At 69.6% G+C, this 230,157-nt stretch carries 214 protein-coding genes, 3 tRNA genes, 4 pseudogenes and 1 riboswitch (1 of these 222 only partly in view); of the genes and pseudogenes, 67 read left to right on the top strand and 154 right to left on the bottom strand.

The window, feature by feature from the left end; translation table 11 throughout:
• Together K228_RS0101110 and K228_RS0101105 are read left to right on the top strand one after the other, a co-directional pair.
• Window positions 1-1,100, top strand: the 3' portion of a protein-coding gene (locus tag K228_RS0101110) for a fumarate reductase/succinate dehydrogenase flavoprotein subunit (protein ID WP_025616747.1). Its footprint begins 814 nt before the window's first position; 1,100 of the gene's 1,914 nt are visible here — the last part of the coding sequence; its start codon lies off the left edge, out of view; the stop codon is at window positions 1,098-1,100.
• Window positions 1,101-1,103: 3 nt separating this feature from the next.
• Entirely contained in the window at window positions 1,104-2,204 is a 1,101-nt protein-coding gene (locus K228_RS0101105; protein ID WP_025616746.1) for a succinate dehydrogenase/fumarate reductase iron-sulfur subunit, read from the top strand.
• An 84-nt stretch (window positions 2,205-2,288) separates the two neighbouring features.
• Here K228_RS0101105 and K228_RS0101100 read toward each other — a convergent pair whose 3' ends face one another.
• On the bottom strand, window positions 2,289-2,729 hold the full coding sequence (locus K228_RS0101100) for a (deoxy)nucleoside triphosphate pyrophosphohydrolase (protein WP_033776335.1): 441 nt from the start codon (window positions 2,727-2,729) through the stop codon (window positions 2,289-2,291).
• A gap of 188 nt (window positions 2,730-2,917) precedes the next feature.
• Between K228_RS0101100 and K228_RS0101095 the strand changes: the two genes are divergently transcribed.
• Window positions 2,918-3,214, top strand: coding sequence for a 4a-hydroxytetrahydrobiopterin dehydratase (locus K228_RS0101095; RefSeq protein WP_029723262.1), 297 nt, complete (start codon window positions 2,918-2,920; stop codon window positions 3,212-3,214).
• Between the two features lie 91 nt (window positions 3,215-3,305).
• Window positions 3,306-3,668 carry a PH domain-containing protein gene (locus K228_RS0101090; RefSeq protein ID WP_025616743.1) on the top strand — a complete coding sequence of 121 codons (363 nt, stop codon included), beginning with the start codon at window positions 3,306-3,308 and terminating at the stop codon, window positions 3,666-3,668.
• Window positions 3,669-3,702: 34 nt separating this feature from the next.
• On the opposite strand, the gene map (K228_RS0101085) is transcribed toward K228_RS0101090, so the two are convergent.
• Window positions 3,703-4,512, bottom strand: coding sequence for a type I methionyl aminopeptidase (gene map / locus K228_RS0101085; protein ID WP_025616742.1), 810 nt, complete (start codon window positions 4,510-4,512; stop codon window positions 3,703-3,705).
• Window positions 4,513-4,595: 83 nt separating this feature from the next.
• Here map (K228_RS0101085) and K228_RS0101080 point away from each other — a divergent pair, with 83 nt between their 5' ends.
• Complete coding sequence (locus K228_RS0101080) at window positions 4,596-4,862, top strand: helix-turn-helix domain-containing protein (RefSeq protein WP_025616741.1); 267 nt, start codon at window positions 4,596-4,598, stop codon at window positions 4,860-4,862.
• Between the two features lie 55 nt (window positions 4,863-4,917).
• Here the strand turns inward: K228_RS0101080 and K228_RS0101075 are convergent, their stop codons facing one another.
• The 5 genes from K228_RS0101075 to K228_RS0101055 all read right to left on the bottom strand — a co-directional run bounded on the left by K228_RS0101075 (window position 4,918) and on the right by K228_RS0101055 (window position 18,185).
• Window positions 4,918-5,586, bottom strand: a complete 669-nt coding sequence (locus K228_RS0101075; protein WP_080671506.1) for an endonuclease V — start codon at window positions 5,584-5,586, stop codon at window positions 4,918-4,920.
• Window positions 5,587-5,657: 71 nt separating this feature from the next.
• Window positions 5,658-8,006, bottom strand: a complete 2,349-nt coding sequence (locus K228_RS0101070) for a lantibiotic dehydratase (protein WP_025616739.1) — start codon at window positions 8,004-8,006, stop codon at window positions 5,658-5,660.
• Window positions 8,003-12,247 carry a type I polyketide synthase gene (locus K228_RS0101065; protein WP_155251539.1) on the bottom strand — a complete coding sequence of 1,415 codons (4,245 nt, stop codon included), beginning with the start codon at window positions 12,245-12,247 and terminating at the stop codon, window positions 8,003-8,005. The genes K228_RS0101070 and K228_RS0101065 overlap by 4 nt, the downstream gene beginning before the upstream one ends.
• Complete coding sequence (locus K228_RS0101060) at window positions 12,225-17,252, bottom strand: non-ribosomal peptide synthetase (protein ID WP_080671505.1); 5,028 nt, start codon at window positions 17,250-17,252, stop codon at window positions 12,225-12,227. Before K228_RS0101060 ends, K228_RS0101065 begins: the two co-directional genes overlap by 23 nt.
• A gap of 84 nt (window positions 17,253-17,336) precedes the next feature.
• Window positions 17,337-18,185 (bottom strand): phytanoyl-CoA dioxygenase family protein, encoded by an 849-nt coding sequence (locus K228_RS0101055; protein ID WP_025616736.1) that lies wholly within the window; start codon window positions 18,183-18,185, stop codon window positions 17,337-17,339.
• A gap of 440 nt (window positions 18,186-18,625) precedes the next feature.
• On the opposite strand from K228_RS0101055, the gene K228_RS0101050 reads away from it, so the two are divergent.
• From K228_RS0101050 to K228_RS0101035, 4 genes are all read left to right on the top strand, one after another.
• On the top strand, window positions 18,626-19,585 hold the full coding sequence (locus K228_RS0101050; protein ID WP_050580926.1) for an iron-containing redox enzyme family protein: 960 nt from the start codon (window positions 18,626-18,628) through the stop codon (window positions 19,583-19,585).
• 57 nt (window positions 19,586-19,642) lie between these two features.
• Window positions 19,643-20,233, top strand: a complete 591-nt coding sequence (locus K228_RS0101045; protein WP_025616734.1) for a pyridoxamine 5'-phosphate oxidase family protein — start codon at window positions 19,643-19,645, stop codon at window positions 20,231-20,233.
• 13 nt (window positions 20,234-20,246) lie between these two features.
• Window positions 20,247-20,921 (top strand): cyclase family protein, encoded by a 675-nt coding sequence (locus K228_RS0101040; RefSeq protein ID WP_025616733.1) that lies wholly within the window; start codon window positions 20,247-20,249, stop codon window positions 20,919-20,921.
• Between the two features lie 204 nt (window positions 20,922-21,125).
• Entirely contained in the window at window positions 21,126-21,467 is a 342-nt protein-coding gene (locus tag K228_RS0101035) for a YciI family protein (RefSeq protein ID WP_025616732.1), read from the top strand.
• Between the two features lie 178 nt (window positions 21,468-21,645).
• On the opposite strand, the gene K228_RS0101030 is transcribed toward K228_RS0101035, so the two are convergent.
• From K228_RS0101030 to K228_RS0100980, 11 genes are all read right to left on the bottom strand, one after another.
• On the bottom strand, window positions 21,646-22,962 hold the full coding sequence (locus K228_RS0101030) for a glycosyltransferase (protein WP_223160734.1): 1,317 nt from the start codon (window positions 22,960-22,962) through the stop codon (window positions 21,646-21,648).
• Entirely contained in the window at window positions 22,916-24,700 is a 1,785-nt protein-coding gene (locus K228_RS0101025; RefSeq protein ID WP_025616730.1) for an ABC transporter ATP-binding protein, read from the bottom strand. Before K228_RS0101025 ends, K228_RS0101030 begins: the two co-directional genes overlap by 47 nt.
• Window positions 24,697-26,622 carry an ABC transporter ATP-binding protein gene (locus K228_RS0101020; RefSeq protein WP_025616729.1) on the bottom strand — a complete coding sequence of 642 codons (1,926 nt, stop codon included), beginning with the start codon at window positions 26,620-26,622 and terminating at the stop codon, window positions 24,697-24,699. The genes K228_RS0101025 and K228_RS0101020 overlap by 4 nt, the downstream gene beginning before the upstream one ends.
• Window positions 26,619-27,545, bottom strand: a complete 927-nt coding sequence (locus tag K228_RS0101015) for a glycosyltransferase (RefSeq protein WP_025616728.1) — start codon at window positions 27,543-27,545, stop codon at window positions 26,619-26,621. Before K228_RS0101015 ends, K228_RS0101020 begins: the two co-directional genes overlap by 4 nt.
• Before the next feature lie 245 nt (window positions 27,546-27,790).
• Window positions 27,791-28,768 carry an NADP-dependent oxidoreductase gene (locus K228_RS0101010; RefSeq protein ID WP_025616727.1) on the bottom strand — a complete coding sequence of 326 codons (978 nt, stop codon included), beginning with the start codon at window positions 28,766-28,768 and terminating at the stop codon, window positions 27,791-27,793.
• A gap of 91 nt (window positions 28,769-28,859) precedes the next feature.
• Window positions 28,860-30,182, bottom strand: coding sequence for a hypothetical protein (locus K228_RS0101005; RefSeq protein ID WP_025616726.1), 1,323 nt, complete (start codon window positions 30,180-30,182; stop codon window positions 28,860-28,862).
• Window positions 30,183-30,568: 386 nt separating this feature from the next.
• The gene (locus tag K228_RS0101000) at window positions 30,569-30,967 is read right to left on the bottom strand and encodes a VOC family protein (RefSeq protein ID WP_025616725.1); all 399 of its coding nucleotides are present in this window, start codon (window positions 30,965-30,967) and stop codon (window positions 30,569-30,571) included.
• Window positions 30,968-31,110: 143 nt separating this feature from the next.
• A complete protein-coding gene (locus K228_RS0100995) occupies window positions 31,111-32,451 on the bottom strand; it encodes an RNA polymerase sigma factor (RefSeq protein ID WP_080671504.1) in 1,341 nt (446 codons plus the stop codon).
• A gap of 14 nt (window positions 32,452-32,465) precedes the next feature.
• A complete protein-coding gene (locus K228_RS0100990) occupies window positions 32,466-32,807 on the bottom strand; it encodes a YciI family protein (RefSeq protein WP_025616723.1) in 342 nt (113 codons plus the stop codon).
• Between the two features lie 429 nt (window positions 32,808-33,236).
• Window positions 33,237-34,466, bottom strand: a complete 1,230-nt coding sequence (locus K228_RS0100985; protein WP_025616722.1) for a cytochrome P450 family protein — start codon at window positions 34,464-34,466, stop codon at window positions 33,237-33,239.
• Between the two features lie 324 nt (window positions 34,467-34,790).
• Window positions 34,791-36,155 (bottom strand): FAD-dependent monooxygenase, encoded by a 1,365-nt coding sequence (locus K228_RS0100980; RefSeq protein WP_025616721.1) that lies wholly within the window; start codon window positions 36,153-36,155, stop codon window positions 34,791-34,793.
• 383 nt (window positions 36,156-36,538) lie between these two features.
• Between K228_RS0100980 and K228_RS0100975 the strand changes: the two genes are divergently transcribed.
• The 5 genes from K228_RS0100975 to K228_RS0100955 all read left to right on the top strand — a co-directional run bounded on the left by K228_RS0100975 (window position 36,539) and on the right by K228_RS0100955 (window position 42,712).
• Entirely contained in the window at window positions 36,539-37,699 is a 1,161-nt protein-coding gene (locus K228_RS0100975; RefSeq protein ID WP_025616720.1) for an epoxide hydrolase family protein, read from the top strand.
• The gene (locus K228_RS0100970) at window positions 37,600-39,051 is read left to right on the top strand and encodes a condensation domain-containing protein (RefSeq protein WP_080671502.1); all 1,452 of its coding nucleotides are present in this window, start codon (window positions 37,600-37,602) and stop codon (window positions 39,049-39,051) included. The genes K228_RS0100975 and K228_RS0100970 overlap by 100 nt, the downstream gene beginning before the upstream one ends.
• Window positions 39,052-39,078: 27 nt before the next feature.
• Window positions 39,079-39,927 (top strand): TauD/TfdA dioxygenase family protein, encoded by an 849-nt coding sequence (locus tag K228_RS0100965; protein ID WP_188116145.1) that lies wholly within the window; start codon window positions 39,079-39,081, stop codon window positions 39,925-39,927.
• 199 nt (window positions 39,928-40,126) lie between these two features.
• A complete protein-coding gene (locus K228_RS0100960) occupies window positions 40,127-41,152 on the top strand; it encodes an NAD-dependent epimerase/dehydratase family protein (protein WP_025616717.1) in 1,026 nt (341 codons plus the stop codon).
• A gap of 381 nt (window positions 41,153-41,533) precedes the next feature.
• On the top strand, window positions 41,534-42,712 hold the full coding sequence (locus K228_RS0100955) for an acyl-CoA dehydrogenase family protein (protein WP_025616716.1): 1,179 nt from the start codon (window positions 41,534-41,536) through the stop codon (window positions 42,710-42,712).
• A 559-nt stretch (window positions 42,713-43,271) separates the two neighbouring features.
• Here the strand turns inward: K228_RS0100955 and K228_RS0100950 are convergent.
• Window positions 43,272-45,608: an acylase gene (locus K228_RS0100950; RefSeq protein WP_025616715.1), complete on the bottom strand. Its 2,337-nt coding sequence runs from the start codon at window positions 45,606-45,608 to the stop codon at window positions 43,272-43,274.
• A 178-nt stretch (window positions 45,609-45,786) separates the two neighbouring features.
• Between K228_RS0100950 and K228_RS25245 the strand changes: the two are divergent.
• Both K228_RS25245 and K228_RS0100940 read left to right on the top strand, forming a co-directional pair.
• Window positions 45,787-46,358: pseudogene (locus K228_RS25245) on the top strand (transcriptional regulator); the annotation flags it as partial.
• Window positions 46,355-46,957: an HD domain-containing protein gene (locus K228_RS0100940; protein WP_025616714.1), complete on the top strand. Its 603-nt coding sequence runs from the start codon at window positions 46,355-46,357 to the stop codon at window positions 46,955-46,957. The pseudogene K228_RS25245 and the gene K228_RS0100940, both read left to right, overlap by 4 nt.
• Before the next feature lie 52 nt (window positions 46,958-47,009).
• Here the strand turns inward: K228_RS0100940 and ychF are convergent, their stop codons facing one another.
• The 3 genes from ychF to K228_RS0100925 form a co-directional block, all read right to left on the bottom strand.
• Window positions 47,010-48,095: a redox-regulated ATPase YchF gene (gene ychF / locus K228_RS0100935; RefSeq protein WP_025616713.1), complete on the bottom strand. Its 1,086-nt coding sequence runs from the start codon at window positions 48,093-48,095 to the stop codon at window positions 47,010-47,012.
• A gap of 65 nt (window positions 48,096-48,160) precedes the next feature.
• Complete coding sequence (locus K228_RS0100930; RefSeq protein WP_025616712.1) at window positions 48,161-48,892, bottom strand: Type 1 glutamine amidotransferase-like domain-containing protein; 732 nt, start codon at window positions 48,890-48,892, stop codon at window positions 48,161-48,163.
• 53 nt (window positions 48,893-48,945) lie between these two features.
• Complete coding sequence (locus tag K228_RS0100925; RefSeq protein ID WP_025616711.1) at window positions 48,946-49,425, bottom strand: hypothetical protein; 480 nt, start codon at window positions 49,423-49,425, stop codon at window positions 48,946-48,948.
• Window positions 49,426-49,564: 139 nt separating this feature from the next.
• On the opposite strand from K228_RS0100925, the gene K228_RS0100920 reads away from it, so the two are divergent.
• From K228_RS0100920 to K228_RS0100905, 4 genes are read left to right on the top strand one after another with little or no spacing between them, the layout of a single operon-like run.
• Window positions 49,565-51,007, top strand: a complete 1,443-nt coding sequence (locus K228_RS0100920; protein ID WP_025616710.1) for an AlkA N-terminal domain-containing protein — start codon at window positions 49,565-49,567, stop codon at window positions 51,005-51,007.
• Window positions 51,004-51,516 (top strand): methylated-DNA--[protein]-cysteine S-methyltransferase, encoded by a 513-nt coding sequence (locus K228_RS0100915; protein WP_025616709.1) that lies wholly within the window; start codon window positions 51,004-51,006, stop codon window positions 51,514-51,516. The genes K228_RS0100920 and K228_RS0100915 overlap by 4 nt, the downstream gene beginning before the upstream one ends.
• A 36-nt stretch (window positions 51,517-51,552) precedes the next feature.
• Window positions 51,553-53,370, top strand: a complete 1,818-nt coding sequence (locus tag K228_RS0100910) for an ABC transporter ATP-binding protein (protein WP_025616708.1) — start codon at window positions 51,553-51,555, stop codon at window positions 53,368-53,370.
• Window positions 53,367-55,271: an ABC transporter ATP-binding protein gene (locus K228_RS0100905; protein ID WP_025616707.1), complete on the top strand. Its 1,905-nt coding sequence runs from the start codon at window positions 53,367-53,369 to the stop codon at window positions 55,269-55,271. The genes K228_RS0100910 and K228_RS0100905 overlap by 4 nt, the downstream gene beginning before the upstream one ends.
• Window positions 55,272-55,285: 14 nt before the next feature.
• On the opposite strand, the gene K228_RS0100900 is transcribed toward K228_RS0100905, so the two are convergent.
• Window positions 55,286-55,552, bottom strand: a complete 267-nt coding sequence (locus K228_RS0100900) for a hypothetical protein (RefSeq protein ID WP_025616706.1) — start codon at window positions 55,550-55,552, stop codon at window positions 55,286-55,288.
• Between the two features lie 167 nt (window positions 55,553-55,719).
• On the opposite strand from K228_RS0100900, the gene K228_RS0100895 reads away from it, so the two are divergent.
• Complete coding sequence (locus K228_RS0100895; RefSeq protein ID WP_025616705.1) at window positions 55,720-55,992, top strand: LuxR C-terminal-related transcriptional regulator; 273 nt, start codon at window positions 55,720-55,722, stop codon at window positions 55,990-55,992.
• Window positions 55,993-56,048: 56 nt separating this feature from the next.
• On the opposite strand, the gene K228_RS0100890 is transcribed toward K228_RS0100895, so the two are convergent.
• From K228_RS0100890 to K228_RS0100875, 4 genes are read right to left on the bottom strand one after another with little or no spacing between them, the layout of a single operon-like run.
• Entirely contained in the window at window positions 56,049-56,759 is a 711-nt protein-coding gene (locus K228_RS0100890) for an ABC transporter permease (RefSeq protein WP_025616704.1), read from the bottom strand.
• A gap of 3 nt (window positions 56,760-56,762) precedes the next feature.
• Window positions 56,763-57,719 carry an ABC transporter ATP-binding protein gene (locus tag K228_RS0100885; RefSeq protein WP_025616703.1) on the bottom strand — a complete coding sequence of 319 codons (957 nt, stop codon included), beginning with the start codon at window positions 57,717-57,719 and terminating at the stop codon, window positions 56,763-56,765.
• Entirely contained in the window at window positions 57,716-58,594 is an 879-nt protein-coding gene (locus K228_RS0100880) for an ABC transporter permease (protein WP_025616702.1), read from the bottom strand. Before K228_RS0100880 ends, K228_RS0100885 begins: the two co-directional genes overlap by 4 nt.
• Entirely contained in the window at window positions 58,587-59,501 is a 915-nt protein-coding gene (locus K228_RS0100875; protein ID WP_025616701.1) for an ABC transporter ATP-binding protein, read from the bottom strand. The genes K228_RS0100880 and K228_RS0100875 overlap by 8 nt, the downstream gene beginning before the upstream one ends.
• Before the next feature lie 125 nt (window positions 59,502-59,626).
• On the opposite strand from K228_RS0100875, the gene K228_RS0100870 reads away from it, so the two are divergent.
• Window positions 59,627-60,223 (top strand): DM13 domain-containing protein, encoded by a 597-nt coding sequence (locus tag K228_RS0100870; protein WP_025616700.1) that lies wholly within the window; start codon window positions 59,627-59,629, stop codon window positions 60,221-60,223.
• 91 nt (window positions 60,224-60,314) lie between these two features.
• Entirely contained in the window at window positions 60,315-61,841 is a 1,527-nt protein-coding gene (gene cysC / locus K228_RS0100865) for an adenylyl-sulfate kinase (protein ID WP_025616699.1), read from the top strand.
• Window positions 61,842-62,116: 275 nt separating this feature from the next.
• Here the strand turns inward: cysC and K228_RS0100860 are convergent, their stop codons facing one another.
• The 3 genes from K228_RS0100860 to K228_RS0100850 form a co-directional block, all read right to left on the bottom strand.
• Window positions 62,117-63,331: an NADP-dependent isocitrate dehydrogenase gene (locus K228_RS0100860; protein ID WP_018222693.1), complete on the bottom strand. Its 1,215-nt coding sequence runs from the start codon at window positions 63,329-63,331 to the stop codon at window positions 62,117-62,119.
• 160 nt (window positions 63,332-63,491) lie between these two features.
• Window positions 63,492-64,442 (bottom strand): malate dehydrogenase, encoded by a 951-nt coding sequence (locus tag K228_RS0100855; RefSeq protein WP_025616698.1) that lies wholly within the window; start codon window positions 64,440-64,442, stop codon window positions 63,492-63,494.
• Window positions 64,443-64,564: 122 nt separating this feature from the next.
• Window positions 64,565-65,425: a bifunctional methylenetetrahydrofolate dehydrogenase/methenyltetrahydrofolate cyclohydrolase gene (locus tag K228_RS0100850; protein ID WP_025616697.1), complete on the bottom strand. Its 861-nt coding sequence runs from the start codon at window positions 65,423-65,425 to the stop codon at window positions 64,565-64,567.
• Between the two features lie 451 nt (window positions 65,426-65,876).
• Between K228_RS0100850 and K228_RS0100845 the strand changes: the two genes are divergently transcribed.
• From K228_RS0100845 to K228_RS0100810, 9 genes and pseudogenes are all read left to right on the top strand, one after another.
• Window positions 65,877-67,478, top strand: coding sequence for a peptide ABC transporter substrate-binding protein (locus tag K228_RS0100845; protein ID WP_025616696.1), 1,602 nt, complete (start codon window positions 65,877-65,879; stop codon window positions 67,476-67,478).
• 89 nt (window positions 67,479-67,567) lie between these two features.
• The gene (locus K228_RS0100840) at window positions 67,568-68,506 is read left to right on the top strand and encodes an ABC transporter permease (protein ID WP_018720570.1); all 939 of its coding nucleotides are present in this window, start codon (window positions 67,568-67,570) and stop codon (window positions 68,504-68,506) included.
• On the top strand, window positions 68,499-69,467 hold the full coding sequence (locus K228_RS0100835; RefSeq protein WP_025616695.1) for an ABC transporter permease: 969 nt from the start codon (window positions 68,499-68,501) through the stop codon (window positions 69,465-69,467). Before K228_RS0100840 ends, K228_RS0100835 begins: the two co-directional genes overlap by 8 nt.
• 5 nt (window positions 69,468-69,472) lie before the next feature.
• Entirely contained in the window at window positions 69,473-70,558 is a 1,086-nt protein-coding gene (locus K228_RS0100830) for an ABC transporter ATP-binding protein (protein WP_029723252.1), read from the top strand.
• Window positions 70,542-71,582 (top strand): ABC transporter ATP-binding protein, encoded by a 1,041-nt coding sequence (locus K228_RS0100825; protein WP_025616693.1) that lies wholly within the window; start codon window positions 70,542-70,544, stop codon window positions 71,580-71,582. Before K228_RS0100830 ends, K228_RS0100825 begins: the two co-directional genes overlap by 17 nt.
• A 164-nt stretch (window positions 71,583-71,746) precedes the next feature.
• Window positions 71,747-72,899, top strand: a pseudogene (locus K228_RS25240) (helix-turn-helix domain-containing protein).
• A 185-nt stretch (window positions 72,900-73,084) separates the two neighbouring features.
• Window positions 73,085-73,330 carry a hypothetical protein gene (locus K228_RS26615; RefSeq protein WP_080671501.1) on the top strand — a complete coding sequence of 82 codons (246 nt, stop codon included), beginning with the start codon at window positions 73,085-73,087 and terminating at the stop codon, window positions 73,328-73,330.
• Window positions 73,327-73,515, top strand: a complete 189-nt coding sequence (locus K228_RS0100815) for a hypothetical protein (protein WP_025616692.1) — start codon at window positions 73,327-73,329, stop codon at window positions 73,513-73,515. Before K228_RS26615 ends, K228_RS0100815 begins: the two co-directional genes overlap by 4 nt.
• A gap of 316 nt (window positions 73,516-73,831) precedes the next feature.
• On the top strand, window positions 73,832-74,590 hold the full coding sequence (locus tag K228_RS0100810) for an alpha/beta fold hydrolase (protein WP_018252364.1): 759 nt from the start codon (window positions 73,832-73,834) through the stop codon (window positions 74,588-74,590).
• A gap of 304 nt (window positions 74,591-74,894) precedes the next feature.
• On the opposite strand, the gene K228_RS0100805 is transcribed toward K228_RS0100810, so the two are convergent.
• Window positions 74,895-75,296 (bottom strand): ArsR/SmtB family transcription factor, encoded by a 402-nt coding sequence (locus K228_RS0100805; protein ID WP_025616691.1) that lies wholly within the window; start codon window positions 75,294-75,296, stop codon window positions 74,895-74,897.
• Window positions 75,297-75,341: 45 nt separating this feature from the next.
• On the opposite strand from K228_RS0100805, the gene K228_RS0100800 reads away from it, so the two are divergent.
• A complete protein-coding gene (locus K228_RS0100800; RefSeq protein ID WP_025616690.1) occupies window positions 75,342-76,106 on the top strand; it encodes an SDR family NAD(P)-dependent oxidoreductase in 765 nt (254 codons plus the stop codon).
• Window positions 76,107-76,112: 6 nt separating this feature from the next.
• On the opposite strand, the gene purH is transcribed toward K228_RS0100800, so the two are convergent.
• Window positions 76,113-77,684 carry a bifunctional phosphoribosylaminoimidazolecarboxamide formyltransferase/IMP cyclohydrolase gene (gene purH / locus K228_RS0100795; protein ID WP_025616689.1) on the bottom strand — a complete coding sequence of 524 codons (1,572 nt, stop codon included), beginning with the start codon at window positions 77,682-77,684 and terminating at the stop codon, window positions 76,113-76,115.
• On the bottom strand, window positions 77,681-78,301 hold the full coding sequence (purN, locus tag K228_RS0100790) for a phosphoribosylglycinamide formyltransferase (RefSeq protein ID WP_025616688.1): 621 nt from the start codon (window positions 78,299-78,301) through the stop codon (window positions 77,681-77,683). Before purN ends, purH begins: the two co-directional genes overlap by 4 nt.
• A gap of 213 nt (window positions 78,302-78,514) precedes the next feature.
• On the opposite strand from purN, the gene K228_RS25235 reads away from it, so the two are divergent.
• Window positions 78,515-79,081 carry a DUF4190 domain-containing protein gene (locus K228_RS25235; RefSeq protein ID WP_033776334.1) on the top strand — a complete coding sequence of 189 codons (567 nt, stop codon included), beginning with the start codon at window positions 78,515-78,517 and terminating at the stop codon, window positions 79,079-79,081.
• A gap of 14 nt (window positions 79,082-79,095) precedes the next feature.
• On the opposite strand, the gene K228_RS0100780 is transcribed toward K228_RS25235, so the two are convergent.
• On the bottom strand, window positions 79,096-80,364 hold the full coding sequence (locus K228_RS0100780; RefSeq protein ID WP_025616686.1) for a cell division protein PerM: 1,269 nt from the start codon (window positions 80,362-80,364) through the stop codon (window positions 79,096-79,098).
• Between the two features lie 223 nt (window positions 80,365-80,587).
• Between K228_RS0100780 and K228_RS0100775 the strand changes: the two genes are divergently transcribed.
• Window positions 80,588-80,839, top strand: a complete 252-nt coding sequence (locus tag K228_RS0100775; RefSeq protein WP_025616685.1) for a hypothetical protein — start codon at window positions 80,588-80,590, stop codon at window positions 80,837-80,839.
• A 60-nt stretch (window positions 80,840-80,899) separates the two neighbouring features.
• Here K228_RS0100775 and sucD read toward each other — a convergent pair whose 3' ends face one another.
• The 3 genes from sucD to icmB all read right to left on the bottom strand — a co-directional run bounded on the left by sucD (window position 80,900) and on the right by icmB (window position 83,785).
• Window positions 80,900-81,787, bottom strand: a complete 888-nt coding sequence (sucD, locus tag K228_RS0100765) for a succinate--CoA ligase subunit alpha (protein WP_025616684.1) — start codon at window positions 81,785-81,787, stop codon at window positions 80,900-80,902.
• A gap of 2 nt (window positions 81,788-81,789) precedes the next feature.
• Entirely contained in the window at window positions 81,790-82,968 is a 1,179-nt protein-coding gene (gene sucC / locus K228_RS0100760) for an ADP-forming succinate--CoA ligase subunit beta (RefSeq protein ID WP_025616683.1), read from the bottom strand.
• Between the two features lie 412 nt (window positions 82,969-83,380).
• The gene (icmB, locus tag K228_RS0100755; protein ID WP_012015020.1) at window positions 83,381-83,785 is read right to left on the bottom strand and encodes a coenzyme B12-dependent isobutyryl CoA mutase small subunit; all 405 of its coding nucleotides are present in this window, start codon (window positions 83,783-83,785) and stop codon (window positions 83,381-83,383) included.
• A gap of 417 nt (window positions 83,786-84,202) precedes the next feature.
• On the opposite strand from icmB, the gene K228_RS0100750 reads away from it, so the two are divergent.
• The gene (locus K228_RS0100750) at window positions 84,203-84,916 is read left to right on the top strand and encodes a M23 family metallopeptidase (RefSeq protein ID WP_033776332.1); all 714 of its coding nucleotides are present in this window, start codon (window positions 84,203-84,205) and stop codon (window positions 84,914-84,916) included.
• Between the two features lie 273 nt (window positions 84,917-85,189).
• A complete protein-coding gene (locus tag K228_RS0100745; protein WP_025616681.1) occupies window positions 85,190-86,005 on the top strand; it encodes a M23 family metallopeptidase in 816 nt (271 codons plus the stop codon).
• 50 nt (window positions 86,006-86,055) lie between these two features.
• Here K228_RS0100745 and pcrA read toward each other — a convergent pair whose 3' ends face one another.
• On the bottom strand, window positions 86,056-88,443 hold the full coding sequence (pcrA, locus tag K228_RS0100740; protein WP_025616680.1) for a DNA helicase PcrA: 2,388 nt from the start codon (window positions 88,441-88,443) through the stop codon (window positions 86,056-86,058).
• A 327-nt stretch (window positions 88,444-88,770) separates the two neighbouring features.
• Here pcrA and K228_RS0100735 point away from each other — a divergent pair, with 327 nt between their 5' ends.
• Window positions 88,771-89,109, top strand: a complete 339-nt coding sequence (locus K228_RS0100735; protein WP_029723251.1) for a chorismate mutase — start codon at window positions 88,771-88,773, stop codon at window positions 89,107-89,109.
• Between the two features lie 74 nt (window positions 89,110-89,183).
• Here K228_RS0100735 and K228_RS0100730 read toward each other — a convergent pair whose 3' ends face one another.
• The 7 genes from K228_RS0100730 to K228_RS0100700 all read right to left on the bottom strand — a co-directional run bounded on the left by K228_RS0100730 (window position 89,184) and on the right by K228_RS0100700 (window position 97,162).
• A complete protein-coding gene (locus K228_RS0100730) occupies window positions 89,184-90,194 on the bottom strand; it encodes an ABC transporter ATP-binding protein (protein WP_025616678.1) in 1,011 nt (336 codons plus the stop codon).
• Window positions 90,187-91,224: an ABC transporter ATP-binding protein gene (locus K228_RS0100725; RefSeq protein ID WP_025616677.1), complete on the bottom strand. Its 1,038-nt coding sequence runs from the start codon at window positions 91,222-91,224 to the stop codon at window positions 90,187-90,189. The genes K228_RS0100730 and K228_RS0100725 overlap by 8 nt, the downstream gene beginning before the upstream one ends.
• A gap of 5 nt (window positions 91,225-91,229) precedes the next feature.
• Window positions 91,230-92,171: an ABC transporter permease gene (locus K228_RS0100720; RefSeq protein WP_025616676.1), complete on the bottom strand. Its 942-nt coding sequence runs from the start codon at window positions 92,169-92,171 to the stop codon at window positions 91,230-91,232.
• Between the two features lie 75 nt (window positions 92,172-92,246).
• On the bottom strand, window positions 92,247-93,257 hold the full coding sequence (locus K228_RS0100715; protein WP_025616675.1) for an ABC transporter permease: 1,011 nt from the start codon (window positions 93,255-93,257) through the stop codon (window positions 92,247-92,249).
• A gap of 108 nt (window positions 93,258-93,365) precedes the next feature.
• Window positions 93,366-94,985, bottom strand: coding sequence for a peptide ABC transporter substrate-binding protein (locus K228_RS0100710; RefSeq protein ID WP_025616674.1), 1,620 nt, complete (start codon window positions 94,983-94,985; stop codon window positions 93,366-93,368).
• 243 nt (window positions 94,986-95,228) lie between these two features.
• Window positions 95,229-95,915, bottom strand: coding sequence for a response regulator (locus K228_RS0100705; RefSeq protein ID WP_025616673.1), 687 nt, complete (start codon window positions 95,913-95,915; stop codon window positions 95,229-95,231).
• On the bottom strand, window positions 95,915-97,162 hold the full coding sequence (locus K228_RS0100700) for a sensor histidine kinase (protein ID WP_025616672.1): 1,248 nt from the start codon (window positions 97,160-97,162) through the stop codon (window positions 95,915-95,917). The genes K228_RS0100705 and K228_RS0100700 overlap by 1 nt, the downstream gene beginning before the upstream one ends.
• A gap of 196 nt (window positions 97,163-97,358) precedes the next feature.
• Here K228_RS0100700 and K228_RS0100695 point away from each other — a divergent pair, with 196 nt between their 5' ends.
• The 3 genes from K228_RS0100695 (at window position 97,359) to K228_RS0100685 (ending at window position 100,391) form a co-directional block, all read left to right on the top strand.
• The gene (locus tag K228_RS0100695) at window positions 97,359-98,696 is read left to right on the top strand and encodes a PspC domain-containing protein (protein WP_025616671.1); all 1,338 of its coding nucleotides are present in this window, start codon (window positions 97,359-97,361) and stop codon (window positions 98,694-98,696) included.
• Window positions 98,693-98,962 (top strand): hypothetical protein, encoded by a 270-nt coding sequence (locus K228_RS0100690; RefSeq protein ID WP_025616670.1) that lies wholly within the window; start codon window positions 98,693-98,695, stop codon window positions 98,960-98,962. Before K228_RS0100695 ends, K228_RS0100690 begins: the two co-directional genes overlap by 4 nt.
• Before the next feature lie 175 nt (window positions 98,963-99,137).
• Window positions 99,138-100,391 carry a phosphatidylserine decarboxylase gene (locus tag K228_RS0100685; RefSeq protein WP_025616669.1) on the top strand — a complete coding sequence of 418 codons (1,254 nt, stop codon included), beginning with the start codon at window positions 99,138-99,140 and terminating at the stop codon, window positions 100,389-100,391.
• 75 nt (window positions 100,392-100,466) lie between these two features.
• Here the strand turns inward: K228_RS0100685 and K228_RS0100680 are convergent, their stop codons facing one another.
• The 3 genes from K228_RS0100680 to K228_RS0100670 all read right to left on the bottom strand — a co-directional run bounded on the left by K228_RS0100680 (window position 100,467) and on the right by K228_RS0100670 (window position 103,856).
• Window positions 100,467-101,483 (bottom strand): CDP-alcohol phosphatidyltransferase family protein, encoded by a 1,017-nt coding sequence (locus tag K228_RS0100680; RefSeq protein WP_025616668.1) that lies wholly within the window; start codon window positions 101,481-101,483, stop codon window positions 100,467-100,469.
• A gap of 431 nt (window positions 101,484-101,914) precedes the next feature.
• Window positions 101,915-102,829: an NUDIX hydrolase gene (locus K228_RS0100675; protein ID WP_025616667.1), complete on the bottom strand. Its 915-nt coding sequence runs from the start codon at window positions 102,827-102,829 to the stop codon at window positions 101,915-101,917.
• 79 nt (window positions 102,830-102,908) lie between these two features.
• A complete protein-coding gene (locus K228_RS0100670) occupies window positions 102,909-103,856 on the bottom strand; it encodes an NUDIX hydrolase (protein ID WP_025616666.1) in 948 nt (315 codons plus the stop codon).
• 144 nt (window positions 103,857-104,000) lie between these two features.
• Here K228_RS0100670 and K228_RS0100665 point away from each other — a divergent pair, with 144 nt between their 5' ends.
• Window positions 104,001-104,363 carry a PspC domain-containing protein gene (locus K228_RS0100665; protein WP_025616665.1) on the top strand — a complete coding sequence of 121 codons (363 nt, stop codon included), beginning with the start codon at window positions 104,001-104,003 and terminating at the stop codon, window positions 104,361-104,363.
• A gap of 7 nt (window positions 104,364-104,370) precedes the next feature.
• Here K228_RS0100665 and guaA read toward each other — a convergent pair whose 3' ends face one another.
• The 5 genes from guaA to guaB all read right to left on the bottom strand — a co-directional run bounded on the left by guaA (window position 104,371) and on the right by guaB (window position 111,981).
• Entirely contained in the window at window positions 104,371-105,924 is a 1,554-nt protein-coding gene (gene guaA / locus K228_RS0100660) for a glutamine-hydrolyzing GMP synthase (RefSeq protein ID WP_025616664.1), read from the bottom strand.
• A gap of 99 nt (window positions 105,925-106,023) precedes the next feature.
• Window positions 106,024-107,715: an FAD-dependent oxidoreductase gene (locus K228_RS0100655; protein WP_025616663.1), complete on the bottom strand. Its 1,692-nt coding sequence runs from the start codon at window positions 107,713-107,715 to the stop codon at window positions 106,024-106,026.
• A gap of 43 nt (window positions 107,716-107,758) precedes the next feature.
• The gene (locus K228_RS0100650) at window positions 107,759-109,177 is read right to left on the bottom strand and encodes a M1 family metallopeptidase (protein WP_025616662.1); all 1,419 of its coding nucleotides are present in this window, start codon (window positions 109,175-109,177) and stop codon (window positions 107,759-107,761) included.
• A 49-nt stretch (window positions 109,178-109,226) separates the two neighbouring features.
• Window positions 109,227-110,390, bottom strand: a complete 1,164-nt coding sequence (locus tag K228_RS0100645) for a GuaB3 family IMP dehydrogenase-related protein (protein WP_025616661.1) — start codon at window positions 110,388-110,390, stop codon at window positions 109,227-109,229.
• Window positions 110,391-110,418: 28 nt separating this feature from the next.
• On the bottom strand, window positions 110,419-111,981 hold the full coding sequence (gene guaB, locus K228_RS0100640) for an IMP dehydrogenase (RefSeq protein ID WP_025616660.1): 1,563 nt from the start codon (window positions 111,979-111,981) through the stop codon (window positions 110,419-110,421).
• 206 nt (window positions 111,982-112,187) lie between these two features.
• On the opposite strand from guaB, the gene K228_RS0100635 reads away from it, so the two are divergent.
• A complete protein-coding gene (locus K228_RS0100635) occupies window positions 112,188-112,595 on the top strand; it encodes a DUF5319 domain-containing protein (RefSeq protein WP_025616659.1) in 408 nt (135 codons plus the stop codon).
• Between the two features lie 122 nt (window positions 112,596-112,717).
• Here the strand turns inward: K228_RS0100635 and K228_RS0100630 are convergent, their stop codons facing one another.
• The 4 genes from K228_RS0100630 to groES form a co-directional block, all read right to left on the bottom strand.
• Window positions 112,718-113,524, bottom strand: a complete 807-nt coding sequence (locus tag K228_RS0100630; protein ID WP_025616658.1) for a response regulator transcription factor — start codon at window positions 113,522-113,524, stop codon at window positions 112,718-112,720.
• Between the two features lie 207 nt (window positions 113,525-113,731).
• A complete protein-coding gene (locus tag K228_RS0100625) occupies window positions 113,732-115,327 on the bottom strand; it encodes a molybdopterin-dependent oxidoreductase (protein WP_025616657.1) in 1,596 nt (531 codons plus the stop codon).
• Window positions 115,328-115,454: 127 nt separating this feature from the next.
• A complete protein-coding gene (gene groL, locus K228_RS0100620) occupies window positions 115,455-117,086 on the bottom strand; it encodes a chaperonin GroEL (RefSeq protein WP_025616656.1) in 1,632 nt (543 codons plus the stop codon).
• A 70-nt stretch (window positions 117,087-117,156) separates the two neighbouring features.
• Window positions 117,157-117,471 (bottom strand): co-chaperone GroES, encoded by a 315-nt coding sequence (gene groES, locus K228_RS0100615; RefSeq protein WP_018222648.1) that lies wholly within the window; start codon window positions 117,469-117,471, stop codon window positions 117,157-117,159.
• 307 nt (window positions 117,472-117,778) lie between these two features.
• Between groES and K228_RS0100610 the strand changes: the two genes are divergently transcribed.
• Window positions 117,779-119,008 (top strand): class I SAM-dependent methyltransferase, encoded by a 1,230-nt coding sequence (locus tag K228_RS0100610; protein ID WP_025616655.1) that lies wholly within the window; start codon window positions 117,779-117,781, stop codon window positions 119,006-119,008.
• Between the two features lie 122 nt (window positions 119,009-119,130).
• The gene (locus tag K228_RS0100605) at window positions 119,131-120,123 is read left to right on the top strand and encodes an alpha/beta fold hydrolase (RefSeq protein WP_245603382.1); all 993 of its coding nucleotides are present in this window, start codon (window positions 119,131-119,133) and stop codon (window positions 120,121-120,123) included.
• A gap of 198 nt (window positions 120,124-120,321) precedes the next feature.
• Here the strand turns inward: K228_RS0100605 and K228_RS0100600 are convergent.
• Window positions 120,322-121,060, bottom strand: a pseudogene (locus K228_RS0100600) (ABC transporter permease).
• A pseudogene (locus tag K228_RS0100595) lies at window positions 121,050-121,952 on the bottom strand (ABC transporter ATP-binding protein); the annotation flags it as partial. The pseudogenes K228_RS0100600 and K228_RS0100595, both read right to left, overlap by 11 nt.
• An 85-nt stretch (window positions 121,953-122,037) precedes the next feature.
• On the opposite strand from K228_RS0100595, the gene K228_RS0100590 reads away from it, so the two are divergent.
• From K228_RS0100590 to K228_RS0100570, 5 genes are all read left to right on the top strand, one after another.
• Window positions 122,038-122,628: a TetR/AcrR family transcriptional regulator gene (locus K228_RS0100590; RefSeq protein WP_025616653.1), complete on the top strand. Its 591-nt coding sequence runs from the start codon at window positions 122,038-122,040 to the stop codon at window positions 122,626-122,628.
• 310 nt (window positions 122,629-122,938) lie between these two features.
• A complete protein-coding gene (locus K228_RS0100585) occupies window positions 122,939-124,030 on the top strand; it encodes a sugar ABC transporter substrate-binding protein (protein WP_025616652.1) in 1,092 nt (363 codons plus the stop codon).
• A gap of 106 nt (window positions 124,031-124,136) precedes the next feature.
• On the top strand, window positions 124,137-124,952 hold the full coding sequence (locus K228_RS0100580) for an ATP-binding cassette domain-containing protein (RefSeq protein WP_025616651.1): 816 nt from the start codon (window positions 124,137-124,139) through the stop codon (window positions 124,950-124,952).
• Window positions 124,949-126,211, top strand: a complete 1,263-nt coding sequence (locus tag K228_RS0100575; protein ID WP_025616650.1) for a sugar ABC transporter permease — start codon at window positions 124,949-124,951, stop codon at window positions 126,209-126,211. Before K228_RS0100580 ends, K228_RS0100575 begins: the two co-directional genes overlap by 4 nt.
• 64 nt (window positions 126,212-126,275) lie before the next feature.
• Window positions 126,276-127,457 carry an ROK family transcriptional regulator gene (locus K228_RS0100570; RefSeq protein ID WP_025616649.1) on the top strand — a complete coding sequence of 394 codons (1,182 nt, stop codon included), beginning with the start codon at window positions 126,276-126,278 and terminating at the stop codon, window positions 127,455-127,457.
• A gap of 33 nt (window positions 127,458-127,490) precedes the next feature.
• Here the strand turns inward: K228_RS0100570 and K228_RS0100565 are convergent, their stop codons facing one another.
• From K228_RS0100565 to glmS, 11 genes are all read right to left on the bottom strand, one after another.
• Complete coding sequence (locus K228_RS0100565; RefSeq protein ID WP_025616648.1) at window positions 127,491-127,745, bottom strand: hypothetical protein; 255 nt, start codon at window positions 127,743-127,745, stop codon at window positions 127,491-127,493.
• A 2-nt stretch (window positions 127,746-127,747) separates the two neighbouring features.
• On the bottom strand, window positions 127,748-128,806 hold the full coding sequence (tsaD, locus tag K228_RS0100560) for a tRNA (adenosine(37)-N6)-threonylcarbamoyltransferase complex transferase subunit TsaD (protein WP_025616647.1): 1,059 nt from the start codon (window positions 128,804-128,806) through the stop codon (window positions 127,748-127,750).
• Window positions 128,799-129,302: a ribosomal protein S18-alanine N-acetyltransferase gene (rimI, locus tag K228_RS0100555; protein WP_025616646.1), complete on the bottom strand. Its 504-nt coding sequence runs from the start codon at window positions 129,300-129,302 to the stop codon at window positions 128,799-128,801. The genes tsaD and rimI overlap by 8 nt, the downstream gene beginning before the upstream one ends.
• Complete coding sequence (gene tsaB, locus K228_RS0100550; RefSeq protein ID WP_025616645.1) at window positions 129,299-129,976, bottom strand: tRNA (adenosine(37)-N6)-threonylcarbamoyltransferase complex dimerization subunit type 1 TsaB; 678 nt, start codon at window positions 129,974-129,976, stop codon at window positions 129,299-129,301. Before tsaB ends, rimI begins: the two co-directional genes overlap by 4 nt.
• Window positions 129,977-130,031: 55 nt before the next feature.
• A complete protein-coding gene (gene ung / locus K228_RS0100545) occupies window positions 130,032-130,733 on the bottom strand; it encodes a uracil-DNA glycosylase (protein ID WP_025616644.1) in 702 nt (233 codons plus the stop codon).
• A gap of 154 nt (window positions 130,734-130,887) precedes the next feature.
• Complete coding sequence (gene tsaE / locus K228_RS0100535; RefSeq protein ID WP_025616643.1) at window positions 130,888-131,397, bottom strand: tRNA (adenosine(37)-N6)-threonylcarbamoyltransferase complex ATPase subunit type 1 TsaE; 510 nt, start codon at window positions 131,395-131,397, stop codon at window positions 130,888-130,890.
• Window positions 131,394-132,485 (bottom strand): alpha/beta fold hydrolase, encoded by a 1,092-nt coding sequence (locus K228_RS0100530; protein ID WP_025616642.1) that lies wholly within the window; start codon window positions 132,483-132,485, stop codon window positions 131,394-131,396. Before K228_RS0100530 ends, tsaE begins: the two co-directional genes overlap by 4 nt.
• Complete coding sequence (gene alr, locus K228_RS0100525) at window positions 132,482-133,600, bottom strand: alanine racemase (protein WP_025616641.1); 1,119 nt, start codon at window positions 133,598-133,600, stop codon at window positions 132,482-132,484. The genes K228_RS0100530 and alr overlap by 4 nt, the downstream gene beginning before the upstream one ends.
• A 21-nt stretch (window positions 133,601-133,621) precedes the next feature.
• Entirely contained in the window at window positions 133,622-135,127 is a 1,506-nt protein-coding gene (locus K228_RS0100520) for an NAD(P)H-hydrate dehydratase (RefSeq protein WP_025616640.1), read from the bottom strand.
• Between the two features lie 46 nt (window positions 135,128-135,173).
• Window positions 135,174-135,542 carry a holo-ACP synthase gene (locus tag K228_RS0100515; protein WP_018252420.1) on the bottom strand — a complete coding sequence of 123 codons (369 nt, stop codon included), beginning with the start codon at window positions 135,540-135,542 and terminating at the stop codon, window positions 135,174-135,176.
• Window positions 135,543-135,669: 127 nt separating this feature from the next.
• Window positions 135,670-137,583, bottom strand: coding sequence for a glutamine--fructose-6-phosphate transaminase (isomerizing) (gene glmS, locus K228_RS0100510; RefSeq protein ID WP_025616639.1), 1,914 nt, complete (start codon window positions 137,581-137,583; stop codon window positions 135,670-135,672).
• A 163-nt stretch (window positions 137,584-137,746) separates the two neighbouring features.
• Here glmS and K228_RS0100505 point away from each other — a divergent pair, with 163 nt between their 5' ends.
• Entirely contained in the window at window positions 137,747-138,934 is a 1,188-nt protein-coding gene (locus tag K228_RS0100505) for a pyridoxal phosphate-dependent aminotransferase (RefSeq protein WP_025616638.1), read from the top strand.
• A gap of 114 nt (window positions 138,935-139,048) precedes the next feature.
• Here the strand turns inward: K228_RS0100505 and glmM are convergent, their stop codons facing one another.
• From glmM to K228_RS0100475, 6 genes are all read right to left on the bottom strand, one after another.
• On the bottom strand, window positions 139,049-140,404 hold the full coding sequence (glmM, locus tag K228_RS0100500) for a phosphoglucosamine mutase (RefSeq protein WP_025616637.1): 1,356 nt from the start codon (window positions 140,402-140,404) through the stop codon (window positions 139,049-139,051).
• 114 nt (window positions 140,405-140,518) lie between these two features.
• Entirely contained in the window at window positions 140,519-140,983 is a 465-nt protein-coding gene (gene rpsI / locus K228_RS0100495; protein ID WP_018222625.1) for a 30S ribosomal protein S9, read from the bottom strand.
• 20 nt (window positions 140,984-141,003) lie between these two features.
• Window positions 141,004-141,447 carry a 50S ribosomal protein L13 gene (rplM, locus tag K228_RS0100490; protein WP_018720634.1) on the bottom strand — a complete coding sequence of 148 codons (444 nt, stop codon included), beginning with the start codon at window positions 141,445-141,447 and terminating at the stop codon, window positions 141,004-141,006.
• A 243-nt stretch (window positions 141,448-141,690) separates the two neighbouring features.
• Complete coding sequence (locus tag K228_RS0100485) at window positions 141,691-143,061, bottom strand: NarK family nitrate/nitrite MFS transporter (RefSeq protein WP_025616636.1); 1,371 nt, start codon at window positions 143,059-143,061, stop codon at window positions 141,691-141,693.
• A gap of 199 nt (window positions 143,062-143,260) precedes the next feature.
• Window positions 143,261-143,566, bottom strand: a complete 306-nt coding sequence (locus tag K228_RS0100480) for a type II toxin-antitoxin system PemK/MazF family toxin (protein ID WP_025616635.1) — start codon at window positions 143,564-143,566, stop codon at window positions 143,261-143,263.
• Window positions 143,544-143,801 (bottom strand): DUF6364 family protein, encoded by a 258-nt coding sequence (locus K228_RS0100475; RefSeq protein ID WP_025616634.1) that lies wholly within the window; start codon window positions 143,799-143,801, stop codon window positions 143,544-143,546. The genes K228_RS0100480 and K228_RS0100475 overlap by 23 nt, the downstream gene beginning before the upstream one ends.
• A gap of 121 nt (window positions 143,802-143,922) precedes the next feature.
• Between K228_RS0100475 and K228_RS0100470 the strand changes: the two genes are divergently transcribed.
• The 5 genes from K228_RS0100470 to K228_RS0100450 are packed head-to-tail and all read left to right on the top strand — an operon-like array spanning window position 143,923 to window position 151,443.
• On the top strand, window positions 143,923-146,070 hold the full coding sequence (locus K228_RS0100470; protein WP_050580919.1) for a molybdopterin oxidoreductase family protein: 2,148 nt from the start codon (window positions 143,923-143,925) through the stop codon (window positions 146,068-146,070).
• On the top strand, window positions 146,067-147,503 hold the full coding sequence (locus K228_RS0100465) for an FAD-dependent oxidoreductase (RefSeq protein WP_025616632.1): 1,437 nt from the start codon (window positions 146,067-146,069) through the stop codon (window positions 147,501-147,503). The genes K228_RS0100470 and K228_RS0100465 overlap by 4 nt, the downstream gene beginning before the upstream one ends.
• Window positions 147,500-150,013, top strand: a complete 2,514-nt coding sequence (gene nirB / locus K228_RS0100460) for a nitrite reductase large subunit NirB (RefSeq protein ID WP_025616631.1) — start codon at window positions 147,500-147,502, stop codon at window positions 150,011-150,013. Before K228_RS0100465 ends, nirB begins: the two co-directional genes overlap by 4 nt.
• A complete protein-coding gene (gene nirD, locus K228_RS0100455) occupies window positions 150,010-150,354 on the top strand; it encodes a nitrite reductase small subunit NirD (protein ID WP_025616630.1) in 345 nt (114 codons plus the stop codon). Before nirB ends, nirD begins: the two co-directional genes overlap by 4 nt.
• Window positions 150,355-151,443 (top strand): uroporphyrinogen-III synthase, encoded by a 1,089-nt coding sequence (locus tag K228_RS0100450; protein ID WP_025616629.1) that lies wholly within the window; start codon window positions 150,355-150,357, stop codon window positions 151,441-151,443.
• Between the two features lie 87 nt (window positions 151,444-151,530).
• Here the strand turns inward: K228_RS0100450 and K228_RS0100445 are convergent, their stop codons facing one another.
• From K228_RS0100445 to K228_RS0100430, 4 genes are all read right to left on the bottom strand, one after another.
• Window positions 151,531-152,148 carry a GTP-binding protein gene (locus K228_RS0100445; RefSeq protein ID WP_025616628.1) on the bottom strand — a complete coding sequence of 206 codons (618 nt, stop codon included), beginning with the start codon at window positions 152,146-152,148 and terminating at the stop codon, window positions 151,531-151,533.
• Complete coding sequence (locus K228_RS0100440) at window positions 152,129-152,494, bottom strand: DUF742 domain-containing protein (protein ID WP_025616627.1); 366 nt, start codon at window positions 152,492-152,494, stop codon at window positions 152,129-152,131. Before K228_RS0100440 ends, K228_RS0100445 begins: the two co-directional genes overlap by 20 nt.
• 89 nt (window positions 152,495-152,583) lie before the next feature.
• Window positions 152,584-152,988: a roadblock/LC7 domain-containing protein gene (locus K228_RS0100435; protein ID WP_025616626.1), complete on the bottom strand. Its 405-nt coding sequence runs from the start codon at window positions 152,986-152,988 to the stop codon at window positions 152,584-152,586.
• Window positions 152,988-156,002 (bottom strand): sensor histidine kinase, encoded by a 3,015-nt coding sequence (locus tag K228_RS0100430; protein ID WP_025616625.1) that lies wholly within the window; start codon window positions 156,000-156,002, stop codon window positions 152,988-152,990. The genes K228_RS0100435 and K228_RS0100430 overlap by 1 nt, the downstream gene beginning before the upstream one ends.
• 436 nt (window positions 156,003-156,438) lie before the next feature.
• Here K228_RS0100430 and K228_RS0100425 point away from each other — a divergent pair, with 436 nt between their 5' ends.
• Entirely contained in the window at window positions 156,439-157,617 is a 1,179-nt protein-coding gene (locus K228_RS0100425; RefSeq protein WP_025616624.1) for an ABC transporter substrate-binding protein, read from the top strand.
• Window positions 157,618-157,674: 57 nt separating this feature from the next.
• Here the strand turns inward: K228_RS0100425 and K228_RS0100420 are convergent, their stop codons facing one another.
• Window positions 157,675-158,520, bottom strand: a complete 846-nt coding sequence (locus K228_RS0100420; protein ID WP_025616623.1) for an ABC transporter permease — start codon at window positions 158,518-158,520, stop codon at window positions 157,675-157,677.
• A gap of 85 nt (window positions 158,521-158,605) precedes the next feature.
• On the bottom strand, window positions 158,606-159,625 hold the full coding sequence (locus K228_RS0100415; protein WP_025616622.1) for an ABC transporter substrate-binding protein: 1,020 nt from the start codon (window positions 159,623-159,625) through the stop codon (window positions 158,606-158,608).
• A 262-nt stretch (window positions 159,626-159,887) separates the two neighbouring features.
• Between K228_RS0100415 and K228_RS0100410 the strand changes: the two genes are divergently transcribed.
• The 4 genes from K228_RS0100410 (at window position 159,888) to K228_RS0100395 (ending at window position 163,382) form a co-directional block, all read left to right on the top strand.
• Entirely contained in the window at window positions 159,888-160,664 is a 777-nt protein-coding gene (locus K228_RS0100410; RefSeq protein WP_025616621.1) for an ABC transporter ATP-binding protein, read from the top strand.
• Window positions 160,664-161,614 (top strand): LLM class F420-dependent oxidoreductase, encoded by a 951-nt coding sequence (locus K228_RS0100405; protein ID WP_025616620.1) that lies wholly within the window; start codon window positions 160,664-160,666, stop codon window positions 161,612-161,614. The genes K228_RS0100410 and K228_RS0100405 overlap by 1 nt, the downstream gene beginning before the upstream one ends.
• Window positions 161,611-161,913 (top strand): cupin domain-containing protein, encoded by a 303-nt coding sequence (locus K228_RS0100400; RefSeq protein WP_018222607.1) that lies wholly within the window; start codon window positions 161,611-161,613, stop codon window positions 161,911-161,913. The genes K228_RS0100405 and K228_RS0100400 overlap by 4 nt, the downstream gene beginning before the upstream one ends.
• 80 nt (window positions 161,914-161,993) lie before the next feature.
• Window positions 161,994-163,382: a hypothetical protein gene (locus K228_RS0100395; protein WP_025616619.1), complete on the top strand. Its 1,389-nt coding sequence runs from the start codon at window positions 161,994-161,996 to the stop codon at window positions 163,380-163,382.
• A 104-nt stretch (window positions 163,383-163,486) separates the two neighbouring features.
• Here the strand turns inward: K228_RS0100395 and thiC are convergent, their stop codons facing one another.
• The 65 genes from thiC to K228_RS28690 form a co-directional block, all read right to left on the bottom strand.
• On the bottom strand, window positions 163,487-165,079 hold the full coding sequence (gene thiC, locus K228_RS0100390; protein WP_033776327.1) for a phosphomethylpyrimidine synthase ThiC: 1,593 nt from the start codon (window positions 165,077-165,079) through the stop codon (window positions 163,487-163,489).
• A 17-nt stretch (window positions 165,080-165,096) separates the two neighbouring features.
• Window positions 165,097-165,885 (bottom strand): bifunctional hydroxymethylpyrimidine kinase/phosphomethylpyrimidine kinase, encoded by a 789-nt coding sequence (gene thiD, locus K228_RS0100385; protein ID WP_025616617.1) that lies wholly within the window; start codon window positions 165,883-165,885, stop codon window positions 165,097-165,099.
• Window positions 165,882-166,490: a thiamine phosphate synthase gene (locus K228_RS0100380; RefSeq protein ID WP_025616616.1), complete on the bottom strand. Its 609-nt coding sequence runs from the start codon at window positions 166,488-166,490 to the stop codon at window positions 165,882-165,884. Before K228_RS0100380 ends, thiD begins: the two co-directional genes overlap by 4 nt.
• Window positions 166,487-167,266 carry a thiazole synthase gene (locus tag K228_RS0100375; protein WP_025616615.1) on the bottom strand — a complete coding sequence of 260 codons (780 nt, stop codon included), beginning with the start codon at window positions 167,264-167,266 and terminating at the stop codon, window positions 166,487-166,489. Before K228_RS0100375 ends, K228_RS0100380 begins: the two co-directional genes overlap by 4 nt.
• A complete protein-coding gene (gene thiS, locus K228_RS0100370; protein WP_025616614.1) occupies window positions 167,263-167,463 on the bottom strand; it encodes a sulfur carrier protein ThiS in 201 nt (66 codons plus the stop codon). The genes K228_RS0100375 and thiS overlap by 4 nt, the downstream gene beginning before the upstream one ends.
• Entirely contained in the window at window positions 167,454-168,647 is a 1,194-nt protein-coding gene (gene thiO / locus K228_RS0100365; protein WP_025616613.1) for a glycine oxidase ThiO, read from the bottom strand. Before thiO ends, thiS begins: the two co-directional genes overlap by 10 nt.
• Complete coding sequence (locus tag K228_RS0100360) at window positions 168,641-169,267, bottom strand: thiamine phosphate synthase (protein WP_025616612.1); 627 nt, start codon at window positions 169,265-169,267, stop codon at window positions 168,641-168,643. Before K228_RS0100360 ends, thiO begins: the two co-directional genes overlap by 7 nt.
• Window positions 169,262-169,371: riboswitch (TPP riboswitch) on the bottom strand. It overlaps the preceding gene by 6 nt.
• A 151-nt stretch (window positions 169,372-169,522) precedes the next feature.
• Window positions 169,523-170,491 carry an aldo/keto reductase gene (locus tag K228_RS0100355; protein WP_025616611.1) on the bottom strand — a complete coding sequence of 323 codons (969 nt, stop codon included), beginning with the start codon at window positions 170,489-170,491 and terminating at the stop codon, window positions 169,523-169,525.
• A 16-nt stretch (window positions 170,492-170,507) separates the two neighbouring features.
• On the bottom strand, window positions 170,508-172,187 hold the full coding sequence (locus tag K228_RS0100350) for an ABC-F family ATP-binding cassette domain-containing protein (protein WP_025616610.1): 1,680 nt from the start codon (window positions 172,185-172,187) through the stop codon (window positions 170,508-170,510).
• Between the two features lie 41 nt (window positions 172,188-172,228).
• Window positions 172,229-172,834 (bottom strand): class I SAM-dependent methyltransferase, encoded by a 606-nt coding sequence (locus K228_RS0100345; protein WP_025616609.1) that lies wholly within the window; start codon window positions 172,832-172,834, stop codon window positions 172,229-172,231.
• A 38-nt stretch (window positions 172,835-172,872) separates the two neighbouring features.
• Entirely contained in the window at window positions 172,873-173,703 is an 831-nt protein-coding gene (gene truA / locus K228_RS0100340) for a tRNA pseudouridine(38-40) synthase TruA (RefSeq protein WP_025616608.1), read from the bottom strand.
• 68 nt (window positions 173,704-173,771) lie between these two features.
• Window positions 173,772-174,341, bottom strand: a complete 570-nt coding sequence (gene rplQ, locus K228_RS0100335) for a 50S ribosomal protein L17 (RefSeq protein ID WP_025616607.1) — start codon at window positions 174,339-174,341, stop codon at window positions 173,772-173,774.
• A 32-nt stretch (window positions 174,342-174,373) separates the two neighbouring features.
• On the bottom strand, window positions 174,374-175,396 hold the full coding sequence (locus K228_RS0100330) for a DNA-directed RNA polymerase subunit alpha (protein ID WP_018217041.1): 1,023 nt from the start codon (window positions 175,394-175,396) through the stop codon (window positions 174,374-174,376).
• A gap of 96 nt (window positions 175,397-175,492) precedes the next feature.
• Window positions 175,493-176,119: a 30S ribosomal protein S4 gene (rpsD, locus tag K228_RS0100325; protein WP_018222594.1), complete on the bottom strand. Its 627-nt coding sequence runs from the start codon at window positions 176,117-176,119 to the stop codon at window positions 175,493-175,495.
• A 13-nt stretch (window positions 176,120-176,132) separates the two neighbouring features.
• Window positions 176,133-176,540 carry a 30S ribosomal protein S11 gene (gene rpsK, locus K228_RS0100320; RefSeq protein WP_007073011.1) on the bottom strand — a complete coding sequence of 136 codons (408 nt, stop codon included), beginning with the start codon at window positions 176,538-176,540 and terminating at the stop codon, window positions 176,133-176,135.
• 18 nt (window positions 176,541-176,558) lie between these two features.
• On the bottom strand, window positions 176,559-176,939 hold the full coding sequence (gene rpsM / locus K228_RS0100315; protein ID WP_025616606.1) for a 30S ribosomal protein S13: 381 nt from the start codon (window positions 176,937-176,939) through the stop codon (window positions 176,559-176,561).
• 264 nt (window positions 176,940-177,203) lie between these two features.
• Entirely contained in the window at window positions 177,204-177,317 is a 114-nt protein-coding gene (gene rpmJ, locus K228_RS0100310; protein ID WP_012015104.1) for a 50S ribosomal protein L36, read from the bottom strand.
• A gap of 92 nt (window positions 177,318-177,409) precedes the next feature.
• On the bottom strand, window positions 177,410-177,631 hold the full coding sequence (gene infA, locus K228_RS0100305; RefSeq protein ID WP_007073013.1) for a translation initiation factor IF-1: 222 nt from the start codon (window positions 177,629-177,631) through the stop codon (window positions 177,410-177,412).
• Window positions 177,632-178,264: 633 nt separating this feature from the next.
• A complete protein-coding gene (map, locus tag K228_RS0100300) occupies window positions 178,265-179,110 on the bottom strand; it encodes a type I methionyl aminopeptidase (RefSeq protein WP_025616605.1) in 846 nt (281 codons plus the stop codon).
• 80 nt (window positions 179,111-179,190) lie between these two features.
• The gene (locus K228_RS0100295) at window positions 179,191-179,844 is read right to left on the bottom strand and encodes an adenylate kinase (RefSeq protein ID WP_025616604.1); all 654 of its coding nucleotides are present in this window, start codon (window positions 179,842-179,844) and stop codon (window positions 179,191-179,193) included.
• Window positions 179,845-181,170, bottom strand: coding sequence for a preprotein translocase subunit SecY (gene secY, locus K228_RS0100290; protein WP_025616603.1), 1,326 nt, complete (start codon window positions 181,168-181,170; stop codon window positions 179,845-179,847).
• A gap of 953 nt (window positions 181,171-182,123) precedes the next feature.
• A complete protein-coding gene (gene rplO, locus K228_RS0100280; protein ID WP_018252461.1) occupies window positions 182,124-182,567 on the bottom strand; it encodes a 50S ribosomal protein L15 in 444 nt (147 codons plus the stop codon).
• Entirely contained in the window at window positions 182,567-182,749 is a 183-nt protein-coding gene (rpmD, locus tag K228_RS0100275) for a 50S ribosomal protein L30 (RefSeq protein ID WP_012015110.1), read from the bottom strand. The genes rplO and rpmD overlap by 1 nt, the downstream gene beginning before the upstream one ends.
• Window positions 182,749-183,363: a 30S ribosomal protein S5 gene (rpsE, locus tag K228_RS0100270; protein WP_012015111.1), complete on the bottom strand. Its 615-nt coding sequence runs from the start codon at window positions 183,361-183,363 to the stop codon at window positions 182,749-182,751. The genes rpmD and rpsE overlap by 1 nt, the downstream gene beginning before the upstream one ends.
• A 34-nt stretch (window positions 183,364-183,397) precedes the next feature.
• Window positions 183,398-183,787: a 50S ribosomal protein L18 gene (gene rplR, locus K228_RS0100265; protein ID WP_025616602.1), complete on the bottom strand. Its 390-nt coding sequence runs from the start codon at window positions 183,785-183,787 to the stop codon at window positions 183,398-183,400.
• Window positions 183,784-184,326 carry a 50S ribosomal protein L6 gene (rplF, locus tag K228_RS0100260; protein WP_025616601.1) on the bottom strand — a complete coding sequence of 181 codons (543 nt, stop codon included), beginning with the start codon at window positions 184,324-184,326 and terminating at the stop codon, window positions 183,784-183,786. Before rplF ends, rplR begins: the two co-directional genes overlap by 4 nt.
• A gap of 16 nt (window positions 184,327-184,342) precedes the next feature.
• Window positions 184,343-184,750, bottom strand: a complete 408-nt coding sequence (gene rpsH, locus K228_RS0100255; protein ID WP_018217053.1) for a 30S ribosomal protein S8 — start codon at window positions 184,748-184,750, stop codon at window positions 184,343-184,345.
• A 93-nt stretch (window positions 184,751-184,843) separates the two neighbouring features.
• Window positions 184,844-185,029: a type Z 30S ribosomal protein S14 gene (locus K228_RS0100250; protein ID WP_007073023.1), complete on the bottom strand. Its 186-nt coding sequence runs from the start codon at window positions 185,027-185,029 to the stop codon at window positions 184,844-184,846.
• Between the two features lies 1 nt (window position 185,030).
• Entirely contained in the window at window positions 185,031-185,600 is a 570-nt protein-coding gene (gene rplE, locus K228_RS0100245) for a 50S ribosomal protein L5 (protein WP_018222587.1), read from the bottom strand.
• The gene (rplX, locus tag K228_RS0100240; RefSeq protein ID WP_013288626.1) at window positions 185,600-185,920 is read right to left on the bottom strand and encodes a 50S ribosomal protein L24; all 321 of its coding nucleotides are present in this window, start codon (window positions 185,918-185,920) and stop codon (window positions 185,600-185,602) included. The genes rplE and rplX overlap by 1 nt, the downstream gene beginning before the upstream one ends.
• Entirely contained in the window at window positions 185,917-186,285 is a 369-nt protein-coding gene (rplN, locus tag K228_RS0100235) for a 50S ribosomal protein L14 (protein WP_007073026.1), read from the bottom strand. The genes rplX and rplN overlap by 4 nt, the downstream gene beginning before the upstream one ends.
• A 98-nt stretch (window positions 186,286-186,383) precedes the next feature.
• A complete protein-coding gene (gene rpsQ, locus K228_RS0100230) occupies window positions 186,384-186,659 on the bottom strand; it encodes a 30S ribosomal protein S17 (RefSeq protein WP_012015117.1) in 276 nt (91 codons plus the stop codon).
• Window positions 186,656-186,892 (bottom strand): 50S ribosomal protein L29, encoded by a 237-nt coding sequence (gene rpmC, locus K228_RS0100225; RefSeq protein ID WP_012015118.1) that lies wholly within the window; start codon window positions 186,890-186,892, stop codon window positions 186,656-186,658. The genes rpsQ and rpmC overlap by 4 nt, the downstream gene beginning before the upstream one ends.
• Window positions 186,892-187,317 carry a 50S ribosomal protein L16 gene (rplP, locus tag K228_RS0100220; RefSeq protein WP_007465292.1) on the bottom strand — a complete coding sequence of 142 codons (426 nt, stop codon included), beginning with the start codon at window positions 187,315-187,317 and terminating at the stop codon, window positions 186,892-186,894. Before rplP ends, rpmC begins: the two co-directional genes overlap by 1 nt.
• 3 nt (window positions 187,318-187,320) lie before the next feature.
• Window positions 187,321-188,187, bottom strand: coding sequence for a 30S ribosomal protein S3 (gene rpsC / locus K228_RS0100215; RefSeq protein ID WP_025616600.1), 867 nt, complete (start codon window positions 188,185-188,187; stop codon window positions 187,321-187,323).
• Window positions 188,187-188,645, bottom strand: coding sequence for a 50S ribosomal protein L22 (gene rplV, locus K228_RS0100210; RefSeq protein WP_025616599.1), 459 nt, complete (start codon window positions 188,643-188,645; stop codon window positions 188,187-188,189). The genes rpsC and rplV overlap by 1 nt, the downstream gene beginning before the upstream one ends.
• A 40-nt stretch (window positions 188,646-188,685) precedes the next feature.
• Complete coding sequence (gene rpsS, locus K228_RS0100205; protein WP_012015121.1) at window positions 188,686-188,967, bottom strand: 30S ribosomal protein S19; 282 nt, start codon at window positions 188,965-188,967, stop codon at window positions 188,686-188,688.
• A gap of 12 nt (window positions 188,968-188,979) precedes the next feature.
• Window positions 188,980-189,819: a 50S ribosomal protein L2 gene (rplB, locus tag K228_RS0100200; RefSeq protein ID WP_018222583.1), complete on the bottom strand. Its 840-nt coding sequence runs from the start codon at window positions 189,817-189,819 to the stop codon at window positions 188,980-188,982.
• A 12-nt stretch (window positions 189,820-189,831) separates the two neighbouring features.
• Window positions 189,832-190,134, bottom strand: a complete 303-nt coding sequence (gene rplW, locus K228_RS0100195) for a 50S ribosomal protein L23 (RefSeq protein ID WP_018252465.1) — start codon at window positions 190,132-190,134, stop codon at window positions 189,832-189,834.
• Window positions 190,131-190,781, bottom strand: coding sequence for a 50S ribosomal protein L4 (gene rplD, locus K228_RS0100190; protein ID WP_025616598.1), 651 nt, complete (start codon window positions 190,779-190,781; stop codon window positions 190,131-190,133). The genes rplW and rplD overlap by 4 nt, the downstream gene beginning before the upstream one ends.
• Window positions 190,778-191,437, bottom strand: a complete 660-nt coding sequence (gene rplC / locus K228_RS0100185; RefSeq protein ID WP_025616597.1) for a 50S ribosomal protein L3 — start codon at window positions 191,435-191,437, stop codon at window positions 190,778-190,780. The genes rplD and rplC overlap by 4 nt, the downstream gene beginning before the upstream one ends.
• A gap of 11 nt (window positions 191,438-191,448) precedes the next feature.
• Window positions 191,449-191,757: a 30S ribosomal protein S10 gene (gene rpsJ, locus K228_RS0100180; protein ID WP_007073037.1), complete on the bottom strand. Its 309-nt coding sequence runs from the start codon at window positions 191,755-191,757 to the stop codon at window positions 191,449-191,451.
• A gap of 351 nt (window positions 191,758-192,108) precedes the next feature.
• On the bottom strand, window positions 192,109-193,302 hold the full coding sequence (gene tuf, locus K228_RS0100175) for an elongation factor Tu (protein WP_018222580.1): 1,194 nt from the start codon (window positions 193,300-193,302) through the stop codon (window positions 192,109-192,111).
• A 221-nt stretch (window positions 193,303-193,523) separates the two neighbouring features.
• Window positions 193,524-195,620 carry an elongation factor G gene (gene fusA / locus K228_RS0100170; protein ID WP_025616596.1) on the bottom strand — a complete coding sequence of 699 codons (2,097 nt, stop codon included), beginning with the start codon at window positions 195,618-195,620 and terminating at the stop codon, window positions 193,524-193,526.
• A 74-nt stretch (window positions 195,621-195,694) separates the two neighbouring features.
• The gene (gene rpsG, locus K228_RS0100165) at window positions 195,695-196,165 is read right to left on the bottom strand and encodes a 30S ribosomal protein S7 (protein WP_012015128.1); all 471 of its coding nucleotides are present in this window, start codon (window positions 196,163-196,165) and stop codon (window positions 195,695-195,697) included.
• A 1-nt stretch (window position 196,166) separates the two neighbouring features.
• The gene (gene rpsL, locus K228_RS0100160; RefSeq protein ID WP_007465318.1) at window positions 196,167-196,541 is read right to left on the bottom strand and encodes a 30S ribosomal protein S12; all 375 of its coding nucleotides are present in this window, start codon (window positions 196,539-196,541) and stop codon (window positions 196,167-196,169) included.
• A 482-nt stretch (window positions 196,542-197,023) separates the two neighbouring features.
• On the bottom strand, window positions 197,024-197,395 hold the full coding sequence (locus K228_RS0100155) for a hypothetical protein (RefSeq protein WP_025616595.1): 372 nt from the start codon (window positions 197,393-197,395) through the stop codon (window positions 197,024-197,026).
• 348 nt (window positions 197,396-197,743) lie between these two features.
• Window positions 197,744-198,115, bottom strand: coding sequence for a hypothetical protein (locus K228_RS0100150; RefSeq protein ID WP_025616594.1), 372 nt, complete (start codon window positions 198,113-198,115; stop codon window positions 197,744-197,746).
• Between the two features lie 20 nt (window positions 198,116-198,135).
• Window positions 198,136-198,540, bottom strand: a complete 405-nt coding sequence (locus K228_RS0100145) for a VOC family protein (protein ID WP_025616593.1) — start codon at window positions 198,538-198,540, stop codon at window positions 198,136-198,138.
• A gap of 27 nt (window positions 198,541-198,567) precedes the next feature.
• Entirely contained in the window at window positions 198,568-202,461 is a 3,894-nt protein-coding gene (locus tag K228_RS0100140) for a DNA-directed RNA polymerase subunit beta' (protein WP_025616592.1), read from the bottom strand.
• A gap of 121 nt (window positions 202,462-202,582) precedes the next feature.
• Window positions 202,583-206,014 (bottom strand): DNA-directed RNA polymerase subunit beta, encoded by a 3,432-nt coding sequence (rpoB, locus tag K228_RS0100135; protein WP_025616591.1) that lies wholly within the window; start codon window positions 206,012-206,014, stop codon window positions 202,583-202,585.
• A gap of 560 nt (window positions 206,015-206,574) precedes the next feature.
• Window positions 206,575-206,961 (bottom strand): 50S ribosomal protein L7/L12, encoded by a 387-nt coding sequence (gene rplL / locus K228_RS0100130; RefSeq protein WP_018252475.1) that lies wholly within the window; start codon window positions 206,959-206,961, stop codon window positions 206,575-206,577.
• Between the two features lie 55 nt (window positions 206,962-207,016).
• The gene (rplJ, locus tag K228_RS0100125) at window positions 207,017-207,562 is read right to left on the bottom strand and encodes a 50S ribosomal protein L10 (protein ID WP_018217071.1); all 546 of its coding nucleotides are present in this window, start codon (window positions 207,560-207,562) and stop codon (window positions 207,017-207,019) included.
• Window positions 207,563-207,960: 398 nt separating this feature from the next.
• Window positions 207,961-208,677 (bottom strand): 50S ribosomal protein L1, encoded by a 717-nt coding sequence (gene rplA / locus K228_RS0100120; RefSeq protein WP_025616590.1) that lies wholly within the window; start codon window positions 208,675-208,677, stop codon window positions 207,961-207,963.
• A gap of 80 nt (window positions 208,678-208,757) precedes the next feature.
• Entirely contained in the window at window positions 208,758-209,189 is a 432-nt protein-coding gene (gene rplK, locus K228_RS0100115; protein WP_018222569.1) for a 50S ribosomal protein L11, read from the bottom strand.
• Window positions 209,190-209,382: 193 nt separating this feature from the next.
• Window positions 209,383-210,111 carry a transcription termination/antitermination protein NusG gene (nusG, locus tag K228_RS0100110; protein ID WP_025616589.1) on the bottom strand — a complete coding sequence of 243 codons (729 nt, stop codon included), beginning with the start codon at window positions 210,109-210,111 and terminating at the stop codon, window positions 209,383-209,385.
• A gap of 38 nt (window positions 210,112-210,149) precedes the next feature.
• Window positions 210,150-210,530 carry a preprotein translocase subunit SecE gene (gene secE, locus K228_RS0100105; RefSeq protein WP_025616588.1) on the bottom strand — a complete coding sequence of 127 codons (381 nt, stop codon included), beginning with the start codon at window positions 210,528-210,530 and terminating at the stop codon, window positions 210,150-210,152.
• Window positions 210,531-210,742: 212 nt separating this feature from the next.
• Window positions 210,743-210,815: transfer RNA gene (locus K228_RS0100100), tRNA-Trp, on the bottom strand.
• A 124-nt stretch (window positions 210,816-210,939) separates the two neighbouring features.
• Complete coding sequence (locus tag K228_RS0100095) at window positions 210,940-211,332, bottom strand: MaoC family dehydratase (protein ID WP_025616587.1); 393 nt, start codon at window positions 211,330-211,332, stop codon at window positions 210,940-210,942.
• A gap of 1 nt (window position 211,333) precedes the next feature.
• Window positions 211,334-211,780: a MaoC family dehydratase N-terminal domain-containing protein gene (locus K228_RS0100090; protein ID WP_025616586.1), complete on the bottom strand. Its 447-nt coding sequence runs from the start codon at window positions 211,778-211,780 to the stop codon at window positions 211,334-211,336.
• A 113-nt stretch (window positions 211,781-211,893) separates the two neighbouring features.
• Window positions 211,894-212,061 carry a 50S ribosomal protein L33 gene (rpmG, locus tag K228_RS0100085; RefSeq protein WP_012184342.1) on the bottom strand — a complete coding sequence of 56 codons (168 nt, stop codon included), beginning with the start codon at window positions 212,059-212,061 and terminating at the stop codon, window positions 211,894-211,896.
• A 133-nt stretch (window positions 212,062-212,194) separates the two neighbouring features.
• A tRNA-Met gene (locus K228_RS0100080) sits at window positions 212,195-212,267 on the bottom strand.
• Window positions 212,268-212,291: 24 nt separating this feature from the next.
• A tRNA-Thr gene (locus tag K228_RS0100075) sits at window positions 212,292-212,364 on the bottom strand.
• A 92-nt stretch (window positions 212,365-212,456) separates the two neighbouring features.
• Complete coding sequence (locus K228_RS0100070) at window positions 212,457-214,988, bottom strand: putative bifunctional diguanylate cyclase/phosphodiesterase (RefSeq protein ID WP_025616585.1); 2,532 nt, start codon at window positions 214,986-214,988, stop codon at window positions 212,457-212,459.
• A 35-nt stretch (window positions 214,989-215,023) separates the two neighbouring features.
• A complete protein-coding gene (locus K228_RS28690; RefSeq protein ID WP_188116144.1) occupies window positions 215,024-215,170 on the bottom strand; it encodes a hypothetical protein in 147 nt (48 codons plus the stop codon).
• 250 nt (window positions 215,171-215,420) lie between these two features.
• On the opposite strand from K228_RS28690, the gene K228_RS0100065 reads away from it, so the two are divergent.
• Entirely contained in the window at window positions 215,421-215,885 is a 465-nt protein-coding gene (locus K228_RS0100065; RefSeq protein WP_025616584.1) for a hypothetical protein, read from the top strand.
• Between the two features lie 28 nt (window positions 215,886-215,913).
• Here the strand turns inward: K228_RS0100065 and K228_RS0100060 are convergent, their stop codons facing one another.
• On the bottom strand, window positions 215,914-217,170 hold the full coding sequence (locus tag K228_RS0100060; protein ID WP_025616583.1) for an MFS transporter: 1,257 nt from the start codon (window positions 217,168-217,170) through the stop codon (window positions 215,914-215,916).
• Between the two features lie 67 nt (window positions 217,171-217,237).
• On the opposite strand from K228_RS0100060, the gene K228_RS0100055 reads away from it, so the two are divergent.
• Window positions 217,238-218,131, top strand: a complete 894-nt coding sequence (locus tag K228_RS0100055) for a 1,4-dihydroxy-6-naphtoate synthase (protein ID WP_025616582.1) — start codon at window positions 217,238-217,240, stop codon at window positions 218,129-218,131.
• Here the strand turns inward: K228_RS0100055 and K228_RS0100050 are convergent.
• On the bottom strand, window positions 218,092-218,478 hold the full coding sequence (locus tag K228_RS0100050) for a cold-shock protein (protein WP_012184346.1): 387 nt from the start codon (window positions 218,476-218,478) through the stop codon (window positions 218,092-218,094). The two genes, K228_RS0100055 and K228_RS0100050, sit on opposite strands and share 40 nt — an antisense overlap.
• A 189-nt stretch (window positions 218,479-218,667) precedes the next feature.
• Between K228_RS0100050 and K228_RS0100045 the strand changes: the two genes are divergently transcribed.
• Window positions 218,668-221,130, top strand: a complete 2,463-nt coding sequence (locus K228_RS0100045; protein ID WP_025616581.1) for a helicase-associated domain-containing protein — start codon at window positions 218,668-218,670, stop codon at window positions 221,128-221,130.
• A 115-nt stretch (window positions 221,131-221,245) separates the two neighbouring features.
• Here K228_RS0100045 and K228_RS0100040 read toward each other — a convergent pair whose 3' ends face one another.
• Window positions 221,246-221,482 carry a hypothetical protein gene (locus K228_RS0100040; protein ID WP_025616580.1) on the bottom strand — a complete coding sequence of 79 codons (237 nt, stop codon included), beginning with the start codon at window positions 221,480-221,482 and terminating at the stop codon, window positions 221,246-221,248.
• A 423-nt stretch (window positions 221,483-221,905) separates the two neighbouring features.
• On the opposite strand from K228_RS0100040, the gene K228_RS0100035 reads away from it, so the two are divergent.
• Both K228_RS0100035 and K228_RS0100030 read left to right on the top strand, forming a co-directional pair.
• Window positions 221,906-223,585 (top strand): DNA repair helicase XPB, encoded by a 1,680-nt coding sequence (locus K228_RS0100035; protein ID WP_025616579.1) that lies wholly within the window; start codon window positions 221,906-221,908, stop codon window positions 223,583-223,585.
• Window positions 223,586-224,063: 478 nt separating this feature from the next.
• Window positions 224,064-225,623, top strand: a complete 1,560-nt coding sequence (locus tag K228_RS0100030; protein ID WP_025616578.1) for a hypothetical protein — start codon at window positions 224,064-224,066, stop codon at window positions 225,621-225,623.
• 205 nt (window positions 225,624-225,828) lie between these two features.
• Here K228_RS0100030 and K228_RS0100025 read toward each other — a convergent pair whose 3' ends face one another.
• The 3 genes from K228_RS0100025 to K228_RS0100015 all read right to left on the bottom strand — a co-directional run bounded on the left by K228_RS0100025 (window position 225,829) and on the right by K228_RS0100015 (window position 229,037).
• Window positions 225,829-226,227 (bottom strand): VOC family protein, encoded by a 399-nt coding sequence (locus tag K228_RS0100025; protein ID WP_025616577.1) that lies wholly within the window; start codon window positions 226,225-226,227, stop codon window positions 225,829-225,831.
• Window positions 226,228-226,444: 217 nt separating this feature from the next.
• The gene (locus K228_RS0100020) at window positions 226,445-227,698 is read right to left on the bottom strand and encodes a zinc ribbon domain-containing protein (RefSeq protein ID WP_025616576.1); all 1,254 of its coding nucleotides are present in this window, start codon (window positions 227,696-227,698) and stop codon (window positions 226,445-226,447) included.
• A gap of 25 nt (window positions 227,699-227,723) precedes the next feature.
• Window positions 227,724-229,037, bottom strand: a complete 1,314-nt coding sequence (locus K228_RS0100015) for a M48 family metalloprotease (protein ID WP_025616575.1) — start codon at window positions 229,035-229,037, stop codon at window positions 227,724-227,726.
• A gap of 323 nt (window positions 229,038-229,360) precedes the next feature.
• Here K228_RS0100015 and K228_RS0100010 point away from each other — a divergent pair, with 323 nt between their 5' ends.
• Window positions 229,361-229,735 carry a VOC family protein gene (locus K228_RS0100010; RefSeq protein ID WP_025616574.1) on the top strand — a complete coding sequence of 125 codons (375 nt, stop codon included), beginning with the start codon at window positions 229,361-229,363 and terminating at the stop codon, window positions 229,733-229,735.
• A gap of 101 nt (window positions 229,736-229,836) precedes the next feature.
• Here the strand turns inward: K228_RS0100010 and K228_RS0100005 are convergent.
• Window positions 229,837-230,157, bottom strand: a 321-nt coding sequence (locus K228_RS0100005; RefSeq protein WP_029723244.1) for an RCC1-like domain-containing protein, incomplete at its 5' end; no start/stop codon positions are given.

The raw sequence follows: 230,157 nt of genomic DNA, 5'->3' as shown, positions 1-230,157 counted from the left end.
GCGGGGACGGCGGAGTCCTGAAGAACTCCGAGGGCAAGCGGTTCATGTTCGACTACGTGCCCGATGTGTTCCGAAAGCAGTACGCCGACACTGAGGCCGAGGCGGACCGCTGGTACGAGGACCCGGACAACAACCGACGTCCACCGGAGCTGCTTCCGCGCGACGAGGTGGCCCGGGCCATCAACAGCGAGGTCAAGGCGGGTCGGGGCACCCCTGCGGGGGGCGTATACCTGGACATCGCCTCCCGGCTGCCGGCCGAGGAGATCCGCCGTCGCCTCCCGTCGATGTATCACCAGTTCAAGGAACTGGCCGACGTCGACATCACGCAGGAGCCGATGGAGGTCGGGCCGACCTGCCACTACGTGATGGGCGGGGTGGAGGTCGACCCCGACTCCGGTGCCGCGTTCGGCCACGTCCGCGGGCTGTTCGCCGCCGGTGAGGTCTCCGGCGGGATGCACGGCTCCAACCGGCTCGGCGGCAACTCCCTGTCGGACCTGCTGGTCTTCGGCAAGCGGGCGGGCGGGCACGCCGCCTCGTACGCCGACGGGTTGGCGTCTCGGCCCCGGGTCCCGGTGCCGGCGGTGGAGACCGCGGTGGAGACGGCCCTGGCCCCGCTGCAGCGGGACACCGGCGAGAGCCCGTACGTCCTGCAGCAGGATCTCCAGGCGGTGATGGGCGACCTGGTCGGCATCATTCGGCGGGAGGGCGAGTTGGTGGACGCGCTGGCCCGGCTCGGCGAGCTTCGCGAACGGGTGGCCAAGGTGAGCGCGGCGGGCGGTCGGCGCTACAACCCGGGCTGGCACCTTGCCCTGGACCTCCGCAACATGCTGGTGGTCTCCGAGTGCACCGCGAAGGCCGCGCTGGAGCGGCGGGAGTCGCGGGGTGGCCACACCCGCGAAGATCATCCAACGATGGACCGGGCCTGGCGGCGGGTCAACCAGGTCTGCTCCCTGGAGGGCGACATCGTGCACCTGGACCGCAAGCCGCTACCGCGGATGCGGCCGGAGCTCTTCGCGCTCTTCGACCGCGCGGAGTTGGCCAAGTACCTGACCGACGAGGAGCTGGCGGAGTTCGACGCCCTCGCTAAGGAGGAGCGCTGAGGAATGGGAACTGAGAAGAGCCAGGCGGCCGGCGCACCGGCCACGAAGCGACAGTTCCGCATCTGGCGGGGCGACGAGACCGGCGGCGACCTGAAGGAGTACCTGGTCGAGGTGAAAGAGGGCGAGGTCGTCCTCGACATCATCCACCGGTTGCAGAGCACCGAGGCGCCGGACCTCGCCTGCCGCTGGAACTGCAAGGCCGGCAAGTGCGGCTCCTGCTCGGTGGAGATCAACGGCAAACCGAAGCTGGCCTGCATGACCCGGATGTCGACCTTCACCGAGGACGAGACGATCTCGGTCACGCCGCTACGGACGTTCCCGATCGTTCGAGACCTGGTCACCGACGTCTCGTTCAACTACGAGAAGGCCCGGGAGACACCGGCCTTCGCCCCGCCCCCCGGTGTCACTCCGGGCGACTACCGGATGCAGCAGGTCGACGTCGAGCGCTCGCAGGAGTTCCGCAAGTGCATCGAGTGCTTCCTCTGCCAGACGGTCTGTCACGTCATCCGGGACCATGAGGAGAACAAACCAGCCTTCTCCGGGCCGCGGTACTTCATCCGGGCGGCCGAGTTGGACATGCACCCGCTGGACGCGCGGGACGACCGCAAGGAGTACGCGCAGGCCGAACAGGGTCTGGGCTACTGCAACATCACCAAGTGCTGCACCGAGGTCTGCCCCGAGCACATCAAGATCACTGATAACGGGATTATCCCCATGAAGGAGCGGGTAGTCGACCGGAAGTATGATCCTCTTGTTTGGCTTGGTAACAAGATCTTCCGGAGGGGTCAGGTGCCTCAGACCAGCGTGACCAGCGAGCACTCCCCGGGCGCCGTGCGCACCCCCGCGACCGGCCCGCCCGGGTTCCACTCACACGCGGGAGCGTCGCACGATCCGAAGGCCGAGGCGCAGGCGCAGGCGGGTGTCAACTGGCACCGCGAGGTGCCGAAGCCGACCGCCCCGACACTTGACGAGTCCGGCCGGCTGCCGCTGACCGAGCTCACCTTCGACCGGCCCGCGGCACCGTCGCCGTTCGGCGAGGACGTGAGCTTCCCGCTGCCGCCGGAGCACCTGAACTACGCCCACCCGGAGCAGGACAAGCACTGAACACGTCAGCGACGTTGACAGAGCCGGCGGCAAACTCCGCCGGCTCTGTCCGTTTTCGGGTCGCCCTTCCGGTTCTGCCGCGGGTCAGCCAGCGGCCAGCAGTGGGCGGAGCGCGGCGACAATCGGGGCATCGGCGGGTAGCCAGGTGACGCTGTCCAACTCGGCCGCGGAGAGCCAACGCAGCGCCGAGTGCTCCAGGGCCTGCGGCTGGTCGCCATGCAGCAGCCGGGCCAGATACACCTTCAGCACGGAGCGCCCGTGGGCCATCCGAACGCTCCGGCCGACCCGCTCACCGATCTCCACCCGGACGGCCAGCTCCTCGGCGCACTCGCGCAGTAGTGCCGCGGTCTCGCTCTCCCCCGGCTCCACCTTGCCGCCGGGGAACTCCCACCGGCCCGCCACCTCCGGCGGGGCAGACCGTGCGCAGGCCAGCACCCGACCGTTCTGGATGATTGCCGCGCCGACGACCACCTTTGGCTCGAGTCGCTCAACCCGGCCGCTATCGCTTGCCTGTTCGGTCCGCACGAGCGTCCAGCGTGCCAGATCAATCGTCGGTTTGGGTACCGCGGCCCACCCATCAGGCCAGGAAGACCCGGAAGTGTGGCCGTGGACACAGTTCCCCTCAAGGGACAGACTAAGTCCACCAAAACGACACGGGAAAGCGACGATTAGGCCACAAGCCAGCAACGATGCCGGGAGGTGTGGTGGTACGCATGCCGTTCGGGCGGGGTAAGCCTAACTATCTCAACGATGCACTTACTCTGCTGCCCGGTTGGACCCGGGAGGGTGAAGGGATCCGACGGACGCTCCCCATCGACGACTCGCAGCATGCGGCCCTCACCGAGCGGGTGAAGGTGGTCGCCGACGCCTTACACCTTCGCCCCGAGATCAGCCGACACGCCGACCAGACCGAGATTCGGGTCGGCCACGAGACCGTGCCGCTGACCGAGGGCGAGGTCCTACTGGCCGCCCGCATCGAGGACGCGTACCGCGCCGTCACCGAGCCCTGAGGCCACGCCGACGGGCCGCCGGTAGCCGACGTACCTCACCGCAGACCACTTCGCCAGTCTTCGATGTGCTCGCGATACCTACGCTGAGGCCATGGCGAACGCGACGTACGACCGCAAGGAGCAGCTCCAACAGATCCAGAGCGGGCTGCTCGAGGGCGAGCAGATCATCGCCGTCTACGACGCCGTCGGCACCGGTACCGGCTTCATCGGGGTGACCGACCGACGCGTGATCATTCAGGACCGCTCGTTCATCGGCAAACGCTACGCGATCACCAGCATCCCGTACGCGAAGGTCACCAGCGTGAGCGTGGTCAGCAACAAGTCGTGGGGCGGCTCGTTCTTCTCCACCGGAGCCATCGCCATTCACGTCGGCACGCACACCTACGAGGTGGAGTTCCGCGGCTCGCAGAAGAGCCACCACGTGCACAACGTGATCCTGCACTACATCAGCTGACCGCACGGTCCGGGCGCGGCGACCCCGCGCAAGGTCAGCGCGGCCGGACGGTGGGATCGGCGCCGGTGGCACCGCGGCTGGGGCGGCCGGTCAGCACCTGTGGACCCGCAGCGGTGACGGCGATCGTGTGTTCGGAGTGCGCGGTACGGGAGCCGTCGGCGGAGCGGATCGTCCAGCCATCCTCGTCAAACTTGATCTTGTCGGTGGAGGCGCAGAACCAGGGTTCGATGGCGATGGTGAGGCCGGGGTGGAGCTTCAGGCCGCGACGGGCGCGGGCATTGTTGGCCACGTGCGGGGCCTCGTGCATGGTGCGGCCGATGCCGTGCCCACCGAACTCGCCATTGACCTGGTAGCCGTAGGCGGCGGCGACCTGACCGATCGCAGCGGAGATGTCGCCGAGCCGGCCGCCGGGCTGGGCGGCGGCGATGCCGGCGGCGAGGGCGACCTCGGTGGCCTCGATCAGCTTCAGATCGGCCGGGGCGGGGGTGCCAACGACGAGGGAGAGCGCGGAATCGGCGACCCAGCCATCGATGCCGAGCGCCATGTCGATGCTGAGCAAGTCACCGTCGCGGAGGACATAGTCGTGCGGCAGGCCGTGCAGCACCGCGTCGTTGACCGACAGGCAGAGGACATTGCGGAAGGGGCCGCGGCCAAACGAGGGAGCGTAGTCCCAGTAGCAGGACTTGGCACCGCGTTGCGCGATCCGACGGCGGGCGTGGTGTTCGAGATCCATCAGGTTGACGCCGACCGCGGCGACCTCGCTCAGTTCGGCGAGCAACTCACCGACAAACTGGCCGGTGACCGCCATCTGGTCGATCTCCTCGGCGGACTTCAGCTCGATCACGACGCCTCCCTGGCCGCGGTATTTTAATACCGTATTTTTATACCATCCGGTGCTGCGAGGCCATCGGGAGATATCCTGCCGACATGGTTCGCCAACCCCTGACCGCCGAGCAGATCGCCGCGGGCCAGCGCCTCGGGGTCGCCCTCCGGGCCGCGCGGGCCGACCGCAGTCTCGTCGAGGTGGCCCTGGCGGCCGGCATCTCCCCCGAGACCCTGCGCAAAATCGAGTCCGGTCGCCTGCCCGCGCCGGCGTTCGGCACCGTGGTCTGCCTCAGCCGGGCTCTCGACGTCCCCGTCAGCAATCTGGCCGACGCCTGGCTGACCAGCCCTTCCATCCGCCAGGCGTCCTGACCGCCCGGGGCGGATCCGAGGCCCGGACCGGCACACACCACGACCCGGCCCGCGATCAGCCTCCGGCCCGGCTTGCCGTACGCAGCACCCGCCGGGACGCGATATCCGCCTGCCGGGTCGCCTCGGGAATCCGATAGCGTGGACACAACCTCAGCGTTAGGTCGCACGCCTGGTCAAGACCGATTCGATGGCCGACCGAGACGAAGACGGGTCGCACCCCATCCTGCGTACGCACCGCCCGACCAAGCGTCTCCCCACCCTCCTTCAGCGGCGACCCGGCACCACGGCGGAGATCTGGATTGGCGAAGTCGGCGATGAAGGAGGTCTTGGCGACCCCGAAGGACGGAAGCCCAGTCAACACACCGACATGACAGGCCAGACCGAAGCGCCTCGGATGCGCGATTCCGTAGCCGTCACAAACCAACACCTCCGGCTCATTCGCCAGCCCTTGGAGCGCCTCCAGCAAAATCGGCGCTTCCCGGAACGCCAGCAGGCCAGGAACGTAAGGAAAGGTGGCCTCCCCAACCACCGTCGCCACATCCGTCACCGCCAGCGACTCCAGCTCAATCGCCACAGCCGCCGCGCACACCCGGTTTGTCGCTTTCTCGTACGACACGTCAAGCCCCACCACCGACTTCGGGAAGGATGTCAGTCGAGTCGAAAGGTCGACCTGACCCCGAAGATGTCGCTGAACTTCCTCAGCATCGAGCTCACTCCAGGGCACACCTGAGGCTATCCAGAAACCGGGCGACCCTCGCACGCGCCTGCCGAGCGGCGATCCTTCGGTGCCCTGCGTCAGCCGGACCGTGGGCGCTCATGCCGTCGTCGAGCCCGCTCGTCGACCGCCACCATCCGGAATTCGGCGGTGTACCGCGCGCCGGCCGCGTCGGTGAGCCACAACTGGGACATGTCAGGCAGCATCTCGGTCAGAGTGACCCACCCGTCCGGCCGATCAGCGGACCGGCGAATCAGCTTGGCCAGCAGGTTCACGTAGACGATGCTGCCGAGGTCGACGAAGGTCGGCTTGTCCTCCACCGGAGCCTTGACGTAGACCCGCTCGGGCAGCCCGTGCCGGGTCCGCCACCGCCGGGCGCCGAGGAACCGCTCCGATTCCGACCTCGTCCGCGTCCACGCCACCTCGGCCGCGCGGAACCGCCACGACTCACGGCAGACGACCAGCCGATCGATGGTGACCCGGGCGGTGTGCGCGCCGCTCACCGGCTTGAACGCGTTCACGACGGCCGACGAGAGGAACTCGGCGGCCACCTCGGACAGCGGTGCGGCGAACCCGTCAGTCAGCGACCGGACGACGAGACGGTCGCCCTCCAGTCGAACGGTGAGCGCAGCGGCCGGAATGATCGGCCCGGGCGGGACGACGGCCTCCGGATGTTGGGTCCAGTAGGTGTAGTCGGGCGACAGCAACGACGATGGAGGGGCGAGCCGGGAACTCACCCCAGGCCACTCTTTCGGCGGAATGGCGTAGATACGACGGTCACCCAGGTCCGCCTGAGCCGACGCCAGCATCGCCGGCGGACTGTCGTGCTGCTCGACGAAGACCCGGCTCTCCATCGTGTTGAAGGACAGATGCAACTCGCCGAGGACAAAGAGGAACTCACCCCGGGCGACCGCGTCCAAATCGGCAGCGGCCAGCAGCACGTCTGGAGAGTGGTGGACCGCGTTCGCCCACGGTGCCGGCCGCACCGGGAACCACCGGGCGACCCGCGGGGCCAGGTCCTCGACGCGTAGTTGCACGGCACGAGCGCCGGACGGCAGGCGCAGCACCTCGGCCCAACGACGCTGAAACTCCGTCACCGCCCGCCGCACCGGCTCGGCGAGGCTACGCACGTTGAAGAAGAGCTGCGGCGTGGCCTTGCCCAGGATCACCGCGAGCGGCACCACCGGGTTGCCCGACCGGGCGACCTGACCGGCATAGAGGTCCCGAAAGAGTCGGTCGTACTCGTCACCGACCTCGGCGACGAGCCACCTGGCGCTGGCGAGCAGCAGCCCCAACGGACCGGCGAGTGCCTGCCGGGTCGTCGGCCCGAGGGTGACCCGGCTGCTCAGCACGGTGTCCTCGTACACCAGCGTCCGTCCCGCATACGTCTCTCCCCGGCGACGCTCACCCGCCTCGCCGGTGATCTCCTGGAAGCACCCGGCCAAATCCGCCAGCGCCTGCTCCAACGCCCCGTCGTCGCCGGCGGCGGCGGCGACGCGGTCGCGGGCGTCCACGAGCCGCCGGACGGTACCCACGGCGTAGTCCCGGGCCGCCGAGTCACCCACCCGCTCCAGCCGCTCCAGGAGCCACTGCTCGGGGTTGGTTTGGATCGGGCCGACGAGATCGAGCCGCACCAGCGCCTGATCGGCGAGCGACCGGTAGGCGTCGTGCAGAGCCGCCACGTCGGCCAACTCCGGAAACTCCGACCACCACAGCTCCGCAGCCAGGTCACCCAGTGTCCGCTCGCCGTCGGCCATCGCGATCAGCTCGGTCTCGCGTGGGTCCAGCGTCACCGGGGGCCGGCCCGGGACGTGCAGACAGGCGCCATCCCAGCGGTGACCGGAGAGCCGTCGGGGAATCAACCACGGCACCAGCCGCGGGTCGGCGGTCAGGGCCAGCGCCACCGCGTCCACCGCCCAGGTCTCGAAGTTCACCGTCCGCCGGGACAGGAACGGGTCGCCGAACTGCACCGCCAGCGGGGGTGAACGGTCGGCCCACCGAGCCCAACCAACGGGCCCGAAGAACCCGATCGTGTCGTTCTTGAGGCAGTACCGCTGAAGGTAGCTGGCGACGGTCAGCTCGTGGTTCCGGCCGCGGACATTGCGTGGCTCACCGGCGACGAGTTTGTCCAGGCACTGCCGGAGTAGCTTCGGATTCTGCCAGGTGACGGCTTCGCGAAACCGTGGTGAGCGAGCCACGTTCCGCACCCCGGCGGAGAGCCGGGCGGTGGCGGCGTCGTATTCACGCTGGTAGGCCGCGAGCCGGTCGGGGTCCTGTCCCGCGTCGTCGGCAGCGCGGGACAGATCCGCGTCGGCCAGGGTGAGGACCAGTTCGGCGGGAAAGCCGGTACTGCGCAGCACCACGTCCCGCCAGGTCGACCACTCCGCATCGGCCAGCGGGACCACGTGCGCCCGGCCCGCCGATGTCATGACTTCACCAGCCGGTCGATCTGCTCGGCCAGTTCGCTGAGCCGCGGATGGTCGAAGAGGAGCTCCAGGTCCAACCGAACACCGAACTCCCCGTGGACCCGGACCGCTAACTCGACCGCGGTCAGCGAGTTGCCGCCCAGGTCGAAGAAGTTGTCGTGGTCAACGATCTCGGCATGCCCGAGCATGGCCAACCACACCCGCCGCAGCCGCTCCACGGTGGGACTGGACGTGGCCGGTCGCGCATCCGAGCCGCTCGGCCGGGCCGCGCTGTCGACGACATCGTGGACGGACACCTGACGGGGTGTCCGGGCGACCAGCAGGTCGCGCAGCAGGCCGGGACGCCACGGCAGGCCATCGGAACGGTCGGCTGACCAGCCGACATGGAGCACCCGGTCAGCCGCGAACGTCCCACTGCGTGCCAGTGCGTCCAGCGCGGTGGCCGCCGCGGAAGGACCGGTGGCCACCCGATCGACGGTGACGAACAGGCCCAGGGAGGGCCGGTCAGCGAGGGCCGCAGCCAACGAGAGGGCGCCGAGGACTTCCGGTCCGACCGGATCACTCACCTCCGTAGTCGGGCGCCCCGCGGCAGCCCCGGTCACGTGTACGGCCACGCCAACCGCCCCGTGCCGCCGAGACACCTGGTCAATCAGCAGTCGCAACGCCTCCGGGTCGGTCACGTCGCAGGCGTACGCCTCGACCGTCGCACCTTCGGCCGTCAACTCGTCCAGTTCCTCCGGCCGAACGGTCAAGCAGTCGCCGATCAGCACGAGCACCAGACGATCGCCGGCTGCGGCGAGGTCGCGGAGCACCTCAGCGCCGAACGGACCAGCGGTAGCGGTAACAACACAGACGGTGTCTGGCCGCCATCGGGCGGCCGCGCACGGACGCACCGTCAGGGCTCGCTCCCGCCGGACCCAGCGACGGTCCCCACGCAGTGCGACGAGAGGCTCGCCCGTGCGGTCCAGCACCTCCGCCACAACCTCAACATCGGCGACTCCCGCGCCCACGTCCAGCAGCCGGACTCGCCGCACGGCCCCCTCCGCGGATAGTGCGTCGCGCAGCGTCGTCAGGGCCGCGTTGCCGCACCGCAGCCGGTCGTGGCCGCTCACATCGACCGCACCCTCGGTGAGCACCAACAGGTCCGGCCGATGCCCCGCCGGACCAGCCTGCGCCGCCCGACGGACCAGCCGCACGACCCCGGCCAGACCGGCACTCATCTGCTCCTGGAGATCGCCGGGTGCGCCGAGCGTACCGGCGTGCACCAGCAGGTCCAGCGGCGTTCCGGCGTCATTCAGGGACCGGAGCACGCGGGCGAGGTCGTCCTGCTCATCCGGCCGGGCGGGACACGAGTCCGCGGCATCCGGCTGCTGCGCATCCGTGGCCACCCGAACCACCCGTGCGCCGGACTGGCGCAGCCAGTTGCCCACTCGCTCGGCCAACACCTGCTCCGGCGGCAACAGTACGAGCGCGGTGAGCTGTTCGGTGGCCGCCGCCACGGGGTAGTCCCGGGGCTCTTCCTGCCAGATGACCGTGGTGAACAGCGCCGACGGGTCGGGCTCCGTCACCGTGGTGGACGCGGGCGGGACGCCCCTGGTCGGCGGGTCGGCCCAGAACCGCTCCCGCTGGTACGGGTATCCCGGCACCGGCACCCGGCCGACGTCGGTGAGGTCCTCCACCGCCGTCCAATCCACCGGGTGCCCCTCGGCCCAGACTCCGGCGATCGCGCCCAACGCGGCGCGCCACTCGACCAGCGGGTCGGTGCGGCGCGGCGGCAGCATTGGCAGCACCGCGTGCGGGCCACCGGCCACCGTGGGGTGCTGCCGGGCCAGGGCGGTGAGGGTACGACCCGGGCCTGTCTCGACCAGCAGCAGCCGTCCCGGCTCGGCGGTCAGCGCGTCCAGCGCATCGGCGAACAGCACCGGCTCGGCGAGCTGGCGAGACCAAAACGACGGGTCCTCCGCCTCGGCCGCAGTGATCGGCCGGCCGGCCGCAGCCGAGACGAGCGTGATCTGCGGTGCGGACAGCCGCAGCCCGCGCAGCGCCACGTCGTACGCCGCCACCGCGGCCTCAGCGGTTGCCGTTTGATACGCCCGAGATGCGCGTACCGACCGACACGGCAGTCCGGCGTCGCCGAGCAGAGTTCGGGCCTTGTCCAAGGCGTCGCCCCCTCCGGCCACCACTATCTGCCGAGGGCCACCGGTCACGGCCAGGCCGACTCCGTCCGGTAGCAGAGGAAGCACCTGCTCGACGGGCGCGGCGACGGCCAGCATCCCGCCGGGCGGGATGTCGGCCATGGCCACCGACCGGGCGGCGACGGCCCGCACCGCGTCGGTGAGCGGCAGCACCCCGGCCACAGTCGCGGCCGTGAGCTCGCCGATTCCCTGACCCAGCACGGCAGTCGGACACACGCCCCAGTGCCGCCAGGCAGCAGCGGCGGCGTACCCGACGGCGAAGAGCAGCGGCTCCGCGACGAGCACCCCGTCCACCCGGCGGTCGTCCCCGTCCCGCCAGGCTCGACGCACCGGTAGCCCCTCCCGCTCCAGCAGGCCGAGGCACTCGTCGTAGGCGGCGGCGAAGGCCGGCGAGTGGTCGTACAGCCCGTGGGCCGGTCCGGCGTGCTGGGCGCCCACTCCAGGGAACAGGAACACGACCTGGCCGACCGGGCCGCCGTCGGGCGGCGGCGCGATGTGCCCGACCGCGGTCGGGTCCCGCAGCAGGGCCGCGGCCTCGGCCGGGTCTGCGGCGACGACGGCGCCCCGCCGCGGGTGTGCGGTGCGCCCCCGCTGCAACGTCCCGACAGCGGCCACGAACCGCTCGCGGCCGGGCCCACCGAAGTGCTCGGCGAGGCGCTGCCGGTATCGCTCGGCCGCCTCGTCGGTGCGGGCCGACCAGAGCACCGCCCGGGGCCGCTCGGACACCGGCGGCGGCGGGACCGACGGCGCCTCGGCGACGATGGCGTGGGCGTTGGCGCCCCCGACGCCGAAGCTGTTGACGGCGGCGATGCGGGTACGGCCCGACGGCCACGACATCGCGTGCGTCGGCACGTGGAAGGGGGAGCTGTTCAACTCCAGCTCTGGGTTGGGCTCACGGTGGCCGACGGTCGCCGGAATCGTGCCGTGCTCCAGCGACAGGGCCACTTTGATTAGTGCGGCGACACCGGAAGCGTGCCCCAGGTGCCCGATGTTGCCCTTGACCGAGCCGAGCGCGCAGCCCCCCACACTGGTGTCGCCCAGTTGCCGGAACGCCGATGTCAGCGCGGCCACCTCAATCGGGTCACCAAGCGCCGTCCCGGTCCCATGCGCCTCCACCAGGCCCAGCTCTCCGGGCCCGACGCCAGCCACCGCCATCGCCTCCGCAGCCACCGCCGCCTGCCCGGAGACGCTTGGTGCGGCGAACCCCACTTTTGCCGCACCGTCGTTGTTGACGGCCGTTGACCGGATGACTGCCCGGATGTGGTCGCGGCCAGCCAGTGCGTCGGAGAGCCGCTTCAACGCCACCGTGGCTACTCCGGAGCCGAAGACGGTGCCGGTGGCGTCCCGGTCGAACGGCCGGCAGTGCCCGTCGCGGCTGAGTGTGCCTCCGGGCTCCCACCAGTACCCGTGCCCCAGCGGCAGTTCGACGTCAACGCCTCCGGCGAGGGCGACCTCGCACTCGCCGGATCGAAGCGCGGCTGCGGCGAGGTGCACCGCCACGAGGGAGCTGGAGCACGCCGTCACCACGGTGAGGCTGGGCCCGTGCAAGCCGAGTCGGTACGAGACGAGCGGGCTGAGGTAGTCGAGGGAGTTCCAGGTCAACAGGGACATCTCCGCGCTGCCACGCAGCTCACTTCCCTCGCTGAGCCGGGCCAGTTCGAGGTACCGGTTGGCCCCGGCCGAACCGAAGACGCCCACGTCGCCGAGGCGGTCCGCGTCGTAGCCGGCGTCTTCCAGCGCGGCGTGCGCGCACTCGAGGAACAGCCGCAGCTGCGGGTCGCAGATCCGCGCCTCCCTCGGGGTGAGACCGAAGAACGCGGCGTCGAAGCGGTCGAGGTCCGCAGCGGCCGCTGTTGCCCGAACGTAGTGCGGGTCGGCAAGCGCCGCCGGGGAGACCCCCGCGGCGAGCAGTTCCTCGCCGGAGGGGAAGCGGACCGACTCGATGCCGGCACGCAGGTTGACCCAGAACTCGCCGGGGTTGACGGCTCCCGGGAAGCGACCGGCCATCCCGATGATGGCCACCGGCTCATCCTCGACGAGTGGACCCATGGCTGCCTCCGAGGTCGTGGCGGATACGTTGACGCAGGTGGCGGCGCTGTTCCGCGCGACCACCGTTGATCGGGCGAAGGTCGTCAGGGGAGGGTGGCGTCGGCTTGGTCGCGTCCCGCCCGATGTGTCGGGCGAGTGCGGCGAGGTTCGGGTAGGCGAACATCGTGGCCACCGAAAGGTTGATCCCGAGTCGATCGCGCAGGACCGCGTGCAGGCGCAGCACCGTCATCGAGTTCAGGCCCGCGTCGAAGAAGTTCTCCTCGGCCGGTATGTCATACCCGACCACATCCCGCACCACCTGGGTCAGCTCGTCCGGCGGGGCCGACGGGCGGCCGAGGTCTGCCCGCACCCCAGCCGCCTTTTGCCGGGTATCGTCGAGGACGCTCCCGTCGCCGATCCGGATTTCGGTGGGAACGGCGTGCCGTGGCAGGTGACGGCGCAGGTACGACCGCAGTTCGGTCGCCGTCGGCCGGGGACCGGAGGCGACCCCGACCTGCAGGACCAGCACCTCGCCGGCGGGCGTGGGCGCCAGCCGGGCCAGCGCCCGGCGCACGGCGGGATGCCCCAGGGCGACCCGCTCCACCTGCTCGGGGTCGACCCGGTGCCCGTCGAGGCAGAGCTGCCGGTCCAGCCGCCCGTCGAGGAGCACGGCACCGAGCGGGTCCCGGCGGCCCCGATCGCCGGTGCGGTAGGTCCCCCCGCCGCGCTCGAAGCCGTCGCGGCGGCCCGCGTTGTCCAGGTAGCCGACGGCCAGGTGCGGGGAGCGAACGACCACCTCACCGACGTGCCCGACCGGCAGGGACGTCCCGTCTGGGGCGATCACGTCCAGCTCCGCCCCACCCACGCCCGCGCCGACCGGCAGCGACGCCGCGTCCAGTACCTCGTTCGGCACCGACTCGCCCGGACCGGCGACCACCTGACAGGAGGCGATCTGCGGCGTCTCCGTGGTGCCGTAGGCGTTGACCACGGTCGCAGCCGTCACGGTGCGCAACGCGCGGACCAGCCCGGCCGTCAACGGCGCTCCCCCGCTCACCACCAGGCGCAGGTCCTCCCAGCTGACGCCGGCCCGGCCCACGCAACCGGACAATGCCAGCTCCAGCAGGGCGGGCGTCGTGTGCAGGACGCTAATCCGCTCTTCGCCGAGCAGATCGGACAGCCGCTGCGGCGCGGCCAAGACGTCCTCAGGTGGCACGACCAGCGTCCCCCCGGCCAGCAGCGGCGCCAGGATGTCGCGCAGCAGCGGGTCGTGTCCAAGCCCGCCCAGCATCGCCACCCGGTCGGCGGGACCCAACTCGGCGGCGCCCAGGTACCAACACAGGGTCGCGGCCAGTGCCACCGGGGGCACCGCCACCGCCGCGGGCCGTCCCGAGGTGCCGGAGGTGAAGAGCACATGGCTGATGCCGTCGAGGCGGCGCGGAGCCGCACCGCCGGGATCGAGCCGCGCTGACACCCCGTCTCGGTCCAAAGTCAGCACGGCGGCGGGACGCAGCAGGTCCGCCTGCTCGGCGGCGACTGCCTCGGGCAGGCCGGCGTCGGTGACGGCCACCGCTGTCCCGGCCCGCCAGGCGCCCAGCAACGCGACAGGCAACGCCGGAACGCGGCGGGCGCGCAGCTGCAGGACATCACCCGGGCCGAGCCCGGCCGCGGTGACCCGCTCGGCCACCGCATCCACCCGCCGCAGCAGTTCGGCGTACGTCCATCGCGTGTTCGGCCCCCGCAGGGCGACCGGGTCGGGTCGGCTCGACGCGATGGCACGCAGCATCTCGACCAGCTCCGACTGGGTACGCCACGGTGTCGTCACTGGGCCGCTGGCGGCTGCCGCGGGTCGGTGGTGGCGCATGCCGGACGGTACGGGGTGGGGCGCGCCACGGTGCGCCGGCCGCTCGGCGGTGGCCAGGGAACGTGCCACCGCAGCAACCTGGTGCAGCAGCTCACCGGCGACGACGTCGGCATAGCGGCCGACCGCGTGGACCAGTTCCAGTCGGTAGCCGTCCGGGCGGTCCAGGTAGAAGTTGAGATCGAACAGGGCACCCGGCGAGGTGGTGCGCACCCAGGTGGCGGGCGCGCCGGCGAACGCGGGAGCCGACGCGAGCCGGCTCAGGTCGTTCATCCATACCTGGAACAATGGGTTGTCCTGCGGTGTCGGCCGCATCCCCAGCCGCCGGACGATCGCCGGGAAGCTCGGCGTCGCATGTTCGAGTGCGTCCACGTACCGGTCCCGGACGTGGCGCAGCAGGGTGTCCCGATCGCCCGCGAGGGGCACCGTGACCCGCAACGGCACGGTGCCGAGCACGAGGCCGACAAGGTCGAAGTCCTCTGGGCGTCGACGCTGACTTACCGGCATGCCGACAGTCACCGCGGGTTCGCCCGACCAGGCCGCGAGCACGGTGGCCAGACAGGCGGTGAAGTAGGTGGCCGCGGTGTACCCCTGCGTGGCCAGGAACGCGTCGATCCCGGCGCTGGCCGCACCACCCACCTCGACCACGGTTCGCCGGCCGGCCAGCGCCGGCCGGTCCCCGTGGGCCAGCCGGAACGGCAGCGGCAGGAGAGCAGGCGCGTCAGCGAGCACATGCTTCCAGTAGGCGAGATCGTCGCGCCACCTCGCGGAGTCCACCGTCGCCGCCTGCGCCTGGGCGAACGCGGCGAAGCTCGGTGCGGGCCGCGGCCACTCCGGGACGTTGCCGCGGGCTCGGGCGGTGTAGGCGAACGCCAGGTCGTTAAGGACGATCTCCATCGTCCGCTGGTCGGCCACCAGGTGATGCAGCACGACGGTGATCAGGCTCGCACCCACGTCCGGGGCATGGAGAACGCCGACCCGCATCAGTGGTGGCCGAGTCGGGTCGATCACCTGCCGGGCGAGTCCAGCGACGAACCGGTCGACGGCCTCGTCGGTGTAGGCCCCCGGATGGTGGGCCGCCTGCACCGTCACCTCAGCAGTCGGCGCATACCTCCACGACGGCGTGCCGTCGGTGACCTCGATCCCCGCACGCAACGCGTCGTGACGGGCCAGGACATCCCCTACGGCGGCATCGAGCAGCCCGTCGTGCACCGTGGCTCGGATTCGCAGCGCGCCGATGACGTTGTAGCCAGAGGCATCGGCGAGCACCTGGGTGAGTAGCCAGATTGGTTCCTGGGCGGGGGTCAGCGGGCTGCGTCCGGTCGGCTCCTGGTCGGCGGAGGCGAGACCGGCGGGTGGAACGGCCCGCACCGGGGGCGCATCCGACAGCGTCTCCTGCAGCCGGGTCAACGGCAGGTTGTCGCGCAGCAGCGCCGACAGTGGCACGTTGACCCCACGCAGTTGGGCGACCCTGGCCACGAGCCGGGCCGCGGCCAGGGAATGACCACCGAGGTTGAGGAAGCCCACGTCGTCGCGCCGTTGCCGGGTAGGCGTACCGAGCACCTGCCACCAGGCCTGGGCGAGTTCGTCGTCGGGGACCTGATCCGCCTGGACGGCGGCGGTCTCGGCGGCCCACCGCTCGGCGGCGTCCCGGGCGACCCGTCGGCGGTCCACCTTTCCTGCGGAGGTCAACGGATACCGATGGACCCAGAACAGCGTGCGGGGTACGAAGGAGCGCGGCAGCCGTTCGGCGACGAACTCACGGATCTCGTGGTCAAGGACGGTCGTGTCGGCCGCGACGGCCACGGCCACCAGGGCCAGACCGTCACCGTACGGCGATTCCACCGGCACGACGACGACCTGGCCGATCGCCGGATGCCGCTGCAGGACGCTCTCCACCTCGCCCGGCTCGATCCGTACCCCGCCGATCTTGACCTGGGAGTCGGCCCGGCCGACGTAGCGGATGTTGCCGTGCTCGACCCGCACCAGGTCGCCGGTGCGATACCACCGCGTGCCGTCCCGCTGGTCGAACGCCCGCGCGGTCAGGTCGGGTCGTCCGACATACCCCTCGGCGACCTGGACACCACCGAGCCAAAGCTCACCCACCTCGTGCTCGGCCACCGGCTGCCCGTCCGGGTCCAGCATCATCAGGTCGACGTTGTCGATCGGTAGCCCGATGAAGACGTGGTCCTCCGGTCGCAGATCACGCGGCACCCGCCAGTGGGTGACCTCGATGGCGGCCTCCGTCGGACCGTACAGATTGTGTAGTTCGGCGTCGATGGCGCGCACGAAGCGCGCGGCAAGCGGCGCCGGCAAGGCCTCTCCGCTACAGAGCACGGTATGCAGGGTGGTGCTGCTTCTTTGGGCCCCAGGCAACCGCAGGTACGACTCCAGCATGGTGGGCACGAAGTGGCAGGCGGTGATGCCCTCCCGGGCGATCACCTCGGCCGTCCGGGCGGCGTCCTGCTCGGCATCGACGGGGGCGAAGACGCACCGGGCGCCAGTGACCAGCGGCACCCAGAACTCCCACCCGGCCACGTCGAAGGTGTAGGGGGTCTTCTGGAGCACGCGGTCCCGGTCGCTGAAGGGGAAGGTCCGCGCCATCCAGAGGATCCGGTTACACAGGGCGGCGCTCGTCGTACGGACCGCCTTCGGCGTGCCGGTGGACCCGGAGGTGAACAGGGCGTAGACGGATTCGTCGGGGGCGACGGCCCGCACCGGGCGCAGGTGTCGGGACCAGGCGCGCGGCACCTCCACCGCAGGGGCTTCGTTGGGTACGAGGTGCCGCTGCCCCGGGGCCACCACCCAGGCCACCGGGGGCACGACGCCAGTCATCGCCCGGAGCCGAGCCGCTGGCTCGTCCATACCTACCGGCAGGTAGTGACAGCCGGCCTTGACAATGCCGAGAAGGGCAACCAGGAGGTCGACCTGTCGGTGCATCCGCAACGCGACCGCGCCTCGGCGGCCACCGGTCACCCGTAGCACCTCGGCGGCCAGCGCATCGCTGAGCAGGTCCAACTCGGTGTACGTCAGGGACCGTTCGGCGTCGCTGCATGCCACGGCGTCGGGGGTCCGCCGCTGCTGATCCCGGACCAGGCCGGGAAGTCCGTGCGGCGCCCGGTACTCCACCCGAGGCCCGCGTAGGAGCGACTGCCCACTGTAGGACATCGGTACTCACCTGGCCTCTCGTCGCGTACGGTGATCGCGTCACCGGCCAGCCACCGGACGTCGCGGCTCCCTTCGGACCGAAAGTCACTGCGGCGGGCGCGTCGACAGGGGTTGCAATGGGCGGACGTCCGGGTCGGCGAGGAAGGGCGGCCGGGGGGTGGCCACCGGACGGGGGCTGTTGCTGACACTGTTGTAGACGAACATCAGCATGGCCCGCCGGAACGGCGAGATGTTCGGCGCCGACGAGTGCAGGATGTTCGGGTCGAACAGCAGCAGGGAACCGGCCGGCCCCTTGGGGCTGACCAGCCCCTCGCGGCGGGCGAGGTCCTCGATGACCGCCGGCTCGACCCGGAACTTCTCGTTCGCGGTCAGCGTGGCCACCCACGCCGGCGCGTCTTCGTAGCCCAGCGGCATGCCGTCGAGGTCCTGGCCGGCCAGCAGGCCGTGGCGATGGGACCCTGGTACGAAGGTCAACGGGCCGTTGAACTCGGTCACCTCGTCGACGAAGATCGCCGCGTTGACCAGGTCCGGCGCCTGCACACCGTCGTTCTGCAGCCAGTAGACGTAGTCCTGGTGCCACTCCCACTGGTCGCCGGAGAACGGCTCCTTGAAATTGATCTTCGACTGGTGGACGTACACGTCATCGCCGAGAATCTGCCGTACCGCGCCGAGTAGTTGGGGTAGCCGGGCCAAACCGGCGATCGTCGGATGGGTCTGGTGCAGGCCGTAGACGGACCGCACGGTGGTGCCGTCTCGCTCGAGGATTCGGCGCGGGCTGTCGTCGGCCACCGCCGACGGGATCGCCGACGTCACCGCAGCCGGGACGTCCTCGGCGAGGAAGTCCGGCGCGAGCAGGACATACCCATCGCGACGATATCGCGCAAGCAGTTCACGGGTGAGCGGTCCGGCAGCTTCCGTTTCTGTTCGCAGCATGGGGACCAAGCCTTCCTGGTGGGACCGACAACACGTCGCGAGCTACGCGCATATGCGAACGACAGCTCAGCGACATGATCCGGGCGAATGCCGTCCGCCGGTGGCTCTGCTGGCCATCTTGCCGCCCGGCGTTCGCTGGACCATCTCCTGAATTGCCCTAACCGTGTTGCGGGGACGGCGGCCAGGTGGGGACCGCGAACGGTGGTGCGAGCAGCAACGACATCGGGGCGACGGGCTGCCCCGCGCTCACACCGAGCAACATGAAAGATGCGGCCCCTCGGCCCCCTCGGAAGGCTTGCTGTCCATGGCCCAGGCCTTCCGGCAGCGGTCCGATGGCGTTCGGGAACGGACGGCCAAGCGCATCCTGCTACTCCCCGCCTGGACTGTTCACCGGAGATCCAGCGGCATCCAGACGGCACTCGATGATCCAGGAGGACGACATGGCCGGGACACAGTTGGGGGCCCTGGCGCCACACCGGGGCATTACCGACGACGACATCGCAGCCGCCTTCCCGCCCAACGGCACGACCCCGGACGACGACGTACGCCTGGCCCTGATGAAGCAGCTCCAGAGCCACTACACCGCCTATCTCGCCGGCGCGGAAGGCTTCCAGTTGGTTCCCCGGCTCAACGCCGACCCGCGGATCGTCCGGCTCGAGGATGAGTGGCTCCGTTGGGAGGATGCACAGGTCGACGCCGGTCAGTTGCCGTCCACGGCGGCCGAGTTCACCGACTGGTTCCTCGACGTACGCAACCGTCACGTTCAGCCAGGCTTCAGCCGCTACCTGGCCGAGGAGGCGACGATCGAGGAGATCGCCCTGTTCTTTCTGGCCGAGGAGCTGGTGGATAGCCGCTTCGATGACCTGGTCGCCCTAGTCCAGATCGGCGCCACGCCGACCAGCAAGCTCACGATGGCGGAAAACTACTGGGACGAAATGGGCGAAGGCCAGCTGGAGCGGATGCATACGCGGCTGTTCGAACACTCCGCCCGCTACATGCGCCACCGGCTGGCCGAGCGCAAAATCGATATTTCGAAGCTACAGTGTACCGAGATCTACGAAAACGCCAACATCGTGCTCATGTACGGAATCCACCGACACCTGGCACCCCGAGCACTCGGTGCGATGGGCCTGATGGAGTACAGCGCTCCGCCGCGCTTCCAGGCCATGGTGGACGGATGTGAACGGCTCGGCGTGCCGGCCGACGTCGTGCTGTACCAGCGCATCCACGTGCACGTTGACGCCGACCACGGGGCCGAGTGGCTGGACAACGTCCTCGTCCCGCTGGTGCGGCGGTCACCGGAGGCGATGCGGGAGGTCGCCATGGGCATACTCACCCGGGAGCGCATCGCCAACGCCTACTACCGGCGCATCTGGGGACACATGAGGGAGCAGCGATGATCCGCTGCACGGGTTTGGGGGTCGCCGGCTCCCCGCACACCGGCCGGTGGTGCATCGATGGAGCCTGAGGACTTCTACCACGAGGGCAGCCGGCGACTGCAACGACAGTTCGGCAGCCAGCGGCTGGCCGCGCATCTGGCCCGCCGGTACGTACTCGATGAGCTCGATGAGACCCACGTCGGCTGGATCCGTTGCGCGGACACCGTCTTCGTTGCCACCGTTGACGACCGTGGTCAGCCAGACTGCTCGTACAAGGGCGGCCTGCCGGGCTTCGTCCGGGTATGCGACCCACGGACGCTGGAGATCCCGAGCTACGACGGAAACGGCATGTACCGGACCCTCGGCAATGCCGCCGTCACCTCCCGGGTCGGGCTACTCTTCCTGCTTCCGGAGGTGCGCGTGAAGCTACGGGTGAACGGGGCCGGCACGGTGGTGACCGACCCGGCGACGCTCGCGGCGCACGTGGGTGCGGAGGCCGTGGTGCGGGTGACGGTCCGGGAGGTGTTCGAGAACTGTCCCCGATACCTGCACGACCCTGCCACCGGCGCCCACTCGGCGCACTGTCCGCGACCCGACTATCAACCGCCCGAGCCGGCCTGGAAGCAGAAGCCCGAGTACGACGGGCTGCTCCCGACGAGCTCACCCTGATGACAGGAGCGCTGTGGATACCAACACGGGACACCGGGTCGTCGAGCTGTCGCATGTGATCGAGCACCAGATGACCACCTATCCGGGGTTGCCCGGACCGGAGGTCAGCGACCACCTTTCGCGGGGGGCCTCCCGGCAGACGTATCCGTCAGGCACCGAGTTCCAGATCGGGCGGATCTCGCTGGTCGCCAACACCGGCACCTACCTGGACGCGCCCTTCCACCGCTACCCGGAGGGGGCAGACCTGTCAGCGTTGGACCTGTCCCGCCTGGCTCACCTGCCAGGCGTGCTCGTTGACGCTACCGGCAGGGGCCGGGCCATCGGCCCAGACGCCTTCGCCGGGCACGCGGTGACCGACCACGCGGTGCTGGTCCGCACCGGTTGGGACCGGCACTGGCGGACCGCGCACTACGGTGCGCCGGAGCACCCGTTTCTCACCATCGAGGCGGTCGCCTGGCTGGTCGCCCAGCGCGCCGCACTGGTCGGCATTGACTCGGTCAACATCGATGACATGGTCGACCTGAGGCGGCCAGCCCATACCGGGCTACTGGGTGCGGGAATACCGATCGTGGAGCACCTACGCGGGCTCGACCAGTTACCGGACAGTGGCTTCCGCTTCCACGCGGCACCGGCACCGGTGCGGGGCATGGGCAGCTTCCCAATCCGCGCCTACGCCGTCGTCGGCTGACCGTTCACGGCCCGTCGCGGCGGTCGCCCCGCGGGACGAAACCTCGGCGACGGTCCGGTCCGCGCCTCACCCCGCCGGCGGCGGCCCACGGCTGCCCTGTCCTTTCCCGCCGGTTTCGTTCGTCGTACCAGCGACGGCGGAGGAGGAAACGCCCGCGTGGCGGAGTACCCCCGACACACCGGTGACCATCCGAAAGGGGACACAGTGAAGTACCTGATCTTCGTCTGCGTTGACGGGTCCGTCGTGCTCACGGCGGAGGAGGAGGCGACCATGGCTGCCGGCACCGACAGTTGGGTGCGGGAAATGGACGGGCGCAAGGTCCGGCTGGTGGGCAGCCAGCTTCAGCCGGTCGGCGAAGCCAACACTGTCCGGGTGCGCAACGGTGAGGTACTGGTGGCCGAGGGGCCGTTCGCCGAGACCAAGGAGCACATCGACGGCTTCGACATCATCGAGTGCGCGGATCTCGACGAGGCCATTGAGGTGGCTTCCAAGCACCCGGTAGCCCCGCACGGCACCATCGAGGTCCGACCGTTCTGGCAGCCCTGACCGCGTACCGCGATCGGCGCTGACGGTGGTGCCGGGCGGATGTGCATCACGGCAGACACCCCGCTACCCGGGTGAGACATTGGCGCCACGGCAGTGGGGGCCGTGGCAGTGGGGCCGTGGCACGCCGCGCGACCGGAGCCGAGCCGACGCGCGCCCCGGCCCCGGTGCCGCCAACCGGTCAGGGAACGGCCACATCGACCACGCGACGGCCGATCCGCTGCGCCTCGGTCAGCAGGTCATCGTTCCACCGCTGGCGCAGCCCGCCCAGCCGGGAGGTGAGCACCACGGTGTCCACCACCTGGTCGGGTAGCGGCGTGCGCACACCCACGGCATGGTGGCCGACGTGCGGCCCGCCGGCGAGAGCGGCGTCCAGCTTCTCCCGGTCAACGTCCAGCAGCACGGCTGGCGGGAGACTGCCGGGGACGCGGGCGCCGCAGCCGAAGATCGCCATCCGCTCACCCGGACCGCTGTCCCGGACCGCTCGCTCGATCTCATCTGCCACATCCCGATCCCGGGCCGCGTGTGTCCACTGCCTCAGCTCGTCAACGCACTCGTCCCACTCGAGGTGGCGGAGCTTGGCGACCAGCACCGTGCCGATTTCGACGATCGGTTCCCGGTGCTTGTTGAGGAACCGATCCATGTTGGTGAGGAACGTCTTATCCAGCAGATCCCAGTCGCGCTCGTGCGGTGACTCGATCGCCCACGCGTCGCGGTTGACGTGGAACCCCACCCCGGCCTGGTGCAGCCGAAAGGCGAATTCCAGATCCTCGGCCCCCCAACCGACGAACGTGTCGTCGAAGCCCCCGACCGCCCAAAACACGTCAGCCGGCAACGAGCAGTTGATCGTCCACGACAGGTTCCACGGCAGAGCACGACGACTCAGGTCGAAGTCGCAGGCGACCAGCGAGGCGTGCCGCAGGTCCCGGAAGGCCGGCTCGTCGACGAAGTGCGCGACAGTCTGCTCCGGTGTCCAACGGCGAAGGGCTTCCTCGATGCCCGGCATGGGATCGTCCGGGTTGTACCCGTAGGCGTACCCGAGTGACATCCGCGGCGCGGTCCCGGCACGGTGGGCAAGCCGGTGGTGGTGCACGAAGTCGGGGCCGACCGCCGCCCCGGAGTCGAGGAACACCAGTAGCGGTGCGCGGGCCAGGCGAGCCCCGGCGTTGCGCGCCGTGCCTGCTCGGAAGCCCAGATCCTCCTGGAAGTGATAGCTGATGTCGAGCCGGTCGCTGAACTCGTCCACCACGGCCCGGGTGCCGTCGGTCGAGCCGTCGTCAGCGACGATGACCTCGAACACGTCCGGCCCGACCCGCTGCCGGGTCAGCGTGGTCAACGTCCTGCGCAGCAGCCCGCTGCGGTTGTAGGTCGGGATGATGACGACGGTGTCTGGCTGATGTCCGTTAATGGCACGCCCTCCCCATCTTTTCCGGCAGCCGCGGTGGCGACGGCTACTGGTAGGCCTTGGCTTGCAGGTCGAACAACTCGGCGTATACACCACCGAGTCGCATGAGCGTGCCGTGGTCACCGGTCTCGACGACTCGACCGTCCCGCAACACGACGATCAGATCCGCCATCCGGACCGTGGAGAACCGGTGCGAGACGAACAGCGTGATCGCTCCCGTCGCCTCCCGGACCTGCCGGGCCTGCTCGGCGTAGAGCTCGAACAGCCGGTGCTCGGCCTCAGCGTCGAGTGCGGAGGTTGGTTCGTCGAGCACCAGCAACAACGGGGACCGACGCATCAGAGCACGTCCCAAGGCCAGCTTCTGCCACTGTCCACCGGACAGTTCGGCACCCTCGGTGTAGCTCTTGCCGAGCTGGGTGTCGAGGCCGTGGGCCAACCGCTGGATGACGTCGGTGCCGTGCGCCCGGTCGAGCGCCGCGCGCACGGCGCCGTCGTCGCCCATCCGTGGTAGGTCGCCCAAGCCCACGACGTCACCGGCACGCAGTTCGAAACGGACGAAATCCTGGAAGCCCGCGGCGATGTGTTCCCGCCACCGATCAGCCGGGATCCGGCGCAGGTCCGCGCCGTCGACCGTGATCTGTCCGCCCGTCGGCCGGTACATCCCGCACAGCAGCTTGACCAAGGTGCTCTTGCCGGCGCCGTTCTCGCCGACGATGGCGACGGTAGCCCCGGCCGGCAGGGTCAGCGAGACCTGGTGCAGCGCCCTCGCATCCGAGCCGGGGTAGGTGAACCCGACCTCCTGCAACGCGATGCCGTGCGTCAACCGCTGCGGGGGCGCCTGGTCAACGGGCAGGGCCTCGACAACGGTGACGAGGTCGCGGACGGAGTCCAGACGGCGCAGCGTGCTGCCCATCCGTTGCAGGCTGCCCAGCAGTGTCACCGCCGAGGTGACCTGCTGGTTGACCTGGGTGGCCAGGGCGATGACGAGAACCACATCGCCGACGCTGTGTCGCCCGGCGATGGCGTCGCGCACCACCAGGAGCACCGCCCCGACGTACGCGATGCCGAAGACCACCTGCCCGCCCGCGCGGGCAGCCGCCGCCATGGCATGGGAACGAACCAGCCCCCGGCTCGCCTGCGCCCACAGCCGGGCATGCCGGCGACGCAGCTCGTCCCGCAGCCGGAACACTCGCACCTCCCCCGCGAAACGAGCGGAGGTAGCCAGCCGAAACAGATTGAGCGCCATCCGGGTCGGCTCCGCGGTCTCGGTCTTCGCCCGGTCGATGAATCGTTCCGCCCACCGTCCACTCAGCAACGGTGGCAGCGCCGCTAGCGGCAGCAACAGCAGGATCGGATTCAGCCGAGCCAGCAGCACCGCGGTGAAGACAACCGCCAGGATCAGCCCGAGGGTGCCGAACAGCGCCTCCAACGCATTGGCCAGCCGCCGGCTTTCCCGGCGCAAGACCGTCAGCTCGTCGGCGTAGTCGGCACGCTCGTGGTGCTCGATGCCGACCGAACCGTTGGAGAGCATCATCAGCTGCTCCACCAGATCCAGCTCGGCCAGCTCCGACAGCTCCGAGTAGGCGATGTGTGCGAAGTGCGCAAACGTCAACGTCACGATGGCCAGCCCGGCCACCACCACTCCCCACCCGGTCGCGGCCTCGACTCGGCCCGCGACGACCGCGTCGGTCATCCAGCCCAGCGCCGCGGCGAGCAGTGGCGCCGCCGCTGTCCCCGCCATCATCAGCAGGATGGCGGAGATGGTCTTGCGGCGGTCCATCCGCCACGCGATCGCCAGGAGCCGCCAGGAGCCCTGCCAGGTCACCCTCATGTCAACATCCCCGCCGTCTCGTCCTGGTCTCTGGTGAAGCGGTCGGCCTGCAGCCGGAACAGGCGGGCGTACCGGCCGTTGCTAGCCAGCAGATCCGCGTGCGTGCCCTGTTCGGCCACCCGGCCGTCGACCAGCACGACGATGTGGTCGGCCTGTCGTACGGTGGAGAATCGGTGTGAGATCAGGAGCGTCGTCGCGCCACGGGTCAGGTCCGCGAACTCGTGGAAGAAGGTCGCCTCGGCGCGCACGTCGAGGCTGGCGGTCGGCTCATCGAGTACCAGGATCGACGAACCGTGCCGCAGCGCAAACAGTGCCCGGGCGAGGGCAATGCGCTGCCACTGACCGCCGGACAGATCCGCCCCGCCCTCGATGTGCCGAGCCAGCGGTGTGTCCACGCCGCGGGGCAGCGCTTCGAGCGCCCCGTGCAGGCCGACCGCCTCGATCGCGACGCGAATGCCGGCCCGGTCGTCGAGGTGCTCGACGCAGCCGTAGGCGACGTTGTCGGCAGCGGACACCTCGTAGCGGGCGAACTCCTGAAAGATCACGGCCAGCTTCGACCGCCACACGTCGAGCGGGACCGACCGGATGTCCACGCCGTCGAGCCGGATCACCCCCGATGTGGGTTCGTAGAGCCGGGCCAGGAGCTTCACCAGCGTGGTCTTGCCGGCGCCGTTCACGCCGACCAGTGCGGTGCACTGCCCGACGCGTATCCGCAGGTCCAGGTCCTCGAAGATCATCCGCTCCTCGCCCGGGTACCGGAAGCTCACCCGGTCGAAGTGAATGACCGTGCTCGGCTCCGGCACCTCGACCTCCGCCGGACCGCGCCGCGCCGAGGCGTCGCGGTGGGCGGCATCGTCGCGCACCGAGCCCGCCTGCGCCTCCAGCCCGTCACAGAAGCGCCGCACCGCCTCGTAGGCGTGCATCCCGACGGCCGTGGGCAGATCCGACTCCGGGTAGTACTCACCGAGTCGAAGCGCGCCGATCGCAGCCTGCATGACCAGGGCGAAGGTGGTGAGGGTCAGGCTGGCGGCCGGATCAGCCGCGGTCGCACCGGTCACCGCGAACACCACCGAGGTGACGGCCAGGCCCCAGGTCGCGATCCAGACGAACGGCCAGAGATAGATACGGCGACGGGCTGCCCAGACCGGCTTGAGCCAGTCCAGGTAGCAGCGACGCCAGAGGCCACGGAAGAAGCCAATCAGGCCGAAGACGCGGATCTCCTTGGCGGCCGCCGCCTCGGTGGCCAGATCCCGTAGGTAGTCGTTCTTGAGCTCGTCGGCATCGAGACTGAACCGCACCTCGGCGTACTTGCGCAGGCCGCCACGCTGGCCGTAGCGCAGCAGCAGCACCGCGACCGCCAGCCCGGCCGCGGCCAGCCAGGACAGCGCCGCTCCGACAACCGCGGCGTACCCGGCCAGTTGGGTGTAACGGGCGATCAGGGCGAGCAGCCCAGCACAGGCCTGCCCGGGGCTCTGCACCCAGGCCTCCAGCTCGCGGGCGGCGGTCCGCAGATCCTCTAGGACCCTGGGGTCCTCGAGCGCGCCGATGCCGGTAGTGCCCGTCGCCGTCGCCATCAGCTCGTCACTGACCCGGCCGTCGATGCGACGGGCGACGAGCTCGCCGAGCCATTCCTGCACCGGCGCGATGACCTGCTGACCGACGAAGGCGACAGCCGCCACCACGAAGACGCCGACCAGCGCGCCCCAGGCGGCCGAGCCGAGCCCGTCTCGGACCGCGGCGGGCACCCGGCCGAGGACCACCGAGGAGGCCACCACGAACACCACCGGCAGCATGCCGATGACCAGGTTGACCGCGACGACGAGGGCGATCAACGGTAGGCCGGCGCGCCGGGTCAGCCGAGCGATCTCCAGCCGCGCCGCGGTCAGCCGGACCGGCGCGGACTGCCGCAGCGCGGGCCTCACCGGACGCCCCCGGCACCCGTCTGCTCGGCGACGAAGTCCGCGCACCGCGGCAGGCCGCGCTCCCGGATGACGTCGTTGAACCGCAGCGGCGTGATGTCCCGCAGCGACGGCAGCAGCTTGGCGATCGGTGTGCCGTATTTGGCCGCGAAGTAGTGGTGGTTCGGCTCGGCGATGTCGTCGTGCTCGGCGTGGTTCTTGTGATGCGGGTAGTGGATACTGCTTGCGCGCCGCTCCAGCACGATGCGCACCCCCTCGCGGCACAACCGGTACGCGAGATCCAGATCCTCCCCGCCCCAGGAGCGAAACTCCTCGTCGAAGCCGCCGGCCGCACGCAACTGCGCGGTGCGAGCGGAGACGTTGCAGGTCCAGAAGACGACCCAGGGTGCCGGAAGGTCGTGGAACTCGTCGTCGTGTCGGGCATAGAACTCCTCGCGGACGTCAAGCCAACGACCGGCGGCGGCGAACTGCGCGATGGTGCCGTCCACGTCACCAACCCGGATCGCCGCGGACATCTCCTCCGCGTCCTGGTTGTCGGTGTTAAAGCCGTAGACGTAGCCGATGGCCGCTACCGGGGCATCGTCGCGGCGATGCCGCGCGACGTGCGCCGCAAGTCCGCCCGAGTGCAGCAGAACCCCCGAGTCGAGCAAGACCGTCACCTCGCCGCGGGCAGCGGCGATGCCGACGTTGCGAGCGGCGGCGACTCGCCAGCCTTCGTTCTCCCGGCGGAAGTAGCGCAGGTTCAGGCGATCGTGGTACCTACCGACCAGCTCTCCGGTCCCGTCGTCGGAACCGTCATCGACCACCACCACCTCGAACCATTCGGCCGGCAAGCTCTGTCCGACCAGGGAATCCAGGGTGTAGCTGAGCAGTCTCCTACGGTTGTAGGTCGGGATGATCACGCTACTCGTCAGATCGCCTGTCACCTGTCCTCCAATCCCGTCGCTCGCCCTTCGGGCCCTTCCGTGACTGGGCCGGATCGCCGGCACCGCCCAACAGCTCGGCTGCCGTACCAGTGGGACGAGGCCTCGAGACACCGCGTCACCCGGTCGTGGGTACGACGATCGGGCAAGCCCTGATTGGACAGCGATGTGAAAGGTTCACCATCACTTCGCCCTTCGACGACCAGCCGGGCCCACCGGTTCATGCGGCGCCCACCGCCCGGCCCCGCTCAGATGCGCAGCACCACCTTGCCGAGGTACCTGCCTCGAAGGAGGTTGAGTACAGCGGTGAGGCCGTTCTCCAACCCGTCCACGATCGTCTCGGCGATCACCACCTCGCCCCGGCGGACCCAGCGGGGAAACTCCTCGGCGAAACGGGGGAACAGGTCCGGGTGGTCGAAGGTGTAGAAGCCCTGCAGCTTCAGCCGCTTGCCGATCACCGACAGGATGTTTCGTGGCGCGCGCGGCTCCCCGGACCGAATTTCCTCCACCCCGCCGCACAACACCGCCCGGCCGTGTGGTCGCAGCGCGTCGATGGCGGCCTCGAGGTGCGACCCACCCGCGTTGTCAAAGTAGACGTCCAGGTCGTCCGGCAGGTGCTGACGGATGCCGTCGTGATAGTCGAACGCGACATCGAAACCGAGGCTTTCCCTCAGGTAGCGCGCCTTGTCCGGCGTACCAGTTGATCCGATCACCCGGGACGCCCCGCAGAGCCGGGCGACCTGTCCGGCCATGGTGCCGACGCCGCCGGCCGCGCTGGAGACGAAGAAGGTCTCGCCCTGCCGCACCTTGGCGACGTGCAGGCCAACATAGGCGGTCAGGCCGAAGGACAGGTGGTGTGACAGCGACGGATAGAGCGCGGGGTCCACCTGGTGGAAGTGGGACGCGTCCGCCACCACGTAGTCCCGCCAGCCGTACCGGTGCCACACGATGTCGCCCGGGCTCAGTCCGGCAGCGGCCGACTCCACGACTTCCCCGACCGCATCGCTCCACATCGGTGCGCCCACCTCGAAGTTTGGAATGTCGACCTTGCTTAGGTCGCGCATGCGCAACAGCGATCCAGGGTCGATCGACATGAACAGGTTGCGCACGACGACCTGTCCGGCCGCCGGGTCGGGCACGACCACCTTGATCATCTTGACGTCGTCGTCACTGGGCATCCGCTCGACAGGTCGAGAAATCAGGCGCATCTCGCGGCTCGTTCTCATGAATTCTCCCGGTTGGGGACGACGCGGCACCGGGACGGGTGCGACACCGGGTCTCGATCGGGGGTGACTCGGCCCGGCCGCTGGTCGTGGCTCAGCACGGACTGGGGACACCCGACCGGGCGTGAATGCCGTCGCGGATCTCGGCTACGACCTTCTGCGCCTCCGCGGCGGTGGGTGCGGCGGCGATCACCGCGACGATGGGGTCGTCCCAGCCGACCGCGCGGACACTGGTCGGATACGCCCTAACCCCGGCTTCCCACAGCCGCTGGAACACCGGTCGGATGTGGTCCTCGTACGTGGTCCCCTCGGCAATCGGCAACATGAAGTGCGCGGAGAGGGTGAGATCCTTCTCGGCGTCCCAGAGCCGGAGCAGCCCACCAGCATGCAGCGAGCCGCTGCGCCGGGCGTTGATCTCGGTCACGTAGAGCCTGTCGTCGGCGCCGGCCACGCAGTCCACACACATCCAGCCGTAGTAGCCCATGGCGCGAGCCGCCTCGCCCAGTTCGTGCGCCACCCGCCGGACGCGCTCGCCCCAGACCTCGGGCAGCGCCCCGTCGCCGACGTCAACGCTGCGGAAGGAGTAGCCATGCTCGACGGTCAACGCGCAGAGCACCACGTCCTCGACGCCGTTCTCACCGACCAGAATGTCCGCAGCCGGGCAGCCGACTCCGGGCGCGTGCTCGACGAACTGCTGAATCAGGATGGGAAAGGCGAAGAAGGAGTCGCGGGCCGCATTGTCAAGAAACCGGTCGACATCTCCGGGCTCATCCCTCACCACGGCGGAGCCATCGCCCGCCACCCCGAACAGGGTACGAGCGATAACCCGCCCGTACCGGGCCGTCATGGACTTCAGGGCGCCGCGCAGCTCCACCCAGTTGCCGACGACGAGGCCAGGAGCGACCCGGATCTCCGGCAGCTGCCGGGCCAGGTCCAGGCAGCTGACCTTCGAGTCGAGGTAGAGGCTGGCCCAGAAGTTCTCGTCGCTGACAGAGTCCAGCTCCACGGTGTGGCCCCAGCCACGCACCAGCGCGGCGAGCAGGTACGTCTCCGGGGTCGGGCCGACTATCTCCAGACGTACCATGCCGTAGCCGGCAAGATGCTCCCGCAGGGCCTGCTGTGCCTCACCATCGTGCAGCAGGTCCTCGACGAGGAGCCCAGACCGCATCGCGGGTGACACCACGGGCGGGGGAGCCAGGTCCAGCACCTGGTGGATGTCATCGAACCACTGCCTGTTCCAGCCACTGGGCAGTATCAGGACCCGCGGATCGGCGCTCCAAAAGACCGAGTGCTCACACTCGTACGTGCCGCTGAACCGCACGACCCGCTCCCGCTCCTCACCCGTCAACTTCAGGGCGGGGTTCCGCAGGTGGTACTCGGCGCTGTTCGGAATGATGAGTTTGACGACGTCAGGCATCTGCGCGGTCCTCTGACTCTCGAAACGGCGGAGGGAGCGGATCAAGCTGACGGCGCAGCGCGACACCCGCGCCGGCCGGAGGTATCACCAGTCCGGCGGCGGCCACCAGGACGGTGGGCGACGATTCTGTTCACTCATCCTGCCGCTGAGGCAGCACTGAGACATCTCCTGAATTGCCGTTGTGGCCACTGCCGCGGGGCGGGAGCGGCCGGGCGCGCAGATTGCCCGACGGCTGTCGTGAGGCCCGACGGACGCAGCATCGCCCCGCACCGCGGCCGCACGGTTCGCGGCAGCCCGGTGGCACGCTCCGACGTGGGTGGGAGGGCCGGCGGACGGGGCGCGGCCCGGGAGCCAGCTTCCTGCCGCGCCACCATCCGGTTACCTGGTCAGGTGCCGGGTAACTCCTGGGCGACCTCCCAGACGTTGCCGGCCGGGTCGGCGAAGGCGGCCGTACGGCGGCCCCACGGGCGGTCGATCGGCCCGTTGAGTAGCTTGACCCCGTGCCGCTCGAGTTCGGCGCAGACCGCGTGGGCGTCCTCCACCAAGATGGTCAGCAGCAGGCGGGAGCCGCCGTCCCGGCCAGCGACCCGGGCCGGCTCGATCAATTCGTCGGCCTCGGAGACCTGGAGCAAATTGATCATCAGGCTCTGCAGCTTGACGACGGCCGACACCTCGTCCTCGAACACCACCTCGAGGCCGAAGACGTCCTGGTAGAACTTCTTCGTCACCGACAGGTCCTCGGTGAACAGCGTAATGACTTCGATGTTGTTCAGCGCTTTGATCATCCTCTTCCTCCACTTGGCATTGATCCCACCATTAACCTGACCCCGGGCGCGGCCGGGATGGATGCCACCTGTCCGCACTTCCCCGGCGCGTTTCGCACCGGGTGCCTCGAATCACCAGCGACGGCCGAAAGTCCGCCACCGCATCAGCACAGCGCCGTCACCGGTGGGCCCGACCTGGCCCACCGCCGCTGGTCGTTGCTGCCGTTGGCGCGTTCGGCCGGCGTCGCGGTCACCGACCCGGTGGAGCCGCTATCGCACGTCTCGTCCAGGCGGCGACTGATGTACCGACGTTCGGCGTCATTGCCGGTCAGGTGCAACGCCCGGCGGTAGCTTGCGGCCGCGTCGTCCCGCCGGCCGAGCCGGCGCAACAGGTCCGCGCGGAGTGCCGGCAGCAGGTGGTAATCGCCCAACCGCCCGGATGCCTCCAGGGCGTCCACAAGCACCAGCCCCGCCGCCGGCCCGTCGGCCATCGCGACCGCGACAGCCCGGTTGAGTTCCACGATCGGCGAGGGCATCAGCTCGGCCAGGCGCGCGTACAGCGCGGAGATCTCGGCCCAGTTAGTGTCGGCCGCCCGCCGCGCCTCGGCATGGCAGGCGGCGATCGCGGCCTGGAGCTGGTAAGGCCCGATGCGCCGGGCCCGCAGCGTCCGTTCGAGCAGGCTGGTGGCCTCGTCGACCTCTTCCCGGTGCCACAGACCGCGGTCCTGGTCCTCCAGGGTGATCAGATTGCCGGCCCTGTCCACCCGGGCCCCACGCCGCGAGTGTTGCAGCAGCATCAGGGCGAGCAGGCCGGCCGGCTCCGACTCGCCGGGCATCAGCTCAACCAGGGCCCGGGTCAGCCGGATCGCCTCCGCGCAGAGCCCCTCACGGGCCAGGTCGGCACCGCCGGAGGCCGAGTATCCCTCGTTGAACAGCAGGTAGAGCACGGCGAGCACGCCCGATGTCCGCTCGGGCAGCAGGTGCGCCGGCGGCACCCGGTAGGGAATTGCCGCGTTGGCAATCTTCCGTTTTGCCCTGACGAGCCGTTTCGCCATCGTTTGCTCGGGCACCAGAAACGCCCGGGCGATCTCGGCGGTGGTCAGCCCGGCAAGGGTACGGAGAGTCAGCGCCACCCGCGCCTCGAGCGGCAACGCCGGGTGACAGCAGGTGAACATCAGGCGTAGGCGGTCGTCCCGAATGCCGCTGCCGCCGTCGAGGTCCACATCCACGTCGGATAGACCCTTCGGATCCGCCAAGACGGCGACCTCGTGCAGCTTCGCCGTCTCTGTGCTGGCCCGCCGGAGTCGGTCATAGGCACGGTTGCGGGCCACGGTGGTGAGCCAGGCACCCGGGCGCCGCGGGGTGCCCGTCTCCGGCCAGGTGCGCAGGGCCTCGGCGAAGGCGTCCTGCGTGCACTCCTCGGCCAAGTCCCAGTCGCCGGTCAGGCGGATGAGCCCCGCGACGATGCGCCCCGACTCCTGCCGGAACGACTCCGCCACGGCCATCCGCGCCTCCGGCGTCAGGGCTGCCAAAACGCCCGCACCTCGATCGTGCCGAAGCTGGCGGCCGGGTGCTTGGAAGCCACTTCGATCGCCTCCTCCAGGTCCGCGCACTCGAGGAGGTCGTAGCCCGCGACGTGCTCCTTCGTCTCGGCAAACGGCCCATCGGCGACGAGCACCGCACCGTCCCGCACCCGTACCGTGGTCGCTCCCTCGACGGACTGCAGCCGGCTGCCGTGCAGGCGCACCCCGCGGCTGTCCATCTCCGCCACCCACCGCTGAGTCCGGCGCGCTAGATCCGCCTCCTCCTCGGCAGCGAAAGTCAGGTTTTCCTCAGCGCAGACCAGCATCAGGTACTTCATGACTTCCTTCTCAGCTCGTTTTCTCAGGTATCAGCACGTGCTCGGGACGCCGCCAGGGCTCAGGGCCGATGGGACCTGTTGGGCATCGGTACGACGATCGGGGCGGCCCCGAATGGACACCCGTGCCGAACTTTCTTGCCCCTGGTAGCTCGAACCCGGGCTGCCCGGACGACGCCACACCGGGCGAAGCGCACGTCGTCGCGGAGCACCGGAGCAAACCGTTGGGCCGCGTCACATCGATATGATCCCGGCAGATGTCCTGGTCGGCAAGGCCGACGCGGCCCTGGCCGCGCGAAGGCACAACCCGACACGGCCCTGGCCGCGCGAAGGCACGACCCGAATGGGAACGGCTCGCCGGAGGGCCCCGGGGGCGGGGTCGGCCGGGGCCGGGGTCGGCCGTCGCGCGGCAGGGGTCGACCGGAGCTTCGGCTAGGCAGCCCGCCCGAGATGCACCGGCAACGTGCTGGCTCCGTTGAGCAGGAAGCTACCCTGCGGGTCGATCTCATTGGCCGGGACGGCGAGGGCGAGCTCCGGGAAGCGTTCGAACAGCAAGGGCAGGGCAATAGCCGCCTCCAGCCTCGCCAACGGTGCGCCCAGGCAGTGGTGCACACCGTAGCCGAAGGACAGGTGCTCCTTGTCGTCTCGGGTGAGGTCGAAGCGGTCGGCGTCCACGCCGTGCCGACGCGGGTCTCGGCCGGCCGCGGCGAAGCCGATCAGCACCGGGTCGCCCTTGGGGATGGTGACTCCGCCGATCTGCACCTCCTCGGTGGTGAACCGGAAGGGCAGTTGCGCGATCGGGGCCTGCACCCGCAGTGTCTCCTCAATTACGTCCTTCCACGTCACCTGGCCGGAGCGCACCAGCGCGAACTGGTCCGGGTAGGTCAACAGCATGACGACGGCCTTGCTGATGAGATTCGTGGTCGTTTCGGATCCGGCCCCAAGCATCAGGTGCAGGGTGCCGGCCATTTCGGAATCGTTGAGCCGGGTGCCGTCCTCTGCCTGCGTCTTGATCAGCATGCTGAGCAGGTCGTCGCCCGGATTCTGGCGCTTCATCTCGACAAGATCGTGCATCGCCTGGTGCCACTGCTCGACGTTGGCGACCGCCTCCTCATGGCTGATCGTGGTGTTGACGTTGACCTCACCACCGCGCATCACCTCCCGGCGCAGGTGCTCCGGTACTCCGAACAGGTCGCAGATCACCCGAGTCGGCAGCGGGTAGGCGTAGCTGCCCTTAAGGTCGACGATCTCGCCCGCCGGAACTGCCGCCAGGTCGTCCAGCAGCTCGGTGGCGATGTTCTTGATCTGCGGCCGCATCGCCTCGGTACGTCTCAGGGTGAACGCCGCAGCCGTCAACTTGCGCAGCCGGGTGTGGTCCGCGCCGTCGGACGTGGTCATGTTGTCCATCAGCACCCAGCCGATGAGCGGAAATTCGTCGCCGACCTCGCCATTGATGAACGCCGGCCAGTGCTGGCGCGGGTCCTTGGCGAACCGGTTGTCCGCAAGCACTTTGCGCACCATGTCATAGCCGACGACGGACCAGGCTCGAACGCCACCAGGCAGTTCCACCTGGGCGATCGGACCCTGCGCCCGTAGCCGGTCGCCCTCCGCGTGAACGTCGCGGCCGGTGGGGTCGAGGAGGATGGGGGCTGTCGTGTTCAAAGGAACCTCCAGCAGACTGACGGAGTCAGATCGAAGAGAGTCGGCAACCATCTCGCACGATCTGTCCGGCGGGCGGGCACGTCCAGTGCTCCTGAGAAGCGAATCGTATCCGGCTCGCAGCACCTAACTCAATGCACCGAACGCGCTGGGGCATCATTTCTGAAATTGATTAGCAACCATTCGAGATCATGATTGAAGCTCCAGGTTGAGGCGGCGTGGGTAGCGACGCCAGGCGGGGTGGGTAGCGATGCCAGGCGGGGTGGCGTGGCGGCGCCCGGAGTCCTGGCGTCCGACCTGGTGCTGATCTGGGCTGGCCGGTCATCGTCACCGCCCGCCAGACTGTACGGACATCGAGACGCCGGGCCGGCGGCGGGCGAACAGCACCCGCGAGACCACGTTCGGACGCATCAGCGCGGTGGGTGGATCGACCAGACCGGCGGTACGTAGGAATGCGGCGGAGAGGCGGGCGTCCCGGGCCGCCGCCGCCTGTAGCCGGGGAATGTAGAAGTTGCCCATCCGCACCGCGACCGAGCGGCGACCCCGCACTCCGGGGAAACCAAGGTCACCCCCGGCGGCCATGTCCCACGGGGCGTCAACGACCGCCGCGAGATCACGGAAGAACGCCCGCGGACGGGGCGGGTGTCCTCGACGAAGGTGGTCCCGCAACACAAGAGCCTCGATCGCCGCGACAGTCATGCCCTGGGCGTAGATCGGGTTGAACGTACAGGCCGCGTCGCCCAGCACGAGCAAGCCCTCCGGGAGGCGGTCCACCCGCTCGTAGCGACGGCGGACGTTGGCCGGAAAGCGCATCGACACGGGCGGGTCGAGCAGCTGGGCACCGGCGACGGCCGCGTGAATCTCGGGCACCGGCAGCGACCGGGCGAAGGCCAGGAAGCCGTCTGGGTCCGTCGGCGGCCGGTCACCGAGCAGGCCATAGAGCGACAGCGAGTAGCGGTCCTGGGTACGGACCAGGGTGGCGCCCCGAGGAGACCTCGGGCTGGCGACGCAGACCAGGCCGATCCGGTCGCCGGTGAGGTGGATCGACAACGGGCCCCGGAAGTCCGCCGTGGTATATGTCAGGTCTATCTTGACCCGCTCCTCGGGAACCTCCGGGTAGCGCAGCTCCCGCAGCCAACGAGGGGTGCGCGAGCTCTTGCCAGAAGCATCTACCACCAGGTCGGCCGCCAGTAGCCGCTCAGCACCGCCCGCCCCGTGGGCCTGCACCCGGACCCCGGTGACCCGGTCGCCCGACACGGTGAGCCCCACGATGTCCGCCCGATCGAGCAACGTAACCCCGGGTAGCGCCCGCACCCGCTCGCGCACCCAATTCTCCAGGAACGGGCGGGTGGCCGACACGCAGATCAGCCCGGTTTCGCTGGGCTCGATCATCTGCCCGCTGAAATACCAGCTCAGGCTCGTGCCGAAGTCACCCACCGGCACTCCGAGCGAGGCCATCCCCCGGGTGAAGCCGGGAAACAGCTCCTCCAGGACCTGCTGCCCCCGGCCGAGCAGGCCGTGAATGTGTGGGCCCTGGGGTACCGCCCGCCGGGGCTGGGCCGTGTCGGGCAACGCGTCCCGGTCGACCAACGTGACATGCCGGTAGGAGTCGGCCAGAAGGCGGGCGGCCAGCAGTCCGGCCATGCCGGCACCAAGCACCACGGCGCGGTCTCCGATATTTCCGCCCGCCATATTTACTCCTATGCCAAACGGCTCCGGCGGTGGTCGTATCGCAACCACCGCACCAACCTGGAGATCGGTTGCATCCAATATAGGCGCCGTCGGGGAATCTTCTACTCCTAGCTTGCTCACCCGCTCGAAATTCGGGCTGCTTCCAAAGTGCTGTCTCCAGAGCGGCCCCTTGATGCCTCTTTTTCGACCCCTACGACGCTGGTACCGTCTGCGACACCCTTCGATTCCCGAGCGTAGGCGACACCACCAGGCCGACCCGGCATGTGCCCCGGTCTGGTGGACGAACTCGCCCCCACCACCGGGCCTATCGCGGAGGAATCACTCGGAGCTGGGCGCCTCACGCGTCCCGTGAGGTCGTCGGCAGCTGGGATAAGGAGTATCAGATGCGTCCTTTCCGTATTGCCGTCCCGCAAGCGACCCTCGACGACCTGCACCGTCGACTGGACAACACCCGCTGGCCGGCCGAACTGCCCGGGGTTGGCTGGGACCGGGGGGTGCCGCTGGAATACCTCAAGGAGCTGGCCGACTACTGGCGCACCGGCTACAACTGGCGCGACGCCGAGGCGCGGCTCAACCAACACCCGCAGTTCGTCACCGAGATCGACGGTACCGACGTGCACTTCCTGCACGTGCGCTCCCCCGAACCGGACGCACTACCGCTGGTCATCACGCACGGCTGGCCGAGCTCAGTCGCGGAGTACCTCGACGTGATCGGCCCATTGAGTGACCCGCGCCGCCATGGTGGCGATCCGGCGCGGGCGTTCCACTTGGTCATCCCCTCGTTGCCAGGCTTCGGATTCTCCGGGCCGACCCGGGAGCCCGGCTGGAGCATCGACCGGATCGCGGCGGCCTGGGGCGAGCTGATGCGCCGGCTCGGCTACGACCGGTACGCCGCGCACGGCGGTGACCTGGGCGTGTGGGTCTCACTGGCGCTGGCCGCGATGCAGCCGGAATACGTGGCCGGCGCGCACGTCACATTTCTGTTGACCCCGCCCTCCGGCGACCCGACCGCGATGGCCACCCTCGACGATCGGGACCTCGGCCGGGTCAACCAGATGGCGAGGTTCGTCCAAAACCGCTCCGGCTACATGCACATCCAGGGCACCCGGCCGCAGACGCTGTCCTATGGGCTGACCGACTCCCCGGTCGGGCAGCTCGCATGGATCACCGAGAAGTTCTTCGAGTGGACCGGGGCGGTGAAGTCTCCCGAGGACTCGGTAGCCCGCGACCAGTTGCTGACCAACATCTCCATCTACTGGCTGACCGGCACCGCCGGATCGTCCGCCCAGCTCTACTACGAGATGGCCGATATGCTGCCCCTCGCGCCGACGCCGCCACCTGCGGCACCCCCGCACCCGGTGCCGCTGGGCGTCGCGGCCTACGCGCACGACGCGTGCCTGCCGGTCCGCCGGATCGCCGAGCCGAACTTTCCAAACATTGTGCAGTGGAGCGAATTCGACCGGGGCGGCCACTTCCCGGCCTTGGAGGAACCCGACCTCTTCGTCCAGGACCTGCGCTCCTTCGCCGCTGCTCTGGACCGGTAGGGCGCGTGTTCACCCGCCCCTCACCCGGCCCCCGAGACAGGTTCCCGCTGTCGTACCCCCAGACGCTGTGGTGCTCAGGCGAGCAAGCCGGGTCGTTCGGGCCACGCTTCGTGGTGGCCAAGGCGGTCCGGGTCACCGGAACGCTCGATGGGGCAGCGCTACAGGCCGCCCTGGACGACGTTGTGGCGCGCCACGAGCAACTGCGGACGGTGCTCGTGCGCGACGCCGACCCACCGTACCTACAGGTACATCCACCGAGCCGGGTGCCGTTGGTGGTGCGGGAACTACCGACCGAGCCGGGCCCGGACCGGGACCGGCTCGCCGAGCAGTTGCTCACCGAGGCCGAGTCCAGCAGCCTGGACGTGCACGAACTGCCGCTGCTGCGAGCCGTCCTCGCCCGGTTCGACGACCGGGACAGCGTGCTCAGCTTGGTCACCCATCACACCGCCTGCGACGGCTGGTCGGTACAGCTGATCTTGCGGGATCTGGCGGCCTGCTACGCAGCGCGGACCACCGGACAGCCACCCGAGCTGCCGCCAGTACGCCAGTACCGGGAGTACGCGGTCTGGCAGCAGGAGTTCTTCACGGGCCCTCGTGCGGTGGAGGCGTACGCGTACTGGCACAAACAGCTGCGCGGAGCGCACATCTTCACCCTGCCGACCGACCGACCGATCCCGCCCACCCACTCCATTCCGTACCAGGCGTATGACTTCCGCCTCGACGCGGACCTGGTCTCGGCCGCGGCCGGCCTGGCGGAATCCATACGGTGTTCGACGTTCATGGTGATGCTGACGGCGTTCAACGTGCTGGCCCACCGGATCCGCGGCACCACCGACCTAACGATCAACACGGTCATCCACGGTCGCGGACAGCGGCAGTTCGAGAACACGGTGGGACCGTTCCTCAACTTTCTGGCCCTACGCACCTGCATTGACTCCGGCGAGAGCTTCCGCGACATCGTCCGGCGCACCCGGTCGACCTGCCTGGGCGCGTACAGCCACGAGGTTCCCATCCAACACGTCGAGCAACAGATCCCCGAACTGATGCAACCGTTGCACGATCCCCGCAACTGCGATTTCATCTTCGGATTTTCCCAGTCTCCTTTCGACGGCGACTCGATACGGCTCAGCGAGCAGTCGGCCGAGGTGTACAAGACCGAGACCGTCAGCGCAGAGATTCCCGGAGGGGCCGCCTGGACGATGGCGGTGCTCCGCACCGGGGAACTGATCGGGACCGTGCAGTTCAACCCGGAAGAATTCGACCGACAGACGGTGGCGGACTGGGTTTCGGAATATTGCCGACTACTGGCTACGGCGGTGCACGAACCGGACCGGGAATGGAAGAGGCTCTGACCACCCCGATGAGCGAGGAGAATGTTGATGTCGTCCTACCAGCTGGAGAAACTGGGTGCGACCTTCGGGGCGAGGATCACCGGTCTGGACCTGCGGGATCGGCTCGACCAGGGATCGGCACGCCGCCTGATTGATGATCTGACCGAGCACCGGCTGCTGGTGCTGCCCGGTCAGAAGCTGGGGCACGAGGAGCACGTGCGGTTCAGCCGGATCTTCGGTCCGCTCGACGTCTACCCGGTCCGACAGTATGTCGTGCCCGAGTTCCCGGAGGTGCTGAAGATCAGCAACATCTTCCAGAACGGCAAGCCGATCGGGCTCTACGACGGCGACGACCAGATCGAATGGCACACGGACTACTCGTGGAAGACCGTGATGAGCAGGGCGTCATTGCTATATTCCGAGATCGCCCCGGCGGAGGGAGGCGACACCCTCTTTGCCGACTCCACCGTGGCCTACGACGAGCTGCCCGAGTCGCTGAAGCGAGAAGTCGAGAGCCTGCGCGCGGTGCACTCGATGAACTACCTGGTCGAGACGGAGCGCAGGACCAACCCGCACAAAGCCCCGCTGACTCCCGAGGAGCGGGAGCGGATGCCCGACGTGGCGCATCCGCTGGTCCGAGTCCACCCGGTCACCGGACGGCGGTCACTACTGCTCGGCAGCATGATCATCAGTGGGGTGGTCGGGCTGGCCGAGGCCGACAGCAGTGCCCTGCTGGACCGTCTGCTGCGGCACGCCACCGCGGACCGGTACCTCTACCGGCACCGATGGCACCAAGGCGACCTGGTGATCTGGGACAACCAGGCGACCATGCACACCCGCACCCCGTGCGACCACAAGGAGCACCGTCGGTTGCTCTACCGAACGACGGTGATGTGAGGCCGGGCCTCAAACCACGACGAGCGGTCTCGGCGCCGGCGCGCTTCGGCGGCCAGCGGGTCGGGCACCAGGCGGTACGCGAGCGGGTGGTCGCCCAGCGGGCGGCCACCCGCACCGCAGGGGTGGCCTATCCAGGCGTCACCGGGCTTTGCGCACGGTGGAAGCCGTCCAGCACTGATCGATGCCACAAGATTGAGCGATGCTGATCCTGCTTACCGGGGGCACCGGTTATCTCGGTTCGCACACCACCGCCGCGCTGGTTCGGGCCGGACACCGAGTCCGGCTCCTGGTTCGGGGAAGGGGAGGGGTGGCCGCCGCGTTGGGGCCGCTCGACATCGACCCGGCCGCCGTGCGGCAGGTGCGGGGCGACGTCACGGATCCCGAGGTGGTCGCCCGAGCTGCCGACGGCTGCGACGCGGTGGTGCATCTAGCGGGTCGCTACAGTTTCGACAGCCGACGACACCGAGGCATGTGGGACGCCAACGTACGGGGGACCGAAGTGGTGCTGCGGGCGGCGCGCACGGCCCGTCTCGATCCGATCGTGCATGTGTCGACCTTCGGCGCCTTGGCACCCGGGCCCGAGGGCACAATCACTGTGGACTCCCCCGCCGCCAAGCCCCGAGAGACATACTTGGCAAGCAAGGTCGCCGCGGAACTCGTCGCCCGGCGGCATCAGGACGAGGGAGCCCCAGTCGTGATCACCTATCCGCTGGCTACGTTGGGACCGGCCGACCCACATCTCGGCGACCAGGTGACGCGGGTCCGGGACACGCTGCGGGGCCTGATGCCGATGTGGCCGACCGGCGGCTTCCCCATCGGTGACGTCCGGGACGTGGCCCGCCTGCACACCGCGGTGTTGGAGCCCGGGCAGGGACCCCGCCGGTTCCTCGCCCCCGGCCATTACGTCACGACCCGAAAGTACCTCGCTATCTTGCGGGAGGTCACCGGTCGCCGGCTGCCCGCCATCCACCTGCCCGTCGGGCTCATGTTGCCCGTCACCGCACTGGCCAGCGCAGCGCAGCGTCTGATCCCCGCACGCATTCCTGCCCAGTACGGAGCGGTCTACGCCTGCGCGGTCAGCCGCCCGGTCGATAACCGCCGGACCTCCAGCTTGCTCGGTGACGAAGGCCAGCCCTTGACTCGGACCATGACGGACACCGTCCGGTGGCTGAACGAGACCGGGCGGATCACCGCTGCGGCGGCGGGGCGGGCTGCATTGACATAAGCTACTGCCCAGCAGCCAGGCACCATCGACCTACCTGGTTGTCTTGCTCGACCGCCGCTACCCCGATCGCCCGGCCCGGGCGACGCAGCGAATGCCCATGCCGTCGTGCAGTCAACCGCCTGCCCACGGCAGCGTTCCGAGAAGTGCGATCAGGCCACCCGCACGGCCGGCGACGACCCGGTGGTGCCGGCGGGAGCGCATGTCAAGAGATGCAAGGTCGCCGCAAAATTGACAGATTCGAATGGTCGCAGCCACCGGGTCCGCGCCGTCCCGATCTGCATCATCCAGACAGGATGGCGGAGGCTGGGTTTGCCGAGGCGTAGCCCGGTTCGTCGGTGGGCCGCGACGATCGGCGACCCGCACTCGAGGAGGGACACGGTATTGGAAACCCAGGCTCCAACTCAGCCGGACCTCGTAAGCCGCGCATCCGGGCTCATCCCGATCCTTCGAAAGCACGCGCTGTGGCACGAGGAGCACCGGCGTCTACACGACGAGGTACTTGAGGCACTGACCGCGTCCGGCGTGCTGCGGATGCGCATCCCGCACCGCTACGGCGGCTACCAGAGCGATGCGCGCACCGTGCTCTACGTGCTCCGTGAGCTCAGCCGCGGGGACGGATCCACCGCCTGGACGGCGTCGGTGTGGTCAATCAGCAGTTGGTTGGCATGCCTCTTCCCGGACGAGGTCCAGGACGAGGTGTTCAGCTCACCGGACACGCGGGTGTGCGGCGTGCTGACGCCCTCGGCGGTGGCCGAGCCCACCAGCGGGGGCTTCACCGTCAACGGCCAGTGGCGTTTCGTCAGCGGCGCCCTGCACAGCCAGTGGCAGGCGATCATCGCCCTCGGCCCCGCACCCGACGGCACCCAATGGCCGGTACTGGGCCTGGTGCCGATGTCTGACCTGGAGATCGTGGACGACTGGCACACCGCCGGGCTCCGGGGCACCGGCAGCGTGACCGTCGTCGCCCAGGGGGTGTTCGTCCCTCAGGAGCGGATCATTCCGATGCCCGCCGTACTGACCGAGCAGTACGCCTCGCGGACCAACGCCGAGCACGGCCTGTACCGGCAGCCGATGATGGCGATCGGCTGTAGCAGCTTCACCGGCAGCGCCATCGGCCTCGGGAAGGCCGCATTGGAGGGCTTCCTGGAACAACTCCCCGAACGCAAGATCACTTACACGAGCTATGACAGCCAGCGGGAGGCCCCGCTGACCCACTTCCAGGTTGCCGGGGCGTCCCTCAAACTCGAGGAAGCGGAGTTCCACGCACGGCGGCTGGCAGACCTGGTGGACGGCAAGAGCGTCGCTGGTGATTCGTGGACCGTCCACGAGCGGGCGCTCGCCCGGGTAAGCCTGGGCCGTGTCTTCGACCTCACCAAGGAGGCGGTCGGAGTGCTGCGGACGGCCAGCGGCGGCAGCTCGATCTACAGCGACGTCCCCATCCAACGCATCGACCGGGACGTACAGACGCTGAACATGCACGCGCTGATGCACCCGAACACCAACTACGAGCTATACGGCCGCGTCCTCTGCGGTCTGGAGCCCAACACGCAGTACCTCTGATCTCCCAGTGCCAGCTGGCGGCCACCCAGGCCGTCCGGCTGGCGCCCTCGACCGCGAAAGCTAGACCGGGCCTCGCCCGAAGTTCACCGAGGACCGCGACGCAGATCAGTCACCTCGGCGGACGGAGTGAGGCCGGCCGAGGCGTAGGTGGCCATGGCACCGGCGTTGGAGCTCTGCACGCACCCGCCCGCGCTGGACGAACCCAGGTCGCGAAGGGTCGCGGCGGCGGTAGCCTCGCACCGTTTTGCGAGTGCCAGCCGAGATCGCCGGAGTGCAGTTGCAGCGCTCCCTCGTCGAGCTGCCACCGCTTGAGCGCCTCGGCCGCTGATGGCAGCTCGTCAGCCCTCGGAGTGCCCAGCATGAAGCTCATGGACGAACCCAACTCCATCTAGCGTCCCGGCATCAGCGAATTTCGCAGATAGGCACTCTCGTTCATCCGCGAGCGCATCGTCGCCCTCCAGGTCCTGGCCAGGTGGAGCCTCGATGGGCGGTGACTTGGCCGTGGACGACGGCATGCGGCCGGTGGCCGGTGGGCAGGCCCACCGGCCACCGGATGCGGTCAGTCGCGCCGCTCCCCCACCCGGTACGTGACCAGGTTCGGGTCGGCTCGGAGCTGGCGCTGCGTAAATTTGATGGTGTCCCAACCCTTGCCCGAATACAGCCGGGTCTGATCGGCGTACCAGGGCGAATTCGGGTTGGCCGACTGCGAGTAGGTGAGGATCTGCCGGCCCGACGGCCCGTCGCGACCCAGCTCGACGGCCATCAGGAACGAGGTGCCGTGCAAGATCTTGGGGTAGCCGACTCCGGGCGCAAACCCACTGATGGTCATGTTGAAGGCGCCGACATCGTGATGCCCACCGTGGATCGGGATCTGTTCGGCGCCCCGCGGCTCGGTCTGGATGTCGCCGAGCCGGGCGTCGAGCGGGATGCCGTCCAGCTTCTGGACGGCGTCCGCGAGAGCGGTCCGCACCTTCGGGTCGTCGACGGCAAGCCGGCTCGGCGTGCTCAGCGGGGCGGTCGGGTCGAACGGGTCGGCGAAGCGCAGGCCACCGGCCCCAACGAACTCGGTGAACAGATGCGCGCCGCGGCTGTCCAGATCAACCCGCAGATCCCAACCGCGCAGGGCCGCGCAAGCTTCGGTCAGGTCGACGGTGGCGCCGTCGGAGGTGGTCGCCGTCGGCGCCGCCTCGCAGCTCCGGACCAGGTCGTCGCGGACCAGTTCACCGCCGTAGACCCGGTTGCCGAGCGTCACGTCCCACAGATTGCTGGTGGTGAAGCCCCTCCCGGGAAGTCCATCGGTGCCGGTGCGGCGCTGCTGCACCTGATGCACACCGAGCCGGGTCCGCAGGCTGCGCTGGGTCTGCTCGGCGCCGACGATGCGCGGGTAGCCCTCCAACGGATGTTCCGGATTCGCCAGCCAGTAGCTGTCATTGGAGTTGGTCACATAGTCACTGCGGACCAGGGTGGGCAGGTTGGCTGGGCCAAGGATGCCGGGTACCGCGGCGTCCGGATCCCGACCCAACTCGCACGAGGAGCGGGAACCGTCGAGGACAGCCTGGCCGGTGCTCGCGTACACGGGTTGGAAGGGGGCCGGAATGCAGGCGGCGGCCAGGGAGTCGGTCACCCGGGGCACGACGGAGTGGTCGGCGTAGAGGGCCTGGCCGCGGCGGTCAACGGCGATGACGTTGACCCAGGGCAGGAACTGCCGCTCGTCCAACACCGTCCGCAACTCACCCACCGACCGAGCCTGTCCCATGGCCAGCCAGCCATCGAGGGCACGGTTGTTGGTGGCATTGGCGTCAGTGATCGCGTACGCCGTGGTGTCGGTCCAGTCGAACTGACCGGGCACCACGACGACCGGACCGAAGTGGGTGTCGTAGAGGGTGCGGCTGATCGGCCCCTCGGGAGTCTGAATGGTGACCGTACTGGCGGTCATCTTCCGGGGCTGGCCGTCGTAGCGGTAGCTGGTCGGGTCACCGGGCACCAGGTCCAGCCGGTGCCAGACAAATCGCTGGGCGGTGGAGACGGTGTGGCTCCAGGCGACCCTGCCGTTGTGGCCGATCTGGACGAGCGGGTCACCGACCAGTGCCGCGCCCTCGACGTCGTACCGGCCGGGCACCTTGAGATGCATCCGGTAGAAGCGCTCGGTGCCGTCCCACGGGAAGTGCGGATTGGCCAGCAACATGCCGGCGCCGCTGGTGGTGGCGTCCCGCCCCAAGCCGTACGCGTTGCTGCCCAAATCGGTCGCCGCACCCTCCGAGCCGGTGACCGCTTCCGCTGGCGGGGCGCTCGCCGGCGCGCTGTTCCCGCTGGCGGTGGGGGGCGCGGCGGCGACGATACCGTCGGCAAGGGCACCAGAGCTGACCAAGACCATCGTGGCCCAGTGCATTCGCCACATGTCCAACTCACTGATCGGGCGTACCCACTCCTTCCCGGCACAGGCGGGGTCGGTGATCGCCTTCCCGTCACGAAGGTACGCGTTGTAGCCGGCGGCAAAGCCCCGGACTTGGTCGCGCACCTGTCTGGACGGTGCACGGACGCCGTCGCGCGGACCGTCGAGCAGCCGCTCGGCGACCTGGTCGTCGATGGCCTTCTGATGGAAGAGGTCGCTGCTGACGTTGCTGGCCTCCGCGCCGAACCAACGGGACCGCTCGGCGCGAACCGTCACCATCTGTTCCGCGATCAGGCAGACGTTGTCCTCGGCTTGCACGTAGCCGGCGCCGAAGCCGAGGCTGGCGAAATTGCGGGCGGTGATGTGCGGTACGCCGTACGACGCACGCTGGATCAAGGCCGAGTAGCCATCGCCGTTCGCGACGGCGGTGCCGCCGGTGACGGTGAGACCAGCGGCGACCAGTCCGACGACGGTGGCCGCGGCAGCGAGCCGGCGCCGGCTCATCGGTCGGCTCTGTCCATGGGGCGTCCTCCCTAACATGCCGGTGTCCATGCCCGACCGACGCTAGGGGTGAAAAGTTACCCGGGTCATCGGTAGATGACCATGAAATCGGTCAGGGTTCACCCCGAGGGGCTGGTCAACGACCATGACCAGATGGACGACCTCAGGAGCGTTGCCCGCTCACCGACAGTGCTTTCAGGGTGTGGACCCCACTAGGACCACGGCCGCATGGCGCGCTCAGACCAGCACCCGCGCCCGCCGGGCGATCACGTTCCGCACCTGGTCACCGCTGTGGCCCGACGCCCGCTCCGTGGTCACGTCCCTGGCAACCAGGGCGACCCGGAACCGTTGCGGGACCTCCTCGCCCACGCGCATCCGGACGATGCCTGCCAGCGAGCAGCCCTCAACTACTCGGCCTACTGGGTCGGGGAGATCCCGTACCGCCAGTGCGACGACTCCTTCATGCCGGCACCGCTCGCAGACTGGCACGGCTCGGTCCTCTTACGGCACCTGGTCCTGCGCCTCAACCCAACGCATCCCTCTATCGATCTCAACATCCACAACATCTCGGCGCTGCTCGCCGTGCGACGCGGCCTCACTCTCGACAACCCCGCTCAGGGCCGCATGCTCCTCGAGCGCAGCACCCGCATCCTGGACAGCGACCGCATCTGTCCACAGTCCCGACAGGAACTAACCTCTATCGTCTACAGCCTGCGCGCAGACGGAATCACCAGCACAAGGACGGACCGATGACCGACGACCACAACGCCGACGGAGCCATGAACTTCATCTTCGAAGCCGGCGTCCTCAAACGCGCCGCCCGCACCGGCTGGTGGTTCGCCGGCGTCAAGCAGCCCGAGTCCATCGCCGACCACTCGTTCCGCACCGCGCTGATCGGTTTGATGCTCGCCGCCATGGAAGGCGCCGACCCGGCCCGGGTGTCGATGCTGTGCGTCCTGCACGACACCCAGGAAACCCGGATCACCGACATCCCCCACATCGCCAAGCGCTACCTCACCGCCGCACCCAACACCACCGTCACCGCCGACCAAGTCGCCGCCGGCCCACCAGCCGTCGCTGACCTGATCACCGCCGCCGTCGCCGAGTACGAAGCCGGCGAGACGCCCGAGGCCATCGTCGCCCGCGACGCCGACAAACTGGAATGCCTCGTCCAAGCCGTCGAATACCGCCACCAGGGCATCAACAACGTCCAACGCTGGATCGACAGCTCACGCGCGGCGCTCAAGACCATCAGCGCCCACCGCCTCGCCGACGCCGCCCTCAACGGACAGCCCCTCGCCTGGCTCACCCCTGCCCCGCCACCGGAGCAGCCCTCCGACACCAGGCACTGACCTACCAGCCGGATTCAACCAGGTGAACGGTACTCGCACGGCAACGCTTAACTCAGACGTTGAAGCGGAACTCCACCACGTCGCCGTCCTGCATGATGTAGTCCTTGCCCTCAATGCGGACCTTGCCCACCGCCTTCGCGGCGCTCATCGACCCGGCGTCGAGGAGATCGTCGTAGGAGACGACTTCCGCCTTGATGAAGCCGCGTTGGAAGTCGGTGTGGATGACCCCGGCGGCCTCCGGTGCGCTCGCCCCGACCGGCACGGTCCAGGCCCGCGCCTCCTTGGGGCCGGCGGTGAGGTAGGTCTGGAGCCCCAGCGTACGGAAGCCGACCCGGACGAGCTGGTCCAGTCCGGGCTCGGCCTGCCCGATCGACTCCAGTAGCTCGCGGGCCTCCTCCTCGGGCAGGTCCACCAGTTCCGATTCGATCTTCGCGTCCATGAAGACGGCCTCGGCGGGGGCGACCAGGGCCCGCAACTCGTCGAGGAACTCGGCGTTGGCCAGCTCGGCCTCGTCGACGTTGAAGACGTACAGGAAGGGCTTGGTGGTCAGCAGGTGCAGCTCGCGCAGATGCTCCAGCGCGACACCGGCGGCGGCCGCGCCCGCGTACAGGGTGGTGCCGTTGTCGAGCACCTCCACGGCGGCCTTGGCGGCGGTCACGGCGGCGGCCCGGTCCTTGCGGAGCTTGGCCTCCTTCTCCAGCCGGGGAATCGCCCGCTCCAGCGTCTGCAGGTCGGCGAGGATCAGCTCGGTGTTGATCGTCTCGATGTCATCCGCCGGGGCGATCTTGCCGTCGACGTGCACGACGTTCGGGTCGGAGAAGGCGCGGACCACCTGGCAGATCGCGGCGGCGTCCCGAATGTTGGCGAGGAACGCGTTGCCCCGCCCCTGGCCCTTCGAGGCGCCCCGGACCAGCCCGGCGATGTCGACGAACGACACCGGCGCGGGGATCACCTTCTGCGACTCGAAGATCTCGGCGAGCTTGCCCAGCCGCTCGTCCGGCAGGCCGACCACACCGACGTTGGGCTCGATGGTGGCGAAGGGGTAGTTCGCCGCGAGCACGTCATTCTTGGTCAGCGCGTTGAAGAGGGTGCTCTTGCCGACGTTGGGCAGGCCGACGATGCCGATGGTGAGACTCACGACGAGCCAGCTTACGCCGCCGCCAGTTGACCACCGGCACCTGGCCGACGATTCCTGTCGCCGGCTCAGTCCAGCAGGCGGGGGCCGATGGGGGTCTCCCGGATGCTGTCGTCCGGGCCGCGACTGACCTCGTACGCCGACACGCCCGGCCGGTCCGCGACCGCCTCGACCAGCCGCTCGCCCCGATAGAGCAGACCGACGCCGTCGTCGGTGCACCGGCTGGTGGACAGTGTGCCGTCGCCGACCAGCCGGTGCATCAACGGGCGCCGCTGGTCTTCACTGTCGTAGTGCACCCCGTTGCCGTACGGCAGCCAGCCCAAGCCGTCGGTGAAGCCCCGCAGGGTGGTCCCGAAGCTGTCGGTGGCGCCACCGGAGTGCCAGCAGATCGAGCCGGCGGACACCCCGCCCAACACGACCCCGGCCTCCCAGCACTCCCGCAGAATCTCGTCGAGCCCGTGCACCCGCCACACCGCCACGAGGTTCGCCACGCTGCCGCCGCCAACCCAGATCACGTCCTGCGCCCGCAGGTGCGCCCGCACGTCCTCGATGTTGGGCATCGGAAACAGGGCCAGGTGGGACATCCGGAACCGGCTGCCGGCGAACCCCTCGTAGACCCGGGTCAGCGTGGCCGGCTGGTCCCCCTCGGCCTGGTTGAGGAAGCAGATCCGCGGTTCCGCTGCGCCGGCCAGGTCGGCGGCCAGGTCGAAGACCGGGTTGATCCGCCGGGGCTGGCCGGGGCGTCCCGGCGCGAAGATGCCCATGCTGGTGGCGAGGATGGTGGGTTCGGTGGCGGCCACGGTCGTCCCTTTCCGTCGGGTGCATCGCCCATCCTGCCCGAGGGCGGCCTCGGTCAGTCCCGGGGGCGGGCCTGGCGGGGAATGACCGGCTCGATCCGCGGCGTTTCCGGGGGCAGTTCGGCGGCGGCGGCGAGGGGCAGGGTGAAGCGCGCGTCGGCCGCCGGCCCGACCGCATGCGACTCACGGAGCATCCAGCGAACCTCGTCTGCCGTCCACCCCAGCCCCGGCCGGGCAGCGATCTCGCCGAGCAGCCGCAGCGCCGCGCGGGTGTCATCGTCGTAGAAGCGCACGCACCAGTGGTGCACCCACATGCCGAGGGCACGGAGCCGGTCGTCGTCCAGCGAGCGGACGAGCCGGCCGCTGGCCGTGTCCTCGAACGCCCGCTCCAGGCTTTCGACACGGTCCCGGTCCAGCGCTCCGACCGCTGCCGGGGCGACCACCCGCATGCGGGTGAAGAAGCCCTGCGTGACCGCCGGATCCAGCGGCGGGTGCCCGTCCCGTGTCGACGCCTGCCCGCCCGCCCCGCTCGCCATCGCCGCGCCCCTTCTCCCGTGACCTGGTGTGCGAGACGGTACCGACCAGGACCGACCGTTCCTGCCCCGGGCACCCCTGCGGTACGCCGGCGTCCGATTCCCGCCAGCCGGCCGGCCCGGACGGAGGCATCATCGTTGCGTGGACCTGGACTTTGAACGGTGCTATCGGGCCGTTGACAGCCGCGACCAGCGGTTCGACGGCTGGTTCTACACCGGTGTGCTCTCCACCGGCATCTACTGTCGGCCATCCTGTCCGGCGACTACCCCGAAGCGAAGGAATGTCCGATTCTTCCCGTCTGCTGCCGCGGCGCAGGGGGCCGGGCTGCGGGCCTGCCGCCGATGCCGGCCGGATGCGACCCCCGGTTCACCACAGTGGGATCTCCGGGCGGACCTGGTGAGCCGCGCCATGCGGCTGATCGCCGACGGCGTGGTCGACCGCGACGGGGTACCCGGTCTGGCGGCGCGGCTCGGCTACACCGAGCGGCACCTGCACCGGCTGCTCCGCACCGAACTGGGTGCCGGCCCGCTCGCGCTGGCCCGAGCACAGCGCGCGCAGACCGCGCGGACCCTGATCGAGTCCACCGACCTCGGGATGGCGGAGATCGCGTTCGCCGCCGGGTTCGGCAGCGTGCGGCAGTTCAACGACACCCTCCGCGAGGTCTACGCCGTCCCGCCGTCCGAGCTGCGGGCCACCCGGCATCGTCCAACGGCACCCGCGGGACCCGGCACGATCACGGTACGGCTGGCCTACCGCCCCCCACTGCACATCGGGGCGCTGCTGGACTTCCTCGCCCCGCGGACACTGCCCGGGGTGGACGAGGTACGCGCCGGCACCTACCACCGGGGGCTGCGGCTACCCCATGGCACCGGCACGGCGGCACTGACCCCGACGGAGCGGCACGTGGTGGCGACGCTGCGCCTGACCGACCTGCGGGACCTGGCGCCGGCGGTGGCCCGGTGCCGCCGGCTGCTCGACCTCGACGCCGATCCCGCCGCGGTGGACGCCGCCCTGGCCACCGATCCCGCGCTGGCCCCGATGGTCACGGCGGAACCCGGGGTCCGGGTGCCCCGCACGGTCGACGGCTTCGAGGTGGCCGTCCGCGCGGTCGTCGGCCAGCAGATCTCGGTGGCCTCCGCCCGTACCACCCTCACCCGGCTCCTGAGCCAGCTGCCCACCCCGGTGCCCGAGGCGGGAGGCGGCGGGCTGTCCGGGTTCCCCGCGGCCGAGGAGGTGCTTGCCGCGCCGGACTCGGCCTTCCGGATGCCGGCCGCCCGCCGGGAGACGCTACGTCGGCTCGCGACGGCGGTGGCCGGCGGGGAGGTTGACCTGGAGCCGGGTGGGGATCGACAGGAAACCCGGCAGCGGCTGCTGGCCCTGCCCGGGATCGGGGTGTGGACCGCGGACTACGTCGCGCTCCGCGCGCTCGGCGACCCGGACGTCCTGCTTCCCACCGATGTGGCCGTCCGCCGGGGCGCCGCCGCCCTCGGCCTCCCCACCAGCCCGCACACCTTGCACTCGTACGCCGACCGCTGGCGCCCCTGGCGCTCGTACACGATGAGCCGACTCTGGAGAGCAGCATGAACATGATCGACGCCACCGTCGCCGACACCCCGGCCGGCCCGCTCGGCATCCTCGCCGGACCGGACGGGGCGGTCCGAGCCGCCGGCTTCACCACCGACCTGCCCGCCCTGCTCGCCCTGGTCGACCCACGCCTGCGCGCCCCGTTGCGCCAACGACGCGACCTCGGCCCGGTCACCGCCGCCGTCACGGCGTACCTGGATGGGGAGCTGACCGCGGTTGACGGGGTTCCGGTCGAGCAGCACACCGACGGCGCGTTCCTGGCCCACGCCTGGGATGTGCTGCGGGACCTGAAGCCAGGCGATCCGGTCACCTACACCGAGCTCGCCGGGCTGGCCGGTCGCCCAGCAGCGGTCCGGGCCGCCGCGGCGGCCTGTGCCCGGAACGCCGCCGCACTCTTTGTCCCCTGTCACCGGGTGCTGCGCACCGACGGAACGCTCGGCGGCTACCGCTGGGGGCTGGATGTGAAGAAGTGGCTGCTGAGTCATGAGCGTCAGTTGACAGCAAGCTGACACCGGCGACGGTCCTAAAAGACGTAACGTCGGGTAGTGCCCGCGGAGGTTGACGGCTATCCGGGCCCCACCACGGGCCGACACCCGCTTGACAGCCTCTGGCGGCTGCGGCACTACCTGCGCCCCTACGCGCCGGAGTTCGCCTGGCTCTTCCTCGCCGGCCTGGCCGCCATGGCGGCGGGGATCGCCGTACCGCTGGTGGCCCAGCGGGTGGTGGACGGCCCGGTCGCCCGGCAGGATCCGGCCGGGCTGTTCCGGCTCGCCGGCCTGGCGCTGCTCTTCGGGCTCGCCGAGGCAGTGCTGATCTTCATCCGTCGCTGGGTGCAGTCCTCCTCCTCGCTGGGGATCGAGACGGCGATCCGAGCCGACATCTACGCCCACCTGCAACGGTTGCCGGCCAGCTTCCACGACCGGTGGCAGTCCGGTCAGCTCCTCTCCCGGATCACCACCGACCTTTCGGCGATCCGTCGGTTCCTCTCCTTCGGCCTGCTCTTCCTCGCCCTGAACCTGGTCACGTACACCGTGGTGGTGGCGCTGCTGATCCGGCTGCACGCCGTGCTGGGCCTGGCCGTGGCGGTCAGCGCCGTCCCGCTGTTCCTCCTCGCCCGGCGGTTCGCCCGCGCGTACCACGCCGCCTCCCGGCGGATGCAGGACCAGCAGGGCGACCTGGCCACGCTGGTCGAGGAGACCGCGCAGGGGCTACGCACGGCGAAGGCGTACGGGCGCGGGCCGGAGCTGGCCGCCCGGTTCGCCGTCAGCTCCCGAGCACTACACGACACGGCGGTCGGCAAGGGACGACTGCTCGCCGACACCTCCGCCCGACTTGACCTGGTGCCGAACCTCACCCTGGGCGTCGTCCTCGTCGCTGGCACTGGCGCCGCCGCGGCCGGCACGCTCACCATCGGCGAGCTGGTGGCCTTCGTCAGCCTGCAACTCCTGCTGATCTGGCCGGTGCAGGGCCTGGGGTGGATCATCGCCGGCGGACAGGAGGCCGCGACCGCGGCCGACCGAATCCTGGAGGTGTTGGACACCCCGCCCGCGATCCTGGATGCTCCCGACGCCGCCGCCCCACCCCGCGCCCAGATCCGCGGTCGGTTGCGGTTCTCGGGTGTCTCGTTTCGGTACCCGGGTGCCCGCGAACCCGTGCTGCGGGAGATTGACCTCACCATCGAGCCGGGCGAGACGGTGGCGCTGGTCGGCGCGACCGGCTCCGGCAAGAGCACCCTGCTGTCGCTGGTGCCCCGGCTGCACGACGTGACCGGCGGCCACATCACCATCGATGGGTACGACGTACGGCACCTGCAGCTGGTGACGCTGCGCCGGCTGGTCGGGGTGGCCTTCGAGGAGCCGACGCTCTTCTCCATGTCGGTGTGGGAGAACGTAACCCTGGGCCGGCCCGACGCCGGTGACGAGGAGGTCCGGGCCGCGCTCACGCTGGCGCAGGCCACCTTCGCCTACGACCTGCCGTGGGGGTTGACGACTCGGGTCGGCGAGCAGGGCCTGTCCCTCTCCGGCGGGCAGCGGCAACGGCTCGCGCTCGCCCGGACGGTGCTCAGCCGCCCCGCCCTGCTCCTGCTCGACGACCCCCTGTCCGCCCTCGACGTGCACACCGAGGCGCTGGTCGAGACGGCGCTACGCCGGGCCCTCCCCGACACGACAACGCTGGTCGTGGTGCACCGACCGGCCACGATCGCGCTCGCCGACCGGGTCGCCCTGCTGGAGGCCGGCCGGATCACCGCGCTGGGCCGGCACTCCGACCTGCTCGCCACCGTGCCGGCGTACCGTGCCCTGCTCTCGGCCGAACCAGAGCCACCGGCGGGCGATCCCACCCCCAACGGCCTGGTGCGCTCGTGACCGACGGCGACCATCCGGGCGGTGCCCCGCCATCGGCCGTCCCCGTGCCGCGACCGCGGCCGGCCCAGGAGAACTGGCGCGGCATCGCGGTCGACCCGGACGCCGACCGCAGCCGGGCCGAGGACACCGATCCGGCGGCGGTGGCCCGGCTGCGCGCCCGCAGCCGGGTGCTGCTGCGCAACCTGATCCGCCCGCACCGCCGCCAGCTCGCCGTCGCCGTCGCGCTGCTGCTCATCCAGAACACGGCGGGCATGGCCGGGCCGTATCTGGTGATGCTCGGCATCGACCGGGCCATTCCGCCGCTGCGGGCCGGTGACACCGGGCCGTTGACGTACATCGCGGCCGCGTTCGTCGTCGCCACGGTCGCCGAGTACACCGCCCGCCGCGGCTTCCTCGTCCTCTCCGCCCGAATCGGTCAGGCTGTGCTCCTCGACCTCCGACGCCGGGTGTACGGGCACTTTCTACGCCTGTCGGTGACCTTCCACGAGCGGTACACCTCCGGGCGGATGGTCTCGCGGCTCACCAGCGACCTGGACTCCATCGGCGAGTTGGTCGGCGGTGGCATCGACAGCCTGGTCCTCGCCGCCCTGTCGATCCTGTCGGTGGCCGCGATCCTGCTCTGGCTGGACCTCCCGCTGGCCGCCGTGACGCTGCTGGCGTTTCCGTTCCTGTTCTGGCTGTCCCGCTGGTTCGCCCGCACCTCGGCCGTGGCGTATCGGTGGACCCGGGACACCATTGCCCTGGTTATCGTGCACACCGTCGAGTCGCTACGGGGGATCCGGGCGGTGCAGGCGTTCCGCCGCGAGCCGCGCAACCAACGGATCTTCACCCGGGTCAATGACGACTACCGACGGGCCAGCCTGCACGCGTTCCAGCTGATCGCCACCTACTCGCCCGGGGTCAAGCTGATCGGCAACGTCACCATCGCGGCGGTGCTCTGCTACGGCGGGTGGCGCGTCCTGAACGGTCACGCCGAGGTCGGGGTGCTCGCCGCCTTCCTGCTCTACCTGCGTCGGTTCTTTGAGCCGATGCAGGAGCTGAGCCAGTTCTACAACTCGCTGCAGTCGGCCACCGCGGCACTGGAGAAGCTCGCCGGGGTGCTGGACGAGCGACCTGAGGTACCGGAGCCGGCCCGCCCGGTGCCGCTGCCGGCCGCCGAAGCCGGGCGCGGTGCGGTCAGCTTCCGCTCGGTCTCCTTCGGGTACTACCCGCAGTCCCCGATCCTGCGTGGACTGGATCTGGACATCCCGACTGGACAGACCGTCGCGCTGATCGGGCCGACCGGTGCCGGCAAGTCGACCATCGCCAAGCTGCTCGCCCGTTTCCACGACCCGAACACGGGCACCGTTTCGGTGGGGGGCGTGGACCTGCGGGACCTCGCCGACGCCGATCTACGGCAGGCGCTCGTCCTGGTCACGCAGGAAACCCACCTCTTCGGCGGTACGGTCGCGGAGAACATCCGCTTCGGCCGGCCGGACGCCGACGACGCAGCGGTGGCGGCGGCGGCGAAGGCGATCGGCGCGGACGAATTCATCACCGCGCTGCCCGACGGGTACGCCACCCAGGTGCATCGCCGCGGCAGCCGGCTCTCGGCCGGTCAGCGGCAGCTCGTCGCGTTCGCTCGGGTGTTCCTGGCCGACCCGGCGGTGCTGATCCTCGACGAGGCGACCTCGTCCCTCGATGTCCCGACCGAACGAGCGGTCCAGCGGGCTCTGGCCACCATTCTGCGGGACCGTACCGCGCTGGTGATCGCGCACCGACTCTCCACCGTCGAGATCGCCGACCGGGTGGTGGTGCTGGAGTCGGGGCGGATCGTCGAGGACGGTCCACCGGCGCGCCTGGTCCACAACGACGGGCGGTACGCCGCGCTGCACCGCCAGTGGCTGGAATCCCTGACTTGAGCGGGAGGGGAAGGTCAGGCGACACCGGGCCCGACGGCGCTGACCACCTTGCCGTCCCGGACCTGAACGATCTGGTCCGAGCGGTCCGCCAGCCCCTCGTCGTGCGTGGCGATCATGATTGTTGTCTTCGCCGTGGTGACGAAGCCGATGGTGCGTCGATACGCAGCCAACTCCCGGCCCCGCAGCGATGTCACCTCGCGGCCGTCCACCACGATCGTGCCGCTGATAGCCCCCGCCGCACCGAGGTGCGCGCCTCGCCGCCAACCACTGGGCAGCCGCATCGAAGGCTAGCTATCGACCGATCAAGGCCTGCTCCGCCCAGTTGACCGGATCCGGTCATTTGGTAGGCCTGTTGACAGGCAGGGTAGGGGCCCCGATGATGGTTCGACCCCTTGGGCTGCCTCCGGGCAACCGGGGGCCGCGCCACGGGGGAAGGGCCGCAGGACCCATGTCAAAGACAGATTTCAGCCCAACGTCGCTGCAGATCGCCATCCTGAGGTCCAAGGCCTCCGGTAAGGATGACGCCGCCGCCGCGCGGGAGCTGCACATCAGCGAACGCACGCTACGCCGGCACCTCGACCGACTTACCCGGACTCTCGGAGTCGCGGGGCGACTGGCTCTCGGCATCGAGGTCGGCCAACGCGGCTGGCTCAGCAGCGAGCGAATCGGCGCGCAGCACCACATCGCCTGCGGCTGCCAAGCTTTGGACGAATCACCCTAACCCGCACTGTCCGGATCACCCCGCCAGCGACCCGCTGGTGGGGCCGCTGGCTGCCCTCAGCTGGTTTCACCAGCCACGCTGAACGACCGGAGCCGATCGACTGCCAAGGCGGTGAAACCGACCGCGATCAGCGTGCTCATCACCGCCGCGACCGGCACCGAGACATCGGTGGCGAGCAGCTCGGTCGGGGCGAACCGGTCGGCGAGCGCGATCACGTACTGCTGGATGGAGAGCACCTTCGTCCCGCTGACGAAGTTGCCGAGCAGCCCCTCCCAGATCAGCACGTAGACCAGCCCGAGCAGCACCGGGCGGCGCGTGACCAGGCTGAGCGCGAGGAAGAACGCGCAGTAGGCCACCGCGCCGATGGAGGCTGCGGCGGCGAGCGCCAGACCGACCCGGACCGAGCTGGCGAGCACACCGGCCACATACAGCGGCACGGCGACGGTGACCGCGGTGACCCCGGCCGCCACCGCCAGCTTCGGCAGCACGATCTGCCAGCGCGGCAATGGCTTGGTGAGGATGTGCACCACGGTGCCGTCGTCGATCTCCGCGCCGAGCACGCCGGTCCCGACGATCAGCGCGATCACCGGCAGCACCACGGCCAACCCGAGGCCGACCAACACCGACGGCCCCCAGTCGCTGGGGTCCACCCCCAGCGCGCGGGAGAGCACCGCGAGCAGAACCAGCAGCACCGGTAGTGGGAACAGCAGCAGGAAGCGGCGCCGCCCCAACAACCCCCGGGCGGTGATCCAGGAAACAGTCGACATGGGTCAGGCCTCCACCAGGTAGGAGAATACGCTCTCCAGGGACTCGTCCTCGGGCACCAGCTGCCGCACCCGGATCCCCCGGGCCGGAGCGATCTTGGGCAGCGCCCGGGTGAAGGCGCCGTAGTCGCTCACCCGCACGGTCAGCCCGGCCTGGCCCAGCTCCACGCCGGTCACCGATGGCTCCGCCATCAGCGCCACGGCGAGCGCCCGGTCATCGGTGGACCGAACCGCGAAGACGTGCGGCCGGTTGGTCATCAGCCGACGGATCGTTCGGAAGTCGCCGGAGGCGGCGAGCCGGCCGGCGACCATCACCTGCACCGTGCCGGAGAGCTGCTCGACCTCCTCCAGGATGTGCGAGCTGAACAGGATGGTGCGCCCGGCGCCGCCGAGGCGGTGCAGCAGGTCCATCATGTGTAGCCGCTGTCGTGGGTCCATCCCGTTGAACGGCTCGTCGAGCAGCAGCACCTGCGGGTCATGGACCAGGGCCGCCGCCACCCGCGCCCGCTGTCGCATGCCCTTGGAGTACGTGCCGATCCGGCGGGACTGCGCCCCCTCCAGCTCGACCAGGGCGATTGCCCGGCGAGCGGCCTCCGCGGGTTCCGGTAGCCGGTGCAGCCGTGCACTAGCCAGCACGAACTCGTACGCGGTGAGGAAGGTGTGCACCGCCTCCCGTTCACTGACCAGGCCCAGTCGCCGGTAGACCTCGGGATTTCGCCAGGTGGGCGCCCCGTCCAGGGTCACCGCGCCACGCGACGGCGCGAGGAAGCCGGCCATCATGTGCAGCAGCGTCGTCTTGCCCGCACCGTTGGGCCCGAGCAGCCCGGTGACCCCCGGACCCAGGCTCATGCTGACATCGTTGACGGCGACCACGTTGCCGTACCAGCGGGAGACGCCCGCCAGCTCCAGCCGGCTGCCCGTGGGCGCGGGCGTCGACCTCGGCTCCACACTGGTCACGCTCATCGGGTGGCCACCTTCCGGTAGCGGGCCAACAGGAGGACGACACAGCCGGCCACGAGCAGCACGGCCGCGAGGGCGTAGAGCGGGCCGAACCCACCGATGGGCAACCCATCCCCGCCCTCGAAGAGCAGGTCCCCGAGCGCCCAGGTGCCCACGCCGTTGACCATGGTCATCGGGGAGGCGAGGAAGGCCAGCTCATTGATTGTCTGCGAGGGCAGGATGGCGAGGATGCCGACGATCGGCGTGGTCATCAGGAAGACCGCGACGATCCCGCCGGCGGCGAACGCCCGCTTTCCGGTCAACGCGGCGATCAACAGGCCGATCGCGCCGAAGACCGCTGCCCAGAGACCGGCGTAGAGCAGGCCCGGCAGCAGGTCGAGCAGCTCGTTCCAGACCCCCCGCGGCCCCTCCCCGAGGGTGAAGGCGGCGCCGAGGAACATCACCAGCTGCGGCCCGCCGAGCAACAACCAGAGCGCGGTGACCAGGGCGAGGAGCTTGGCCAGCGGATAGTCCGACCGGGCCAGCGGCCGGGAGAAGTACAGCGGCAGCACTCCGCTACGCAGATCGCGACTGACCAGTTCGGGGGCGGCGACGGCGACGAAAAAGATGATCAGCCAGCTCATCGTGTCGGCGAACTGGGCATATGTGATTACCACCTGACCGATCTGGCTCCGGACGGCGGCGACCACGGCGGCGACCACGATCACGATGCCCACCACCAGCCAGGGGAAGATCTTCGCCTTGGCGCTGCGGCCGAAGCCGAAAACCGTGCGCAGCCCGTGCAGGTAGAGCGCGCCGAACACCGGAGCTCGGCCGAGGCGGGGGCCCATGTAGCGCTGGTAGCCGATGTCGTGAATGACTCCGGTCGACTCAGACATGGCTGGGCTCCCTCGTGGCGAACAGCTCGGCCACCCGGTGGCGACGCTGGTCCAACCGGTGCAGCGGCAGGTCCAGCTCGGCGACCGCGCCGAGGATCTGATCGTAGGTGTCGTCATCGGCCAGCTCCACGAGGAGCAGACGGCCGTCTCGGCGGACCGGCAGCCGCAGTGCGGACAGGCGGGCGGCCAGTTCCTCGGTGCCCTCGCTGACCTCCACGGCGAGCACGTCGGTGGCCGAGGTCATAGCATCGATCCGGTCGGCCCGCAGCAGCCGGCCACCATCGATGGCGACCAGCGTGTCGCAGATCCGCTCGACCTCGCCGAGCAGGTGTGAGCAGACCACCACCGAGATGCCGAACTCGGTGCCGATCCGGTGGATCAGGGCGAGCATCGCATCCCGCCCGGCCGGGTCGAGCCCGTTGGTGGGCTCGTCGAGCAGCAGCAGGTCCGGGTCGTGCACCAGGGCCTGAGCGAGCTTCACCCGCTGCTTCATGCCGGTCGAGTAGCCGCCGACCGGACGGTAGCGCTCCTCGTAGAGCCCGACGTGTCGCAGCGCCTCGCTGGCCCGCTCGCGGGCCACCGTCCGCGGCAGGCCGCTGACCCGGCCGAGGTGGGTAACGAACTCGGCGGCGGAGAGGTCGGGTGGAAGAGCCTCGTGCTCGGGCATGTAGCCGACGCGCGCACGCACCTGGTCGGGCTGGGTGGTCGGATCCAGGCCGAGGACCCGAACCTGCCCGTTGGTCGGCGGGAGGAGGCCGAGCATGATCTTGATCAGGGTGGACTTGCCGGCGCCGTTCGCGCCGACGAGACCGACGATGCCGGGCTCGACCACGACGGTCAGATCGGCCAGCGCGGTGACCCCACCCCGGTAGGTTTTGGTCAGCGACTCGGTCGCGATGAGTGCCACGCGCCCAGCCTAGGCAGGCGCCGCCCGCTTTCGGCACCCGACGCGCCCCTGATCATTCCCGTAGGGGGCGGCAGCTGTAAGGCTCCGGTAATTCCCCTACCGGCCCCCGCCGGCAGACTGGACGCATGGCTTCAAGACTGCTGCGCGCCCCGCTCACCTGGGTCGCGGTCACCGTTCTCGCCGCCGGCACCGCCTTCGGTCTCTACTGGTTCCAGCCGTGGAAGCTGGTCACCGACATCGAGGTGAACGAGGAGCTGGCGGTCGTGGCCAGCGAAGCGCCGCCATCGCCCGCCGACTCCACATCAGACGACGGCTCCGCTTCGGACGACGGCTCCGCACCAGACGAAGACACCGACCCGGACGCCGGCCCGACGATCGTCCGCAGCGGCGAGTTCATCACCCACGAACACGACACCAGCGGCACCGCCCGGATCATCCGCACCGCCGACGGCAAGCTGCGGCTGGAACTGGTCGGCCTGGCCACCTCCAACGGCCCCGACCTGCGGGTGTGGTTGACCGATCAGCCAGTCCGGGCCGGCGAAGCCGGGTGGCATGTGTTCGACGACGGCCACTGGGTCGAGTTGGGCCGACTCAAGGGCAACCGCGGTGACCAGGGGTATGACATCCCAGCCGAGGTGGACCTGGACAAGCTGACCAGCGTGTCAATCTGGTGCAAACGGTTCGCGGTGTCGTTCGGTGCGGCTCCCTTGGCCACTGCCTGAAGTCCGGCCGCGCCCCCATCTCCTGGAGTGGCACTCGACCGATCCCCCGGTCGGCTGAGAAACTAGTGCCGAACAGTGATTTGGGGGGTTCATGAGTAACGGTTGGGTGCCGCCCGACGAGGTGCTGCGGGACGCGCCGGCGTACTCGCCCCGCCCGGGTGAACTGGCCGACCTGGAGCTGCTTCTCACCGGGGCATACACCCCGTTGACCGGCTTCATGACCCGCGCCGACCTGGTCTCGGTGAGTCGGCGGGGCCGGCTCACCGACGGTGCTTCCTGGTCGGTGCCGGTGACGCTCCAGGTGCCGGCGGCCCTCGCCGAGCGGCTCGACATCCGGGATCCGGCCCGCCGCACGTTGGTGCTGACCGACGGTGAGGGGGCCCCGATGGCCGCGCTGGAGGTTGCCGACGCGTGGCCGGTCCGCGACGGGGTGACGGGGGTCGGTGGTCCGGTGCGCCGGCTCGGCGACGGCGGGCACGGCCCGTTCCAGCGGCTACGCCGCACCCCGGCGGAGATCCGCTCGCTACTGCCACCCGGCCGGGTGCTCGGGGTGGTCGCCGACCGGCCGCTACACCGACCGCAACTCGCCCAGATCGCCCACGCGACCCGTACCCTCGGCGCCCACCTGCTGGTGCTGATCCCGATCGGTGAGGACGGCGGCGAGCTGCCGCCGGAGGCCCTGGTTCGCAGCGTCTTCGCCGCCCGGGACCGGATGCCGCCGGCGACGCTGATCGCCGTTCCGCTGCCCCGTCGCCGCGAGGAGATCAGCGACGCACTGCTCCGGGCGCGGGTCTCGGCGGCGTACGGGGTGACCCATCTGCTCTCCACCGGCGAGATGCTCTCCGGGGCCGGGTTGCGGGTGCTGGTCCCGCGGGAGTTGGCCTACGACAACCGCGATGGGCAGTGGCGGTGGCGGGAGGACATCCCACCGCGCAACCGGCGGCAGGCGCTGACCCAGGCCGAGATCGACGACCTGCTGGACCGCGGATTCCCGCTGCCGGAGTGGCACACTCCGCCGGCGGTGGCGAAGGAGTTGGTGCACGCCCGCCCACCCCGCCGCTACCGAGGCTTGGTCATCTTCCTGACCGGCCTCTCCGGCTCCGGCAAGTCCACCATCGCCCGCGGTCTCGCCGATGCCCTCCGGGAGCAGGGCGAACGGACGGTCACCCTGCTCGACGGCGATATCGTGCGCCGGGAGCTGTCCGCTGGGCTCGGCTTCAGCAAGGCCGATCGGGACGCGAACGTCCGCCGGATCAGCTGGGTGGCCGCCGAGATCGCCCGGCACCGGGGAGTGGCGATCTGCTGCCCGATCGCCCCCTACGAGCAGGCGCGGGCCGCCGCTCGGAAGATGACGCTGGCCACTGGGGCGGGCTTCCTGCTGATCCACGTCTCCACCCCGCTGGAGATCTGCGAGCAACGGGACCGGAAGGGCCTGTACGCGCGCGCCCGCGCCGGTCTGCTGACCGGGATGACCGGAGTGGACGACCCGTACGAGAAGCCGACCGACGCCGACCTGACGCTCGACACGACCGACCTGTCAGTGGAGGATGCGGTGCAGGAGGTCCTGCACCAGCTGGCCGAGACGGGCTGGGTCGAACCCCGCCACCCGAGCGTGTAACCACCCTCCGGTCGCGCCGTTCCACGGCAGGGGACCGGGGCGCGGGGGGCCCGGGACAGGGCCCCCCGCTGGGAAGGGACGGCTGGCTGTGCGTGACAGCCGGGAAAGCTGACGGGCGGCGCACGTCGCGGGCGACCGTGGTCAACCTTCCTGGACGCGACTGGCATCTCGTCCATCTGGGTCAACGAGGCGCGCCGAAGAAAGTCGCGCCACCCGCCGGCTCGAACCCGCCCGCCGATTACCTCACCGGTAGTCGGCGGCCCCGCCGGTCGGAGTCAGGCGAGCTTGCGGGCCAGGTTCTCGTCCAGCGCGTTCATGAACTCGTCGGTGGTCAGCCACGGGGCGTCCCGCGAGATGAGCAGCGCGAGGTCCTTGGTCATCTGGCCGCCCTCGACGGTCTCGATGATGACCTTCTCCAGAGTGTTGGCGAACTCGACAACCGCCGGGGTGCCGTCCAGCTTGCCCCGGTGGGCCAGGCCCCGGGTCCAGGCATAGATCGAGGCGATGGGGTTGGTCGAGGTCTTCTCGCCCTTCTGGTACTGCCGGTAGTGCCGGGTGACGGTACCGTGCGCGGCCTCGGCCTCGACGGTGCGGCCGTCGGGGGTCATCAGCACGGAGGTCATCAGGCCGAGCGAGCCGAAGCCCTGCGCGACGGTGTCGGACTGCACGTCACCGTCGTAGTTCTTGCAGGCCCAGACGAAGCCGCCCTCCCACTTGAGCGCCGCGGCGACCATGTCGTCGATCAGCCGGTGCTCATAGCTGATGCCGGCCGCCTCGAAGTCGGCCTTGAACTCGGCCTCGTAGACCTCGGCGAAGATGTCCTTGAACCGGCCGTCGTACGCCTTGAGGATGGTGTTCTTGGTCGACAGGTAGACCGGGTAGCCCCGGTCGAGGCCGTACCGCATGGAGGCGCGGGCGAAGTCCCGGATCGACTCGTCGAAGTTGTACATGCCCATGGCGACGCCGCCACCGGGGAAGTTGGCGATCTCCATCTCGACCGGCTGGGTGCCGTCGGTCGGGGTATAGGTGATGGTGACCTTGCCGGGCCCGGGGACGACGAAGTCGCTGGCCTTGTACTGGTCGCCGTGGGCGTGCCGGCCGATGATGATCGGCTTCGTCCAACCGGGCACCAGCCGCGGCACGTTGGACATGATGATCGGCTCACGGAAGACGACGCCGCCGAGGATGTTGCGGATGGTGCCGTTCGGCGACCGCCACATCTTCTTCAGGCCGAACTCCTCGACCCGCGCCTCGTCCGGAGTGATCGTGGCGCACTTGACGCCGACGCCGTGCTCCTTGATCGCGTTGGCGGCGTCAACGGTGGCCTGGTCGTCGGTCTCGTCCCGGTGCTGGATCGAGAGGTCGTAGTAACGCAGGTCGACGTCGAGGTAGGGCAGGATCAGCTGCTCCCGGATCTGCTTCCAGATGATCCGGGTCATCTCGTCGCCGTCGAGCTCTACGACCGGGTTGTTTACCTTGATCTTCGCCATCGGCCGGCGCTCCTCTCGGGGGACACATGCTCAAGCAGTACGAGCGTACTGCAAACAATCCCGGTCTCCCCAGCCGGCCTCATTCCCGGGGCCCGAACCCCTCGGCGAGGGGGACGGCGGCCCCGCGGCCGGGTGACCACGGGGCACTGCCGTCGGTCGATCACATGCTGGCGACGTCGCTCTGCTTGGCGCGAACCGCCTCGGCGGCCTCCTTCAGGGCGGCCAGCTCATCGGCGTCCAGGTCGGTCTCGACGACCCGCCGGATACCCTGCGCGCCGATCTCCGCCTCCACCCCGAGGTAGACGCCGGAGATGCCGTACTCCCCGTCCACCCAGGCGCAGACCGGCAGGACCTCGCCGGAGTCCTCGGCGACGGCCTTCGCCATCCGGGCGGCGGCGGCCGACGGGGCGTAGTAGGCCGAGCCGGTCTTGAGCAGCGCCACCACCTCGGCGCCACCGTTACGGGTCTTGACCACCAGCTCCTCGATCTGCTCGGCGGGCATCGCCTCGCGCAGCGGCTTGCCGGCCACGCTGCTCTTCGACGGCACCGGGACCATGGTGTCCCCGTGCGAGCCCAGCGTCAGCGTCCGCACCGACGCCACCGGCACGTCGAGTGCCTCGGCCACGAAGTTGGTGAACCGCGCGGTGTCCAGCATGCCGGCCTGGCCGAGCACCCGGTTGTGCGGGAACTGGGTGGCGATCTGGGCCAGCGCGGTCATCTCGTCGAGCGGGTTGGAGACCACGATCACGACGGCGTTCGGCGCGTACTTGGCGACGTTCTCGGCGACCTGCCGGACAATCTTGGCGTTGGTCTCCAGCAGGTCCATCCGGCTCATGCCCGGCTTGCGCGGCAGGCCGGCGGTGACAACGACGACATCCGAGCCCTCGATGGCCTCGTAGCCCTCGCCGTTGGGGCCGGTGGTCACGCCAACCAGCTTGGTCTCGAAGCCCTCGATCGCCCGGGACTGGTTGAGGTCCAGGGCGAGACCCGCCGGCTTGCCCTCCACGATGTCCGTGATCACGACGGTGCCGAAGACGTCGTACTCGGCCAGACGCTGCGCGGTGGTGGAGCCGTAGAAGCCGGCCCCGACGACAGTGACCTTCTTACCCATTGACGTCCCACTCCCTGATACCAGTCGGTTTTTCCGGACCGTATCAGCCATCCTGACACCGATCCGGTCAGGGGCGGACGGTTATGACCCCGATGGGTGCGCTTCGGTGCCGCTGCGGGACTTCAGCCGCGCTCGGCCCGCTCCACGACGTTGGTCAGCAGCATCGCGCGGGTCATCGGCCCCACTCCACCGGGCATCGGGACCAGGGCCCCGGCCACCTCGGCGACGCCGGGATCCACGTCGCCGGTGTAGCGGCCCTTACCGTCGGGGCCGACCACCCGGGTGATCCCGACATCCACCACGACCGCACCCGGCGTGATCATGTCGGCGGTGAGCAGCCCCGGCACGCCGGCCGCGACGATCACGATGTCCGCGGCCCGGGTGTGCGCGGTGAGGTCGAGCGTGCCGGTGTGGCAAAGGGTGACGGTCGCGTTCTCGCTGCGCCGGGTGAGCAGCAGCCCGAGCGGGCGGCCGACCGTGTTACCCCGACCGACCACGACGACCCGGGCACCTCGCAGCGCCACGTCGTGCCGGCGAAGCAGCTCGACGATCCCGCGCGGGGTGCAGGGCAGCGGCCCCGGGTAGCCGAGCACCAGCCGGCCCAGGTTGACCGGGTGCAGACCGTCGGCGTCCTTGTCCGGGTCGATCAGCTCCAGCACCCGCTGGGTGTCCAGGTGGCCGGGGAGCGGCAGCTGCACGATGTAGCCGTGACAGGCCGGGTCGGCGTTCAGGTCGGCCAGTACGGCGTCCACCTGCTCCTGCGTGGCGTCGGCCGGAAGCTCCCGACGGAGCGAGGCGACGCCGACCTCGGCGCAGTCCCGGTGCTTGCCGTTGACGTACGCCTGGGAGCCGGGATCGCCGCCGACCAGGACGGTGCCGAGCCCGGGGGTGACACCCCGTTCCGCCAGAGCCTTCACCCGCACCCGCAGCTCGTCCTTGATCTCGGCTGCGGTCGCCTTGCCGTCCAGAAGCGTCGCCGTCACCTCCAGATCGTCTCACGCCGACCCGGTGCGGAGCCGACGACCCGGGCAGCCCACGGCCGGCGCTGCTGTGACCGGGGACACCAGGCCCGCCAGCCGCGTGCAATAAGTCACTCTGAGTAACGCATGTTGGCCCAAGAACCAGACACCCAATCGCGGTCGGGGGCACGCCGGACGGTCGGGGGCACGCCGGACGGTCGGCGACGGCGGGTTCGGAGTCGCCGTTACGGGTCGACACACCCCGACAAATCCACCAATTCGGTGAGCCAAAGGCGCAGGTCAACAGCGGAATCTATAGCACGGAGGGGCACCCCCAACAAGGCCCAACCCCACCCTCCGTTACGACTTCGCAACCCTTTCGTTGTCGATCGCCAACCGGTGACCTACCGTTGCCGATCGTTGCGCAGCGTTACCCAACGTCGGGTCCTGCGCAGCGTGAGGATGAGGAGGCTTCATGCGCGTTCGTAGACTCGCCGCCTGGACGGCCCTCCCGCTCGCGGTGACCCTGGGCCTGACGGCCTGCGGCTCCGGCAGCGGTGGTTCCGGCGGGACCGACCCCAACGCGGCCGTGCGGATCGAGATCGCCGAGCCGCAGCACCTGGTTCCGACCAACACCAACGAGACCAGTGGCTCGCAGGTGCTCGCCGCCCTGTTCAGCCCGCTGGTCGACTACGACGACGCCAACCAGGCGTACGAGGTGGCAGCCGAGTCGGTGACCTCCGAGGACAACATCACCTGGACGATCAAACTCAAGGACGGCTACACCTTCCACAACGGCGAGCCGGTCACCGCCGACAACTACATCGACGCCTGGAACTACGGCGCCTACGCCCCGAACGGCCAGGGCTCGAGCTACTTCTTCGAGAAGATCGCCGGGTACGAGGACCTTCAGGGCGAGACCCCGACGGCGCAGACGCTGTCCGGCCTGGAGAAGGTTGATGACCTGACCTTCAACGTCACCCTGTCCGCGCCGTACTCCGGTTTCCGGACCATGCTCGGGTACAACGCCTTCTACCCGCTGCCGAAGGCCGCGTTCTCGGAGCCGGGCGTGCTCGACGAGGGCTACGAGCAGGCACCGATCGGTCAGGGCCCGTTCAAGATGAAGGGCACCTGGCAGCACGACGCCCGGGTCGAGGTCGAGCGGTACGACGCCTTCCCCGGCGAGCAGCCGAAGGTGGCGGGCGTCGAGTTCCGGATCTACCAGCAGCCCGCCGCCGCGTACGCGGATGTCCTCTCGGACAACCTCGACGTGATCAAGGCGATTCCGACCGAGAACCTGTCGACCGCCCCCACCGACCTGGGGGACCGGTTCCAGACCAGCCCCGGATCGTCCTTCCAGTTCCTCTCCTTCCCGACCTACCAGGAGGAGTTCAGCAACCCGGACGCGCGGAAGGCGATCTCGATGGCGATCGACCGGGAGGAGATCACGAAGGCGGTCTTCAAGGACTCGCAGACTCCGGCCCGCTCGTTCGTCTCCCCGGTTGTCGCGGGCTACCGCGAGAACACCATCGGCGACGCCGGCACCTTCGACCCGGCCAAGGCCAAGGCGCTCTACGAGAGCGCGGGCGGCCCGAGCCAGATCGAGATCTCGTACAACGGCGACGGCGGCCACAAGGACTGGGTCGACGCCACCTGCAACCAGCTCAAGGCGAACCTGGATGTGGCGTGCGTCGGCAGCGCCGAGCCGAAGTTCTCCGACCTGCTGACGAAGGTCAAGGCGGAGCAGCCGGTCGGCCTGTTCCGGATGGGTTGGGTCATGGACTACCCGTCCATGGAGAACTACCTCGGCCCGCTGTACAGCAGCAACGGCTCGTCGAACTTCTACGGCTACGAGAACCCCGAGTTCGACAAGCTGGTCGCCGAGGGCACGGCGGCAGCCTCCGAGGAGGAGGCGATCGCGAAGTACCAGCAGGCCGAGGAGCTGCTGGCCGAGGACATGCCAGTGATCCCGCTGCGCTACGGCCAGAACGTCTTCGGGCACTCGAGCAAGGTCACGAACGTGGAGTTGGACCTCTTCAACCGAGTCGACCTGCTCAAGATCGAGGCAGTCCAGTAATTCCGTAACGAGCGGCGTGGTCGGGTCACCGGGTAGCTGGTGACCCGACCACGCCTCCCCTTCGCCCTTTTTCAGAGAGACTGCCTAGTATGGTCCGCTTTATTCTGCGACGACTACTCCAGATGGTCCTCGCCTTCTTCGGGACCACGCTGATCGTCTACGCGCTGATGTTCGCCGGTCAGGGTGACCCCATCCAGGCGCTCGCCGGCGAACGCCCGGTGACCGAAGCCCAACGGGCATACCTGACGGAGAAGTTCCACCTGGACCGGACCGGTATCGACGGCTTCTTCTACCGCTACTTCGACTACATCCGGAACCTGCTCCAGGGCGACCTCGGCGAGTCCCTCACCGGGCGGCAGATCGGCGACATCCTCGCCGCCGCCTGGCCGGTGACGATCAAGCTGGCCCTGATCGCGATGACGGTCACCGTGCTCGTCGGGGTCACCGCCGGTGTGCTCGCCGGCATTCGGCGAGCCAGCATCTTCGACAACTCGACGCTGCTGCTGACCCTGGTCGTGCTCGCCGTGCCGACCATCGTGCTGGCACCCATCGCGCAGTACCTCCTCGGCGTCCGGTGGCAGCTCTTCCCACCCACGGCCGGCGCCGACCCCGACTTCTACGCGCTCCTGCTGCCCGGGATCGTCCTCGGCTCCCTCTCCCTGGCCACCGCGCTGCGGCTGACCCGGACCTCGGTGGCCGAAAACCTGCGCGCCGACTACGTCCGCACCGCCCGGTCGAAGGGCCTGGTCAAGCGACGGATCGTCGGCATCCACGTGCTGCGTAACTCGCTCATCCCGGTGGTCACCTTCCTCGGCGTCGAGTTAGGCAACCTGATGGGCGGCGCGATCATCACCGAAGGGGTGTTCAACATTCCCGGGGTCGGTTTCAACCTCTTCCGTGCCATCCGTACCGAGGACGGTCCGTTGGTGGTGGGGATCGTCAGCGTGCTGGTCGTGGTCTACCTCATCGCCAACCTGGTGGTGGACGTGCTCTACGCCGTACTCGACCCGAGGATCCGTTATGAGTGATTTCCAGACGGTGGCCGGGTCGGAGGACCCGAATGCCCGGCGCGGTCCCTCCGGCGAGCCGAACGCGCCGAACCAGGTCGGCGGCACCTCCGTCGCCCCCGGCCGACCGCGCAGCCTCGCCGGCGACGCCTGGCGAGACCTACGGCGAAAGCCAATCTTCTGGATCAGCTCCGCCCTGGTCCTGGTGGTCACCGCGATGGCCGCCGTGCCCGCGCTGTTTACCGCCGCCGACCCGGCCGACTGCCTACTCTCCCGGCAGCACGCCGGCCCCGCCGGTGGAGCCATCTTCGGGTACGACTTCCAGGGCTGCAACACTTATGCCCGGGCGGTCTACGGTGCCCGCGCCTCACTCCTGGTCGGCGCCCTGTCGGCGGTGCTCACCGGGCTGATCGCGCTCACCGTCGGCATGCTCGCCGGGTACTTCGGCCGGTGGATCGACGCCATCCTCTCCCGGGTAATCGACATCGTGCTCGGTATCCCGCTGCTGCTCGCCGCGATCGTGCTGCTCAAACGAGTCGCCAGCGACAGCGCGACGATCCGGATCGCGGCGGTCATCTTCGTCCTGGCGGTGCTCGGCTGGACCACGACGGCCCGGGTGGTCCGCTCGTCGGTGATCACCGCGAAGGAGCAGGACTACGTCTCCGCCGCCCGGATGCTCGGCGCGAGCAACAGCCGGATCATGTGGCGACACATCCTGCCCAACACCCTCGCTCCCGCCATCGTGGTGCTGACCATCGCGCTCGGGTCGTTCATCGCGGCCGAGGCGACGCTCTCCTTCCTCGGCATCGGGCTCAAGGCGCCCACAATCTCCTGGGGCATCGACATCAACAACGGTCGGGTGCACATGCGGGAGTCGGCCACCCCGCTGATCGTCCCATCGACCTTCCTCGCGCTGACCGTGCTGGCGTTCATCATGCTCGGCGACGCGATCCGAGACGCCTTCGACCCGAAACTCCGGTGAGCCCCATGCGCCGGAACCGGCCCACTCGTGGCAGCGAGCGAAAGGCAGACCCTGTGTCCCAGTCCGCCGTCCAACCCACGCCCGCCTCCCCCACCCCGGAGGGCGGCCACCTGCTCGAGGTACGGGACCTGCACGTCGAGTTCCGCACCGGCGAAGGTGTGGCGAAGGTGATCAACGGTGTCTCGTACCACCTGGACGCCGGGGAGACCCTCGCCGTACTCGGCGAATCGGGCTCCGGCAAGTCAGTCACCGCCCAAGCGATCATGGGCATCCTGGACACCCCGCCCGCGGTGATCCGCTCCGGGCAGATCCGCTACCAGGGACGCGACCTGCTCACCCAGTCCGAGGAGCAACGCCGGCAGGTACGCGGTACCGAGATCTCCATGATCTTCCAGGATGCCCTCTCCGCGCTGAACCCGACCTTCCCGGTCGGCTGGCAGATCGGCGAGACGCTGCGCCAACGGGCTGGGATGTCCCGCGGCGACGCCCGCCGGCGGGCGATCGAGCTGATGGAGCTGGTCAAGATCCCGGCTGCGGCCAGCCGACTCGGCGACTACCCGCACCAGTTCTCCGGCGGCATGCGGCAACGGGTCATGATCGCCATGGCGTTGGCGCTGAACCCGAAGGTCCTCATCGCCGACGAGCCGACCACCGCGCTGGACGTGACCGTGCAGGCCCAGATCATGGACCTTTTGTCCGACCTGCGCCGAGACCTCCGCATGGCGATGATCCTGATCACTCACGACCTCGGCGTGGTAGCCGGCGTCGCCGACCGGATCGCCGTCATGTACGCCGGGCGGATCGTCGAACACGCCGACGTCCGGTCGCTGTACAAGGCACCCGCCCACCCGTACACCAAGGGGTTGTTGAAGTCGATCCCGCGGCTGGACTTCCAGGGCCAACAGCTGTCGACCATCCGGGGCCTGCCGCCGAACCTGATGCGGATCCCCTCCGGCTGCCCCTTCCACCCCCGATGCCCATACGTCCAGCAGGTCTGCGTGGACGTCGTACCGCACGACCTGGTCCTCGGCGACGGCCGGACCAGCGCGTGCCACTTCGCGCAGGAGGTCCGCGATGACCGCGCCCGCTAGCCCGCCGAAGAAGGTACGCGGCGAGCCGATCCTCGCCGTCGAAAACCTGGTCAAACACTTCCCGATCACCCGGGGCGTCATCTTCCAGCGCCAGATCGGCGCGGTCCGCGCCGTGGACGGGGTCAGCTTCGACCTGCGCCGCGGGGAAACCCTCGGCATCGTCGGCGAGTCCGGCTGCGGCAAGTCCACCCTGGCCCGGCTGCTGATGCGGCTGGAGATGCCGACCTCCGGAGCGGCGACCCTGGAGGGGCGGGACCTCTTCGCCGCCCGTGGCGGGGAGTTGCGCCGGCTCCGCCGCAACATGCAGATGGTCCTCCAGGATCCCTACACCTCGCTGAATCCGCGGATGACCGTCGGCGACATCATCGGTGAACCCTTCGAGATCCACCCGGGGGCGGCGCCCAGGGGCAGCCGGCAGCGGCGGGTCCAGGAACTGCTGGACATGGTCGGGCTCAGCCCCGAGCACATCAACCGGTACCCACACCAGTTCTCCGGTGGCCAGCGGCAGCGCATCGGCATCGCCCGTGCGCTCGCGCTGCGCCCCGAGGTCATCGTCTGTGACGAGCCGGTCTCCGCGCTGGACGTTTCGATCCAGGCGCAGGTGATCAATCTGCTCGAGCAGCTTCAGGACGAGCTCGGTCTCTCGTACATCTTCATCGCCCACGACCTGTCGGTGGTACGGCACATCTGCGACCGGGTCGCGGTGATGTACCTGGGTCGGATCGTCGAGCTCGGCACCGAGGAGGAGATCTACCAGCGGGCCACCCACCCGTACACCCAGGCACTGCTGTCGGCGGTGCCGGTGCCCGACCCGGAGCAGCGGGACAGCCAGAACATGATCCGCCTGATCGGTGACGTGCCGAGCCCGGCGAACCCGCCGAGCGGCTGCCGGTTCCGCACCCGGTGCTGGAAGGCGCAGGATGTCTGCGCCACCCAGGACCCGGACACCGTGCCGCGCGCCGCCGACCCGCACCCGTCGGCCTGCCACTTCGCCGAACTCCGCGAGCCAGCGTCCCCCTCCTGACGACCGCACCCCAGCTCGCGGCCACCAGGAATCCGGGCAGCGGACTTCGGTTGACGCCCCAGCCGATGAGCGCACACAGTGGGACCAGGACATCGTCCCGCCGCCACAAGCCGCTGTTCGAGGGGACTACTATGCCTCGCCGAGCCATACCTGCTGATCCGTCCGTGGGCGACCGCATCCGGGCCCGACGTGAGCTGCGCGGCTGGAGCATCCGACATGCCGCGAGTCGTGCGGGTATCTCACACACAACATGGTCACGCATCGAGCGCGGGTTGCAGCGCACGGATCGGTACATGGTGGTCGATTTGGCTGCCGCCCTGGAATGTTCGGTTGTTGACCTCACGGGACAGCCATACACTCCCGCCGACCGACAGCTCGAAGGCGCGCATCGAAGCCGAACGGGTGTGGCGGGCGATGATGGCGCACCCGTTCGGCGGACCACCGGTGGTCGGTGTCGGGGCTGCCAATGTGGGGCAGGTAGCTCGGGAAGCAGCGTTGGTGCGGGACCTGTACGGCCGGTGTGACTACGCCGGTGCGCTGCGTCGGCTGGTGGACCTCCTACCGACCTTGCACAAGGTGACCGATCAGCGGGCGGCGTACCAACTGATGCTGCCGGTGTACGGGGTGGCGATGGGGTCACTGCTGAACGTCGGCTATCCGGCCCACGCGTGGCTGGCCGCCGAGCGGTGCGCCGAGGCGGCGGACCTGCTCGACGATCCGGTTGCGGTAGGGGTCGCGGCGGCGAACCGAGCCCGGGTGGCGGCGCACACCGGCGCGTACGGTGCCGCGCGAGCGTACTGCGATCGGGCCGGGTTGGACCTGGAGGGCAGTGATGCGGAGACGGCCTTGGACGTGCTCGGCTTCCTACACCTGGCCCGCGCGCATCACCTCGCTGGGTTGAAGGACCAGATCACGGCTGAAGATCACCTCGACGAGGCGGCACAGATCGCCACACACACCGGGGAGACAACCAGCTGGGATCTGGCATGGGGACCGAGCAACGTGGCGTTGTGGCGAATGGCCTACCAGCTCGACACCGGTCGCCCAAATGAGGCGCTGCTGACCGCCGGCGGGGTGGCCGTCGCGGAGCTGCCAGCGGTACGTCAGGTGTACTTCTGGCTGGACATGGCCCGAGCAATGGTCGCGGCCGAACGCGAGCGAGACGCGGTACGGATGCTGTCGACGGCCGAACGGATTGGCCCGCAGCACACCCGGTCGTCAACGGCGGCGCGAGAGATCGCGCGGGGACTGCTGCGCCGGGGTCTTATTTCCACTGATTTGCGGGGCCTGTGCGAACGCATGGGAGTCACCGGCTGATAGTGGTGCGTAGGTGTTCCACCACACAACGTGCTGTTCATAGCGTTCCGATCAGGACACGAAGACAGGAACCTCACGCCATGTCAACCGTGTCCGCTGGGTGGCGGCGATAGCAACCCGAGCACAGCGCCTCTGTCTGCGCCTGCCGTCGCCGCCCTCCCATCACGACAAGGGAGACGGAACCTGTGACGATCTGGTCTAAACTGCGCTACCTCGTGCTGTGGCTGCTGCGGCGCTCCGATGCTTCCCCGCCACCTGGCCTCGGGGAGCGCCACCAGGCGATTGAGCGGGAAGCGGCCCGGCGGCGGCTGCTCGAACAGGCGAGACGACTACGGGACACGCAGTGGCACCGCGAGCCGACTCAGCCCGCGCCCCCTACCCGGACGACGGTGGCGCAGAGCACCGATGGTGAGACCAGGGGCCATCGATGAGACCGGCGGCCGACCAGCAGGAACAGGCGATCCTCGCCGCGCACGTACCCGGACCTGACGGCATGTGCACCGGTTGCCACGCCTGGTGGTCGCGGCTGACGCCGTACCCGTGCCCGCAGGCCGACTGGGCAACCAGCCGGCACGCCCGCAGAATCACCCACCGCTTCCTGCACGGTGCCGGATGACCGCCCACAGCCCGGTCACCCGAGCATGGACCCGCAGCGGCTGCGGCCAGCCCTGGCCCTGCCCAACCCGAAATCACGAGCTATCGGCGGAGTACGATCGTGCACGACGGCCCGCGACAGCTGGGGATCAGCGGCGGCACGGCCGGACACGGTGACCATGGCCCTACCCGAGACGCTCACCGCCGTCCATCAGGGCCATATGCCGGACACACACGGATGGGTGTGCCACTGAGGCTCCACCACCCGTCCACGCTTGACGCTCACTAATCGACTACCAATCGACGTACCAAACTGGCAGAAGGAAGGTACAGCACACGTGGTGCTGCTCTCGCACGACATGGCGGGGACCGGTGACACGGTCGTCCTGCTGCATTCCTCGGTGTGTGACCGGCGGATGTGGGACCCGCAGTGGCAGTCGCTACTGGACGCCGGGTACCGCGTGGTGCGCTGTGACTTCCGGGGCTATGGGCAGACACCGGTGCCGGACGCGCCGAACAACAATGCGGACGATGTACGTGAACTGCTGGACGCACTGGGCATCGAGCAGACGGCCGTCGTCGGCTCCTCCTACGGCGGCCGGGTGGCCCTGGAGTTCGCGGCCCGCTGGCCGAACCGGGTGAGCGCTCTGGCGCTGCTCTGCGCCGGCTCACCCCACCATGAGCCCACCGCGGAGCTGGACACCTTCGACGCCGAAGAGGAGGCTCTGGTCGACGCCGACGACCTGGACGGCGCGGTCGAGCTCAACGTACGTACCTGGCTGGGACCGGACGCCGACGACGAGACGCGCGAGAAGGTACGGGGCATGCAGCGGCACGCCTACGACGTACAGCTCGCCGCGGAGGAGGAGTACGACCAACTGGAGGCGGACTGCGAGCTGTCGACGATCACGGCCCGCACCCTGATCGTCTCGGGCAAGCACGATCTGGACTACTTCCAGCAGGTCGCCATCGACCTGGCCGACCGCCTCTCCGACGCCCGGCACGTACAACTGCCGTGGGGCGGGCACCTCCCGAGCCTTGAGCGCCCCGCCGAGACCGCGACGCTCCTCAAGGGCTTCCTGAACACGTCCTCCTGACCCGATGCCTCGCTCGCCCACCTGATGCACGGGGCGAGGCGGGCGCGGGGCGACTCGCGCCGACCGGGCCGGCCGGGATCGGTGGCCGGGTGGACATGCCGCCCTACCGCCGGCCTCCTGCCCGTCCGGTCGGCGGCTTTGTTCGGGCTGTCCGGGCAAAGTAGAGCCGCCATGGTGGTCATGCCGGCCGTCTTGGCAGCGGCGATAACCTCCTCCTCCCGGATCGATCCGCCGGGCTGGGCCCCTGATGCCAACCCCGAGGGTTTCGATCCGCGCGGCACCCGACTGTCGAACTGCGAGGCCCTCAGCTTTCGATCTGCGGGGCTCCAGGCTTTCGATCTGCGCGGGCCTCGGGTGGGCCACCGACGACGCCAACATGGCCGCCCACGTCGTCCCGATCGGCGGCGCCGAGGACGGCGCCCAGCAGCCCGGGGAAGCGGGCGTCGAGGTCACCGCCACGGAGCTCGACGAAGCAGCGGGTGCCTTCCTGCCGGGTGCGGGTGATACCCGCATCGCGGAGCACGCGCAGGTGGTGGCTGAGGGTGGACTTGGCGACCGGCACGCGAAGTTCGCCCCACCCGCGTTCGCGACCATCGGCAAGCACCCGTACCAGGCCGACCCGGATGGGGTCGTTGAGAGCCCCCAGCACGTCGATGAGGGAGATCTCGTCGGGGTCGGGATGTCGTGCCTTCTTCATGGCGACCATGGTACCTTGTTCGACGTTTTACGAACGTCGAACATTGGAGTGGCAGTGAACGCCAGACCCTGTACCGATCTCACCGCACATGTCGTTGTCGTCACCGGCGCCGGATCCGGCATCGGCCGCGCCACAGCACACGCGTTCGCCCGCGCGGGCGCCCGGGTGCTGGGCGTCGGCCGCCGCAAGGATGCCCTTGCGGAGACCGCCGCCGGACACCCCGCGATCGCCGTCCACCCGGCCGACCTGAACGACCCCGGAGCACCGCAGGAAGTGGTGGACGCCGCAGTCGACCGCTGGGGACAACTGGACATGCTGGTCAACAACGCCGGCGCTACCAGGATCATGCCGTTGGCGCACACCACGGCCGCGGGCATCGCCGCCCTGTTCGACCTCAACGTCGTCGCGCCCAGCCTGCTGGCGCACGCGGCCCTACCGCACCTACGCCGGAGCCGCGGATCGATCGTCAACGTCTCCAGTACCTACGGCCACCGACCCCTGCCCGGCGCCGCCCACTACGCGGCCTCCAAAGCCGCCCTCGAACAGCTCACCCGGAGCTGGGCGGCAGAACTCGCGGTGGACGGCATCCGGGTCAACGCCCTGGCTCCCGGCCCAACCGAGAGCCAGGCGTTGGCCGCCGCCGGACTCTCCGACCCGGCCATCGAAGAGATCAAGCAAGCAGAGGCCGTCCGCATCCCCCTCGGTCGCCGCGGTGATCCCGAAGAGGTCGCCACCTGGATTCTGCGCCTGGCCGACCCGGCCAGCACCTGGCTGACCGGGCAGGTGCTCACTGTCGACGGCGGGCTGGAGCTGACCTGACCTCGGTCAGTGGAAGAAGTGCCGAGTGCCGGTCAGGTACATGGTCACGCCGGCCGCCTTGGCAGCTTCGATGACCTCCTCGTCCCGGATCGATCCGCCGGGTTGGACGATCGCCCGCACTCCGGCGTCGAAGAGGATCTTCGGCCCGTCGGCGAACGGGAAGAACGCGTCGGAGGCGCACACCGCACCGCGCGCCCGTTCGGCGCCGGCCCGCTCCACCGCCAGCCGGGCCGAGTCGACCCGATTGACCTGCCCCATACCCACGCCGACGGTTGCCCCGTCGCGGGCGAGGAGGATCGCGTTGCTCTTCACCGCTCGGACCGCCCGCCAGGCGAAGGCCAGGTCCCGCAGGGTCGCCTCGTCGGCGATCTCGCCGGTCGCCAGCTGCCAGGTGGCCGGGTCGTCACCCGCGGCGTCCACCCGGTCCCGCACCTGCACCAGCATCCCACCGGTGACCGGTCGCCACTCCGCCGACGCCGGCGCGTAGGCCGGGGCGCGCAGCAGGCGCACGTTCTTCTTGCCCCGCAGCACCTCGAGCGCGTCGGGTTCGAACTCCGGGGCGACAACCACCTCGGTGAACACCTCCGCCACCTGCCCGGCGAGCTCGACGCCGACAGGCCGGTTCACGGCGATCACGCCACCGAAGGCGGACACCGGATCGCAGGCGTGTGCCTTGCGGTGTGCCTCGGCGACGTCCGCGCCCACCGCGATGCCACACGGGTTGGCGTGCTTGATGATCGCCACCGCCGGCTGGTCGGAGAAGTCGTTGGCGGCCCGCCAGGCGGCGTCGGCGTCAACGTAGTTGTTGTACGACATCTCCTTGCCGTGCAGCTGCTCGGCCTGGGCGAGCCCGGCCGGGCTCGACGGGTCGGTGTAGAGGGCGGCCGGCTGGTGCGGGTTCTCCCCGTACCGCAGCACCGCGTCGCGACGCAGCGCCAGCCCGGCGAAGCCCGGCCACGGCGCGTCCTCCTCGACCAGCTCCCGCGCGCACCACTCGGCGACGGCCACGTCGTAGTCGGCGATCACCGCGAACGCCCGGGCCGCGAGCGCCCGACGCTGCGCCAGGGTGAAGCCACCCGCCCGTACCGCCGCCAGCAGTTGGGGGTAGCCCGACGCCTCGGTCACCACGGCGACCGAGGCGTGGTTCTTGGCGGCGGCCCGCACCATCGCCGGCCCACCGATGTCAATCTGCTCGACACACTCGTCCTGCCCCGCCCCGGAGGCGACAGTCGCCTGGAACGGGTACAGGTTGGACACCAACAGATCGATCGCCCCGATGCCATGCTCGGCGAGTTGCCCCACGTGTGACTCCTTGCGCAGGTCCGCGAGGAGACCACCGTGGATCTTGGGATGCAGGGTCTTGACCCGGCCGTCGAGGATCTCCGGGAACCCGGTCACCGAGTCCACCGCGGTGACCGGCACGCCAGCACCGGCGATGGCCGACGCGGTGCTTCCGGTCGAGACGATCTCCACGCCGGCGTCGTGCAACGCCTGGGCCAGCTCGGCCAGACCGGCCTTGTCGTAGACGCTGACCAGCGCCCGCCGAATCGGGCGGCGCTCGTCCTGACTGGAACTCACGGGACCGTGACCTTTCTTCCGGTGATCGTCCAACCTGCACGGACCAGGCGACCCACCTGCTCGACGAGCTGGCGTCGCTCGGCCTCCTTGATGCGCTCGGTGAGCGTCTGCTCGTCGTCATCGTCCCGGACCGGCACCGCGACCTGGGCGACAATCGGGCCGGTGTCCGTGCCCGCGTCGACGAAGAAGAGGGTGGCCCCGGTGATCTTCACCCCGTAGGCGAGCGCGTCGCGGGGCCCATGCATGCCGGGGAAGGCCGGCAGCAGGGTGTTGTGCGTGTTCAGATAGCGGTCGCCGAACGCGGCGAGGAAATGCGGGCCGACCAGCTTCAGGAAGCCGGCGGAGACGACCAGATCCGGTGTGTGCTCGGCGACCCGCGCGGTGAGCGCGGCGTCCCAGTCGGAGCGGGTCGGATGGTCCTTCACCCGCTCAACGAAGGTCGGTAGCCCCGCCGCCGCGGCCCGATCCAGCCCAGCGATGCCGTCGCGGTCCGCCCCGACCGCGACCACCCGGGCCCCGTACCCGGAGTCGGTGCCGGCGTCGAGCAACGCCTGAAGGTTACTGCCGGAGCCGGAGACGAGAACGACGATACGGGCGGCAGACGCGGGCTCAGGCACCGGACAACCCTATCGGGGCGGCCCGGCCGCCGGTCCGCTGGGCGGCAAGCCGACGCTGAATCAGCGACCGGACCAGGTACGCTGCCGGTCGCTCTCCCGTGCACCGGTAGCGACAGTTGTCCCGATGTCGCACCCTGTTCAAAGGAGTAGCGAGAGATGCCGCCCGGAATTCCGCCCAATCCTCGAACTCCTGCTGATCGACCGGGAGGACGCATGCAGCCCGACCCATCCGCCCCGCAACACGATCCGTCCACCCCACCGGCCAACCCGTACGCCCCACCGGCGGACCCGTACGCCCCACCGGCCAACCCGTACGCCCCACCGGCGGACCCGTACGCCCCACCGGCCGACCCGTACGCCCCACCGGCCACGTCGGGTTCGAAGCAGCCGTACCCCCCGCCGCCGGTGAACCCGTACGCCATGCCCAGCGCACCGCCAAGCCCACCACCACCGGACCCGTACGCCGCGCCGCACCCGGGGCCCTACGGTGGGGTGCAGATGTACCCGAACGCGGGCTACCCGTTCCCGGCGGGAAAGCAGAACACGCTCGGGCTGGTCTCCATGATCCTCGGCATCGCGTCGGTCCCGCTGGCCTGTTGCTTTCTCGGCCTGCCGGTGGGCATCGCCGCGGCGGTGACCGGATGGCTCGGCCAGCAGAAGGTCGAGCAGGGGCTCGCGGACAATCGCGGCCAGGCCCTGGCCGGCATGATCTGCGGAGCGATCGGCGCGCTGCTGGGCCTCGGCTGGGGTGTCCTGAACCTCGTCGGGCTCGCCCTCTAGCCGCCTCGACGCGGTCAGCCGCGGGACAGGAAGCGGGCCGCTACCACGCCACCCAGCACGCCGGTCCCGGTCACCACGGTCGCCACCGCCGCCACCTGCCACGGCACCGGTCCGACCTCCGCCAGCCGGCCCGCACCAAGCGGGCCGGCTGACGCCGCCGCCGCGGCCCCCACCAGTAGGCCCGCCACCGGGCCGGCGAGCGCCGCCGGGCGCAGCAGCGGCCCCCACTCTTCCCGGGCTCTGTTGCTGCCGAGTCGAAGCACCCGACGGGTCAACGACCAGCCCGCGACCATCCCGACCAGAACCGGCACCGCGAGCAGGCCCGTTCCCAGGCCGTCCACCGGTCCACCGGGGAGGCCCGCGACCAGCGGCAGAGCCGGCAGCACCCCAACTGTCACCTCGCTGGTCTGCACCGTGGTGTCGGTGCCAACCGCGAACCCGGGGCCGAGCAGGTAGCTGGTTGACCATACCGCCGCGTTCGGGGCATACGCCAGGTTGACCAGGGTGATCCCGGCCTGCCCCGCCACCCCGGTGTGGTAGGCCGCGATCAGGTCGGCCGCGTCACCACCGCCGGTCGCCACCGCCAGCCCCGCCACGCCGGCCCCCGCCGCGAGTAGCAGAAGCGCCGCGACCAGACCGGTCCGGATCCCCTCCCGCAGCGGTAGCGGCGCCCGCGCGGCGAGCAGGTCACCGAGCCCAGTCGTACGAACCGCCCCGACGAGGGCAGCAACTGTGGCGACAACGGCGAGGGTCAAGCCGGTCCGTATCGGCGACACGTCCAGTTTCCCGCCGGTGACCAGCAGGGCGGCGAGCACTCCAAGAATGGTGTACGCGAGCCCGACCGCCCCCGCGGCGACGAACGCGCGCTTTGGCGACCTGCTGCCCCGGGCGCCGATGGCCCGGGTGACGTGCACCCCGGCCCGGATGAGTCGCCAGCCGGCCAGCAGGGTCACCGCCAGCGGGGCGAGCCCGAGCGGACCGGTGTTCGTCGTCAGCGGGACGCCGTGCCCGAGCAACCAGCCGGCCAGCCCGACCCGGACCGCGTCCGGCAGGCTCGACGCACCCTCACTGAGCTGGAAGAACCAGAGCACCACTGCCACCGGCAACCAGGAGGTGAGCGCCGCCCCGACAGCGGCGACGCCCGCGGCGACGGCCAGCGGCGGGCGACTCGGCGGCCCACCCGCCCGTGGTACGGGGACCCGGCGAGCCGGCCCGGGTCGCCCCGGTGGGCGGGCGCCCACCCGGGCGCGTCGGCCGGGCTGATCGGGGGTGACAGAGGACATCAGGTCCACTCTGACATGCCGTGGGGGCGGTGGCAGGTCGATAAACCCCCCGGGCGGGTTCGAGTTGCGTGATCCACCGTCTCCTGCCTCCGATCCGGTCTAGCCTCGGCCACAGGACGCCACCGCGGCCGACCGGTGTGTCAAGTGGGGACCTTCACCACCGGAGGTGTTGACCGTGCCCCTGCACCCGGGCGGGCGCGGCACCGATGCAAGGAGGCACGCCGTGACCGCTGCATATCCGCCGCCCAGCGCGGCGGCGGGCAAGGACCGGACGACGCTCTGGGGCGTACTGGGCATCGTCGTCGGCTTGCTCTGCTGCGGCGTCCTCGGGATCGTCTTCGGCTACCTGTCGATCCGCGATGCGCGGCGCTTCGGCAATTCGCCGGTGCTCGGCTGGTTGGGCATCGCCTTCGGCGTACTCAACATCATCGGCAACGGACTTCTCTACATTGGCGGCAGCAATCCGTTCAGCTGAGTTGACGACTGGAGGGATCAGCCGTGGACGGCCGATCCCTCCAGCTGTCGCCGCCGGGGCTCAGCCTGCGGACATGATCTCCCGCATCAGCCGGGCCGTCTCGGTCGGAGTCTTGCCGACCTTGACGCCGACTGCTTCCAGCGCCGTCTTCTTGGCCTCCGCCGTGCCGGCCGAGCCGGAGATGATCGCACCGGCGTGCCCCATCGTCTTCCCGGGCGGGGCGGTGAAGCCAGCGATGTAGCCGACCACCGGCTTGGTGACGTTCGCCTTGATGAACTCGGCAGCCCGCTCCTCAGCGTCGCCACCGATCTCACCGATCATGACGATCGCATCGGTGTCCGGGTCGTCCTCGAACGCGGCCAGCGCATCGATGTGTGTGGTGCCGATGATCGGGTCACCGCCGATGCCGACACAGGTGGAGAAGCCGATGTCGCGCAGCTCGTACATCATCTGGTAGGTCAGCGTGCCGCTCTTGCTGACCAGGCCAATCCGGCCGGCGCCGGTGATGTCGGCCGGGATGATGCCGGCGTTGGAGGCGCCCGGCGAGACGATCCCCGGGCAGTTCGGCCCGATGATTCGGGTCCGCTCGCCCTGCGCCACGTTGTACGCCCAGAAGGCGGCGGTGTCGTGCACCGGCACACCCTCGGTGATCACCACGGCGAGCGAGATGCCGGCGTCGATCGCCTCGATCACCGCACTCTTGGTGAACTGCGGCGGCACGAAGATGACCGTCACGTTGGCGCCGGTCTCCCGCATCGCGTCGGCGACGTTCGCGAAGACCGGCAGCTGGGCGCCGTCGAAGTCGACGGTGGTACCCGCCTTGCGCGGGTTCACCCCACCGACGATGTCGGTCCCCGCGGCGAGCATCCGCCGAGTGTGCTTGGAACCCTCGGAACCGGTCATCCCCTGCACGATGACCTTCGAGTCCTTAGTCAGCCAGATCGCCATTGTCAGACCCCCGCAGCGGCCAGCTCGGCGGCCCGCTCGGCCGCACCATCCATCGTGTCGACCCGCTGGATCAGCGGGTTGTTCGCGCCGTCGAGAATCGCCCGACCGGCCTCCGCATTGTTGCCGTCGAGGCGGACGACCAGCGGCTTGGTGACCTTCTCGCCCCGCTGCTCGAGCAGGGCCAGCGCCTGCACGATGCCGTTGGCGACCGCGTCGCAGGCGGTGATGCCGCCGAAGACGTTGACGAAGACGCTCTTCACGGCGGGGTCGGAGAGCACGATCTCGAGGCCGTTGGCCATCACCGCGGCGCTCGCACCGCCACCGATGTCGAGGAAGTTGGCCGGCTTCACGCTGCCGTACCGCTCACCGGCGTACGCGACCACGTCGAGGGTCGACATGACCAGCCCGGCGCCGTTACCGATGATGCCAACCTCACCGTCAAGCTTGACGTAGTTGAGGTCCTTCTCCTTCGCGGCCTGCTCGAGGGGGTCCACCGCGGCCTGGTCAACCAGTGCCTCGTGGTCCGGGTGCCGGAACGCCGCGTTCTCGTCCAGGCTGACCTTGGCGTCGAGCAGGAGCAGCCCGCCCTCGGCGGTCTTGGCGAGCGGGTTCACCTCGACCAGCGTCGCGTCCTCGGCGACGAACGCCTGCCACAGGTTTACCGCGATCTCGACGGCCTGGTCGGCGACCTCGGCCGGGAAACCGGCCTGGGTGACGATCTGCCGGGCCGTCGCCGCGTCCACGCCGGTGTTCGCGTCGATCGGCGCCTTGACGACCTTCTCCGGCGTCTCGGCGGCTACCTGCTCGATGTCCATCCCACCGGCGACACTGGCGATGCAGAGGAAGGTGCGGTTCGCCCGGTCCAGCAGGTAGGAGAAGTAGTACTCCTCGGCCACGTCCGCGGTCACGGTGATCATGACCTTGTGGACGGTGTGCCCCTTGATGTCCATGCCGAGGATGTCGGTGGCCCGGGCCACCGTCTCCTCCGCGCCCTCGGTCAGCTTCACCCCGCCGGCCTTGCCCCGGCCGCCGACCTTCACCTGGGCCTTGACAACCACCCGACCGCCGAGGCGATCGGCGATCGCGCGGGCCTCCTCCGGGGTCGTGGCGACGCCGCCAGCGAGCACGGGCAACCCGTGTCGCTCGAACAGGTCCCGCCCCTGGTACTCGTACAGGTCCACGATTGCGCGTCCCGTCCCGTCTCCGCGGCGCGCCGTCGCGCCGCCACCAGCGTATGGAAAACAGTTTGACGCCTGTCATCAGTTGTAACAGGCCATTGAAGGCAGCCTAGCGAGGTCGACACCACCAACGACCAAGCGGGTACGTGGTGTGCGGTTTTGCACAGCTGACCGGTCAGCACCCATCGTTTGGCCGAGTGTCAACCTTCCGGACGATGTTTTCCCCGACACGTAACCCCGGGGGTCAGGCCTCGTTGAGTCAGATGTCGAAGCGCTGGTCAGCGCGGCGACGAGACGGCCGATGCCCTGTCGGTCGAGGGGTGGCGGCGGGGCATCGTGCATAGAGAGGCCGGGCGTGTGAGGGGTGCGTCCGGCCTCTCCCCCTGTCCGGCCCGTGAACTCTCCGGGCCGGTCGTCAGGCGACGGCCTGCGCCACGTTCTGCCGAACCCAGTCCACGATCGATCCCGTGGTGGCGCCCGGAGTGAAAATCTTGGCTACGCCAATCTGCTGCAGTTCCGGGATATCAGTGTCCGGGATGATGCCCCCACCAAAGACGACGATGTCTCGCGCGTCTCGCTCAGCAAGGAGCTCCAACACCCGCCGAAAAAGGGTCATGTGCGCCCCGGACAGAACGGAAAGTCCGACCGCGTCGGCGTCCTCCTGGATCGCGGTCTCCACGATCTGTTCCGGGGTCTGATGCAGACCGGTGTAGATGACCTCCATCCCGGCGTCCCGGAGGGCACGCGCGACGACCTTTGCGCCGCGGTCATGGCCGTCCAGGCCCGGTTTGGCGACGACGACCCGAACACGAGAGCTCATCTGCGCATCCCTTTCACCGGCTCCGCGGCTTGACCTTAACGAACGGTAACCCGACCGGTCCGGGCTGAGGAATCCGGGCCGTCGAACACCCCGCAGCCTCGGCCCCCACCCACCGGACAGCAGGACAACACCCGGGGGTTGGTCAAGTCGGACGGCTCCACCGTTCGGTCACCCTACGCGACGAACAGGATGAGATGGGGGACACCTTCACTGGCTTAGCCCCAGGACAATAGTGGATACAATCGGACAGAACATCACACCAATCTGGCGATGCGGCTTGTGACGGACGTGGCGGTTGGCTACCGTGTCCAACGGTTGTCATCAGGTCCATGGACGGGTGACGACGCGATCGGCGGAGTTCATCCAGCTTCGCGGACCCGCCCGATCGCCTCGAAACCCCGACAACGGAGGGTATGCGTGCGCCAGCGCCTGTCGTCTGAGCCCGATAGATATCGCGGCCGCCGCCGCGTGCCCACCCCACCGCGGAGCCGCTACGCCGCAGTGGTCACCACCGCCCTCGTCGGCGCCAGCGGGGTCGCACTCTTCGCCGGCAGCGCCCTTCCCGACGCCAAGAGCGTCAGTCCGACGGTTCTGGACGAACTGAAGACGGCCTCCGCGCTCAGCGAGGACGCCACGGAGCGCGCTAACGCCGCCGACCGCTCATCTCGGGACGGCGAGCGGGTCGACCCGGAGGCGGAGACGGGAGTCTGGTGTCTCCCCCTCAAGGACTACGAGTTCAACTCCCCGTACGGCGTTCAGGGTGAAGAGCTCCACACCGGTGTGGACCTGGTCGCCCCGGAGGGCACCCCCTACGTCTCCATCCATGACGGCACCGTCACCAAGGCCGGCTGGTTTGGCGGATATGGATACACGGTGATCGTCGCGAACGCCGACGGCAGCGAGGCCATCTACGGCCACTCCTCCACCCTCAGCGTGCAGGAGGGTCAGCAGGTCAAGGCCGGCGACCAGCTCGGCCTGGTCGGTAACACCGGCCTCTCCTACGGCGCCCACCTGCACCTGGAGGTCCATGTCAAGGGCGAGCCGCTCGACCCGGTGCCCTGGCTGATGGAGCGCGGAGTGGACATCCAACTCCAGATGGAGCCATTCCACAGCGAGGTAGCAACTCCCTGACGCAGGGTCACGCCCTACTGCCGCCCGGATCGATGGATCCGGGCGGTTTTTTGCGCCTCCCGCCGGTGAGGGTGTTTGAGGTCACCTCCAGTAGTGTGACTGAGCACACATAAGCGCCGGATCACTGCCGCTGCCATTCGCGACAGGGGCTGACAAAGCTCCGACGACCGCGCCGGACCGAGCCCGCCCAAAGGGCCCCTCGTCTCCGGCCGGCTCCGGGCGGACCTCAGGATGTCGAGGTCACGTGCCCCCTACGAGCAGTGAAGGTCCGTTGTGCAGAACGACAGCTCCCGCTCGCGCAGAAGCACCAAGCCGGCCCGCCACCGGCGACCGACCAGCACCCGGGGCCGGGTGTTGCGGGCCGTGGCTGCCGCGGTAGCCGGACTCGCCCTCACCGGAGTCGCGGTAACAGCGGCCACCGGAGATGACCAGGACGCCACACCGAATGGTGCCGTCGACATCGACCTGCGAGCCCAGGCCGAGGCCCGGGCCCAGGCTGAGGCGGCCGCCCAGGCCGAGGCCGCCGCCCGCGCTGCGGCGGTCGCCCGCGCCGATCGCTCCGCCCGGGAGTCGGCGAGCAGCAGTCCGACCCCCAGCGCGTCGGCGAGCCCCACGGCGCAGCCCTCGGCCAGCACGACACCGAAGGTGACAGCCAAGCCGACAGCCACGACAACCACCGCGTCAACGCCGACCTGGGTCATCCCCATGGCCGACGCCGCCATCACCTCCTGTTACGGCCCCCGGTGGGGAATCCTGCACGCCGGCATCGACTTCGCCCTGCCCGCCGGCACCCCGGTCCGCGCCGCCTTCGGCGGCACCGTGACGAAGGCTGGCGACGTCGGCGACGGGTACGGCATCTCGGTCATCATCGATCATGGCAACGGATATCTGACCCACTACGCCCACCTGAGCACCGCGAAGGTGAGCGTCGGCGACCAGGTCGACGCCGGTGACACCATCGGCCTGGAGGGCTCCACCGGCGACTCCACCGGCCCGCACCTGCACTTCGAGGTGCATCAGGGCCAGCTGTGGAACCAGATCGACCCGGCGCCGTTCCTCCGCGAACGCGGCATCGACGTGGCCTGCTGACCGAGCGCCTCCCGAGGCCGGCGGCGGCGCAACGGAACCCGCCCGTCGGCTCAGAGCCGATCGATCGGTGCGTGCCGGAGCACCAGCCAGAGCGTCTGGTCGCCAAAGTCGATCTGGGCACGGGCGCTCGGGCCATGCCCTTCCACCACGAGCACGCGACCCAGCCCGTACCGCTGGTGGTTGACCCGGTCCCCGACCGCGACCCGTGGGGGTGCCGACGGCAACTCGCTGGCCGTGGCGAGGCGGCTACCGTCAACGCCGAGCCGACGCGCGAGCTGCGTGGCCTTCGGCGTGCCCCCGGTGAAGCCGCCCTGCCCCCGGTCCGCGCGACCGCCCACGCCCCCGCCGCCGCCGGCCCACGAGGTGTACGAGCCCTCGGTGCGCTCCCAGCGCACCAACTCCACGGGCAACTCCGCGAGGAACCGGGACGGCGCGTTGTAGGCCGGCTGGCCCCACGCCGAGCGGGTGACTGCCCGGGACAGGTAGAGACGCTGCCGGGCGCGGGTGATCCCCACGTACGCCAGGCGCCGCTCCTCCTCCAACTCGTGGTTGTCGCCGAAGGTACGGGCGTGCGGAAAGACCCCGTCTTCCATCCCGGTCAGGAACACCACCGGAAACTCCAGTCCTTTGGCGGTGTGCAGCGTCATCAGGGTGACCACCCCCTGGTGCTCCGGGTCGTCGGCGGGCAACTGGTCCGCGTCGGCCACCAGCGCGACCTGCTCCAGAAAGCCGGCGACGGTGGCCCGCTCGCCCTCCGCGCCCAAGCCCTCCACCCGCTCCGTGTACTCCCGGGCCACGCTGACCAGCTCCTGGAGGTTGTCGACCCGGCCGGCGTCCTGCGGGTCCAGGCTCTCCTCCAGCTCGGCCAGGTACCCCGACCGGTTCAGCAACGCCTCCAGCACCTCCTCGGGCGCGCTGGTCTCCGCGACCTCCCGGGCACCGTCGAGCAGCGCGATGAACTCCGCGATGCCGTTCGCCGCCCGAGTGGAGATGCCCGGCGCGTCCTTGGCCCGGCGCAGGGCCGCGCCGAAGGAGATCCGGTCCCGGCTGGCGAGCGCCTCGACACACGCCTCCGCTCGGTCCCCGATGCCCCGGCGAGGAGTGTTCAGCACCCGACGAAGGCTGACCGTGTCGTCCTCGTTGACCAGCGCCCGCAGGTAGGCCAGGGCGTCCCGGACCTCCTTCCGCTCGTAGAAGCGGACCCCGCCGACGACCTTGTAGGGGAGGCCGACACGGATGAACACCTCCTCGAAGACCCGGGACTGGGCGTTGGTGCGGTAGAAGACCGCCACCTCCCCAGGCCGGGTGTCACCGTCGTCCACGAGCCGGTCGATCTCCCGGGCCACCCAGTCGGCCTCGGTGTGCTCGGTGTCGGCGACGTAGCCGACGATCGGGTCACCGGTCCCGGCCTCGCTCCAGAGCCGCTTGGGCTTACGGGAGGTGTTTCGGTCGATCACGGCGTTGGCCGCGTTCAGGATGGTCTGGGTGGAGCGGTAGTTCTGTTCCAGCAGGATCGTCCGGGCATCGGTGAAGTCCCGCTCGAACTCCAGAATATTGCGGATCGTCGCGCCCCGAAACGCGTAGATCGACTGGTCGGCGTCACCCACCACGCAGAGCTCCGCCGGCTCAAGCCCGTCGGTGCCCGACACCAGCTCCTTGATCAACACGTACTGGGCGTGGTTGGTGTCCTGGTACTCGTCCACCAGCACGTGCCGGAACCGACGCCGGTAGGTCTCCGCGACGTGCGGATGCGACTGGAGCAGGTGCACCGTCGTCATGATCAGATCGTCGAAGTCCAGCGCGTGCGCCTCCCGGAGCCGCCGCTGATAGAGCGAGTACGCCTCGGCGAGCGCCCGCTCGTTCGGCCCCTTGGCCCGACCGGCGAACTCCTCTGGGTCAACCAACTCGTTCTTCAGGTTGGAGACCTGGGCGGCCAGCCCCCGCGCCGGGTAGCGCTTCGGATCGAGGTCCAGCTCCCGGGCGACCAGCTGCATCAGCCGACGGGAGTCGTCGGCATCATAGATCGAGAAGGTCGACTTCAAACCGGCGTGCTCGTGCTCGGCCCGCAAGATGCGGACACACGCGGAGTGGAAGGTCGAGACCCACATCAACCGAGCACGTGGCCCGACCAACTGGGCCACCCGCTCCTTCATCTCGCCCGCGGCCTTGTTCGTGAAGGTGATCGCGATGATCTCACCTGGGTGCACCTGTCGCTCCCCGAGCAGGTACGCGATCCGATGGGTCAGCACCCGGGTCTTGCCGGAGCCAGCCCCGGCCACGATGAGCAGCGGTGACCCGGCGTGGGTGACCGCATCCCGTTGCGGGCCGTTCAGCCCGTCCAGCAGGGCCTGTGGGTCAAGGCGCGCCGGAGTGGGCCGTCGCGGCGGAGCAGGGTCGGGCGCGGACGAGGGCACGGGAATGTCAAAGAGAGGATGCATCGCACGGCGAGTCTATGCCGTCGCCCCGACGAATCCCTTCGGCCACAGCTCGGGCGTGTGCGACGGCGCGCTCTCCCCGCCCCGCCGGCTCCCCTCCGGTGACACCAGCCTCCCTGGCAGGGCTTTCCTTGCGGCCCGCTGCGGAAGAGGGCATACTCGGATCCGTGTTCGGTCAGCGCGACTACTTTTACTACGGCCCGGAGAGTCCGGTAGCCGTAGGTCGCGCCTGATCAACAAAGACCTACGAAAAGGCCCCGGGCTCGCGAGCCCGGGGCCTTTTCGTCTCGGGATCCGGGCACCAGCGCCCGACACCCGAAGGGTACGACGATGATGACAGGCGTGGCGGAGCAGAACGGCAGCACGGACGGAACGAGTGGCGCGGAGGGCACCGTCGATCGCGACGCCGGCACGAAGGAGCCGTTGGCCGCAGCGCAGATCGCGAATATCCGGCAACGGATCGACGAGATCGACGGCACCCTGATCGACCTCTGGCAGGAGCGGGCACGGCTCTCCCAGCAAGTTGGCGCGACCCGCATGGCCTCCGGCGGCACCCGCCTGGTGCTCTCTCGGGAGCAGGAGATCCTGGAACGCTTCCGGGCCGCGCTGGGGGCGGACGGCACCCAGGTCGCCCTCCTGCTGCTCCGCGCCGGCCGCGGCCCGCTCTGATCCAACGGCCCGACAGCGAAGCAGAACCGGGGCGTCGGCCAGGTATGGCCAACGCCCCGGTCGCTGTGGAGCTGTTACCGCTGCGCGTGCACCACGTCCCGAACCTCGGCGAAGTGACAGGCGCTCGGGTGGGCCGAACCCTGCCGGGCGGCCAGCTCCGGCGCCCGCTGAGCGCAGATCTCCTGCGCCTTCCAGCAGCGGGTCCGGAAACGGCAGCCGGAGGGCGGGTTAGCCGGCGACGGAACATCGCCGGTTAGGACGATCTGGTCCCGCAGACCCCGCAGCTTCGGATCCGGCACCGGCACCGCCGATAGCAGCGCCTGCGTGTACGGGTGGGTGGGGTTCTCGTAGATCTGGTCCTCGGTGCCGGTCTCGACGACCCGACCGAGGTACATCACCGCGACCCGGTCGGCGATGTGCCGCACCACAGACAGATCGTGCGCGATGAAGATGTACGACAGCCCCAACTCGTCCTGGAGCTTCTCCAACAGGTTCATCACCTGTGCCTGGATCGACACGTCCAGGGCGGAGACCGGCTCATCACACAAGATGATCTCCGGGTTGAGCGCCAGCGCGCGGGCGATCCCGATGCGCTGCCGCTGGCCGCCGGAGAACTGGTGCGGGTACCGGTTGATGTGATCGGGGTTCAGCCCGACCAAATCCAGCAGCTCCTGAACCCGGGCCCGCCGCTTGGGCTTCTCCAGCACCTCGGGGTGCACCTCGAACGGCTCGCCGATGATGTCGCCGACGGTCATCCGCGGGTTAAGTGACGTGTACGGATCCTGCATCACCAGCTGGATGTTGCGCCGGCCGCGACGCCGCTCGGTGCCGCTGACCTTCGCCATGTTCCGGCCCTGCACAAACAGGTCACCGGAGGTGGGGGTCTCCAGCCCCACCAGCATCCGGGCCAGGGTCGACTTGCCGCAGCCGGACTCGCCGACGATGCCAAGGGTCTCACCCCGGTGCAGCTGCAGGTTGATCCCATCGACCGCGCGTACCGCACCGATCTGCCGCTTGAAGAGGATCCCCTGGGTCAGCGGGAAGTGCTTCACCAGGTCACGGGCCTCCAGCACGATGTCAGACATCGGCCTTGACCTCCTTCCAGAAGTGGCAGGCGGAGCTTCGGGTCGGGGACATCTGATGCAGCGGCGGCACCGGGTCCTGACGGCAGGCATCCTGCACGTACCGGCACCGGGGGTTGAACGCGCATCCCTTCGGGATGTCGGTCAGCAGCGGCGGCAGTCCCTTGATGGCGGAGAGTTCCTGCCCCTTGAGGTCCAGGCGGGGAATCGACTCCAGCAGGCCCTTGGTGTACGGGTGGGACGGGCTCTCGTAGATGTCCCGGACCGGAGCCTCCTCAATGACCCGGCCGGCGTACATCACCGAAATCTCGTCCGCCACGTCGGCGACCACACCCATGTCGTGCGTGATCAGCAGCAGGCCCATGTTCCGCTCCCGCTGCAACTCGGCGAGGAGGGCCATGATCTGGGCCTGCACGGTGACGTCCAGGGCAGTGGTCGGCTCGTCGGCGATCAACACCTCCGGGTCGAGCGCCAACGCCATAGCAATCATGACGCGCTGCCGCATACCCCCGGAGAACTGGTGCGGGTACTCGTTCACCCGCTGCTTCGCCGCCGGAATCTTGACCAGGTCGAGCAGCTCGACAGCGCGCGCCTTGCTGTCCGCCCGGGACATCCCCCGGTGCTTACGGAACAGCTCACCGAGCTGGAAGCCGACCGTGAAGACCGGGTTCAGCGCGGAGAGGGCGTCCTGGAAGATCATCGCGATCCGGTTGGCGCGGACCTTACGCCGCTGCTCCTCCCGGAGCTTGAGCAGGTCGACGCCGCGGTAGCGGATCTCCCCACCGGTGACGAACCCGGGTGGGCTGTCCAGGATCCCCATAATCGCCTGGGCGGTGACGCTCTTACCGCAACCGGACTCACCGAGAATCGCGCGGGTCTCGCCGGCCCGCAGGCTGAAGCTGACTCCGTTGACCGCGCGGGCGATGCCGTTGCGGGTGCGGAACTCGACGTGCAGATCCTTGACCTCAAGCGGCAGGGCATCCGAGTCAAGGCCGGGCAGGGTGTCCAGCTTGACGTTCACATCAGTGCTCATGGCGCTCACCGGAACTTCGGGTCGAGGGCGTCGCGCAGGGCGTCACCCATGAGAATGAAGGACAGCACCGTGCCAATCAACAGCCCGCAGGGGAAGAGCAGCAGCCACGGGTCCTCCAGGAAGTAGACCTGGTGGGCCGAGATCATGATGCCCCAGGACTGTGCCGGCGGCTGGAGCCCGATACCGAGGAAGGTCAGCGTGGCCTCCGCGGCGACGAACGAACCCAGCACGATCGTGGCGTACACCAACATCGGCGCGATCGCGTTCGGCAGGATGTGCCGGAACATCAGCCGGCCGCTGCTCGCCCCGACCGCCCTGGCGGCCTGTACGTAGTCCAGGTCCCTCGAGGAGATGACGCTACCGCGGATGATCCGGGCGATCGTCGGCCAGCTCAGCAGGAACAGCACCAGGGCGATGGTCACGACGTTCTGCTGCTTGATCAAGGTCAAGAAGACAATCGCACCGAGCAGGAACGGCAGCGAGAAGAAGATGTCCATCAACCGGGAAATGATCCCGTCGACCCAGCCGCCGTAGTAGCCGGCGAGGAGTCCCATCAGGCCGCCGAAGAGCACGATGCCCCCGGTGGCCAAGATCGCGATCACCATCGACGGCCGAGCGCCGTAAATGGCGTGCGCGTAGTAGTCGCATCCCTGAATATTAAAGCCGAACGGATGTTCCCAGCTCGGCTCGAGCCGGGACTGGTCGGTGCTGCACGCCCTGGGGTCCTGACTGGTCCAGAGCTTCGGGAAGGCCGCCATCGTGCTGACCACGAAGATGTACAGCACGGCGAGCATGAAGACCGGGTCGCGGACCAACTGCCGGCGGGCATCCGCCCACAGGCTGGCGTTGCGCTCCTTGCTGCTCCTGCTCGCCTTGTCCGGGGCCCGGCCGTCGCCGGAACCTGGGGCACCGCCGACAGCGGTGCCGGCACTCGTCGCGTCACTCATGTCCACACCTCGTTTCGCTTCGCCCTGCCGCGGATCGCCGGGATCGCCGGCCACCGGTTACTGACCACGGTGCCGTCACTCATAGCGGATCCTCGGGTCGAGCACGGCGTACAGGAGGTCGACCAACAGGTTGACGAGCAGGATGACCAGCACCAGCATGGTCACCACGCCGATGATCACTGGCGATTCACCGGTACGGGCGGCCTGGGTCACCAGTCGGCCGATACCGGGCACGTTGAAGATGGTCTCGGTGACCACCGCGCCGGCCATCGCCGAACCGATGTCGACACCGAGGTACGTGATCACCGGAATCAGCGAGTTACGCAGCGTGTGCACGCCGATGACCCGCTTGTTCGCCAGACCCTTTGCCCGCGCGGTCCGGACGAAGTCGGCGCGGATGTTCTCCATGATGCTGGTCCGGGTCAGGCGCGCGGTGGTGGCGAGCGCGACCGAGCCGAGCACCATGCCGGGGATCAGCAGACTGGCGAAGGGGTAGTCCGGCTTGAAGCCGGGGCTGAAGAACCCGTACGCGATGACGTCGGGGATCCACTCCTGATCACGCAGGATGTTGCCGAACTTGACGCCGACGAACTCGCGTACCACCACACCGAGCACGAAGATCGGCACAGAGATCACGAAGACGGTGCTGATCTTCACCAGGTTGTCGGCGAAGCTGCCGCCCCGCAGACCCGCCCACACGCCGGCGGCGATACCGACGGCGGCCTCGAAGACGATCGCGATCAACAGCAGCTTGAGGGTGAACGGAAGGGCGTTGGCCACCAGGTCGGTGACCTCCTGCCGCCGCATGTTGATGCCGAAGTCAAAGTGCAGGAAGACTCCGCTCACCCGGTCGAGGAAGAGCCCGAAGCAGGGGTTGCCCTTCTGCTCGAGGCAAGGGTCTCCGTAGCCGAGTCGCTCGGTAACCGCTTGCAGCAGGGCCGGCGGCGGGGTCCGGTCACCGAAGAGCGCTCGGACCGGATTCCCGCTGAACTGGATCGCCAGCGAGGTCATGTAGTGGAGCAGGAACATGGTGCCCAGCACGGTCGGGATGAACTGGAGCAACCGTCGAATGACGTAGCGCCCCATGTCGGGGTCTCCTCTCGGCGCTGATATGGCGACAACGATCACCCTGGTGGGGTGACCGTTGCCGCCACATCCTTCTTACGGCTGGATCAGATGACTGAAGCTCGGTTTCTACTTCAGCGAGGTCGCACCGTAGTCGGCACCATCGACCTGGTTCCAGACGAAGGTGTCGACGTTCTCGCTGTAGATCGCCGCCTCCTTACGCCAGAACATCGGAATGACCGGCAGCTCCTCAGCCAGGATGTCCTCGGCCTGCTGGTAGAAGGCGATCGCCTCGTCGATGGTCGCGGCGGAGTCACCCTGCTTGATCAGGCTGTCGAACTCGGCGTTGCTGAAGGTGGCGTGGTTGCTGTCGGCACCAGTGCCGTAGACCGGAGCCAGGTAGGTCTCCAGGTACGGGTAGTCCGGGCCCCAACCGAGCCGGAACGGGCCGGTGAACTTCTCGTTGTCGGCCGTCTCCAGGTACTCGGGGAACTGCAGGTTGACCTTCAGCTCGTAGTCGATCCCCAGCGCCGCCTTGATCTGGTCGCCGACCGCCTGCAGCCAGGCCTCGTGGGAAGCACCCGCGTTGGCCCACAGGACCAGCTTGTCGCCCTTCCAGCCGCCGGCCTCGGCGAGCAGCGCCTTGGCCTTCTCGATGTCCTTCTCGCAGTAGGTGCAGACACCCTCGCGAGCACCCTGGAAGCTCGGCGCGACGAAGCCGGTAGCCGGGGCGTACCGGCCGTCGAAGACCGCGTCCACGATCGACTGCCGGTCGATCGCCAACGAGAACGCCTGACGGACGCGCTTGTCCTGGAAGTTCTCGTTGTACAGCGGCAGGCCGACGTAGTTGAAGCTGTCACCGGCCTGCTCGAAGAGCCGGTCACCGTAGCTGGCCTTAGCGTCCTTGAAGCGCGCCGGCGGCAGGGTGTACATCACGTCGAGCTCACCGGCCTGGAACGCGGCGTAGCCGCTGTCCACGTCCGCGAAGATCCGGTAGTTGATCGCGTCGGGCTTGCCCGGCTCACCCTGCCAGCTGTCGCTGCGGACCAGGTTGATCTCGACGTCCCGTTCCCAGACACCGTCGATCTTGTAAGGGCCGTTGCCGATCGGCGTCTCGTTGCAGGCATCCACGTCGTCCAGGCAGGCCTCGGCCATCGGGAAGAAGCCCACGTAGCCGACCGTGGTCGGGAAGCCGGTGAACGGCTCGCTGAGCTCGACGGTGAAGGTCAGGTCGTCGACCTTCTTCAGGCCGGACATCGTCTCGGCCTTCGGCGCCGGGGCCTTCTCCGGCCCGTCACCGTCCGGGTCCTTCGACGTGACGTCGTCAACACCGGCGATGCGCTTCATGAAGTAGCCGTTGTTCTGGGCGTTCGGCCCATAAGCAGCGTAGTTCCACGAGCGGATGAAGGAGTCGGCGTCGACCGGCTCACCGTTGTCGAAGGTGTAGCCGTCCTTCAGCTTGATCGTCCAGAGCTTCTGGTCGTCCGACTCAATCGACTCGGCCAGATCGTTCTCGGCTGCACCGGTCTCGGCGTTGTACTTGACCAGACCACGGTAGAGCTGACGGATCACGTAGAGCGACGGCTCGTCATTGCCATTCGACGGCAACAGGAACGCCGGCTCCGACGCGTAGACGCGAAGCGTGCCACCGGCATCACTGCCGCCGTCGCCCGAGCCGGTGCCACAGGCGGTGGCCAACATAGCGGTGGCGGTCGCCGCGACCGCCACCTTCAGGAATTTCCCGCGCATTGGGAGTGCCTCCTCAGGGCGCTCAGCTCACGAGGGGGTGTGAGGTGCCTGCCACTGTGACACCAGACGCGCGCTAGCGGGAAGGCGTGTTATCAACCCGATATCCGGCCGGGACGGTGTGTACATCCACCCGGAGGTGGCTTCACCGGGCCCAGGAAAGCGTGGTATGAGCTGCGAAAACAGCATCGACAACGACCAACGCCGCCACTCTCCGCGCCGCCACCGGCACCACCGGTGGGCGGCTCAGACGAGCCGACGATCCGCCGCCCAACGTGACAACTCGTAACGGCTGGACATCTGGAGCTTGCGGAGCACGTTCGACACATGCGTCTCGACTGTTTTGATCGAGATGTAGAGCTCCTTGGCGATCTCCTTGTACGCGTATCCCCGAGCGAGCAGACGCAGCACCTCCCGCTCCCGGTTGGTCAGCTGGTCCAGCTCGGGGTCGGAGACCGGCGCGTCCGGGCGAGCGGCGAAGGCGTCCAACACGAAACCGGCCAGCCGGGGGCTGAAGACGGCATCGCCCTCGGCGACCCGTCGCACCGCCGCCGCCAACTCGTCCGGTGAGATCGTCTTGGTGACATAGCCACGGGCGCCGGCGCGGATCAACCCGATCACATCCTCGGCCGCGTCCGAGACGCTGAGCGCGAGGAACCGCACGTGCGGGTGCGTGCGCCGGATGGCCTCGAGCACCGCCCGGCCACCCCCCTCCGGCATGTGCACGTCGAGCAGCACCACGTCGGGCTCGGTGGCGGCGATCCGACTGACCGCCTCCCCCACCGTGCTCGCCTCGCCCACCACATCGACATGCGCACCCAGCTCGGCGCGGACTCCGGCCCGAAACATCGCGTGATCGTCAACGAGGAAGACCCGCAGCCGCCGCGCGGCCACACCCACTTCCGCCGCTGAGCCCGGTGTCTGCTCCGCCATCACCTACTCCTCTCCGCCGTGGACCCGTCGCGGGAGATCGGCAGGATCAACCGGATCTCGGTCCCCTCCCCGGGCTCGGAGCGGATCTCCGCCCGGCCACCGTGTCGCTTCATCCGGCCGATGATGGAGCCCCGAACGCCGTGCCGGTGGTCCTCCACCGTAACCGGGTCGAAGCCCGTCCCCCGATCCCGGACGAAGACGCTGACCTGCTCGGGTTCGACCTCGGCGTAGAGCGAGACGATCTGCACCCCGGCGTGCCGCGCGGCGTTTACCAGCGCCTCGCGGGCGGCGGCCACCAACGCGCCGACCCGCTCGTCGGTCTTCCGGTCACCGACGACCACCGCCTCCACCGTGATCGCGTACGTGTCCTCCACCTCGGCCGCCACCTGCTCCAGCGCCGCCGCGAAGCGCTCCGTCGGCGAGGCCGTCGGCCGGTAGAGCCAGTTGCGCAGCGAGCGTTCCTGCCCCCGGGCCAGCCGCGTCACCATCTTCCCGTCGCTGGCGTTGCGCTGGATCAACGCGAGGGTGTGTAGCACCTGGTCATGCACCATGGCGGCCAGTTCGGCCCGCTCCTGCTCCCGGATCCGCCCTTCCCGCTCCGACCGGAGCTGGTTCCAGGTCCGCCAGAGCACCGGCGCAGCCACCACCCCAACCCCCGCCAGACCAACCAAGGCAAAGATCACGCCGTTGAGCACCGCGTCGAAGTTCTGCGCCGGGGAGTACACCGCCGCGACCCCGATAACCCCCACCGCAACCAGGATGCCGCCGCCGATGAATCGGAGCACGAACGCCCGACGGTCGCTCTCCTCCACCACCGCACTCAGCCAGGGCACCGGCAGTGTCCCGTCCCACTGCCGTAGCCGCTGCGGTGCGGACTGGTGCCAGATCAGCCCGGCCCCGACCGCGATGATCGTGACTAGCCAGCCAGCGGTACCGGCCACACCGGTAGCACCCACCGAATCAAAGAGGATCATCTGGAGGATCAGCACCACCAGGCCGATCGCCACGAACGGCAGCAGCTGAGCCACGTCCCGACGGGGCGGGGCGGCGGTGTCCCCCGGTCGCAGCGGCACCACCGCCCAGAAGGCCGCGTACAGCAACAGCCCGAGGCCATTGAAGCCGAGCAGCATCAGGAACGCGACCCGGACCCAGAGCGCCGGAATACGAAGGTGCCCGGCGATCCCCGCCGCCACCCCAGCAGCAATCCGGTGCTCGCGGGCGCGATAGAGGCGCGGGGGGTTGGTCACGACACTGATCGGGGGCTCCCTAGCTAGTCGCGGCGGGTTCGCCGGCGAGCGGCAGGCGCCGCCGGTTCCGATCGTCACACGCCAGGTCACCACTCGGCCACGGGGGCGTCCCGGAGATCCTGCTTCCCTGATCTCAGGGTGAGCTCAGGGTCTCCGCCGGAGGGCGACGAGGCGACGAGAGAGCAGGATCGAGGTCATGACCGAGGAAGCCGCCCAGCACCAGCCAGCCGCGGCGACACCACCACCTGCGGCGCCGACGGGTGCGCCGCCACCGCCCGGAAGCCCACCCGGGGCCCCGCCCCCGCCACCGCCCGGGGGGCCGCCCCCGCCCCCTCCACCGACCGGGGGCAGCGGCTTCACCTCGCGGTACGGGCTGGTCCGTCCGCACGACGGCCGCTACCTGGCCGGCGTCTGCGCGGCGATCGGCCGGGCGACGAACACCGATCCGGTGCTCTGGCGGGTGCTGCTCGCGGTGCTCGGCTTCTTCGGCGGCATCGGCATCCTGGTCTACATCTCCGCCTGGCTGATCATCCCGGGCGAGGGGGACACCGCCTCACCGATCGAGTCGATGCTGGGCCGGGGGCGCTCCAGCATGTCCCCGGTCACCGTGATCGTGCTCGGCATCCTGGTGGCGGTCAGCTTCGCCTTCATCGTCACCGACGCGTTCCGGGCCGTGCTACTCGGTGCGGCGATCCTGATCAGCGGCGCGCTGCTGCTCAACCGCGAACGTCCGGGCCGGCCCGGACCGCCCGTTACACCGCCGCCGCCCTGGCCGACCTGGGCACCGCCGCCGCACGCACCGACAGCGCCCGAGGCGCCACCCGGCGGCATCCGCCCCCCGTTCGCCCCGCATGGGCCGTACGCCCCGCCGACCGCGCCCCTACCCCCGGCGCCCCGGCCGGAGCGGAGGCGACCGCGGGAACGGTCCGCGCTCGGCGGGGTGACCTTCTCGCTGGTCTTCCTCATCCTCGGGCTGCTGACCGTCCTCGATCTAACCGGCGTACCCGCCCTCGGCCCGTCCGCGTACTTTGCGGCGGTCCTGGCTATCATCGGCCTCGGCCTACTCGCCGGCGCCTGGTTCGGCCGGGCCCGCTGGCTCATCGCGCTCGGCCTGATCACGGCCGCCGCACTGGGAGTGGCCACGGTGGCCGAGTCCGACCGGTTCCGAGCAGTGAACACGGCGGTGAACTGGGCTCCTGCCAACCACGCCGAGCTCGCAAGCCGGTACGAAAACATCGTCGGCAACTCGTTGCTCGACCTGCGCTCGGTGGATTTCACCGGGAAGCACAGCGAGATCACGGTGGAGGTCATAGCCGGAGAGGCCGTCGTGATACTGCCCCCGAACGTTGACACCACGGTCACCGCGACCGTCAGCGTCGGCGACGCGGTCGTCTTCGACCAACCCGTCAACAAGCGCGACGGCTCCACCGGTTCGCTGCACGAGAGCTCCGATCTGGGGGCGGACGGCCCCGGCGGCGGGACGCTGCGCCTCTTCGTTCACGTCGACTTCGGCCAGCTGGAGGTAACCCGGTGAAGGCCCATCGCACCGACTCGGTGTCTCTGCTGTTCGGACTACTCTTTCTGCTCCTTGCCGCCTGGTGGCTAGTCGCCCAGCTACTCGAATTCACTCTTCCCCCGGTGGGCTGGTTGCTGGCCGGAGCACTACTACTGATCGGCGTACTGGGACTGGTCGGGGCGCTTCGCGCAGCCCGGCCCAGCAGCCCGGCCGTTTCGGAGGCGGAGGCGCCGCCAACCGGTGCGGCGCCGGAGCCCGGGCCAGCCGAGGGGGACCGGCACTGAGCGCGACGCCGGGTCGGCACGACTCGGGGCATATGCTGGCCGATGGCGCCCGCCCCCGCTGCGCACTTGCCGGCTCGGTCCCGGCAGCCCACCCACGGGCGACGCCGAGCCGACCCGACGCCGATCGCGCCGTTCACCGCCCCGTCGTCCCGAGCCCGTCAGGAGTCTGTCCGACATGACCCAGTCCCCCGCCGTGCCTCCCACCGGCCGCTCTGGTCCGGTCCGCATCGGCGAGCGCGCCGCCCGTGCCCTCGTCTCGGAACTCACCCGGATCAACGAACCGAAGGCTGCCCTGCTGGTTGACACCAGCCCGGAGTCCCCGGTGCTCGCCGCGGCGATCGAGGCGCTGTTGCCCGGCGACACGCTGACCGTCGTGCCGGCCGGGTGGTCGGACGACGGGATGCTGCGCGAGCACCTGGCCGCCCAGGGGCCCTGGGTCGCCGAGCGGATCCGGGTCGTTGCCGCGCTGGCCGAGGCCGAGGCCGCAGCGGTGGCGATCATCGGTGAACCGCTCACCGGGACGGTGGGGGAGACCCGTGCCACCCTCGACGGGCTCCGCAAGCACCTCGACAACGGAGCCACGTTGAGCGTCGCCACACCCGCCATCACCCGGTGCACCGGCGGCGCGAGCGACGAGCTGGACCGCCAGGCCGCGCTGCACGGTGTCGGTAGCGACCTGCTGCTGCGCAACAACCCGCCGCTACGGGTGCACCGACTCCGCTTCAGCCCGGCCAACGCGGCGGCGGCGGTGGAGATGGCCCCGGCGTACCGGCCTTCCAGCGTGCCGCTGACCCGCACGATGCATATCGACAGCAACGGGGTGGCTGCTGCCGGGATCGCCCTCGGGCTGGCGGCGGTGGCCCGCGCCGCCCGGCCGACCTCGAAGCTGTGGCTGCTGCCGGCCCTCGCCGCCGCACCGGTCGCCGCCTTCTTCCGGGACCCGGAGCGGGAGGTGCCAGCGGATCCGTCCGCGGTGGTCGCCTCGGCCGACGGCAAGGTGCTCTCGGTACAACGGCTCTCCGACGAGCGGTTCGGCGACGGCGAGTGGCTGCGGATCGCCGTGTTCCTGTCGGTGCTCGACGTCCACGTCAACCGCTCCCCGGTGGCGGGCAAGGTGGTCGACTACTTCGTGACCGACGGCGGCTTCGCCAACGCGATGAAGCCCGATGCGGAACACAATGTCGCCGCGTACACGGTGTTGGACACCATCAACGGAACGGTGATCGTGGCGCAACGTACTGGTTTGATCGCCCGGCGGATCGTGCAGCGGGCGCCCATCGGGTCGCTGCTCGCCAAGGGCGAGCGCTTTGGGCTGATCAGGTTCGGCTCGCGCACCGACGTCTACCTGCCGGCCGATGCGGCACAGCCACTGGTCGGGCCTGGCGACCGGGTCGTCGGTGGGTCGTCGGTGATCGCTCGCTGGCACTGACCGCGCCGCGGGCCGGGCTAGGGAGGAAGAAGCGCGGGACGCCGTGAAACCACGGCGTCCCGCCGCGAAACCGGATCAGATGGTGCGGCGCTGCCGCAGCCAGAGCACCGGACCGCTGAGCAGGTAGCCCGCCACGACCAGGGCGAAGGTGAGCCGGATGTCGACCAACGCACCGACCACCGGAGCCAGCCACACCCAAGGCGGCAGTTTCACCAGGCGAGCGAGCTTCGCGTACGGAAAGCTGGAGACCATCGCGAAGGCGAGCAGCGCCACCCCGCCGAGCAGGACCAGCCCGGACACCGGCAGCCCGATGGCAACAGTCAGGGCCAGCATGGCGGCGGCCATCGTGGTGGGCACACCACAGAAGAAGCGACCGTCCTTCGGCGAGACGTTGAACCGGGCGAGGCGGATCGCGGCGCAGGACGCGACGAGCGCACAGGCCACCGCGGCGGCGGCCGGCGGCACCGAGCCGGCCAGCGAGGCGTAGACCACGACCGGGGCGGCGAGGCCGAAGGAGCACATGTCGGCCAACGAGTCCATCTGGGCGCCGAACGGGCTGGCCACGCCGAGCCGGCGGGCGAGGGCGCCGTCGAGACCGTCACAGGCGACGCAGGCGATCAGGCAGAGGGCCGCCGGCCGCACCTCACCCTGCATGGCCAGGAAGATCGCCAGCATGCCGAGGATGAGACTGGCGAGGGTGCAGCCGTTGACCAGTACGAACTTCATCCGCCGGGCCGCCGTCCGCGCACCGGGAAGGAGCGGAGTCGCGATCGCCGCCACCCCGTCCGCCGGCGGCGCCGGGACGACAGCAGGGCTAACCGGAACCATCGCCGCTACCTCGTCCACGGGCAGCGCCGGGACGACAGCAGGGCTGATCGGAACGATCGCGGCCACCTCGTCCGCCAGCGGCGCCGGGACGACAGCAGGGCTAACCGGAACGATCGCCTCCACCTCGGCGTCGTACCGCGGGTAGCGGCGCTTTGGGAACCGGCGCTCGATCAGCGGCCGGTCAGCACCGGCACGGAGGCCACCATCATGGCGACCTGCCCGGACCCACAGCACCTGACGGGCGATCGTGCCGCTGCGCCGCAACGGGCCTGCCCATCGACGCCCTGCAGGACGTGGACTGTCGGTTGTACGACGCCGGCGCCAGGGGGCTCTCGGCACGTTCCCTCCATCACCGGATCGGCACACCGTCGCAACGGCGGGGCGTCCGGCTGTCTCGTGCCGGACCTTCTTGGCCCGGCAGCCGTTTTGCGGGGTACACCATCGCACAGGCAAACGGGGCTTGGCGATAGCTGCCGGTGGTACTTAAAAATCCCTTAAACCGCGCGAACCGCCCTCTTACTACCAACCCGGATCGCATCGCCCGTTACACCGTTAACTCCCGCACCCAAATGTACCGGAGCCCAGCCGCGCCACCATGATGAGCATTCTTCGGCGCCCACAATGCCCCAATTGCAGAGAAACAAGGGTCCCCTCCCCCGGTCGCCCTACCCAGGACCAACGCCAAACCAGGATGGTCAGCGGAGCTCGGCGACCATCCTGGCAGCGATGTCGCTGAGCCGCAGCCCCGCGAGCTCGGCGACGGCAAACCAGCTCGCCCGCGCGGTCGACCCCCCGGCTAGCTCCAGCACCCGCGCCTCGGTCGGCTCATCCACCACCACCGTGTAGATGGCCCGAACGGTGTGCCAGTCCAACGGGTGGCCCTCCGGCCCAACCGCCCGCGGGTGGTGCAGGCTGTCCACCCCGACCAACTCGACGACCCGGCCGACCTGACCGGACTCCTCCACCAACTCGCGAAGCAGCCCCGTCTCCGGCGCCTCACCGTAGTCGGTGCCCCCACCGGGCAGGTGCCAGCTGCCAGCGCCCGGGTAGCCCTCCGCGATCAGCGTCAGTAGCACCCGGTCAGCCGGGTCGGTGACCAGCCCGTACGCGCCGAACCGGTGCCGCCGAGCGGTCGACGCCGGAGCGGTCGACGCCGGAGCGGTCGACGCCGGCGGCAGCACGTGGGACCCCGGCGGCGGGGGCGTGCCCGGCAGGCCGAGCAGCTCCGCCGTGAACGGCATCACGGGCACCGCCGCCGCCGAGCCGGGGGTAAACCACCCCAGCGTGGCACCGCCCTGCTCCGGCAGGGCCACACCCCCCGTCGTCGCGGTCACATCGAACACCAACCGGTCGGTGTGCAACCCAGCTCCGGCGGCGAAGGTGGCCACATCGGCTACCGCCGCCCGGACCCCGGCCACCGTCACGGCCAGCCCGGTCTCCCTGGCGAAGCCGCGGACGACTGCGGCGGCGGGATGCTCGGCGTGCCGGAGCCCGCCGCCCGGCAGCCGCCAGGCACCCCGATCCGGGCACCCGTCCCCGCCCCGTACGAGTAGCACCTGCCCGCCGTCATCCCGCAGCACCCCGTATGCCGCCATCCGCCGCTGCTGCACCCTGCCCCCGCCTGTGCCGTGTCGATGAGACGTTGTCGCCGCGTCCGACGATAGCTACGGGACGCCAGGGCTGGGGCGGTCAGGTCAGCCGGGCGGCCTGGACCGCCTCGGCCGTCACCTCGGTCAGCCGATCGACCGGGAGGGCGCCCAGCTCCTCCTTTGCAAACCAGCGAGCCTCACAGGTGGAACCACCGACGTCGATCACAGTGGGCGGGGCGGGGCGGTCAACCACAACCCGGTAGAAGGCGCGGACCCCGTGCCAGTCGATCGGGTAGCCCTCCGGACCGAGCGAGGCGGCGTCCCGGTGACTCGCCACGCCAAGTAGCTCGACCAACCGCCCGGTCTGCCCGGTTTCCTCGACCAACTCCCGGATGAGGGCCGCGCCCGGCTGCTCACCGTAGTCCGTTCCGCCACCCGGCAGGTGCCAACAGCCGGCGCCCGGGTAGCCGTCCGAGACCCGGGTGAGCAAGACCCGCTCGTCTGGGTCGGTAACGACCGCGTACGCGGCGAAGCGCTGCGCCCGGTGCAGGCCGTCCGGCCCCTCGACCGCATAGAAGGAGGGAAACTCGGGCGGCTCGTCCGGCACGATGTCCGCCGACGAGGCGGACAGGCCGAGGGCGCGCGCCGTGAACGAGCGCAGGGGCAGGTCGCGGGCCTGCTCAAGGGTGAACCAGCGGGCCAGGTCAGTGGGCTGGTCAGCGCGGTCGGCGAGGGTCCCGCCCCGCACCGACACCTGGTAGAGCAGGCGGTCGGTGTGGATCGTGATGCCCCGCTCGGGCAACGCTCGCATGTCGGCGAGCACATCGGTGAGGGTGGCGACACTGACCGAAAGCCCGGTCTCGGCGGCGGTCTCCCGCACGACCGTGTCGCACGGGTCCTCGCCGTGGTCGACCGCGCCCCCGGGCAGCGACCACGTACCAGGTGTGCCAGAGCGCTGCGAGGCGCGGACCAGCAGCACCTGACCGACTGAATTAGCACAAACCGCGTACGCCGCAATCCTACGAAGCGGCTCCAGCATGAGGGTCACAGAGCAAAATTCTCCCCGCTCCCGGCCGCCGACGCCGAAAAGGGTCGGATTCATGACTCCCGGCTCGCGAGTGAGGGGCAGATCAGGGTAAGGCCCCGGGAAATCACCGAGGTCGGCCGGAGTGGGGCGACGCACCATGAGGAGATGACAAGCACCGGAACTTCCCAGCCCCCGTACAAGCAGCTCCGCCGCCCTACCACTGACCGGATGATCGCCGGGGTGGCCAGTGGCGTCGGCCGCTACTTCAACATCGACCCCACGCTGGTTCGGATCATCTTCGCGGTGACCGGCCTGCTCACCGGCGGGATCGCGGTGCTGGCATACCCGATCATGTGGTTCCTGATTCCGGCGGAGCCGGCAGGCGCGCCGGCCTGGCCGCACCCGGCGACACCCGGGGCGACCACCACCGCACCCGCCTGGCCATACCCGACGACACCCGGAGCGACCACCGCTACCCCCACCTGGTCGGAGCCGGGGCCGCAGCCGCCGACCCCGCCCGTCAGATGAGCGCGGCTCACTCCCACTCGATGGTGCCCGGCGGCTTGCTGGTGACATCCAGAGCCACCCGGTTCACCTCGGCAACCTCGTTGGTGATCCGGGTGGAGATCCGGGCAATCAGGTCATACGGCAGCCGCGACCAGTCGGCCGTCATCGCGTCCTCGCTAGAGACTGGGCGGAGCACCACGGGGTGCCCGTAGCTACGTCCGTCTCCCTGCACCCCAACACTGCGCACGTCGGCCAGGAGCACCACCGGGAACTGCCACACGCCCCGGTCCAGGCCAGCAGCGCTGAGCTCCTGCCGGGCAATGTAGTCGGCCCGGCGGAGCACGTCGAGCCGCTCGCGGTCCACCGCACCGATGATCCGGATCGCGAGCCCCGGCCCGGGGAACGGGTGCCGCCAGACCATCGCCTCCGGCAGGTCCAGCTGGAGGCCGAGCGTGCGAACCTCGTCCTTGAAGAGCGTACGCAGCGGCTCGACCAGGGAGAATCCGAGATCCTCCGGAAGCCCGCCGACGTTGTGATGGCTCTTGATGCTGGCCGTGCCCGCGCCGCCGCCGGACTCCACCACGTCCGGGTAGAGGGTGCCCTGCACCAGGAACTCCACGTCGCCGTGGGCGGCGATGTCCCGGGCAGCGGCCTCAAAGGTCCGGATGAACTCCCGGCCGATGATCTTGCGCTTCCGCTCCGGATCGGTCACCCCGGCCAGCGCGGTCAGGAACTGGTCCGCCGCGTCAACCACCCGCAGCTTGATGCCGGTGGCGGCGACGTAGTCCTTCTCCACCTGCTCGGCCTCGCCCGCGCGAAGCAGACCGTGGTCAACGAAGACGCAGGTCAACTGGTCGCCGATGGCCCGGTGCACCAGCGCCGCGGCGACCGCGGAGTCAACGCCGCCGCTGAGACCGCAGATGACCTCCTTGGTACCGACCTGCTCCCGGATCCGGGCCACCTGCTCGTCGATGATGTTCTCCGGCGTCCAGGTGGGCTCGATGCCGGCGATGTCGTAGAGGAAACGGGTCAGTATCTCCTGGCCGTGCGCCGTGTGCCCGACCTCCGGGTGGAACTGCACCCCGACCCGTCGCCCGGCCCGGTCCTCGAAGGCCACCACCGGGGCGCCCGCCGACTCGGCGGTCACCGCGAAGCCGGCCGGCGCCTCCGTCACACAGTCGCCGTGGCTCATCCAGACCGAAAGCTCACCAGGGAGATCACGCAGCAGCACCCCGGGTTCCGACCGCGGGCGCAGCACAGTGCCGCCGTACTCCCCATTACCGGTCCTCGCGACCGTGCCCCCGAGTGCCTGCGCCATCACCTGGAAGCCGTAACAGATGCCGAAGACCGGCACCCCGGCGTCGAACACGCCGGCGTCGATACCCGGCGCGCCGGGCGCGTAGACGCTGGACGGGCCACCCGAGAGGATGATCGCTGCCGGGTCCTTCGCTAGCATCTCGGCCACCGACATCGTGTGCGGGACGATCTCCGAGTAGACCCGGGCCTCCCGTACGCGGCGTGCGATGAGCTGGGCGTACTGGGCTCCGAAGTCCACCACCAGGACAGGGCGCGGGGTGCTCATGTGCAGCAAGCCTACCCACCGACACGCCCGACGCCGACCCGGGACCCGAGTCGGCGAAGCGGCCCCGCCGACCGTGCCGCGCCGCGGTCTCCGCCGGCGCTACCGCAGCGCACCAGGGGCGTCAGCTGGCACCGCCGGATGGCGCGGGGCCACCGGGGCCAACCGGACGTATCGGGAGCCGAGCGGAGGGCGGGGATCCGGGTCCCCCTGGTTCGGCCAGAACGACATGGCCCGCTCGGCCTGGGCGGTGATGGTCAGGCTCGGGTTCACCCCGAGATTGGCCGAGACCGCCGCGCCGTCAACGACGTGCAGCCCGGGGTGCCCGTACACCCGTTGCCACGGGTCCACCACACCGTCCTCCTCGGTGGCGCCGATCACCGCGCCGCCCAAAAAGTGCGCGGTCACCGGGACGTTGAACGGTTCGGTGAGGGAACCACCCGGCACTCCGTTGATCTCCTCGGCCAAGAGCCGAACCGCCCGGTTACCGGCCGGGATCCAGGTCGGGTTCGGCGCTCCGTGACCCGGTTCGCAGACGAGTCGACGACCGCCGAGCCCACGGCGTAGCCGGGTGGTCAACGAATTATCCGCCGACTGCATGACCAGGGCGATCACCGTACGCTCGGACCAGTTGCGGACCGACAGCATCCCCGCCGCAGCACGGGGCTGCCGCACGAGGGCACCCAGCCAGCGACGCACCCGGCGCGGGCCGCCGTCCACCAACAGGGACTGGAACAGCCCCATCGCGTTCGAGCCCCGGCCGTAGCGGACCGGCTCGATGTGGGTCTGCGAATCGGGGTGGAACGAGCTCGTGATCGCCACCCCTTCGGTGAAGTCGACCCCCGCGGCCCGCGCCGACCGCCGGGGCACCGACGCGCCGAGAATCGCCTCCGAATTGGTTCGGGTCAACGCTCCGAGCCGGGACGAGAGCCGCGGCAGCGCCCCAGCCACCTTCATCCCATGCAGCAGACGCTGGGTACCCAACGCACCGGCGGCGAAGACCACCTGGTCGGCGTGGATCACCTGCGAGCGCCCCCGCAGCCAGGAGCCGGTACGCCGGGTGTGCACCGCGTACCCGCCCCCCTCGACCGGCGCGACAGCGGTCACGGTCGTCAACGGATGTACCTGTGCACCGAGCCGCTCGGCCAGCCACAGATAGTTCTTGGCCAACGTGTTCTTCGCACCGAGCCGACACCCCGTCATGCAGGCGCCGCAGTGCGTGCAGCCGGTTCGCTCCGGCCCCGCCCCGCCGAAGTAGGGATCGGGCACCCGCTGCCCCGGCCGGCCGAGGTGCACTCCGACCGGGGTGGCCTGGAAGGTGTGCCCGACCCCCATCCGCTCCGCTACCGCCCGCATCGCCCGGTCCGCCCCGGTGGTTTCCGGGTACGTGGTGACGCCGAGCATCCGCTTCGCCTGGTCGAAGTGGCGGGTCAACTCCTCCCGCCAGTCGGTGATGTCCCGCCACTGCGGATCCTCAAAGAAGGCGTCCAGCGGCTCGTACAGGGTGTTCGCGTAGACCAGGGAACCGCCGCCCACCCCGGCACCGGAGAGCACCAGCACGCCACCTGCCCGGCGCTGGCCCGCCCCCAGCAGAGTGATCCGCTGCAGGCCGTAGCAGCCCAGGCGCGGCGCCCAGACGAAGCGGCGCAGCTGCCAGGACGTCCGCGGGAAGTCGCCGTCGGCGAAGCGTCGGCCCGCCTCCAGCACCCCGACCCGGTAGCCCTTCTCGGCCAGTCGCAGCGCCGCGACGCCACCGCCGAATCCGGACCCGATGACGACCACGTCATACCGCATAGATGCATCATTACCGACCGGTAGCATTCGCGCCAGAGGCAACTCAGCCCGGTTCGGGGACAGCGGGCCGGGTGGCGCCGGAAAGCCAGGCGTCGAAGAGACCGTCGAGCTGCTCCCCAGCGACCCGCTCGGCCAGTTCGATGAAGTCATCGGTGGTGCCGTTGCGGTCGCGCCACTCGGCCGTCCAGGCCTGCAGGATGGCGAAGAAGGCATCGTCGCCGACCGTCCGCCGCAGCGCGTGCACGGTTAGCGCCCCGCGCTGGTAGACGCCGGTGCCAAACATCTGCTCCGGCCCCGGATCCAGGGCCGGCAGCGACCAGTCCGTCGCCGCGTACCGGTCCTCGAAGGTGCGCTGCACCGACCGTCCCCCCTGGTGTTCCTCCCAGAGCCACTCGGCGTAGGTGGCGAAGCCCTCGTTCAGCCAGATATCCCGCCACTGGGTCACCGCCACGCTGTCGCCGAACCACTGGTGCGCCAGTTCGTGGACCACCACCCCGAAGTTGGGTTGCCCGCTGCGGAAGAAGGCGGGGCCGTACACGGGACGGGACTGCGTCTCCAACGCGTACCCCACCCGCGGGTCGGTCACCACCACCCCGCCGTAGGAGTCGAACGGGTACGGCCCGAAGCGGTCGGCCAGGAAGTCGGCGATCTCGCCGGTACGGGCCAGCGAGACGGCCTCCGGGCTGGTCTCCGGGAGCTGCTCCGGCACGGCGGTGACGATCGGCTTCCCGGCGTGGGTGCCGGTCTCCACCCGGTAGGCGCCGATCACCAGGGTGGTCAGATAGCTCGCCATCGGGGCCCGCTGCGCCCAGCGCCAGGTGGTTCGGCCGCCGGCGCTGCGCTGTTCCCCGGGCACCCCGTTGCTGAGCGCGGCGAGCCCGTCCGGGACGGTGACCTCGATGTCGTACGTCGCCTTGTCGCTCGGATGGTCGTTCACCGGAAACCAGGCGGCGGCCGAGTAGGGCTGGCCGAGCGCGATCGCCCCGTCCTCGGTGTGCAGGAAACCGCCGCCGCCCAGCGGACCGTTCGGCCGGGTGCCGGGGCTGCCGGCATACTCGACCGTGACGGTGAAACGGCTGCCCTGGGTCAACCCCCGCGCTGGCGTCACCACCAGTTCGTCGCCGTCGCGACGGTGCTGGGCCCGGTCACCATCCACCCCGACCGCCGTGACCTCCAGACCCTGCAGGTCCAGGTTGAACCGGGACAGCGGCTGGGTGGCGACGGCGGTGACCGTCGCCTGCCCCCGGAGCCGGTCGCTGGCCGGGTCGTAGTCGACGGCGAGCCGATAGTGCTCCACGTCGTATCCGCCGTTGCCCGCACCCGGCACGTACGGGTCACCCAGGTCGGCAGCGCCCGCGCGGAAGTCGCCGCCCGGATTCGCCGAAGAGCAGCCCCCGAGCAGGGTCGCCGCCACGACGACGGCGGCGAGGCCGGGTCGAACCCGGGCAGAGGTGGACCGCACCGGTCGAGCCTAACCACCCGACCGGCGCGATGACGCCCCTCCGCTCCGCTTAACGATCCAGGACCAGGCCGACCTTCTGGAACTCCTTGAGGTCCCGGTAGCCACACTTGGCCATCGCCCGGCGCAGCCCGCCGAAGAGGTTGAGCTGGCCATCCGGCTCGTCGGCCGGGCCGTACAGCAGCCGTTCCATCGAGCCGACCGGCTCGCCGGCGACCTCGAAGGCGCCCCGGGGCAGCGACGGGTGGCTGGCGGCCGAGTGCCACCAGGCGCCGCCGGCCGGTGCTTCCGGGCAGAGCGAGAGCGGCTCCCCCAACATCACCGCGTCGGCGCCGCAGCCAAGCGCCTTGGCGATGTCACCGGACGTCCGAATGTCGCCGTCGGCGATCAGGTGGACGTAGCGGCCGCCGGTCTCGTCCAGGTAGTCCCGGCGCGCCGCCGCGGCGTCGGCGATCGCGGTGGCCATCGGCACCCGGATGCCGAGCACCGACTCGGTGGTGGACCAGTCGTCACCGCCGATCCCCACGATCACCCCGGCGGCGCCGGTGCGCATCAGGTGCAGGGCGGTCTTGTAGTCGGTGCAGCCGCCGACGACCACCGGCAGATCGAGGTCGGCGATGAACTCCTTGAGGTTCAGCGGCTCGTCGGTGGTGGAGACGTGCTCGGCGGAGACGATGGTGCCCTGGATCACCAGGATGTCCACCCCGGCATCGAGGATCACCGGGGCGAGCGCCAGGGTGTGCTGCGGCGAGACCCGCACCGCCACCGTCTGGCCGCCGGCCCGCAGCTCACGAACCCGCTCGGCGATCAGGTCCGCGCGGATCGGCTCGGCGTACACCTCCTGCAGCCGCCGGGTGTGCTGCAGCCCGGTCGCCCCGGCGCGGGTGGGGCGAGGCGACGGGCCGGTGGCGTCCTCGCCCAGGCTGGCCAGCTCCTCCAGCACCTTCGCCGGGTTCTCGTACCGGGTCCAGAGACCCTCCACGTTGAGCACACCGAGGCCGCCGAGCTGGCCGAGCCGCACCGCCGAGGCCGGGCTCATCGTCGCGTCGGAGGGGTGACCGACGCAGGGGATGCCGAACGGGTACGCGTCGAGCTGCCAGGCCGTCGACACGTCGTCGACGTCTCGGGTACGGCGGCTCGGCACGATCGCGATGTCGTCCAGGTGGTAGCCGCGCTGCGCGGTCTTGCCCAGCCCGATCTCGACCACGTCTCGCATGGGGACTCCAGACGGTAGGGGTGATGGGTCAGCGGGTTTGGTAGTTGGGTGCCTCAGCGACCATCTGGATGTCGTGCGGGTGGCTCTCCTTGAGCCCGGCCGCGGTGATCCGAATGAGCTGTCCGCGCCGGTGCAGCTCGGAGACGCTCTCCGCGCCGGCGTACCCCATCGCCAGGCGCAACCCGCCGACCAGCTGATGGGCGACCTGGGCGAGCGGGCCACGGTACGGCACCTGACCCTCGACGCCCTCGGGGACAAGCTTCTCGTCGCTGGTGACATCCTGCTGGAAGTAGCGGTCCTTCGAGTACGACCGGACCTGGCCCCGGGATTGCATCGCGCCCAGCGAGCCCATCCCCCGGTAGGCCTTGTACTGCTTGCCGTTGATGAAGATCAGCTCACCGGGGCTCTCCGCGCAGCCGGCGAGCAGGCCGCCCAGCATCACCGTGTCGGCACCGGCCACGAGCGCCTTGGCGATGTCACCGGAGTACTGGATGCCGCCGTCACCGATGACCGGAACGCCGGCCGGTCGGGCCGCCCGAGCCGCCTCCATGATCGCGGTCACCTGCGGCACGCCGACGCCGGCCACGATCCGCGTCGTGCAGATCGCCCCCGGACCGACCCCCACCTTGACCCCGTCCACACCGGCCTCGACGAGCGCCTTCGCCCCCGCGTAGGTGGCGACGTTACCGCCGACGACATCGACGCGGGCATCCTTCTTGATCCGGGCGACCATCTCCAGCACGGCCCGCTGGTGGCCGTGCGCGGTGTCCACGATCAGCACGTCCACGCCGGCGTCCACCAGGGCGCGGGCCCGCTTGTACGCGTCCTCGCCCACGCCGACGGCGGCGGCGACGCGAAGCCGACCGGCGGAGTCCTTGGTGGCGTTCGGGTACTGCTCGCTCTTGGTGAAGTCCTTGACGGTGATCAGGCCCCGCAGTGTGCCGGTGCCGTCGACGATCGGCAGCTTCTCGACCTTGTGCTGCCGCAGCAGGCCGAGCGCATCCTCCTTGCTGACGCCGACCGGGGCGGTGACCAGCGGGGTCCGGGTCATGATCTCGCGGACCGGCGTGGCTGGGTCGGAGACGAAGCGCATGTCGCGGTTAGTGACGATGCCGACCAGTTGCCCGTCGCCGTCGACCACCGGCACACCGGAGATCCGGTACTGCCCACAGAGCGTGTCCACGTCCTGGAGGGTGTCGTTCGGGCCGGCGGTCACCGGGTTGGTGATCATGCCCGACTCGGAGCGCTTCACCAGGTCGACCTGGAGCGCCTGGTCCTCCACGGAGAGATTGCGGTGCAGCACACCGATCCCGCCCTGGCGGGCCATGGCGATCGCCATCCGGCCCTCCGTCACCGTGTCCATCGCGCTGGACAGCAGTGGAATGTTCAACTCGACGGTGCGGGTGAGCTTCGTGCGGGTGTTCACCCGGCTCGGCACGACATCCGACTCGCCCGGCTGGAGCAACACATCGTCAAAGGTCAGACCGAGTGGAACCACCCGCGCCGAGCCGGCGGGCAGCTCCGGCAGGTGACCGCCCAGCTCACCGCTTTCGGCGTCGGTCGGTTGAACTGTGCTGGGCGAATTTTCCACGATTGCTCCCCTGAGCTGCTCGAACGGGCTTCAGCGAGGTGGCGCGGGCGGGCACCGGCAGAAACCGGGTAGCGGCGCTTCGCCCCATCGTACCCATCGACTGGCCGCGCCTCTGCTGCCGGCGGGCAGGTCACGTACGCCCAGGGCAGGCAGGTCACGCCGGCCCAGGGCGGACGGCGACCGAGCGTTGGGGCTACGGTGAGGGGGTGCACGACGAGCCCATCGATCCCTTCAACGGAGACCCGGCCGACTCGACGGCGGGCCAACCCGATTCCGGCGACGCTGAGCTCGACCCCCTGAGCGACGCCGAGCGGCAGGAGGTGCTGGAGGACCTCGCCGACCTGGAGATCTACCAGGCTTTGCTGGCGCCGATCGGGGTGCGCGGTCTGGTGATCAAGTGCGAGGACTGCCGGGAGCCGCACTACTTCGGCTGGGATCTACTTCGCGGCAACCTGCGTCACCTACTCAGCTCCGGGCATCCCCGGGTGCACGAGCCGGCCTACGACCCCGATCCGGATCACTACGTGACCTGGGACTACGCCCGCGGGTACGCCGACGGGGTGCACGACACCCTGAGCGAGGGCAGCGACGAGGAGCCAAACTCCAACCGCTGATCCTGGCGCTCGACCGGGCTCCCGGGCGGACCGACACCGGGGTCTGGGGCGGACCGACACCGGGGTCTGGGGCGGACCGACACCAGGATCCCGGGCTGATCAACCGACCCTTCAGCGACGCCTCAGGCGACCAGCCCGGCGCGGAAGCCGGCGGCGACGGCGTGGGCACGGTCCCGGGCGCCGAGCTTGCGGAAGAGTCGTCGGGCGTGGGTCTTCACCGTGTCCTCGGAGACGAACAGCTCCCGGCCGATCTCGGCGTTACTCTTGCCCTCGGCCATGCCCAGGAGCACCTGTAGCTCCCGCTCGGTCAGCCCGACCGCTGGCCGAGACTCCCGAGCTGGGCTGCCGGCGGGCACCGCGGCGGGCTCACCCGCCGGGTCGGCCGGGTCGTCGCCGCGCTGCACCGGTACGACCGTGGGCGCGCCACCGGCCCCCTCGGCGGCCCCGGCCGGCCAACCCGACGGCGGGTCGGCGGAAGCCCGGCCGCCGGGAGCAGCGCGGACCGACCCGCCCACCGAGGCTGCGTCCCGCGCCGGGTCGACCCGGTGGCGGTTGGCCCGCCCGGGGGCGGAGAGCAGCAGCAGCGCCTTCGCCACCGAGCTGGTGAGGTCGTGGTCGGCGCCCTGAATCAGCCCCCGGGCACCCGCGCTGATCGTCGCTGCCGCCGACTCGGACTCCTCGGCTCCCAGCAGCACCACCGCCGCCTGCGGTGCCCGGGCCAGGACCCGGCGAACGAACCCCGCGCTGTCTGGCCGGGTCAGCGCCGTATCAACAAGCACCACGTCGGCGGGGCGTTCAGCGAGCCGCAGCATCACCTCAGGGTCGGAGACGGCAGTCCGCACCGCCCCGGATAGCCCCAGCCGCGCCGCGGCGGAGGTCAGGTGTTGCGCCGCCAAGGGCGTCCGAACGCACACGAGAACCGTTCGCACAGTGGTCTCCTCTCCGTCAACGAGCAGACCATGACGGAGTCCGGTCGGGAGGGGGTTCCCGCCAATCCTTCGAACTTTTCCGACAGTTGGGGCAATTGCCGCGAGTTGTCCGAGGTTCCCGGTCCTGGGGTGTACGTCCCGCCGCCCGGCGACCGAGTTGGCGCACGTCACCGCCGGCGACGGAGTTGGCGCACGTCGCGCCGCAGATCAGCCAACCGTGACGCGCACCGTGTGCCAACCGGTCGCGCCGTCCGGAGCCACCGGCGTGCTCTGGCCGGTCTGCGCCTCGCCGGTCACGTCGGTGGCCCGAACCTGAAGCGTGTGCTCCCCCGGTGTCGCGTCCCACCGCCACGACCACTGCACCCAGGTATCCACCGAGACCGTCGGCGCGAGGTCGGCCTCGCGCCAGGGCCCCTCGTCCACCCGGACCTCCACCCGCTGAATGCCCCGGTGCTGTGCCCAGGCGACACCGGCGACAACCACCTCCCCCGCCACCAGCTGACTCCGCCGACGAGGCGTGTCGATCCGCGACTGGGTCTTCACCGGGCCCTGCGCCGACCAGCCGCGCGGCACCCAGTACGCGTCGAAGTCCACGAAGCTGGTCAACTCCAGCTCGGTGACCCACTTACAGGCCGACACGTAGCCGTACAGGCCCGGCACCACCATCCGGACCGGGAAGCCGTGCTCGACCGGCAGCGGCTCACCGTTCATACCGACCGCCAGCAGCGCATCCCGGCCGTCCCGCAGCACCGCCGTGGGGGTGCCGCAGGTCCAGCCGTCAACCGACCGCCCAACCACCTGGTCCGCGCCCGCCAGCGGATCCGCCTCGGCCAACAGATCCCGCAGCGGCACCCCCAGCCAGCGGGCGTTGCCGATCAGGTCACCGCCGACCTCGTTCGACACACAGGCCAACGTGACATACCGCTCGACCAGCGGCCGGGCCAGCAGGTCGGCGAAGCTGAGGGTGATCGGGTTGCGGACCCGGCCGTGGATGCGCAGTTGCCAGGTGGCCGGATCCACCTGCGGCACCACCAGGGCGGTGTCGATCCGGTAGAAGCTGGATCTGGGCGTGACGTAGGGGGCGAGCTGGGCCAGGTTCAGGTCGGCGCCCGCCGGCACCGCGGAGGCCGGCGACGCCGGGGCCGGCAGCACGACCGCTGCGCGGGCCGCCGACACTCCCCGCCGGCCACTCAACCATCGGCCGCCGACACCGGCCGCCCCCGCCGCACCGAGCAGCAGCCCACTCGTCGTGAGGAACCGCCGCCGGGACTCCGGGCTCGGCCCCGCGGCCTGCTCCCGGTCAGCCAACGCCGCCACCGGCACACCGGAGTCGGCCGGTGGGGTGGGGGCGGACCAGGGCCAGGGATCCAACTCCAACGGGCCCTGGATGAACGCCCAGAGCACCAACGCACCGAGGCTGCCCCCAGCCAGCGCCGGCAGGGCGTCGGCGAGATCCGCACCGGCCCGGGTCAGGGCTGCGAACGCCCCCAGCGCCGTGAACGCCGTGACACCGGCCAGCCCGTACGCCAGGTGTCGCCGGGACAGCACGCCGAGCAGCGCAGCGAAGCCGGCCAGCAGCAGGGCCGTCCCCACCAGCAGAGCGACCTTGTCGTAGCTGCCGAAGAGCGCGATGCCGAACTGTTTGAGTGGCTCCGGCACGGTGTCGACCACCAGCCCGCCGACGGCTACCAGGGGGGCGGAACGGGGGCCGGTCACTACCGCGACCAGCTCCGCCGAGCCGATCGCCACCGCAGCGGCGATCACCCCGGCCAAAGCGGCGTGGCGACGGGTCGTACTGGTCACGCGGACCAGTGTTTCCGATCTCGGTCCGCACCGGTAGTCACGTCAGCGTTCCGTAAGCAGTCCGGAAGACGCGTCGGGGCGCGCGGTCACTGTGGACGACGCGCCCCGACCGAGCGTCCGGCGTGGGTCAGAAACCCGGGCCGTGCTGGTGACCGTGGCCGTGGCCACCTGCGGCCGGCTCCGGCTCCTGCGGCTTGTCCACCACGAGGCTCTCGGTGGTGAGCAGCAGGCCCGCGATCGACGCCGCGTTGGCGACCGCGTTACGGGTCACCTTCACCGGGTCGAGAATGCCGGCCTTGGCCAGGTCGACGTACTCGCCCGTAGCCGCGTCAAGGCCGTGGCCCCAGTCCTTGTCGACGACCTTCTGCACCACCACGTAGCCGTCGTGGCCAGCGTTCTGGGCGATCCAGCGCAGCGGCTCGACCAGCGCCTTGCGCACGATCGAGACGCCGACCTTCTCGTCCCCGGTGAGGCCGAGGTCATCGTCGAGCGCCGGCAGGACCTGGGCCAGGGCGGCACCGCCGCCGGGCACCGTGCCCTCCTCGACCGCGGCCTTGGTGGCGGCGATGGCGTCCTCGATGCGGTGCTTGCGCTCCTTCATCTCAACCTCGGTCGCCGCGCCCGCCCGGATCACGGCGACGCCACCGGAGAGCTTGGCCAGCCGCTCGGCGAGCTTCTCCCGGTCCCACTCGGAGTCCGAAGCCTCGATCTCCTTGCGGATCTGGGCGACCCGGTCCGCGGCGTCGGCGGCCTTGCCGCCGCCGTCAACGACGGTGGTGTTCTCCTTGTCGACCACCACCCGGCGGGCCGTGCCGAGCACCTCCAGCCCGACCTGGTCAAGCTTGTAGCCCAGCTCCGGGGCGACCAGCTCGGCACCGGTCAGGATCGCCATGTCCTGCAGCATCGCCTTGCGGCGGTCACCGAAGCCGGGAGCCTTCACCGCGCAGACCTTCATGGTCTTGCGGAGCGCGTTGACCACCAGCGTGGACAGCGCCTGGCCCTCGACATCCTCGGCGATGATGAGCAGCGGCTTGCTGTCCTGGAGAACCTTCTCCAGCAGCGGCAGCAGCTCCTCGATCGCCGAGATCTTCTGCGTGGTGATGAGGATGTACGGGTCCTCCAGGACCGACTCCTGCCCCTCCGCGTCAGTGACGAAGTTGGGCGAGATGAAGCCCTTGTCGAACTGGAGCCCCTCGGTCACGTCCAGCTCGGTGGCGAGGGTGGAGCCCTCCTCGACGGTGATGACACCGTCGCGGCCGACCCGCTCCATCGCCTCGGCGATGAGCTCACCGATCATGGAGTCCTGCGCGGAGACGGTCGCGACGTGCGCGATCGCCGCCTTGTCCGACACCTCGACGGCCTTGCCGAGCAGCGTCTCGGAGACCTTGGTGGCCGCCGCGTCGATGCCCCGCTTGAGGCCGGTCGGGTTGGCGCCGGCCGCCACGTTGCGCAGGCCCTCCCGGACCAGCGCCTGGGCCAGCACGGTGGCGGTGGTGGTCCCGTCGCCGGCGACGTCGTTGGTCTTGGTCGCCACCTCCTTGACCAGCTGCGCGCCGAGGTTCTCGTGCGGGTCGGTGAGCTCGATCTCCTTGGCGATCGTCACGCCGTCGTTGGTGATCGTGGGTGCGCCAAACTTCTTGTCCAGGACGACGTTGCGCCCGCGGGGGCCGAGGGTGACCTTGACCGCATCCGCGAGGGCGTTGACACCGTGCTCCAGCTGGTGCCGAGCGTCATCCGAGAAACTCAGGATCTTCGCCATGAATGTCCCTTCGAAGCGTCGTCGCCCCGGCCCGGCGAGCCGGACCGGGGCGACGACACTGCTCGGTTACCTACTTCTCGATGACCGCGAGGACGTCGCGGGCGGAGAGCACCAGGTACTCCTCGCCGGCGTACTTGACCTCGGTGCCGCCGTACTTCGAGTAGAGGACGGTGTCGCCGACCTTGACGTCGATCGGCACGCGGTTGCCCTTGTCGTCGATCCGGCCCGGGCCGACAGCGAGGACAGTGCCCTCCTGCGGCTTCTCCTTGGCGGTGTCGGGAATCACGATGCCCGACGCCGTGGTGGTCTCAGCCTCATTCGCCTGGACCACGATGCGGTCCTCAAGCGGCTTGATCGCAACCTTGGTCGCGGTAGTCACGGGCATACCCTCCTGGGGTACTTGGTTTCGTTACCGACCGGCAAACCGGCCAGCTCAATCTGCCACATGCCACCGGGCGGGGCCGTCGTCGCGGGTGCCGGTCCGCCTGGCGTTAACCTGCCGGGCACCAGGGCCCGGAGGTTGGCACCCTCAGGTCGAGAGTGCTAATCGCAGGTTATTCCTCGGCTAGCACTCCGTCAAGGAGAGTGCCAACGAACCGCCCAACGCGTCGCGCATACGAGTGAGGTGGGCCGGCACGCGCCCGGCAGCACCCCGACTCCGGACCCCGCGGACCAGCCGGAAGAATGGCGGGGTGGACCTGGGACAGCTGGCGCAGCTCCGTACCCCCACCGGGGCGGCGGCGCTCGCGGCGGCGACCGAGGTGGCCGGGGGTGACCCGCTGGCGGCGGCGGCGGCGCTCCGCTCCGCCGGACTCCCAGCCGACCTGGCCGCGGCGGCGCTGACCCAGGCCGAGCTGCGCCGACGCGCGGTGGCCAAGTTCGGTCCGGTAGCGGCCGACATGTTCTTCACCCGGGCCGGCCTGGAACAGGCCACCCGCCAGGCGGTGGCGCGGCGCCGCGCCGAACGGGTGCTTACCAGTGGCGTCCGCGCCCTGGCCGACCTCGGCTGCGGAATCGGTGCCGACGCGCTCGCCGCCGCCCGGGCCGGGATCCGGGTGTACGGGGTGGAGGCCGACCCACTCACCGCCGCGACCGCCACCGCGAACGCCGAGGCGACCGGACTCGCCGAACGCCTCACCGTCGAACACCGGGACGCGACCACCTTCGATCTCAGCCAGGTTGACGGGGTCTTCTGTGACCCCGCCCGCCGGGCCTCCGGTCGACGGATCTTCGACCCGAACGCCTACTCCCCGCCGTGGGACTTCGTGCTCTCGCTGACCGAACGGGTGCCGCGGACAGTCGTCAAGGTGGCACCCGGCCTGGACCACGCCTTGATCCCACCCGGCGCGGAGGCGGAGTGGGTCAGCGTCAACGGCGACCTGGTCGAGGCGGCCCTGTGGTGCGGCGAGTTCGCGACCGTGGCCCGCCGGGCGACCGTGCTGCGGGAGGAACCGCCGACCGACACCGCCGACCGGGTCGGACCCGCCACACAGCGCACGAGGGTGCACGAGCTGACCAGCTCCCGCGTCGCCGAAGCGCCGGTCGGGCCGGTCCGCCGCTACCTCTACGACCCGGACCCGGCGGTGGTCCGCGCGCACCTCGTCGCCGAGTTGGCCGGCGCCCTCGACGCCACGCTCGCCGACCTGACGATCGCCTACCTGTACGCCGACACTCCCACGCCGACCCCCTTCGCCCGCTGCCTGGAGATCACCGACGTGCTGCCGTTCTCGCTGAAGCGGCTTCGCGCCCTACTGCGGGAGCGGCAGGTCGGCCGGGTGGAGATCCGCAAGCGGGGCTCGGCCCTCGAGCCGGAGAAGCTCCGCCGCGATCTGCGGTTGACCGGCGACCAGCCGGCCAGCCTCGTGCTGACCCGGGTAGCCGGCGCCCCCACGGTGCTGATCTGCCGTCCCGGCCCCGGCTAGGTCGGCGGCGAATTGGCTCAGTCAGGCCAGAAATGAACCAGAATGATGCCCCCATGGCGGCCCGGGAACCCGGAGCGGACCAGAAGTTCACACCGACAGCACGACGCAAGTAAGATTCACGTATGGAACTGTCCTTTTTGAATAGAAGGAAGCTGCTCGGAATCGGCGCCGGATCGGCGGCCGCAGTGGCCCTCGGCACCGGCGCGCAAGCTGCACCGTCGGAGGTGGACGCTCGTAGAAAGCCATCGTCGAGCCACCTCGCGGCCAGTCTTCCAGGATCGTTCACCAGCAATTATGTGCAGACCAACGGCGTACGCCTGCACTACGTCGCTGGCGGCAGCGGAGCACCCCTGATTCTGCTGCACGGCTGGCCGCAGACATGGTGGGAATATCGCGCGGTTATGCCCGATCTCGCCGCAAAATATCGTGTTATCGCCGTGGATCTGCGTGGCGGCGGCGATTCCAGCAAGCCCGAGTCCGGTTATGACAAGAAGACGATGGCGGCCGACATCGCGGGTTTGATTACCGCACTCGGATACACCAAGGCGCATGTCGCTGGGCACGACATCGGGGCCATGGTCGCCTTCAGCCTCGCGGTGAACACGCCCCAGGCCGTGGACAAGCTCGTGATGCTGGATGTCACCCACCCGAACAGCGGATACTACGAGGCCCGCATGCTGCCCGCACCAGGCGCCGGGTTCCACCCGTGGTGGTGGGCCTTTAACCAGGTGAACGGTCTGCCCGAACGCCTCGTCACCGGCCGCTCTCGCTTCCTCATCGACTGGATGTTCGACAGTCTCCTGGTGAACCAGGATACGATCAGTGAATTCGACCGCGCCATCTTCGCCCATGCGTACGCAACGCCGGACGCGATCCGGGGCGGCAACGGCTGGTACAAGACGTTCGGCCAGGACATCATCGACAACGACACGTACGGGCAGATCGCCACGCCGACCCTGGGCCTGGCCTCCCCGGGGTTCTACCCCAGCTTTGCCGCGACCCTCAGCCAGCAGGCGACCAACCTCCAGCTGGCGCAGATCGAGGACACCGGCCACTACTTCATCGACGAACAACCAGCGGCCGTCGTCCAGCATCTGACGGCCTTTCTCGGCTGACCTATGAACACGGGAGCCCGCACATGTCGCGCGGGCTCCCTGAGCCATCCCCCGCTCCGGAGCCGGGCACGAGCTGTTCGAAGTGTCGCTGCGGTTGACCGGCGACCAGCCGGCCAGCCTCGTGCTGACCCGGGTGGACGGCGCCCGCACGGTGCTGATCTGCCGTCCCGGCCCGGGCCAGGTCGGCGGCGGATCGGCTCAGTCGCGTCGGGTCATGATGCGCAGGGTGCTGGCGAAGCCGATGGCGCACCAGGCGACCAGGACCGCGTACGGCGCGGCCGAGATGCCCCCCGGGCCGGCGGTGAGGGAGTCGCGGACCACCTGCGCCAGGTGCTGGAACGGCAGCACCTGCTGGACCGTCTGGAGCCACTCCGGGAGCCGGTCGACGGGAAAGTTGATCGGCGAGAACATCAACGCGATGAAGACGATGAGCTGGGTGACCATGTTCGTCACCGGTGGCGGGGCCGCGTAGGCGATCGCGAGGCCGACAGTGGTCGCGGTGAGCGCGACCAGGACCATCGCGGGCACGGCCAGCCAGCTCACCCGAAGGGCGAGATCGAAACGCAGCACCGCGACCAGCAGCCCGAGGAGTAGCCCCGGCGCCGCGACGAACAACCAGATGGTGACCTCCGAGACAACAACCGCGGTCCGCGGTACGGGCAGCGTCTGGTTGTAGGTGAAGGTGCCCTCGGTCTTCGCGGTGGCGACCAGTTGCGGTGCCATCACCATGCCGATCGTGATCAGGCCCAGGGTCGGCGCCCCGGTGGCGAGGTAGCGCGCGGTGGCCGAGTCGATCTGCGGCAACAGGAACGCGAACCCGAGGACGATCCCCGCCGAGAGGAAGATCTGGACGACCAGCACCAGCGAGAGCCAGTAGCGCAGCCGGATCGCCGACCAGCGCAGCAGGAGCAGACAGCTACGAAATCCAGTGCTGCATCGGGATTGGCCTCCGGGTTTGCGGTCAGGGTGAGGTAGAACTCCTCGAGGCCGACGGGGTTGAGCGAGAAGCGGCTGGTCACCGACGCCGCCCAGGCCAGCGCGGGCTGCGCGTGCTCCGCGGCGAGGGTAATGGTGAGCCGGTCGCCCGCCCGGCTGCTGCGCAGCGCCCAAGCCGGCACCGCCGGTGCCGCGGTCACGCGCACTTCTAGGCGCAACTGCCGGTCGGGAGCCAGCGCGGCCGGCGGGCCGGTGGCGGCGACCCGGCCGTGGTGGAGGACCACCACCGTGTCGATCACCCGTTCGGCCTCGGCGATGTTGTGGGTGACCAGGACGACTCCGTGCCCCGCCGCGGCCAGCTGCCGAACCTGTGCCCAGAGCAGGCGCCGGCGGGCCGGGTCCACGTCGTTGGTGGGCTCGTCCAGCATGATCAGCCGGCCCGGCTCGACGACCGCCATGCAGAACGCGGTGAGCCGGCGCGCTCCGCCGGAGAGGCGTTCGCCGGGCTGGTCCGCCCACTGCTCGATGTCCAGTGCGGCGAGCAGTTCGGCCGTGCGGCGCCGCACCGCCCGGCGGTGACCGCCGCGAATTCTGCCGATGCTCTCGATCGTCTGCCGGACGGTGACACCGGTGAGCGGGGCGTGGGCCTGTGGCTGGAACGAACAGACCGAACGCGCCCAGGCGGGTTCGGCGACCGGGTCTCGGCCGAGCAGGGTGATCGTGCCGCCGGTTGGGCGGGCCAGGCCGACGACCTGGTTCAGCAGGGTGGTCTTGCCGGCGCCGTTGTGTCCGAGCAGGCCGAGGAGTTCGCCGCCGGCTACCGCCAGGCTGATGCCGTCGTTGGCGCGCATCCCACGGCGATAGACCTTGGTCAGGTTGTCGATGTACAGCATGAGGACTTCGAATACCAGCTAGTATCTGGATACCGAACGGTATGCAAGTACTCGGTCGTATGTCAATGGGGTAGGTTCGGTACCCATGGCGGAGCGACTCACCCGTGCGCAGCGACAGGAGCTCACTCGGGCCCGCCTACTGGACGCCGCGGAGGCCCGATTCGGCGACCGCGGAATTCACCAGACCTCACTGGATGAGATCGCCGCCTCCGTCGGCCTCACCAAGGGCGCCATCTACGCGAACTTCAGCAGCAAGAACGACCTCATCGCGGCGATCCTGGAGCGCAGGGTCGGCAGCCACGAAGAACCGCTCCCGATTCAGTCCCTGGCCACCTGGGCGGCGCGCCTCGGCGACAGCTACGAGTCCAATGTGGACAGGGACGAGTCGCGCCGCTTCGCGCTGGCGCTCATCGAGTTCTGGCTCCACGGCATGCGCAACGAACCCGCGCGGGCGCTCCTGGCCCAGTGGTTCCGGACCGCCCGCCAAGCCAACGCCCAGGACGCCGCCACCCTGACCGGCGCCGACCTCCCCCTCCCCGCCGACCAGCTGGCCACCCTGCTCCTGGCGCTCGACATCGGAGTAGGCCTCCAACGTCTACTGGACCCCGAGGCGGTGCCGGCCGAGGTCTACACCGCCGGCGTCGAGGCGATTCTGGGGCGCGAGCACCCGGAGTGACCGGAGCCAACCGGCGGGGTGGCAGCAGGTCGAGCAGCGACCAGCAGGCCGGTCGCGCTCCACGGAGCTGAATCCGCCCCGGCGGGACCAGTGCGGCTGACAGTGGACGGTGGCCACGTGCGATGCCAGCACCGGGCAAGGACGCGGCGGACCGGGCCCGCCAGAACCCGAAGACCACGACGTTGCCGAATTGTTACTGCCGGCAACAAACTCATGACCTCGCCACTCTTGTGCCGTTCGGGGATCGCGGAATACGTTGCCGGGCACAACAAACCATCCCCCAATCCCCCATCTGGAAAGGACCCTGCAGATGCGCAAGGGCTTCCTCGCCGCTGCCGCCGCCGGCCTCCTGGCCACCGGCAGCATGGCGGCCTGTGGCGACAACTCCGCCGACGAGGAGTCGGCCGGCAAGACCCCCAAGGTCGGCGTGATCCTCCCGGACAGCAAGTCCTCCGCCCGCTGGGAGGGCGCGGACCGCAAGTTTCTTGAGGAGGCCTTCAAGGAGGCCGGCGTCGAGGCCGACATCCAGAACGCGCAGGGTGACAAGACCCAGTTCCAGACCATCGCCGACCAGATGATCACCCAGGGGGTCACCGCCCTGATGATCGTCAACCTGGACTCCGGCACCGGTAAGGCCGTTCTCGACAAGGCCAAGTCGCAGGGGGTCGCCACCATCGACTACGACCGCCTGACCCTCGGCGGTTCGGCGGAGTACTACGTCAGCTTCGACAACGAGGCCGTCGGCAAGCTCCAGGGCGAGGGCCTCGTCAAGTGCCTCACCGACGGCGGCGTGCAGAACCCGTCGATCGTGTACCTGAACGGCGCGCCGACCGACAACAACGCCACCCTGTTCAAGAACGGCTACGACTCGGTCCTCAAGCCGAAGTTCGACGCCGGGGAGTACCAGCAGGTTGCGGACGACTCCGTACCGGACTGGGATAACGCGCAGGCCGCCACCATCTTCGAGCAGCAGCTCACCAAGTCCGGCGGCAAGATCGACGGGGTGCTCGCAGCGAACGACGGGCTCGGCAACGCCGCCATCTCGGTGCTGAAGAAGAACAAGCTCAACGGCAAGGTCCCGGTCACCGGCCAGGACGCCACCCCGCAGGGCCTACAGAACATCCTCGCCGGCGACCAGTGCATGACGGTCTACAAGGCGATCAAGCAAGAGGCGGCCGCCGCCGCCGAACTGGCCATCTCGCTGGCCAAGGGGGAGCGGAAGGAGACCGGCCAGACCGTCAAGGACCCGGAGAGCGGCCGGGATGTGCCCGCCGTGCTGCTCACCCCCCAGGCGATCTACAAGGAGAACGTCAAGGACGTCATCGCCGACGGCTTCGTGACCAAGGACGAGGTCTGCACCGAGGCGTACGCCGAACTCTGCGCGAGCGCCGGCATCAGCTGACCTCCGCCGTGGCGACGTCGCCCGGCACGGGCCACCCCGTGCCGGGCGACGTGTCGCCGGATCCGGTGGTACGACGATCTCCCCTCACGTGTGTTAAGGAGTCCCCGTGTCCGCGACCCCCCTGCTGGAGTTGCGCGGGATCGACAAGAGCTTCGGTCCCGTCCAGGTCCTGCGTGATGTCGCTTTCTCCGCCTTCCCCGGGCAGGTGACCGCACTGGTCGGCGACAACGGCGCCGGCAAGTCCACCCTGGTCAAGTGCATCAGCGGCATCTACCCGACCGACGCCGGCGAGTTCCTCTTCAACGGACGCCCGGCGAGCATCCACAACCCCCGCGACGCCGCCGCACTCGGCATCGAGGTCGTCTACCAGGACCTCGCGCTCTGCGACAACCTCGACATCGTGCAGAACATGTTCCTCGGCCGGGAAAAGCGGCACGGCCTGGTACTCGACGAGCCAACCATGGAGCAGATGGCCGCGGACACGCTCGCCGGGCTCTCCGTCCGCACCGTCAAGTCGCTCCGCCAGCAGGTTTCCAGCCTCTCCGGAGGCCAACGGCAGACCGTGGCGATCGCCAAGGCGGTGCTTTGGAACAGCAAGGTCGTCATCCTGGACGAGCCGACCGCCGCGCTCGGGGTCGCGCAGACCGCACAGGTGCTCGAACTGGTTCGCCGGCTGGCCGACAACGGCCTCGCGGTCGTGCTCATCTCCCACAACATGAACGATGTCTTCGCCGTCTCCGACCGGATCGCCGCGCTCTACCTGGGCCAGATGGTCGCCCAGGTGAAGACCACCGACATCACCCACGCCCAGATCGTTGAGCTGATCACCGCCGGCCGCTCCGGTGCGCTCGGGCTCAGCGCGGGCAACGGATCGAACGACACCGGCGGGGAGCCCGCCGCCGCCCCGGGAGCCGCCCGATGACCAGCACCGCCCTCCCCGACCAGGAATCCGTGGCCACCCCCGTCGCCGTGCCCACCCTCACCAGCCACGTGCGCGGCTACCTCAGCCGGGTGCGCGGCGGGGACATCGGTGCCCTGCCCGCCGTCCTCGGCCTGATCGTGCTCTGCACCGTCTTCTCGATCATGCGGCCGTCATTCCTCACCGCCGCCAACTTCGCCAACCTGTTCACCCAGGGGGCAGCGGTCACGCTAATCGCCATGGGGCTGGTCTTCGTCCTGCTGCTCGGCGAGATCGATCTCTCCGCCGGCTTCGCCAGCGGAGTCTGTGCCGCGGTGCTAGCCAACGTGGTCACCGTCCTGGGTTACCCGTGGTACGTCGCGGTGCTCGCCGCTGTCCTCACCGGAGTGTTGATCGGCAGCATGCTCGGGATGCTGGTCGCCAAGATCGGCATTCCATCCTTCGTGGTCACCCTCGCCGGTTTCCTCGCCTTCCAAGGCATCGTGCTGCTGCTGATGGAGGAGGGCAGGAACATCTCGGTCCGCGACCCGGTGCTGGTGGCGATCGCGAACCGCAACCTGCCACCGGCTCTCGGCTGGGCCCTGGCCGGGCTCGCCGTCGCTGGCTACGCCGCGGTCCAGGCGATGCGGTACCGCACCCGCGCGGCCCGGGGCCTGGTCACCGACCCGCTCACCGTGGTCCTCGCCCGGGTCGTCGGACTGGCCACCGTACTCGGCGCGACGGTCTACCTCCTCAACCAGGAACGCAGCTTCAACGTCCTGATCAATTCACTCAAGGGGGTACCGATCGTGGTGCCGCTGATCGCGGTACTGCTGATCACCGGGACCTTCGTACTGCAGCGCACCAGCTACGGCCGGCACATCTACGCGGTCGGTGGCAACAAGGAAGCGGCCCGCCGGGCCGGCATCAACGTCGACCGGATCCGCATCTCCGTCTTCGTCATCTGCTCCGCGATGGCCGCGATCGGCGGCATCGTCGCCGCCAGCCGGGCCAACTCGGTCGACCCGAACACCGGTGGCAGTAACGTACTGCTCTACGCCGTCGGTGCGGCGGTGATCGGTGGCACCAGCCTCTTCGGCGGCAAGGGCCGGGTCCTCGACGCGGTGCTCGGCGGTGCGGTCGTCGCGGTGATCGACAATGGGATGGGTCTGATGGGCTACAGCTCAGGGGTCAAGTACGTGGTAACCGGCGTGGTCCTACTCCTCGCCGCCAGTGTGGACGCGCTGTCCCGGCGCCGGGCCGCCGCCAGCGGCGGCCGTTGACCGGGCCGGCCCGACCAGGCCACCGACGCCGCCCCGCCACCGCACTGAGGAGCAGTACGCCGCGATGCGCGCAGGACCGAGCCAGGACGAGATCCGTCGGCAGAACCTCGGAGCGTTACTGCGGTACGTCCACATGCACGGGGCAACGTCCCGGGCCGAGCTGACCACCACGCTGGGGCTGAACCGCAGCACCATCGGCGCACTCACCACCGACCTCGCCGCGGCCGGCCTGGTGAGCGAGGGGGCGCCGAAGGAAACCGGCCGGGCCGGGCGACCGTCGCTGGTCGTCCGGCCCGAGTCGGCCCGGGTGCACGCCTACGCGTACAGCATCGAGGTGGACCGGCTGCGAGCCGCGCGGGTCGGTCTCGGCGGCGGGGTGCTCGACCGTCGGGAACTGGCGCGTCCGCGCGGCATCACCGCCGCCGAAGCCGCGCCGTTGCTGGCCCGGGCGGCGCGGGAGATGCAACAGTCCGTCCCCGCCGACGCGATCTGCGTCGGCGCGGGCGTCGCCGTCTGCGGTCTGGTCCGTCGAGCCGACGGACTGGTCCGGCTCGGCCCCACGATGGGCTGGGTGGACGAGCCGATCGGTGCGGCGATCGGTGCGGAGCTGGGGCCGGACGTTCCAGTCGTCGTCGGCAACGTCGCCGACGTGGCGGCCTTCGCCGAACACACCCGCGGCGCCGCCACCGGCTGCGACAACCTGATCTACCTGTACGGCGATGTCGGCGTCGGCGCCGGCATCATCACCGGCGGGCGTCGGCTGACCGGACACGGCGGCTACGGCGGCGAAGTCGGGCACATGGTGGTCCGACGAGACGGCACCCGCTGCGAGTGTGGGTCGCGCGGCTGCTGGGAGACCGAGATCGGCGAACACGGTCTGCTGCAGGCCGCCGGCCGCTCCGACACCCAGGGCCGAGACGCGGTGCTGGCCGTCTTCGACGCCGCCGACCGGGGCGACGCCCGCGCCCAGACCGCGGTCCGCACCGCCGGAGACTGGCTCGGCTTCGGCGTGGCCAACCTGGTCAACATCTTCAACCCGGAGTTGGTCATCTTCGGCGGTGCCATGCGGGACCTCTACCTGGCCGCCGCCGCCCAGGTGCGTAGCCGGCTCAACGCCAGCGCACTGCCCGCCTGTGTGGAACACGTCCGGCTGCGCACACCCAAGCTCGGCGACGACGCCGCCCTGATCGGCGCGGCCGAGCTCGCCTTCGAACGGCTCCTCGCCGACCCGCTCGACGTCAGCTGAGCCCCGTCCTGGGGTGAACTGATCGACGCCGGGTCAGCGATCGACCGGCGTAAAGTCCCAGGAGTACGGGGGACGCGCGAGCAGGGTCACCGGCGGGTCGGGCAGGGGACGGGGGTTGCCCCGCCACTTCGAGATCACCACGACCCGGTGGTCGGTGGAGGAGAAGACCTCGCTCGAGACGTGCAACGGGTCGTGTTCAAACTCCGGCAGGGCGGTCTCGCACACCCAGGTGATCAGGTCGGCCATCCCGTACGGCTCGGCCCGTACCTCCCACATCCGCACGATCATGTCTACTCCTCCCCGGTAACACTGACTGTCGTCAGTGGCATCGCCGAATCGGCGGGCAGGTCCAGGCGGCTCGGCGCGACACCGGCGGCGACCAGGTGTGAGCCGAGCGCGGCGACCATCGCGCCGTTGTCCGTACACAACTTCGGGCGGGGCGTTCGCACCCGGATGTCGTACTTCGCCGCGCGTTGCTCGGCCATCGCCCGCAGCCGTGAGTTGGCCGCCACTCCGCCCCCAATCACCAGGGTCTGCACCCCGCTCGACCGGCAGGCATCCAGCGCCTTCCCGATCAGCACGTCGCAAACCGCCTCCTGGAAGGAGGCCGCGACATCGGCAACCGGGATCGGCTCGCCGGCCCGCTGCCGACGCTCCACCCAACGCGCCACCGCGGTCTTCAAGCCGGAGAAGGAGAAGTCGTAACGGTGCGCCGCCAGGTCCTTGGCCTCGGTCAGTCCCCGGGGAAACGCGATGGCCGCCGGGTCGCCGACGCGGGCCTCTCGGTCAATGTACGGGCCACCTGGGAAGGCCAGCCCGAGGAGGCGGGCGACCTTGTCGAACGCCTCGCCGGCCGCGTCGTCGATCGTGGCACCGAGCGGGGTGACACCGTGGGCCAGGTCGTCAACCAGCAGCAGCGACGAGTGCCCGCCCGACACCAGCAGGGCAATCGCCGGCTCGGGCAGCGGCCCGTGTTCCAGGGTGTCCACCGCGACGTGGGCCGCCAAATGGTTTACGCCGTACACTGGCTTGTCGGCGGCGACCGCGTAGCCCTTGGCCGCGGCGACCCCGACCAGCAGCGCCCCAGCCAGACCGGGACCGGAGGTTACCGCGATCGCATCCACGTCGGCGAGCGTCACCCCCGCCTCCGTCAACGCCCGGTCCATGGTCGGGACGATCGCCTCCAGGTGGGCCCGGCTGGCCACCTCCGGCACCACCCCGCCGAACCGGGCATGTTGCTCGACGCTGCTGGCCAGCGCGTCGGCGAGCAGCGTGTGCCCCCGGACAACACCGACCCCGGTCTCGTCGCAGGACGTCTCGATCCCCAGGACCAGGGGTTCGTCAGCCATCGGTCAACTCCTCGTCCCGGCGCATGACCAACGCGTCGGTGTTGCTCGGCTGGTAGTACCCGCGCCGCACCCCGATCGCCTCGAAGCCATGCGCCGCGTAAAGCTTCTGCGCCGGGGCATTGTCCGCGGCCACCTCCAGCAGGGTGCCGCGGACCCGCAGCCGCGCCGCCTCGGCCAACAACGCGCCCAGCAGCAGCCGCCCGACCCCCCGCCGCTGCGCCGACCGGCGGACGGCGATGTTCTGCACCCACGCCTCCTCGCCAGCGACAGCGGTGAGCCCCGCGTAGCCGAGCAGGACTTCCCCCTCGGTCGCCACCAGGTAGTGGTGCCCGTTGGCGAGCTCGTTCCAGAACATGGCGGCCGACCACTGCTCGACGCCGAAGAGCTCCGCCTCGATCGGCAGCACCTCGGCAATGTGCCACCAGCGGAACCGCTCCAGCTGGAGGCCGCTCCCGGCGCCACCCGGTTCGCCGCGGCGGTTCGCTCCCCTGCTCACGGCAGGACCGGCTTGCGGCCTGCCGCCGCGACCGCGTCCGGGCGTCGCAGGTAGAGCGGGGTGAGCGGCTCACCGGGGGCACCGGCGGCGATCCGCTCGGCCGCGAGCTGCGCCAGGGCCACCGGCATCGGGTAGCGGGGCTCGTCGGCGACCGGCAACTCCAGCGTCGCCGCGTACCGGTGCGCGCCGTCGCCGATCGCAGCGACAACCGCCAGGTCACGGGCGCGCGCGGCGGCGATCGCCGGAGCGGAGACCTCGGGGCCAACGATCCGTTGGCCGGCCCCGTCGTACACCGCCCAGTAGATCTCCCGGCGACGCGCATCGGTCGCCGCCAGGACCGGCTCACCAGCGGCGGCCGGGAAGCCGACGGCGTCCAGCGAACAGACCCCGTAGGTCGGCACGCCGAGCGCCTGCCCCATCGTGGCAGCGGTGACCAGCCCCACCCGCAGCCCGGTGAACGGGCCCGGTCCGAGGCCGGCGACGATCGCTCCGAGAGCGGAGGGGCGCACACCGAGGTCGGCCAGCACCGCGTCAACCTGTGGGGCGAGCAGCTCGCCGTGGGCTCGGGCGTCAACGGCGCAGCGCTGCGCCCGCACCTCGACGCCGGCCGCCGTGACCTCCACCAGCGCGGCGATCACCGCGGGGGTCGAGCTGTCCACCACCAGTACGAGCACGGTGAACCAGCCTAGCCGCCCGGCTGCCGGACCTGGCCCCGCCCCGGCAGAGCGCTCAGCCGGCGGCGCGTTCCCAATCGATCGTCGGCAGACCGGCGTCGGCGAGCGCCTTGTTGGCCGCGCTGAACGGGCGACTGCCCAGGAACCCCCGCGGGTTCATCGGGCTGGGATGTCCCGCCTCCAGCACCACGTGGCTCGGGTTTGTCACCAAAGCCGCCTTCTTCCGGGCATACCCGCCCCAGAGCAGGAAGACCACCCGGTGCTCCACCGCGTTCAGCGCCCGAATCGTCGCGTCGGTGAACTCCTCCCAGCCGCGCTTGGCGTGGGAGCCGGGGCTGGCCTCGCGGACCGTCAGCACCGAGTTGAGCAGCAGCACACCCTGCGCGGCCCAGCCGCCCAGATTTCCACCGGCCGGCCTCGGCACGCCCAGGTCGGCGCCGAGCTCCTTGAAGACGTTGCGCAGTGAGGGCGGCGTCGCCACCCCCGGGCGGACGCTGAAGCTCAGCCCGTGCGCCTGCCCGGCCCGGTGATAGGGATCCTGGCCGAGGATCACCGCCCGGGTCTCCGTCGGCGGGCAGAGCTGGTAGGCCGAGAAGAGGTCGGCCATGGGCGGGAAGACGGTCTGGGTGGCGTACTCCTGGGCGACGAAACCGGCGAGTGCCGCCGTACGCGCCGGGTCGAGTTGCGAAGCGAGCGCGGACCGCCACCCCGGTGGCAGCAGGGCCAGCAGGTCCAGGGTGGGTGCGTCGTCGGGCATCAGCGGCCTTTCCGGTCGGGGTGTCCCGCGCACTCTAGTCGCCGGTTGTGACAGCGCCGGCCGCATCCTCGCCCCACCGAGCGAGGCTACTCCAGGTCGCCACCGCGACCCCAACCATGACGACCACCTCCCGCAGGGGGACCGGTCGATTCTGTCAGCTGTCGATGAATCCGGGGGTGCCGGTCAACCGGGCAGACCAGTCGCCACCGACCGGTTCCAGGTCGACCGACCGGGTGTCGTCGTCCCGACGGTCGATCCGGACCCACAGGTGCGCCGCGACGAGGTGCTCGGCAAGCCCTTCGCCCCACTCGACCACGGTCACCGCCTCGTCCACCGACGCGTCCAGGTCCAGGTCGTCAATCTCCGCGCGGGGGTCGCTCGCATCGCCCAGGCGATACGCGTCGGCGTGCACGAGGGGCACCGAGCCGCCCCGAATCGGATCGGGCTGGTGTACCCGCGCGATCACGAAGGTGGGAGAGGTGACCGCCCCGGCCACCCCCAGACCGGCGCCGATGCCCTGGGTGAGGGCCGTCTTGCCGGCACCGAGGGGGCCCGTCAGCAGCAGCAGGTCCCCCGCTCGGAGGAGGCCGGCCAACCGGCGGCCGAAGGCGTGCGTGTCCGCCACGGTCGGCAGGGTGAATCGGATCGGCCTTCCGGGATTCACAGCTCCTCCAGGAACCGGGTCAACGCCGCGTTCACCTCGTCGGCGTGCTCCAACATCACCACATGCCCGCTGTCGGGAATCTTGACGAACTCGGCGTGCGGCAGCCGCCGGACGATCTCCTCCGAGTGCGCCACCGGCGTGATCATGTCTTTCTCGCCGACCAGCACCAGCACCGGCGCACTGGCGAGCGCGGCCAACGCCGGAAACCGGGAGTGGGTGGCGAGCGTTCGCAGGTAGCGGGTGACGGTGTCGGCGGAGGTCCGGGAATTCATCTCCTCGACGTAGGAGACCAGAGCCGGGCTGGGCTGACCGGTGCCGAAGCCATACCGGCGGGTGAGCAGCCAGGACACGTTGGAGGTGGATCGACGCGCCCGGTCGATCACCGGGCGCCCGTAGCGGGCGGCGTTGCTCATCATGTGCAGCACCGGCGGACCGACCCGCCCCAGCAGCGCCGGGGCGACCAGCTTGGTCTCGGCGAGCAGCCCACCCGAGGTGGCCAGCAGCACGGTACCCACCACCCGGTCCCCGAACAGCTCCGGGAAGAGTTCCGCGAACGCCATGATGGTCATGCCACCCATCGAGTGGCCGACCAGCACCAGCGGGCCCTCCGGCGCGGTCCGGTCGATCACCGCGCGCAGCGTCCGACCGAGCGCGGTCAGGTCGTACTCGCCGGTTTCCAGCTGGCCGGAGCGTCCGTGCCCCGGCTGGTCGTACGCCACGATCCGGTGCTCGCCCCAGGCGGTGAGCAGCTTGCGCTGGAAGTGGAAGGTCCCCTGGTCCAGGCAGAACCCGTGCACCAGCACGATGGTGGGGTTCCCGCTGACCGGCCGGGCCGGCTCGACCACCTCCACGTGGATGTCGGTGCCGTCCGGCATCTCCACCTGCAACGCCTCGTCGAACCGCTGCGCACCGAATTCCTCGCTGGCGTAGCGGTCGGTGGGGTCGGCCTTTAGCCGACGGACCAGCGCGCGTTCGGTCGCGACGCCGGCGACGAGACCGGCGGCCGCGACACCGACGGCGGCCAACGCGCCGATCGCGGCCCGGGGGTGGCTGGTTCGGGGCAGCGGAACCCGGAACCGGGACGTCACGGACGCTCGCCGTCGTAGCAGCGGGGCACCCGGGTGCTGCCGAATCGGGTGACGATCTCGTAGTTGATCGTGCCGACCGCCTCGGCCCAGTCGTCGGCGGTGGGCTCCCCGTCCCGTCCGGCACCGAAGAGGGTGGCCACGTCCCCCGGCGCGACCGAGTCATCGCCACAGTCGAGCACGAACTGGTCCATGCAGACCCGGCCGGAGATGGTCCGCCGGACGCCGCCGAGCTGAACCGGGCCGCTGTTGGAGGCGTCCCGGGGAACCCCGTCGGCGTACCCGAGTGGAATCACGGCGAGATTGCTCGCCCGCTCGGTGGTGTACGTGTGGCCGTAGGAGACCCCGGCCCCCGCCGGGACCTGCTTGGTGAGCATCACCCGGGCCCGGGCGGTCATAGCCGGTCGCAGGCCGAAGCGCTCCCCGGCCACCGGCGAGAGCCCGTAGATGGCCAGCCCGGGACGGACCAGGTCGAAGTGGGCATCCGGCCGCGTCAGCGTGGCCGCCGAGTTGGCCAGGTGGCGGTAGCGCGGGCGCAGCCCCGCCTTCTCCACCATGCTCAGCCCCTCGTGGAAGACGGCGAGCTGCCGGTCGGTGGTCGGATGTCCCGGCGCGTCGGCGTACACGAAGTGGCTCCACACCCCCACCACCTCGACCGCGCCGTCAGCCTGCGCCTTCGCCGCGGCATCGAGCAGCTCCGGCCACTGCGAGACAGTCGCGCCGCCCCGGGACAATCCAGTGTCGAGCTTGAGGTGCAGTCGGGCTGGACGCCCGGCCACCCGGCCCGCCTCGACCATCTCGTCGAGCTGCGCCACGCTGGCCACACCGAGGTCAACGCCGGCCAGCACGCCTTCGTGTAACGGCAGGCCCGGCGCGAGCAGCCAGGCCAGGATCGGCACGCTGATCCCTGCCCGGCGCAGGGTGAGCGCCTCGTCGAGGGTGCAGACACCGAGCCAGTCGGCACCACCATCCAGCGCGGCGTGGGCGGCCGGGACCATGCCATGGCCGTACCCGTCCGCCTTGACCACCGCCATCAACTCGGCGGCGCTACCGGAGCGCAACCAACTCACGTTCTCACGGATCGCGTCAAGGTCGACGCGTACCTCGGCCTGCCACATGCCCCCAGCCTACTGAGTTGATCAGGAGTTGGGCCCAGGCAAGGTCGATCCACCGATCCACCCAAGCCCGGCCAGCACCGGACGCAGGGCGGCGGCGACGTCGGGCGAGGTCACCGGGCCGCCCTGCGCTGCCTCCCGACCGGCGAGCCCGTGCAGGTAGGCCGCCGCGGCGGCGGCCCGCTCCGGGCCGAGACCCGCGGCGAGCAACGAGCCGAGCAGCCCGGCCAGCACATCGCCCGTACCGCCGGTGGCCAGGGCCGCGGTCCCGGTCTGGTTGACATAGACCCGGCCGTCTGGCGTACCGATCACCGTCCGGTCGCCCTTGAGTAGCACCACGGCGTTCATCCAGGCAGCCAGGCGTAGCGCGGCAGCGACCCGGTCGTCGCCGGGAGTCTCGCCACAGAGCCGGGCGAACTCCCGATCATGCGGGGTGACCACAACCGGCGCATCCCGCCGCCGGAGCTGGTCGGCGAGGGAGCCGTCACCGAGCAGGGTCAGCGCATCCGCGTCGAGCACCGCCGGCACCGGTGCCGCGAGTACCGCCCGCAGTTCGCCAGCCGCCTCGGCACCGGTACCCAGCCCGGAGCCGCACACCCACGCCTGCACCCGACCGGCGTCGGCGACCCGGTCGGTAGCGATCACCGAAGGGTGTTCGCGCAACACCTCCGCCCGGGCGCTGCCGGCGTAGCGAACCAGGCCGGTCGGACCGACCAACGCACCGGCGACGGAGAGCACCGCGGCTCCGGGGTAGACGGCCGAGCCGGTGGCGACACCGACCACGCCCCGGCTGTACTTCTCCGCCGCCGGTCCGGGCCGGGGCCACCAGTGGGTCACATCCGCCCGCTCGGTCACCTGCAGCGCGGCAGTGCCACGCAGCCAGGGCTCGAGCCCGATGTGGACCAACTCAACCTGGCCGGCCAACGGCGCCGCCGCTCCCACTACCAGCGCGGGCTTCAGGGCACCGAAGGTCACCGTGACATCGGCGTGGATCGCGGCCGGTTGACCAGCCGCGGTCAGCGGCACCCGCCCGGTATCGACCGACACCCCACTTGGCACGTCCACCGCGACCACTGTCGCCCGCTCACCGGCTCGCCCGCGACACCGCGCCAGGCCCGCCGCGAGCTGCGCTGCCGGTGCCCGGAGCCCACCGCTGCCACCAATCCCGACGATGCCGTCGAGCACCAGGTCCACCCGGCCCGGTGGGCGGTCAACCAGCCGGCCGCCGGCGGCCCGCAGCGCCGCCAACGCCTCGGCGTGCGCCCGGTCCGGAGCCAGTAACAGCGCCGACACCGCCGCCCCGCGCCGGGCCAGCCGGGCGCCGGCGAAGAGTGCGTCGCCGCCGTTGTCGCCCGAGCCGACCAGCAGCAGCACCGGGGCACCGTAGACGCCACCCCGGTCGGCGAGAAGAAGCGCACAGCGTCGGGCGAGCCCCGCAGCGGCCCGCTGCATCAGCGTCCCGGGTGGGAGGGTCGCCATCAAGCCCGCCTCGGCGGCGCGCACGTCCGCCACCCGCCACACCGGTCTCATCCCACTCCGTCCCCGTGCCCGCGACTCGGTCGGGGCACGCCACCGATCAGCGTTCCGCGACCACCATGGCCGACGCGATCCCCCCGTCGTGCGACAGCGACAGGTGCCACCGGTTGGCCCCCCGCTCGACCGCCGCGGCGGCGACCGTGCCGGAGACGGTCAACCACGGCCGGCCGTCCGGATCCGGCACGATCTCGCAGTCGTGCCAGCTCAGCCCGCTCGGCGCACCGAGCGCCTTGGCCACCGCCTCCTTCGCCGCGAAGCGGGCGGCGAGCGACTCGGGCGAACGGGGGTTACCAGAACGGGTGTACCGCTCGGCTTCGGTGAAGAGCCGGTCGGCGAGCAGCGGCGTCCGGGTCAGTGCCCGGGCGAACCGCTCCACCAGGACCACGTCGATGCCGACCCCGACGATCATGCGCCCACCCTACCGGCGCGGTGCCCCGCGCGTGCTGCCGTTGCCTCCACTCGGGACACCCCGCCGGGCCGCCAAACGTGGGCACGTCGGCCGGCGCGCCCACGGCACTTCCGGCGACCCTCGGTACTCACTCGACCGTAACGGACTTCGCCAGGTTGCGGGGCTGGTCAACGTCGTGGCCCCGAGCGGCGGCGATCTCCGCGGCGAAGACCTGCAACGACACGGTGGTCACCAGCGGCGCGAGCAGGGTCGGCGTGCGCGGTACGTAGATCAGGTGGTCGGCGTACCGGACGACAGACTCGTCCCCCTCCTCCGCGATCACGATAGTCCGGGCGCCCCTGGCCCGCACCTCCTGAATGTTGGAGACGATCTTGTCGTGCAGCATGCCGCGGCCGATCGGCGACGGCACGATGCAGATCACCGGGGTGCCCTCGTCGATGAGGGAGATCGGGCCGTGCTTCAGCTCCCCCGCGGCGAAGCCCTCGGCGTGCATGTACGCCAGTTCCTTGAGCTTCAGCGCACCCTCCAGGGCCACCGGGTATCCGACGTGTCGGCCGATGAAGAGCACGGTCGGCTCGGACTTCAGTTCGCGGGCCAGCTCCCGCACCGGCTCGATCCGCCCCAGCAGCTCGCGCAGCTTGCCCGGCACCTCCTGGAGCTGCGACACCACCGCGGCGACCTCGTCGGCGAACTTGATCCCGCGCACCTGGGCCAGGTGCAGGCCGATCAGATAGCAGGCGACGAGCTGGGTCAGAAACGCCTTGGTGGAGGCGACCGCGATCTCCGGTCCACCGTGGGTGTAGAGGACCGCGTCGGACTCCCGGGGAATGGTGGAGCCGTTGGTGTTGCAGATCGCCAGGACGCGCGCCTTCTGCTCCTTGGCGTGCCGCAGCGCCATCAGGGTGTCCATCGTCTCGCCGGACTGCGAGATCACCACGATGAGGGTGGACCGGTCGAGAACCGGGTCGCGATAGCGGAACTCGCTGGCCAGCTCCACCTCGCAGGGGATCCGGGTCCAGTGCTCGATGGCGTACTTCGCCACCATTCCGGCATGGTACGAGGTGCCGCAGGCGACGATGAAGATCTTGTCCACGTCCCGCAGGTCCTGGTCGCTGAGGCGGACCTCGTCGAGCATGATCTCGCCGGTCTCGGTGAGCCGACCCAGCAGCGTGTCTGCGACGGCCTGCGGCTGCTCCGCGATCTCCTTGAGCATGAACCAGTCGTAGCCGCCCTTCTCCGCGGCGGAGGAGTCCCAGTCGATGTGGAAGTCCTTGCCGGTGGCGGGCTGGCCGGCGAAGTCGGTGATCTCGATGCTGTCGGCGGTGATCAGGACGATCTGATCCTGACCCAGCTCGATCGCTTCGCGGGTGTGCTCGATGAACGCCGCGACGTCGCTCGCCAGGTAGTTCTCGCCGTCGCCCCGGCCGACGACCAGGGGTGAGTTGCGCCGCGCACCGACCACCGCGCCCGGGACGCCGGCATCCACGGCGAGCAGGGTGAAGGCGCCCTCCAGGCGCTGGCAGACGACCCGCATGCCGGCGGCGAGCAGCTGCGGCCCCTCCGGATGCCCGGCGGAACGCAGGTCGGCGAGGGCCTCGGCGAGCAGGTGCGCGGTGCACTCGGTGTCGGTGTCGCTGACGAACTGGACCCCGTCGGCCTCCAGCTCGGCGCGCAGCTTCGCGAAGTTCTCGATGATGCCGTTGTGAATCACCGCGACCCGCCCGTCCGGGGAGAGGTGCGGGTGGGCGTTGCGGTCGGTGGGGCCACCATGGGTGGCCCAACGGGTGTGGCCGATCCCGGTGACCCCGTCCCCGATCCCGATCGGGGACGCGGCGCAGGCCTCCGGATCCCGTGCGGACCGCTCGGCGAGGACCTTCTCCAGGTTGGCCAACTTGCCGGCCTTCTTCTCCGCCAACAGCTCATCCGCGCAGATGACGGCGACCCCGGCCGAGTCGTAGCCGCGGTACTCCAGCCGTCGCAGCCCATCGAGCACAATGCCGAGCGCCGGACGCGCACCGGCGTAACCCACGATTCCACACATGGGTCGCAGCCTAACCCAGTTTCACTCACCGGTGGTGCTCAGAAGACGGGTAAACAAGCAGCAACCTTGAGCGAATAGCGCGAGTGGTTACCTAGCGTCACGAACGACGATCGGCGACCCGCGGCGGATTGAACCGACACGGACAGTCCGTAGGCTGGCAGACGTGACGACCACCCACGTCGATCCCCTGGTAGCCCGAATGCGACCCTTCGGGACGACGATCTTCGCCGAGATGTCCGCCCTGGCCAGCCGCACCGGGGCGGTCAATCTCGGGCAAGGCTTTCCGGACACCGACGGGCCGCCCGAGATGCTGGCTGCGGCGGCTGAGGCGCTGCGCGGCGGGCAGAACCAATACCCGCCCGGGCCCGGCATCCCCCAGCTCCGCGCCGCCCTGGCCGCACATCAGCAGCGGTTCTGGGGCCTCGAGTACGACCCCGACGGCGAGATCGTGGTGACTGCGGGCGCCACCGAGGCGATCGCGGCGGCGATCCTGGGCCTCTGCGAGCCCGGCGACGAGGTGGTCTGCTTCGAGCCCTACTACGACTCGTACGCCGCCTCGATCGCGCTGGCCGGTGCCCGCCGACGCCCGGTGACGTTGCGGCCCGGGGCAGCCGGCCGGTACGCGGTGGACCCGGACGAGCTGCGCGCCGCGTTCGGGCCCCGCACCCGGCTGGTGCTGCTGAACTCCCCGCACAACCCCACCGGCAAGGTCTTCACCCCCGCCGAACTGACCCTGGTGGCCGAGCTGTGCCGCGAGTACGACGCGTACGCGGTCACCGACGAGGTCTACGAACACCTCGTCTTCACCGACGCCGCCGCCGGCCACGTACCCCTGGCCACGCTGCCCGGGATGCGGGCGCGGACGCTGCGGATCTCCTCGGCCGGCAAGACCTTCTCCTGCACCGGCTGGAAGGTCGGCTGGGCGAGTGGCCCGGCCTCGCTGGTGTCGGCGGTGCTGCGGGTCAAGCAGTTCCTCACCTTCGTCAACGCCGCGCCGTTGCAGCCCGCGGTCGCGGTGGCCCTGGGGCTGGGCGAGCACTACTTCACCGAGTTCCAGGCCGGGATGCAGGCCCGCCGGGACCAGCTCGTCGCCGGCCTCGCCGACGCCGGATTCGGGGTCGGAGCACCGGAGGGCACATACTTCGTCACCGCCGACGTGACACCGTTCGGCGCCCGGGACGGGGTGGAGTTCTGTCGCACCCTGCCGGAGCGCTGTGGCGTGGTCGCGGTCCCGACCCAGGTCTTCTACGACGACTCGGAGGCTGGCCGGCAGCTGATCCGGTTCGCTTTCTGTAAACGGCCGGAGGTGTTGACCGAGGCTGTCACCCGGCTACGGCAGCTGGCCCAATGAGGGCGCGCCCGGTCCGGCCCCTCCCACGAGGGGCGTTGACGACCTGCGCCAAGCCGGCACCAGCCAGCAGACCGTCCCCCGCCGACATCTGTCGCCGGCGGGGGACGCAGCAGGTCAGCTGACCGGGCTGGCGGTGCGGACCTGCTCGGCGATCCGCTCGGCCACCGCACGCGCCGTCGTCTCGGTACCGGCCTCCACCATCACCCGGACCAGTGGCTCGGTGCCCGAGGGACGCAGCAGGACCCGCCCGGCATCGCCCAGCTCGGCCTCGGCCTGCGCGACCTCGGCCCGTACGGTCGGAGCCGCCGCACCGACCGTACGGTCGCCGACCGGCACGTTGATCAGAACCTGGGGCAGCGGAGTAACCACGGCTGCCAGCCCGGCCAGGGACTTCCCGGTCCCCGCCATCCGCGACATCAGGTGCAGGCCGGTCAGCACGCCGTCACCGGTGGTCGCGTGGGCGGGCATCACGATGTGCCCGCTCTGCTCGCCACCGAGCGCCAGGCCGGAGGCGCGCAGCTCCTCCAACACGTAACGGTCACCGACCTTCGTCTCGACCAGCCGGATCCCCTCCCGCGACATGGCTATCCGCAGGCCGAGGTTGCTCATCACGGTCGCCACCAGGGTGTCGGCGGTGAGCGTGCCCGCCTCCCGCATCGCCAGCGCGAGGATCGCCATCACCTGATCGCCGTCCACCTCGTCACCGTCGGCGGTGACCGCCACGCAACGGTCGGCGTCGCCGTCATGGGCGATGCCCAGCTGCGCGCCGTGCTCGACGACGGCCTGCCGGAGCGCCGCCACGTGGTTGGAGCCACACTCGTCGTTGATGTTGAGGCCGTCGGGTTCCGCGTGGATCGCGACCACCTCGGCGCCGGCCTCCCGGTACGCCGCCGGGGCCACCTCGGCGGCGGCGCCGTTGGCGCAGTCCACCACCACCTTGATCCCGTCCAGCCGGTGCGGCACGGTGCCGACCAGGTGCTGGACGTAGTGGTCGGCGCCGTCGAGCAGGTCGTGGACCCGGCCGACACCCGCCCCGACCGGACGCTCCCAGGCGGTCGTCGCGTTCGCCTCGACCGCCGCCTCGATCTTCATCTCGATCTCGTCCGGTAGCTTGTGCCCACCCGCGGCGAAGAGCTTGATGCCGTTGTCCGGCATGGGGTTGTGCGAGGCAGAGAGCATCACGCCGATGTCGGCCTTGGCCTCCGCGGTGAGGAACGCCACCGCCGGGGTCGGCAGGACGCCGACCCGTACGACGTTCGCACCGGCACTGGTCAGCCCGGCCACCACCGCGGCCTCCAGCATCTCGCCGCTGGCCCGGGTGTCCCGGCCGACAACGGCCAACGGGGGGTGGCTCCGATCCGCCTCAGCAAGGGTGTGCGCGGCGGCGACCGCTACCGCGAGCCCCAACTCGGGCGTGAGATCCGCGTTCGCCCGTCCCCGTACCCCGTCCGTGCCGAACAACCGACCCATTCCCGCCAAACCTCCGATGCGACTACCGATGGTGAAAAAACGGAACGGCCGAGCCACCTCCGTTCGCAGGAGGCGGCCCGGCCGTCCGTCAGAAGTACAACGAGCAGTTGATGGTCAGCGCTTCGAGTACTGAGGAGCCTTACGGGCCTTCTTGAGGCCGTACTTCTTGCTTTCCTTGACCCGCGCGTCCCGGGTCAGGAAGCCGGCCTTCTTGAGCGCCGGGCGGTCGTCCGGCTCACTGGCGATCAGCGCGCGGGCGATAGCCAGCCGGAGAGCACCGGCCTGACCGGTGGTGCCGCCGCCCCGCAGGTTCGCGATGACGTCGAACTCCTCGGCCTTCTCGGTGGTGACCAGCGGGTCCTTGATCAGCTGCTGGTGCACCTTGCTCGGGAAGTACGCCTCGAGGTCCCGGCCGTTGCAGGTGATCTTGCCGGTGCCCGGGACGATGCGGACCCGGACGATGGCCTCCTTGCGGCGGCCCACGGTCTGGATCGGCCGGTCACCAAGGGGCGCGCGGACGACGGGCGCCAGCGCCTCGGCGGCCTCGGGGGCGACCTCGGTGGCGATGATGTCGGTCATGCTGCTTCCTTCGCCCGCGCTCACTGCGCGATCTGCTTGATCTCGAACGGCACTGGCTGCTGCGCGCCGTGCGGGTGCTCGGCACCGGCGTAGACCTTCAGCTTCTTGATGAGCTTCCGGCCCAGCTTGTTGTGCGGGAGCATGCCCTTGACGGCCAGCTCGATGGCCCGCTCGGGGCGCTTGGTCAGCAGCTCGTCGTAACCGACCTGCTTGAGGCCGCCGGGGTAGCCGGAGTGCCGGTAGGCGATCTTCTGCTGCCGCTTGTTGCCGGTCAGCGCGACCTTGCCGGCGTTCACGATGACGACGAAGTCGCCCGTGTCGACGTGCGGCGCGAAAGTCGGCTTGTGCTTGCCGCGCAGCAGCGTGGCGGCATGGGTGGCCAAGCGGCCCAGCACGACATCAGAGGCGTCGATAACGTGCCACTGACGCTCGATCTCACCCGGCTTCGGGCTGTACGTACGCACAGGTTTACCTTGTCTCGTCGTCGGTCTGGGGCCTGCGCGCCGGGGTGACCATGACTTTCAGGCCGAGCCAACGCGCACGAACGACCAAGCGCACCTCAGACGGCACGCCCCTAGATGTCGCACAACAGCAGGTAACGATACCCAACGCCGGGCCAACCGGCAAAGTGGGGTCCGGTCGGCCCGCCCGGCTGGGCCGGGACAGGCTGGCTTCCCACTCCCGGCGCAGGTCGATGATGGCCGAAATCACACCCGAGCCGCGGCCAGCCGCGCGCCCGGTCGCAGATACACGGCCCAGGTCAGCACGGTCAGCACCAGGAAGAAGCCAGCATAGAACCACAGCGCGGGCTGGATACTGCCGTACGCCGACTTCGCCCACGCGTAGCAGATCGGAACCAAGAAGCCGCCGAAGGCGCCGACCGCGGAGATGATCCCGAGCGCCCCGGCCGCCTGTCGGCGCATGGCGCGCATGATCTCCGGTGAACCGCCAAGCTCCTCCCCCCGCACCTGGAAGATCCGAGAAATCATCCGGTACGTCGATCCATTGCCAACCCCGGTGGCCACGAACAACAGCATGAACGCCAGGAAGAAGAGCTCCAGCCAGCGCTCCCGCACCGACCACAACGCCAGGTAGGCACCGCCGGTCATCAACACGAAGCTGGCCACGGTGACCCGGGCACCACCGACGGTGTCGGCGAGACGACCACCGAAGGGGCGGCAGAGCGAGCCCACCGCCGCACCGAGGAACGCCCAGGACAGCGCGATGTCGGGCCGGCCGAAGACTCCGTTGAGCAGCGTCGGGAAGGCCGCCGAGTAGCCGATGAACGAGCCGAACGTGCCGACGTACAGCAACGACATGATCCAGGTGTTCCGGTCCCGCAGCGAAGACCACACCGGCCCCACGTCCGCCTTGGCCTCGACCAGGTTGTCCATGAACAGGTAGGCACAGACCGCGGCGATCACCGCGAGCGGGAGGTACATCAGGCCGGCTCGGGCCAGCGCGAGGCCACCGCCGAGCACGATCACCTGCGGCACCAGAAACTGCACGACGGCGACCCCGATGTTGCCGCCCGCCGCATTCAGCCCAAGCGCCCACCCCTTCTCCCGCTCCGGATAGAAGAACGAGATGTTCGCCATGCTGGAGGCGAAGTTCCCGCCGCCGAAGCCGGCCGTGGCGGCGATCAGCAACAGCGGCACGAAACCGATCTCCGGGTGCTGCACCGCCCAGGCCAGCCCGGCAGCCGGGATGATCAGCAGCAGGGCGGAGATCACGGTCCAGTTCCGCCCACCGAAGACCGGCACCGCGAAGGTGTAGGGCAGTCGCAGCAGCGCGCCGACGCCGCTGGGCACGGCGGTCAGCCAGAGCGCCTGGCTGGTGGTCAGCGTCCAGCCGACATCGTCCAACCGGACCACCACGATGCTCCAGAGCAACCAGACGGAGAACCCGATGTGCTCGGCGAAGATCGAATAGATCAGATTGCGCCGGGCGACGGCCCGACCGACGGTCCGCCAGAAGTGTTCGTCCTCCGGAGCCCAGTGGCCAACCCAGCGGCCCCGGCCGCGTTGCAGGTCGACCTCCTCCGCCGTGGTCGTCGCGGGCACGCTCGTCGTCGTCATCAGGGGCTCCTTCCGGCCAGGCCGTTGTGGCCCGCCGGGGTGCACCGGCTGGTCGGTGTCGAGCGGGCCCGGCTGGAACCTAGGAAGCCGGCGTTACCGCAGCGTTCGTCGCCGGATTCGGGGAGGCAACGGTGCTCGCACCGAGCTGCCCGCCGGCCCGTGAGGAGCGCCGTCGGCAAGCAGGGCGACCGACCGTGGCTCAGAGCTGTTGCAGGATGCGCAGCGCCCGGCCGACCCGACGCATGACCTCGTGATCGGCCACGTCCACACACTCGGAGAACCACTGCTTCATCGGTGAGGAGAGCCGGTCCGGCATCACCACCCGCTCCCCCATCGACACCGCCAGGGGAGAGTCCCGCAGCAGCGCCGTCTCCACCACCTCCGCCACGATCACGATCGGCACGGCGGTGGCGTTGTAGACGTCGGAGCTAACGACCAGCCCCAGCCGCTCCCGGGCCCCCGAGATCCGCCAGAGCTCGCCCCTACGCAGCACGCGGACGGCCACCGCGGAGCAGGTCGTCAACCAGCCCCACCTCATGGGCGTCAGCGAGCGCGGCGGCCTCCCAGTCGAGACCGGCCCGGCTGACCGCCTCGGCGTGGGCGGAGAAGACCGCCCGCAGCGTCTTCTCCCGGGCGGCCTGGTCCATCCAGGCGGACAGGGAGAGCCCCTCGCGTCGGGCGAACCACCGGGCCTGCTCGATCGTCTCGTCGGCGAGCGACAGGGTCACCTTGGCAGTCATGCCGGCAGCCTACCCAGGGGTAGGACCATCAGTCAGCCTGCCGAGACCGTGCGCCCGACTTGACCGGACCGAAACACGCGGGATCCGGGCCGGAAACCCCCTACCGGCACGCTTCACCGGCATGACAGACGGTACGCGCCCCGCTACCGCAACCGGACAACCCCACCTCGAGGCGGCGACGCACTGCCCGTACTGCGCTCTCCAGTGCGGGATGACCCTGCGCCAGGCAGATGGCGACGTGGCCGTACTCCCCCGCTGGTTCCCCACCAACCAGGGCGGGCTCTGCCAGAAGGGCTGGACCGCCGCCGAGCTACTGGACCACCCGGAACGCCTCACCACCCCGCTGCTTCGCGACCCCGCCAGCGGCGAGCTGCGCCCCGCGAGCTGGGACGCGGCCCTGGACCGGATCGTCACCGGCATCCGCACCATCCAGGCCGACCACGGGCGAGACGCAGTCGCCGTCTTCGGCGGCGGTGGCCTCACCAACGAGAAGGCGTACGCGCTGGGCAAGTTCGCCCGGGTGGTGCTCCGGACCCGACACATCGACTACAACGGGCGGTTCTGCATGTCGTCGGCGGCTGCCGCCGGGATGCGCGCCTTCGGTGTCGACCGGGGTCTCCCCTTCCCCCTGGCCGACCTGGGCACCGCCGACACCCTGCTGCTGGTCGGCGCGAACCCGGCCGAGACGATGCCCCCACTGGTACGCCGGCTGACCGAGCAACGCCGCCGAGGGGGGCGGCTGATCGTGGTGGATCCGCGAGTCACCGCCACCGCCCGCCAGGCCGACCTGCACCTACAGCCGCTGCCCGGCACCGACCTGGCGGTGGCCAACGCGCTGCTGCACATCGCGCTCGCCGAGGGGTTGGTGGACCACAGCTACGTCGCCGGACGCACCACCGGCTTCGACGAGGTCCGCCGGGCGGTGGCGGAGTGGTGGCCAGCCCGCGCCGAGGCGCTGTCCGGGGTGTCGGTGGCCGATCTGGAGGCGGCCGCACGTGCGCTGGGCAGCGCCCAGCGGGCGATCATCCTCACCGCCCGCGGCGCCGAGCAACACGCCAAGGGGGTCGACACCGTCACCGGGTACGTGAACCTGGCGCTCGCCCTGGGCCTGCCCGGTCGCCCCGGCTCCGGCTACGGCTGCCTGACCGGGCAGGGCAACGGCCAGGGCGGCCGGGAACACGGCCAGAAGGCCGACCAGCTTCCCGGCTACCGCCGCATCGACAACCCCGCCGACCGAGAGCACGTCGCCGCGGTCTGGGGCGTGCCAGCGGAGGACCTACCGGGGCCCGGGGTGCCCGCGTACCGGCTGCTGGACTCGCTCGGCACCCCGGACGGGCCGAAGGCGCTGCTGGTGTTCGGCTCCAACCCGGTGGTCTCCGCGCCCCGGGCGGCCCGGATCGAGGGCCGCCTGCGCGACCTCGATCTGCTGGTGGTCGTCGACTTCCTGCGCTCCGAGACGGCGGCCCTCGCCGACGTGGTGCTGCCGACCGCGCAGTGGGCCGAGGAGGACGGCACCATGACCAACCTGGAGGGACGGGTCCTGCGTCGGCGGGCGCTCCGCAGCCCACCACCCGGCGTCCGGACCGACCTGGAGCTCCTCGCCGCCCTCGCCGCGGCGCTGGAGCAGGGCCCCGGACGCCCCGCCGACCGGGGCCGAGGGCCCGCCCTCTCGCCCGAGCCGCAGGTGGTGTTCGAGGAGCTCCGAGCAGCCTCGGCCGGCGGGCTCGCCGACTACGCCGGGATCAGCTGGGAACGAATCGACGCGCAGGAGGGAGCGTTCTGGCCCTGCCCGGAGATCGACGGGCCGGACACCCCCCGGCTCTTCGCCGACCGGTTCCCCACCCCCGACGGGCGCGCCCGGTTCCACGCCGTGCAGCACCGACCCGCCGCGGAGCAGGTGTGCGCCGCCTACCCGCTGCACCTCACCACCGGACGGGTGCTCGCCCAGTACCAGTCGGGCACTCAGACCCGCCGGGTGCCCGCGCTGCGCCGGGCTGCACCAGCGGCCTTCGTCGAACTGCATCCGGACGTCGCCGACCGGCTGGGCGTGACCGATGGCGAGCCGGTCCGGGTGCGCTCCCGCCGGGGGGAACTGGTCGCCCCGGCCCGGCTCAGCCCGGCGATTCGGCCGGACACCGTCTTCGCCCCGTTCCATTGGGGCGGCACCGCCCGCGCCAACACGGTCACCAACGACGCCGTTGACCCGATCTCCGGGATGCCGGAATTCAAGATCTGTGCGGTCCGAGTGGAGAAGGTGGCGGCGACGTGACCGACCGAATCGTGATCATCGGCAACGGAATGGCCGGCACCCGCCTCGCCAGTGAGCTCTCCGCACGCGGCGGGGACCGGAAGGTAACCGCATTCGGGACAGAACCGCACCGGGCGTACAACCGGATCATGCTCTCCACCCTACTGGCTGGAACCATCGGGGAGCCGGACGTACAGCTGACCGAGGCCGCCGGACACGGAGTCGACCTGCACACCGGGGTCTGCGTTACCGCGATCGACCGCGAGGACCGTACGGTCCGCACCGACCGGGGCGACCGGATCCACTACGACCATCTGGTCCTGGCCACCGGTAGCCGCGCCGTTGTCCCCCCACTGACCGGGCTGACCGGCGGGGAACTGCCAGAGCGGGTGGTGTCGTTTCGCACCCTGGATGACTGCCGCCGCATCCTCGCGGTTGCTGACCGGGCCCACCGTGTGCTGGTGCTCGGCGGCGGGCTACTCGGACTGGAGGCGGCGCGCGGGCTCGCCAGCCGCGGGCTCGAAGTGACGGTGGTGCACCCGGTGCCGTACCTGATGGAGCGGCAACTCGACCCGGCCGCGGCGGCCGTGCTCGCCCACACCCTCGCCGACCTCGGGGTAACCACCCAGCTGGCCGTACCGGCTACCGCCGTGCGCGCCGACTCCCGCGGCGTCCGCCTCGAGCTCGCCGACGGTCGCTCATTCGACGCCGACCTGCTGGTGCTCGCCTGCGGCGTACGCCCGGACACCGCGCTCGCCACCGCTGCTGACCTGGCCGTACAGCAGGGAGTCCTCGTTGACGACCAGCTGCGCACCAGCGACCAGCGCATCTCGGCCATCGGCGACTGCGCCCAACACGGCGACACCCTGACCGGCCTGGTGGCCCCGGCCTGGGCGCAGGCACGGGTGCTGGCACAGGTGCTCAGCGGCGCGGACCCGTCGGCCCGATACCGGCCGAGACCGGTGGTGACCCGGCTCAAGACCGCCGGCATCGATCTGGCAGCGATGGGTGACCCTGGCGACGGCCCCGGTGAGGAGCTGACCTTCACCGACCCGGCCGGCGGCACGTACGCCCGGCTACGAATCAACCACGAACGGCTGACCGCCGCGATCCTGGTGGGCGACAACCCCTCCGTCGGCACGGTCATCCAGCTCTTCGACCGGGGGCAGCCGGTGCCCAGCGACCGGCGGTCGCTGCTGCTCGGCCGGGTACTCGGCGCGGGACCGGCGGAACCGGCCACGACACCGGCGCTGATGCCGGCCGCGGCGACGGTCTGCCACTGCAACAACGTCGACAAAGGAACGCTGGTGGAGAGTTGGCGCCGCGGGGCGCGGACGGTTGACGAGGTGGTGGCGGCCACCCGCGCCGGTACGGGCTGCGGCTCCTGCCGGGACGCGGTCGCCGGCATCACCGACTGGCTCTCCACCATGGAATCTGTGGAGGTGGAACGATGAGGAAAGGCCGACTGGTCGTCGTCGGCAATGGCATGGTCGGGCAGCGGTTCGTGGACGCGTTGCGGGACCGCGACAGCAACGGTCAGTGGCGGGTGACCGTGCTCGGCGAGGAGTCCCGGCCCGCGTACGACCGGGTGCGTCTCTCTGCCCTCTTCGACGGGGTGGACCCAGATGAACTGAACCTGCACACCCCGGATCCGCAGGTACGGCTACGGCTCGGCACGTCGGTCACCGCGATCGACCGGGCCCGACGCGTCGTGGCGACGACCGCCGGTGAGTACCCGTACGACGCGCTGGTATTGGCCACCGGCTCATCCCCCTTCGTGCCGCCGATCGACGGCGCCGACCTGCCGGGAGTCTTCACCTACCGCACCCAGGACGACCTGGCCGCGATCCGCGCGCACGCCCGGGGCCGCCGGCGGGGCGCGGTGATCGGCGGTGGGCTGCTCGGCCTGGAGGCGGCGAACGCGCTGCGGCTGCTCGGCCTCGCCACCAGCGTCGTGGAGTTCGCACCGCGGCTGATGCCGATGCAGGTGGACACCGCCGGCGGGGCGCTGCTGCGTCGATACGTCGAGGAGTTGGGCGTCGCCTGCCACCTCGGGGTCGCCACCAGCGCGCTGCACCCCGGCCCGGACGGCTCGGTGGCCCAGCTGGAACTGGCCGACGGCGGTCGAGTGGCCGCCGACCTGGTCGTTGTTGCGGCTGGCATCCGTCCCCGGGATGAGCTGGCCCGCGCCGCCGACCTGCCCCTTGGCCGCCAAGGCGGGGTGCTGGTCGACCGCACCTGCCGCAGTGCCGATGAGCGGATCTGGGCGGTCGGCGAGTGCGCCGCCGTGGACGGCACCTGCCACGGTCTGGTCGGCCCCGGCTACGCGATGGCGGAGACAGTGGCCGACCGCCTGGTCGGCGGAGCGGCCACCGTCCCCAACGCGGACACCGCCACCAAGCTGAAGCTGCTCGGCGTGGATGTCGCCTCCTTCGGCGACGCCCACGGCACCACCCCGGGCTGTCTCGACGTGACCTTCACCGACCCGGCCACCCGGGTGTACGCGAAGCTGGTCCTCTCCGACGATGCGCAGACGCTGCTCGGCGGCGTGCTGGTCGGTGACGCCGACGCGTACCCGACGTTGCGGGCCAGCGTCGGTCAGGCGTTGCCTGCCGCGCCGCTCGCGCTGCTCGCCCCGGCCGGTGCGGGCACCGGGGCGGCGGCGCTCCCCGGTTCCACGCAGGTCTGCTCCTGCAACGCGGTGACCCGCGTCGACCTGGACACGGCGATCGCCGGCGGCGCGACCGACGTGCCGGCGTTGAAGGCGTGCACCCGGGCCGGCACCAGCTGCGGCTCCTGCGTACCGATGCTCCGGCAGCTGCTCGACGCCGCCGGAGTTGGGCAGCCCCGCGGGCTCTGCGAACACTTCGAGGTGAGCCGCCAGGAGCTCTTCGACCTCATCCGGATCCGGGAGATCCGCACCTTCTCCAGCCTGATTGCCGAGTACGGCCGGGGAGCTGGCTGTGACATCTGCAAGCCGGTGGTGGCCTCAATCCTGGCCTCCCTCGGCACCGGGCACCTCCTCGACGGCGAGCGAGCGTCGCTACAGGACACCAATGACCACTTCCTGGCCAACCTGCAGCGGGACGGCAGCTACTCGGTGGTGCCCCGAATACCCGGTGGCGAGATCACCCCGGAGAAGCTGATCGTGCTCGGCGAGGTGGCCCGGGACTTCGCGCTCTACACGAAAATCACCGGCGGACAACGCATCGACCTGCTCGGCGCGCGGGTGGAGCAGTTGCCGCAGATCTGGCGCCGGCTGGTCGACGCGGGGTTCGAATCCGGCCACGCGTACGGCAAGGCACTGCGGACGGTGAAGTCCTGCGTCGGGTCCACCTGGTGCCGGTACGGGGTGCAGGACTCGGTCGGGTTGGCCATCGCGCTGGAGCTGCGCTACCGCGGGCTCCGCGCCCCCCACAAGATCAAAGCTGCGGTCTCCGGTTGCGCCCGGGAGTGCGCCGAGGCGCGCGGCAAGGACTTCGGCATCATCGCCACCGACGCCGGCTGGAACCTCTACGTCGGCGGCAACGGCGGATTCCGACCCCGGCACGCCGACCTCTTCGCCACCGACCTGACCACCGAGGCGCTGGTACGGCTGATCGACCGCTTCCTGATGTACTACATCCGCACCGCGGATCGGCTGCAACGTACCGCGGCCTGGATCGAGGCGATGGACGGCGGCCTGGAGCACCTGAGCGCGGTCATCGTGGACGACTCGCTCGGGCTCTGCGCCGAGTTGGACGTGGCGATGGCCCGACACGTGGGGTCGTACTCCGACGAGTGGCGCGACGTCCTCAAGGATCCGGCCCGGCTCGGCCGGTTTACCTCGTTCGTCAACGCGCCCGAGGTGCCCGACCCCTCCATCCGATTCACCGAGGAACGTGGACAACGAGTACCGGCGCAGGCCGAAGAGACCGGGAGCCGACAGCCGGTCGGGCTGGGACTGCCGCAGGTACGGCGATGACCGGCCAACCGCGGGAGTGGACAGTGGTCTGTCCACTGACCTGCCTTGACCCGGGTCGGGGGGTGGCAGCGCTCGTGGACGGCGTCCAGGTGGCGCTCTTCCGCACCACCGCCGACCTCTTCGCCATCGACAACCGGGACCCGGTCACCGATACATACGTGCTCTCGCGCGGAATCGTGGGCAGCCGGGGCAGTGTGCCGACAGTCGCCTCCCCACTACACAAACAGGCATACGACCTGCGTACCGGAGACTGCCTGGACCTACCGGGCGTCGCGGTCCGGTGGCACGAGGTGCGGTGCCGGGCCGGACTGGTCGAGGTACGGCTGCGAGAGGAGGCGTAGATGCGCGACGAACTGGCCGGCTTCACCGTCGGGGTGACCGCCGACCGGCGTCGGGACGAACTGGCGGCGCTACTCCAGCGGCACGGGGCGCGGGTGGTCTTCGCGCCGGCCCTGCGGATCGTGCCGCTCGCCGACGACACCGAGCTACGCGCGGCGACGCGGGCCTGCCTCGATCGACCACCAGATGTCCTGATGGCCGACACCGGGATCGGGATGCGGGGCTGGCTGGAGGCGGCCGAAGGCTGGGGGCTCGCTGAGCCACTGCGCGCGGCGCTTCGCGAGGCGTACGTGGTGGCGCGCGGTCCGAAGGCCCGCGGCGCGATCCGAGCCGCCGGCCTGCATGATCAGTGGTCGCCCGCCTCGGAGAGCTGCGCCGAGGTGGTGCAGCATCTGCGGGACCGGGGTGTGGCCGGCCAGGTGGTCGCCATGCAGCTGCACGGCGGGGTGCAACCCGAGTGCGCGAGGGCGCTGGTTGCGGCCGGCGCGACCGTGATCGCGGTGCCGGTCTACCGTTGGGCCCCGCCGACCGACCCGACACCACTGCATCGGTTGATCGACCTGGTCGCCGACCGGATGGTGGACGCGGTGACGTTCACCTCGGCACCGGCCGCCGAGGCGTTGCTACGCGCCGCCGGGGACCGGACCGACCGGGTGCTCGACGCGTTCCGGGGTGCGGTGCTGGCGAGCTGTGTGGGGACGGTGACCGCGGAGCCGCTGCGGCGACGAGGGGTGCCGGTCAGCGCTCCTGAGCGGGCCCGGTTGGGCGCTCTGGTCCGAACGATCGTCGCGGAATTGCCGCGGCGCGCGGTCACGCTCAAAGCCGCCGGCCACCTCCTCACCCTGCGCGGGCATGCCGCCGTGGTCGATGGTGAACTGCGACCACTGGCACCGGCCCCGATGGCGGTGCTGCGGACGCTGGCGGCGTCCCCGGGGCGAGTCCTGTCCCGGGCCGCGCTGCTCCGGATGCTGCCGCGCGGGGCCGACGAACACGCGGTGGAGATGGCGGTGGCGCGCCTGCGCGCCGGGCTGAAGGCCCCCGGGGCGGTGCAGACGGTGGTGAAGCGCGGCTACCGCCTCCGGGTCGACTGACGCGGAGCCGCCGCAGCCCCGGCCCGCAGCCAGGTGACGGGCCGGGCGCGCGGACCGACGCCGGAGGCGCCGGTCACCGGCGACGGCTCAGCCGACCGGAGTCGGGTAGCCGCGGTTGTGCTCGGCCTGCAGGCGGCTCATGGCATGCTCGACGACGGTCACCAGCACCTGCTTGACCGAGTCCCGGCTGCGGGCATCGGTCAGCACCAGCGGCACGTCCGCCGGGATGGCGAGCGCCTCGCGCACCTCCGCCAACTCGTAGTTGGGGGCACCGTCGAACCGGTTGAGCGCGACCACGTACGGCAGCTTACGGTTCTCGAAGTAGTCCAGCGGGGCGAAGGCATCGGTGATCCGGCGGGTGTCCACCAGGACGGCCGCCCCGACCGCACCACGAATGATCTCGTCCCACATGAACCAGAATCGAGTCTGGCCGGGTGTGCCGAACAGGTACAGGATCAGATCCTGCGCCATGGTGATCCGGCCGAAGTCCATGGCGACTGTCGTCGTCTCCTTGCCCGGCACTTTGGATGGATCGTCGATGCCGACACCGGCTGCGGTCATGATCGCCTCTGTGGTCAGCGGTGTGATCTCCGAGATCGCCCCGACCAGCGTCGTCTTTCCGACGCCGAAGCCCCCCGCGACGACGATCTTCGCGGAGATGATCTCCCGGCTCGCCCTGGCGGGGTCATAGTTCGCGAAGTCCACTTAGCACCCTTCCAAGCAGGTTCATCCGCTCCACAAACCCCATCGTGGGAGCGGCAGTGTGTAGCGTCAGCAAGCCCTCGGCCACCATGTCGGCCACCAGTACCCGGGTTACGCCGAGGGGCATCCGGGTATACGCGGCGATCTCCGCCAACGACTGCGCCCGGCCCTCACAAATCGTCGCGATGCGGTGCTTGTCGTGCCCCGCGAAACGTGACTCGGCAGCCGCCGTGGCGCTCGCGGAGAGCACCGCCTCCAGGGTGATGTCCTGCTGCGGCTCGGTCCGGCCCCGAGTGACCGCATACGGGCGCACCAGTTCCCCACGTGATTCGGTCCGCCGGCCGTCCATCCGCTGTCACCTCCCCTCTCGCCCGATCGGTGCCCCTTCGACGCCGGATCTACATTCCTCGGGCGGCGCCGTCCGGAGCCCAATGATCATCAAGACACCGCGTCCCGAGGCAACGGCACCAGGGCGGCACCGACCCGTTCCACCAGGAGTGCCATCTCATAGCCGACTTGCCCGACGTCGCAGCTGCGAGCAGCGAGAACCGCCATTGACGACCCGTCACTGATCGACATCAGGAAGAGGTAGCCGCTGTCCATCTCGATGACCGTCTGCAGCACCCCACCGGCGCTGAACATGCGGGACGCGCCGTCGGTCAGGCTCACCACGCCGGAGGTGATCGCCGCGAGCTGGTCTGCGCGGTCCGCGGGCAGATCCCGGGACGAGGCGAGCAGCAGCCCGTCGGCGGACACCGCAACCACGTGAGCGATGCCCGCCACGCTGTCGGCGAAGTTACTGAGCAGCCAACCCATGTCCTGCATGGTCGCTGGCCTGTTCATCAGCTCGTCTCCTTGCTCGAGGTGCTGTTGGGGTCCGAGCCGGCCGCACGGCCGCGCTGCACGCCACGGTGATATGCCGACAGCAGGCCGCGGACGTCGTCCGGCGTCCGGCGGGTCCGTTCCCGGGTCCGGGGCTCGATCCCACCGGGGACGAGTTGTGCCTTCGGCACCCGCTTCGGCAGACCGGAACGGGTGGTACCACCGCTGGCCGGCTCGGCAGCCTGGCTGGCCCGGCTCCAACCCTCATCCGCGACGGTGCGCCACGCACTGCCACCGCCGGCCGGAGCCCCGGCGGCACTCGGCGGGACCGGCGGGACCGGCGGCGGCGGTCCAGTGAAAGCGGGAGCGGACGACGGCGCCGGGGTGGCGGCCGGCGGAGTCGTCGTGGTTCCGGGAGCCCGGGTGGGTAGCTGCGGCTCGGCTGGGGAACTCGCCGTCGCGGACGGGCCCGGGGCCGCCTTGTCGAAGTCCGGCCGGGTGAAGATGGCGGTCGCATCGTTGCCGTGCGTCCGGAACCAGACCGCCTCCATCTCCCGGAAGATCGGCGCCTCCGCCGGTGCCGCCGCCGGTGCTGCCGGCGGCGCGGACAAGGGCGCCGCGTCGATCGATGCGGTGGCGGCCAGGTCCGCCCCGAGCCCACCGGCCATCGTGCTATCGGCGCCGAGTGGACCGGCGGACGGCGGTTCGACTGACGATGGTGGGGTGGCAGCCACGGTGGGGAAGGCCGCGGTCGCAACCGACGACTCACCCGAGGGGTTCCGTTGCGGCAGTGGGTACGACGCGGTGGGCGCGTCACCGAGACCACCGGTGACGCTGAGGCTGGGCTCGGCCCCGGTTACCCCGCCGGTCAGGTCCGGCGCCACGCTGGTAACAGCCGGTACCGGCCACGGGGCTGGCTCGGGCTGCCGCTGCTCCGGCAGGGTAGCGGCGCTCGTGGTGACCGCCACCGGGTCGCCAAAGCCGACCGAGCTGGACGGGCCCTGCTCCACCGCGAGCGGCTGGCGAGGGCGGGTGAGCTGGGCTGGCCCCCGCCCGACGGGCAGCACAACCGCGGCCGTCGGCAGGGTTACCTGGGCGACGATGCCCCCCTCAACGTTGCGGCGCAGCTCGACCCGAATGCTGTGCCGCTCAGCGAGCCGGCTCACCACGGCCAGGCCCATCAGCCGGAACGCCGCGACATCGACGCTCTGCGGCTCCGCCAGCCGCTGGTTGAGTGAGTCGAGTTGCTCGTCGGAGAGGCCGAGACCACGATCCTCGACCTGGATGAGCACGTAGTCGCGGATCCGCCGCCCGTCGGCGACCACAGTGGTGTTTGGCGGTGAGAAGCGGGTGGCGTTGTCGAGTAGTTCGGCGACGAGCCGGACCACGTCGTTGACCACGTGCGCGGCCACCGACACGTCCGTGTCGACGGTGCCGAACTCGATCCGGTTGTAGAGCTCGACCTCGGACTGCGCGGCCCGTAGCACGTCCACCAGGAGCGCGTCCTCCCGCCGGGGTACGGTCGAGTCGGCCCCAGCGAGGACCAGCAGGTTCTCGTCGTTGCGGCGCATTCGGGTGGCCAGGTGGTCCAGTTCGAAGAGGCGGGCCAGCCGCTTCGGGTCCTCCTCACCACGCTCGATCGCGTCCAGTTCCCCGATCATGCGGTCAACCAGCGTCTGACTCCGCCGGGCCAGGTTGAGGAACATCGCTGAGACACTGGTCCGCAGCGCGGCCTGCTCCGCGGCTACCCGGACCGCCTCCCGGTGCACCACGTTGAAGGCGACGGCGACCTGACCGACCTCGTCCTGGTTGGTGAGCCGGATCGGTTCCCGAATCTCCCGGACGATTTCATCAACCCCGCCCTCGTCAACCGCCTCCATGTTCTGCAGGCGACGTACCGCTTCGGGCAGATCGTGGTTGGCCACAGCCAGCGCGCCCTCCCGCAGCCGGTGCAGCGAGTGGTTCAGCGAACGGGCCAGCACCACGGCGAGGGTGACCGCGATGATCAGGGTCAACAACACCAGCAGCGACTCGACGACGGCCTGTCGGAGGACGTCCGAACGGTCCTGCTCGGTATCGCCGAGCAGCTCCGCCTGCAGCCGGGCCTCGGTCCACCGCATGAGGTCGTGGACGGCGCCGAGGGCGGCGCTGGCCTCCTCCGCACTCACCGGGGACTGCTGGCCGACCGAGCGGGCGATGTCCACGGCGACGGTGTCCGACAGCGTGACCGCGTCACCCGAGATGGTGTTCTCCACAAACGAGCGTTGCGCCGGCTCCGCCGCGAGGGCGAAGGCGAGCAGCGCCTCCTGCCGGCTGGTCAACGTCGCCACGAAGGAGGAGTACTGCTCCTCGTCGAAACCGCCGGCGCTCAACGCGGTGTAGGCGACGGACTCTTCCTCGGCGACTGCGGCCTTGGCCCGGGCGAAGGCCGCGACGGCCCGCCGAGCCTCCGCCAGCCGCTCGTCGCCGGGGAGTTGGGCGAGACCGTCGCTGTAGGCCACCAGGTCGGCGAGGATTACGCCGTAGCGCAACGCCGACTCGGCGACCACCATCTGCTTACGGTCCAGCACCTGCTGCCGAATCGCGTCCAGCGTCTCAAGGTGCCCGTCGATGGCCGCCACCCGGTCGCTGACGGCGGCGGGCAGCTCGTCGAAGAGCTCGCGTTCCTCCCGGTAGGCCTGCACCCGCTCGTCGGTGCTGCGCACCCGCAGGTTGTAGGCGTCGGCGGCGACTTCCGCCTCTCCCGTCGACGCGATATAGACCGCAGCCGCCATTCGCTCGGTATGCAGGTCCTGAGTGAGCGCCGAGATGTCGATGGAGAGTTCGGTGAGCGCTTTGGCCCGCGTGGCGTCGTACGCACCCTCGCCGACTGTGATCAGACGAACAGTCGCCAGTGCGATGACCGCGGCGACCGGCACGACCAGGATCAGCGCCAGCTTCGAGCGGATTCGCGCATTGCGGAGCTGAGGCAGCCAGCGCCGCTTCGGCTGCTGGATGCCGCCGCTTGCGGGCAGGGTCGTCGGTCCGGTGCTCACGACATCGCCTCCGTCATTCCATCCACGCCTGAACCGCCGACCCAGGTCTGGTCCAGCAGAAGTGAAACCATGCGCGGCACGGCCGCGATTTCATCAGACGGGACGGGATTTGGGAAGCCGAGCTGAAGCCGGAAAGGGCCGGATGACGCCCAGCCGATGCCACAGTCCACGAATGCCACCAATTTGGCAACGCCCTGAACAGGCAATGTAGACGCGCATTGGTGTAGCAATACGGTTTGGTAATCAGACGCAAACTTTACGTCACCCCAGCATGTGAGATTTTCGTCCCGAAACGCCTCCGCCCGGCTCGCTTGACCACGGGGCCCGACATTGGCAAGGTTTTCCAGGCTGCGCGCACACCGTACGGGAAAAGTGATCGATATCCCAGCGATAACGGACGATCCGCCGGCTCCCGTGCCGTACCTGGAGGACAACGTTGAGCCCCATCCGCTCCGCAACCGCGGCACTCACCTCGGCCGTCCTGGCCGCCACGCTCACCGCCTGCCAGTTCGGCACGGAGGAGCAAGACACCAGCCCGATCATCATCGCCGCCGACCTGGAACTGTCCGGGCCCGGCGCGCCGCTGGGCAAGACCTACCAGCGGGCTCTCGAGCTCAAAGCCGATCAGCTCAACTCATCGGGCGCGCTGAACGGACGGCAGATCGAGCTTCGGGTCAAGGACAACCGCTCCGACGCGAGCGAGTCCCTCCGCAACGTCACCGACTTCAGCACCGACCCACAGGTCAGCGCGATCGTCATGGGCGGTTGCAACGAATGCGCGATAGGCGCGGTGGAGGCCGTCAACGGGCAGCAGGTGCCGATGGTGGCGCTGGCCGCCGCCGAGGCCATCGCCAGCCCGGCAACGGAGCGCCGCTACGTGTTCAAGCTGGCTCCGAGCGCACCAGACAGCGCCGCAGCCCTCGCTGTCGAGCTTCGTCGCAACAAGATCGACGAGGTGGGGGTACTGCGCAGCGACGACGCCTACGGCACGGAGGGGCTTACCGTCCTCGAGGCCGCGCTGGACAAGGCCGACATCGAGGTACGGGGAGTAAAGACCGTCCGCGCCACCGACACTGACGTCTCCAGCCAGATCACCGCGCTGGTTGAGGACGAGCCCGAGGCGTTGGTGCTCTGGGCCCGCGCCGAGCAGGCTGGTCTCGCCGCCGTCACCGCGCGGGAGGGCAACTTCGAAGGCGCGCTCTACTTCGATGCCTCGGCCGCGGGTGAGCTCTTCCTCGGTACGACGGCCCAGGCCGCGGAGAACGCCACCATGGTCTTCACTCAGACCATGGTGATCGACGACGTGATCGCCACCACTCCGGCAAAGGCGGCACGGCGACAGTGGTTCCAGGACTACACCGCCCGATTCGGCGGCTACCACGGTTCGTCCTCGTTCGCTGCGGACGCCCTCCAGCTCATCACCGACGCCGCCGTGCGGTCCCCCAGCAACTCCGGCAAGCCTGACCGGGAGGGCATTCGGAACGTGCTGGAGACCTCGCAGATGGACGGTCTCTCGGGTCCGATCCGGCTGACTCCGGACAACCACTCGGGCCTCATGCCGCAGGCACTGACCACTCTGGTCGTGCGCAACGGCCGCTGGCACCTGGCCGGGTAACACCTCCGCCCGGCCCGGTGGTACCGGGCCGGGCGGGTCCGCCTCATGCCGGCTGGATCACCGAGCCGACGTGGTCGCCCGAACCCAGGGCAGGGCGAGCCGTTCGACGAGGTAGAGCAGGGAATAGAGCCCGATGCTCATTGCGGCGATCAACACGATCGCGGCCCACGCCGTCGCGGTCTCCCCAATCCCGTTGTACTGCAGGATCTGATAGCCCAGGCCCGGCTGGTCCGAGTAGAACTCCCCGATCACCGCCCCGATGGCGGCCAGCGGCATTGCCACCTTGAGGCCGACGAAGACCTGCGGTAGCGCGGCCGGGAAGCGCACCTTCCGGAACGACTGCCACCAGGATGCGTGCAGCGACCGCGCCAGTTCGGCCAGGTCCGCCGGGGTGGTGGTCAGGCCAGTCGCGGTGGAGAGCACGATCGGGAAGAAGCAGAGCAGGAACACCATGGTCAGGACCGGCTTCGCACCCCAGCCGAATGACACCACGAGTAGCGGACCAAGCGCGATTTTCGGCACCGCGTTGACGGCGACGAGCAGCGGCGCGAACATCCGCTCGAGGTGTCGAGACGCCGCCAGCGCAACCCCGATCAGCACCCCGGCCGCCGCCGAGAGCAGGAAGCCCGCCACCGTCATCAAGGTGGTAATCCCGAGTGCGGGCATGAGCACACCACCCCTCTCGACCATCGAGTCCCCGACGGCCTGCGGTGGCGGCAAGGCGGCCGGGTGTACGAGGCCGAACCCTGTGGTGACCAGCCACCAACAGGCCAGTGCGACCACCAGCCCGAGCAACGGAAGCCCGACGTCCCCCACCGGGATCGCCCGCCACCCGTGGGCGGCCGCGGGCGGGTTCACCACCCCCGCCGCCGGCCCCTCAGGGCGGGTCCGGGTCTCGGTCACAGCCTCCCTCCTTCCTGCCGGCTGCGGGCCGGCACACGGCGGGGGTGCGGACCGGGACCGGTCCACACCCCCGAACGGTGGTCGATCAGGACTTCGGTGTGAGGCTGAAGTCGATGACCTGGTCGGGCTCGAGCTCCTGCTTGAGCTGTCCCGCACCCCGTAGGATGGCGATGCTCTTCGCCACTCGGGCACTGTCCAGCGTGCCCAGCACCGCACCACTGTTGCTGGACCGGACGTAGCCGGCCATCAACTCCAGCTCCGCCCTGGCGGACTCCACGTTCGTCGAGTCCACATTCTTCTTTAGCAGCTCGGCTGCCTCCTGCGGGTTATCCAACGCGTAGTCCAAGCCCTTCAACAGGGCCTCGCTGAACCGCTTGACCATTTCCGGCTTCTCTTTGGCGATGGTCGCGGAGGTGATCAGCACGTTGCCGTAGAGGTCCTGCATGTACTCGCTGTACGGCAGCATGACCGCCTTCTTCTTGGCGATCGCCTCGATGGTCGGCTGGCCCACGACGAACTGCCCGATGCCGTCGACCGTGCCGGCGGCGAGGGTGCCCATCAGGTCCTGCGGCTGACCGTTGACCCAGGTCACCTTGCTCGCGTCAACGCCGGCCAACTCCGCGTACGTGGGGAAGAGGTTGCGGACCACCGAGGTGGGGGAGTCCGCGATCTTCTTGCCCTCGAGGTCCTTCGGCGTGGCGATGTTCGTACCCTCGACGGTGGCGATGCCGGCCATGGTGCGCTGCTGGATCGCGGCGACGACGACGAAGTCCTTGGCCTCGCCGTTGCCGAACTGGAGCAGGCTACCGGTGAGGTCGACCGGCCCGAAGTCCGCCTGACCTCCAGAGACCGTCTGAATAGTGCTACCGGTGCCCTGCCCCGGCTTGATCTCGACATCAAAACCCGCGTCGCGGAAGAAGCCCTTCTCCTTCGCCACCCAGGCGTAGGAGTCTCGGCCGAAGTTTCCGAAGGAGGTGAGGTAGGTTACCTTCTCCATCGCGCCGTCACCCCCCTCGGTGGAGTCCGAGTCGCTGCTACACGCCCCAACCGTCGCCAACGCAGCGGCCATCGTGGCCGCGGCGACCGTACGGGTCAGCCTTCTCATCAGTGCACCTTGTCCTTTCCGACCGGGGCCGAGAGCCACCGGAGGGGTAGTCGGGTGGCGGCGACCCGAAGGGTGAAGCCGGCGCCACCATCGTGAGGGGACTCTTCGGGGGCACAGCGTACGAGAAAACCGCCGCCGCACCGCCAGGTATGCCGGGTTGCGGAACGGACACAACTATTCCCACCCCAGCCAGCATCGTTGCCGTGCCGGGCCGGTACCCTATTCCTTGATCACTGACTGTCAACTCAGGAAGGCCCACCGGATGATCCGGCTGTCCGGGGTATCCCGGATCTTCGATGGCCGCTCCGGCCGAGTCGAGGCCCTGCGCGGCATCGATCTTGACATCGCCGACGGCGAATTCGTGGCCGTACTCGGCCGCTCCGGATGCGGCAAGTCCACTCTGCTCCGACTCATCGCTGGATTACTCCCGGTTACCACCGGGGAGGTCACCGTCGCGGACGCACCAGTCACCCATCCCCGACCGGATGTCGCGATGCTGTTCCAGCGACCGGCCCTACTGCCCTGGCGCACGGTGCTCGACAACGTCCTCCTCCCCGCGGAGATCTTCGGCTGGCAGCGGGCTCGGTACCGCGACCGGGCCCGGCAGCTGCTGGAGCTGACCGGCCTCGCCGGATTCGAGAGGCGGCTGCCACACGAGCTCTCCGGCGGCATGCAACAGCGGGTCTCGCTCTGCCGCTCACTGATCGGCGAGCCCCGGGTGATGCTGATGGACGAGCCCTTCTCCGCACTTGACGCGCTCACCCGCGAGGAGCTCTCCGGTGAGCTACAGCGGGTGCACATGGAGACGTCGGCGACGGTCGTCTTCGTCACCCACTCGATCGAGGAAGCGGTCCTGCTGGCTGACCGAGTGGTCGTGCTCAGCCCTCGCCCCGGCCGCATCCGCGACATCGTTGACGTCTCCATCCCCCGTCCGCGCACGCTTGGTCGCAACGCACATCTGGCCGACGTCGCCCGGGTCAGCGCCGACCTGCACGAGTTGCTCGCGGAGAAGGAACCCGCGTCGGCGGAGGCACCCTGATGCGCGTCTCGGTATTCACTGAGCCACACCGTGGCGCCAGCTACGACGACCAGCTCCGGTTCGCCCGCCACGCGGAGCACTGCGGCTACGACGGTTTCCTCCGCGCCGACCACTACCGGGCGATGGGCGACGACCCGGCGTTGCCTGGCCCCACGGACGCCTGGCTGACCCTGGCCGCGCTGGCCCGGGAGACCAGCCGAATCCGGCTCGGCACGCTGGTCACGTCGGCCACCTTCCGGCTACCCGGCCCACTGGCTGTCATGGTGGCGCAGGTTGACCAGATGAGCGGTGGCCGGGTCGAGCTGGGTATCGGCGCCGGCTGGTACGAACGGGAGCACACCGCGTACGGGATCCCCTTCCCCAACGTCAGCGAACGGTTCGACCGGCTGGCCGAACAGCTGGAGATCGTCACCGGCCTGTGGCGTACCCCTCCGGGGGCCGGGTTCAGCTACCGCGGAGAGCACTACCAACTCGTTGACGCGCCGGCGTTGCCGAAGCCGGTCCAGCACCCCGGTCCACCGGTGATCGTGGGCGGTCGTGGCGCGAAGCGTACCCCTGACCTGGCTGCCCGTTACGCCGACGAGTTCAACATGCCGTTCACCTCCGTCGCGCAGACGGCGGCCGCGTACGAGCGGGTCCGCCAGGCGTGCGATGCCGCCGGCCGGGCCGAGTCCGGGCGGCCACCACTGGTGCTCTCGGCCGGGATTGTGGTGGCGGTCGGCCGCATCGACGCCGAGGCACACCGCCGCGCCGCGCCGCTGCACCGGCCCAGCGCACTGCCCCCGGAGGATCCGGTCGTGGGCTCGCCCGCGCAGCTCGTCGAACGCATCGGCGAGTTCGCCGCGATCGGAGCGACCCGCGTGCACCTGCGCCTCATCGACCTCGCCGACCTCGACCACCTGGAGCTCATCGCCGCCGAGGTGCTCCCCCAACTGGATGGACCACAATGACCACAACTGACCTTGAGCTGGGCCCGGTGGGCCAGGAGATCGTTTTCGAGAACGACCGGGTACGGGTCTGGCACATCAGGCTGGCACCCGGTGAGCGGCAGCCGCTGCATCGGCACGACCACCCGTATCTGGTGGTGGCGATCCAGGGTGCCAAGAACGTCGTGCAGACCATCGACGGCGACCGGATCGACGCCGACGAGCCAACCGGCGGTGTCGTCTATCGGGATCCGGGTGCGGTGCACATGCTCACCAACACGGGCGACACGACCTACCTGGCCCGACTGGTCGAGCTCAAGTAGCCCCACCGCCGGACGGGGCTACCGCACCCGCCCGGCGTGCCAGTGGCGCGCGCCCGCACCGGGACCGTAACGTGCCCGGCATGGCGTTTCGGACCTTGGGCAAACTACTGCTCACGGCGCTCGGGGTAGGCCTGTTGGCCGGAGCCGGTCAGCTCGGCGTCGCCTTTGGCTTCGGCATCGTGCGCTTCTCCGGCGCCTTCACCAGTGAGGGCGTCAACCAATGGCCGGCACAGCTCGCCTGGGTCGGCTGGTTGGCGGCGAACGCCGCTGTCACCGGTGCCATCTGCGCCGAACGGCTGGCACGGCGGGCTGCCCCGCTGATCGGTGCCGGTCGGCAGGTCGCCGTGGCGGGCGCCGCCGCGCTCGGCGCCACGGTTGTCGCGCCGCTGGGCATGCAGTCCGCCCGAGCCGCCGACGTGGGCGCCGTGGAACCGGTCTGGGCCGTCGCCGCTGGTGCACTCCTCGGCGCGGTGGTCGGCGGGGGCGCGGCGCTGGCCGTCCTGATGCGACCCCCACTGCTCTGGAGCATGGCATTCGTCGCCGGCCTGGTCTGGCTCCTCGCCCTGGCCTCGGTTGCCCCGTCGCTGAACGACACCGGTCCACTTCGGGCAGTACGCCTCGGGGTGTGGGAACCCTCCTGGCTCGATCCCGCCGTGGCGGACCGCCTCTGCCTGCTGGGCCTGCCGGTGGCGGCGCTGCTGGCCGGAGCCGGCACCGGTGGCCTCGCCCGTCGGCGCGGGCAGGCCACACCCGTCGGCGCGCTGGCCGGACTCCCCGGGCCGGTGCTGCTGGCCGGCGCGTACCTGGCCGCGGGCCCTGGGACGGACGCGGACCGGTACCAGGCCACGCCGTACTACGCCGCCCTGCTCGCAGTGGTCGCCGGCGGGCTCGGCTCGGCCGCCGCCGCGATGCTGCGCTGGCCACTGATCGAACGCCCGGTCGAGCGAGCCGCCACGATACTGCGCTGGCCACTGAGCAACCGCCCAGTGGAGCAAGCCGCCACGACCGCCGCAGCCGCAACCGAGGCGGCGGCCGACGCAGCGGGCACCGATTCGGCCCCGGGCACCGAGCCGACGGCGGACCCCCCAACGCACCCGGCTCCGGCCGCGGTCGAATCGGCCCCGCCGACCACCGGCAACCCCGTACCGGCGACCCGGCCCCGTCCGGTAGCGGACGAGGACGAGGCCGACCCGGACACCGCAGCAACGGCGACATCGGCGGCGACATCAGCCGACCCGTTGGTGGCCGGCGCAACGCCGCCCGCGCCACGCCGCCGAAACCTGTTCCGACGCAGTCGCTCCCAGGCCGACGAGGCGGGGGAGCCGGCAGCGGAGGTCCGGCTCGCAGCGCAGGACGAAGAGTTCGTTGACTGGGTCACCGGTCTGAGCAAGCCGGTGCCCAACAACGAACCCGATCCGGACAGCGCTCGCCGCTCGTTGCGCTCCATCGGCCGACACCACGCCGACTAACCCGGACCCGCCCCGGGGCCACCCGCTCCGGCCGACCACCGGTGCCAGGGTGCCCACCCGTGGCGCCCCGACCAAACGTCAGGGTGCCACGGGTGGGTGGAAGATCAGGCCAGCGGCAGGTAGACCCGACCGCCGGAGGCGACGAACTCCTCCGACTTGTCCTTCATGCCACGCGCCGCGTACTCCTTCAGCTCCTGGGTGATCTTCATGGAGCAGAACTTCGGGCCGCACATCGAACAGAAGTGGGCCGTCTTCGCCGGCTCGGCGGGCAGGGTGGCGTCGTGGTAGGCGCGCGCGGTCTCCGGGTCCAACGCGAGGTTGAACTGGTCCTCCCAGCGGAACTCGAACCGCGCCTTGGAGAGCGCGTCGTCCCAGGCCTGAGCACCGGGGTACCCCTTGGCCAGATCCGCGGCGTGCGCAGCGATCTTGTACGCGATCACGCCGGCCTTCACGTCGTCCCGGTCCGGCAGCCCGAGGTGCTCCTTCGGGGTGACATAGCAGAGCATCGCCGTACCGAACATTCCGATCATCGCCGCGCCGATGGCGGAGGTGATGTGGTCGTACGCGGGGGCGATGTCCGTGGTCAGAGGACCGAGCGTGTAGAACGGCGCCTCCTGACACCACTCCTGCTGGAGGTCCACATTTTCCTTGATCTTGTGCATCGGCACGTGGCCCGGGCCCTCGATCATCACCTGGACATCGTGTTCCCACGCGATCTTCGTCAGCTCACCGAGGGTCTTCAGCTCGGCGAACTGCGCCTCGTCGTTGGCGTCCGCGATCGAGCCGGGGCGCAGCCCGTCGCCGAGCGAGAACGTCACGTCGTAGCGGGCCAGGATCTCGCAGAGCTCCCGGAAGTTCGTGTAGAGGAAGTTCTCCTCGTGGTGGGCCAGGCACCACGCCGCCATGATCGAACCACCACGGGAGACGATCCCGGTCACCCGCTCCACAGCTAGCGGCACGTACGACAGCAGCACCCCGGCGTGCACCGTCATGTAGTCGACGCCCTGCTCGGCCTGCTCGATGACCGTCTCCCGGAACACCTCCCAGCTCAACTTCGCCGGATCGCCGCCCACCTTCTCCAGCGCCTGGTAGATCGGCACAGTGCCGATCGGCACCGGGGAGTTCCGGACGACCGCCTCCCGGGTTTCGTGGATCCGCTTACCGGTCGACAGGTCCATCACGGCGTCGGCACCCCACCGGGTCGCCCAGGTCAGCTTCTCCACCTCCTCGGCGACCGAGGAGGTGACCGCCGAGGTACCGATGTTCGCATTGATCTTCACCAGGAAGGCCTTGCCGATGATCGCCGGCTCGCACTCCGGGTGGTTGACGTTCAGCGGCAGCACCGCCCGGCCGGTCGCGATCTCCTCCCGCACCAGCTCCGGGGCCACCCCCTCGCGGATCGCCACGAACTCCATCTCCGGCGTCACCACACCCGCCCGGGCGTACGCGAGCTGGGTCGGCCGCTGGCCGTCCACCCCCGCCAGCGGCGTACCGGCCCCGCGCACCGGGGCAACGTCCCCACGAGACGCGATCCACTTGCCTCGCATCGGCGGCAGCCCCACCTCCGGGTCGGAACCCGGCCCCGAGGTGTCGTAGAGCCGTACCGGCGGGTTGTCCCCGGTCAGGTCGACCTCGGCGAACGGCACCTGAATGTCCGGCCGCGACCCCTCGACGTAAACCTTGCGACGTTTCTGCATGACAGCCTCCCTATAGGTCAGACGGACCAGCTGAAGTGATCGAGCGGCCCGGGTCCCGCGCCCAACTCCCAGTCCCGAGCGCCGATCAGCGCCCGGGTCACGTACTCCTTGGCCGCCGCGACGGCCACCGGCACCGCATCACCGAGGGCGAGCCGGACAGTGACGGCCGCCGAGAACGAGCAACCTGTCCCGTGGTTGTGCCGGGTCGGCACCCGGGCAGCGCGGAGCAGGGTGGTGCCGCCCGCGCCGTGGAGCACGTCCACCGCAGCTTCGTCCCCTTCGGCGTCCCCGCCGGTGACCACGACATACTCCGGTCCGCCGGCGGTGAGGGCCGTCGCGGCGGCGACCATCTCCTCGACCGTCTCCACCCGGCCTCCGGTGAGGGCCGCCGCCTCCGCCCGGTTCGGCGTCGCCACCTGGGCGTACGGCAACAACCGCTCCACTACCGCGACCGCGCCCAGCCGGTGCCCACTGGTGGCCACCAGCACCGGGTCGACGACGAGGCGCGGCAGTCGACCCTCCCGGGCCGCGACCGCGACCACGTCGGCGACCCCGGGGCTACCGAGCATGCCGGTCTTCACCGCCCGAACCGAGAAATCGACGAGCACGCTCTCCAATTGGTCGGTAACGGTCGGTGGGGGCAACGGCAGAACGGCGTCAACGCCGCGGGTGTTCTGCGCGGTGACGGCGGTGACAACGCTGGTGCCGTACGCTCCCAGCGCCGCGAAGACTTTCAGGTCGGCCTGGATGCCGGCGCCCCCACCAGAATCCGAGCCAGCGATGGTGAGGACGGTACGGGGCGTCACCGCCTCTCTCCACTAGAGACGGTGTCGAAGACTCCCTGCAGGGTGGCCGCGACCGCGCACGGGTCCTCGGCCCGCATGATCGCACCCAGTACCGCCACCCCGACCGCTCCCGCCGTCACACAGTCGCGTACCTGCCCGGCCGTCTCGATCCCGCCCAGCGCCACCACTGGGACCGGGCAGACCTCGATCAACGTGGCCAGTCCGGTCGGGAGCAGCGGCGGGCCGTAGCCGGGCTTCGTCCGCGTCGGATAGACCGGGGAGACCATGGCGTAGTCCTCGACCGTGAGTCGACCCAGCTCCGCCTCGTCATGGCAGGAACGGCCGGTCAGGCCCGGTCGGGGTGGCGGATACGGACCCGCCGCCGGCAGGTGAACGGCGCTTCCGCCGAGCGGGTCCGGGCCGGCGACAACCAGGGTGCCACCGACCGGGGTGAGGACCCGGCGCAGTGCACCGGCGAGGGCGGCACGCTCGACCCGCGGCAGATCCCGCTCCCGCAACACCACCCAGCGCAGGCCGCCGGCCACGGCGTCGGCGACGACCTCGACGAGTGGTCGCCGCGCCGCCCGGCGGTCGGTGAGCAGCACCAGGCCGCTCGGCCCGGTCACAGCTCCGGCCGCCCATCGTCGGAGGTGGAGGCGAGGGCGTGGAAGCGACGCGGGATCCGGCCGGCCCGGTACGCGAGCCGGCCGGCATCGACCGCGTACCGCATCGCGGTCGCCATCGCCACCGGGTCGGCGGCCCGGGTCACTGCGCTGGCCAGCAGTACCGCGTCGCAACCCAGCTCCATGGCGAGCGCCGCGTCGGAGGCGGTCCCGATCCCGGCATCCAAGATCACCGGCACCTGCACGCTCTGCCGGATGAGCCGGATGTGGTGCGGATTCGACACCCCGAGCCCCGATCCGATCGGAGCACCCGCCGGCATCACCGCCGCGCAGCCGACATCGGCGAGCCGACGGGCCAGAATCGGGTCGTCGGAGGTATACGGCAGCACGGTAAACCCGTCGGCGACCAACTCCTCCGCAGCCCGCAGCAGCTCCACGCCGTCGGGCAGCAGGGTGCGCTCGTCACCGATCACCTCAAGCTTCACCCAGTCGGTCTCGAATGCCTCCCGGGCCAGCTGGGCCACCTTCACCGCCTCGCCCGCCGTGTAGCAGCCGGCGGTGTTGGGTAGCAGCCGGACCCCGCAGCGGTCGATCAGGTCCAGTAGGCCACCCGAGGGGCCCCCGGTGGTGTCCACCCGGCGCAGCGCCACGGTGACCAGGCTGGTGCCGGAGGCCCGGATCGCCTCTTCCAGGACAGTGAGGTTGGCGGCCCCGCCGGTGCCGAGGACTAGGCGCGACGAGATCGACACGCCACCCAGTTCGAAGGTCACCCCGCTCACCCGCCCTGCGCGGCGCTGAGCACCTCGACCCGGTCCCCGTCGCGCAGCAGGGTGGCCGGCCAGCCACCGCGCGGCACGACCTCGCCGTTGACGGCGACAGCCAGGCCACGCTCCTGGTCGGTCACCACCTGGACCAGGTCCGCGAGGGTCGTTCCGGCGGGCAGGCTACGCCCGCCGCCGTTCACCATCAGCTCCACGATTCCTCCTGTGGGTTCAGCCGGGCCGCGGCGGATCCGTGCGCCGGGGCGGGCGAACCCGCCGCGGCCGCGACCGGCCCGAGGCGCTCCGGGGTGAAGGGAGCGAGCAGTGGATCCGGCGTACCGGTGACGATCAGGTCGGCGATCAGGTCGGCGGTGACCGGGGTGAGCACGATCCCGTGCCGGTGGTGCCCGGTCGCGGCGAGCACCGCCGGCCGCCCGGGCAGCGGACCGAGGATCGGCGCGTTGTCGGGGCTGCCCGGACGGAGCCCGGCGAGCGCCTCGACCAGCTCATACTCGGCCACCTCGGGCACCAGGTCGGTGGCGGCCCGGAGCAGCCGCAACACCGCACCGCTGGTCACCATGGTGTCGGTGCGCTCCTCCGAGGTCGCCCCGACCACGACCTCCCCGTCCGGCCGCGGGACGAGGTAGACCTGCTCCCCGTCGGCGAAACCCCGAATCACATGCTGGAAGCCCGGTGCCTCGGGGGCGCGGAGCCGAAGCACCTGTCCCTTGACCGGGCGGACCGGCAACCCGGTCAGCGCGGCGGAGCCGCAGCCGGCCGCGACCACCGTGGTCCCCGCGGTCACCTCGGTCAACCGCTGGACCGGCGTCGGCACCAGCACTCCCCCGGCCCGCTCGGTGGCGGTGCGCAACGCCGAGATCAGCCGCCGCGGGTCCACCTGGTGGTCGGTGCCGGCGTAGGCGCCGCCCCGCAGGCGGGGCGACAGCGCCGGCTCCCGGTCTCGTAGCTCGGAGGGGCGCAGTGGAGTGACCGGCAGCCCCAGCCCCTGCTGGTACGCCCAGAGCCGGCGGGCCACCGCGAGATCGTCGGTGGTGAGCCCGACCATCAGGGTGCCCTCGCTGCGGTAACCGACGTCGGTGCCGGCGGCGGCGGCCAACTCGGCGGCGAACGCCGGCCAGCGCGCCGCCGACTCGGTGAGCAGGCCGGTCAGCTCGTGCTCACCGAAGTACGCCTCGGCGACCGGTGCGAGCATCCCCGCGGCGGCGTTCGCCGCACCCGAACCAGGATCCGGGTCGTGTACGACGACCCGCAGCCCGCGCGCCGCGCACCGCCAGGCGATGGCCAAGCCGATCGGCCCCGCCCCGACCACCGCAACGTCGGGCGTCGACAGCGAGTTCGGGTTGCTGCCCCGGGAGGTGCCGGGAGGTTTGCTCACCACGTCAGTGCCTCCATCAGTGCGGCGGTGGCCCGGGCGGGGTCGGCGGCCTGCGAGAGCGCGCCGATCACCGCCACTCCGTATGCCCCGGCTGCCCGCAGGGCAGGCACGTCCGCCGCGGTCACCGCCCCGATGGCGATCACCGGCACGCTGACCGCGGCGGCGACCGCTCCTACCCCGGCCACGCCGATCGCGGGCGGCAGACCCTTCTTTGAGGTGGTGGAGTGAACCGGTCCGACCCCGAGGTAGCTGGCCCCGGCGGCGACCGCCTCGACAGCGGTGTCCGCGTCGCGAGCGGTGGCACCGAGGACGGCGGCGGAGCCGAGCACCGTACGGGCCGCCCCGACCGGCAGGTCGTCGGCGCCCACGTGACCACCGGCAGCACCAACCGCCAGGGCCACGTGCAGTCGGTCGTTCACCAGACAGGCCGCGCCGTACCGGGCGCAGAGCGCGATCACCCGGCGGGCCAGGTCGTACGCCTGCCGGTCGGTCGCATCGTCGGCCACCCGGACCTGGACGACGAGTTCGGTGCGGGCCACCGACAGGGCCGCCTGCACCACAGTGAGTGGATTGTGCCCAGAGCGGGCATCGGTAATCAGATGTAAGCGTCCAAGGGACGACACGGCAACTCTCCTCCCTGCGCCGGCACTACCCGGATCAGGTTCAACGGTCGGGGGCTCCCAGCCCCCCTCTCAGCCCGGTCTACCGGGCTCCCGTGGGTCACTTGCCTGCCACCGTACGGCAGCCGCCGTCAGCCTGCCAAGACGGCCCCGGGGTGGGCCGTCTTGGCGAGGGGCGGACCGGCCACCGCCGGCGGCACCCCGGACGCGGCTCGGCCTCCCACCGTCGGGACGGTGGGAGGCCGAGTCTCCGGCTTGCTAGCCGTCGAGCACCGCCCGCAGGGCCGCCAGATCGCCGGCTTCGGGCACCCAGGCACCCGCCGCCGCGTTGGCCCGAGCCTGGTCGGGGGTAGTGGCACCAGCGATCACCGAGGCCACCGCGGGCTGGGCGGCGAGCCCGCCGATGGCGACCTGAAGCAGGCTGAGCCCGCGCTCGGCCGCATAGCCCTCGAGCGCCTCGATGGTGTCCCAGTTAGCGGCGGCCAGCCGGGCCGCGTACCGGCCACCACCGGCGAGACGACTGCCCGACGGCGCTGCCTCGCCCCGCTTGTACTTGCCGGTGAGCAGGCCGTTGGCGAGGGGAAAGAAGGGCAGCAGGCCAAGCCCGAACCGCTCACACGCCGGGACGACCTCGGCCTCGGCGCCCCGTTCGAGCAGCGAGTAGTGATTCTGCGCGGAGATGAACCGGGTCCGTCCGCGCGAGCTGGCGACCCAGTCCGCATCGGCGATCTGCCAGCCATCGAAGTTGGAGTTACCCAGGTAGCGCACCTTGCCCGCGGTGACCAGATCGTCCAGTGCGGCGAGCGTCTCGTCGATCGGGGTGCCCGGGTCCGGTTCATGCATCTGATACAGGTCAATGTGGTCGGTCTGCAGCCGACGCAGCGACGCCTCCACCGCCCGCATGACGTAGCGCCGGGCACCGCGGGCGCCGTGGTCCGGTCCGTTATGGCCGTCCATGTCCATACCGAACTTGGTGGCGATCACCACATCCTCTCGGCGCCCCTTGAGCACCTGGCCGAGGAGTTCCTCGGAGCTACCCGGCGGAGCACCATAGATGTCGGCGGTGTCGAAGAAGTTGATCCCGGAATCGAGGGCGGCTTCCACCACCGCCCGAGTCCCGTCCAGGTCGACCCGGCGGCCAAAGTTGTTGCAGCCGATGCCGACTGCGGACACCACGAGCCCGGAGTCGCCCAACCGGCGATACGTCATCTCAGTCACGAAATCCACCCTATGCCGCTCGCGCTCAGGCCACCTCCCAGACCGGCTCGGCGACCTCCACCACCTCGCCGTCCCCTTGGAACAGCAAGAATCGATCAAATGAACGGGTGAACCATCGATCATGGGTCACCGCCACCACCGTCCCCGCGAACGCGGCCAGCCCCGATTCGAGCGCCTCCGCCGAGGCCAGGTCCAGGTTGTCCGTCGGCTCGTCGAGCAGCAGCATGGTCGCCCCGGACAACTCCAGCAACAGCACCAGGAAACGAGCCTGCTGGCCACCGGAGAGGGTGCCGAACCGCTGGTCCCCCTGCCCGGCCAGCTCATACCGAGACAGCGCGGCCATCGCCGCGTGCCGGTCCATCCCAGCACGGTGCTCGTCGCCCCGCCACAGGATGTCGACCAGCGTCCGCTCCATCAGCTCCGGCCGGTCATGGGTCTGGGAGAAGTGACCGGGCCGGACCCGGGCACCGAGGCGGGCCACCCCGTCATGCCCGACGGGTGCGAGCCCCGCACCACCGTCAACCGGCTGATTCACCGGATCGGGATCGGTTCCGCCCCGGGCGATCAGGCGGAGGAAGTGCGACTTCCCGGTCCCGTTGGCACCGAGCACGGCGAGCCGGTCGCCATACCAGAGCTCCAGGTCAAAGGGGTAGGTCAGACCGTCGAGCTCCAACTGCTCGCAGATCAGGGCACGCTTACCGGTCCGGCCGCCGGCCAGCCGCATCCGGATGTCCTGTTCCTTCGGGGGTACGGGCGGCGGCCCGGCCTCCTCGAACTTCCGCAACCGGGTCTGGGCGGCCTGGTAGCGAGAGGCCATCCCGGAGTTGTACGCGGCCTTCTGCTTGTACATCAGCATCAGTTCCCGCAGCTTCTGGTGTTCCTCGTCCCACCGCCGACGCTGCTCGTCGAGGCGGTCGTGCCGGGCGACCCGGGCCTCGTGCCAGCTGGCGAAGCCACCCGGGTGCACCCACGCGCCACCACCCTCGACGGCCACCACCCGGTCCGCGGTGCGGGCCAGCAACTCCCGATCGTGCGAGACGTACAGCACCGACTTGCCGGACTCCCGCAGCCGCGCCTCCAACCAGCGCTTCCCGGGCACGTCGAGGAAGTTGTCCGGCTCGTCGAGCAGGAGCACTTCTTCCGGACCACGCAGGAGCAGCTCCAGGGCGAAGCGCTTCTGCTGGCCGCCGGAGAGCGTCCGGACCGGACGGTGCCGCGCCGTGTCCCACGGCAGGTCGAGCACGATCGTGGTGACGGTGTCGAAGAGCACCTCCGCGTCGTACCCGCCGGCCTCCCCCCAGGCGGCGAGCGCGTCTGCGTACGCGAGCTGGGCCTTGCCGGCGGCGGTGCTGTACTTGCCGCGCACCTCGGCCGCCCGCATCGCCGTCTCGGTACCTGCGACCCGCTGACCAGCCTCGCGCAGCCGGGGCGGGGCGAGGGAGAGAGCCAGGTCAGCGAGGGTTGACTCGTCACCGATCATCCCGATGAACTGACGCATCACGCCCAGCCCACCGGCCCGGGCGATCGCGCCGCGCCGCACCGGCAGGTCGCCGGCGACCATGCGCAGCAGCGTCGTCTTGCCCGCGCCGTTCGGCCCGACCAGGGCGACCTTGGCACCATCGCCGACCCGGAACGACACATCGGCGAAGAGCTGTCGCCCGTCGGGTAGCCAGTGCCCAACTGCTGCTACGTCCACATAACCCACGAAGGCATCCTGCCGGGCCAACCCGGCCGGGCCAACCCGTTTTACCGGGTCACCCGCAGCACCCGGTAGCCCTTCTGGCTCGCCGGCCGCGCTACCTGCCAGCCCCGCTCGGCCAGCCAGCGGTGTAACGAGTCACCGCCGAGGTGCCGGGCGACAACCAACCAGGCCACCCCGTCCGGTGCGAGCCGGGGCAGCCAGCGCAGCAGGAGCTGGTGCAGCTCGGTCTTGCCGATCCGGATCGGCGGATTCGACCAGATCTGGTCGAAGGTCACCGCTGCTGGAACCGCGTCCGGCGGGGCCACCCGGACCCGGCCCGCGGCCCCGACCCGCGCGGCGTTGGCCATGGTCAGCTCCCGAGCCCGCTCGTTGACGTCGACGGCCCAGACGGTGGCCGACGGCGCCGAGGTGGCGAGCACAGACGTGATCGGTCCGAAGCCGCAGCCGAGATCGAGCAGCTGACCGGTGCTCTCCGGCGCCGGTAGCTCGGCCTTGCGCAGCAGCACCGCCGTCCCCGGGTCCAGCCGCCCGGCGGAGAAGACACCACCGGCGGAGGCCAGCGTGTAGTCGCGGCCGGCCGCGGAGAAGACCACCTCCCGGGGTTGGGCGGCAGTCGCCGGTTGAGCGGTGAAATAGTGGTCGCCGGTCACACCGTCGATTCTCGCACCGGCCCCGCCAACGCCCCGCCTCAGGCCGGCGGCGGCACCCGCAACCGGCGGGTCAGGCTAGCCCGACGGGCATACTCGGCCGGGTCGTCCGGGTAGCCCACCGCGACCAGGGTCAGGCCGTGTGCCGGGGCGACGTTCACCTCGCTGGCGCGCTCCCGACGGGTGAGCAGACCGGCCGGCCAGTCAGCGGGGCGGCGGCCGTCCCCGGCGGCCAGCATCGCACCGACCAGACTGCGCACCATCGCCTGACAGAAGGCGTCGGCCTGCACGGTCGCCACGAGAATCCCGTCCGGGGCGCGCCGCCAGTCCAGCCGGGTCACCTCCCGCAGCGTCGTCGCGTTCTCCTTACGCCGGCAGTATGCGGCGAAGTCGTGCTCCCCCACCAGTCCGTCGGCGGCCGCGTTCAGCGCGGCCAGGTCGAGCCGGCTCGGCCAGGCCAGGGTGTCGTGCCGCTGCAACGGCTCGGCGCCCCAGGGCGCGTCGGTGACCCGGTACTCGTACCGCCGGAAGGTCGCCGAGAAGCGCGCGTCGAAGTCGTCCGGCGCTCCCGTCATCGCCCGTACCCGGACGTCGGTGGGGAGCAGCCGGGCCAGCCGCCGCAGCAGGGTGTTCTCGTGCTGGTGCCACACCTCGGTCCGCAGGTCGACGTGGCAGACCTGCCCGGTGGCGTGTACGCCGGCATCGGTCCGGCCGGCGACGGTCAGCCCGGTCGCCGCACCGGCACCGAGCACCAGGTCAAGCGCGGCCACGAGGGCACCAGCGACCGTACGCCGCTGCGGCTGGACCGCCCAGCCGGAGAAGTCGGTGCCGTCGTACGAGACATCCAGCCGTACCCGGGTGCGCTCCTGCACTCCTGTCCCCTTCCACGCGTCGGGCCCGACACCCGGGTGGGTGTCGGGCCCGACGGGAGCCTGGCCGATCAGGCCTTGTTCTGCTCGTTGTTCTCCTCGACAGCGAGGTCGCTGTCCGCGCGGGCCGCAGCGGTGTCACCCGAGGCCGAGACGGGCGCCTCGGCGTCCTGGTCTCCGCTGGTCGCCGGGGTCTCCTCAGCCGGGGCGAGCGCCTCGACCTTGTCCTGCTGCGCGGCCTTGCGGCCGGCGGTCTTCTTGCTCGCCTTCGGCTCCGCGACCACGAGCTCCTCGACCAGCTCGATGATCGCCATCGGAGCGGCGTCACCCTTCCGCGGACCGGTCTTCACGATCCGGGTGTAGCCACCGTTGCGGTTGGCGTACCGGGGCGCGATCTGGTCGAACAGGGTGTAGACCACGTCCTTGTCCTTGACGACCGCGAGCACCCGACGCCGGGCGGCCAGGTCACCGCGCTTCGCCTTGGTGATCAGCTGCTCCGCGAGCGGGCGCAGCCGCCGGGCCTTGGTCTCGGTGGTCTGAATCTTGCCGTGCTGGAACAGTGACGTGGCCAGGTTGGCCAGCATCAACCGCTCGTGCGCCGGGCTGCCGCCGAGGCGGGCACCCTTGGTGGGCGTGGGCATTCTCGGTGCTCCTCGTCAATCCTCAGCCGCGCTTACAGCTGCTCAGTCTCGCGGTAGTCCTCGGTGTCGTAGTCGGCCTCACCGAAGGCGTCCACGACGTTCGCCGGGTCGAAGTTCGGGGCCGAGTCCTTCAGCCCCAAGCCCATCCCAGCGAGCTTCATCTTGACCTCGTCGATCGACTTCTGGCCGAAGTTACGGATGTCGAGGAGGTCAGCCTCGGTACGCCCAATGAGCTCACCAACGGTGTTGATGCCCTCGCGCTTGAGGCAGTTGTAGGAGCGGACGGTGAGGTCCAGCTCCTCTATCGGCAGCGCCAGATCCGCTGCCAGCTGGGCGTCCTGCGGGGACGGCCCGATGTCGATGCCCTCCGCGGTCTCGTCCAGCTCCCGAGCCAGGCCGAAGAGCTCGACCAGCGTGGAACCGGCCGAGGCCAGGGCCGTGCGGGGCCCCATCGACGGCTTGGACTCGACGTCGATGATCAGCCGATCGAAGTCGGTCCGCTGCTCGACCCGGGTCGCCTCGACCCGGTAGGTGACCCGGAGCACCGGCGAGTAGATCGAGTCGACCGGAATCCGACCGATCTCGGCACCCGCCTGCTTGTTCTGCGCCGCGGTGACGTAGCCACGGCCCCGCTCGACGGTCAGCTCCATGTCGAGCCGGCCCTTGCCGTTGAGGGTGGCGAGTTTCAGGTCCGGGTTGTGCACCGAGACGCCAGCCGGGGGCTGGATGTCACCTGCGGTCACGTCACCCGGGCCCTGCTTACGCAGGTACATGCTGACCGGCTCGTCATGCTCGGAGCTGACGCAGAGCTCCTTGATGTTCATGACGAGCTCGACCACATCCTCCTTGACCCCGGGGATCGTGGTGAACTCGTGCAGCACACCATCGATCTTGATCGAGGTCACCGCCGCGCCGGGGATGGACGACAGCAGCGTCCGACGCAGCGAGTTGCCCAGGGTGTAGCCGAAGCCGGGCTCCAGCGGCTCAATGGTGAACCGGGACCGGGTCTCGTTGATCGACTCCTCGGAGAGCGAGGGCCGCTGGGAGATGAGCATCTCTTCTCTTTTCTTCCGGGGCGCCCGCCATATGACGCCCACGACACACCGTTGTGGTGGTCCGCCCCGAAAAGGGGCGGACCACCACCCGAGCGCCTACTTGGAGTAGAGCTCGACGATCAGCTGCTCCTGGACCTGGGTGTCAATCACCTGGCGGCTCGGGAGCGAGTGCACGAGCACCTTCATCTGGCTCGGAATGGCCTCCAGCCACGCCGGCACGCTCTTGGAGCCGGCCTCGGCCTGCGCCACCAGGAACGGGGTGAGCTCCTTGCTCTTGCCCCGGACCTCGATGATGTCGTGCTCCTTGACGCGGTACGACGGGATGTCGACCTTCTTGCCGTTCACCGTGAAGTGACCGTGCTTGACCAGCTGCCGGGCCATGTCCCGGGACTTGGCGTAGCCGGCCCGGTAGACCACGTTGTCCAGCCGCGACTCGAGGATCTGCAGGAGAACCTCACCGGTCTTGGCCTGCTTCGCGACGGCCTCATCGTAGTAGCCGCGGAACTGCTTCTCCAGCACGCCGTAAACCCGGCGGGCCTTCTGCTTCTCGCGGTGCTGGAGCAGGTACTCCGTCTCCTTCGTGCGGCCACGGCCGTGCTGTCCGGGCGGGAACGGCCGGGACTCGAACGGGCACTTCGGGCCATCGCACTTGCTGCCCTTGAGGAACAGCTTCATCTTCTCCCGCCGGCAACGGCGGCAGTCAGCACCGGTGTAACGAGCCATCTCTTCCTACCTCTCAGACCCGGCGACGCTTCGGCGGACGGCACCCGTTGTGCGGCTGCGGGGTCACGTCGGAGATCTGACCGACCTCCAGCCCCACGGCCTGCAGCGAACGGATGGCGGTCTCCCGGCCGGAGCCGGGGCCCTTGACGAACACGTCGACCTTGCGCATGCCGTGCTCCATCGCGCGACGCGCGGCGGCCTCGGCGGCCAGCTGCGCGGCGAACGGAGTCGACTTGCGGGAGCCCTTGAAGCCAACCTGGCCGGCGGAGGCCCAGGAGATGACCGCACCGGTCGGGTCCGTGATGGACACGATGGTGTTGTTGAAGGTGCTCTTGATGTGCGCCTGGCCGTGGGCGACGTTCTTGCGTTCCTTGCGCCGGACCTTCTTGACGGCGGCTCCGGCACGAGCCTTCGGTGGCATAAGTCTTCTGCGCTCCTATTACTTCCTGCCGGGCTTCTTCTTGCCGGCGACGGTCCGCTTCGGGCCCTTGCGGCTGCGGGCGTTGGTCCGCGTCCGCTGACCACGAACCGGTAGGCCCCGGCGGTGCCGGATACCGGCGTAGCAGCCGATCTCGACCTTGCGACGGATGTCCGCGGCGACCTCGCGGCGCAGGTCACCCTCGACCTTGTAGTTGGCCTCGATGTGGTCGCGGAGCTGCACGAGCTCCTCGTCCGTGAGGTCCCGGGCGCGCTTGTCCGGCGAGATGCCGGTGGCGCCGAGCGTCTCCAGAGCGCGGGTGCGACCCACGCCGAAGATGTAGGTGAGCGCGATCTCCAACCGCTTCTCGCGGGGGAGATCCACGCCGACTAGCCGTGCCATGTGCGGGCGTACTCCTCGTGGTTTCTGGCGGAGGTGTGGTCCCGTCCCATCCCGCTACCGACCCATCCCGTTCTCCGACGCCGATACCGACGCCGGCGACCGGTTCGGTCGCTGCCCGAGCGGGCCCCGGCCTCCGACCGGGGGTTAACCACGACGAGGTACGCGCTGCGCACTCCTGCGGCTGGAACGAGCATGTGCTGTGTTGTGACGGAATCTGCGGCCGGGGCCGGTGTCGACCGGTCGTTGGCACGACCGGCCGGACAGTCAGCCCTGACGCTGCTTGTGGCGCGGGTCGGCGCAGATGACCATGACCCGGCCGTGCCGGCGGATCACCCGGCACTTGTTGCAGATCCGCTTGACGCTCGGCTTGACCTTCACGGTTGCCTTACTTCCGATCTGGCCCGGCGACGCGACGAACGCGGCTCCGGGCGACGAAGACGGACACGGGATTCACCCGGCCGCCGTCAGGCTTACTTGTAGCGGTAGACGATGCGCCCTCGGGTCAGGTCGTACGGCGAAAGTTCGACGACGACCCGGTCCTCCGGCAGGATACGGATGTAGTGCTGCCGCATCTTGCCGCTGATGTGAGCCAGCACCTTGTGCCCATTCGCGAGCTCCACCCGGAACATGGCGTTCGGCAGGGGCTCGATGACCCGGCCCTCGATCTCGATGGCTCCGTCTTTTTTCGGCATGTCCTCCGCTGTCCTGACGTCGGTTGCTCCGGACGGCCCACAACGTCTTTCACGGGATGACTGATCGAAATCAGGTGACCCGCGCCAGCCGCGGCTCCAGCACCCACCGAAGCGCGGGCGGGCATGCCGGAGTGGACGCTGTGCGCCGATCAGAAAGTGTACGCCGGCCCGTGCGCCGTCGCCAAACCGACCACCCAACCCGGCAATTGACCTCGCCGAACCGGGCGATCGGGTAGTCATCGCCGACCCCGTCCGGCTGCTGAGAAGCGGGCCAGAGCACCACGTCAACACCCGGGGCTGTCACCGGCTAGGGCTACCGCGGAGCCGAGCGGCCGGTTCCACCAACCACGGCCCGTTGGAGACGCAACCCGCCGCACCACCGGGATCACCAGCCGAGGTCGGAAGATGCAATGGCGGTCACCAGCCGGACCAGAGGAAGCCCACCCGGGTCACCACCGGCCCGGGACCATCGGCGGCGCCCGCCACGACGGCGAGTGCCCAATCGGCCGGCAGCTCGGCCAGCCGGCTGGCGGGCCGGACAGCTCCTCAGCCGAGGGCCGTTCCTGGGCTGCCCTCGGGCCGGCCACAGGCCCGGGTCTCGGGCTGGCCACAGGCCCGGTCTCGGACCGCTACTCAGCCGGCAACCGCCGGCTGCCGGGCGGTTACCAGGTCACCGAGGCGCTCCCGCCCGCCGTCAACCGCGGTCAGCACCCACACCCCGTCCGGCAACAGTGCCATGCTGTGCTCCACGTGCACCGCCCGGGAGCCGTCCCGCGTCACCACCGTCCAGCCATCGGCCAGCTCCGCCGTCCGGGGCGAGCCCAGCGTGATCATCGGCTCGATGGCGAGCGCCATACCCGATACCAGCCGAGGACCCCTACCCGGGCGGCCGTGGTTGAGCACGTGCGGATCCTGGTGCATCTCGGTGCCGATTCCGTGCCCGCCATACCCGTCAACGATGCCGTACCGCCCGCCCTTGCGGACCGCCGTCTCGACGGCGTGGGAGATGTCGGTAAGCCGTCCCTTGCCACTGGCAGCACCGCGGGCGCCCGCGGCGATGCCGGCCCACATCGCGTCCTCGGCGACCGCGGCCATCCTCAGTAACGCCGGCTCCACCTCGCCCACCGCGACGGTGATGGCCGCATCCCCATGCCAACCGTCCAGCACCGCACCGCAGTCGAGGGAGATGATGTCTCCGTCCCGGAGCACCTGGGTGGGGGCCGGGATGCCATGCACGACCTGCTCGTTGACAGACGCGCAGATCGAGGCGGGGAAGCCGTGGTAGCCCAGGAAGGATGGGGTGGCGCCCGCCGCCCGGATCGTCGATTCGGCGATCGCGTCCAACTCCGCGGTGCTGACGCCGGGAGCCACCGCCTCCCGCATCCGGCGCAACGCCTCCGCGACCACCAGCCCGGCAGCGCGCATCTTCTCGATCTGGTCAGGGGTCTTCAGCTGGATATCCAGCTGGGGACGACGCATCGGGGTAAACCTCTCTCACCGAAGAGCGGGGCACGCCGCCACGTACCCCGCTACCGGGTCTCTATCCGCGGTGCTGCGGCTCAGCCGCTGTAGGACCGCAGAGCGTCGATCGCACGCACGGTGACATCCTCCACCGGGCCGGTGGCGTCGATGCCCACCAGCTTGCTCTGGGCGCCGTAGTAGTCCACCAGTGGCGCGGTCTTGTCCGCGTACTCCCGCAACCGGGTGGCGATGGTCTCCGGCTTGTCATCGTCGCGCTGGAACAGCTCGGCGCCACACCGGTCGCAGCGCCCCTCCTGACTGGGGGCGTCGAACTCGACATGCCAGACCTTGCCGCAGCCCCGGCAGGTACGCCGGCCGGAGAGGCGCCGAATGACCTCGTCGTCGTCAACCACCAGCTCCAGCACCAGGTCCAGCGCGGCGCCCAGGTCAACGAGGAGCTTGTCCAGCGCGGCCGCCTGTGGGGTGGTCCGCGGGAAGCCGTCGAGGAGGAACCCCGCACCGGCGTCCGGTTCGGCGAGCCGGTCCCGGACCATGTTGATGGTCACTTCGTCCGGCACCAACTCGCCGGCGTCCATGTACCGCTTGGCCTCGACCCCGAGGGGCGTGCCCTGCGAGACGTTGGACCGGAAGATGTCCCCGGTCGAGATCTTCGGCACCGCGAGGTGTGCGGCGACGAACTCTGCCTGCGTGCCCTTACCCGCTCCCGGCGGGCCAACCAGAACGAGTCTCATCTACCGCAGGAACCCTTCGTAGTTCCGCTGCATCAGTTGGCTCTCGATCTGCTTGGTGGTCTCGAGACCAACACCAACCATGATCAGCACTGCGGTACCACCGAACGGGAAGTTCAGGTACTGCTGGCGGTCAAGCCAGATGAAGAAGAAGTTCGGCAGGATCGAGACGACGGCCAGATAGAGCGCGCCGGCCAGGGTGATCCGACTGAGGATGAAGTCGAGGTAGTCGGCGGTCGGCTTGCCCGGACGGATACCCGGGACGAAACCGCCGTACTTCTTCATGTTGTCCGCGACCTCGGTCGGGTTGAAGGTGATCGAGACGTAGAAGTACGTGAAGAAGATGATCAGCAGGAAGTAGACCACGATGTAGATCGGGCTGGTCGGATCGACCAGGTTGTTCTGAATCCACACCTGGGTCTGGCCCGGGTCGGTCTGGTCGAAGAACTGCAGGGCCAACTGCGGCAGGTAGAGCAGTGAGGAGCCGAAGATGACCGGGATGACACCCGCCTGGTTCACCTTCAACGGGATGTAGGTGGACGTGCCGCCGTACATCCGCCGGCCGATCATCCGCTTGGCGTACTGCACCGGGATCCGCCGCTGCGACTGCTCGATGAAGGTGACCGCGGTGATGATGACCAGGACCAGAGCGACGACGAGCAGGAACTTGGCCCAGCCCTGGCTCTCCTTGATCGTCCAGCCCTCGGCGGGGAGCCGGGCCGCGATCGAGGTGAAGATCAGCACGGACATACCGTTGCCGACGCCCCGGTCGGTGATCAGCTCGCCGAGCCACATCACCACGCCGGTGCCCGCGGTCATCGTCATGACCAGGATGCTCAGGGTCAGCCAGTCCGGGATACCGGTCCCTTCCGGGATGATCGGGAACTGGTCACACTGGTTGTTGAAGAGCTGCCCGGAGCGGGCCAGCGCCACGAAGGCCGACGCCTGCAGGACACCGAGCCCGAGGGTCAGGTAGCGGGTGTACTGCGTGATCTTCGCCTGGCCGGCCTGGCCCTCCTTACGGAGCTGCTCCAACCGGGGGATCACCACAGTCAACAGCTGCAGGATGATCGACGCGGTGATGTAGGGCATGATGCCCAGCGCGAAGACCGAGAGCTGCAGCAACGCTCCACCGGAGAAGAGGTTGAGCAGGTTCAGCACACCGGTGCTGCCCTGGGTCGCATCGATGCACTTCTGCACGTTGGTGTACGACACACCGGGGCTGGGCAGCGCAGCGCCGAGGCGGTAGATCGCAATGATACCGATCGTGAACAGCAGCTTCTTGCGCAGGTCAGGCGTACGGAACGCACTGAGAAAGGCAGACAGCAAGTTCTTCCTCCTGCGCGAAGGCCGCGTGGCCATTCGCCAACACGGGCACCATCAGACTGGCGACCTAGACGACGCCGAGGTCACACCTTAACAGGCTTGCCCAACACCACACCACTGGGTGCCTACATGTCTCGTTCTGCCGGCCGCGGCATACGAAGCGGACAGACGAGGGACCGAACCTCCACGGCCTCCCACATCGGGGGCCCAGAGCAGTCTACGCGCGCGTCATGCCACAAGAGAGCGACGCACCGAATTATCAAGTCTATAATCTTCTATTGACCCGGCACCACCCGTGCGCTAGCGTGCAGAATTGTTGCCAACTATAGCGAACAGCTACGGGCGATTCCCCTGCGCCCCACCCCTGGTCTCGCCTCGGCTTCAATCCCAGCCTCGAGCCCGGTCACGGCACCGGTCTCGTCTCGGTCCCGATCTCAGCCTCGGCCTTGCTGCAGCCAGCAGGCTGGCGCTCGCCGCGGTCCATCCAGGCCTCACCCGCACCATCACCATGATCGGTGAAGTCCATATCAGGTGCGCCACGCGAGTGCCAAAGTGACATCGCCGACCATTGCCCGCGCCAAGCTCCGAGTGCGCCCAGACCACAACGCGGCAGGACCTGGAAACAAGGTTTACGCTGCCCGTCGGTCAATTGGAAAGAAATCTACCCGCGATCAATGCGGCCGCATTTCCCGAAGCTACCGCAGCCGCGCCGTAGGTGGGCCGCAAGACTAGGGGTCTCACTCCTTCGGGAAACAAAACTGAAAGCGGTCACGATCAGCATTACCAAAAGCTGTGCGACTCTCCGATACTTCGATCAGCCGGCCGACCACACCGCAGCCAAAAATCGGAGCCCCTTCACGTTTCCCGAAAACGAGGCGCACGCCGCACAACGACGGCCAACGAGCTACGGCGTGGGCAGGTCGGCTTCTTCCCGACCTGCCCACGCCGCAGAACTCTTACAGCTCGGTGATCGAACCACCGGCAGCGGTAATCTTCTCCTTGGCCGACGCGCTGAACGCCTGCGCCGAGACCTGGAGAGTCACGCCACCGAGGTCGCCGGTCCCGAGAATCTTGACCGGCTGCCCCTTGCGGACCGCGCCGGCGTCGACCAACTCGGCCGGGCCAACCTGGCCGCCGTTCGGGAACAGCTCGGCGAGCCGCTCCAGGTTTACGACCTGGAAGGTCACCTTGAACTTGTTCTTGAAGCCCTTCATCTTCGGCAAGCGCATGTGGATAGGCATCTGCCCACCCTCGAACGCCGCCGAGATGTTCTTCCGGGCCTTCGACCCCTTGGTACCGCGACCGGCGGTCTTGCCCTTGGAGCCCTCACCACGACCCACCCGGGTCTTGGCCATCTTGGCACCCGGCGCCGGACGCAGGTGGTGGACCTTGATCGTCATTACTCGACCTCCTCGACCTTCACGAGGTGGTTGACCGTGAAGATCATGCCGCGAATCTCCGGACGGTCCTCCTTGACCACCACGTCATTGATCCGCTTGAGCCCGAGCGAACGCAGCGAGTCCCGCTGGTTCTGCTTGGTCCCAATCTCGGACCGGACCTGGGTGACCTTCAGGCGAGCCATCAGGACGCCACCTCCGCCCGCGATGCCAGCATCGCCGCCGGCGCAACGTCCTCAACCGGCAGGCCCCGTCGGGCCGCGACAGCCTCGGGGGACTCAAGCCCCTTCAGCGCCGCCAGCGTGGCGTGCACGATGTTGATCGGGTTGGACGACCCGAGGCTCTTGGAGAGCACATCGTGAATGCCGGCGCACTCCAGCACGGCACGGACCGGGCCACCGGCGATGACGCCGGTACCGGCCGAAGCCGGCTTCAGCAGCACGACACCAGCGGCGTCCTCGCCCTGCACCGGGTGCGGGATCGACTGACCGATCCGCGGCACCTTGAAGAAGTGCTTCTTGGCCTCCTCGACACCCTTGGCGATCGCCGCGGGCACCTCCTTGGCCTTTCCATAGCCCACACCGACGGTGCCGTCGCCGTCGCCCACGATCACCAGGGCGGTGAAGCTGAAGCGACGACCACCCTTCACGACCTTTGCGACGCGGTTGATTGCGACGACCCGCTCAAGGTGCGGGGTCTTCTCGACGGGCGCGTTTCCGCGGCCGCCCTCACGGCGGTTGTCGCGGCGACCACCCTCGTTGCCACCGGACCCGCCGCCACGGCGCTGTTGACCTGGCATCAGCAGCCTTCCTTCTCTCTCGTGACGGGGTTTGTCAGAACTCGAGCCCGGCTTCGCGGGCGGCGTCGGCCAGCGCGGCGACCCGCCCCGCGTACCGGTTGCCACCGCGGTCGAAGACGACCTTGGCGATACCAGCGGCCTTCGCCCGCTCGGCGAGCAGAACGCCGACCTTGCCGGCCAGAACACTCTTGTCGCCCTCGGCGCCCCGCAGCGAGGCATCCAGGGTCGAGGCCGACACCAGGGTGTGCCCCTTGGTGTCGTCCACGATCTGGGCGACGATGTGCCGCAGCGAACGGGTGACCACCAGGCGGGGACGCGCGGGCGTCCCACTGACCTGCCGGCGGACCCGGAAGTGCCGGCGCGCCCGCCCGACGGCGCGCTTGGCGGCGACACCGCGGCGACGCTTGAGCAGCGTGGCGCTCACTTCTTACCTGCCTTTCCGGCCTTACGGCGGATCACTTCACCCTGGTACTTCACGCCCTTGCCCTTGTAGGGCTCCGGCGGACGGATCTTCCGGATGTTCGCGGCGACCTCACCGACCAGCTGCTTGTTGATGCCGGCCACGTGGAACAACGTCGGCTTCTCTACCGAGAAGGAGATGCCCTCCGGTGCCACCACGGTGACCGGGTGCGAGAACCCGAGCGCGAACTCGAGGTCCTTGCCCTTCGCGGTTACCCGGTAACCGGTGCCCGCGATCTCCAGACTCTTCCGGTAACCCTCGGTCACACCGATGATCATGTTGGCGACCAGGGTACGGCTCAGTCCGTGCAGTTCCTTGGCCTTGCGCTCGTCGTTCGGGCGAGCCACGTTCAGCTGCCCGTCCTCCGCCCGCTCGACAGTGATCGGCTCGGCGATGGTGTGCGAGAGTTCGCCCTTGGGGCCCTTGACCGTGACGGTCTGGCCGGCGATCGTGACGTCAACGCCGGCTGGCACCGGGATCGACTTACGTCCAATACGCGACATTTCTACCTGTCTCCCGTTACCAGACGAAGGCGAGGACTTCCCCGCCAACGCTCCGCTTGCGGGCCTGCCGATCGGTGAGCAGCCCCTGGGACGTCGAAATGATCGCCACGCCAAGCCCACCGAGCACGCGCGGGAGCTCACCCGACTTGGCGTACACCCGAAGGCCGGGCTTGGACACGCGCTTGATGCCGGCCAGGCTCCGCTCGCGGTTCTGGCCGTACTTCAGCTCGACGACCAGTCGCTTGCCGACGGCGCTCTCCTCGGGCTCCTCGACCAACCAGGTGCTGATGTACCCCTCGGACTTGAGGACCTCGGCGATATTCGCCTTGATCTTCGAGTAAGGCATCGTCACCCGGTCGTGGTACGCCTGGTTGGCGTTACGCAGACGCGTGAGCATGTCTGCGATCGGGTCGGTCATCGTCATTAAACTCGTCAACCTTTCTCGCCGGGGTTCCCGGGCAGTCCCGGGCCTACGGCGAAGAGACAGTGCAGCTGACGCGCGGAGCGCGCCGGGCTATTACCAGGAAGCCTTGGACACGCCGGGCAGCTCACCGCGGTGGGCCATCTCCCGGATGCAGACCCGGCAGAGACCGAACTTGCGGTAGACCGCCTTCGGACGCCCGCACCGCTGGCAGCGGGTGTACGCGCGAACCGAGAACTTCGGCTTCGCGGCCGCTTTGAGGATCAGCGCCTTCTTGGCCATCTCAGTTCTCCTTGAACGGGAAGCCCAGGAACTTGAGCAGCGCCCGGCCCTCATCGTCGGTCGTGGCGGTGGTGACCACCGTGATGTCCATGCCCCGCTGGCGATCGATCTTGTCCTGGTCGATCTCGTGGAACACCGACTGCTCGGTCAAACCGAACGTGTAGTTGCCGTTCCCGTCGAGCTTGCGCCCATCGAGACCGCGGAAGTCCCGGATCCGCGGCAGCGCGATGGAGAGCAGCCGGTCCAGGAACTCCCACATCCGGTCGCCGCGCAGAGTGACCTTCGCGCCGATCGGCATGCCCTCCCGCAGCTTGAACTGCGCGATGGACTTGGTGGCCCGCCTAACCTGCGGCTTCTGGCCGGTAATGGTGGCCAGGTCGCGGACGGCACCGTCGATCAACTTGGCGTCCCGAGCAGCCTCGCCGACACCCATGTTGACGACGATCTTGACCAGGCGCGGCACCTGCATCGGGTTGCCGTACTTGTACTGCTCCCGCAGCTGGCCCACGATCTCGTTACGGTACCGCTCCTTGAGGCGCGGCATGGTCTTGGTTTCGGTAGCCGTGGTCATCACAGGTCCTTACCGGTGCTACGCGCGATGCGGACCTTCTGGCCATTGTCGTCGATCCGGTAACCGACCCGGGTCGGCTTGCCGTCGGAGTCCAAGACCATCACGTTCGAAACGTGGATCGGAGCCTCCTGGGTGACGATGCCACCGGTCTTCGCGCCACGCTGGGTGGTGCTGATGCGGGTGTGCTTCTTGACCCGGTTCACGCCCTCGACCAGGACCTTGTCCTGCCGTGGGTAGGCCGCGATGACCTTGCCCTTGGCACCCTTGTCCTTGCCGGCGATGACGACGACCGTGTCGCCCTTCTTGACCTTCACGGTCACAACACCTCCGGCGCGAGAGAGATAATCTTCATGAACCGCTTGTCCCGCAGCTCCCGGCCAACCGGGCCGAAGATACGGGTGCCACGCGGATCCCCACCGTCCTTGATGATGACGGCGGCGTTCTCGTCGAAGCGGATGTACGAGCCGTCCGGCCGCCGCTTCTCCTTGGCGGTACGGACGACGACCGCCTTCACGACATCGCCCTTCTTGACACCGGCACCCGGGATCGCGTCCTTGACGGTGGCCACGATGACGTCGCCGATGCTCGCGTAGCGCCGACCGGAGCCGCCGAGCACCCGGATGCACAGGATCTCCCGGGCACCCGTGTTGTCGGCGACGCGCAGTCGCGACTCCTGCTGAATCACGTCTATCTCCTATGTCTGCCGGTTCTCCGGCCGCACCACGGCGGCCGGAGCCTGGCGGAACCTGCGCCCGACCGGAACCGGCCGAGCTCGAGCCTTCGCTACTTGGCCTTCTCGAGGATCTCCACGAGCCGCCACCGCTTGGTGGCAGACAACGGCCGGGTCTCCATGATCAGGACCCGGTCGCCGATGCCGGCCGAGTTCTGCTCGTCGTGGACCTTCAGCTTGCTGGTGCGGCGCATGATCTTGCCGTACAGCCCGTGCTTGACGCGGTCCTCGACCTCGACGACAACGGTCTTGTCCATCTTGTCGCTGACCACGAGACCCTCACGAACCTTCCGGCGGGCCCGCGTGGTCGCGGTGGTGTTCTCGCTCATCCTGCAGTCACCTCAGTCGGCGCGGCCGAGAGCCCCAGCTCGCGTTCACGCATGATCGTGTAGATCCGGGCGATCTCCCGACGAATGACCTGCAGCCGCCGGTTGTTGTCCAGCTGCCCGGTTGCGGCCTGCACGCGGAGGTTGAACAGCTCCGCCTTAGCCTCGCGCAGCTTCGTGACCAACTCCTCCTCGGAGAGTTCACGCAGCTCGGCGGCCTTAACGCCCGCTGCCATCAGGATTCACCCACTTCGCGTGTAACAATCCGGCACTTCATCGGGAGCTTGTGGATCGCGCGACGCATCGCCTCACGCGCGATCTGCTCGTTGGGGAAGGACATCTCGAAGAGAACCCGCCCCGGCTTCACGTTCGCGACCCACCACTCAGGGGAGCCCTTACCGGAACCCATCCGGGTCTCCGCCGGCTTCTTGGTGAGCGCCTGGTCCGGGAAGATCGTGATCCAGACCTTGCCACCACGCTTGATGTGCCGGGTCATCGCGATACGCGCCGACTCGATCTGGCGGTTGGTCACGTAGGCCGGCTCGAGAGCCTGGATCCCGAACTCGCCGAACACCACCCGGTTACCGCCCTTGGACGCGCCACTGCGGTCCGGGTGGTGCGGCTTGCGGAAGCCCTTCGGGGGCTTGCGCGGCATCAGCATCTGTCAGCCCTCCTGCTGCGTTTCTGCCGGCTGGGTAGCGGCCGACGCGACCGCGCCAGCGTCCACCGACTCGCCGCTCGGCGTCTCGGCCGCCTGCGCGATGGTGGTCGCGGCGGCTCGGCCGGCCTCGGTGCCACCAGCGGTGGTGCCGGACGAACCGGACCTACCACGACGCGGACGCTCCGAACGGTCGCCGCGCTCCCGGCGCGGACGCGACGGAGCCTCGGCCGGGGTCTCCCGGCCCGGCACCGCGTCGCCCTTGTAGATCCAAACCTTCACACCGATCCGGCCGAAGGTGGTCCGGGCCTCGAAGAAGCCGTACTCAATGTTGGCCCGCAGCGTGTGCAGCGGGACCCGGCCCTCGCGGTAGAACTCGGTCCGGCTCATCTCGGCACCGCCGAGCCGCCCCGACACCTGCACCCGGATGCCCTTGCAGACCGGGTTCTTCATCGCCGACTGCATGGCCTTGCGCATCGCCCGACGGAAGCTGACCCGGCTGGACAGCTGCTCGGCCACGCCCTGCGCGACGAGCTGCGCGTCCGACTCGGGGTTCTTCACCTCGATGATGTTGAGCTGGACCTGCTTGCCGGTCAGCTTCTCCAGCTTGCCGCGGATCCGGTCGGCCTCGGCACCCTTACGGCCGATCACGATACCCGGCCGGGCAGTGTGGATATCGACGCGAACCCGGTCCCGGGTGCGCTCGATGTCGACCTTGGAGATTCCCGCCCGCTCCAGGCCCTTGGACATCATCCGCCGGATCTTGACATCCTCGCCGACGTAGTCCTTGTAGAGCTTGTCCGCGAACCAGCGCGACTTCCAGTCGGTCGAGATGCCGAGCCGGAACCCGTGCGGGTGAACCTTCTGACCCATTACTCGGCACCCTCCGTCTTGCTCTCGGTCGCAGCTGGCGTGGTCTCCTTCGCCGGGGCCGCCTTCTTCGCCGCCGCCTTCTTCGGCGCAGCCGGCGCGACCGCCTCAACCACCACCGTGATGTGACAGGTGCGCTTCCGGATCCGGTACGCCCGGCCCTGGGCGCGCGGCTGGAACCGCTTCATCGTCGGGCCCTCGTCCACGAACGCCTCGCGGACGAGCAGCGCGTCGGGGTCCAGCCGCTCGTTGTTCTCCGCGTTGGCGATCGCGCTCGCGAGTACCTTGTACACCTGCTCGCTCGCGGCCTGTGGCGCGAACTGCAGCACCGTGAGCGCCTCCTTCGCGGGCAGGCCGCGGACGAGGTTGACCACCCGGCGCGCCTTCATCGGCGAGATGCGCACGTACCGCGCAACCGCCCGCGCGCCCGGAAGCACCGGAGCGTCGCCCTTTCCTGGCATCGCTGTAACCCCTTGTTCCTCTATCCGTATGCCCGCGGCGTCAGCGCCGACGGCTCTTCCGGTCGTCCTTCTCGTGACCCTTGAACGTGCGGGTCAGCGCGAACTCGCCGAGCTTGTGCCCGACCATCGCCTCGGTCACGAACACCGGGACGTGCTTGCGTCCGTCGTGCACAGCGATCGTGTGACCCAGCATCTCCGGGATGATCGTCGAGCGCCGCGACCAGGTCTTGATGACGTTCTTGGTGCCCTTGTCGTTCTGCGTCTCCACCTTCTTGAGCAGGTGGTCGTCGATGAACGGGCCCTTCTTCAGGCTGCGAGGCATCTCTTATCTCCCTCAGCCGCGCTTACGCGTGGCGTAGCGACGGCGGACGATCAGCCGGTCACTCGGCTGGCCCTTACGGCGGGTACGGCCCTCGGGCTTACCCTGCGGGTTGACCGGGTGACGGCCACCAGAGGTCTTACCCTCACCACCACCGTGCGGGTGGTCGACCGGGTTCATGGCCACACCACGGACGGTCGGGCGCTTGCCCTTCCACCGCATCCGGCCGGCCTTGCCCCAGTTGATGTTTGACTGGTCGGCGTTGCCGATCTCACCGATGCTGGCCCGGCAGCGCACGTCAACGCGGCGGATTTCACCGGAAGGCATACGCAGGGTCGCGTAGGCGCCCTCCCGACCGAGCAGCTGGATTCCCGTCCCCGCGGAGCGGGCCAGCTTGGCACCGCCGCCCGGACGCAGCTCCACGTTGTGGATAGTCAGACCGACCGGGATGTTCCGCAGCGGCAGGTTGTTGCCCGGCTTGATGTCGGCGCCCGGACCCGACTCGACGATGTCGCCCTGCTTCAGGTCCTTCGGTGCGAGGATGTACCGCTTCTCGCCGTCCAGGAAGTGCAGCAGCGCGATCCGCGCGGTGCGGTTCGGGTCGTACTCGATGTGCGCGACCTTCGCCGGCACGCCGTCCTTGTCGACCCGCTTGAAGTCGATGATTCGGTACTGGCGCTTGTGGCCGCCACCCTGGTGCCGGGCGGTGATCCGCCCGTGGGCGTTACGCCCACCCTTCTTCGGCAGCGGGGCCAGCAGCGACTTCTCCGGCGTTGACCGGGTGATCTCGGCGAAGTCGGCAACGCTCGAGCCACGCCGGCCCGGCGTCGTCGGCTTGTACTTACGGATAGCCATTGTCTACACCCCTCAGCTGACCGGGCCGCCGAAGGCCTCGATGCGGTCACCGTCAGCCAGCTTCACCATCGCCCGCTTGGTGTCCTTGCGCTTGCCGAACCCAGTCCGGGTCCGCTTGCGCTTGCCCGCGCGGTTGAGCGTGTTAACCGTCAGGACGCGGACGTTGAAGATCTGCTCAATGGCGATCTTGATCGCGGTCTTGTTCGCGTCCGGGTGCACCAGGAACGTGTACCAGTTACGGTTCAGCTCGCTGTAGCTCTTCTCCGAGACGACCGGCGCAATGATGATGTCGCGCGGGTCGGCGATCGTGCTCACTTGCCACCCTCCTCGGTGGTCTCAGCGGGAACGCCCAGGAACTCCTCCAGGGCCTCCTTGGTGAAGACCACGTCGTCGGCCAGCAGCACGTCGTACGTGTTGAGCTGGCCGGACTCGATCAGGTGCACCCGCGGCTCGTTGCGCAGCGACACCCAGTTCAGCTCGTCGGTGCTGCTCAGCACCACCAGCACCCGGCGTGCGTCGGTCAGCTTCGCCAGCGTGGCCAGGGCCGCCTTCGTCGACGGCTTCTCACCGGCGACGAACGCCTCGACGACGTGCACCCTGTCGGCGCGGGCCCGGTCCGAGAGGGCACCACGCAGCGCGGCGGCCTTCATCTTCTTCGGGGTCCGCTGGCTGTAGTCGCGCGGCACCGGGCCGTGCACCACGCCGCCACCGGCGAACTGCGGGGCGCGGATCGAGCCCTGGCGGGCGCGGCCGGTCCCCTTCTGCTTGTAGGGCTTCTTGCCGCCGCCGGCGACCTCGCCCCGCGTCTTGGTCTTGTGCGTGCCCTGTCGAGCCGCCGCGAGCTGAGCCACCACGACCTGGTGCATCAGCGCGATGTTGGCCTGCGCGTCGAAGATGTCAGCGGGCAGCTCGACGGAGCCGGCCTTGGTACCTTCGACGGTGCGGACATCAACGGTGGTCACTTGACTGCCCCACCCTTCTTCGCCTTGGCCGCAGTGCGAACCAGGACCAGCGCGCCCTTGGGGCCAGGGATGGCACCCCGGACGAGCAGGAGATTGTTCTCGGTGTCAACCGCCTGGACGGTGAGGTTCTGGACGGTGTAGCGCACACCACCCATCCGGCCGGCCATCCGGGTGCCCTTGAAGACGCGTCCCGGAGTAGCACAGCCGCCGATCGAGCCCGGCGAGCGGTGCTTGCGCTCCACACCGTGGCTGGCGCGCAGGCCGTGGAAGCCGTGCCGCTTCATCGGGCCGGCGTAGCCCTTGCCCTTGGTCTTTCCGGTCACGTCGACCGAGATGCCGGCCGGGAACTCCTCGACCGTGACCTCCTGGCCGAGCGCGTACTCGGCGGCGTCGGTCGTACGCAGCTCGACAACGTGCCGGCGCGGCGCGACCTCAGCCTTAGCGAAGTGGCCGTTGATCGGCTTCTTGACCTTGCGCGGGTCGATGGCGCCGTACGCCAACTGGACCGCCGCGTAGCCGTCCTTATCCTGGCTACGGACCTGGCTGACGACACACGGGCCGGCCTGCACCACAGTCACCGGGACAACACGGTTGTTGTCCCAGACCTGGGTCATGCCGAGCTTCGCGCCCAGGATCCCCTTGACTTGCCTGTCCATTTGTCCGATCCCTACAGCTTGATCTCGATGTCGACGCCAGCCGGCAGGTCGAGGCGCATGAGCGAGTCGACCGTCTTCGGGGTCGGGTCGATGATGTCGATCAGCCGCTTGTGCGTGCGCATCTCGAAGTGCTCGCGCGAGTCCTTGTACTTGTGCGGCGAGCGGATAACGCAGAAACGGTTGATCTCCGTGGGCAGCGGCACCGGGCCTGCGACCTGCGCCCCGGTGCGCGTCACCGTCTCGACGATCTTCCGAGCCGAGGAGTCGACGACCTCGTGGTCATAGGCCTTGAGCCGGATGCGGATCTTCTGTCCCGCCATAGTGGCTTCTGTTCCTTCTCTCGATGCCGCTGTGTTGCGGACGCCTGCGCCGATTGGCACCGGGCCCGCTTCGCCGACCCCCGCGGTCGGGCGTGTCGCGCCCTCGGTTCAGAATCCGCCCCGGGATTCCGGAGCGATCCTGCCGCGGTGGGTCATCACGTCGATCGCACTACGGCGACCTAGACGCCGCGCGAGGGTGGTCGGCGAACGAATCGCCAACCACCCCGCGCCCGACTGGTCCCCCCCCGCCCGGAGGTTCGGCAGTGCCGAACGCGAGCGGGCGAACCGTCGTTACGCAACCTGACTAGTATGCCGCACGGGCGGCGGCACACCTAATCGGGGTTACCTAGCTCACTGAATGATCTTGGTGACGCGACCCGCGCCAACCGTGCGGCCACCCTCGCGAATCGCGAACTTGAGGTTCTCCTCCATCGCGACGGGCTGGATCAGCTTCACGGTCATCGTGGTGTTGTCGCCCGGCATGACCATCTCGGTACCCTCGGGGAGGGTAACAACGCCGGTAACGTCCGTGGTCCGGAAGTAGAACTGCGGACGGTAGTTCTGGAAGAACGGCGTGTGGCGGCCGCCCTCCTCCTTGGAGAGGATGTAGACCGTCGCCTCGAACTCGGTGTGCGGGGTGGCGGTGCCCGGCTTGATGACGACCATGCCGCGCTCGACGTCCTCACGCTTCACGCCACGCAGCAGCAGACCGACGTTCTCACCCGCGCGAGCCTCGTCCAGCAGCTTACGGAACATCTCGATGCCGGTGCAGGTGGTCTTCGTCGACTTCTCGCGGATGCCGACGAGCTCCACCTCCTCGTTCGGCTTCAGCACGCCACGCTCGGCGCGACCGGTGACGACCGTGCCCCGGCCGGTGATCGTGAAGACGTCCTCGATCGGCATCAGGAACGGCTTCTCGGTCTCGCGCTCGGGCTGCGGGATCGAGGTGTCGACCGCGGTCATCAGCTCCATGAGCTTGCCGGCCCACTCCGGGTCACCCTCAAGGGCCTTCAGCGCGGACACCCGCACGACCGGCAGGTCGTCGCCCGGGTACTCCTGCGAGGAGAGCAGCTCACGGACCTCGAGCTCGACGAGCTCGAGGAGCTCCTCGTCGTCAACCATGTCGCTCTTGTTGAGCGCCACGACGATGTACGGCACACCGACCTGACGGGCCAGCAGCACGTGCTCGCGGGTCTGCGGCATCGGGCCGTCGGTCGCCGCGACCACGAGGATCGCGCCGTCCATCTGGGCCGCACCGGTGATCATGTTCTTGATGTAGTCGGCGTGCCCGGGGCAGTCGACGTGCGCGTAGTGCCGCGCCTCGGTCTGGTACTCGACGTGCGCGATCGAGATCGTGATGCCGCGGGCCTTCTCCTCCGGCGCCTTGTCGATCTCGTCGAACGGCATGTACGGGTTCAGGTCCGGGTACTGGTCGTGCAGGACCTTGGTGATGGCCGCCGTCAGCGTCGTCTTACCGTGGTCGATGTGACCAATGGTGCCGATGTTGACGTGCGGCTTAGTCCGCTCGAACTTCGCCTTCGCCACTGGTGTCCTCCTGTGGACTTTCTTGGTTCGTTCGCCCCGGTGCGCCGGTCGGCGCTTAGGACTCTGTCGACAGCCTTTCCGGCCTGACGGCCGGGAAGCCATTTGTGGGCACTGCGGCGATGAAGCCTACAGACCCGGAATCATGCCGTCCGACCGAGGTGGTCGCGGGCGGGATATCCTCCCGCGACCCGCCCCGGCTCATCGACCGGCTCAGACGAGTGTCACTCGCCGGTTGCCTTGGCGATGATCTCCTTCGCCACCGAGGCCGGAACCTCGGCGTAGGAGTCGAACTGCATGCTGAAGCTAGCCCGGCCCTGGGTCTTCGACCGCAGGTCGCCGACGTAGCCGAACATCTCCGACAACGGCACCAGGGCACGGACGACGCGGGCACCGCCGCGATCCTCCATCGCCTGGATTATGCCGCGACGGGAGTTGATATCGCCGACGACGTCACCCATGTTCTCCTCTGGAGTGGTGACCTCAACGGCCATCATCGGCTCGAGCAGTGCCGGATCGGCCTTGCGGGCCGCGTCCTTCAGCACCATCGAACCGGCGATCTTGAACGCCATCTCGGACGAGTCGACCTCGTGGTACTGACCGTCCACCAGCGTCAGCTTCACCCCGACCAGCGGGAAGCCGGCCAGAATGCCGTACTGCATGGCATCCTGCGCGCCCGCGTCCACCGAGGGGATGAACTCCCGGGGGATGCGACCGCCGGTGACGGCGTTGGCGAACTCGTAGGTCGGAGCGTCGTTTGCCAGGGGCAACGGCTCCAGGCTGATGATCACCCGGGCGTACTGGCCGGAACCACCGGTCTGCTTCTTGTGGGTGTACTCGACCTTCTCCACCTTGCGGCGGATGGTCTCGCGGTACGCCACCTGCGGCTTACCGATGTTTGCCTCGACGTTGAACTCGCGGCGCATCCGGTCCACCAGGATGTCCAGGTGCAGCTCGCCCATGCCGGAGATGACCGTCTGCCCGGTCTCGTCGTCCAGCTTGACGCGGAAGGTCGGGTCTTCCTCGGCCAGCCGCTGGATGGCGGTGCTGAGCTTCTCCTGGTCGGCCTTGGTCTTCGGCTCGATAGCCACCTCGATGACCGGCTCCGGGAAGGTCATCGACTCAAGGATGACCGGGTTCGCCGGGTCGCAGAGGGTGTCACCAGTGGTGGTCTGCTTCAGACCCTGAACCGCGATGATGTCGCCGGCCTTGGCGGAGCCACGCTCCTCCCGCTTGTTGGCGTGCATCTGGTAGATCTTGCCGATCCGCTCCTTGCGGTCCTTGGTGGAGTTGACCACCTGCGAACCGGTCTCGACCACACCGGAGTAAACCCGGACGTAGGTGAGCTTCCCAAGGTGCTTGTCGGTCTGGATCTTGAAGGCGAGACCGGAGAAGGGCTCCGAGGTGGACGGCTTCCGCAGCATCGGGGTCTCACCGTCGGTCGCGGTGCCCTCGATCGCCGGGACGTCCAGCGGCGACGGCAGGAAGTCGACCACGGCGTCGAGCATCGGCTGGACGCCCTTGTTCTTGAAGGCGGAGCCGCAGAGGACCGGGTTGGCCTTACCGGCGATGGTCGCCCGGCGGATCGCGGCCTTGATCTCCTCGACGGAGAACTCCCCACCCTCCAGGTACTTCTCCATCACCTCGTCGTCGACGTCGGCCAGCGTCTCCATCAGCTTCTCGCGCCACTCGGTGGCAACGTCGGCCAACTCAGCCGGGATCTCCTCGACGGCGTAGTCCTCACCCTTCTGAGTCTCCCCACGCCAGGTAAGGGCACGCATGCCGATCAGGTCGACGACGCCGATGTGCTCAGACTCGAGTCCAATCGGGACCTGGAGCACCAACGGGGTGGCGTTGAGCCGGTCAACCATCATCTGGACGCAGCGGAAGAAGTCCGCACCGGTCCGGTCGAGCTTGTTGACGAAGCACATCCGCGGGACGTTGTACTTGTCGGCCTGACGCCAGACGTTCTCCGTCTGCGGCTCCACGCCGGCGACTCCGTCGTAGACCGCGACCGCACCATCCAGAACCCGCAGCGACCGCTCGACCTCGACCGTGAAGTCGACGTGGCCGGGCGTGTCGATGATCTGAATCGTGTGGCCCTTCCACTCGCACTTCGTGGCGGCGGAAGTGATCGTGATACCGCGCTCCTGCTCCTGCGCCATCCAGTCCATGACGGCGGCGCCCTCATGAACCTCACCGATCTTGTAGGTAATACCGGTGTAGAACAGGATTCGCTCGGTAGTAGTGGTCTTACCGGCATCGATGTGCGCCATGATGCCGATGTTGCGTACGTTGGCGAGCGCGTCTGCGGCGGCCACTTCAATCCCTACTTATCGTCGTCTCGACACAACTGGTGTGGTTCCGGCGCCGAGCCGGCGCCGGAACCTGGGTGTTACCAGCGGTAGTGCGCGAAGGCCTTGTTGGACTCGGCCATCTTGTGGGTGTCCTCGCGCCGCTTGACGGCGGCACCGAGTCCGTTGCTCGCGTCCAGCAGCTCGTTCATCAGCCGCTCAACCATGGTCTTCTCGCGCCGGGCGCGGGCGTAGGTGACCAGCCAGCGCAGGCCCAGGGTGGTGGCGCGGGCCGGACGAACCTCGACCGGCACCTGGTAGGTGGCGCCACCAACACGGCGGCTGCGCACCTCGAGCGTCGGCTTGACGTTGTCCATCGCCCGCTTGAGGGTGACCACCGGGTCGGTGCCGGACTTCTCCCGGCAGCCCTCCAGCGCCGCGTAGACGAGGGTCTCGGCGAGCTGGCGCTTACCGCGCAGCAGGATCTTGTTTACCAGCTGGGTGACCAGCGGCGAGTTGTACACCGGGTCAGCGACCAGCGGCCGCCGCGGAGCGGGTCCCTTACGCGGCATCTCAGCTCTTCTCCTTCTTCGCGCCGTAGCGGCTACGCGCCTGCTTGCGGTTGCGGACACCCTGGGTGTCCAGCGAGCCACGTACGATCTTGTACCGCACACCGGGGAGGTCCTTCACCCGGCCGCCGCGGACGAGCACGATCGAGTGCTCCTGGAGGTTGTGACCGACGCCCGGAATGTAGGCGGTCACCTCGATCTGGCTGCTGAGCTTGACCCGAGCGACCTTACGCAGCGCCGAGTTCGGCTTCTTCGGGGTGGTGGTGTACACACGAGTACACACGCCCCGCCGCTGCGGGGACCCCTTCAGGGCAGGGGTTTTCGTCTTGGTCGTCTTGGCCTGACGGCCCTTTCGGACCAGCTGCTGAATGGTGGGCACCGGGTTTCTCCGCTCCCTTCGGCCGCCTGGAGGCGACCGCGCCGTCTGCTTCTAGCCGGCCGGATGGACGGCTCTCCTACATTTCAACCAGGGCCACCTGCCGGGGTCCCAGCACCCGCGGTCGGGCGTGTCGCCGACTCACGGTTTCCCGGTCGTCACTCACGGGCGAAAACCGGGTTTGGTCACCGGCGCGAGGTGGCCGGATCTCTGGCTGTCGTCGTGCACCGCGAGAAGCCCCGTCAAGCGGGATCACAGCGCACGCACGAACTGCCCAGGCATGCCTGGGCACAGGGGGAAAGAGTACCTACCACAACCGCGCAGGTCAAAACTGGGCGGCCAGTGGGTCCACCCACCGGTCGAGAACCGTTCGGCCTGTGCGCCCGCGCCGGGCACCTACCGAGTCGAGTGTACCGGCTGCACCCGGCGACGATCCCCCGGCCCTCGGTTCCCAACACCCACACAATCAGGCACAAACCCGGTGGTCAGGACAACCCCAGGAGCAACGCCAACCCAAGCCCGCCCGCGTTGAGCAGCAGCCCGGCACCACCGCAGCTCACCCCGGCCCAGGCCAGGCCCCGCCCGGTGAACCGGACCGCCGGCGGCGGCATCGGCCGACGGATCTGCTGGAGCCCGAACAAACCGACACCAACAGCACCCGCCCCGGTGAAAGCGCCCAGCGCGGTGAAGGCTCCCGCGGCCCACGCACCGTCTCCATCCGCCCCAACCACGCCGACACAGGCCACCAGCAACGAGACCAGAATCGAAACGATTCCCGCGATCAGAGACCCCACCGCGAGACCAGAGGTGACCGCCGGTACGTCGAGGTGTACCACCCCGAAGGGTGTACCCGGCACCGGATGAATCCGACTCGGCTGACCCAACGCGTCCCGCGGCGGCGGCGGAGAGACCACTGGCAGGGGACCCCATCCGGGGGTTGAGGTCGGTGGCGTGCCCGCCGGGCCGGACGGCGCTGGTGGCCGGGCCCACGGGTCCGGCGGCGGCGCCCCAGGGCCCGACGGACGGGGCTCACCCTCAGCTGGCCCCTGCGGCCCGCCGGGCACCGCCGGGTCGGTGCCCGGCGGGCGTGCCGGATCGGTCACAGGTCCTCCAAGTCGACCGTCGACGCCCAAGCGCCGAACATCGGTCAGGCTACCGCTGCGCGGCCAGCGGGCGATGCCCGACTTGGTCAACGCTCCCAGCGGTCAATCCACGTTCGGGGCGAAATCCTGGCCGTAGGGGGCCTCCGCCAGCTGGATGACACCGATCACCACCATGACGGTCACCACGACCAGGGTCAGCAACAGGCCGGTCCAGGCCAGTCGCTCTCCTCGGCGCAGCCACGCCGCACCGGTGAGAAACCCCCCAGAAAGGTACGCCTCACGACGCGCCTGCCGCGCCAACACGAGTGCCACCGTGGCCGGCACCGCTCCCCCGACGAACAGGCCGGTCAGGGCTCCGAACAGCCCGAGCGCGAAGACTGCCCGGGCCTTGGTTGACCGCACCGGATCCGGGTCCTGCGGGTGCCGGGGCAACCCCAGCAGGGCGAGTGGGGTGGTCCCGGAAGCGGTGCTCATGCCCCCATCATGCCCGGGCGCTAATAGGAACAGACCTCGAGCCGGTTACCGAGCGGATCACGAAACCAGAACCAGGTCACTGGCTGATCAGGGGCCTGATTCAGCTCACCGACCTCAGCCCCACGCTCGATCAACCACCGACGGGCGGCGACGGCGTCCGGGGCGTGGAAGTTGAAGCCGGACCACTCGCCCCCCGCCGGGTTGAGCAGGGTCACCGGCGGGCCCTCGGGGGCCTGGAGCACCACGATGTGCGAGGTGCGGAAGAGCTCGGACCAGCCCAGGGTCTCCTGGTACCACCCAGCCACAGCATGTGGATCATCGACCTTGACGAAGACGGTGTCTACCTTACGCAGCGGACTGTCGGACATGCCGGGGACGATAGCGGCCGGCACCGACACCGCCGGACACGACGCGGCCCCCGGCATCGCCGGGGGCCGCGTCGACAACCGTGCCTAGCGGTACGACCCGAAGTCGAAGTCGTCCAGCGGGACCGCCTGGCCACTGGCCGGACCGAAGCCGTAGTCGGTCTCCGGGTAGCCGGTCATGGAGTAGACCTTGGCCTTCGCCTCCTCGGTCGGCTCGACCCGGACGTTGCGGTACTTGCTGATGCCAGTACCAGCCGGGATGAGCTTACCGATGATCACGTTCTCCTTGAGGCCGATCAACGAGTCGCTGCGAGCGTGGATCGCCGCGTCCGTCAGCACCCGGGTGGTCTCCTGGAAGGAGGCCGCCGAGAGCCAGGAGTCGGTGGCCAGGGAGGCCTTGGTGATACCCATCAGCACCGGACGGCCGGCCGCGGGCTCGCCGCCCTCGGAGACGAGCCTGCGGTTCTCCGACTCGAACAGCGCCCGGTCCACGAGGACGCCCGGCAGGAACTCGGTCGAGCCGGAGTCGATGACCGTCACCCGCTTGAGCATCTGCCGGATGATGATCTCGATGTGCTTGTCGTGGATGAGCACACCCTGCGAGCGGTAGACCTCCTGGACCTCCTGGGTCAGGTGGACCTGGACCGCACGCGGACCCAGGATCCGGAGCAGCTCGTGCGGGTCGATCGTACCCACCGTGAGCTTCTCGCCGACCTCGACGTGGTCTCCGTCGTTGGCCAGCAGTCGAACCCGCTTCGAGATCTTGTCGTAGGCGATCTCGTCGCTGCCGTCGTCCGGCACCACAATGATCTTCCGGGACCGCTCGCCATCCTCGATCCGGACTCGACCAGGGGTGTCCGCGATCGGGGCCTTGCCCTTCGGGATTCGAGCCTCGAAGATCTCCTGGACCCGGGGCAGACCCTGGGTGATGTCCTCTCCAGCGACACCACCGGTGTGGAAGGTACGCATCGTCAGCTGCGTACCCGGCTCACCGATCGACTGGGCGGCGATGATGCCGACCGCCTCGCCGACATCCACGGTCTTGCCGGTCGGCAGCGAACGGCCGTAGCAGGCCCCGCAGACGCCCAGCTTCGACTCACAGGTGAGCACACTGCGGACCCGAACGGACTCCACCCCGGCGGCGACGATCTTGTCCACCAGGATCGAGTTGATGTCCGCACCCCGCTCGGCGACGACGGTGCCGTCCGGCCCCTTGATGTCGTCAGCCAACGTACGGGCGTGCACGCTGGTCTCCGCGTGCTCGTGCACGACCAGCGAACCGGCTTCCCCGGCCCGCTGACCCACCTGCATCGGGATGGCCCGGTCGGTGCCGCAGTCTTCCTCGCGGATGATCACATCCTGCGAGACATCCACCAGACGACGGGTCAGGTAGCCCGAGTCGGCGGTACGCAGGGCGGTGTCCGCCAGACCCTTACGGGCACCGTGCGTGGAGATGAAGTACTCCAGTACGGAGAGACCCTCGCGGTAGGAGGCCTTGATCGGACGCGGGATGATCTCACCCTTCGGGTTCGCCACCAAGCCACGGATCGCGGCGATCTGCCGGAGCTGAAGCAGGTTACCGCGGGCCCCCGAGTTAATCATCTTCCAGAGCGGGTTCTCCTGCGGTAGCGCGGTGTCCATCTCCTTGGCGACCTCGTTGGTCGCCTTGGTCCAGATCTCGATGAGCTCACCGCGACGTTCCTCGGCGGTCATCAGACCACGCTGGTACTGCTTGTCGATCCGATCGGCTTCCTTCTCGTACCGACCAAGGATCTCCCGCTTACGCGGCGGCGCGAGGACGTCCTCCATGCCGATGGTCACGCCGGACCAGGTGGCCCAGTGGAAGCCGGCCTCCTTGAGACCATCCAGGGTGGCCGCGAGAGCGACCTTCGGGAAGCGCTCGGCGAGGTCGTTGACGATCGCGGAGAGCTGGCCCTTGCGGATCTCGTAGTTCACGAACCGGTAGCCCGGCGGCAGGGTCTCGTTGAACAGAACCCGGCCAAGCGTCGTCTCCACCGTGATCGGGTCGCCCTCGACCCAGCCCTCCGGCGCAGTCCACGGCTCGGCACCGGGGCCACTCTCGACCCCGACGAGACCCCGCAGACGGATCTTCACCGGCGCCTGCAGGTGCAGTTCGCCGTTGTCGAACGCCATCCGGGCCTCGGCGTCCGAGCTGAACGCCCGGCCTTCGCCCACCTCACCCGGGGTGCGGTGGGTGAGGTGGTAGAGACCGATGATCATGTCCTGGGTGGGCATGGTCACCGGCTTGCCGTCAGCCGGCTTGAGGATGTTGTTGGACGAGAGCATCAGGATCCGCGCCTCGGCCTGAGCCTCGGCCGACAGCGGCACGTGGACCGCCATCTGGTCACCGTCGAAGTCGGCGTTGAACGCGGTGCAGACCAGCGGGTGGATCTGGATGGCCTTGCCCTCGACCAGCTGCGGCTCGAACGCCTGGATGCCCAGTCGGTGCAGGGTCGGCGCCCGGTTGAGCAGCACCGGGTGCTCGCCGATGACCTCCTCGAGCACATCCCAGACGACCGGCCGCTGCCGCTCGACCATCCGCTTGGCGGACTTAATGTTCTGTGCGTGGTTGAGGTCCACCAGCCGCTTCATCACGAACGGCTTGAACAGCTCCAACGCCATCTGCTTGGGCAGGCCGCACTGGTGCAGCTTGAGCTTCGGGCCGACCACGATGACCGATCGACCCGAGTAGTCGACCCGCTTGCCGAGCAGGTTCTGCCGGAACCGGCCCTGCTTGCCCTTGAGCATGTCGGACAACGACTTGAGCGGACGGTTACCCGGACCGGTGACCGGTCGACCGCGGCGACCGTTGTCGAACAACGCGTCAACGGCCTCCTGGAGCATCCGCTTCTCGTTGTTGACGATGATCTCGGGAGCGCCGAGATCGATCAGCCGCTTGAGCCGGTTGTTCCGGTTGATCACGCGACGGTACAGGTCGTTCAGGTCGGAGGTCGCGAAGCGGCCACCGTCGAGCTGCACCATCGGGCGCAGGTCCGGCGGGATAACCGGGACGCAGTCCAGCACCATGCCGAGCGGCGAGTTGCTGGTGTTCAGGAACGCGGCGACCACCTTGAGGCGCTTGAGCGCCCGGATCTTCCGCTGTCCCTTACCGGTGCGGATGGTCTCCCGCAGGCTCTCCGCCTCGGTGTCGAGGTTCATGTTCTGGACCAGGGCCTTGATCGCCTCGGCCCCCATCCCGCCGGTGAAGTACTCGCCGAACCGGTCGCGCAGCTCCCGGTAGAGCAGCTCGTCGGTGACCAGTTGCTTCGGCTCCAGCTTGCGGAAGGTGTCCAGCACCTCGTCCAGGCGGTCGATCTCACGCTGGGCCCGGTCGCGGATCTGGCGCATCTCGCGCTCTCCGCCCTCCTTGACCTTGCGCCGGACGTCCGCCTTGGCGCCCTCGGCCTCCAGCTCGGCGAGGTCGGCCTCGAGCTTGCCCGCCCGCTTCTCGATCTCCGAGTCCCGGCTGTTCTCGGACTGCCGCTTCTCGGCGAGAATCTCGTTCTCGATCGTGGCGAGATCCCGGTGACGCGCATCGGCGTCCACACTCGTCACCACGTACGAGGCGAAGTAGATGATCTTCTCGAGGTCCTTGGGGGCAAGATCCAGCAGGTAGCCCAGCCGGCTCGGCACGCCCTTGAAGTACCAGATGTGGGTCACCGAGGCAGCGAGCTCGATGTGCCCCATCCGCTCCCGGCGGACCTTGGACCGAGTCACCTCAACGCCGCAGCGCTCACAGATGATGCCCTTGAAGCGAACCCGCTTGTACTTGCCGCAATAGCACTCCCAGTCCCGCTGAGGACCGAAGATTTTCTCGCAGAAAAGCCCGTCCTTCTCCGGCTTGAGAGTGCGGTAGTTGATCGTCTCCGGCTTCTTGACCTCGCCGTGGGACCACTGCCGGATGTCGTCGGCGGTGGCGAGGCCGATGCGCAGCTCGTCGAAGAAGTTGACGTCGAGCACGTTATATCCCTCGTGTCGTGTCTGATCTCTAGCTAGCTCTCGGCGGGGTTGCGGGCCGGCCGGCACACTTTCCGGATCAGGCCGGAAGTGCCAGGCCCGGCCAGCCCGCAACCCTCGCCACTCACACCTCTTCGACCGAGCTCGGCTCGCGCCGGGACAGGTCGATGCCCAGCTCCTCCGCGGCCCGGAACACCTCGTCGTCGGTCTCCCGCATCTCCAGGGCCACACCGTCGCTGGAAAGCACCTCGACATTGAGGCAGAGCGACTGAAGCTCCTTGAGTAGCACCTTGAACGACTCCGGAATGCCCGGCTCCGGGATGTTTTCGCCCTTGACGATCGCCTCGTAGACCTTCACCCGGCCGAGGACGTCATCGGACTTGATCGTCAGCAGCTCCTGCAGGGCGTACGCGGCACCGTACGCCTGCATCGCCCAGCACTCCATCTCACCGAAGCGCTGGCCACCGAACTGCGCCTTACCACCCAGCGGCTGCTGCGTGATCATCGAGTACGGACCGGTCGACCGTGCGTGGATCTTGTCGTCGACCAGGTGGTTGAGCTTCAGGATGTAGATGTAGCCGACCGCGATCGGGTCCGGCAGCGGCTCACCGGAGCGACCGTCGAAGAGCTGGGCCTTGCCCGACGAACCGATCAGCTGCTTGCCGTCCCGGTTGGCCCGGGTGGACGCGAGCAGACCGGAGATCTCCTCTTCGCGGGCGCCGTCGAAGACCGGGGTGGCCACGTTGCTGTCCGGCTCGGACTCGTCGGCACTGATCGCCTGGAGCTGCCGCTTCCACTCGGCGTCGTCGCCCTCGACCTTCCACCCGGTCTTGGCCACCCAGCCGAGGTGCGTCTCCAGCACCTGGCCGATGTTCATCCGAGATGGCACACCGAGCGGGTTCAGCACGATGTCGACCGGGGTCCCGTCCTCGAGGAACGGCATGTCCTCCACCGGCAGGATCTTGGAGATGACGCCCTTGTTGCCGTGCCGGCCGGCGAGCTTGTCGCCGTCCTGGATCTTCCGCTTCTGCGCGACGTAGACCCGGACCAGCTCGTTGACGCCCGGCGGCAGCTCGTCGCCCTCCTCGCGGGAGAAGGTGCGCACCCCGATGACCGTGCCGGTCTCGCCGTGCGGCACCTTCAGCGAGGTGTCCCGGACCTCACGCGCCTTCTCACCGAAGATCGCACGGAGCAGCCGCTCCTCGGGGGTCAGCTCGGTCTCGCCCTTGGGCGTGACCTTACCGACCAGGACATCGCCGGGAACGACCTCGGCGCCGATCCGGATGATGCCCCGCTCATCGAGGTCGGCGAGCATCTCCTCGCTGACGTTCGGGATGTCACGGGTGATCTCTTCCGGGCCAAGCTTGGTGTCCCGGGCGTCGACCTCGTGCTCCTCAATGTGAATTGAGGTCAACACGTCCTGCTGCACGAGGCGCTGCGACAGGATGATCGCGTCCTCGTAGTTGTGCCCCTCCCAGGTCATGAACGCCACGAGCAGGTTACGCCCGAGCGCCATCTCGCCGTCGTCGGTACACGGACCGTCGGCGATCACCTGGCCGGCCTCGACCCGGTCACCCTCGAACACGACCGGCTTCTGGTTGACGCAGGAGCCGGCGTTGGAGCGGCGGAACTTGTGCAGGAGGTAGGTACGGCGGTGGCCGTCGTCCTGGTGCACGGTGATGTAGTCGGCGCAAAGGTCCTCGACGACCCCGCCGAACTCGGCGACCACCACGTCACCGGCGTCCACCGCGGCCCGGTACTCCATGCCGGTGCCGACCAGCGGCGCCTCGGCCTTGACCAGCGGCACCGCCTGACGCTGCATGTTCGCGCCCATCAGCGCGCGGTTGGCGTCGTCGTGCTCGAGGAACGGAATCATCGCGGTCGCGACCGAGGTCATCTGCCGCGGCGACACGTCCATGTAGTCCACAGCCGCCGGGGGCACATCCTCGGTCTCGCCGCCCTTACGACGGACCAGGACGCGGTCCTCGGCGAATGAGCCATCCGCCCGCAGCGGCGCGTTGGCCTGCGCCTTGACGAAGCGGTCCTCCTCGTCCGCGGTCAGGTAGTCGATCTGGTCGGTGACCCGACCGTCAACGACCTTCCGGTACGGCGTCTCGATGAAGCCGAACGGGTTGACCCGGGCAAAGGTGGACAGCGCGCCGATCAGACCGATGTTCGGGCCTTCCGGCGTCTCGATCGGGCACATCCGGCCGTAGTGCGACGGGTGCACGTCGCGGACCTCGAATCCGGCCCGCTCCCGGGACAGACCACCGGGGCCAAGAGCACTCAGCCGACGCCGGTGGGTGAGGCCCGCCAGCGGGTTGGTCTGATCCATGAACTGGGACAGCTGAGACGTGCCGAAGAACTCCTTGATCGCCGCCACCACCGGACGGATGTTGATCAGAGTCTGCGGCGTGATCGCCTCGACGTCCTGCGTGGTCATCCGCTCCCGAACGACCCGCTCCATCCGGGACAGGCCGACCCGGACCTGGTTCTGGATCAACTCGCCCACGGTACGCAGCCGACGGTTACCGAAGTGATCGATGTCGTCGGCCTCGTAGCCCTCCTCCCCGGCGTGCAGCCGGCAGAGGTACTCGACGGTGGCGACGATGTCGTCCTGGGTGAGAACCCCGGTGTCGATCGACAGGTCCAGCTCGAGCTTCTTGTTGAACTTGTACCGGCCGACCTTGGCGACGTCATACCGCTTCGGGTTGAAGAAGAGGTTGTCGAGCAGGGTCTGCGCGTTCTCCCGGGTCGGCGGCTCGCCCGGACGCAGCTTGCGGTAGATGTCCAGCAGCGCCTCGTCCTGGCTGGCGATGTGGTCCTTCTCGAGCGTGGTCATCATCAGCTCGGACCAGCCGAACCGCTCGCGGATCTGCTCCGCCGTCCAACCGATAGCCTTGAGCAGCACGGTGACGGCCTGCCGACGCTTACGGTCGATCCGAACCCCGACGGTTTCGCGCTTGTCGATGTCGAACTCCAGCCAGGCACCCCGACTCGGGATGACCTTCACGCTGGAGAGGTCGCGGTCGGAGGTCTTGTCCGGCTGCTTGTCGAAGTAGACGCCCGGCGACCGGACGAGTTGGCTGACGACGACACGCTCGGTACCGTTGATGATGAAGGTGCCCTTCGGCGTCATCATCGGGAAGTCGCCCATGAACACCGTCTGGCTCTTAATCTCGCCGGTGGTGTTGTTGGTGAACTCCGCGGTCACGAAGAGCGGGGCGCAGTAGGTGAGATCCTTCTCCTTGCACTCCTCGATCGAGGCCTTGACCTCGTCGAAGCGTGGGGCCGAGAAGGAGAGTGACATGGTGCCGGAGAAGTCCTCAATGGGACTGATCTCGTCGAGAATCTCCGCGAGACCCGAGCGCGCGTGCGGATCGTCCGCCGACCGGCCCTGCCACGCCTCGTTGCCGACCAGCCAGTCAAAAGACTCGGTCTGAATGGCAAGGAGGTTGGGGACCTCGAGGTGTTCGGTAATCCGACCGAAAGAAACTCGGCGGGGAGCGAAAGCGCTCGACGTACGACTGGTCTTCGCAGGGCGGGAAGCTGCCAAGATGCGTCCTTCCGAGGACCGGTGCTGCAGAACGGCTGGTACGCGCGCACTCCAATAACCCCACCAGAAATATCCACAAACGGACATTTCCGAGCAGGGGTAAATTCGGAAGGCAGCGCAAACTAGCAGTGTAGCCGAGAGGCAAGCCTCTGTCCAGCCAACCCCGCAGGTCATCGCGGAACGCGCCTCGGGACCTCATGCCGGGCCGCTCAGAACGCGACGCTCCCACCGGGCCACCTGCGACCATCGGGCGATCATCTCGCCGAGGGCCTCAGCCAAGTGGCGGCCGTTGCAAGCGCGGAAGGTCTTGCTGGGTTCAGCGTGCCTGCCGGGCCGGGCCGCGTCAAGGGCCGGTTACCGCCCGCTGCGACCCGCCACCCCCCAGCCAGCGCCGGAGCCGCCGGCACCACCACGGGCACAGCACAGATGCCCGGCTCGGCAACGGCGGCCCGCGCCACCAACACGGGCGGGCGGCGATCCGCTGACCGGATCACCGCCCGTCGTGCCGGAATGTGCCCCGGCTCAGGTACACCGGGCCACCCCGTAGGGTTAACGCAAGGTCACTTGAGGGTGACCTTGGCGCCCTCGCCCTCGAGCTTGGCCTTGGCCTTGTCGGCCGTCTCCTTGTTGGCCTTCTCCAGGATCGCCTTCGGCGCGGACTCAACCAGGTCCTTGGCCTCCTTGAGACCCAGGCCGGTCAGCTCACGCACGACCTTGATGACCTGGATCTTCTTGCCACCGTCGGCCTCAAGGACGACGTCGAACTCGTCCTTCTCCTCCTCGACCGGGGCAGCAGCACCGCCGGCCGGGGCGCCAGCGGCAACGGCGACCGGAGCCGCGGCGGTGACCTCGAAGGTCTCCTCGAACTGCTTCACGAACTCAGAGAGCTCGATCAGCGTCATCTCCTTGAACGCGTCGAGCAGCTCGTCGGTGCTGAGCTTCGCCATATCTGGCGTCCTTTCTCAAGTGGTGTTGCTAAGAATCGTGTGCACCGGGGCGGCCTCAGGCCGCCTCGGCGCCCTCCTTCTCGCGCTTGTCCTGCAGGGCAGCCGCCAGGCGGGCCGTCTTGGCCATCGGCGCCTGGAACAGCGACGCGGCCTTGCTCAGGTTGCCCTTCATGGCACCGGCCAGCTTGGCCAGCAGCACCTCGCGGGACTCCAGGTCGGCGAGCTTCGTGACCTCGGCCGCAGAGATGGCCTTGCCCTCGAAAACACCGCCCTTGATGACCAGCTTCGGGTTGGTCTTCGCAAAGTCGCGAAGACCCTTGGCCGCCTCGACGACGTCGCCCGAAACGAAAGTCAGCGCGGTAGGACCGGTGAACAGCTCGTCGAGCCCGGAGATACCCGCGTCCGCCGCGGCACGCTTGGCCAGCGTGTTCTTGGCGATGGTGTAGGTGGTCTCCGTGCCGAGCGAGCGCCGCAGCTGGGTCAGCTGGGAGACCGTCAGACCGCGGTATTCGGTCAGCACGGTCGCGCCCGCGTTGCGGAAGCTCTCGGTCAGCTCGACGACGGCCGTGGCCTTGTCGGCCCGGATCGGCTTGTCCGCCATGTCCCTCCTCTCTCGTTGCTCCAGGCTGGTCACCGTCGTCGGCGGTAACCGACGACGGATCCGGAGGAAACACGGCAACGAGAAAAGCCCCGGCGCAGGGCGCACGGGGCGAAAGGCTGGTGCTGGCACCATAGTCGGCGGACCACGGGAGACAGCCGACTTTCGCTTACCGCCCTGCGCGGGTCGCCCGTCTGCGCGGAACCTTCGACCGTGCCGAGGCACGGTGACCAGCGGTCTCTGGGTGGAACTTCGCCGCAAGAATACACGATGCCCCGGGGCGGCTGCCAAACCGCCCCCGCGAGCCGGCTACCCCACCGCTCGGCACCACCAGAGGGGTCAGCCAGAAAGCCGAACGGGGCCCCACCAGCTGGCGGGGCCCCGTTCAAACGCAGTCGTGCTCAGCCCTCGGCAGAGCCCTCCTGCAGGTTCTTCACCACGTTCGGGTCGATCGGAACACCCGGGCCCATCGTGGTGGTGAGGGTGACCTTCCGCAGGTACTTACCCTTGGCCGCGGACGGCTTCACCCGCAGGATCTCCTCGAGGACCGCCGCGTAGTTCTCCACCAGCTGGCTCTCGGAGAACGAGGCCTTACCGATGATCAGGTGCAGGTTGGAGTGCTTGTCCACCCGGAAAGCGATCTTTCCGCCCTTGATGTCCGCGACGGCCTTGGCGACGTTCATCGTCACCGTGCCGGTCTTCGGGTTCGGCATGAGACCGCGCGGGCCCAGGATCCGCGCGATCCGACCGATCTTGGCCATCTGGTCCGGCGTGGCGATCGCCGCGTCGAAATCGAGCCATCCGCCCTGGATCCGGGCGACCAGCTCGTCCGTGCCCACCTCGTCGGCACCGGCGGCGACGGCCTCCTCGGCCTTCGCGCCGGCGGCGAACACGATCACGCGCGCGGTCTTACCGGTGCCGTGCGGCAGGTTGACCGTGCCGCGAACCATCTGGTCCGCCTTACGCGGGTCGACACCGAGGCGCATCGCGACCTCGACCGTGGCGTCGAACTTGACCGAGGTGGTCTCCTTGGCCAGCTTGACGGCCTCGGCGGGGGTGTACAGCTTCGACCGGTCGATGGCCGCAGCCGCCTTGCGGTAGTTCTTGCTGTGCTGCATCTGTTGTTACTCCTGTGGTCTCTGGCGGGCCGCGGCGCTCGCGAGCCCTCCCACAAACGGGATCGGCGGGTCGGCTTCGGTCAGTCGACGACGTTCAGGCCCATCGACCGGGCGGTGCCGGCGATGATCTTCTCGGCCTGGTCGAGGTCCTTGGCGTTGAGGTCCGCCATCTTCTTCTCGGCGATCTCCCGCAGCTGGGCGCGGCTGACCTGGCCGACCTTCTCCAGGTGCGGGACGCCCGAGCCCTTCGCCACACCAGCAGCCTTGATCAGCAGCCGGGCAGCGGGCGGGGTCTTCAGCACGAAGGTGAACGTGCGGTCCTCGTAGACGCTGATCTCGGCGGGGACGATGTCGCCCCGCTGGGACTCGGTCTGCGCGTTGTAGGACTTGCAGAACTCCATGATGTTCACACCGTGCTGACCCAGCGCGGGGCCAACCGGCGGCGCCGGGGTGGCCTGGCCCGCCGGCAGCTGAAGCGTGAACGTCTTGACGAGCTTCTTCTTCGGAGGCATGTCACTTCCTGGGACGTGAAACGGGAATTCGCACCGCCTGTCGGGCATGCACGGTCAGCATGCCGCGTAGACGGCGACGTTCTAGGGTAGCGCACGCCGACGGCCGGCCTTCCGGGGTCCGGCTGCCAGCCGCCCTGGCCAGAAACGAGTACGTCGGCGGCGGGTATGCACCCACCGCCGACGTACTGAAAGGTCAGATCTTGGCGACCTGGTTGAAGTTCAGCTCCACCGGCGTCTCTCGACCGAAGATCGACACCAGCACCTTGAGCTTCTGCTGGTCGGCGTTGATCTCGCTGATCGTCGCCGGCAGGGAGGCGAAGGCACCGTCGGTGACGGTGACCGAGTCGCCGACCTCGAAGTCGAGGACCTTAACCTCGGGCTTCGCCTTCTTCTCCACGGCCTCGACCGCTGGCGCCAGCCACTTCAGCACCTCATCGAGGCTCAGCGGCGCAGGACGGTCGGCCCGGTCGGTGGCGCCCACGAAGCCGGTCACACCGGGCGTGTTCCGCACGCAGGAGTACGACTCCGCGGTGAGCTCCATCCGCACCAGGATGTAGCCGGGGAAGACCTTGGCCTGGATCTGGGAACGCTTGCCGTTCTTGACCTCAACCTCGTCCCGGGTCGGCACCTCGACCTGATAGATGTAGTCCTCCATGTCGAGGGAGGTGATCCGGGTCTCGAGGTTGGTCTTGACCTTGTTCTCGTAGCCGGCGTAGGAGTGCACCACATACCAGTCGCCCGGCGCGTAGCGCAGCTTCTGACGCAGCTCGGCGACCGGGTCGAACTCCTTCTCCTCGGCCGGCTCGCTGGCGCTGGCGGAGAGCTCCGGCTCGCTGGCGGCCTCAACCGACATCTCACCAGCCGCCGTCGCGACCGTGGACTGCTCGTCCACAGGCTCGGCGGTCTCGTCGTACTCAGGCACGCTTGCTCACTTCCGTCACTATCAGCACAGTCAGCCGGTCAGCTGGGGTTACCGAAGACCCACAGCACACCCTCGGCGAAGGCGAGGTCCAGGCCAGCCACGATCGCTAGCATCACGGCGACGAACACGATCACCACGGAGGCGTAGGTCAACAGCTCCTTGCGAGTCGGCCAGATGACCTTACGCAGCTCAGCCACGACCTCGCGGACGAATCGCGTGACTCGACCGAACGGCCCAACCTTGTCACCCTGGGCACGGCTCTTGGACCGGTCGACCGACTCGGCCCGGGACCGCGAACTGGTCGCGCTCTCACCCCGGGAGGCTGACTCCTTGTCGGCGCCGGCATCGCTGACAGCGTCGAGCTCGCCATCCGGACGCTCGTCTTCGGCATCCTCGCCGCGCCGCTTGTTGTCGGCCACATCGCCCTCCATCGCGGGATGTCGGTTCGCACGCCGTCACAGCATACGCGGCGTCTGGTCACGCCGGCCGGCCCGACCGTCCGCGACGGGCCGTAGCCGGCGGTCCGAACTAGGGGGCCCGAGTGCCTCGGAGCCGCCCCGCCGATACCACCACCACGGGCCGGACGTCACCAGCTGGCGACGCGACCCACGAAACGATCAGGCCTGAGGCGCAGGGGTGACAGGACTTGAACCTGCAGCCTGCGGTTTTGGAGACCGCTGCTCTGCCAATTGAGCTACACCCCTATGCGGCGAGCGTCACCTCACCCCGCCAAAACGGCTGGGCAGGGTCACGTGCCCCACGGCGGACCAGTGTACGGGTAGTGGCACGACTTTCCCAACCGGTCCGCCCTCGCGCGTCGAAGACCGGTCAGCCGGACGTCCGAATGGTCGCCTTCGCCTGCGACAACACCTTCTCCCCGTGGCAGGTCGCGGTGATGTCGATCCTGGTCAAGCCCGCGTCGGTGACCTCCCGAATCGCCGCCGTCACCTCGATCTCGGTGCCCTGCTCATCGTCTGGGACAACGACCGGCCGGGTGAATCGGACGCCGTAGTCGACCACCGCGTCGGCAGCGCCGGCCCACTCGGCGACGGCCCGGCCCACCAGCGCCATCGTGAACATGCCGTGGGCGATCACGCCGGGCAGTCCGACCGAGGTCGCGACCCGGTCGCTCCAGTGGATCGGGTTGAAGTCTCCCGAGGCACCCGCATAGCGAATCAGGTCCGCCCGGGTTACCCGGAATGTCTTGGTCGGCAGCTCCATCTCAGCCCTCCCCCCGTACGACAATCTTCGACCAGACGGTGACCACCGACTGACCATCGGGCGTGGTGACCTCGGTACGGGTGGTCAGGAACCCGTGCCCACCGCGGGTACGGACCTCCTCGATGGTGTTGACGCAGACCAACTCATCCCCCGCCACGACCGGGCGGGTGTAGACGAAGCGCTGATCGCCGTGGACCACCCGGCTGTAGTCGACACCGAGGTCCGGGTCCTCCACGATCTGACGGGTGGCGGCCATGGTGATCACGACCGGAAACGTCGGCGGGGCGACCACGTCCGGATGGCCGAGCGCGCGAGCGACGGTCGGGTCGTGGTGGGCCGGTTCGGTAGCGCCGATTGCGGTCGCGAACTCACGAATCTTCTCTCGGCCCACCTGGTAGGGGGCGGTCGGCGGATAGGTCCGGCCGACGAAGGAGGGGTCCAGGGACATGCCGCGAACCTACACGCAGAACACGGCCGCCGACCCACCCGACCGGCGGCTACATAGCCACGCGGGTCGGCGGATCGGCGACCGTGGGTTGAATCAGCGGCGGACCGCCCGGATCAGCGGGTCTCGCGGTGGATCGTGTGCCGGCCGTCGCGCGGGCAGAACTTCTTCAGCTCGATACGGTCCGGGTCGTTACGCCGGTTCTTGCGCGTGATGTAGTTGCGCTCCTTGCACTCCACACACGCCAAAGTGATCTTCGGCCGGACATCGGTCGCCTTCGCCACGGCGGAGTGCCTTCCTCGTAAATGGGTGACAACTACGGGCGCATCAGCCTACGCGCTGAGCACGTGGACATGCAAAGCGGGCGCCGAAGGCGCCCGTCCCATCATCCGCCGGGTGAGGCCCGATGGATGAAAGTAGCGGTGGCCGGACTTGAACCGGCGACACAGCGATTATGAGCCGCTTGCTCTGCCACCTGAGCTACACCGCCGGGTGGGTCCAGCCGGACCCTCTGAGCCCCCTTACGGAATCGAACCGTAGACCTTCTCCTTACCATGGAGACGCTCTGCCGACTGAGCTAAGGGGGCCTGCGCAACCACTCGGTGGCCGTGCAGAGGTAAGCCTACACGGCCAGATCGCGGAGCTGAAATCGGATCCCCGGTGGCCCGTGGGGCACAGCTCACGGCACGACCCGAAGCCGCGGTGGCTCCCCCGCCGCCACCGCCTCCGACTCCACCTGGGCGCCGAACCACGCCTCCAGCCGCTCATAGGGCAACGGGCGGCTGAACAGGAACCCCTGCCCGTACTCACACCCAATGTCCTGGAGCAGCTCCAGGGTCAACTCGCTCTCCACCCCCTCGGCCACCACAGCAAGGCCGAACTGCTGGGAGAGGGTGACCACCGCGTTGACGATGGCCAGGTCCCCGGGGTCGGTCGCCATCCCCTGCACGAACCGGTGGTCGACCTTCACCTCGTGCACAGGGAGCCGGCGCAGGTGCGCAAGCGACGAGTTACCCGTGCCGAAGTCATCCACCGACAGGCGGACTCCCAGATCACGCAGGCGCCGCAGGGTCGGAATGGGGCGGTCGGTGCCGTCCAGCACCCCGGACTCCCGGATCTCCAACGTGAGCCGCTGCGGCGGCACCCCGTACTCCTCGAGCAGTTCCCGCACCCGCTCCGGGAAGTGCTGGTCGGTCAGCGTACGCGGGGAGAGGTTGACCGCGACGGAGAGCGGGTGACCCCCGGGCGCCCAGTCATGGCTACGCCGTAGCCCCTCCCGGAGCACGAACTCGGTGAGCCGCCCCAGTTGACCGGTGTACTCCGCAACCGGCACGAAGTCCTCCGGCGAGACCGATCCGTGGGCCCGATCGTTCCAACGGGCAAGGCACTCGACGCCCACCAACCGCCGGTCCCGCAGGGTGACCTTCGGTTGGAAGTACACGTCCAATTCGCCGTTGTCCAGGGCTCGGCGCAGATCACCGGCCAGACCGAGCCGCCGACGCGACCGGGACTCCAGCGCGGGGTTGAACAGCTGGACGCTCCCGGGAGTAGATTTGGCCGCGGTCACGGCCAGGTCGACCCGTTGCAACAGCACGGTGGACCCACTGCCGTGGTCCGGGTGAACGGCGACGCCCACCGCCGTATCCACGTCAAGGGCGAGCCCGTCGAAGGTCATCACCGAACCGCTCTGCTCCCGCAGCCGAGCCGCCAAGTCCAAGGCCTCATTCGCCCCCTCCAGCCGGAGGGTCACGAGGAATTCGTCACCGCCAACCCGCCCCACCAACGCGGACGACGGCGCACACGAGCGAAGCCGCTCGGCGACCTCGACCAGGACCCTGTCCCCGGCGGCACGCCCAAGGGACTCGTTAACCTCCCGAAGTCTGTCCACATCAAACAGCAACAGTGCCACCACCTCACCCGGCGCTCGGATCTTCACTGCCTCGTCGAGTGCCTCGATGGCCCGCCGCCGGTTGGGCAGCTTGGTGAGCGTGTCGTGGTAAGCGTCGTGCCGCAGTCGGTCAACCAACCGGGAATTCTCGATTGCGACCGCGGTGTGCGCGGCGACAGTCTCAAAGACGGGGATGTCATCTGGGGTGAAATGGCCGCCGTCACTGAGCCGGTTGACGACCTCCAGCGTGCCGATGATCGCCTGTCCCGACCGCAGCGGGACGACGATCACGTCCTTCACCCCATGCCCAGCCAGATCCCGCGAGATAGCGGGAAGTTTCGGAAGAGCCCGCCCAGAGGCGAGCGTCTCACCGGACTCCCGGACCTGCTGACGCAGCTCGGCGGGGGTCTGGGCGACATCGAGCAGGCCCCGGTCGTCCACCCGGGCGCTGAGCAGCATCTCTGGAAAGCGCCCCAGTGCGGGGAGCCACAGGGTCGCGTACTCGGCCTGCATCAACGCCCGGATCCGGCCCAGCAGAACGTCGGCGATGGCGCCCTCCCGACCCCCATCGGTCATCGCCCGGGTAAGCTCGTACATGCTGCTCAGCATGCGATGCTGCCGGAGGAACTGCGCGTACGACCGAGTTATCACCACCATCGCGACGGCCAACACGGCGATCAACAACATCGACCACCAGGTCGACTCCAACGCCAGCAGCAGGATCAGACCGATCAACACGTTGATGGAGTTGACCAGCAGCGGCACCGGGGACCTGCGGAACAGCTCCCAGCCGGCCTGCCAGCCGTGCAACAAGCTCACGACGCCACTGATCGCGAGCAGGGAAACCACCGAGTTCACCGTCACCGCGGCGAACAGGACCGCCCACGTCCGCGGACCGACTCCATCCACACCGGAGAGCCCAACCAGGACGACGCCACCGAGTGAGGCTGCCGCGCCCTTGCAGGCCACGTTGAACCAGACCTTCACCGCAGCGAGCCGGCGCCAGTATTGCGCGACGAGGGCGGACAGCACCATGAGCGCCACAACCGTCAACGGCGGCAGGTAGTAGAAAGCCAGCACGAGTGGGATCTCGGTGGCGATCACCTCGAGCGCCTGGCGGCGTACGACGATCTGCAGGACGTGCGTGCTCGCCCCGACCATCGCGACAAGCAGCAGGGCCGTGGTGATGGTTAGGTTGCCTGACGACGACTCGGTCGTAAGCGCCAGGAAGACGGTACAGAACACCGCGACCATCGCCAGCGGGGCGGTGATCAGCCAGACCAACTCAACAGTCCTACGCACCGTCGGTGAACTGTCTGACATACCGCCTCCTGGTCGGCGGTGCGGACGCTAGCGAACTACTGCCCTTCCGCTGAAGCCGGGGCGCTCCAGCTGAAGTCGGCAAGCTGGGCGCTCGGCTCCAGCGCCAGCAGGCCACCCGCGAACGCAGCCATAACCGCGAGCGCGAGGACGGCACCACGCCAGCGACGCGTCGATTTAGACATAGGTGAACTCCTGTCGAGGGGACCGGAGGCTGTTACCGGTGCCACGATGGTGCCACACGTGAATCGCCCGGCAAAGCCGCCGGGGCCACTACCGCAGCCAAACGGGAGGCCCGGCCGAACGGACTCATCCGGATAGACCAGGGCGAAACCGATCTTCACCATCACCCGCCGTTGACAAGGCACAGCGGCGGGAGTGCGGCGCGTTGATTGGCGGCGGGCGCCCTCGGGTGCAGCCCGGCGATTCCGGGGTATGTCAGCCGCCATGCCAGATCAGGAGCGGTCAGTGGACCCGGAACACTCCCGGCCGGCAGGGGTCGGTGACGCCACCGTCGAAGCCCTGGGCGGATTGACCGAGGCGTTGGAGACAGTCCATCGGGCACGCGGTCACCTGTATTCGGCACACCAGCTCATCGGTGGAGCAGATCTCACCCTCGACCGGGTGGTGCGGCTACTCCGCGAGGCCGAGCACGACGACATGGCCGACCGGGTCGAGCACGAGTTGCTGGGCCGCAACGTGCTACCCGGGCGATGGACATTCCAGGTCGTGGAGGAGTTCGACGACGGCTACTACGCCACGTTCCAGGCGATCGAGCGGGACGCACGGGAACGCCTTGCCGGTGGGCGGCGGCACATCTACGAGGCGGAGATGAAGCAGCGGCGCCGCACCCACGGCTTGCCGGGGCACGAGGCCACGCCGGAGGCGGGCGCCCCGTAACAGGGCCTGGGCAGCACCGCTCGAACCCTCATCCGGCGACCGAGCTTGTCTTGAGCCCTACCCGAGTGGTGCGCAGCGGCGCGGACCGGAGCGCCAGCAGCCCGACGCCGCTGGTGGCCACTGCGCAGATCGCCATCGCCACCACCGCACCACGGTATTCGACGACAGCGCCGAGCACGTTGAGCATGACCAGCGAAGCCAGGCTCTGCACCAGGGTCAGCAGGGCCTGAGTCCGAGACAGGTGAGTCTCCGGAGTCGTCCCCAAAATCAGGGGCCCGAGGTGCGCGGCGAAGAGACCGCTCCCGAACCCCATGACCACCCCCGCGCCGATGGCGACCGGAACGGTGGGCGAAAGCGCCAACCCGAGCACGCCGACGCTCGCTGCCAACAGACCCCAGGCGGAGAGGAGACCGGGCCGGCCGAGCGGGCCTCGGCGCGCGACAGCCAGGGTGACGACAACCATGCCGACGCTCTGCGCCCCAAGAATGAGACCGGCAGCCGCCACTCCCCAGTCCTGGGCCCGCGCGAGCAGCGGGACCAGCAACGACAGCACCGGCAGCAGAAACGCCGCCGCGGCCCCGGTCATCGTCAACCCAGGACGCAGGAGTGGATCACGAAAGCCAACGCGGAGGCTGTCGAGGGCGTCGCGGACAATCCCCGCACCCGCCGGCGGCGGCGGCGGGCCGGCGTACCGCGGCCGAATAGCAATCAGCAGCATCAGTACCGCGGCGAAGGTCACTGCGTTGACCAGGGCAGCCCCCGCCAGCCCGGCCAACCCGACGAGAACCCCGCCGAGCGGACCGCCGCCAACGGCCACCAGCTGACCGCCGGCCTGACGTAACGCCAGGGCCCGTGGCAGTTGGTCCGCGTTGACCAGCCGCCGCGGCATCGACCCGGACGCTGGCAGATAGAAGGCATCGGCGACCCCCACGGCAACCCCTGCGGTGAGCAACAACCAGGGCGGCGCGCCGAGATGATAGGCCGCTGCCGCCAGGGCGACCGAGAAGACGAGCATCGCCGCATCGCCGATGATGAGCACTCGGCGTGCGCTCACCCGATCCCCGACCGCCCCACCGATCAAAAGCAGCAGCACCCGCGGCAGCGTGATGGCGGTGAGCACCAGACCGGCGATGGCGCCGCCATGCGCACTCGCCTGCCAACCGAGGGCGAAGTAGAAGAACGAGTTGCCCAGCAGCGAGGCGAGGATCCCGACAAGCCAGAGCAGGTACGAGGTGGGCAGTTGGTACCTCCGGCGGCCGGGATGCAGTTCTGGACCACCGGACAATGCCGGATCCCCTCCGCTGCCACAAGGCCGGCCAGGAGCGGCCGTACCGCGGGGCTACCGTAGGTGCGTGACGCTCTCGCTGGCGATCTCGCCCTGCCCCAATGACACGTTCGTCTTCCATGCGCTGGTGCACGGGCAGGTCCCCGGCGCCCCTGCGGTCACGGTGACCTACGCCGACGTGGACGTGACCAACACGGCGGCCGAGCGGGGTGCGTTCGACCTGGTGAAGGTGAGCTACGCGGCGCTGCCGTGGCTGCTCGAGGACTACCACCTCCTGCCCTGCGGTGGAGCACTCGGCCGGGGCTGCGGACCCCTGGTGCTGACCCGACCCGACCCGACACTCGCCCCCGCCGCGTCCTCCGGGGGCTCGGGCGATCGGGTGACCGGAGTCCCGGACCGGGCCGATCTCTCCGGCGCCACGGTTGCGGTACCCGGTGACCGGACCACGGCCTACCTGCTCTTCCGGCTCTGGTCGGCCGGGCGGCCACCCGCCCGCATCGAGGTGGTGCCGTTTCACAAGATCATGCCGGGGGTCGCCGCCGGGCGATACGACGCCGGCCTGGTGATCCACGAGGCCCGGTTCACCTACCCCCGGCACGGGCTGACCGCCCTGGTCGACCTGGGCGAGTGGTGGGAGGCCGACACCGGCCTCCCGATCCCGCTCGGCGCGATTCTCGCCCGCCGCGGCAGCGTGGACCCCGAGGCTGCCACCGGGTGGATCCGAGAGTCGGTCCGCCAGGCCTGGGCGGACCGAGCGGCCAGCCGCGACTACGTGTTGACGTACGCGCAGGAGATGGAGCCCGACGTGGTCGAACGACACATCGACCTCTATGTGAACGAGTTCACCGCCGACCTGGGTGCGGCCGGGTACGCCGCCGTCAACGCGCTGCTGGGCCGGGCCGCCGACGCCGGCCTGGTGCCTCAGACCTCCAGTTCGCGGGCGACCGCGTGGACCAGCTGAGCGATCTTCTGGGCGGTCTTCCGATCTGGGAACCGGCCGCGGCGTAGGTTCGGCTGCACCTTCGCCTCCAGAACCTTGATCATGTCTTCGACGAGGCCATGCAGCTCCTCCGCAGGGCGACGACGCAGCTCCGCCACCGACGGTGGGGCCTCCAACAGCTTGACCCCCATCGCCTGGGCGCCACGACGGCTGTCGACCACGCTGAAGTCGACCCGTTGCCCGCCCTTGAGGTCGGTCACACCCGCCGGAAGCGCGGCCTTGGGCAGGAACACGTCGCCGCCCTCGTCACTGGTGACGAAACCGTATCCCTTGGTCGCGTCGTACCACTTCACTCGACCCGTCGGCACTTGTAAAACCTCTGCTTCGCTCACGACGTCTACTGCTCTAAGGCTAGCCGGACCGCGGCGTCGGGCGCCGCTGGGAATCTGGTGAGATCATCGCGCACCGGCGCCACCCCGGCCGGTCGCCGGTGCGCTCAGGGTGACTGGCCGACCGAGGGGCGAAGCGGGCGCCCGTCGGGCTAGCGTGGAAAGACGATGACCAACTCACTCGCCGACCACCTGCGTGCGCTGCCCGACCCGGCGCTCGCGGCCCTGCTCCAGCAGCGGCCGGACCTCGTCGTACCGGTCCCCACCGACCTCGCCGCGCTCGCCATCCGAGCCCAGTCCCGGGTATCGGTGGCCCGCGTTCTGGACAGCCTGGACCGGTTCACGCTTCAGGTCCTCGACGCCGCCCGGCTCACCCGCGACGCAGCGGCCGACACCACCAACCTCGACGTGATCCTCGCCATGGCCGCCGCCAACGCACGTCCCCCCGCCCCGGCCGCCGTCCACGAAGCGGTGCAGCTGCTCCGATCCCGCCTGCTGCTGTACGGGTCCGACGAACGCCTTCACGTGATCGGCGGCATCGACGAGATCTCCCCGTACCCCGCCGGGCTGGGCCGGCCGGCAGCGGAGCTGGACTCGCGGTCGGCGGCCCTCTGCGCGGACCCGGCGAAGCTGCGGCGAACCCTGCTCTCGGCACCGCCGTCGGCCCGGGCCATCCTGGATCGGCTCGCCGCCGGCCCGCCGGTCGGCAGTGTGCCACCGGGGGCGCTGAAGGCCCCGCCCCTGGGCGCCGAGAATGCCCTGCCACCGGACCCCACGAACGGCGGCGCACCCACCGGATCACCGGTGCGCTGGCTGGTTGACCACCGGCTCCTGATTTCGGTCAGCACCGGTGGGAGCGGCCGGCCCGGGACTGTCGAGCTGCCCCGGGAGGTGGGGCTCCTGCTCCGCCGGGACACCGGCGCACTCGGCCCCATGCCCACCGACCCGCCGCGGGTCGCGGCCCCACCCCGGGAACCAAAGGCGGTCGACTCAGCCGGGGCTGGCCAGGCCATGGAGGTGGTCCGCCAGGCCGAGGCGCTGCTGGAACAGCTCGCCGCAGAGCCGGCCTCGGTGCTTCGCTCCGGTGGCCTGGGCGTCCGCGACCTGCGCCGGTTGGCCCGCGCCCTCGGCCTGGATGAACCGACAGCCGCACTGCTGCTGGAGGCGGCGCACGCCGCCGGACTGACCGGGGAGCTGGAGGCACCCGGGGTCGCCGCGCCCCGTTCCGGCGCCGAGCAGCAGGTGCTGCCGAGCGCCGGGTACGAGGCCTGGCGAGCCGGTTCGCTGGCGCAACGGTGGGAGCAGTTGGCCCGAGCCTGGCTGACGATGACCCGGCAACCCGGGCTGGTCGGCCAACGCGACGACCGGGACCGTCCGATCACGGTGCTCTCCCCCGAGGCGGAACGCGCTGGGGCACCGATCGCGCGGCAAGCGGCGCTCAGTGTCCTCGCCGACCTGGAGCCGGCGACGGCACCCACCCCGGACGAGGTGCTGGAGCTGCTGGACTGGCGAGCGCCCCGGCGCAGTCGGGGACGGGAGGCGGCCCACCGGGAGGTGCTGGCCGAGGCGGCCACGCTGGGCGTGACCGGGCTGGGGGCGCTCACCTCATACGGGCGGCTGCTGCTCGCCGACACCAGCACCAGCGAGCAGCGGGGCGCTGACGACCCGCTGGGCCTGCACGCCGACGGCGAGGCGTCAACGGCGGTACGGGCGCTGGACGGGCTGCTACCCGCCCCGGTTGACCACTTTCTGGTGCAGGCCGACCTGACCGTCGTCGTACCCGGGCCGGCGGACCCGACGCTCACCGCCGAGCTGGACGTGGTGGCCGAGCACGAGTCGGCCGGCGGGGCCAGCGTGCACCGGGTGACCCCGGCAAGTGTCCGGCGGGCGCTGGACGCCGGCTACTCGGCAGACGACCTACACGGGTTGTTCACCCGGCGCTCGCGGACCCCGGTGCCGCAGGGGCTCACCTACCTGGTTGACGACGTCGCCCGCCGGCACGGCGGTCTGCGGGTCGGCGCCACCGGGGCGTACCTGCGCAGTGACGATGAGGCGCTGCTCGGCGAGGTACTCGCCGACCGTCGGTTGGAGGTGCTGGCGCTCCGCCGGCTCGCGCCGACCGTGCTCATCACTCCGGCCCCGGTCAACCGCATGCTCGCCACGTTGCGCGAGGCCGGCTATGCGCCGGTACCCGAGGACGCCACCGGTGCGGCGGTGCTCACCCGACCCAGGACCCGCCGGGCGCCGGCGCGCTCGCCGGGCACCACCCGGACAGTTGACCCGCTCGCCACCCCGAGGCTCCCGATGCCCCGGCTCCTCGGCATGGTCGAGCAGATCCGGCGGGGCGACGCCGCCACCCGGGCCGCCCGACAGGCGCCGGCACTGCTCCGCGGCCAGGAAGGCGCCAAAGCGGCGCACCGCCACACCGACGCGCTGGCCGTGCTGCAGCAGGCGGTCCGGGACAAGGCGCTGGTCTGGGTGGGGTATGTCGACGCGCATGGGGCGACCGCCTCCCGGCTGGTCCGGCCGGTGTCGATCGGGGCGGGTTACCTGCGGGCGGAAGACGAGCGGACCGAAATGCTGCACACCTTCGCCCTACACCGGGTGGCAGCAGCGGTGCTGGCGGACTGACCGCCGCGACGGTTCGGCGCCAGTCGCGACGGGAGAGCCCCGACGGTCAAACGCCGGTCACGACGGGAGGACTCCGACGGGTCAGCGCCGGTCACGGCGGGAGGACTCCGACGGGTCAGCGCCGGTCGCGGCGGAACGTGCCGACCACCGCGACCACCAACAGCAGACCAAACGCCGTCCCGGCGGTCTCGCCGACCGAGTCCACGAGGCCCTGCCGCTGCACCAGCAGACCAAACAGGAACCAACCGAACAGGAGCACCCCGCCGGCCACGTAGGCGACCATCATGCCGGCGGAGACGGGCGGAGCGGTCCTCCGCGGCGTCTCAGCCATCACATCCTGGTCGAGGGTCATTCCGTCCTCCCCGCCGTCGGCGAAGCTCGAAGGTCCAGGGTGCCACTCACAATGGCGGTGGGCCAGCACCTCGACCGGCCGGTCCGGCCCGGGCGTTGCGCCCGCCCCCGTTGGCGAGTCCGCGGCCCCGACCGACGCGGGCCCTCCGCCCCTGCCGCTCTCAGCCACGGATCGAACGCGTACGCACCGGCGCCGACCAGCGTGACGACCACGCGGGCAAGGTCCGGAAGACGACCCGGAGCCAGAAACATGAGACGTACCCGCGTTAGTTGTCACCCTGCAAGACGTACCAGTACCCCGCCAGGTTGCATGGTGCGCGCAAATTCCGATATCTGATGCGGAGCGTGCAACACTGGATGGTCGTCTCGCGGCACCGCTGCCCGGCGCGACGGCCGGCATCCGAAGATCAAGAGAGGCGCTCACGTGAGTGGTGGACCCCTGATCGTGCAGTCGGACAAGACCCTGCTGCTGGAGATCGAACACCCCGATGCGCAGGCCTGCCGATTGGCGATCGCACCGTTCGCCGAGTTGGAACGCTCACCGGAGCATGTGCACACATACCGGCTGACCCCGCTCGGGTTGTGGAACGCCCGGGCCGCCGGCCACGACGCCGAGGGCGTGGTCAACGCGCTGATCACGTACAGCCGCTATCCGGTGCCGCACGCCCTGCTGGTCGACGTGGCCGAGACGATGGACCGGTATGGCCGGCTGCAACTGATCAACGACCCGGCACACGGCCTGGTGCTGCGGGCCGTGGACCGGGTGGTGCTGGTCGAGGTCGCCAAGAGCAAGAAGCTGGCCGGGATGCTCGGCACGAAGCTCGACGACGACACCATCGCGGTGCATCCGTCCGAGCGCGGACGACTCAAGCAGGCGCTGCTCAAGCTCGGCTGGCCGGCCGAGGACCTGGCCGGGTACGTCAACGGTGAAGCTCACCCGATCGAGCTGGCCGAGGCCAGCGCGGACGGCGGGAAGCCGTGGACATTGCGCTCCTACCAGCGGGAGGCGGTGGAGGCGTTCTGGGCCGGCGGGTCCGGTGTGGTGGTGCTGCCCTGCGGCGCGGGGAAGACCCTGGTCGGGGCTGCGGCGATGGCCGAGGCGAAGGCGACCACGCTGATCCTGGTGACGAACACGGTGGCGGGGCGGCAGTGGAAACGGGAGTTGGTGGCCCGCACGTCGCTGACCGAGGCGGAGATCGGCGAGTACTCGGGCGAGCGCAAGGAGATCCGTCCGGTCACCATCGCGACGTACCAGGTGTTGACGTCCCGGCGCGGCGGCGCGTTCACCCACCTGGACCTCTTCGGCGCGCGGGACTGGGGTCTGGTCGTCTACGACGAGGTCCACCTGCTGCCCGCACCGATCTTCCGGTTCACCGCCGACCTTCAGGCCCGTCGGCGGCTGGGGCTGACCGCCACCCTGGTTCGCGAGGACGGCCGGGAGGGGGACGTGTTCAGCCTGATCGGCCCGAAGCGGTACGACGCCCCGTGGAAGGACATCGAGCAGCAGGGCTGGATCGCCCCCGCCAAGTGCACCGAGGTACGGGTGACGCTCACCGAGGCCGAGCGGATGGCGTACGCGACGGCGGAGGCTGAGGAGCGCTACCGGATGGCGGCGACCACCCGTACCAAGCTGCCGGTGGTGAAGGCGCTGCTCGACCGGCACCCGGGCGAGCAGACCCTGGTGATTGGCGGGTACATCGACCAGCTGCACCAGCTGGGGGAATATCTGGACGCGCCGATCGTGCAGGGGTCAACCACGAACCGGGAGCGGGAGCGGCTCTTCGACGCGTTCCGCTCCGGCGAGCTGCAGACCCTGGTGATCTCGAAGGTGGGTAACTTCTCGATCGACCTGCCGGAGGCGGCGGTGGCGGTCCAGGTGTCGGGCACGTTCGGCTCCCGGCAGGAGGAGGCGCAGCGGCTCGGCCGGGTGCTCCGGCCGAAGGCCGACGGCCGGCAGGCGCACTTCTACACCGTGGTGTCCCGGGACACGATCGACACCGAGTACGCCGCCCACCGGCAACGGTTCCTCGCCGAGCAGGGGTATGCCTACACGATCGTGGACGCCGATGACGTCCTCGGCCCGTCGCTGCCCTCGGTCGACTGACCGCGGGCGGGTTTGACTCCGATCAGGGTTCGACCGCCCGTCGCACCGGGCAGGGACGCTACGACTCGCCCCCGGCCGGAGAGCCCGGCCCGGCGGAGGACGACGATCAGGTAGACCCCCCGAGTTAATTCGGTCCCGCCGAACTTGCCCCTCCTCAGCATTTGCCGGGCCGAGACAGCACCGATGATCTGCGGCTATGCCTGGGCGAACTCCTCTGGGCCAAGGGACGTCTCGTAACCCTGACGAGGCCTTCGAAAGTCCTCCAATCAGACACAAGGCATAGGTCAACCAGAATATCCGCAATCTACCCCTTAGCGCGGGGGCGATTCTAGCCATCGGCTGTCCGCGATCAGGCTACCGGTTGACGAACCAGGCCATCGCCCCCCACCGCAGGGCTCTACCACCCATTGCCGACGCAACCGACACACCTCTACACTTCACCCGCTATCGATATCCGTCGACAGTCAGGACCACGAATATGCGCAAGCGAAGTCTCGCCCTGGCCTCCGTCATGACGGCAATCGGCCTGACCCTACCCAGTACGACCGCAGTCGACAGCACGGCTGGGCGCACCCTGCCCATCCCCGTCGATCCCCGCGGCGTCGGACTACAGCCATTCGCGGGTCAGCCGGCCACAGCCCACCCGATCGACAACGCGGAGGTGCCGCAACACCCCTTCATGGCCGCCAACGGCACCAGCAACATGCATGGCGACGCCTACCAGACCGACGCATACCAAAATGCCGGCCCTTCCGGACGCGATCTTAAGGTGAGCAGTCGGCTACAGGGCGGAGAGTGTCTTACGGTCACCTTCGACTCCAAGGGCCGGATCGTCACGGTCTGCATCACCCCGGGCCAGGCACCTCGGCTACTTCTCCTGGATCCGGACACCCTCGACGCGATCACCACCCTGAGCCTGCCTGGCGCCGCCAGCGCCAGCCCCACCGACGCCGTCGGCGGCGCGTACTTCTACCTCGACAACCGCGACCAGGCGATCATCCCAACGAACACCGGCGAAATCCTGGTCGTCGCCGTCCAGGGCGACCGCCTCGTACCCCAACGCAGCTACGACCTCACCCCCGCCATCGGCACCAGCGGCATCGTGTCGGCCCTGCCGGACTGGTCCGGACTGCTCTGGTTCGCAGCCAAGGACGGAACCGTCGGCACCCTTGACATGACCAATGGCCGCATCGAAACACACGAATTCGACGGCAAGCAGATCGCCAACAGCTTCGCCGTGGACGAGTCCGGCGGAGTCTTTGTCGTCAGCGACCACGCGCTCTACCGGTTCGACGCCACCCCAAACGGCCGGCCCGAGGTCACCTGGCGCGCCACCTACGACCGAGGGAGCCGACAAAAACCGGGCCAGTTCAGTCACAGTAGTGGCACCACCCCCACCCTGATCGGCGCGGCATCTGGCCCGGACGGGGGCTACGTGGCCATCACCGACAACGCCGATCCGGCCATGCAAGTACTCGTGTTCGCCCGCGGCAAGAACGGACCGACCGAAATCTGCACCCAGCCGGTCTTTCCCGCCGGCACCAGTGCCACCGAGAACAGCCTCGTCGCCGTCGGCGGTGACATCATCGTCGAGAACAACTACGGATACCAGTTCGACGGACGGGCGCTGCTCAAAGGGCTGGCCGGCGCCAGGCAGCCCGACACGGTGCCGGGTCTGACCCGGATACAGGTCGACTACCCCGGCCGAAACTGCTCCGTCGACTGGTCCAACACAACCGAGCGGATCCCGAGTGTGGTCAGCAAGGTCTCGCTGGCCAACGGCCTGCTGTACACCTACACCCACCCCGCTGCCGACGAACTGGCGTTCCGCCCCGGCGGCCAGTTGCTTGGACATCCGGACGCGTGGTATCTCACCGCGATCGACGTACGGTCCGGTGAACAGGTATGGAGCAGGCTGGCCGGAGCCGGACCCCTTGTCAACAACCACTACGCCCCGATCTCCATCGGACCCGATGGTGCCGCGTACATCGGTGCCGTCGGTGGCCTCATCCGCATCGCTGACAACCGGCCCGGATGATTCGTGGTAGTCGCCGGGACGTGCTGTTCGTCGGCGCATAGATAAGCGGAAGTGCCTGCCCTGCAAGGGAAACTTGTCATTGCGACCTCTACCGGTTTCTCGTCAAGGGGAGGCACTTCCGTGACGCCGAGGTGGCAAACGCGCGACCGATCAGCGACTCAGGTCAGGATGTGTGGTCTTGGCCCGGCTTGCCTGGCAAGTGCGGCTACGTCAGGGTCGCGCCGAGAAGGTCCCACCGGTTGCCGGCAATGTCGAGAAAGACCGCGACTCGGCCATAGGGCTCGGTCCGCGGTTCCCGGATGAAGGTGACACCGGCCTCGGTCATCCGCCGGTAGGCGGCGTCGAAGTCGTCAACACGGAGGAAGAACCCGACCCGGCCGGCTACCTGGTTACCGACAGCGGCACGCTGATCTTCTCCGTCGGCGCGAGCGAGCAGAATCCCGGTCTGGGCACCCGGAGACCGGACGACGACCCACCGCTTGGATCGCCCGTCATTGGTCAGCGATGGTGAGTCCTCGATGAGATCGAAGCCGAGTACGGCGGTGAAGAACGCGATCGCCGGATCGTACTCCTCGACAAGCAGGGTAACCACGTCAATCTGCACCGTGGCAGCGTACGCGGGTCGTGTCCGCTCGCCGCTCGAATGCGCCGACAACGGCTACTGGTCGACCGAGGTCGGCGCCCCGGCACCAGGGCGAGCAGGGGCCGACGGTGTCGATGACCCGATGCGCGGCGGCGTGCGACACCCCCGAACAGCGGGCCGATCTGCCGCATGGTCAGGTCGTGCGAGGGATGTTTTGACGCTGGACTGGTTGCTGCTGTCAGTCACTGCGAAACGTCACCTTGCCATCGACCACTGTGGCCAGACCGGTGACGTAGAAGGGGGTGTCGAAATCGTCCTCCGTCCCGCCAAAGCTGGAATATGCCACGTTGACGCGTCCCGACCAGCCGGCAACGGCGAGCTCGCTGCCCCGCATCTTGAACTCGAGCTCCGGGTACGTCTCGATCGTCCACTGAACGGTCCGCGAGGGCCCGAGCGCGATCCACGAGAAGGGGCAGCCTTCCGGTGACGGGTCGGTGCTCGCGGCACACTCGTCGAGGTACGCCTTCACCTGACTTTCGACCTCGCTGCGCGCCGATTCACTGACCGTCGGCCGCAGCCGTGCCTCGTGCGGCTCCAGCAGGCCGACCTCCATGACGACCGGTTCCGCCTCGAAGAGTAGGTCATCAGCCAGTCGCACCTCATGGACGCCGGGGAAGACGCGGGCCCTCGCGTACCGGTCGCGGGCCGGCACCGCCTGCCCGTTGATGAGCACCCTCGCATCGTCCTGCCAGATCGGCACGGTCAGCTCATTGACTCCGCCATAGATCAGCCAGCCATGGAGAACACCCAGCTCCTTCTGTTCCTGCCGGTGCAGATACAGCACTTCCCGATAGGTACGGCTGCCAACCCGGTAGGTGACACTGGCCGACCGCCAGTCAGCACTGTCCGCCCCGGCCGGAACTCCCGCTAGCTCGATCTCGTTCAGCTCCTCGATCGAGGTGACCTCCGCCGCCGACGGCGGCCGGTACGACGCGTTCAGGGGGATCAACGGCAGTTCCCCGCGATCGTTCGGACCTTCCCTCGACGGCTCCGCCAGGAGGGAACGCGCGGCGCCGAAGTCCCGCTCGGAGAGGGCGGAGAAGTACTCCGCGACCGTGCGCTCGGGGGTGTAGAAGACGCTTTGGACCACGTAGAGGCCGGTAATACCGGTCAACAGCACTGCCAGACCGAGGCCGGTGAACAGGTACACCCAGCGATTGGGGCTACGCACCTTGGCGAACACGGTGGGCGGCGGGTCGACCGGGTCGGTGCCGGGCCCCGGTGCCGTGGCCGGGTCGACGGCGGGCATCGGCGACCGCTGCCCCCGCCGCTGCCCGCAAGCGGGGCAGAAGCGCGCCTCCAGCGCGGTGGGCCGGTGGCAGGTGGAGCACTCCTGCGTCTGCTCGGCGGCCGGAAGGCCACATCGCAGGCACCCCTGCTGGCCCGGAAGGAGCACGGTCCGGCACTTCGCGCAGGCCTGAATCGTCGTCATCGCTACCTCTCCGCCATCGGCTCAGTCACGGGATGAGTGAGCTGGACACGACCACAGGAAGCGGACGTGCCGGCGAGTCGCGGTCGGGCAGCGGATAGTCAACCCCGGGCGCCTCGGCGCGCTCCAAACGCAGCTCGTTCGGGGGGTGGTTAGCGCAGACGGCGGCCTCCCACCCGTTACGGGCCCCGTCGAAACCGTCCCGGGAACGGCTCAACACCTGCCGTAGCCCGAGGTGATGCCCCGCCCAGATCGCGCCCTGGTCGGCGAGGTATTCGGCGGCTCGGTTTCCCGCTGCCTGCATCGGCATGACGAAGTACCGGACGGTCAGCAACAGCGGCCAGGTGCTGAGCGTCACAACGAGGGCAAGAATCGGGTGTCGGAAACTCTGTCGCAGCCACGTGCCGAACGCGTAGATGAGGTAGAGCGGCAGGCCGAGGCCGCGCACGAAGAGGCTGGACACCGGGTCGGCGTTGCGCCAGTGCGTCAGCTCGTGACACAGCACCGCAGCGATCGGCTCGGGCGCGTAGTCGAACTCGTCGAGCAGTCCTCGGCTGATCACCACGTGTCGGGTCCCGCTGACCGCGTGCTGACTGTGACTGTCGTCGATGAGTAGCTTCGGGTACTCGTCAAGCTGCAGCCGCGTCGCGCAGTCTACGAGAATCGGCTGGAGCAGTTCCCTTTCTCGGCGGCTTGGTTCGCGGTAGCCGGCAGCCCGGAACCGCCATCCTTCGGTAGCGATTCCGTAGCCGGTGTAGAGCAGGCTGAGGAGAAGCGCGACGATGGTCTGGGCGACGAAGTAGCCGGCGGCGTAGCCCGGCTCGGTGGTGACCAGGGACCACGGCACGAACAAGCCACCGAAGAACCCGGCCAGGCAGCCGAGCAGCACGCCGACCAGGAGACCGAGCAAGCCGCCTACCTGAAGCAGGTCACCGCTGAGCACCGAACCGAGCAGGGGAACCTCGGTGAGGAAATCGGGGCCGACTACATTGCCACTGGTGAACCCGCCGAGGTAGCCAGCTATCGCGCCGTACAGGATCCCCAATCCGCCGAGGAGCACGGCGAGCGGCAGGTTGAACCAGGCGGCGATGAACGCGCCGAGCGCACCACGCCGGTTCCGGAACGCGCCGGTCACCAGCCAGGAGACGAAAGTCGGATAGCCCGGAGGACGGGCGAAGAGCCGTTGCCCCCGGGCCGGCTGGACATTGTGCGGCGGGACGGAGATCGGCTGCGCGGGTCGTTGGCCGGGCACCTCCGCTCCGGTTGGCTGCGGCAACGGAGTGCCGCACCCGCACTCGCCCTTTGCCGGATCAATGTGATTGCCGCAGTTCGCGCACTGCACCGTCGACTCCCATGATCCTCGTCATTGAATCCGAACGGATTGTTGCACGAACGACGGCCGTGCGATGCCCCGCCGATCCGGGCATGGCGAGGAACGCAATCGAATCAGTGCCCCTTTTCACCGCCCTGCACTACTTCACCCGCTATGGCACTGAGAACGACCGGCCCACGAATTGCCGCCGGCACCTTTGTCATACGGGTGACCGTCGCGCCGGTGACGTTTACCTGGTGCAGGCCCGCACTCGACGGTGGGACCCGTGGATGAGCGGCAGGGCCGTTTCGCGTCCACGAAGTTGGTCGTACCCGCCGGGCATGATCTGGTGCATGACCGAATCTGGGACACACCGGCAGCACGCCATCGACTATGTTGAGTTCGCCGTCACCGACCTCGCCGAGGCGAAACGTTTTTACAGCGAGGCCTTCGGCTGGCAGTTCACCGACTACGGGCCGGAATACGCCGGCATCCGCAGCCCGCACGGCGAGTCCGCGCCCGAGGTGGGCGGGCTTCGGCAGGACACCCAGGTGCGTGCGGGCGGCCCACTGGTCGTGCTGTTCTCCACCGACCTGGAAAAGTCAGTCCAGGCGGTGACCGAGGCGGGCGGCACCGTGGTCAACGGCCCATACGACTTCCCGGGCGGGCGTCGGTTCCACTTCACCGACCCGAGCGGCAACGAGCTGGCCGTCTGGGCCGAGGCGTAGCAACCGCAGCAGGGCGGGGTGCTGCCCAGCTAAGGGCGGTGCTCCGTCAGCGACCTGGTGGCTCGGCGACGAAGACGCCGCGCCCGGCGCGTCGGATTGCCTCAGCGTAGACGGCGGGTCGGTTGATGCTGGTGGGCGAGGCGGATGAGGGTGGCACCGGTGAGGATCAGCAGGGTGGCGGCGGCAAGGGTGATGGGCAGGCTGGCACCGGTGGTGGGCAGGTCCGGTGGTGGTGGTGGGGTGGAGCCCGGTGGTGGTGCGGTGGAGCCCGGTGGTGGTGCGACTAGGGCCATGCTGTGGGCGGCGCCGGCGGAGGTGACCGTGACAGTGGTGCCCGCCGGCAGACTGACCTCGACCGGCGTACTGCTGTCCGCGGTCGTCCCGTCCCCCAACTGCCCTCGGCCGTTGTCGCCCCAGGCAAG

It is taken from the genome of Salinispora cortesiana (assembly GCF_000484695.1).
GTDB classification, from domain to species: Bacteria; Actinomycetota; Actinomycetes; order Mycobacteriales; family Micromonosporaceae; genus Micromonospora; species Micromonospora cortesiana.
The sequence above is the reverse complement of the archived record's forward strand: the minus strand, read 5'-3'. Positions and strand labels throughout refer to the sequence as shown.

What these genes read in the sequence shown, in the direction of transcription:
- K228_RS0101105 (WP_025616746.1), top strand. Translation starts at nt 1,104, where the DNA reads ATGGGAACTGAGAAGAGCCAGGCGGCCGGCGCACCGGCCACGAAGCGA.
- K228_RS0101095 (WP_029723262.1), top strand. Translation starts at nt 2,918, where the DNA reads ATGCCGTTCGGGCGGGGTAAGCCTAACTATCTCAACGATGCACTTACT.
- K228_RS0101090 (WP_025616743.1), top strand. Translation starts at nt 3,306, where the DNA reads ATGGCGAACGCGACGTACGACCGCAAGGAGCAGCTCCAACAGATCCAG.
- K228_RS0101080 (WP_025616741.1), top strand. Translation starts at nt 4,596, where the DNA reads ATGGTTCGCCAACCCCTGACCGCCGAGCAGATCGCCGCGGGCCAGCGC.
- K228_RS0101070 (WP_025616739.1), bottom strand. Translation starts at nt 8,006, where the DNA reads ATGACATCGGCGGGCCGGGCGCACGTGGTCCCGCTGGCCGATGCGGAG.
- K228_RS0101065 (WP_155251539.1), bottom strand. Translation starts at nt 12,247, where the DNA reads ATGGGTCCACTCGTCGAGGATGAGCCGGTGGCCATCATCGGGATGGCC.
- K228_RS0101060 (WP_080671505.1), bottom strand. Translation starts at nt 17,252, where the DNA reads ATGTCCTACAGTGGGCAGTCGCTCCTACGCGGGCCTCGGGTGGAGTAC.
- K228_RS0101055 (WP_025616736.1), bottom strand. Translation starts at nt 18,185, where the DNA reads ATGCTGCGAACAGAAACGGAAGCTGCCGGACCGCTCACCCGTGAACTG.
- K228_RS0101050 (WP_050580926.1), top strand. Translation starts at nt 18,626, where the DNA reads ATGGCCGGGACACAGTTGGGGGCCCTGGCGCCACACCGGGGCATTACC.
- K228_RS0101045 (WP_025616734.1), top strand. Translation starts at nt 19,643, where the DNA reads ATGGAGCCTGAGGACTTCTACCACGAGGGCAGCCGGCGACTGCAACGA.
- K228_RS0101025 (WP_025616730.1), bottom strand. Translation starts at nt 24,700, where the DNA reads ATGAGGGTGACCTGGCAGGGCTCCTGGCGGCTCCTGGCGATCGCGTGG.
- K228_RS0101010 (WP_025616727.1), bottom strand. Translation starts at nt 28,768, where the DNA reads ATGAGAACGAGCCGCGAGATGCGCCTGATTTCTCGACCTGTCGAGCGG.
- K228_RS0101005 (WP_025616726.1), bottom strand. Translation starts at nt 30,182, where the DNA reads ATGCCTGACGTCGTCAAACTCATCATTCCGAACAGCGCCGAGTACCAC.
- K228_RS0101000 (WP_025616725.1), bottom strand. Translation starts at nt 30,967, where the DNA reads ATGATCAAAGCGCTGAACAACATCGAAGTCATTACGCTGTTCACCGAG.
- K228_RS0100995 (WP_080671504.1), bottom strand. Translation starts at nt 32,451, where the DNA reads ATGGCCGTGGCGGAGTCGTTCCGGCAGGAGTCGGGGCGCATCGTCGCG.
- K228_RS0100990 (WP_025616723.1), bottom strand. Translation starts at nt 32,807, where the DNA reads ATGAAGTACCTGATGCTGGTCTGCGCTGAGGAAAACCTGACTTTCGCT.
- K228_RS0100980 (WP_025616721.1), bottom strand. Translation starts at nt 36,155, where the DNA reads ATGGCGGGCGGAAATATCGGAGACCGCGCCGTGGTGCTTGGTGCCGGC.
- K228_RS0100975 (WP_025616720.1), top strand. Translation starts at nt 36,539, where the DNA reads ATGCGTCCTTTCCGTATTGCCGTCCCGCAAGCGACCCTCGACGACCTG.
- K228_RS0100965 (WP_188116145.1), top strand. Translation starts at nt 39,079, where the DNA reads ATGTCGTCCTACCAGCTGGAGAAACTGGGTGCGACCTTCGGGGCGAGG.
- K228_RS0100960 (WP_025616717.1), top strand. Translation starts at nt 40,127, where the DNA reads ATGCTGATCCTGCTTACCGGGGGCACCGGTTATCTCGGTTCGCACACC.
- K228_RS0100950 (WP_025616715.1), bottom strand. Translation starts at nt 45,608, where the DNA reads ATGAGCCGGCGCCGGCTCGCTGCCGCGGCCACCGTCGTCGGACTGGTC.
- K228_RS0100940 (WP_025616714.1), top strand. Translation starts at nt 46,355, where the DNA reads ATGACCGACGACCACAACGCCGACGGAGCCATGAACTTCATCTTCGAA.
- K228_RS0100925 (WP_025616711.1), bottom strand. Translation starts at nt 49,425, where the DNA reads ATGGCGAGCGGGGCGGGCGGGCAGGCGTCGACACGGGACGGGCACCCG.
- K228_RS0100915 (WP_025616709.1), top strand. Translation starts at nt 51,004, where the DNA reads ATGAACATGATCGACGCCACCGTCGCCGACACCCCGGCCGGCCCGCTC.
- K228_RS0100900 (WP_025616706.1), bottom strand. Translation starts at nt 55,552, where the DNA reads ATGCGGCTGCCCAGTGGTTGGCGGCGAGGCGCGCACCTCGGTGCGGCG.
- K228_RS0100895 (WP_025616705.1), top strand. Translation starts at nt 55,720, where the DNA reads ATGTCAAAGACAGATTTCAGCCCAACGTCGCTGCAGATCGCCATCCTG.
- K228_RS0100890 (WP_025616704.1), bottom strand. Translation starts at nt 56,759, where the DNA reads ATGTCGACTGTTTCCTGGATCACCGCCCGGGGGTTGTTGGGGCGGCGC.
- K228_RS0100885 (WP_025616703.1), bottom strand. Translation starts at nt 57,719, where the DNA reads ATGAGCGTGACCAGTGTGGAGCCGAGGTCGACGCCCGCGCCCACGGGC.
- K228_RS0100880 (WP_025616702.1), bottom strand. Translation starts at nt 58,594, where the DNA reads ATGTCTGAGTCGACCGGAGTCATTCACGACATCGGCTACCAGCGCTAC.
- K228_RS0100870 (WP_025616700.1), top strand. Translation starts at nt 59,627, where the DNA reads ATGGCTTCAAGACTGCTGCGCGCCCCGCTCACCTGGGTCGCGGTCACC.
- cysC (WP_025616699.1), top strand. Translation starts at nt 60,315, where the DNA reads ATGAGTAACGGTTGGGTGCCGCCCGACGAGGTGCTGCGGGACGCGCCG.
- K228_RS0100860 (WP_018222693.1), bottom strand. Translation starts at nt 63,331, where the DNA reads ATGGCGAAGATCAAGGTAAACAACCCGGTCGTAGAGCTCGACGGCGAC.
- K228_RS0100855 (WP_025616698.1), bottom strand. Translation starts at nt 64,442, where the DNA reads ATGGGTAAGAAGGTCACTGTCGTCGGGGCCGGCTTCTACGGCTCCACC.
- K228_RS0100845 (WP_025616696.1), top strand. Translation starts at nt 65,877, where the DNA reads ATGCGCGTTCGTAGACTCGCCGCCTGGACGGCCCTCCCGCTCGCGGTG.
- K228_RS0100840 (WP_018720570.1), top strand. Translation starts at nt 67,568, where the DNA reads ATGGTCCGCTTTATTCTGCGACGACTACTCCAGATGGTCCTCGCCTTC.
- K228_RS0100835 (WP_025616695.1), top strand. Translation starts at nt 68,499, where the DNA reads ATGAGTGATTTCCAGACGGTGGCCGGGTCGGAGGACCCGAATGCCCGG.
- K228_RS0100830 (WP_029723252.1), top strand. Translation starts at nt 69,473, where the DNA reads ATGCGCCGGAACCGGCCCACTCGTGGCAGCGAGCGAAAGGCAGACCCT.
- K228_RS0100825 (WP_025616693.1), top strand. Translation starts at nt 70,542, where the DNA reads ATGACCGCGCCCGCTAGCCCGCCGAAGAAGGTACGCGGCGAGCCGATC.
- K228_RS0100815 (WP_025616692.1), top strand. Translation starts at nt 73,327, where the DNA reads ATGAGACCGGCGGCCGACCAGCAGGAACAGGCGATCCTCGCCGCGCAC.
- K228_RS0100805 (WP_025616691.1), bottom strand. Translation starts at nt 75,296, where the DNA reads ATGGTCGCCATGAAGAAGGCACGACATCCCGACCCCGACGAGATCTCC.
- K228_RS25235 (WP_033776334.1), top strand. Translation starts at nt 78,515, where the DNA reads ATGCAGCCCGACCCATCCGCCCCGCAACACGATCCGTCCACCCCACCG.
- K228_RS0100780 (WP_025616686.1), bottom strand. Translation starts at nt 80,364, where the DNA reads ATGTCCTCTGTCACCCCCGATCAGCCCGGCCGACGCGCCCGGGTGGGC.
- sucD (WP_025616684.1), bottom strand. Translation starts at nt 81,787, where the DNA reads ATGGCGATCTGGCTGACTAAGGACTCGAAGGTCATCGTGCAGGGGATG.
- icmB (WP_012015020.1), bottom strand. Translation starts at nt 83,785, where the DNA reads ATGAGCTCTCGTGTTCGGGTCGTCGTCGCCAAACCGGGCCTGGACGGC.
- pcrA (WP_025616680.1), bottom strand. Translation starts at nt 88,443, where the DNA reads ATGCATCCTCTCTTTGACATTCCCGTGCCCTCGTCCGCGCCCGACCCT.
- K228_RS0100735 (WP_029723251.1), top strand. Translation starts at nt 88,771, where the DNA reads ATGATGACAGGCGTGGCGGAGCAGAACGGCAGCACGGACGGAACGAGT.
- K228_RS0100730 (WP_025616678.1), bottom strand. Translation starts at nt 90,194, where the DNA reads ATGTCTGACATCGTGCTGGAGGCCCGTGACCTGGTGAAGCACTTCCCG.
- K228_RS0100725 (WP_025616677.1), bottom strand. Translation starts at nt 91,224, where the DNA reads ATGAGCACTGATGTGAACGTCAAGCTGGACACCCTGCCCGGCCTTGAC.
- K228_RS0100720 (WP_025616676.1), bottom strand. Translation starts at nt 92,171, where the DNA reads ATGAGTGACGCGACGAGTGCCGGCACCGCTGTCGGCGGTGCCCCAGGT.
- K228_RS0100715 (WP_025616675.1), bottom strand. Translation starts at nt 93,257, where the DNA reads ATGGGGCGCTACGTCATTCGACGGTTGCTCCAGTTCATCCCGACCGTG.
- K228_RS0100710 (WP_025616674.1), bottom strand. Translation starts at nt 94,985, where the DNA reads ATGCGCGGGAAATTCCTGAAGGTGGCGGTCGCGGCGACCGCCACCGCT.
- K228_RS0100705 (WP_025616673.1), bottom strand. Translation starts at nt 95,915, where the DNA reads ATGGCGGAGCAGACACCGGGCTCAGCGGCGGAAGTGGGTGTGGCCGCG.
- K228_RS0100695 (WP_025616671.1), top strand. Translation starts at nt 97,359, where the DNA reads ATGACCGAGGAAGCCGCCCAGCACCAGCCAGCCGCGGCGACACCACCA.
- K228_RS0100685 (WP_025616669.1), top strand. Translation starts at nt 99,138, where the DNA reads ATGACCCAGTCCCCCGCCGTGCCTCCCACCGGCCGCTCTGGTCCGGTC.
- K228_RS0100665 (WP_025616665.1), top strand. Translation starts at nt 104,001, where the DNA reads ATGACAAGCACCGGAACTTCCCAGCCCCCGTACAAGCAGCTCCGCCGC.
- guaA (WP_025616664.1), bottom strand. Translation starts at nt 105,924, where the DNA reads ATGAGCACCCCGCGCCCTGTCCTGGTGGTGGACTTCGGAGCCCAGTAC.
- K228_RS0100655 (WP_025616663.1), bottom strand. Translation starts at nt 107,715, where the DNA reads ATGCGGTATGACGTGGTCGTCATCGGGTCCGGATTCGGCGGTGGCGTC.
- K228_RS0100645 (WP_025616661.1), bottom strand. Translation starts at nt 110,390, where the DNA reads ATGCGAGACGTGGTCGAGATCGGGCTGGGCAAGACCGCGCAGCGCGGC.
- groL (WP_025616656.1), bottom strand. Translation starts at nt 117,086, where the DNA reads ATGGCGAAGATCCTGAGTTTCTCGGATGACGCTCGGCACCAGCTGGAG.
- groES (WP_018222648.1), bottom strand. Translation starts at nt 117,471, where the DNA reads ATGCCCGTGACTACCGCGACCAAGGTTGCGATCAAGCCGCTTGAGGAC.
- K228_RS0100605 (WP_245603382.1), top strand. Translation starts at nt 119,131, where the DNA reads ATGGAACTGTCCTTTTTGAATAGAAGGAAGCTGCTCGGAATCGGCGCC.
- K228_RS0100590 (WP_025616653.1), top strand. Translation starts at nt 122,038, where the DNA reads ATGGCGGAGCGACTCACCCGTGCGCAGCGACAGGAGCTCACTCGGGCC.
- K228_RS0100585 (WP_025616652.1), top strand. Translation starts at nt 122,939, where the DNA reads ATGCGCAAGGGCTTCCTCGCCGCTGCCGCCGCCGGCCTCCTGGCCACC.
- K228_RS0100575 (WP_025616650.1), top strand. Translation starts at nt 124,949, where the DNA reads ATGACCAGCACCGCCCTCCCCGACCAGGAATCCGTGGCCACCCCCGTC.
- K228_RS0100570 (WP_025616649.1), top strand. Translation starts at nt 126,276, where the DNA reads ATGCGCGCAGGACCGAGCCAGGACGAGATCCGTCGGCAGAACCTCGGA.
- K228_RS0100565 (WP_025616648.1), bottom strand. Translation starts at nt 127,745, where the DNA reads ATGATCGTGCGGATGTGGGAGGTACGGGCCGAGCCGTACGGGATGGCC.
- tsaD (WP_025616647.1), bottom strand. Translation starts at nt 128,806, where the DNA reads ATGGCTGACGAACCCCTGGTCCTGGGGATCGAGACGTCCTGCGACGAG.
- ung (WP_025616644.1), bottom strand. Translation starts at nt 130,733, where the DNA reads ATGCCCGACGACGCACCCACCCTGGACCTGCTGGCCCTGCTGCCACCG.
- alr (WP_025616641.1), bottom strand. Translation starts at nt 133,600, where the DNA reads ATGTGGCAGGCCGAGGTACGCGTCGACCTTGACGCGATCCGTGAGAAC.
- K228_RS0100520 (WP_025616640.1), bottom strand. Translation starts at nt 135,127, where the DNA reads ATGAGACCGGTGTGGCGGGTGGCGGACGTGCGCGCCGCCGAGGCGGGC.
- K228_RS0100515 (WP_018252420.1), bottom strand. Translation starts at nt 135,542, where the DNA reads ATGATCGTCGGGGTCGGCATCGACGTGGTCCTGGTGGAGCGGTTCGCC.
- glmS (WP_025616639.1), bottom strand. Translation starts at nt 137,583, where the DNA reads ATGTGTGGAATCGTGGGTTACGCCGGTGCGCGTCCGGCGCTCGGCATT.
- glmM (WP_025616637.1), bottom strand. Translation starts at nt 140,404, where the DNA reads ATGGGTCGGTTGTTCGGCACGGACGGGGTACGGGGACGGGCGAACGCG.
- rpsI (WP_018222625.1), bottom strand. Translation starts at nt 140,983, where the DNA reads ATGACCGACATCATCGCCACCGAGGTCGCCCCCGAGGCCGCCGAGGCG.
- K228_RS0100485 (WP_025616636.1), bottom strand. Translation starts at nt 143,061, where the DNA reads ATGACGACGACGAGCGTGCCCGCGACGACCACGGCGGAGGAGGTCGAC.
- K228_RS0100475 (WP_025616634.1), bottom strand. Translation starts at nt 143,801, where the DNA reads ATGACTGCCAAGGTGACCCTGTCGCTCGCCGACGAGACGATCGAGCAG.
- K228_RS0100470 (WP_050580919.1), top strand. Translation starts at nt 143,923, where the DNA reads ATGACAGACGGTACGCGCCCCGCTACCGCAACCGGACAACCCCACCTC.
- nirB (WP_025616631.1), top strand. Translation starts at nt 147,500, where the DNA reads ATGAGGAAAGGCCGACTGGTCGTCGTCGGCAATGGCATGGTCGGGCAG.
- nirD (WP_025616630.1), top strand. Translation starts at nt 150,010, where the DNA reads ATGACCGGCCAACCGCGGGAGTGGACAGTGGTCTGTCCACTGACCTGC.
- K228_RS0100450 (WP_025616629.1), top strand. Translation starts at nt 150,355, where the DNA reads ATGCGCGACGAACTGGCCGGCTTCACCGTCGGGGTGACCGCCGACCGG.
- K228_RS0100440 (WP_025616627.1), bottom strand. Translation starts at nt 152,494, where the DNA reads ATGGACGGCCGGCGGACCGAATCACGTGGGGAACTGGTGCGCCCGTAT.
- K228_RS0100435 (WP_025616626.1), bottom strand. Translation starts at nt 152,988, where the DNA reads ATGAACAGGCCAGCGACCATGCAGGACATGGGTTGGCTGCTCAGTAAC.
- K228_RS0100415 (WP_025616622.1), bottom strand. Translation starts at nt 159,625, where the DNA reads ATGAGAAGGCTGACCCGTACGGTCGCCGCGGCCACGATGGCCGCTGCG.
- K228_RS0100410 (WP_025616621.1), top strand. Translation starts at nt 159,888, where the DNA reads ATGATCCGGCTGTCCGGGGTATCCCGGATCTTCGATGGCCGCTCCGGC.
- K228_RS0100405 (WP_025616620.1), top strand. Translation starts at nt 160,664, where the DNA reads ATGCGCGTCTCGGTATTCACTGAGCCACACCGTGGCGCCAGCTACGAC.
- K228_RS0100400 (WP_018222607.1), top strand. Translation starts at nt 161,611, where the DNA reads ATGACCACAACTGACCTTGAGCTGGGCCCGGTGGGCCAGGAGATCGTT.
- K228_RS0100395 (WP_025616619.1), top strand. Translation starts at nt 161,994, where the DNA reads ATGGCGTTTCGGACCTTGGGCAAACTACTGCTCACGGCGCTCGGGGTA.
- thiC (WP_033776327.1), bottom strand. Translation starts at nt 165,079, where the DNA reads ATGCAGAAACGTCGCAAGGTTTACGTCGAGGGGTCGCGGCCGGACATT.
- rplQ (WP_025616607.1), bottom strand. Translation starts at nt 174,341, where the DNA reads ATGCCCACGCCCACCAAGGGTGCCCGCCTCGGCGGCAGCCCGGCGCAC.
- K228_RS0100330 (WP_018217041.1), bottom strand. Translation starts at nt 175,396, where the DNA reads ATGCTCATCTCCCAGCGGCCCTCGCTCTCCGAGGAGTCGATCAACGAG.
- rpsD (WP_018222594.1), bottom strand. Translation starts at nt 176,119, where the DNA reads ATGGCTCGTTACACCGGTGCTGACTGCCGCCGTTGCCGGCGGGAGAAG.
- rpsK (WP_007073011.1), bottom strand. Translation starts at nt 176,540, where the DNA reads ATGCCACCGAAGGCTCGTGCCGGAGCCGCCGTCAAGAAGGTCCGGCGC.
- rpsM (WP_025616606.1), bottom strand. Translation starts at nt 176,939, where the DNA reads ATGGCACGGCTAGTCGGCGTGGATCTCCCCCGCGAGAAGCGGTTGGAG.
- infA (WP_007073013.1), bottom strand. Translation starts at nt 177,631, where the DNA reads ATGCCGAAAAAAGACGGAGCCATCGAGATCGAGGGCCGGGTCATCGAG.
- map (WP_025616605.1), bottom strand. Translation starts at nt 179,110, where the DNA reads ATGCGTCGTCCCCAGCTGGATATCCAGCTGAAGACCCCTGACCAGATC.
- K228_RS0100295 (WP_025616604.1), bottom strand. Translation starts at nt 179,844, where the DNA reads ATGAGACTCGTTCTGGTTGGCCCGCCGGGAGCGGGTAAGGGCACGCAG.
- rplO (WP_018252461.1), bottom strand. Translation starts at nt 182,567, where the DNA reads ATGACGATCAAGGTCCACCACCTGCGTCCGGCGCCGGGTGCCAAGATG.
- rpmD (WP_012015110.1), bottom strand. Translation starts at nt 182,749, where the DNA reads ATGGCTCGCCTGAAGGTCACCCAGGTCCGGTCCGAGATTGGGACCAAG.
- rpsE (WP_012015111.1), bottom strand. Translation starts at nt 183,363, where the DNA reads ATGCCAGGTCAACAGCGCCGTGGCGGCGGGTCCGGTGGCAACGAGGGT.
- rplF (WP_025616601.1), bottom strand. Translation starts at nt 184,326, where the DNA reads ATGTCGCGTATTGGACGTAAGTCGATCCCGGTGCCAGCCGGCGTTGAC.
- rpsH (WP_018217053.1), bottom strand. Translation starts at nt 184,750, where the DNA reads ATGACGATGACCGACCCGATCGCAGACATGCTCACGCGTCTGCGTAAC.
- K228_RS0100250 (WP_007073023.1), bottom strand. Translation starts at nt 185,029, where the DNA reads ATGGCCAAGAAGGCGCTGATCCTCAAAGCGGCCGCGAAGCCGAAGTTC.
- rplE (WP_018222587.1), bottom strand. Translation starts at nt 185,600, where the DNA reads ATGACCACGGCTACCGAAACCAAGACCATGCCGCGCCTCAAGGAGCGG.
- rpsQ (WP_012015117.1), bottom strand. Translation starts at nt 186,659, where the DNA reads ATGAGCGAGAACACCACCGCGACCACGCGGGCCCGCCGGAAGGTTCGT.
- rpmC (WP_012015118.1), bottom strand. Translation starts at nt 186,892, where the DNA reads ATGGCAGCGGGCGTTAAGGCCGCCGAGCTGCGTGAACTCTCCGAGGAG.
- rplP (WP_007465292.1), bottom strand. Translation starts at nt 187,317, where the DNA reads ATGCTGATGCCGCGCAAGCCCCCGAAGGGCTTCCGCAAGCCGCACCAC.
- rpsC (WP_025616600.1), bottom strand. Translation starts at nt 188,187, where the DNA reads ATGGGTCAGAAGGTTCACCCGCACGGGTTCCGGCTCGGCATCTCGACC.
- rplV (WP_025616599.1), bottom strand. Translation starts at nt 188,645, where the DNA reads ATGCCAGGAAAGGGCGACGCTCCGGTGCTTCCGGGCGCGCGGGCGGTT.
- rpsS (WP_012015121.1), bottom strand. Translation starts at nt 188,967, where the DNA reads ATGCCTCGCAGCCTGAAGAAGGGCCCGTTCATCGACGACCACCTGCTC.
- rplB (WP_018222583.1), bottom strand. Translation starts at nt 189,819, where the DNA reads ATGGCTATCCGTAAGTACAAGCCGACGACGCCGGGCCGGCGTGGCTCG.
- rplC (WP_025616597.1), bottom strand. Translation starts at nt 191,437, where the DNA reads ATGGACAGGCAAGTCAAGGGGATCCTGGGCGCGAAGCTCGGCATGACC.
- rpsJ (WP_007073037.1), bottom strand. Translation starts at nt 191,757, where the DNA reads ATGGCGGGACAGAAGATCCGCATCCGGCTCAAGGCCTATGACCACGAG.
- rpsG (WP_012015128.1), bottom strand. Translation starts at nt 196,165, where the DNA reads ATGCCGCGTAAGGGACCCGCTCCGCGGCGGCCGCTGGTCGCTGACCCG.
- K228_RS0100150 (WP_025616594.1), bottom strand. Translation starts at nt 198,115, where the DNA reads ATGAGCACCGCTTCCGGGACCACCCCACTCGCCCTGCTGGGGTTGCCC.
- K228_RS0100145 (WP_025616593.1), bottom strand. Translation starts at nt 198,540, where the DNA reads ATGCCGGGGGCCGCGTCGTGTCCGGCGGTGTCGGTGCCGGCCGCTATC.
- rplL (WP_018252475.1), bottom strand. Translation starts at nt 206,961, where the DNA reads ATGGCGAAGCTCAGCACCGACGAGCTGCTCGACGCGTTCAAGGAGATG.
- rplJ (WP_018217071.1), bottom strand. Translation starts at nt 207,562, where the DNA reads ATGGCGGACAAGCCGATCCGGGCCGACAAGGCCACGGCCGTCGTCGAG.
- rplA (WP_025616590.1), bottom strand. Translation starts at nt 208,677, where the DNA reads ATGCAGCACAGCAAGAACTACCGCAAGGCGGCTGCGGCCATCGACCGG.
- rplK (WP_018222569.1), bottom strand. Translation starts at nt 209,189, where the DNA reads ATGCCTCCGAAGAAGAAGCTCGTCAAGACGTTCACGCTTCAGCTGCCG.
- K228_RS0100095 (WP_025616587.1), bottom strand. Translation starts at nt 211,332, where the DNA reads ATGGAGCTGCCGACCAAGACATTCCGGGTAACCCGGGCGGACCTGATT.
- K228_RS0100090 (WP_025616586.1), bottom strand. Translation starts at nt 211,780, where the DNA reads ATGTCCCTGGACCCCTCCTTCGTCGGCCGGACCTATCCGCCGACCGCC.
- K228_RS0100070 (WP_025616585.1), bottom strand. Translation starts at nt 214,988, where the DNA reads ATGTCAGACAGTTCACCGACGGTGCGTAGGACTGTTGAGTTGGTCTGG.
- K228_RS28690 (WP_188116144.1), bottom strand. Translation starts at nt 215,170, where the DNA reads ATGTCTAAATCGACGCGTCGCTGGCGTGGTGCCGTCCTCGCGCTCGCG.
- K228_RS0100065 (WP_025616584.1), top strand. Translation starts at nt 215,421, where the DNA reads ATGTCAGCCGCCATGCCAGATCAGGAGCGGTCAGTGGACCCGGAACAC.
- K228_RS0100045 (WP_025616581.1), top strand. Translation starts at nt 218,668, where the DNA reads ATGACCAACTCACTCGCCGACCACCTGCGTGCGCTGCCCGACCCGGCG.
- K228_RS0100040 (WP_025616580.1), bottom strand. Translation starts at nt 221,482, where the DNA reads ATGACCCTCGACCAGGATGTGATGGCTGAGACGCCGCGGAGGACCGCT.
- K228_RS0100030 (WP_025616578.1), top strand. Translation starts at nt 224,064, where the DNA reads ATGCGCAAGCGAAGTCTCGCCCTGGCCTCCGTCATGACGGCAATCGGC.
- K228_RS0100020 (WP_025616576.1), bottom strand. Translation starts at nt 227,698, where the DNA reads ATGACGACGATTCAGGCCTGCGCGAAGTGCCGGACCGTGCTCCTTCCG.
- K228_RS0100010 (WP_025616574.1), top strand. Translation starts at nt 229,361, where the DNA reads ATGACCGAATCTGGGACACACCGGCAGCACGCCATCGACTATGTTGAG.